At 63.0% G+C, this 228,630-nt stretch carries 197 protein-coding genes, 2 tRNA genes and 23 pseudogenes (1 of these 222 cut by a window edge); 115 read left to right on the top strand and 107 right to left on the bottom strand.

Going from position 1 to position 228,630, the window contains the following annotated elements:
• Nucleotides 1–111 precede the first annotated feature (111 nt).
• A protein-coding gene (locus tag ACSKB8_RS17975) for an IS5 family transposase (protein WP_438102468.1) occupies nt 112–860 on the top strand; the annotation gives its coding sequence in 2 pieces (ribosomal slippage) (nt 112–442 and nt 442–860; 750 coding nt in all).
• A gap of 400 nt (nt 861–1,260) precedes the next feature.
• Here ACSKB8_RS17975 and ACSKB8_RS17980 read toward each other — a convergent pair.
• The 3 genes from ACSKB8_RS17980 to cpdR form a co-directional block, all read right to left on the bottom strand.
• The gene (locus ACSKB8_RS17980) at nt 1,261–2,022 is read right to left on the bottom strand and encodes a hypothetical protein (RefSeq protein WP_438105508.1); all 762 of its coding nucleotides are present in this window, start codon (nt 2,020–2,022) and stop codon (nt 1,261–1,263) included.
• A 414-nt stretch (nt 2,023–2,436) separates the two neighbouring features.
• Nucleotides 2,437–2,511: transfer RNA gene (locus ACSKB8_RS17985), tRNA-Val, on the bottom strand.
• A 74-nt stretch (nt 2,512–2,585) separates the two neighbouring features.
• Nucleotides 2,586–2,945: a cell cycle two-component system response regulator CpdR gene (gene cpdR, locus ACSKB8_RS17990; protein ID WP_007597092.1), complete on the bottom strand. Its 360-nt coding sequence runs from the start codon at nt 2,943–2,945 to the stop codon at nt 2,586–2,588.
• Nucleotides 2,946–3,276: 331 nt separating this feature from the next.
• On the opposite strand from cpdR, the pseudogene ACSKB8_RS17995 reads away from it, so the two are divergent.
• Nucleotides 3,277–4,166 (top strand): annotated as a pseudogene (locus ACSKB8_RS17995) (N-formylglutamate amidohydrolase).
• 286 nt (nt 4,167–4,452) lie between these two features.
• On the opposite strand, the gene ACSKB8_RS18000 reads toward ACSKB8_RS17995, so the two are convergent.
• A complete protein-coding gene (locus ACSKB8_RS18000; RefSeq protein WP_438105509.1) occupies nt 4,453–4,719 on the bottom strand; it encodes a hypothetical protein in 267 nt (88 codons plus the stop codon).
• Between ACSKB8_RS18000 and hisN the strand changes: the two genes are divergently transcribed.
• Both hisN and ACSKB8_RS18010 read left to right on the top strand, forming a co-directional pair.
• Nucleotides 4,691–5,473 carry a histidinol-phosphatase gene (gene hisN / locus ACSKB8_RS18005; protein ID WP_438105510.1) on the top strand — a complete coding sequence of 261 codons (783 nt, stop codon included), beginning with the start codon at nt 4,691–4,693 and terminating at the stop codon, nt 5,471–5,473. The two genes, ACSKB8_RS18000 and hisN, sit on opposite strands and share 29 nt — an antisense overlap.
• 21 nt (nt 5,474–5,494) lie before the next feature.
• Nucleotides 5,495–6,472, top strand: a complete 978-nt coding sequence (locus ACSKB8_RS18010; protein ID WP_438105511.1) for a Bug family tripartite tricarboxylate transporter substrate binding protein — start codon at nt 5,495–5,497, stop codon at nt 6,470–6,472.
• Nucleotides 6,473–6,653: 181 nt separating this feature from the next.
• Here ACSKB8_RS18010 and ACSKB8_RS18015 read toward each other — a convergent pair whose 3' ends face one another.
• On the bottom strand, nt 6,654–7,544 hold the full coding sequence (locus ACSKB8_RS18015) for a LysR substrate-binding domain-containing protein (RefSeq protein ID WP_091892078.1): 891 nt from the start codon (nt 7,542–7,544) through the stop codon (nt 6,654–6,656).
• Between the two features lie 151 nt (nt 7,545–7,695).
• On the opposite strand from ACSKB8_RS18015, the gene ACSKB8_RS18020 reads away from it, so the two are divergent.
• Nucleotides 7,696–8,448, top strand: a complete 753-nt coding sequence (locus ACSKB8_RS18020) for a sulfite exporter TauE/SafE family protein (protein WP_438105512.1) — start codon at nt 7,696–7,698, stop codon at nt 8,446–8,448.
• Between the two features lie 86 nt (nt 8,449–8,534).
• Here the strand turns inward: ACSKB8_RS18020 and ACSKB8_RS18025 are convergent, their stop codons facing one another.
• Nucleotides 8,535–9,167, bottom strand: coding sequence for a LysE family translocator (locus ACSKB8_RS18025; protein WP_438105513.1), 633 nt, complete (start codon nt 9,165–9,167; stop codon nt 8,535–8,537).
• A 211-nt stretch (nt 9,168–9,378) separates the two neighbouring features.
• Here ACSKB8_RS18025 and ACSKB8_RS18030 point away from each other — a divergent pair, with 211 nt between their 5' ends.
• Together ACSKB8_RS18030 and ACSKB8_RS18035 are read left to right on the top strand one after the other, a co-directional pair.
• Complete coding sequence (locus tag ACSKB8_RS18030; RefSeq protein WP_438105514.1) at nt 9,379–11,175, top strand: adenylate/guanylate cyclase domain-containing protein; 1,797 nt, start codon at nt 9,379–9,381, stop codon at nt 11,173–11,175.
• Nucleotides 11,176–11,359: 184 nt separating this feature from the next.
• Nucleotides 11,360–14,169, top strand: a pseudogene (locus ACSKB8_RS18035) (di-heme-cytochrome C peroxidase).
• A 248-nt stretch (nt 14,170–14,417) separates the two neighbouring features.
• On the opposite strand, the pseudogene ACSKB8_RS18040 reads toward ACSKB8_RS18035, so the two are convergent.
• A pseudogene (locus ACSKB8_RS18040) lies at nt 14,418–15,364 on the bottom strand (alpha/beta fold hydrolase).
• A gap of 207 nt (nt 15,365–15,571) precedes the next feature.
• On the opposite strand from ACSKB8_RS18040, the gene ACSKB8_RS18045 reads away from it, so the two are divergent.
• A complete protein-coding gene (locus tag ACSKB8_RS18045; protein ID WP_165405838.1) occupies nt 15,572–16,036 on the top strand; it encodes an Hsp20 family protein in 465 nt (154 codons plus the stop codon).
• Nucleotides 16,037–16,278: 242 nt separating this feature from the next.
• Here ACSKB8_RS18045 and ACSKB8_RS18050 read toward each other — a convergent pair whose 3' ends face one another.
• A complete protein-coding gene (locus ACSKB8_RS18050) occupies nt 16,279–17,022 on the bottom strand; it encodes a hypothetical protein (RefSeq protein ID WP_438105515.1) in 744 nt (247 codons plus the stop codon).
• A gap of 490 nt (nt 17,023–17,512) precedes the next feature.
• Between ACSKB8_RS18050 and gltB the strand changes: the two are divergent.
• Both gltB and ACSKB8_RS18060 read left to right on the top strand, forming a co-directional pair.
• Nucleotides 17,513–22,245, top strand: a pseudogene (gltB, locus tag ACSKB8_RS18055) (glutamate synthase large subunit).
• A gap of 144 nt (nt 22,246–22,389) precedes the next feature.
• Nucleotides 22,390–23,841 carry a glutamate synthase subunit beta gene (locus tag ACSKB8_RS18060; RefSeq protein WP_438105516.1) on the top strand — a complete coding sequence of 484 codons (1,452 nt, stop codon included), beginning with the start codon at nt 22,390–22,392 and terminating at the stop codon, nt 23,839–23,841.
• A gap of 176 nt (nt 23,842–24,017) precedes the next feature.
• Here ACSKB8_RS18060 and ACSKB8_RS18065 read toward each other — a convergent pair whose 3' ends face one another.
• Complete coding sequence (locus ACSKB8_RS18065) at nt 24,018–25,772, bottom strand: outer membrane beta-barrel protein (RefSeq protein ID WP_438105517.1); 1,755 nt, start codon at nt 25,770–25,772, stop codon at nt 24,018–24,020.
• A 192-nt stretch (nt 25,773–25,964) separates the two neighbouring features.
• Here ACSKB8_RS18065 and ACSKB8_RS18070 point away from each other — a divergent pair.
• Nucleotides 25,965–26,971, top strand: a pseudogene (locus tag ACSKB8_RS18070) (KpsF/GutQ family sugar-phosphate isomerase).
• 110 nt (nt 26,972–27,081) lie between these two features.
• On the opposite strand, the gene ACSKB8_RS18075 reads toward ACSKB8_RS18070, so the two are convergent.
• On the bottom strand, nt 27,082–27,639 hold the full coding sequence (locus ACSKB8_RS18075; protein WP_438105518.1) for a carboxymuconolactone decarboxylase family protein: 558 nt from the start codon (nt 27,637–27,639) through the stop codon (nt 27,082–27,084).
• A gap of 71 nt (nt 27,640–27,710) precedes the next feature.
• Between ACSKB8_RS18075 and ACSKB8_RS18080 the strand changes: the two genes are divergently transcribed.
• The gene (locus ACSKB8_RS18080; RefSeq protein ID WP_438105519.1) at nt 27,711–28,037 is read left to right on the top strand and encodes a winged helix-turn-helix transcriptional regulator; all 327 of its coding nucleotides are present in this window, start codon (nt 27,711–27,713) and stop codon (nt 28,035–28,037) included.
• 177 nt (nt 28,038–28,214) lie between these two features.
• On the opposite strand, the gene ACSKB8_RS18085 is transcribed toward ACSKB8_RS18080, so the two are convergent.
• The 4 genes from ACSKB8_RS18085 to hemH all read right to left on the bottom strand — a co-directional run bounded on the left by ACSKB8_RS18085 (nt 28,215) and on the right by hemH (nt 31,988).
• Nucleotides 28,215–28,658 carry an NfeD family protein gene (locus ACSKB8_RS18085; protein WP_438105520.1) on the bottom strand — a complete coding sequence of 148 codons (444 nt, stop codon included), beginning with the start codon at nt 28,656–28,658 and terminating at the stop codon, nt 28,215–28,217.
• A 73-nt stretch (nt 28,659–28,731) separates the two neighbouring features.
• Nucleotides 28,732–29,736 carry an SPFH domain-containing protein gene (locus ACSKB8_RS18090; RefSeq protein WP_438105521.1) on the bottom strand — a complete coding sequence of 335 codons (1,005 nt, stop codon included), beginning with the start codon at nt 29,734–29,736 and terminating at the stop codon, nt 28,732–28,734.
• Nucleotides 29,737–29,961: 225 nt separating this feature from the next.
• The gene (locus ACSKB8_RS18095; RefSeq protein WP_438105522.1) at nt 29,962–30,939 is read right to left on the bottom strand and encodes an ABC transporter substrate-binding protein; all 978 of its coding nucleotides are present in this window, start codon (nt 30,937–30,939) and stop codon (nt 29,962–29,964) included.
• Between the two features lie 11 nt (nt 30,940–30,950).
• A complete protein-coding gene (hemH, locus tag ACSKB8_RS18100; protein ID WP_438105523.1) occupies nt 30,951–31,988 on the bottom strand; it encodes a ferrochelatase in 1,038 nt (345 codons plus the stop codon).
• Between the two features lie 79 nt (nt 31,989–32,067).
• On the opposite strand from hemH, the pseudogene ACSKB8_RS18105 reads away from it, so the two are divergent.
• Nucleotides 32,068–32,467, top strand: a pseudogene (locus ACSKB8_RS18105) (MAPEG family protein).
• A 157-nt stretch (nt 32,468–32,624) separates the two neighbouring features.
• Here ACSKB8_RS18105 and ACSKB8_RS18110 read toward each other — a convergent pair.
• From ACSKB8_RS18110 to ACSKB8_RS18125, 4 genes are read right to left on the bottom strand one after another with little or no spacing between them, the layout of a single operon-like run.
• On the bottom strand, nt 32,625–33,749 hold the full coding sequence (locus ACSKB8_RS18110) for a nickel/cobalt transporter (RefSeq protein WP_438105524.1): 1,125 nt from the start codon (nt 33,747–33,749) through the stop codon (nt 32,625–32,627).
• Entirely contained in the window at nt 33,746–34,378 is a 633-nt protein-coding gene (locus tag ACSKB8_RS18115) for a DUF1007 family protein (protein WP_438105525.1), read from the bottom strand. Before ACSKB8_RS18115 ends, ACSKB8_RS18110 begins: the two co-directional genes overlap by 4 nt.
• A 23-nt stretch (nt 34,379–34,401) precedes the next feature.
• Nucleotides 34,402–35,049, bottom strand: a complete 648-nt coding sequence (locus ACSKB8_RS18120; RefSeq protein WP_438105526.1) for a DUF1007 family protein — start codon at nt 35,047–35,049, stop codon at nt 34,402–34,404.
• A complete protein-coding gene (locus tag ACSKB8_RS18125; protein ID WP_438105527.1) occupies nt 35,049–37,130 on the bottom strand; it encodes a M3 family metallopeptidase in 2,082 nt (693 codons plus the stop codon). The genes ACSKB8_RS18120 and ACSKB8_RS18125 overlap by 1 nt, the downstream gene beginning before the upstream one ends.
• 137 nt (nt 37,131–37,267) lie before the next feature.
• Between ACSKB8_RS18125 and ACSKB8_RS18130 the strand changes: the two genes are divergently transcribed.
• The 5 genes from ACSKB8_RS18130 to ACSKB8_RS18150 all read left to right on the top strand — a co-directional run bounded on the left by ACSKB8_RS18130 (nt 37,268) and on the right by ACSKB8_RS18150 (nt 42,101).
• On the top strand, nt 37,268–37,522 hold the full coding sequence (locus ACSKB8_RS18130; RefSeq protein ID WP_091892120.1) for a hypothetical protein: 255 nt from the start codon (nt 37,268–37,270) through the stop codon (nt 37,520–37,522).
• A 687-nt stretch (nt 37,523–38,209) separates the two neighbouring features.
• A complete protein-coding gene (locus ACSKB8_RS18135; RefSeq protein WP_370986464.1) occupies nt 38,210–39,352 on the top strand; it encodes a type III PLP-dependent enzyme in 1,143 nt (380 codons plus the stop codon).
• A 131-nt stretch (nt 39,353–39,483) separates the two neighbouring features.
• On the top strand, nt 39,484–40,071 hold the full coding sequence (locus ACSKB8_RS18140; protein WP_438105528.1) for a GNAT family N-acetyltransferase: 588 nt from the start codon (nt 39,484–39,486) through the stop codon (nt 40,069–40,071).
• Between the two features lie 149 nt (nt 40,072–40,220).
• Nucleotides 40,221–40,610 carry a RidA family protein gene (locus ACSKB8_RS18145; protein WP_438105529.1) on the top strand — a complete coding sequence of 130 codons (390 nt, stop codon included), beginning with the start codon at nt 40,221–40,223 and terminating at the stop codon, nt 40,608–40,610.
• A 48-nt stretch (nt 40,611–40,658) separates the two neighbouring features.
• Nucleotides 40,659–42,101 carry a homospermidine synthase gene (locus ACSKB8_RS18150; RefSeq protein ID WP_438105530.1) on the top strand — a complete coding sequence of 481 codons (1,443 nt, stop codon included), beginning with the start codon at nt 40,659–40,661 and terminating at the stop codon, nt 42,099–42,101.
• 170 nt (nt 42,102–42,271) lie between these two features.
• On the opposite strand, the gene ACSKB8_RS18155 is transcribed toward ACSKB8_RS18150, so the two are convergent.
• The 11 genes and pseudogenes from ACSKB8_RS18155 to ACSKB8_RS18205 all read right to left on the bottom strand — a co-directional run bounded on the left by ACSKB8_RS18155 (nt 42,272) and on the right by ACSKB8_RS18205 (nt 50,433).
• Nucleotides 42,272–42,601, bottom strand: coding sequence for a hypothetical protein (locus ACSKB8_RS18155; protein ID WP_176945792.1), 330 nt, complete (start codon nt 42,599–42,601; stop codon nt 42,272–42,274).
• Nucleotides 42,602–42,701: 100 nt separating this feature from the next.
• The gene (locus ACSKB8_RS18160; protein ID WP_091892133.1) at nt 42,702–43,418 is read right to left on the bottom strand and encodes an MgtC/SapB family protein; all 717 of its coding nucleotides are present in this window, start codon (nt 43,416–43,418) and stop codon (nt 42,702–42,704) included.
• A gap of 144 nt (nt 43,419–43,562) precedes the next feature.
• Nucleotides 43,563–44,582 (bottom strand): WD40 repeat domain-containing protein, encoded by a 1,020-nt coding sequence (locus tag ACSKB8_RS18165; RefSeq protein ID WP_438110580.1) that lies wholly within the window; start codon nt 44,580–44,582, stop codon nt 43,563–43,565.
• Nucleotides 44,582–45,625, bottom strand: a complete 1,044-nt coding sequence (locus ACSKB8_RS18170; protein ID WP_370986468.1) for a CobW family GTP-binding protein — start codon at nt 45,623–45,625, stop codon at nt 44,582–44,584. Before ACSKB8_RS18170 ends, ACSKB8_RS18165 begins: the two co-directional genes overlap by 1 nt.
• A gap of 55 nt (nt 45,626–45,680) precedes the next feature.
• Nucleotides 45,681–46,544, bottom strand: a complete 864-nt coding sequence (locus ACSKB8_RS18175; protein WP_438105531.1) for a metal ABC transporter solute-binding protein, Zn/Mn family — start codon at nt 46,542–46,544, stop codon at nt 45,681–45,683.
• A gap of 2 nt (nt 46,545–46,546) precedes the next feature.
• A pseudogene (locus tag ACSKB8_RS18180) lies at nt 46,547–47,415 on the bottom strand (metal ABC transporter permease).
• Nucleotides 47,416–47,421: 6 nt separating this feature from the next.
• Nucleotides 47,422–48,123, bottom strand: a complete 702-nt coding sequence (locus ACSKB8_RS18185) for a metal ABC transporter ATP-binding protein (protein WP_438105532.1) — start codon at nt 48,121–48,123, stop codon at nt 47,422–47,424.
• A 57-nt stretch (nt 48,124–48,180) separates the two neighbouring features.
• Complete coding sequence (locus tag ACSKB8_RS18190) at nt 48,181–48,405, bottom strand: hypothetical protein (protein WP_370986471.1); 225 nt, start codon at nt 48,403–48,405, stop codon at nt 48,181–48,183.
• A 43-nt stretch (nt 48,406–48,448) separates the two neighbouring features.
• Nucleotides 48,449–48,949 carry a hypothetical protein gene (locus ACSKB8_RS18195; RefSeq protein WP_130214576.1) on the bottom strand — a complete coding sequence of 167 codons (501 nt, stop codon included), beginning with the start codon at nt 48,947–48,949 and terminating at the stop codon, nt 48,449–48,451.
• Nucleotides 48,946–49,556, bottom strand: a pseudogene (locus tag ACSKB8_RS18200) (permease). Before ACSKB8_RS18200 ends, ACSKB8_RS18195 begins: the two are co-directional and overlap by 4 nt.
• Nucleotides 49,557–49,836: 280 nt before the next feature.
• Nucleotides 49,837–50,433, bottom strand: a complete 597-nt coding sequence (locus tag ACSKB8_RS18205; protein ID WP_061846478.1) for a superoxide dismutase — start codon at nt 50,431–50,433, stop codon at nt 49,837–49,839.
• Between the two features lie 245 nt (nt 50,434–50,678).
• Here ACSKB8_RS18205 and ACSKB8_RS18210 point away from each other — a divergent pair, with 245 nt between their 5' ends.
• The 3 genes from ACSKB8_RS18210 to ACSKB8_RS18220 all read left to right on the top strand — a co-directional run bounded on the left by ACSKB8_RS18210 (nt 50,679) and on the right by ACSKB8_RS18220 (nt 53,218).
• On the top strand, nt 50,679–51,206 hold the full coding sequence (locus ACSKB8_RS18210; protein WP_438105533.1) for a GNAT family N-acetyltransferase: 528 nt from the start codon (nt 50,679–50,681) through the stop codon (nt 51,204–51,206).
• Nucleotides 51,207–51,288: 82 nt separating this feature from the next.
• Nucleotides 51,289–52,674, top strand: coding sequence for an MATE family efflux transporter (locus ACSKB8_RS18215; protein ID WP_438105534.1), 1,386 nt, complete (start codon nt 51,289–51,291; stop codon nt 52,672–52,674).
• A 109-nt stretch (nt 52,675–52,783) separates the two neighbouring features.
• Nucleotides 52,784–53,218, top strand: a complete 435-nt coding sequence (locus tag ACSKB8_RS18220) for a DUF2147 domain-containing protein (RefSeq protein WP_438105535.1) — start codon at nt 52,784–52,786, stop codon at nt 53,216–53,218.
• 148 nt (nt 53,219–53,366) lie between these two features.
• On the opposite strand, the pseudogene ACSKB8_RS18225 reads toward ACSKB8_RS18220, so the two are convergent.
• Nucleotides 53,367–54,512, bottom strand: a pseudogene (locus ACSKB8_RS18225) (DUF3095 domain-containing protein).
• 313 nt (nt 54,513–54,825) lie between these two features.
• On the opposite strand from ACSKB8_RS18225, the gene ACSKB8_RS18230 reads away from it, so the two are divergent.
• Nucleotides 54,826–55,125, top strand: a complete 300-nt coding sequence (locus ACSKB8_RS18230; protein WP_438105536.1) for a hypothetical protein — start codon at nt 54,826–54,828, stop codon at nt 55,123–55,125.
• 4 nt (nt 55,126–55,129) lie between these two features.
• Here the strand turns inward: ACSKB8_RS18230 and ACSKB8_RS18235 are convergent, their stop codons facing one another.
• The 7 genes from ACSKB8_RS18235 to ACSKB8_RS18265 all read right to left on the bottom strand — a co-directional run bounded on the left by ACSKB8_RS18235 (nt 55,130) and on the right by ACSKB8_RS18265 (nt 60,569).
• The gene (locus tag ACSKB8_RS18235) at nt 55,130–55,330 is read right to left on the bottom strand and encodes a hypothetical protein (protein ID WP_091892161.1); all 201 of its coding nucleotides are present in this window, start codon (nt 55,328–55,330) and stop codon (nt 55,130–55,132) included.
• Between the two features lie 125 nt (nt 55,331–55,455).
• On the bottom strand, nt 55,456–56,178 hold the full coding sequence (locus ACSKB8_RS18240) for an SDR family NAD(P)-dependent oxidoreductase (RefSeq protein ID WP_438105537.1): 723 nt from the start codon (nt 56,176–56,178) through the stop codon (nt 55,456–55,458).
• Nucleotides 56,171–57,553, bottom strand: coding sequence for a class I adenylate-forming enzyme family protein (locus tag ACSKB8_RS18245; protein WP_438105538.1), 1,383 nt, complete (start codon nt 57,551–57,553; stop codon nt 56,171–56,173). Before ACSKB8_RS18245 ends, ACSKB8_RS18240 begins: the two co-directional genes overlap by 8 nt.
• Nucleotides 57,540–57,785, bottom strand: coding sequence for an acyl carrier protein (locus tag ACSKB8_RS18250; RefSeq protein WP_438105539.1), 246 nt, complete (start codon nt 57,783–57,785; stop codon nt 57,540–57,542). The genes ACSKB8_RS18245 and ACSKB8_RS18250 overlap by 14 nt, the downstream gene beginning before the upstream one ends.
• Before the next feature lie 146 nt (nt 57,786–57,931).
• Nucleotides 57,932–59,746: a long-chain-acyl-CoA synthetase gene (locus ACSKB8_RS18255; protein WP_438105540.1), complete on the bottom strand. Its 1,815-nt coding sequence runs from the start codon at nt 59,744–59,746 to the stop codon at nt 57,932–57,934.
• A gap of 240 nt (nt 59,747–59,986) precedes the next feature.
• Entirely contained in the window at nt 59,987–60,256 is a 270-nt protein-coding gene (locus tag ACSKB8_RS18260; protein WP_438105541.1) for a DUF3551 domain-containing protein, read from the bottom strand.
• Nucleotides 60,257–60,290: 34 nt separating this feature from the next.
• The gene (locus tag ACSKB8_RS18265; RefSeq protein WP_438105542.1) at nt 60,291–60,569 is read right to left on the bottom strand and encodes a DUF3551 domain-containing protein; all 279 of its coding nucleotides are present in this window, start codon (nt 60,567–60,569) and stop codon (nt 60,291–60,293) included.
• Nucleotides 60,570–60,991: 422 nt separating this feature from the next.
• Between ACSKB8_RS18265 and ACSKB8_RS18270 the strand changes: the two genes are divergently transcribed.
• Nucleotides 60,992–64,126, top strand: coding sequence for an efflux RND transporter permease subunit (locus ACSKB8_RS18270; protein ID WP_438105543.1), 3,135 nt, complete (start codon nt 60,992–60,994; stop codon nt 64,124–64,126).
• Between the two features lie 147 nt (nt 64,127–64,273).
• Here the strand turns inward: ACSKB8_RS18270 and htpG are convergent, their stop codons facing one another.
• The 3 genes from htpG to ACSKB8_RS18285 form a co-directional block, all read right to left on the bottom strand.
• Nucleotides 64,274–66,151 carry a molecular chaperone HtpG gene (gene htpG, locus ACSKB8_RS18275; RefSeq protein WP_438105544.1) on the bottom strand — a complete coding sequence of 626 codons (1,878 nt, stop codon included), beginning with the start codon at nt 66,149–66,151 and terminating at the stop codon, nt 64,274–64,276.
• A gap of 126 nt (nt 66,152–66,277) precedes the next feature.
• Nucleotides 66,278–66,685 carry a hypothetical protein gene (locus ACSKB8_RS18280; protein WP_438105545.1) on the bottom strand — a complete coding sequence of 136 codons (408 nt, stop codon included), beginning with the start codon at nt 66,683–66,685 and terminating at the stop codon, nt 66,278–66,280.
• 494 nt (nt 66,686–67,179) lie between these two features.
• Nucleotides 67,180–67,455, bottom strand: a complete 276-nt coding sequence (locus ACSKB8_RS18285; RefSeq protein ID WP_438105546.1) for a helix-turn-helix domain-containing protein — start codon at nt 67,453–67,455, stop codon at nt 67,180–67,182.
• Between the two features lie 32 nt (nt 67,456–67,487).
• On the opposite strand from ACSKB8_RS18285, the gene ACSKB8_RS18290 reads away from it, so the two are divergent.
• Nucleotides 67,488–67,940, top strand: a complete 453-nt coding sequence (locus ACSKB8_RS18290; protein WP_438105547.1) for a hypothetical protein — start codon at nt 67,488–67,490, stop codon at nt 67,938–67,940.
• Nucleotides 67,941–69,661: 1,721 nt separating this feature from the next.
• Nucleotides 69,662–70,144: a hypothetical protein gene (locus tag ACSKB8_RS18295; protein WP_438105548.1), complete on the top strand. Its 483-nt coding sequence runs from the start codon at nt 69,662–69,664 to the stop codon at nt 70,142–70,144.
• On the opposite strand, the gene ACSKB8_RS18300 is transcribed toward ACSKB8_RS18295, so the two are convergent.
• The gene (locus ACSKB8_RS18300) at nt 70,076–71,437 is read right to left on the bottom strand and encodes a hypothetical protein (protein ID WP_438105549.1); all 1,362 of its coding nucleotides are present in this window, start codon (nt 71,435–71,437) and stop codon (nt 70,076–70,078) included. The genes ACSKB8_RS18295 and ACSKB8_RS18300 overlap by 69 nt on opposite strands.
• A gap of 461 nt (nt 71,438–71,898) precedes the next feature.
• Here ACSKB8_RS18300 and ACSKB8_RS18305 point away from each other — a divergent pair, with 461 nt between their 5' ends.
• The 6 genes and pseudogenes from ACSKB8_RS18305 to ACSKB8_RS18330 form a co-directional block, all read left to right on the top strand.
• Nucleotides 71,899–72,069 carry a hypothetical protein gene (locus ACSKB8_RS18305; protein ID WP_438105550.1) on the top strand — a complete coding sequence of 57 codons (171 nt, stop codon included), beginning with the start codon at nt 71,899–71,901 and terminating at the stop codon, nt 72,067–72,069.
• A gap of 70 nt (nt 72,070–72,139) precedes the next feature.
• Nucleotides 72,140–72,583: a dGTP triphosphohydrolase gene (dgt, locus tag ACSKB8_RS18310; RefSeq protein WP_438105551.1), complete on the top strand. Its 444-nt coding sequence runs from the start codon at nt 72,140–72,142 to the stop codon at nt 72,581–72,583.
• Complete coding sequence (locus ACSKB8_RS18315; RefSeq protein ID WP_438105552.1) at nt 72,558–73,007, top strand: hypothetical protein; 450 nt, start codon at nt 72,558–72,560, stop codon at nt 73,005–73,007. The genes dgt and ACSKB8_RS18315 overlap by 26 nt, the downstream gene beginning before the upstream one ends.
• A 73-nt stretch (nt 73,008–73,080) precedes the next feature.
• The gene (locus ACSKB8_RS18320; RefSeq protein ID WP_438105553.1) at nt 73,081–73,416 is read left to right on the top strand and encodes a hypothetical protein; all 336 of its coding nucleotides are present in this window, start codon (nt 73,081–73,083) and stop codon (nt 73,414–73,416) included.
• 460 nt (nt 73,417–73,876) lie between these two features.
• Nucleotides 73,877–74,596, top strand: coding sequence for a hypothetical protein (locus ACSKB8_RS18325; RefSeq protein WP_438105554.1), 720 nt, complete (start codon nt 73,877–73,879; stop codon nt 74,594–74,596).
• 282 nt (nt 74,597–74,878) lie between these two features.
• Nucleotides 74,879–75,133, top strand: a pseudogene (locus ACSKB8_RS18330) (transposase); the annotation flags it as partial.
• Between the two features lie 566 nt (nt 75,134–75,699).
• Here ACSKB8_RS18330 and ACSKB8_RS18335 read toward each other — a convergent pair.
• A complete protein-coding gene (locus ACSKB8_RS18335) occupies nt 75,700–75,924 on the bottom strand; it encodes a hypothetical protein (protein ID WP_438105555.1) in 225 nt (74 codons plus the stop codon).
• 607 nt (nt 75,925–76,531) lie between these two features.
• Here ACSKB8_RS18335 and ACSKB8_RS18340 point away from each other — a divergent pair.
• From ACSKB8_RS18340 to ACSKB8_RS18350, 3 genes are read left to right on the top strand one after another with little or no spacing between them, the layout of a single operon-like run.
• A complete protein-coding gene (locus tag ACSKB8_RS18340; RefSeq protein ID WP_438105556.1) occupies nt 76,532–77,779 on the top strand; it encodes a cation:proton antiporter in 1,248 nt (415 codons plus the stop codon).
• The gene (locus tag ACSKB8_RS18345; protein WP_438105557.1) at nt 77,776–77,982 is read left to right on the top strand and encodes a hypothetical protein; all 207 of its coding nucleotides are present in this window, start codon (nt 77,776–77,778) and stop codon (nt 77,980–77,982) included. Before ACSKB8_RS18340 ends, ACSKB8_RS18345 begins: the two co-directional genes overlap by 4 nt.
• A 15-nt stretch (nt 77,983–77,997) precedes the next feature.
• On the top strand, nt 77,998–79,716 hold the full coding sequence (locus tag ACSKB8_RS18350; protein WP_438105558.1) for a DUF1295 domain-containing protein: 1,719 nt from the start codon (nt 77,998–78,000) through the stop codon (nt 79,714–79,716).
• Between the two features lie 8 nt (nt 79,717–79,724).
• Here ACSKB8_RS18350 and ACSKB8_RS18355 read toward each other — a convergent pair.
• The 6 genes and pseudogenes from ACSKB8_RS18355 to ACSKB8_RS18380 all read right to left on the bottom strand — a co-directional run.
• Nucleotides 79,725–79,985, bottom strand: a pseudogene (locus tag ACSKB8_RS18355) (hypothetical protein); the annotation flags it as partial.
• On the bottom strand, nt 79,939–80,895 hold the full coding sequence (locus tag ACSKB8_RS18360; RefSeq protein WP_438105559.1) for an FAD-dependent monooxygenase: 957 nt from the start codon (nt 80,893–80,895) through the stop codon (nt 79,939–79,941). The pseudogene ACSKB8_RS18355 and the gene ACSKB8_RS18360, both read right to left, overlap by 47 nt.
• A 2-nt stretch (nt 80,896–80,897) precedes the next feature.
• Nucleotides 80,898–82,967 carry a prenyltransferase/squalene oxidase repeat-containing protein gene (locus ACSKB8_RS18365; protein ID WP_438105560.1) on the bottom strand — a complete coding sequence of 690 codons (2,070 nt, stop codon included), beginning with the start codon at nt 82,965–82,967 and terminating at the stop codon, nt 80,898–80,900.
• On the bottom strand, nt 82,945–84,243 hold the full coding sequence (locus ACSKB8_RS18370) for a Rieske 2Fe-2S domain-containing protein (protein ID WP_438105561.1): 1,299 nt from the start codon (nt 84,241–84,243) through the stop codon (nt 82,945–82,947). The genes ACSKB8_RS18365 and ACSKB8_RS18370 overlap by 23 nt, the downstream gene beginning before the upstream one ends.
• A 14-nt stretch (nt 84,244–84,257) precedes the next feature.
• A complete protein-coding gene (locus ACSKB8_RS18375; protein WP_438105562.1) occupies nt 84,258–85,607 on the bottom strand; it encodes a cytochrome P450 in 1,350 nt (449 codons plus the stop codon).
• Entirely contained in the window at nt 85,604–86,641 is a 1,038-nt protein-coding gene (locus ACSKB8_RS18380) for an NAD-dependent epimerase/dehydratase family protein (RefSeq protein ID WP_438105563.1), read from the bottom strand. Before ACSKB8_RS18380 ends, ACSKB8_RS18375 begins: the two co-directional genes overlap by 4 nt.
• Nucleotides 86,642–86,845: 204 nt before the next feature.
• Between ACSKB8_RS18380 and ACSKB8_RS18385 the strand changes: the two genes are divergently transcribed.
• Entirely contained in the window at nt 86,846–88,060 is a 1,215-nt protein-coding gene (locus tag ACSKB8_RS18385) for an amidohydrolase family protein (RefSeq protein WP_438105564.1), read from the top strand.
• Between the two features lie 95 nt (nt 88,061–88,155).
• On the top strand, nt 88,156–88,923 hold the full coding sequence (locus tag ACSKB8_RS18390) for a nuclear transport factor 2 family protein (RefSeq protein WP_438105565.1): 768 nt from the start codon (nt 88,156–88,158) through the stop codon (nt 88,921–88,923).
• A 35-nt stretch (nt 88,924–88,958) separates the two neighbouring features.
• Here the strand turns inward: ACSKB8_RS18390 and ACSKB8_RS18395 are convergent, their stop codons facing one another.
• From ACSKB8_RS18395 to ACSKB8_RS18430, 8 genes and pseudogenes are all read right to left on the bottom strand, one after another.
• A complete protein-coding gene (locus ACSKB8_RS18395) occupies nt 88,959–89,966 on the bottom strand; it encodes a cytochrome P450 (protein WP_438105566.1) in 1,008 nt (335 codons plus the stop codon).
• Between the two features lie 180 nt (nt 89,967–90,146).
• The gene (locus ACSKB8_RS18400) at nt 90,147–91,796 is read right to left on the bottom strand and encodes an FAD-dependent oxidoreductase (RefSeq protein WP_438105567.1); all 1,650 of its coding nucleotides are present in this window, start codon (nt 91,794–91,796) and stop codon (nt 90,147–90,149) included.
• An 18-nt stretch (nt 91,797–91,814) separates the two neighbouring features.
• Nucleotides 91,815–93,215 (bottom strand): cytochrome P450, encoded by a 1,401-nt coding sequence (locus ACSKB8_RS18405; RefSeq protein ID WP_438105568.1) that lies wholly within the window; start codon nt 93,213–93,215, stop codon nt 91,815–91,817.
• Nucleotides 93,212–94,023 (bottom strand): annotated as a pseudogene (locus tag ACSKB8_RS18410) (SDR family NAD(P)-dependent oxidoreductase). Before ACSKB8_RS18410 ends, ACSKB8_RS18405 begins: the two are co-directional and overlap by 4 nt.
• A 27-nt stretch (nt 94,024–94,050) precedes the next feature.
• Nucleotides 94,051–95,283 carry a cytochrome P450 gene (locus ACSKB8_RS18415; protein WP_438105569.1) on the bottom strand — a complete coding sequence of 411 codons (1,233 nt, stop codon included), beginning with the start codon at nt 95,281–95,283 and terminating at the stop codon, nt 94,051–94,053.
• 13 nt (nt 95,284–95,296) lie between these two features.
• The gene (locus ACSKB8_RS18420) at nt 95,297–95,641 is read right to left on the bottom strand and encodes a hypothetical protein (protein WP_438105570.1); all 345 of its coding nucleotides are present in this window, start codon (nt 95,639–95,641) and stop codon (nt 95,297–95,299) included.
• A gap of 40 nt (nt 95,642–95,681) precedes the next feature.
• Entirely contained in the window at nt 95,682–96,863 is a 1,182-nt protein-coding gene (locus ACSKB8_RS18425) for a phytoene desaturase family protein (RefSeq protein WP_438105571.1), read from the bottom strand.
• 79 nt (nt 96,864–96,942) lie between these two features.
• Nucleotides 96,943–97,875, bottom strand: coding sequence for an aromatic prenyltransferase (locus tag ACSKB8_RS18430; RefSeq protein WP_438105572.1), 933 nt, complete (start codon nt 97,873–97,875; stop codon nt 96,943–96,945).
• A 341-nt stretch (nt 97,876–98,216) separates the two neighbouring features.
• Here ACSKB8_RS18430 and ACSKB8_RS18435 point away from each other — a divergent pair, with 341 nt between their 5' ends.
• From ACSKB8_RS18435 to ACSKB8_RS18445, 3 genes and pseudogenes are all read left to right on the top strand, one after another.
• A complete protein-coding gene (locus ACSKB8_RS18435) occupies nt 98,217–99,716 on the top strand; it encodes a hypothetical protein (RefSeq protein ID WP_438105573.1) in 1,500 nt (499 codons plus the stop codon).
• A gap of 57 nt (nt 99,717–99,773) precedes the next feature.
• Nucleotides 99,774–100,379, top strand: a complete 606-nt coding sequence (locus ACSKB8_RS18440) for an ERG2 family protein (RefSeq protein ID WP_438105574.1) — start codon at nt 99,774–99,776, stop codon at nt 100,377–100,379.
• 367 nt (nt 100,380–100,746) lie between these two features.
• A pseudogene (locus ACSKB8_RS18445) lies at nt 100,747–101,218 on the top strand (sterol desaturase family protein).
• Between the two features lie 46 nt (nt 101,219–101,264).
• Here the strand turns inward: ACSKB8_RS18445 and ACSKB8_RS18450 are convergent.
• Genes ACSKB8_RS18450 through ACSKB8_RS18460 form a run of 3 tightly spaced genes read right to left on the bottom strand, consistent with a single transcriptional unit; the run spans nt 101,265 to nt 104,696 of the window.
• Nucleotides 101,265–102,632, bottom strand: a complete 1,368-nt coding sequence (locus ACSKB8_RS18450) for a cytochrome P450 (protein ID WP_438105575.1) — start codon at nt 102,630–102,632, stop codon at nt 101,265–101,267.
• Nucleotides 102,633–102,637: 5 nt separating this feature from the next.
• Nucleotides 102,638–104,086 carry a radical SAM protein gene (locus ACSKB8_RS18455; RefSeq protein ID WP_438105576.1) on the bottom strand — a complete coding sequence of 483 codons (1,449 nt, stop codon included), beginning with the start codon at nt 104,084–104,086 and terminating at the stop codon, nt 102,638–102,640.
• A gap of 25 nt (nt 104,087–104,111) precedes the next feature.
• Entirely contained in the window at nt 104,112–104,696 is a 585-nt protein-coding gene (locus tag ACSKB8_RS18460; protein WP_438105577.1) for a PEP-utilizing enzyme, read from the bottom strand.
• A gap of 92 nt (nt 104,697–104,788) precedes the next feature.
• Here ACSKB8_RS18460 and ACSKB8_RS18465 point away from each other — a divergent pair, with 92 nt between their 5' ends.
• Complete coding sequence (locus ACSKB8_RS18465) at nt 104,789–105,295, top strand: hypothetical protein (protein WP_438105578.1); 507 nt, start codon at nt 104,789–104,791, stop codon at nt 105,293–105,295.
• A 513-nt stretch (nt 105,296–105,808) separates the two neighbouring features.
• On the opposite strand, the gene ACSKB8_RS18470 is transcribed toward ACSKB8_RS18465, so the two are convergent.
• On the bottom strand, nt 105,809–106,318 hold the full coding sequence (locus tag ACSKB8_RS18470; protein ID WP_438105579.1) for a dual specificity protein phosphatase family protein: 510 nt from the start codon (nt 106,316–106,318) through the stop codon (nt 105,809–105,811).
• Between the two features lie 101 nt (nt 106,319–106,419).
• Here ACSKB8_RS18470 and ACSKB8_RS18475 point away from each other — a divergent pair, with 101 nt between their 5' ends.
• From ACSKB8_RS18475 to ACSKB8_RS18525, 11 genes and pseudogenes are all read left to right on the top strand, one after another.
• The gene (locus ACSKB8_RS18475) at nt 106,420–107,430 is read left to right on the top strand and encodes a class I SAM-dependent methyltransferase (protein WP_438105580.1); all 1,011 of its coding nucleotides are present in this window, start codon (nt 106,420–106,422) and stop codon (nt 107,428–107,430) included.
• Nucleotides 107,420–108,823, top strand: coding sequence for a radical SAM family heme chaperone HemW (gene hemW, locus ACSKB8_RS18480; RefSeq protein WP_438105581.1), 1,404 nt, complete (start codon nt 107,420–107,422; stop codon nt 108,821–108,823). Before ACSKB8_RS18475 ends, hemW (ACSKB8_RS18480) begins: the two co-directional genes overlap by 11 nt.
• Entirely contained in the window at nt 108,820–109,245 is a 426-nt protein-coding gene (locus tag ACSKB8_RS18485) for a hypothetical protein (protein ID WP_438105582.1), read from the top strand. The genes hemW (ACSKB8_RS18480) and ACSKB8_RS18485 overlap by 4 nt, the downstream gene beginning before the upstream one ends.
• Nucleotides 109,205–110,404: a radical SAM family heme chaperone HemW gene (gene hemW, locus ACSKB8_RS18490; protein WP_438105583.1), complete on the top strand. Its 1,200-nt coding sequence runs from the start codon at nt 109,205–109,207 to the stop codon at nt 110,402–110,404. The genes ACSKB8_RS18485 and hemW (ACSKB8_RS18490) overlap by 41 nt, the downstream gene beginning before the upstream one ends.
• On the top strand, nt 110,323–110,619 hold the full coding sequence (locus ACSKB8_RS18495) for a hypothetical protein (RefSeq protein ID WP_438105584.1): 297 nt from the start codon (nt 110,323–110,325) through the stop codon (nt 110,617–110,619). The genes hemW (ACSKB8_RS18490) and ACSKB8_RS18495 overlap by 82 nt, the downstream gene beginning before the upstream one ends.
• Nucleotides 110,620–110,977: 358 nt before the next feature.
• Entirely contained in the window at nt 110,978–111,757 is a 780-nt protein-coding gene (locus ACSKB8_RS18500; RefSeq protein ID WP_438105585.1) for a pentapeptide repeat-containing protein, read from the top strand.
• Nucleotides 111,758–111,860: 103 nt separating this feature from the next.
• Nucleotides 111,861–112,100, top strand: a complete 240-nt coding sequence (locus ACSKB8_RS18505; RefSeq protein ID WP_438105586.1) for a hypothetical protein — start codon at nt 111,861–111,863, stop codon at nt 112,098–112,100.
• A gap of 71 nt (nt 112,101–112,171) precedes the next feature.
• A complete protein-coding gene (locus ACSKB8_RS18510) occupies nt 112,172–113,092 on the top strand; it encodes a hypothetical protein (RefSeq protein WP_438105587.1) in 921 nt (306 codons plus the stop codon).
• A gap of 20 nt (nt 113,093–113,112) precedes the next feature.
• Nucleotides 113,113–114,497 (top strand): annotated as a pseudogene (locus ACSKB8_RS18515) (cytochrome P450).
• Entirely contained in the window at nt 114,478–114,855 is a 378-nt protein-coding gene (locus tag ACSKB8_RS18520; protein ID WP_438105588.1) for a hypothetical protein, read from the top strand. The pseudogene ACSKB8_RS18515 and the gene ACSKB8_RS18520 overlap by 20 nt, the downstream one beginning before the upstream one ends.
• Nucleotides 114,792–115,739, top strand: coding sequence for an NAD(P)/FAD-dependent oxidoreductase (locus ACSKB8_RS18525; protein ID WP_438105589.1), 948 nt, complete (start codon nt 114,792–114,794; stop codon nt 115,737–115,739). Before ACSKB8_RS18520 ends, ACSKB8_RS18525 begins: the two co-directional genes overlap by 64 nt.
• Here the strand turns inward: ACSKB8_RS18525 and ACSKB8_RS18530 are convergent.
• Genes ACSKB8_RS18530 through ACSKB8_RS18545 form a run of 4 tightly spaced genes read right to left on the bottom strand, consistent with a single transcriptional unit; the run spans nt 115,669 to nt 119,813 of the window.
• Nucleotides 115,669–116,856, bottom strand: coding sequence for a hypothetical protein (locus ACSKB8_RS18530; protein ID WP_438105590.1), 1,188 nt, complete (start codon nt 116,854–116,856; stop codon nt 115,669–115,671). The genes ACSKB8_RS18525 and ACSKB8_RS18530 overlap by 71 nt on opposite strands.
• The gene (locus ACSKB8_RS18535; RefSeq protein WP_438105591.1) at nt 116,853–117,608 is read right to left on the bottom strand and encodes a DNA alkylation repair protein; all 756 of its coding nucleotides are present in this window, start codon (nt 117,606–117,608) and stop codon (nt 116,853–116,855) included. Before ACSKB8_RS18535 ends, ACSKB8_RS18530 begins: the two co-directional genes overlap by 4 nt.
• A gap of 21 nt (nt 117,609–117,629) precedes the next feature.
• A complete protein-coding gene (locus ACSKB8_RS18540) occupies nt 117,630–119,072 on the bottom strand; it encodes a 4-hydroxyphenylacetate 3-hydroxylase N-terminal domain-containing protein (RefSeq protein WP_438105592.1) in 1,443 nt (480 codons plus the stop codon).
• A gap of 9 nt (nt 119,073–119,081) precedes the next feature.
• Entirely contained in the window at nt 119,082–119,813 is a 732-nt protein-coding gene (locus ACSKB8_RS18545; RefSeq protein WP_438105593.1) for a DNA alkylation repair protein, read from the bottom strand.
• Between the two features lie 162 nt (nt 119,814–119,975).
• Here ACSKB8_RS18545 and ACSKB8_RS18550 point away from each other — a divergent pair, with 162 nt between their 5' ends.
• The gene (locus ACSKB8_RS18550) at nt 119,976–120,506 is read left to right on the top strand and encodes a hypothetical protein (protein ID WP_438105594.1); all 531 of its coding nucleotides are present in this window, start codon (nt 119,976–119,978) and stop codon (nt 120,504–120,506) included.
• A gap of 285 nt (nt 120,507–120,791) precedes the next feature.
• Nucleotides 120,792–121,322, top strand: coding sequence for a hypothetical protein (locus ACSKB8_RS18555; RefSeq protein WP_438105595.1), 531 nt, complete (start codon nt 120,792–120,794; stop codon nt 121,320–121,322).
• A 258-nt stretch (nt 121,323–121,580) separates the two neighbouring features.
• Here the strand turns inward: ACSKB8_RS18555 and ACSKB8_RS18560 are convergent.
• Nucleotides 121,581–121,721: pseudogene (locus tag ACSKB8_RS18560) on the bottom strand (DUF932 domain-containing protein); the annotation flags it as partial.
• Between the two features lie 69 nt (nt 121,722–121,790).
• Between ACSKB8_RS18560 and ACSKB8_RS18565 the strand changes: the two are divergent.
• A protein-coding gene (locus tag ACSKB8_RS18565) for an IS5 family transposase (RefSeq protein WP_438103727.1) occupies nt 121,791–122,539 on the top strand; the annotation gives its coding sequence in 2 pieces (ribosomal slippage) (nt 121,791–122,115 and nt 122,115–122,539; 750 coding nt in all).
• 17 nt (nt 122,540–122,556) lie between these two features.
• On the opposite strand, the pseudogene ACSKB8_RS18570 reads toward ACSKB8_RS18565, so the two are convergent.
• The 7 genes and pseudogenes from ACSKB8_RS18570 to ACSKB8_RS18600 form a co-directional block, all read right to left on the bottom strand.
• Nucleotides 122,557–123,612 (bottom strand): annotated as a pseudogene (locus ACSKB8_RS18570) (DUF932 domain-containing protein); the annotation flags it as partial.
• Nucleotides 123,613–123,975: 363 nt separating this feature from the next.
• Nucleotides 123,976–124,287, bottom strand: coding sequence for a DUF736 domain-containing protein (locus ACSKB8_RS18575; protein ID WP_438105596.1), 312 nt, complete (start codon nt 124,285–124,287; stop codon nt 123,976–123,978).
• Between the two features lie 84 nt (nt 124,288–124,371).
• Entirely contained in the window at nt 124,372–124,575 is a 204-nt protein-coding gene (locus tag ACSKB8_RS18580) for a hypothetical protein (protein WP_438105597.1), read from the bottom strand.
• A gap of 169 nt (nt 124,576–124,744) precedes the next feature.
• Nucleotides 124,745–125,890: a hypothetical protein gene (locus ACSKB8_RS18585; RefSeq protein WP_438105598.1), complete on the bottom strand. Its 1,146-nt coding sequence runs from the start codon at nt 125,888–125,890 to the stop codon at nt 124,745–124,747.
• Nucleotides 125,880–129,947: a hypothetical protein gene (locus tag ACSKB8_RS18590; protein WP_438105599.1), complete on the bottom strand. Its 4,068-nt coding sequence runs from the start codon at nt 129,945–129,947 to the stop codon at nt 125,880–125,882. Before ACSKB8_RS18590 ends, ACSKB8_RS18585 begins: the two co-directional genes overlap by 11 nt.
• Before the next feature lie 86 nt (nt 129,948–130,033).
• Complete coding sequence (locus tag ACSKB8_RS18595; protein ID WP_438105600.1) at nt 130,034–131,710, bottom strand: hypothetical protein; 1,677 nt, start codon at nt 131,708–131,710, stop codon at nt 130,034–130,036.
• Nucleotides 131,711–131,969: 259 nt separating this feature from the next.
• The gene (locus ACSKB8_RS18600) at nt 131,970–132,857 is read right to left on the bottom strand and encodes a hypothetical protein (protein ID WP_438105601.1); all 888 of its coding nucleotides are present in this window, start codon (nt 132,855–132,857) and stop codon (nt 131,970–131,972) included.
• Between the two features lie 690 nt (nt 132,858–133,547).
• Here ACSKB8_RS18600 and ACSKB8_RS18605 point away from each other — a divergent pair.
• Nucleotides 133,548–133,928, top strand: coding sequence for a hypothetical protein (locus tag ACSKB8_RS18605; RefSeq protein ID WP_438105602.1), 381 nt, complete (start codon nt 133,548–133,550; stop codon nt 133,926–133,928).
• A 191-nt stretch (nt 133,929–134,119) separates the two neighbouring features.
• On the opposite strand, the gene ACSKB8_RS18610 is transcribed toward ACSKB8_RS18605, so the two are convergent.
• Together ACSKB8_RS18610 and ACSKB8_RS18615 are read right to left on the bottom strand one after the other, a co-directional pair.
• Nucleotides 134,120–135,853 (bottom strand): hypothetical protein, encoded by a 1,734-nt coding sequence (locus ACSKB8_RS18610; protein ID WP_438105603.1) that lies wholly within the window; start codon nt 135,851–135,853, stop codon nt 134,120–134,122.
• A gap of 205 nt (nt 135,854–136,058) precedes the next feature.
• Nucleotides 136,059–136,934 (bottom strand): WYL domain-containing protein, encoded by an 876-nt coding sequence (locus ACSKB8_RS18615; protein ID WP_438105604.1) that lies wholly within the window; start codon nt 136,932–136,934, stop codon nt 136,059–136,061.
• Between the two features lie 126 nt (nt 136,935–137,060).
• On the opposite strand from ACSKB8_RS18615, the gene ACSKB8_RS18620 reads away from it, so the two are divergent.
• The 6 genes from ACSKB8_RS18620 (at nt 137,061) to ACSKB8_RS18645 (ending at nt 145,249) form a co-directional block, all read left to right on the top strand.
• The gene (locus tag ACSKB8_RS18620; RefSeq protein ID WP_438105605.1) at nt 137,061–138,026 is read left to right on the top strand and encodes a CBASS oligonucleotide cyclase; all 966 of its coding nucleotides are present in this window, start codon (nt 137,061–137,063) and stop codon (nt 138,024–138,026) included.
• 5 nt (nt 138,027–138,031) lie between these two features.
• A complete protein-coding gene (locus ACSKB8_RS18625; RefSeq protein ID WP_438105606.1) occupies nt 138,032–138,550 on the top strand; it encodes a hypothetical protein in 519 nt (172 codons plus the stop codon).
• Nucleotides 138,547–139,485 carry an AAA family ATPase gene (locus ACSKB8_RS18630; RefSeq protein WP_438105607.1) on the top strand — a complete coding sequence of 313 codons (939 nt, stop codon included), beginning with the start codon at nt 138,547–138,549 and terminating at the stop codon, nt 139,483–139,485. The genes ACSKB8_RS18625 and ACSKB8_RS18630 overlap by 4 nt, the downstream gene beginning before the upstream one ends.
• The gene (locus ACSKB8_RS18635) at nt 139,482–140,207 is read left to right on the top strand and encodes a DUF6602 domain-containing protein (RefSeq protein WP_438105608.1); all 726 of its coding nucleotides are present in this window, start codon (nt 139,482–139,484) and stop codon (nt 140,205–140,207) included. The genes ACSKB8_RS18630 and ACSKB8_RS18635 overlap by 4 nt, the downstream gene beginning before the upstream one ends.
• A gap of 225 nt (nt 140,208–140,432) precedes the next feature.
• Nucleotides 140,433–141,698 (top strand): metallophosphoesterase family protein, encoded by a 1,266-nt coding sequence (locus ACSKB8_RS18640; RefSeq protein WP_438105609.1) that lies wholly within the window; start codon nt 140,433–140,435, stop codon nt 141,696–141,698.
• A 2-nt stretch (nt 141,699–141,700) separates the two neighbouring features.
• On the top strand, nt 141,701–145,249 hold the full coding sequence (locus ACSKB8_RS18645; RefSeq protein WP_438105610.1) for an AAA family ATPase: 3,549 nt from the start codon (nt 141,701–141,703) through the stop codon (nt 145,247–145,249).
• A 426-nt stretch (nt 145,250–145,675) separates the two neighbouring features.
• On the opposite strand, the gene ACSKB8_RS18650 is transcribed toward ACSKB8_RS18645, so the two are convergent.
• Complete coding sequence (locus ACSKB8_RS18650) at nt 145,676–146,545, bottom strand: transposase (RefSeq protein ID WP_438110896.1); 870 nt, start codon at nt 146,543–146,545, stop codon at nt 145,676–145,678.
• A 60-nt stretch (nt 146,546–146,605) separates the two neighbouring features.
• A pseudogene (locus ACSKB8_RS18655) lies at nt 146,606–146,830 on the bottom strand (transposase family protein); the annotation flags it as partial.
• 161 nt (nt 146,831–146,991) lie between these two features.
• Between ACSKB8_RS18655 and ACSKB8_RS18660 the strand changes: the two are divergent.
• The 14 genes and pseudogenes from ACSKB8_RS18660 to ACSKB8_RS18725 form a co-directional block, all read left to right on the top strand.
• Nucleotides 146,992–147,522, top strand: a complete 531-nt coding sequence (locus tag ACSKB8_RS18660) for a hypothetical protein (protein ID WP_438105611.1) — start codon at nt 146,992–146,994, stop codon at nt 147,520–147,522.
• 286 nt (nt 147,523–147,808) lie between these two features.
• Nucleotides 147,809–148,168: a hypothetical protein gene (locus ACSKB8_RS18665; RefSeq protein ID WP_438105612.1), complete on the top strand. Its 360-nt coding sequence runs from the start codon at nt 147,809–147,811 to the stop codon at nt 148,166–148,168.
• An 89-nt stretch (nt 148,169–148,257) separates the two neighbouring features.
• The gene (locus ACSKB8_RS18670; RefSeq protein ID WP_438105613.1) at nt 148,258–148,878 is read left to right on the top strand and encodes a hypothetical protein; all 621 of its coding nucleotides are present in this window, start codon (nt 148,258–148,260) and stop codon (nt 148,876–148,878) included.
• A gap of 150 nt (nt 148,879–149,028) precedes the next feature.
• A complete protein-coding gene (locus ACSKB8_RS18675; RefSeq protein WP_438105614.1) occupies nt 149,029–150,285 on the top strand; it encodes a hypothetical protein in 1,257 nt (418 codons plus the stop codon).
• Between the two features lie 116 nt (nt 150,286–150,401).
• Nucleotides 150,402–151,241, top strand: coding sequence for a hypothetical protein (locus tag ACSKB8_RS18680; protein ID WP_438105615.1), 840 nt, complete (start codon nt 150,402–150,404; stop codon nt 151,239–151,241).
• A 31-nt stretch (nt 151,242–151,272) separates the two neighbouring features.
• Entirely contained in the window at nt 151,273–151,611 is a 339-nt protein-coding gene (locus ACSKB8_RS18685) for a hypothetical protein (protein WP_438105616.1), read from the top strand.
• Nucleotides 151,612–151,637: 26 nt separating this feature from the next.
• Nucleotides 151,638–152,042: a hypothetical protein gene (locus tag ACSKB8_RS18690; RefSeq protein WP_438105617.1), complete on the top strand. Its 405-nt coding sequence runs from the start codon at nt 151,638–151,640 to the stop codon at nt 152,040–152,042.
• Nucleotides 152,042–153,391, top strand: a complete 1,350-nt coding sequence (locus ACSKB8_RS18695; RefSeq protein WP_438105618.1) for a type IV secretory system conjugative DNA transfer family protein — start codon at nt 152,042–152,044, stop codon at nt 153,389–153,391. The genes ACSKB8_RS18690 and ACSKB8_RS18695 overlap by 1 nt, the downstream gene beginning before the upstream one ends.
• 122 nt (nt 153,392–153,513) lie before the next feature.
• The gene (mobF, locus tag ACSKB8_RS18700; RefSeq protein WP_438105619.1) at nt 153,514–156,234 is read left to right on the top strand and encodes a MobF family relaxase; all 2,721 of its coding nucleotides are present in this window, start codon (nt 153,514–153,516) and stop codon (nt 156,232–156,234) included.
• A 46-nt stretch (nt 156,235–156,280) separates the two neighbouring features.
• The gene (locus tag ACSKB8_RS18705) at nt 156,281–156,436 is read left to right on the top strand and encodes a hypothetical protein (RefSeq protein WP_438105620.1); all 156 of its coding nucleotides are present in this window, start codon (nt 156,281–156,283) and stop codon (nt 156,434–156,436) included.
• A complete protein-coding gene (locus ACSKB8_RS18710) occupies nt 156,436–156,879 on the top strand; it encodes a hypothetical protein (RefSeq protein ID WP_438105621.1) in 444 nt (147 codons plus the stop codon). The genes ACSKB8_RS18705 and ACSKB8_RS18710 overlap by 1 nt, the downstream gene beginning before the upstream one ends.
• 84 nt (nt 156,880–156,963) lie before the next feature.
• On the top strand, nt 156,964–157,317 hold the full coding sequence (locus ACSKB8_RS18715) for a recombinase family protein (protein WP_438110582.1): 354 nt from the start codon (nt 156,964–156,966) through the stop codon (nt 157,315–157,317).
• 916 nt (nt 157,318–158,233) lie between these two features.
• Nucleotides 158,234–158,473, top strand: a complete 240-nt coding sequence (locus ACSKB8_RS18720) for a hypothetical protein (RefSeq protein ID WP_438105622.1) — start codon at nt 158,234–158,236, stop codon at nt 158,471–158,473.
• A pseudogene (locus ACSKB8_RS18725) lies at nt 158,383–159,369 on the top strand (recombinase family protein); the annotation flags it as partial. The gene ACSKB8_RS18720 and the pseudogene ACSKB8_RS18725, both read left to right, overlap by 91 nt.
• A gap of 580 nt (nt 159,370–159,949) precedes the next feature.
• On the opposite strand, the gene ACSKB8_RS18730 reads toward ACSKB8_RS18725, so the two are convergent.
• The 4 genes from ACSKB8_RS18730 to mnmA form a co-directional block, all read right to left on the bottom strand.
• Nucleotides 159,950–160,025, bottom strand: a tRNA-Met gene (locus ACSKB8_RS18730).
• Nucleotides 160,026–160,260: 235 nt separating this feature from the next.
• Nucleotides 160,261–160,611 (bottom strand): hypothetical protein, encoded by a 351-nt coding sequence (locus ACSKB8_RS18735; RefSeq protein WP_438105623.1) that lies wholly within the window; start codon nt 160,609–160,611, stop codon nt 160,261–160,263.
• Between the two features lie 224 nt (nt 160,612–160,835).
• On the bottom strand, nt 160,836–161,474 hold the full coding sequence (locus ACSKB8_RS18740) for a class I SAM-dependent methyltransferase (protein ID WP_438105624.1): 639 nt from the start codon (nt 161,472–161,474) through the stop codon (nt 160,836–160,838).
• An 80-nt stretch (nt 161,475–161,554) separates the two neighbouring features.
• A complete protein-coding gene (gene mnmA / locus ACSKB8_RS18745) occupies nt 161,555–162,736 on the bottom strand; it encodes a tRNA 2-thiouridine(34) synthase MnmA (RefSeq protein WP_438105625.1) in 1,182 nt (393 codons plus the stop codon).
• A gap of 352 nt (nt 162,737–163,088) precedes the next feature.
• On the opposite strand from mnmA, the gene ACSKB8_RS18750 reads away from it, so the two are divergent.
• The 9 genes from ACSKB8_RS18750 to ACSKB8_RS18790 all read left to right on the top strand — a co-directional run bounded on the left by ACSKB8_RS18750 (nt 163,089) and on the right by ACSKB8_RS18790 (nt 172,912).
• On the top strand, nt 163,089–164,720 hold the full coding sequence (locus ACSKB8_RS18750) for a flagellar hook-length control protein FliK (protein ID WP_438105626.1): 1,632 nt from the start codon (nt 163,089–163,091) through the stop codon (nt 164,718–164,720).
• A gap of 12 nt (nt 164,721–164,732) precedes the next feature.
• Nucleotides 164,733–165,440 carry a flagellar hook assembly protein FlgD gene (locus ACSKB8_RS18755; protein WP_438105627.1) on the top strand — a complete coding sequence of 236 codons (708 nt, stop codon included), beginning with the start codon at nt 164,733–164,735 and terminating at the stop codon, nt 165,438–165,440.
• 369 nt (nt 165,441–165,809) lie between these two features.
• Nucleotides 165,810–166,085, top strand: coding sequence for a CtrA inhibitor SciP (gene sciP, locus ACSKB8_RS18760; protein ID WP_002714638.1), 276 nt, complete (start codon nt 165,810–165,812; stop codon nt 166,083–166,085).
• A gap of 181 nt (nt 166,086–166,266) precedes the next feature.
• The gene (gene fliF, locus ACSKB8_RS18765; RefSeq protein ID WP_438105628.1) at nt 166,267–167,880 is read left to right on the top strand and encodes a flagellar basal-body MS-ring/collar protein FliF; all 1,614 of its coding nucleotides are present in this window, start codon (nt 166,267–166,269) and stop codon (nt 167,878–167,880) included.
• Between the two features lie 45 nt (nt 167,881–167,925).
• The gene (fliG, locus tag ACSKB8_RS18770) at nt 167,926–169,020 is read left to right on the top strand and encodes a flagellar motor switch protein FliG (RefSeq protein WP_438105629.1); all 1,095 of its coding nucleotides are present in this window, start codon (nt 167,926–167,928) and stop codon (nt 169,018–169,020) included.
• Entirely contained in the window at nt 169,020–169,643 is a 624-nt protein-coding gene (locus ACSKB8_RS18775; RefSeq protein WP_370988278.1) for a FliH/SctL family protein, read from the top strand. The genes fliG and ACSKB8_RS18775 overlap by 1 nt, the downstream gene beginning before the upstream one ends.
• Before the next feature lie 3 nt (nt 169,644–169,646).
• Nucleotides 169,647–169,997 carry a flagellar motor switch protein FliN gene (gene fliN / locus ACSKB8_RS18780; RefSeq protein WP_091888362.1) on the top strand — a complete coding sequence of 117 codons (351 nt, stop codon included), beginning with the start codon at nt 169,647–169,649 and terminating at the stop codon, nt 169,995–169,997.
• 53 nt (nt 169,998–170,050) lie between these two features.
• Complete coding sequence (flbD, locus tag ACSKB8_RS18785) at nt 170,051–171,433, top strand: sigma-54-dependent transcriptional regulator FlbD (RefSeq protein ID WP_438105630.1); 1,383 nt, start codon at nt 170,051–170,053, stop codon at nt 171,431–171,433.
• Between the two features lie 330 nt (nt 171,434–171,763).
• On the top strand, nt 171,764–172,912 hold the full coding sequence (locus ACSKB8_RS18790; protein ID WP_438105631.1) for a M20 family metallopeptidase: 1,149 nt from the start codon (nt 171,764–171,766) through the stop codon (nt 172,910–172,912).
• Nucleotides 172,913–173,019: 107 nt separating this feature from the next.
• Here the strand turns inward: ACSKB8_RS18790 and ACSKB8_RS18795 are convergent, their stop codons facing one another.
• The 7 genes from ACSKB8_RS18795 to ACSKB8_RS18825 all read right to left on the bottom strand — a co-directional run bounded on the left by ACSKB8_RS18795 (nt 173,020) and on the right by ACSKB8_RS18825 (nt 178,657).
• The gene (locus ACSKB8_RS18795; protein WP_008131268.1) at nt 173,020–173,175 is read right to left on the bottom strand and encodes a hypothetical protein; all 156 of its coding nucleotides are present in this window, start codon (nt 173,173–173,175) and stop codon (nt 173,020–173,022) included.
• 96 nt (nt 173,176–173,271) lie between these two features.
• Nucleotides 173,272–173,853, bottom strand: a complete 582-nt coding sequence (locus ACSKB8_RS18800; protein WP_438105632.1) for a flavin reductase family protein — start codon at nt 173,851–173,853, stop codon at nt 173,272–173,274.
• Nucleotides 173,854–173,885: 32 nt separating this feature from the next.
• On the bottom strand, nt 173,886–174,722 hold the full coding sequence (locus ACSKB8_RS18805; RefSeq protein ID WP_438105633.1) for an ATP-binding cassette domain-containing protein: 837 nt from the start codon (nt 174,720–174,722) through the stop codon (nt 173,886–173,888).
• Nucleotides 174,723–174,742: 20 nt separating this feature from the next.
• The gene (ssuC, locus tag ACSKB8_RS18810; RefSeq protein WP_212372598.1) at nt 174,743–175,549 is read right to left on the bottom strand and encodes an aliphatic sulfonate ABC transporter permease SsuC; all 807 of its coding nucleotides are present in this window, start codon (nt 175,547–175,549) and stop codon (nt 174,743–174,745) included.
• Nucleotides 175,546–176,724 carry an FMNH2-dependent alkanesulfonate monooxygenase gene (ssuD, locus tag ACSKB8_RS18815; RefSeq protein ID WP_438105634.1) on the bottom strand — a complete coding sequence of 393 codons (1,179 nt, stop codon included), beginning with the start codon at nt 176,722–176,724 and terminating at the stop codon, nt 175,546–175,548. Before ssuD ends, ssuC begins: the two co-directional genes overlap by 4 nt.
• Nucleotides 176,721–177,674: a sulfonate ABC transporter substrate-binding protein gene (locus ACSKB8_RS18820; protein ID WP_438105635.1), complete on the bottom strand. Its 954-nt coding sequence runs from the start codon at nt 177,672–177,674 to the stop codon at nt 176,721–176,723. The genes ssuD and ACSKB8_RS18820 overlap by 4 nt, the downstream gene beginning before the upstream one ends.
• Nucleotides 177,675–177,712: 38 nt before the next feature.
• Nucleotides 177,713–178,657 carry a sulfonate ABC transporter substrate-binding protein gene (locus ACSKB8_RS18825; RefSeq protein WP_438105636.1) on the bottom strand — a complete coding sequence of 315 codons (945 nt, stop codon included), beginning with the start codon at nt 178,655–178,657 and terminating at the stop codon, nt 177,713–177,715.
• A gap of 491 nt (nt 178,658–179,148) precedes the next feature.
• On the opposite strand from ACSKB8_RS18825, the gene ACSKB8_RS18830 reads away from it, so the two are divergent.
• Nucleotides 179,149–180,306: an IS4 family transposase gene (locus ACSKB8_RS18830; RefSeq protein ID WP_438103250.1), complete on the top strand. Its 1,158-nt coding sequence runs from the start codon at nt 179,149–179,151 to the stop codon at nt 180,304–180,306.
• A 167-nt stretch (nt 180,307–180,473) separates the two neighbouring features.
• Here ACSKB8_RS18830 and ACSKB8_RS18835 read toward each other — a convergent pair whose 3' ends face one another.
• From ACSKB8_RS18835 to ACSKB8_RS18845, 3 genes are all read right to left on the bottom strand, one after another.
• Nucleotides 180,474–181,637 (bottom strand): cytochrome P450, encoded by a 1,164-nt coding sequence (locus ACSKB8_RS18835; RefSeq protein ID WP_438105637.1) that lies wholly within the window; start codon nt 181,635–181,637, stop codon nt 180,474–180,476.
• An 89-nt stretch (nt 181,638–181,726) separates the two neighbouring features.
• Nucleotides 181,727–182,593 carry a L,D-transpeptidase gene (locus tag ACSKB8_RS18840; protein ID WP_438105638.1) on the bottom strand — a complete coding sequence of 289 codons (867 nt, stop codon included), beginning with the start codon at nt 182,591–182,593 and terminating at the stop codon, nt 181,727–181,729.
• 158 nt (nt 182,594–182,751) lie between these two features.
• Nucleotides 182,752–183,534 carry a helix-turn-helix transcriptional regulator gene (locus ACSKB8_RS18845; RefSeq protein WP_438105639.1) on the bottom strand — a complete coding sequence of 261 codons (783 nt, stop codon included), beginning with the start codon at nt 183,532–183,534 and terminating at the stop codon, nt 182,752–182,754.
• A gap of 275 nt (nt 183,535–183,809) precedes the next feature.
• Here ACSKB8_RS18845 and ACSKB8_RS18850 point away from each other — a divergent pair, with 275 nt between their 5' ends.
• Together ACSKB8_RS18850 and ACSKB8_RS18855 are read left to right on the top strand one after the other, a co-directional pair.
• Complete coding sequence (locus tag ACSKB8_RS18850) at nt 183,810–185,081, top strand: SDR family oxidoreductase (RefSeq protein WP_438105640.1); 1,272 nt, start codon at nt 183,810–183,812, stop codon at nt 185,079–185,081.
• Nucleotides 185,081–185,560, top strand: a complete 480-nt coding sequence (locus tag ACSKB8_RS18855) for a DUF2269 family protein (protein WP_438105641.1) — start codon at nt 185,081–185,083, stop codon at nt 185,558–185,560. The genes ACSKB8_RS18850 and ACSKB8_RS18855 overlap by 1 nt, the downstream gene beginning before the upstream one ends.
• 63 nt (nt 185,561–185,623) lie before the next feature.
• Here ACSKB8_RS18855 and ACSKB8_RS18860 read toward each other — a convergent pair whose 3' ends face one another.
• Together ACSKB8_RS18860 and ACSKB8_RS18865 are read right to left on the bottom strand one after the other, a co-directional pair.
• On the bottom strand, nt 185,624–186,124 hold the full coding sequence (locus tag ACSKB8_RS18860) for a septal ring lytic transglycosylase RlpA family protein (protein ID WP_438105642.1): 501 nt from the start codon (nt 186,122–186,124) through the stop codon (nt 185,624–185,626).
• A gap of 216 nt (nt 186,125–186,340) precedes the next feature.
• Nucleotides 186,341–187,546 carry an LLM class flavin-dependent oxidoreductase gene (locus ACSKB8_RS18865; RefSeq protein ID WP_438105643.1) on the bottom strand — a complete coding sequence of 402 codons (1,206 nt, stop codon included), beginning with the start codon at nt 187,544–187,546 and terminating at the stop codon, nt 186,341–186,343.
• A gap of 262 nt (nt 187,547–187,808) precedes the next feature.
• On the opposite strand from ACSKB8_RS18865, the gene napE reads away from it, so the two are divergent.
• From napE to ACSKB8_RS18895, 6 genes and pseudogenes are all read left to right on the top strand, one after another.
• Nucleotides 187,809–187,994, top strand: coding sequence for a periplasmic nitrate reductase, NapE protein (gene napE, locus ACSKB8_RS18870; protein WP_128936439.1), 186 nt, complete (start codon nt 187,809–187,811; stop codon nt 187,992–187,994).
• A gap of 26 nt (nt 187,995–188,020) precedes the next feature.
• On the top strand, nt 188,021–188,380 hold the full coding sequence (locus ACSKB8_RS18875) for a chaperone NapD (protein WP_438105644.1): 360 nt from the start codon (nt 188,021–188,023) through the stop codon (nt 188,378–188,380).
• A 17-nt stretch (nt 188,381–188,397) separates the two neighbouring features.
• A complete protein-coding gene (gene napA, locus ACSKB8_RS18880; RefSeq protein ID WP_438105645.1) occupies nt 188,398–190,911 on the top strand; it encodes a nitrate reductase catalytic subunit NapA in 2,514 nt (837 codons plus the stop codon).
• Nucleotides 190,908–191,378 carry a nitrate reductase cytochrome c-type subunit gene (locus tag ACSKB8_RS18885; protein WP_438105646.1) on the top strand — a complete coding sequence of 157 codons (471 nt, stop codon included), beginning with the start codon at nt 190,908–190,910 and terminating at the stop codon, nt 191,376–191,378. The genes napA and ACSKB8_RS18885 overlap by 4 nt, the downstream gene beginning before the upstream one ends.
• A pseudogene (locus ACSKB8_RS18890) lies at nt 191,375–192,027 on the top strand (NapC/NirT family cytochrome c). The gene ACSKB8_RS18885 and the pseudogene ACSKB8_RS18890 overlap by 4 nt, the downstream one beginning before the upstream one ends.
• An 88-nt stretch (nt 192,028–192,115) precedes the next feature.
• Nucleotides 192,116–193,232, top strand: a pseudogene (locus ACSKB8_RS18895) (ATP-dependent DNA helicase).
• Nucleotides 193,233–193,378: 146 nt separating this feature from the next.
• On the opposite strand, the gene ACSKB8_RS18900 reads toward ACSKB8_RS18895, so the two are convergent.
• Nucleotides 193,379–195,055: a caspase family protein gene (locus tag ACSKB8_RS18900; RefSeq protein WP_438105647.1), complete on the bottom strand. Its 1,677-nt coding sequence runs from the start codon at nt 195,053–195,055 to the stop codon at nt 193,379–193,381.
• A 246-nt stretch (nt 195,056–195,301) separates the two neighbouring features.
• On the opposite strand from ACSKB8_RS18900, the gene msrA reads away from it, so the two are divergent.
• The 4 genes and pseudogenes from msrA (at nt 195,302) to ACSKB8_RS18920 (ending at nt 197,229) form a co-directional block, all read left to right on the top strand.
• Nucleotides 195,302–196,006 carry a peptide-methionine (S)-S-oxide reductase MsrA gene (gene msrA, locus ACSKB8_RS18905; protein WP_438105648.1) on the top strand — a complete coding sequence of 235 codons (705 nt, stop codon included), beginning with the start codon at nt 195,302–195,304 and terminating at the stop codon, nt 196,004–196,006.
• Between the two features lie 30 nt (nt 196,007–196,036).
• A complete protein-coding gene (gene msrB, locus ACSKB8_RS18910; RefSeq protein ID WP_128936446.1) occupies nt 196,037–196,456 on the top strand; it encodes a peptide-methionine (R)-S-oxide reductase MsrB in 420 nt (139 codons plus the stop codon).
• A 107-nt stretch (nt 196,457–196,563) separates the two neighbouring features.
• Entirely contained in the window at nt 196,564–196,728 is a 165-nt protein-coding gene (locus ACSKB8_RS18915; protein ID WP_091888324.1) for a DUF3309 family protein, read from the top strand.
• Between the two features lie 214 nt (nt 196,729–196,942).
• Nucleotides 196,943–197,229: pseudogene (locus ACSKB8_RS18920) on the top strand (hypothetical protein).
• Between the two features lie 234 nt (nt 197,230–197,463).
• Here the strand turns inward: ACSKB8_RS18920 and ACSKB8_RS18925 are convergent.
• Both ACSKB8_RS18925 and ACSKB8_RS18930 read right to left on the bottom strand, forming a co-directional pair.
• A complete protein-coding gene (locus tag ACSKB8_RS18925) occupies nt 197,464–198,006 on the bottom strand; it encodes a DUF4112 domain-containing protein (protein WP_091888320.1) in 543 nt (180 codons plus the stop codon).
• Between the two features lie 61 nt (nt 198,007–198,067).
• Entirely contained in the window at nt 198,068–198,493 is a 426-nt protein-coding gene (locus ACSKB8_RS18930; RefSeq protein ID WP_438105649.1) for a DUF5413 family protein, read from the bottom strand.
• A 145-nt stretch (nt 198,494–198,638) separates the two neighbouring features.
• On the opposite strand from ACSKB8_RS18930, the gene ACSKB8_RS18935 reads away from it, so the two are divergent.
• The 3 genes from ACSKB8_RS18935 (at nt 198,639) to ACSKB8_RS18945 (ending at nt 199,674) form a co-directional block, all read left to right on the top strand.
• On the top strand, nt 198,639–198,887 hold the full coding sequence (locus tag ACSKB8_RS18935) for a hypothetical protein (protein WP_091888316.1): 249 nt from the start codon (nt 198,639–198,641) through the stop codon (nt 198,885–198,887).
• Between the two features lie 31 nt (nt 198,888–198,918).
• Nucleotides 198,919–199,149 (top strand): hypothetical protein, encoded by a 231-nt coding sequence (locus ACSKB8_RS18940; RefSeq protein ID WP_370988253.1) that lies wholly within the window; start codon nt 198,919–198,921, stop codon nt 199,147–199,149.
• 249 nt (nt 199,150–199,398) lie between these two features.
• Nucleotides 199,399–199,674: a hypothetical protein gene (locus ACSKB8_RS18945; RefSeq protein WP_244551141.1), complete on the top strand. Its 276-nt coding sequence runs from the start codon at nt 199,399–199,401 to the stop codon at nt 199,672–199,674.
• A gap of 212 nt (nt 199,675–199,886) precedes the next feature.
• Here the strand turns inward: ACSKB8_RS18945 and ACSKB8_RS18950 are convergent, their stop codons facing one another.
• The gene (locus ACSKB8_RS18950) at nt 199,887–201,491 is read right to left on the bottom strand and encodes a hypothetical protein (protein ID WP_438105650.1); all 1,605 of its coding nucleotides are present in this window, start codon (nt 201,489–201,491) and stop codon (nt 199,887–199,889) included.
• Between the two features lie 37 nt (nt 201,492–201,528).
• Complete coding sequence (locus ACSKB8_RS18955; RefSeq protein ID WP_091888310.1) at nt 201,529–202,821, bottom strand: adenylosuccinate synthase; 1,293 nt, start codon at nt 202,819–202,821, stop codon at nt 201,529–201,531.
• A 424-nt stretch (nt 202,822–203,245) separates the two neighbouring features.
• Between ACSKB8_RS18955 and ACSKB8_RS18960 the strand changes: the two genes are divergently transcribed.
• On the top strand, nt 203,246–204,178 hold the full coding sequence (locus tag ACSKB8_RS18960; protein WP_438105651.1) for a DMT family transporter: 933 nt from the start codon (nt 203,246–203,248) through the stop codon (nt 204,176–204,178).
• On the opposite strand, the gene ACSKB8_RS18965 is transcribed toward ACSKB8_RS18960, so the two are convergent.
• A complete protein-coding gene (locus ACSKB8_RS18965) occupies nt 204,175–204,591 on the bottom strand; it encodes a hypothetical protein (protein WP_438105652.1) in 417 nt (138 codons plus the stop codon). The genes ACSKB8_RS18960 and ACSKB8_RS18965 overlap by 4 nt on opposite strands.
• 73 nt (nt 204,592–204,664) lie before the next feature.
• Here ACSKB8_RS18965 and ACSKB8_RS18970 point away from each other — a divergent pair, with 73 nt between their 5' ends.
• Nucleotides 204,665–205,303 carry a TetR/AcrR family transcriptional regulator gene (locus tag ACSKB8_RS18970; RefSeq protein ID WP_438105653.1) on the top strand — a complete coding sequence of 213 codons (639 nt, stop codon included), beginning with the start codon at nt 204,665–204,667 and terminating at the stop codon, nt 205,301–205,303.
• 185 nt (nt 205,304–205,488) lie between these two features.
• Here the strand turns inward: ACSKB8_RS18970 and ACSKB8_RS18975 are convergent, their stop codons facing one another.
• A complete protein-coding gene (locus ACSKB8_RS18975; RefSeq protein WP_438105654.1) occupies nt 205,489–205,890 on the bottom strand; it encodes a DUF1330 domain-containing protein in 402 nt (133 codons plus the stop codon).
• 93 nt (nt 205,891–205,983) lie between these two features.
• Between ACSKB8_RS18975 and ACSKB8_RS18980 the strand changes: the two genes are divergently transcribed.
• Both ACSKB8_RS18980 and ACSKB8_RS18985 read left to right on the top strand, forming a co-directional pair.
• Nucleotides 205,984–206,919 carry a DMT family transporter gene (locus ACSKB8_RS18980; RefSeq protein ID WP_438105655.1) on the top strand — a complete coding sequence of 312 codons (936 nt, stop codon included), beginning with the start codon at nt 205,984–205,986 and terminating at the stop codon, nt 206,917–206,919.
• A gap of 97 nt (nt 206,920–207,016) precedes the next feature.
• On the top strand, nt 207,017–207,994 hold the full coding sequence (locus ACSKB8_RS18985; protein ID WP_438105656.1) for a Bug family tripartite tricarboxylate transporter substrate binding protein: 978 nt from the start codon (nt 207,017–207,019) through the stop codon (nt 207,992–207,994).
• A 116-nt stretch (nt 207,995–208,110) separates the two neighbouring features.
• On the opposite strand, the gene ACSKB8_RS18990 is transcribed toward ACSKB8_RS18985, so the two are convergent.
• Nucleotides 208,111–209,796: a methyl-accepting chemotaxis protein gene (locus ACSKB8_RS18990; RefSeq protein ID WP_438105657.1), complete on the bottom strand. Its 1,686-nt coding sequence runs from the start codon at nt 209,794–209,796 to the stop codon at nt 208,111–208,113.
• Between the two features lie 250 nt (nt 209,797–210,046).
• Between ACSKB8_RS18990 and ACSKB8_RS18995 the strand changes: the two genes are divergently transcribed.
• From ACSKB8_RS18995 to ACSKB8_RS19015, 5 genes and pseudogenes are all read left to right on the top strand, one after another.
• A complete protein-coding gene (locus tag ACSKB8_RS18995) occupies nt 210,047–211,090 on the top strand; it encodes a C-terminal binding protein (protein WP_438105658.1) in 1,044 nt (347 codons plus the stop codon).
• Between the two features lie 85 nt (nt 211,091–211,175).
• A pseudogene (locus ACSKB8_RS19000) lies at nt 211,176–212,526 on the top strand (ABC transporter substrate-binding protein).
• Nucleotides 212,527–212,666: 140 nt separating this feature from the next.
• Nucleotides 212,667–213,623: a carbohydrate ABC transporter permease gene (locus ACSKB8_RS19005; RefSeq protein WP_438105659.1), complete on the top strand. Its 957-nt coding sequence runs from the start codon at nt 212,667–212,669 to the stop codon at nt 213,621–213,623.
• The gene (locus tag ACSKB8_RS19010) at nt 213,616–214,515 is read left to right on the top strand and encodes a carbohydrate ABC transporter permease (protein WP_091888289.1); all 900 of its coding nucleotides are present in this window, start codon (nt 213,616–213,618) and stop codon (nt 214,513–214,515) included. The genes ACSKB8_RS19005 and ACSKB8_RS19010 overlap by 8 nt, the downstream gene beginning before the upstream one ends.
• 85 nt (nt 214,516–214,600) lie before the next feature.
• A complete protein-coding gene (locus ACSKB8_RS19015; protein WP_438105660.1) occupies nt 214,601–215,956 on the top strand; it encodes an esterase-like activity of phytase family protein in 1,356 nt (451 codons plus the stop codon).
• Nucleotides 215,957–216,125: 169 nt separating this feature from the next.
• On the opposite strand, the gene ACSKB8_RS19020 is transcribed toward ACSKB8_RS19015, so the two are convergent.
• Nucleotides 216,126–217,802 (bottom strand): mucoidy inhibitor MuiA family protein, encoded by a 1,677-nt coding sequence (locus ACSKB8_RS19020; protein ID WP_438105661.1) that lies wholly within the window; start codon nt 217,800–217,802, stop codon nt 216,126–216,128.
• 167 nt (nt 217,803–217,969) lie between these two features.
• On the bottom strand, nt 217,970–218,590 hold the full coding sequence (locus ACSKB8_RS19025; RefSeq protein ID WP_438105662.1) for a response regulator transcription factor: 621 nt from the start codon (nt 218,588–218,590) through the stop codon (nt 217,970–217,972).
• A 200-nt stretch (nt 218,591–218,790) separates the two neighbouring features.
• Between ACSKB8_RS19025 and ACSKB8_RS19030 the strand changes: the two genes are divergently transcribed.
• On the top strand, nt 218,791–219,813 hold the full coding sequence (locus tag ACSKB8_RS19030; RefSeq protein ID WP_438105663.1) for an AraC family transcriptional regulator: 1,023 nt from the start codon (nt 218,791–218,793) through the stop codon (nt 219,811–219,813).
• A gap of 2 nt (nt 219,814–219,815) precedes the next feature.
• On the opposite strand, the gene ACSKB8_RS19035 is transcribed toward ACSKB8_RS19030, so the two are convergent.
• The gene (locus ACSKB8_RS19035; protein WP_438105664.1) at nt 219,816–221,027 is read right to left on the bottom strand and encodes an NnrS family protein; all 1,212 of its coding nucleotides are present in this window, start codon (nt 221,025–221,027) and stop codon (nt 219,816–219,818) included.
• Nucleotides 221,028–221,156: 129 nt separating this feature from the next.
• Here ACSKB8_RS19035 and ACSKB8_RS19040 point away from each other — a divergent pair, with 129 nt between their 5' ends.
• A complete protein-coding gene (locus tag ACSKB8_RS19040; protein WP_091888281.1) occupies nt 221,157–221,867 on the top strand; it encodes a Crp/Fnr family transcriptional regulator in 711 nt (236 codons plus the stop codon).
• Nucleotides 221,868–221,983: 116 nt separating this feature from the next.
• Here the strand turns inward: ACSKB8_RS19040 and ACSKB8_RS19045 are convergent, their stop codons facing one another.
• Complete coding sequence (locus tag ACSKB8_RS19045; protein ID WP_091888479.1) at nt 221,984–222,181, bottom strand: DUF1858 domain-containing protein; 198 nt, start codon at nt 222,179–222,181, stop codon at nt 221,984–221,986.
• A 199-nt stretch (nt 222,182–222,380) separates the two neighbouring features.
• Nucleotides 222,381–223,736 (bottom strand): annotated as a pseudogene (gene hemN / locus ACSKB8_RS19050) (oxygen-independent coproporphyrinogen III oxidase).
• Between the two features lie 207 nt (nt 223,737–223,943).
• Between hemN and ACSKB8_RS19055 the strand changes: the two are divergent.
• The 4 genes from ACSKB8_RS19055 to ACSKB8_RS19070 all read left to right on the top strand — a co-directional run bounded on the left by ACSKB8_RS19055 (nt 223,944) and on the right by ACSKB8_RS19070 (nt 227,231).
• A complete protein-coding gene (locus ACSKB8_RS19055) occupies nt 223,944–224,150 on the top strand; it encodes a hypothetical protein (protein ID WP_370990290.1) in 207 nt (68 codons plus the stop codon).
• A 25-nt stretch (nt 224,151–224,175) separates the two neighbouring features.
• Nucleotides 224,176–225,054 (top strand): copper chaperone PCu(A)C, encoded by an 879-nt coding sequence (locus ACSKB8_RS19060; protein WP_438105665.1) that lies wholly within the window; start codon nt 224,176–224,178, stop codon nt 225,052–225,054.
• A 122-nt stretch (nt 225,055–225,176) separates the two neighbouring features.
• Nucleotides 225,177–226,301: a copper-containing nitrite reductase gene (gene nirK / locus ACSKB8_RS19065; protein ID WP_438105666.1), complete on the top strand. Its 1,125-nt coding sequence runs from the start codon at nt 225,177–225,179 to the stop codon at nt 226,299–226,301.
• 51 nt (nt 226,302–226,352) lie between these two features.
• Nucleotides 226,353–227,231, top strand: coding sequence for an SUMF1/EgtB/PvdO family nonheme iron enzyme (locus ACSKB8_RS19070; RefSeq protein ID WP_438105667.1), 879 nt, complete (start codon nt 226,353–226,355; stop codon nt 227,229–227,231).
• 201 nt (nt 227,232–227,432) lie between these two features.
• On the opposite strand, the gene ACSKB8_RS19075 is transcribed toward ACSKB8_RS19070, so the two are convergent.
• On the bottom strand, nt 227,433–228,083 hold the full coding sequence (locus tag ACSKB8_RS19075; RefSeq protein WP_438105668.1) for a 3-oxoacid CoA-transferase subunit B: 651 nt from the start codon (nt 228,081–228,083) through the stop codon (nt 227,433–227,435).
• 68 nt (nt 228,084–228,151) lie between these two features.
• Nucleotides 228,152–228,630, bottom strand: partial view of a CoA transferase subunit A gene (locus tag ACSKB8_RS19080; RefSeq protein ID WP_438105669.1) — the 3' portion only. Its footprint extends 229 nt past the window's final position; only the last 479 of its 708 coding nucleotides appear in the window; the start codon falls outside the window, past its right edge; the stop codon is at nt 228,152–228,154.

Raw genomic sequence — 228,630 nt, forward strand, 5'->3', positions numbered from 1 at the left:
GGAAGAAATTACGCATGCTTGGGGCTGCGAGTACCGCACTAAGGCCTGTTTACAGACAGGATTCCCAAATCAGTAGAAAATTGATTCAAGGCTGAAAATTGGAGATCAGCCTTGATTCGATTGATGTTGAGCGATGCGCAGTGGGAGCGGATTGCGCCGGAATTGTCTGGCAAAGCCGGTGATCCCGGCGGCACCGGGCGTAACAACCGGCTCTTTATCGAAGCAGTTCTTTGGATTGCGCGCACGGGCTCGCCGTGGCGAGATCTGCCGGAAGCGTTCGGCAAGTGGTTCACAGTGTATACGCGCTTCTGGCGCTGGGCGCAGAAGGGGGTCTGGGAGCGGGTCTTCAAAGCTCTCTGTGACGATCCCGATTTCGAATATGTCCTGATCGACGGCACACTCGTCCGGGTCCACCAACATGGCACCGGGGCAAAAGGGGGACTCAAAATCAGGCCATAGGCCGCTCGCGTGGTGGCCTGACTACCAAAATCATGGCTCTGGTCGACGCACTCGGCAATCTCATTCGCTTCGTCCTGCTGCCCGGCCAGCGTCACGACAGCATTGGCGTCGAGCCTTTGATCACTGGCCTCGATTTTGAAGCGCTGATCGGCGACAAGGCCTTCGATAATAACTGGCTGCGCGCCAATCTGAACCAACGCGGCGCCGCAGCGGTCATCCCGTCCAAGGCCGACCGCGCCGGGCGCATCCCGCACGACGCCGAAATGTACAAATGGCGCCACCTGGTCGAGAACTTCTTCTGCCAGCTCAAGGCATTCCGCCGCATCGCAACTCGCTACGAAAAGACAGACGCCTGCTTTGCCGGCCTCCTCAATCTCGTCGCGGCTTTCCTCGCAAACTAGCGACTGTAAACAGGCCTTAGAGCATCTGCACGGAATTCAGCAGCGCTATCATTAACCATCGCTCAGTTGATGGACCGGCCACTTCTTGCTGTCGGCAGAAGCAAATCGTATGTTGTCACCAACCAAGCATCCCTCGCAATCGTGAGGTGATTTGGTTGAGGCGCCTAGTCGAGCGATCCCTGATGCGGGAAGGTTGAAACTGCTTGAACTTTACGAAGGTATCCAAGAAAGATGTAGGAACCCCATCGTGGGGTGGTTGAAAAGAGCGCCGATTGGCGCTCTTTTCGTTTTAACGCCGCTTTTCGGGGCCTTATCCGGTCGCAACTTAGGCGCATCACTGTCGCTGTCCGGCTCGCCAATTGGTTTTCGCACAACTTTGCCCAACCTCGCGCCTCTGCCACTACGCCTCTGGCTCAAACAAAATTACACGCTGCCGCATCTCCGGCCGCATTGTGCGCACTAATTTTCCAACGTCCTCGTGCCAGATCGAGGCGAAGACGAGGACTAAATCATAGAGGCCCGCACCGGCGAGAATGTTGCGCAAGAACTCTCTCCGCTGCCTCGTGAACGAGGCAGCCGTGCCGCCGACCGATCTGTCATCCATGACGACGATGCGCCGGTCCCGCGAAAGGAGAATAACCAGAGCAGGCTTGGTGTGCGAATCGAAGTACGACCAGTGGTCCAGCCCCTGAAACGTGGCAAGCACCGCATCCGACCGCTTGAGAACCCCCCGCGCCTCGAGCGCTGCCAACGCCCGCTTCTCCAGCGGCTCTTCAGGGTGTGAAACGCGCTGGCGCTTGGCGACAGCTCTGGTGCTCCTCTTGAGGAGCTCCCTGAGTTCAACGATGGTCAGCCTGCCCTCGGCAACATCCTTGAGCAATTGCTGTCGTTTCTCGGGTTGACGGGCCGCAATCCGAGCCACGCGCTCGACAGCAGCGACGGGCATCCGAACGCCAGAGGGCAGCTCCTTGATACCCTCAGCATCGAGATACTGGGCAGCCCAGATAAAACGCCGCAGTGTGTTATCGCTCAGCTTGACGCGTTTCGACAGCTTGGCGATGTAGTCGCGCCGATCGCCTCGGCCGAGCGCCTCGTAGGGGCGGACGTGAGGCCGAATGTAAGCGAGCCACTCGCTGGCTATTCTTCCAGGGGATGGGGACATGCGCTGAGGGCCGAATCGAAGACGAAGGGGCCCATAAGCATACGCCATTACACTGGCTTGACCAAAAAAACGTGCTGTTGACGGCAGGGCCGCTTCGCATGACACTGCTGTTGCGCGTTGTCTCCCAGTCGACACGACTTGGCGCGCTGGATGGGAATCGAGAAGTGATGGCTGCGGCCGAAGCAATGATCGAGAAAGTGCACGCGGCCTCCTGCGTTACCTTCGGAGTAACGTGGGGGAAGCGAAGCTATGCTTCGGTCTCCTTTTCCAAGGACCTGGAAGCCGAGCGCGCGCATCTGGGCATCCGACCGGAGCTGGATGGGGCAGCCCAGGCCAAAATGGGCTGTCGTGGAAAGTTCGTGGAAACCACCTCTTCAGGCCTCAGGCGCGGGGCGCCTAAGTCATTGAAGAAGATGGTGGGCACGACAGGGATCGAACCTGTGACCCCTACCATGTCAAGGTAGTGCTCTCCCGCTGAGCTACGTGCCCTAGAGGTCGTCTAGATCGGGTGGGGTCCCTATAACGGCTCAGGGGAGCCGGCGCAAGGACGGAAGGGGGCCGATTCAGGCCGCCAGCATCTTGTTCACTTCGCTGACCAATTCGCGCAGATGGACGGGCTTGGACAGCACCTTGGCGTTCTTGGGGGCGTCCGAATCCGAGTTCAGGGCCACCGCGGCGAAGCCGGTGATGAACATGATCTTGATGTCGGGGTCGAGTTCCGAGGCGCGGCGGGCGAGCTCGATGCCGTCCATCTCCGGCATCACGATGTCGGTCAGCAGCATCTCGAACGGCTCTTCCCGCAACCGCTGATAGGCGGCCATGCCGTTGTCATGGGACGAGACCTGAAAACCGGCGTTTTCCAGCGCCTTGACCAGGAAGCGGCGCATGTCGTTGTCGTCTTCGGCGAGCAGGATCTTTGGCATGGCAGGAAACGTCAAATCCCCAGAGGATATCAGCAGAGGTCACTAAGCCCGACAGAGGGTAAATTTGGGGTGAAAATCTTAACCCTGAGACGGCTGCTGCTGCCGGCCCTTTGTGAACCTGAACGCAGCTCGAATCAATCGAGCCGCGCACGGAGATCCCCACCTCGCTGCCCGCAGGGTTAAGACGTGTTCCAGTGCCCATCACATCTTTTCGCTTGGCAGAATGGTTGCGATTCCGGACAATGACGTCACATAAGAGCCGCTCGATCGGCCGAATCAATGCGATCTGGACCATGCCAGATCCCGGCGCGAAGGGACGAAGCCTGAGAAGATGACCCGGTTTGACGGCGAGACGTCGCCAGCCTTCGAGATCGTGGAGCCTGCGCAATGGCGTGCCCCGGTCATCTTCAACTCGCCCCATTCCGGCTCGACCTATCCGGACGAATTCCTCAGCGCATCCAAGATCGACCTGCCGACGCTGCGGCGGTCCGAAGATTCTTCATGGACGAGCTGATCGGCCATTTGAGCGATCGCGGCTTTCCGACCGTGCGGGTCAACTTTCCCCGCTCCTATGTCGACGTCAACCGCGAGCCCTATGAGCTCGATCCCCGCATGTTCACCGGCCGCCTGCCGAGCTTTGCCAACACCCGCTCGATGCGGGTCGCCGGCGGTCTCGGCACCATTCCGCGCGTGGTCGGCGACGGACAGGAAATCTACCGCGACCGAATCCTGGTCGACGATGCGCTGGGGCGGATCGAGACGCTGTACAAGCCCTACCACCGCGCGCTGCGCCGACTGATCAACAAGGTGCACCAGCTGTTCGGCACCGTGGTGCTGGTCGACTGCCACTCTATGCCATCGGTCGGCGTCAGCAGAGACGAGCCGCGCCGGCCCGATATCGTGATCGGCGACCGCTACGGCACGAGCTGCACGCCGCTGCTTCCCGACCGCGTCGAGGAGACCATGACGGGTCTCGGCTATTCGATCGGCCGCAACAAGCCCTATGCCGGCGGCTTTATCACTGAGCATTACGGCAACCCCGCGAGCGGCCTGCACGCGGTGCAGCTCGAGCTCAATCGCGCGATCTACATGGACGAACGGCGGCGCGAGCGCGGTCCGCGCTTTGCGCAAGTCGCAAACGACTTCGGCATCCTCGCCGACGTGCTGGCGAGCACGATCCCATTCGGCGATCTCGGCTCGTTCCAGGCCGCAGCGGAATAGCCGCCTCTTACTCTCGGACGACAGTGCCGCGCGCCAACGGCGCGAACGCGTTTTCGCTTCGCAAGTTTGCGCGCCCTGAAATGAAAACGGAGGCCCAAAGAAAAAGGGCCGCTTCTGATGAAGAAGCGGCCCAAGTCTAGGGAGGAAACGCCCAAGGAGGGCAGCGGTAACGCCAAGCGCTACCGCACCGCAACAATATGCGACCGCGCCGCACAAAGTGCAAGGGCTTTTCAGTCATTTCCCATGCATTAGGACATGGCTCAATTGCTTCCATGGAAACCCAGATTCAGTTTCTTTGATAAGGAAATTCAATGGGTTGATAAGTGTTTGCATACAAACGAGGCATGGTCGGAACTAAGTTTTCAATACTGTGATCGATATTTGGCCAGGAGATGACTGAGATGAGGCAACCGGTTGCGGCATTCAAAATACCAGGGAGCAAATCAAGACAGCGCTGCAAGATTCTGCCGATTTGAGCTAGGCAGAAGCGAGCTTCATCCGACTTTCGCTTTTGAGGACACGCCGTGACGGTGATCGACTTCTCCGCCTTCATCGGACGGCTCGCCACCGCCTCCGGCGAAACCATCCTGCCGTTCTTCCGCACCTCGCTGTCGGTCGACGACAAGAGCAAGACCAAGGATTTCGATCCCGTGACGGAGGCCGACCGCGCCGCGGAGGCCGTAATGCGGCGGCTGATCAAGGCCAGCTTCCCCCAGCACGGCATCGTCGGCGAGGAATTCGGCAATGAGCGCGACGATGCCGACTATGTCTGGGTGCTCGATCCCATCGACGGCACCAAATCCTTCATCGGCGGCTTTCCGATCTGGGGCACCCTGATCGCGCTGCTGCACAAGGGCGCGCCGGTGTTCGGCATGATGCACCAGCCCTTCATCGGCGAACGCTTCTCCGGCGACAACGGCTCGGCCAATTACAAGGGGCCTTCCGGCGAGCGCCGGCTCCAGGCCCGGCGCTGTGCCTCACTCTCGGAAGCCACGACCTACACCACCAGTCCGCTGCTGATGAACGAGAGCGACCGTGCCATCTTCGGCCGCATCGAGCAGGGCGCGCGGCTGTCGCGCTATGGCGGCGACTGCTACTCCTATTGCATGCTCGCCGCCGGCCATGTCGACCTCGTGGTCGAGACCGAGCTGAAGCCTTACGACATCGCGGCGCTGATCCCGATCGTGACCGGCGCCGGCGGCGTCGTCACCACCTGGGAAGGCAAGCCGGCCCAGGCGGGCGGCCGCATCATCGCGGCCGGCGACCCCAGGGTCCACGAAGAAGCACTCAAGCTTTTGAACCAATAACAACGCGAGCGGAGGGCTTGCATGACCGTCTCACGCAGGCTGCTCGTTGAATTGTTCTTGGGATTGTTCCTGCTGCTGCCGTCATTGGCATCGGCGCAGAATTTCCCGGCCAAGCCGATCAAGCTGATCGTGCCGTTCCCGGCTGGCGGGCCCAACGACATCATCGCGCGGGTGATCGGCCAGCGCATGTCCGAGCTGTCAGGACAGCCGGTGGTGATCGACAATCGCGGCGGCCAGGGCGGCGTGCTCGGCACTGATGCCGTCTCCAAGGCCGCGCCCGACGGCTACACCATCGCGATCTCCTCAGCCGGCGCGCTCGCGATCAGCCCGAGCATGGAGAAGGTAGCCTATGACACACTGATCGACCTCACGCCGGTGACGCTGGTTGCGACCGTGCCGGAAATGCTCGTGGTCGCGACCAATGTCCCCGTCAAGGACATCGGCGAGCTGATTGCGCTCGCCAAGGCGCAGCCGGGAAAGCTCAACTTCGCCTCCTCCGGCCCCGGCAGCCTGCCGCATCTCGCCGGCGAATTGTTCAAGCTGACGGCGAAGATCGACATCGTGCACGTGCCCTATCGCGGCGCCGCGCCGGCGGTGAATGATCTGTTGGGCCAGCAGGTCCAGATGACGTTCCTCGATCTCCCCGTGCTGTTGCCGCAGGTCAAGGCCGGCGCGTTGCGGCCGATCGCGGTCGGCTCGGCCGAGCGTGCACCGACCGCGCCGGAGGTGCCGACCACGGCGGAAGCGGGGTTTCCGCAGCTGCGCATCGAGAACTGGTATGGCATGGTCGCGCCGAAGGGTACGCCGAAGGAGATCATCGCCGCGCTGCATGGCCTGGCAACGAGGGCGATGGCAGATCCGGCGGTGAAGGAGAAGCTCGCCGCCCAAGGCGCGACGCTGATCGGCGATGAGCCGGAGCATTTTCGCGGCTTTATCGCCGACGAGACCAAGAAGTGGGCGAAGGTGATCAAGGACGCCGGCATCGAGGCGGCGAAGTAGCGCTGTCTGACCCTCCCCTGGAGGGGGAGGGTCGATCGCGCGAAGCGCGAGCGGGGTGGGGTGATCTCTCCACACGGCCACTGTCCGACGCAGAGAGACCGTCACCCCACCCCGTCTCACATTTCGCTACGCTCAATGTGAGCCGACCCTCCCCCTCCAGGGGAGGGTGAGCGTAGCCCCCTCACACCGCCGCCGCCCTTAAATGCTCCACCAGCATCTTGGCCGGCCTTGGCAGGGTCTTGAAGCTGCGCGCGCAGATCACGAGCTTCCGGTTGGCGAAAGCATCGCGCAGGCGGACCATGGCAAGCGGCATCGTCTTGGCGCAGCGGCGGGCGGCGGCTTCGGGCACGAGCGCCACGCCGACATCGGCGGCGACCATCTGGCAGATCGCGTCGAAATCGCGCAGGCGCGCGCGGAAATGTGGGCGCATGCCGAGCCGCGCCGCATGCTTCGAGATGTGCATTTGAAGCGCGGTGGCGCTGGTCAGGCCGACGAAGTCGCAGGCCCCCGCCTCCTGAAAGTCGATCTGGCGACGGCCGGCGAACGGGCCGCGGCGCGACGTCACCAGCGTCAACCGATCCTCGCTGAAGCGGAAACGCTCGATATGCTCGGGCAGCGCGTGCTCGGCGGCAAAGCCGAGATCGGCAGCGCCCGCGGTGATCGCCGCCGCGATGTCGGTGCTCTCGCGCTCCTCGATGTCGATCGCGACGTCACGATGCTCGCGCAGGAAGCCGGCCAGCGCCTTCGGCAGGTGCTCCGAGAGCCCTGAAGTGTTGGCGAGGAAATGCACGCTGGCGCGCACGCCGCTGGCAAAGCCGGCGAGATCGCCACGCATGGCGTCGATCTGGTGGATGACGAGGCGCGCGTGATCGAGCAGGCTCTCGCCGGCCGCGGTCAACTCGACGCCGCGGCGGCCGCGCTTGAGCAGTGCGACACCAAGCGCGTCCTCGAGCCCCTTGATGCGCGCGCTGGCCGAGGCCAGCGCCAGGTGCGAGCGCTCCGCGCCGCGGGTGATGCTGCGCTGGTCGGCGACCGCGATGAAGAGCTGGAGGTCGACGAGATCGAAGCGCATGACGAGTTTCTCCTCAGCCTTATTGAGCATGATCTTGTCGGAAAACCGCTGCGCCTTTTCCGGAGCACACGCTCTAGCCTTCGTACCGTACGAAGGCTGTCTCCGTAACCTCCAGATTGTGCCGGCGCGTGGCTTCGGTCAATGTGCAGATATGTTCGACCCGCTCCTCATTGTCATCGCCGTCGTCTTCCTGGTCGCCGGGTTCGTCAAGGGCGTGGTCGGGCTCGGCCTGCCGACCGTGTCCATCGGCCTGCTCGCGGTGAGCATGGCGCCCAGCCGCGCGATCGCCATCGTGATCGTGCCCGCCATCGTCACCAACATCTGGCAGACTTTCGTCGGTCCTCACTTGCGCGACATCCTGAGGCGGCTGTGGCCGCTGATGATCGGCACCGTGATCGGATGCTGGCTCAATGCCGGCGCGCTGACCGGCCCCCATGCGCGCTATGGCACGATCGTGCTCGGCGCCCTGCTCGTCATCTACGCCGTGATCGGCCTGAACAAATTCCACTTCCGCGTCGCGCCTGAGAACGAAAAATGGGTCGGCGGCGTGGTCGGTGTCGTCACCGGCGTGATCTCGGCCTCGACAGGCGTGCAGGTGATCCCCTCGATGCCCTTCATGCAGGCGATCGGCATGGAGAAGGACGAGCTGGTGCAGGCGCTCGGCGTATTCTTCACGACGGCGACGCTGGCGCTCGCCTTCAACCTGACCGCCGGCGGATTGCTGACGCCGGCCAATGCCGTGCCGGGCGCCGTCGGCCTCGCCATGGCCTTTGCCGGCATGTTCATCGGCCAGTCGGTGCGGGCGCGGATGCCGGCGGAAGCGTTTCGCCGCTGGTTCCTGATCGCGATGATTTTGCTGGGACTCTATCTCGCCGGCAGCGCGCTGCTGAAGGAAATCGCCTGAAGGCTCAGGAAATCGATATGGGCTGTGACGCTCCGTTCACCTCTCCCGTAGGGAGAGGTGCGCGCCCCCGCGACACCTAATAGTGACTACCGCGTCTCCAGCATGGCGACGCGGATGCCGAGATAGATGAAGAGGCCGCCGAGCGCGCGGTTGACCCAGGCGATCACCCCCTCGGAGCGCCGCAAGCGATGGGCGGCCCTGGCCGCGAACGCGGCCAGCACCAGGCACCACAGCGTGCCCGTGCCGATGAAGATCAGGCCGAGTGTCAGGAAGGCGAGCGGTTTATGAGGCGCATCGGCTGCGACGAATTGCGGCAGGAACGCCAGGAAGAACAGCGCGACCTTGGGATTGAGCGCATTGGTGAAGACGCCCTGGAGGAACACCCGCCGCAGCGAGCTCCGCACGGGTTCGTCGATGGCCGAGGCCAGCGCCGGGCGCGACCACAGCATCTGAAGTCCTGTGACGACGAGATAGGCCGCGCCGACCAGCTTCAGGATCGAAAACGCGGTCGATGAGGCCATCAGCAGGGCCGAAAGGCCGATCGCAGCGGCCGTGACGTGGAAAAAGCAGCCGCAACTGATGCCGAACACAGCGGCGGCCCCACCCCGCCAGCCCATCTGCATGCTGCGTCCGATCACATAGACGGTATCAGGGCCCGGCGTGATGTTGAGCAGCACGCCCGACAGGATGAAGAGCCAGATTTCGTGAATGCCCAGCATGTGAGGTCCCCGCGTCGGCCTTGAGGCGGCATATTCGGTTCGCCCCTCCCCGTCCACTGCCGCAAATGCGTGGGATTTACCTCGAATTTGCAATGCGGATCATACTTTCGCGCCGCCTTATCTGCTCTATAAAGGCAGGGTTCTTGAAATGCGGGATTCGAGGCGACGGCCACGCCGTGGCCGGTCGCAGATCCGTTGGAGCTCCTGGGATATGGAAAGACGTCTGGCTGCCATCGTCTGCGCCGATGTCGCCGGCTATTCGCGCATGATGGGCAGCGACGAGGCCGGCACCCATGCCGCGTTCAAGGCCCATCGCAGCGCGATCCACCCCATCATCCTCAATCACGGCGGCCGCGTCGTGAAGAACACCGGCGACGGCTTCCTGCTCGAGTTTGCCTCGATCGTCGGCGCCACCGAAGCCGCGATGGCGATGCAGACGCTGATGGCGGAGCGCAACCGGCATCTACCCGCGGACCGCGCCATGCAGTTCCGGCTCGGCATCCACATGGGCGACGTCATCGCCGACGAGGACGAAGTGTTCGGTGACGATGTCAACATCGCCGTCCGCCTGGAATCGGTGGCGAGCCCCGGCGGCTTCGCCATCTCGGCCAAGGCCTATCGCGAGGCGAGCAAGCATCTCACCGTGCCGCTCACCGATGCCGGCAACCATCGCTTCAAGAACATCAAGGATGCGGTCGGGGTCTGGACCTGGACGCCCGAGGGCGCGCCGGCACTCGCGCCCGAGCTGAGGGAGGCGTCCGCTCTCTCACAGCAGTACCGCACCGCGATCGTCGGCGTGCTGCCCTTCGCCAATCTCAGCGATGCCCAGGACGAATATTTCTCCGACGGCCTGACCGAGGATTTGATCCACGCGCTGTCGCTGCAATCCTTCTATCGCGTGCTCAGCCGCAACTCGACCTTCGCTTTCAAGGGCAGGAACATCAGCACGCGGCTGATCGCGCGCGAGATCGACGCCACCTATCTGATCCAGGGCTCGGTGCGACGCGCCGGCGCCAAGATCCGCGTCACCGCCGAGCTGATCGCGCCGGAGACCGGCGAGCAGCTCTGGACCGGCCGCTACGACCGCGACATCGGCGACCTGTTCGCGATGCAGGACGAGATCACCACCAACCTGTCCGCCGCCATCGCCACCGAGATCGTCCGCGCCGAGGCCTCGGCGCCGGCGCGGCTCTCGACCGACGTGAGCGCCTGGGACCGCTTCCTCAAGGGGCTGTCGCACTACTACCGGCAGACCAAGGAGGATTTGGCCGCCGCCGTCGACCTGTTCCGCGAGGCCATCCGGCTCGATCCCAAGCTGTCGATCGCGCACGCCTATCTCGCCACGATCCAGATCCAGAGCATCCAGTTCGGCTGGATCAAGGGCACGCGGGAGATGTGGGCCGAGGCGATGAACCTCGCCGAGACCAGCGTCAGGCTCGACCCGCGTTCCTCCTTCGCGTTTTCGATCCTGTCCTGGGCCCATGCGATGGAAGGGCATTACGAGGCCGCGATGGACGCCGCCAAGCGCGCGGTCGCGCTCAACCCCTACGACAACGGCGCGCGCGGCGTGCTCGGCATCTGCCATTTCGTCATCGGCGAGCACCGCGAGGCGATCGAGCTGTTCTCGATGGCGGCGCAGCGCGACAACAGCGACCCGCGCTACCAATGGGCGGCGCTGAACGCCTTCAGTCACTACCTGTTGCGCCAGTATGACGCGACCCTGTCATGGGCCCGCGAGCAGCTCTACATCAACCCGAACCACATGCAGGCGCTGGCGATCCGCGCCGCGGCATTGGCTCAAATGGGACGAAGCGGCGAGGCGAGCGAGGCCGTCGGCGTGCTGATGGGGAATTATCCAACCCTGAATGCCGACAGGCACTTGCGCAACTTCCACTGGAAGCGGCCCGAGGACATCGCCCATTACCGCGAGGGTCTGCTGAAGGCCGGCGTGCCGCTCGGCAAGCTGACCCTGGTGCAGAGCGACGTCAAACGCGCAGCCGAGTCCTGAACGGGCCTGCTGCGGTCCCGCCCTTCGCGGCAAGCTGCTCGCGCCCGCTGTTGTTGACAGGACAGTGAAATCAGCCACACTTCATCACACGCTGAAGTAGTATAGTCTGCTGTCGATTTGTTAGGACTTTCCGCGCTTGATCGGCGCGTCTTTTTTGCGATTCGCTGTTTTCAGGATTTGGGCCATGCATGACCGCGCTTCGAAGCCGCCCTTCGACCCCTCGATTCAGGTCTCGCCGAACAATCCCTGTCCATTCCTGCGCGGCCTCGTCGGCGAAGGCTTCGTCGATGGCGGGACCGTCCCGCTCCGGACGCTGTCACAGACCATCGCGAATGCAAGCGGCGAGACGGGGGTGAAGAAGATTTCGGCCCGCATCCAGGTCCGCGGCGTCGCGCTGATTGCCAACGGCGCCTGTCACATCCTGCAAAGCATCTTTTGGGGCGCGCAGCTCAATATGTTGCGCGGCGGCCCGCTCGACAAGCTCGGTGCCGGCTCGCGCATCCTCGGCGTCGACGGTCGCGTCAACGAGGACGAGATCGCGCGGCTCGCCAGTTTCGGCGGCACCTATACCGATCCCGATGGCGCCGGCACCGAGACCGGGCTCAACGCCTCGCAAATCCAGACCTTCATGAAGGACAACCTCAAGCGCGCTGGCAATCAATCGCGCTGGTACTACCCGATCCTGATGAAGTTCGAATGGCCGATCCTGCTCAAGATCATGGGCAAGGGTCAGGGTGATGACCGCTATCTCAGCGTGGCCGAGGTGAGGACATTGTTCAACGAGCGCAAATTCCCTGACAGGATCACCCAGCGAGTTGTCAGCCAGCCCGTCACCCCGCCCTCACTGATCTCGCGCGCTGCCGGCGGACTCGTCGCCGCGCTCCTCGTCTTTGGCATCGTGGCGCTGCGTTTTCCGGATCAATTCCAGCCCATGCTGCCCGGCATTCTCGGGGACCTGGTGGCGCCGCCATTGCCCGAGCACGTCGAACCCCGGGCCGCGTACTGGCTCGAGCAGAACTGGGCGCTGGAGGACCGGCACTGGTTTCATCACGCCAGCCAGGGCACCGCGACCTTCCCGGTGCCCTATCGCTGGTTCATGGCGCTCGAGCAGCCGCGGCTTCATTTCTTCGCAAAGCCCGGCATGCTGCATGACAGCGACCATCTGCAGCGCTTCGGCTTCATCCCGAGCCCGCAGACGATCAACACCGACGACGCCACGCTGCGCCAATTCGGCTATGCCAACGTCTACGACAAGACGAAGCCGGTGCCGGCGCGGCTCTGGGATCCGCCGGTGAACTGGGTGCCGAGGCCGAAAACGTCGACGGCCTGCCCGTCGGCTTTGCGCGCATGACCGGCGTCCCCGATCCTGCGACCGGCCAGATCGGCGAGGACCGGATCGGCCTGACCTGTGCCGCCTGCCACACCGGCCAGATCCACTACAAGGGCATCGACATCCGTTTCGACGGCGGCCCCGCGATGACCGACCTGAGGAAGCTCGAGGTCACGACGGGCCTGTCGATCGCCTACACGCTGTTCGTGCCAGGCCGCTTTACGCGCTTCGCCGACCGCGTGCTCGGCGCCTCCGCCAGCGATGCGGACCGCGATGCGCTGAAGCAGAAGCTACGCGCGATCAGCACGTTCCTGATCGACTGGGAGAAGACCTACGCGAAAACCATCGACGGCAAGACGAGGTTCAACGAGAAGACGAAGCGGCAAGAGAAGCAGCAGGACACCGAGGAAGGATACGGCCGTCTCGACGCGCTCAACCGCATCGGCAATCAGGTGTTCGCTCAGGACATGACGCTCAGCGGCCTCAGCGGCTTCGAGAAGAATTTGCATGCCAAGGACGCGCCGGTCAGCTTCCCGCCGATCTGGACCGTGCCCTGGCTCAAATTCGCGCAATATGACGCGTCCATCGAGCAGCCGCTGATCCGTAACGCCGGCGAAGCGCTGGGCGTGACCGCGCTGCTGAATCTGTCCGACACTACTCCCAAAGACAGGCTGTTCCGCTCGTCGATGGATATCAAGAATCTGAACTGGATCGAGGATCTGCTGAAGGGGTCGCCGCCCTATCCGAAAAAGCAGCTCTCCGGACTGACATCGCCGAAATGGCCGTCGGATATCTTCGGCGATGATGCCTGGAGGATCGATGGCGACCGCGTCAAACGTGGCCGCAAGCTCTATGCGGAGATCTGCGTCGAATGCCATCTCGGGCCGGTCAACGATCCCGTGTTCGACGCCGAATTTCCGGCCCAGAGCATCTGGTCCTCCTCACGATGGGAAACCATCGGCGACGACAAATTCCTGAACGAGGTCCAGAAAAGCGCCAAAGGCATGGGGACCGACCCGGCTCAGGCCAGCGTGCTGGCGACGCGCACGGTTCAGGTGCCGGGTTTCCTACAGCTCGATCCCACTCAGAAGCTCAATGCCTGGTGGAGCTGCAATCTGCCGGATATTTCTTCGACCGACATGCCATACTCGCTCGGCCTGATGGTGCTCGTGGACATCGTCGCCCGCAAGGCGATGGACGATGCCAAGATCGAGCCGAAGGTTCAGCAAGCCTGGTGGGGTAAGCGCAAGAACTGCCCCAATCCCGGTCCGCAGCCGCCCGATAAAGAGGAGCGGGGGCCCTGGTATCGCGCGCGCCCGCTCAACGGCGTCTGGGCCACCGCGCCTTACCTGCACAACGGATCGGTGCCCTCGCTCTACTGGATGCTGAGCCCCGCGGCCGAGCGCCCGAAATCGTTCTGCATGGGTGGTGGTCGCGACTACGATCCGAAGCAGGTCGGCTTCGCGGTCGCCGACGGCGAGAGCTGCAAGACCGGGCAGTCGCGCTTCTCGACGCGGGCGTCTGACGGCACCGAGTTGTTCGGCAACAGCAATGCCGGCCACTCGTTCGACGGCACGCCAGGGCCGGGCAAGGACGGCACCATCGGCCGCGTGCTGAAGGAGCAAGAGCGTTACGACCTGATCGAGTATTTGAAGACGCTGTAGCGCCTTTTTCCTTCGCCTCTCCCCGCGCTTGTCCGCCGAAGCTTCAGCGAAGGCGGATGCGGGGACAGGCATCCACGCGTCATTGCGAGCGCAGCGAAGCAATCCAGACCGTCTCCGCGGAGGCAGTCTGGATTGCTTCGTCGCATCAGCGCAAAATTGCTACGCAATTTTGTCGCGAGCTCCTCGCAATGACGGAGAATGAGGACTTTTCGCGAGTCCCACTGCCACCTTCCCCGCAGCGTCACCCCTCACTTGAACAGCGGCGTGCCCGGCACGAAGGCGTCGAAGGCGGCCCAGAACTGGGAGCGGTAGCGGTCCTGCTCCTGGAGGATCTCGTGCTTCGAGCCCGCGATGACGAGATGCGAGCCGGCGCGCAAATGATAGGCGAACTCCTCGATTGCAGCGGTCGAGACCACGGTGTCGCTGGAGGCAGCCAGCATCAGGATCGGCTGGCGGATCTCTGACGGATATTTCAGGCCCTTGAAGGTTTGCATCGCGCTGAAGGCAGCGTCGGCCCAGGCCACCGTCGGTGACGCCAGCCCCAGCGTCGGATCCTCCTCCAGGATCGCGGCATTGCGCGCATACCGAACGGGATCGCTGGTGAGGGGATTGTTGATGAAGGGGTCGAGCCCGGTGATGCGACTGCTGCCGCCGGGGACATAACGGCCGCCCTGCCCGAACAGGCGCATCGCCTTGAGCAGCGCGCGGGCCGGAAACGACGTGGTGCGGCCAGGCAGGTCGATCATCGGCGCCGACAGCACCATGCGATCGAACCAGCGCTTGCCCGCGTGCGCGACCCGCAGCAGCACCGTGCCGCCCATCGAATGGGCGAGCGCGAAGAACGGCGGCGGACAATCCGGCAGCACCACCTGCTGCACGAAGGTCTCGACGTCGATCTCGAAATCGGCGAAGTCGCGCACATAGCCCTTGCGCGGATCGCGCAGGCGGCGCGAGGAATGGCCCTGCCCGCGCCAGTCGATCATCGCCACCGCAAAGCCGCGGTCGCGCAGGTCGCGCACCGTCTCGAAATATTCTCGATCTGCTCGCTGCGCCCGGTGAAGACGCAGACCGTGCCCTTGCGGCCCGCCGGCGGCGCCCAGCGCGCAAAGCGCAGCTCGGCGCCATCGGGGGTCTTGATGGTGCCGCTGACGACGTTTTCGGGGACGGGATTGGACGGGATCGAGACCAGCGTCATAGGCGGCAAGTACTGCAAATCAAGGGGCTAAAGCGCCGAAAAGGCGCAAATGCCGCCCTCTTGAACGCCGTCTCGTTCCACCCATATCATTTTCGTGCAGGCCGCTACCAGTGTTTCGGAACCGGAACATCAGGCTGCACACAGACGAAAGCCCGGCCCGATTGGCGGGCGGGTTACCCAAACAGTCGCTCAATGGAGGACTTGACCATGCGTAGCTATGATCTCACCCCGTTCTATCGTTCCACCGTCGGCTTCGACCGCCTCTTTAGCCTGCTCGACCAGGCCGGCTCGGACGGCAGCCCCGGTTATCCCCCCTACAACATCGAGCGCACCGGCGAGAACGCCTACCGCATCACCGTTGCGGTCTCCGGCTTCGCCAAGGACGAGCTCTCCATCGTCGCGAAGGAAAACACGCTGACGATCAAGGGCGAGAAAGTCGCCAACGAGAACTCGAAGTCCGAAGTGCTCTACCGCGGCATCGCCGCGCGCGCCTTCGAGCGTGCCTTCCAGCTTGCCGATTTCGTGCAGGTGAAGGACGCCTCGCTCGAGAACGGCCTGCTTCACGTTGACCTCGTCCGCGAGATTCCCGAGGCCAAGAAGCCGCGCCAGATCGCGATCAACACCAGCGCCCCGAAGGCGCAGGTGATCGAGAGCTCGGCGCAAGCCGCCTAACGCACTCACGCCGCTTCCGAGTTGCGAAAACGCCCCGGTGCCCCGGGGCGTTTTTTTACGCGCTGTCGTCCTGGCGAAGGCCAGGACCCATTACCCCAGGGAGACGTTTGGCGAAGACTGGTCGTTCGGTACGAACACCTCACCCCAACCGATAGACCTCGCGGTATGGATCCTGGCTTTCGCCAGGACGACACCGTGAGTGTGGCCCGAGGCTCGGCCTCACAGGCATCAATTAAGCGCGCCTACTCCAAACCCTGCGCCGCCGGCATCTCTTGGGTCGGCAGGATCGTTGCCGCCGGTTTGGCCTGGACGGTTGAAGCAGTAGCTTCGGCGGGCTTGGCCTGGATGGCCGCGGTCTGCTGCGCCTGTGCCTGCGGCGCCTGAGCCTGCTGCGGCGCGGGTTCGGCCGGCTTCGCCGCTACCACCGGCACAGCCCCGCGCGGCGGGGCGGCCTTGGGCAGCGGCACGGCGCGGCTTGCCACATGCGGGATTGAAGCCGGCGGGCGCGGCGGGCTGCTGCGAATCACGGTCGGCGGCGGCAGCGCGCTTTGCGGGCCGTAAGGCGCGACCGCGCGCTCGTCATCGGCGGGCGCCATGCCGTAGGCGTCAGCGGCGGGCATGAAGCGGATGATCCGCCCGTCGCGAGCGTCGATCACCAGCCGGCCATCGTCGCCACGATGGTCGATCACCGCAATGGTGTAGACGCTGCCGCGCAGGCGCGGGATGCCGAGCGGCGAGAAGCCATTTTCGCGCAGCACCGCATAGACCTCAGTCGACGGCAGCAGCCCCGGGGCCGGACCGCGCTCCTCGTAGCCGTAACGCGGCGGCGGGGGCGGCGCGGCCTCTGGCGGCGCGTAGGGCCCGTCGAAATCCGACACTCCGATAACGGCCCCTCTCGCGATACCGTTGGCGGGGACCTGCGCGTGCCCCGCACTTGCAGCCAGCACCAGCGCGGCGGCAGCCACACATCCTGTGAAAAACTTCATGGTCGAGACACTCCTGTCAGGCCCCCCGATGGCCGCCCTCTTTCGCTTCTCGCGGCGTGGCGCGCCTTCCGAAGGGTTGATCCGAAGCTTCATTTGGGATTTCGGCGCCTGCGGGGCCGGATCAGGGCGCGTTTGCTTCAAAACCGGGGCTGCGCAATTTTTGGAAAGCGATTGATTGACATATCGGGAATCGGGACTTCCGCGCGCTTGTGTGCTAGACAAAAATTTGGCAAGGTGATGGTTAGGACAGGAAAGCTGTCTCAATTTTGCCTGCGGTTCCGGCATAGGGATTGCAGCGAGAACTGGTGCTCTCGAGCGCCGGGAAGGTACCAGGCCAAGCCGTTCTCGGGGACGAAGAACGCCTAGGCCTGAATTTAAGAAAATGCGGCTCGCAGCGGACGAGCGGTGACCCAGAGGCGGGTGCCGCGGAACGCCCAAGGTGCGCCGAAGATGGCGGTGAGGCAGCTTGCCGCATGGAGAGGACAGGACAATGAACGGGTCGCAATTCGAGCGCGCAAACATCGTGGCAGAACAGCTGTCGGCGACGGTCGCCTCGAAAACGACCGATCCGATTCAGGAGCACAATTCGCGCCCCAAAGCCGAAGGCCTTTACGATCCCGCCCTCGAGAAGGATTCCTGCGGCGTCGGCTTCATCGCCAACATCAAAGGCAAGAAGTCGCGCGAGATCGTCTCGGACGCGCTCAGCATCCTCTGCAATCTCGAGCATCGCGGCGCGGTCGGCGCCGACCCGCGCGCCGGTGACGGTGCCGGCATTTTGGTGCAGATCCCGCACGCCTTCTTCAGCCGCAAGGCCGGGGAGCTCGGCTTCAAGCTGCCGGCGCCCGGCGAATACGCCGTCGGCGCGCTGTTCATGCCGCGCGACACCGCCTGGCGCAACGTCATCAAGAGCATCATCGCCGACCAGATCAAGGAAGAGGGCCTGACCCTGCTGGGCTGGCGCGACGTGCCGACCGACAACTCCTCTCTCGGCGTCACCGTGAAGCCGACCGAGCCCGCCTGCATGCAGGTGTTCATCGGCCGCAACGGCACCGCCAAGACCGAGGACGAGTTCGAGCGCCGGCTCTACATCCTGCGCAAGTCGATCTCGCAGGCGATTTACCTGCGCCGCGACCGCGGCCTTGCGGGCTACTATCCGTGCTCGATGTCGTGCCGCACCGTGATCTACAAGGGCATGTTCCTGGCCGACCAGCTCGGCAAGTACTATCCGGATTTGCACGAAAAGGACTTTGAGAGCGCGCTCGCACTCGTTCACCAGCGCTTCTCGACCAATACCTTCCCGGCCTGGTCGCTGGCGCATCCCTACCGCATGATCGCGCATAACGGCGAGATCAACACGCTGCGCGGCAACACCAACTGGATGGCGGCGCGCCAGGCTTCGGTGAGCTCCGTGCTCTACGGCAAGGACATCAACCGGCTCTGGCCGATCTCCTACGAGGACAGTCGGACACCGCCTGCTTCGACAATGCGCTCGAATTCCTGGTGCAGGGCGGCTACTCGCTACCGCACGCCGTCATGATGATGATTCCGGAGGCGTGGGCCGGCAATCCCTTGATGGATGAGAAGCGCCGCGCCTTCTACGAATATCACGCCGCGCTGATGGAGCCGTGGGACGGCCCCGCGGCGATCGCCTTCACCGACGGCCGCCAGATCGGCGCCACGCTCGACCGCAACGGCCTGCGGCCCGCGCGCTATCTCGTCACCAAGGACGACCGCATCGTGATGGCGTCCGAGATGGGCGTGCTGACGATCCCCGAGGACCAGATCATCACCAAGTGGCGCTTGCAGCCCGGCAAGATGCTGCTGGTCGATCTCGAGCAGGGCCGCCTGATTCCGGACGACGAGATCAAGGCCGAACTCGCCAAGAGCCATCCCTACAAGGAGTGGCTGGAGCGGACCCAGATCGTGCTGGAAGAGCTGCCGAAGGTGCCGATCACCGGCGTGCGCTCCAACCTGTCCCTGCTCGATCGCCAGCAGGCGTTCGGCTACAGCCAGGAAGACATCACCATCCTGATGACGCCGATGGCGGCCACGGGCGAGGAAGCCGCGGGCTCGATGGGCAACGACACGCCGATCTCGGCGCTGTCGCACAAGGCCAAGCCGCTGTTCACCTACTTCAAGCAGAACTTCGCGCAGGTCACCAACCCGCCGATCGATCCGATCCGCGAGGAGCTGGTGATGAGCCTGGTCTCCATCATCGGGCCGCGACCGAACCTGTTCGATCTGCAAGGAATGGCCACGACCAAGCGCCTCGAAGTGCGCCAGCCGATCCTGACGGATGCGGATCTGGAAAAGATCCGCTCGATCTCGGAGGTGGCCGACACGCACTTTAAGTCGCGCACGCTCGACACCACCTTCCACGCCGGTCTCGGCGCGGCCGGCATGGACCAGGTGCTCGACGAACTCTGCGCGCGCGCCGAAAGCGCGGTGCGCGAGGGCGTCAACATCATCATCCTGTCCGACCGCATGGTCGGCACCGACCGGGTGCCGATCCCGTCGCTGCTGGCCTGCGCCGCCGTGCATCATCACCTGATCCGCACCGGCCTGCGCACCTCGGTCGGCCTCGTCGTCGAATCCGGCGAGCCGCGCGAAGTGCATCACTTCGCCTGCCTTGCCGGCTACGGTGCTGAAGCGATCAATCCCTACCTCGCGTTCGAGACCATCATCGCGATGAAGGACCGGCTGCCCGGCTCGCTCGACGATTACGAGATCGTCAAGCGCTACATCAAGTCGATCGGCAAGGGCCTGCTCAAGGTGATGTCCAAGATGGGCATCTCGACCTACCAATCCTATTGCGGCGCGCAGATCTTTGACGCGGTCGGCCTCAAAGCGGATTTCGTCGCAAAGTTCTTCGCCGGCACGCACACCCGCGTCGAGGGCGTCGGTCTTGCCGAGATCGCGGAAGAGGCGGTGCGCCGTCATGCCGACGCATTCGGCGAGGCTCAGGTCTACAAGAGCGCGCTCGACGTCGGCGGCGAATATGCCTATCGCAGCCGCGGCGAGGACCATGCCTGGACCGCCGAGTCGGTGTCGCTGCTCCAGCACGCCGCGCGCGGCAATTCGCAGGAGCGCTACCGCGCCTTCGCCAAAATCCTCAACGAGCAGTCGGAGCGCCTTTTGACGCTGCGCGGCCTGTTCCGGCTCAAGAACGCGGAGGAGGAGAAGCGCAAGCCGATCCCGCTCGACCAGGTCGAGCCGGCCAAGGAGATCGTCAAGCGCTTCGCCACGGGCGCGATGAGCTTCGGCTCGATCTCGCGCGAGGCGCACACCACGCTCGCGATCGCCATGAACCGGATCGGCGGCAAGTCGAACACCGGCGAAGGCGGCGAGGAAGCCGACCGCTTCAAGCCGATGCCGAACGGCGATTCCATGCGCTCGGCGATCAAGCAGGTCGCCTCGGGCCGCTTCGGCGTCACCACGGAGTATCTCGTCAACTCCGACATGATGCAGATCAAGATGGCGCAGGGCGCCAAGCCCGGCGAAGGCGGCCAGCTGCCCGGCCACAAGGTCGACGCGACCATCGCCAAGGTCCGGCATTCGACGCCGGGCGTCGGCCTGATCTCACCGCCGCCGCACCACGACATCTACTCGATCGAGGATCTGGCGCAGCTCATCTACGACCTCAAGAACGTCAACCCGACTGGCGACGTCTCGGTCAAGCTCGTCTCCGAGATCGGCGTCGGCACCGTGGCTGCGGGCGTCGCCAAGGCGCGCGCCGACCATGTCACCATCGCGGGTTTCGAGGGCGGCACCGGCGCTTCGCCGCTGACCTCGATCAAGCATGCCGGCTCACCCTGGGAGATCGGCCTCGCCGAGACCCACCAGACGCTGGTGCGCGAGCGGCTGCGCAGCCGCATCGTGGTCCAGGTCGACGGCGGCTTCCGCACCGGACGCGACGTCGTGATCGGCGCGCTGCTGGGTGCCGACGAGTTCGGCTTCGCCACTGCGCCCTTGATCGCGGCCGGCTGCATCATGATGCGCAAATGTCATCTCAACACCTGCCCGGTCGGCGTCGCGACGCAGGATCCGGTGCTGCGCAAGCGCTTCACCGGCCAGCCCGAGCACGTGATCAACTACTTCTTCTTCGTCGCGGAGGAAGTCCGCGAGATCATGGCTTCGCTCGGCTTCCGCACCTTCAACGAGATGGTCGGCCAGGTGCAGCTGCTCGACCAGACCAGGCTGGTCGCGCATTGGAAGGCCAAGGGCCTCGACTTCTCAAAGCTGTTCGTCAAGCAGAAGGAAGAGAAGGGCCAGAAGATCTATCACTCCGAGCGTCAGAACCATCATCTGGAGGCGGTACTCGACCGCACGCTGATCGAGAAGGCGACGCCTGCGCTCGACCGCGGCGCGCCGGTCAAAATCGAAGCTGCGATCAACAGCACCAACCGTTCCGCCGGCGCCATGCTGTCGGGTGCGGTCGCCAAGATCTACGGCCATGCCGGTCTGCCGCACGACACCATCCATGTCAGCCTCAAGGGCACCGCCGGCCAGGCGTTCGGCGCTTGGCTCGCCCACGGCGTCACCTTCGAGCTCGAGGGTGAAGGCAACGACTATGTCGGCAAGGGCCTCTCGGGCGGCAAGATCATCGTCAAGCCGCCGAAGAACTCTGCGATCGTGCCGGAAGAGAGCATCATCGTCGGCAACACCGTGATGTACGGCGCGATCGAGGGCGAGTGCTACTTCCGCGGCATCGCCGGCGAGCGCTTCGCCGTGCGTAACTCGGGTGCCGTGGCGGTGGTCGAGGGCGCGGGTGATCATTGCTGCGAATACATGACCGGCGGCATCGTCGTCGTGCTCGGCAAGACCGGGCGCAACTTCGCGGCCGGCATGTCCGGCGGCATCGCCTATGTGCTGGACGAGGCCGGCGATTTCGACCGGCTGTGCAACCTGTCGATGGTCGAACTCGAGCCGGTGCTGTCGGAAGAGATGATCGCCCAGAGCGCCTACAACCAGTTCGGTGACCTCGAGGCGCACGGCCGGGTCGACGTGTTCAAGAACCTGCTCGCCTCCGACGTCGAGCGGCTGCACGTGCTGATCTCGCGCCATGCCAAGGCGACCGGTTCCAAGCGCGCCGCCGACATCCTGGCCAATTGGAAGGACTGGCTGCCCAAATTCCGCAAGGTGATGCCGGTCGAGTACCGGCGCGCGCTGCGCGAAATGGCCGCCAACGCGGACGCCGAGCCGAAAATCGCGATCGGGGCGTAAGGCATCACACCCCGTCATTGCGAGCGAAGCGAAGCAATCCAGACTTTCTTCCTTGATGCAGACTGGATTGCTTCGTCGCTTTGCTCCTCGCAATGACGGTTGAGGAAACAACAGACGAATTAGCCGGCAGGGACTACGGGTTTAATGGGCAAGATCACGGGTTTTCTCGAAATCGAACGGCATGACCGCAAGTACACCCCGGTCGCCGAGCGCGTGAAGCATTACAACGAGTTCGTCGTTCCCCTTTCCGAGAGGGAGGTGCGCGACCAGGCCGCGCGCTGCATGAACTGCGGCATTCCCTATTGCCACGGTACCGGCTCGGTCGCGCCTGGCACGCCGGGCTGCCCGGTCAACAACCAGATCCCCGACTGGAACGATCTCGTCTATCAGGACAACTGGCAAGAAGCCTCGCGCAACCTGCACTCGACCAACAATTTCCCGGAGTTCACGGGCCGCATCTGCCCAGCGCCGTGCGAAGCGTCCTGCACGCTCAACATCGACGACAATCCCGTCACCATCAAGACCATCGAATGCGCGATCGTCGACCGCGCCTGGGACAATGGCTGGCTGAAGCCGGAAGTGGCGACCGAGAAGACCGGCAAGAAGGTCGCGGTGATCGGCTCGGGTCCGGCCGGCATGGCCTGCGCGCAGCAGCTCGCGCGCGCCGGCCACGACGTGCATTTGTTCGAGAAGTACGCCAAGGCCGGCGGCCTGCTGCGCTACGGCATCCCCGACTTCAAGATGGAGAAGGGCATCATCGATCGCCGCGTCAAGCAGATGGAAGCCGAGGGCGTCACCTTCCACTACAACAGCCATGTCGGCGCTGACGGCAATGTCGATCCGCGTGAGATGCTGAACGAATACGACGCGGTGGCACTGACCGGCGGCGCGGAAGCTCCGCGCGACCTGCCGATTCCCGGCCGCGACCTCCAAGGCATTCACTACGCCATGGACTTCCTGCCGCAGCAGAACCGCCGCGTCTCCAAGGAGCCGCTCGGCGGCGTGCAGGAGATCTTGGCCGGCGGCAAGCATGTCGTCGTCATCGGCGGCGGCGACACTGGATCTGACTGCATCGGCACCTCGCTGCGCCAGGGCGCGCTGTCGGTGACACAGCTCGAGATCATGCCCGCTCCCCCTGAGCGCGAGAACAAGGGCCTGACCTGGCCGAACTGGCCGCTGAAGATGCGCACGTCCTCCAGCCAGGCCGAAGGCGCGATCCGCGAATACGCCGTGCTGACGCAGAAGTTTTCCGGCGAGAACGGCAAGGTCAAGAAGCTGCACTGCGTCCGCGTCGACGACAAGTTCAAGCCGATTGCCGGCACCGAGTTCGAGCTCGACGCCGAGCTCGTCCTGCTCGCGATGGGCTTCGTCCACCCCGTGCACGAGGGCCTCTTGAAGATGCTCGCGGTCGACCTCGACCCGCGCGGCAACGTCAAGGCCAACACGCTCGACTACCAGACCTCGCGCCCGAACGTGTTCACCGCCGGCGACATGCGCCGCGGCCAGTCGCTGGTGGTGTGGGCCATCCGCGAGGGGCGGCTGTGCGCGCGGTCGATCGATACGTTCTTGATGGGGAAGACGGATTTGCCGCGGTAGCAGCTGTCGTCCTGGCGAAAGCCAGGACCCATACCGCGGAATCTATCCAGGGCAGACGGTACTCATCCCGAACGACCAGTCGTCGCCAAACCACTCCTTGGGGTAATGGGTCCTGGCTTTCGCCAGGACGACGACTGAGAGCTTGGCAGCGCCGATGACCACCGGGCCACGCGCAGCTAATTCTGCAGCCTCACCCCCAGCATCACCACCGTCCCCGACGAGCTCGCCCCTACAACGTTCGAATCCAGGATGTCGTGGCGCAGCGTGCCCTTGATCCAGATGTTGCGGTTGAGCTTGTAGATCAGATTGCTCTCGAGCGAGTAGGTCTTGTCGTTGCGATTCTGGTTCTGGTAGTCGAGCGTGCCGTAGGTGAACTTGCCGACGGCGGTGAGCCAGCGGCGGAAGTCGTGGTCGACTTCGGCCGAATAGGTGCGCACCAGGACGCCGGAAGAACCGGGAATCGTGGTCTCGGCGATCTGCGTGTCGGTGAAGAACTTCACCGTGGTGAGGCCGCTCGCATTCCAGATCAAGGAGCCCGTGGTCAGGAAGCCCGAGAGCTGGCTGAGGCGCGGGTCGACATAGTTGCGCGCGGAATAGCCGACCGAGATTTCGCCGGTGAGGATGCGCGAGAACTCGAAGGACGAGCCGACCTTGGCATAGCCGCCGTTTGAATCGCGGAAGTAGCCGTTGCGGTCGGCGGCCTGGTCGTGGACGCGGGTGTCGCCCTGGATTTCCACGAACGGCTTGAGGCCCGGCTTCAGATCGTAGGAGAACCGCCCCACGCCGCCATACTGATTGAAGTCGCGATCGGTATTGGCAGAGGTCGAGCCGTCGGTGAGCTTTGAATCGGTGTAGGCGGTGCGATCGACGGTGGCGCCAGCCGCGACCTGGAAGCGATTGAAAGTCTGGTCGAAGCCGACGGTGGCGCCGTAGGCGGCGTAGACAGGGTATTTCTGCAGGCCGGCCTGCACGTTCGGGCTGCCGGGATTGTCGGTGGCGAGCCGCAGGCGGAGTTGCGAGGTCAGCTTGAAATCGCGGGTGACGTCGACGCGGCCGTCGACATGGCCGGTGAAATCGGGGCGGTCGACCTCGACCGGCGACGGCGAAGGGAAGCCGTTGATCGTCGCCGGCATGTTGTTGGTGTAGCCCGAGAACGAGCCGCGCAGATCTGCAACCAGCGCGTGCCGCTCCCAGTCGGACACCACAAGGAGATCAGGCGCGACCACATAGGCTGGCGAGCCGACCGGCTTGTTGAGGCGCGCGGGGTTGGTGTCGTAGCCGGTAGACAGTTCTAGCCCGCCCTTGATCAGGAAGCTGCCGGCATAGTCGCCGACCGCGCCGAACGGATCCTCATCCAGCTTGAGACGACGGCGCAGCGGCTGGCCGGGCACGTTGCCCGCCATCGCCGGCGGCACCGGCGTCCTGTGCGCGGTCTCGGACGGCGGCGGCGCGATGCGCGGCGGGGCGAGCGTTCGCTCCGGCGTTGCCGGCGCTACCTTCGAGCCGGGACCGACCGGGCGCTTCGGCTTGGGCTGTCCGGGATAGAGCTTCGGTTGCTGCCGTTTGCGGTTGAGCGAGTCGTAGCCGGAGCCGCTCGCGCCGTTGGCGGCGGGCAGGCCGTAGGTCGGGACCGGATTGCTCGAGCCTTGGCCGGCGCGCGGAGCTGCCGGCGGCTGCTGGCGCCTGCGCGGATCGTTGGGATCGGGCAGCATCGGCAGCGCATCCGACGGCGCCTGCGGCACGCCGGCGGTGCGGCGCGTCGGCAGCGTCTCGGGCGAGGCGAAGCCGCCGCGGTTGGGATTGAACAGGTCAGGCGTGAGGCTCTGGGCGCCCGCCGGCGCGCTCTCGAAGGCCGTCAGCATGAGGCACGGCAAAGCGGCGCGCAGGAAATGCGCGCGTTTGCTCCGGCCGATGCCTGGAGACGACCCCACGATGGAAGAACTCCAACGAAATCAAACACTTTCACGACGGCCTCCCATCGGTTGGCGGGAACCATCGTTAATGGAGTTAAAACAATTATGGTTAATGACCCGTTGAGGGGTTCGGGGGCCGCGTCGCCTCCACGGCCGCGGCGTGCTAAGCAGGCGCCAACGGGCGAACGCCCCTCCTCCCTGGACCTGAACATGCCGAGTTCGAAACCGCTGATGACCGCATCATCCGGCTCCATCCCTGATAGCGTCGAATCCGCGCTCCGCACGCTGGAGACGGAGAGCGGCGGCATCAACGCGCTTGCCGCCGCCCTGCGCGGCCCGCTGGGTGCGGCATTTGCGAGAGCGGTCGACCTGATCCGCAACGCCAAGGGCCGCGTCATCGTCACCGGGCTCGGCAAGTCAGGCCATATGGGCCGCAAGATCGCGGCGACGCTGGCCTCGACCGGCACGCCCGCCTTCTTCGTGCACACAGCCGAAGCCGGCCATGGCGATCTCGGCATGATCACGCCCGACGATGTCATCATGGCGCTGTCCTGGTCCGGCGAGCAGCCGGAGATGAAGAACCTCGTGAATTATTCGGCGAGGTTCGCGATTCCCATGATCGCGGTGACCTCGAACGCGGCGTCCTCGCTGGGACAAGCCGCCGATCTCGTGATCGAGCTGCCGAAGGCGCGCGAAGCCTGCCCGCACAATCTGGCGCCCACCACCTCGACGCTGATGCAGGCCGCGATCGGCGACGCCATCGCGATCGCGCTGCTCGAAGGCCGCGGCTTCACTGCGCTGGAGTTCGCGCATTTCCACCCCGGCGGCAAGCTGGGGCTATGCTGAAATTCGTCCGCGACTACATGCGCACCGGCACGGAAATTCCGGTCAAGCCGCTCGGCACCAAGATGTCGGACGCCGTGGTCGAGATGTCGGCCAAGGGACTGGGCTGCGTCTGCATCGTCAACGATGCAGGCGCCATCGCAGGCATCATCACCGACGGCGACCTGCGCCGCCACATGCGCCCCGACCTGCTGACCGCGACGGTCGACGAGATCATGACGAGGGAGCCGAAGACGGTGCCGCCCTCGATGCTCGCGACCGAGATGATCGAGGTGCTGAACACGCGCAAGATCACCACGCTGGTCGTCACCGAGGCCGACAAGGTGGTCGGTATCGTGCATCTGCACGATCTGTTGCGGGCGGGCGTTGCGTAGGGCGCACACTCTCTCCACTCGTCATTGCGAGCGCAGCGAAGCAATCCAGGATCTCTCCGCGGAAAGATTTTGGATTGCTTCGTCGCAAGAGCTCCTCGCAATGACGGCGGTTAGAGCGGTGCCGGAAACCGCGCCGCGCTCTCCTCCAGCGGCAGCCTCAAGCCGTTCGCCAGATACGACACCGTGCGATAGAAGCCGCACAACAGCATGATCTCCAGGATCTGCGCCTCGTCGTAATGCGCCGACAGCGCGGCAAACTCGGCGTCATCCAACGTCGCACGGTGATGCAGCGCGTCGACGGCCGCGATCAGCGCCTGCTCGGCCACCGACCAGCACGGCGACGTCGCATCGCCCAGCACGGTCGCGCGTAATTCATCCTCGGTGAGCTTTGCCGGCCCCGCAAAGATCGCAACATGCACGCCCCATTCGTACTCGCATTGGTTCAGCGCGCAGGTACGGTCGATGACGATCTCGCGTTGGCGCAGCGAGAGCGGGCCGGGATCGAGCAGGCCGCCGGCGCGAAACTTGTCCCAGGCGCGGCCGTGGCCTGCCATCACCCGGAACAGCAGCAGCGGCGGGGCGCCGCGCATGATGCGGTCGAACTGCGCCTGGATCTCCGGGGGATAAGGCGGATCAAGCGGCGCCAGACGCGGCATCGGCTGGGACATGGGCCGTCTCCTTTGCTACAATCATCGTAGCAACATGCTACATTATCTGTAGCATGACGCAAGAGGCGACGATGTCGAAGCAGGCCACTACCAGATCGCGCAGCGTGCGCGGCTCGCGCACCGGGCGGCCGATCATGGCGCTGCTCGACCTCCTGGGGCGGCGCTGGAGCCTGCGGATTCTGTGGGAATTGCGCGGCGGCCCCCTCACCTCGCGCGGCTTGCGCACGGCCTGCGACGAAGCCTCGCCGACGGTGCTGCAAGCGCGGCTGAGCGAGCTGCGCGAGGCGGGATTCGTGGAGCTGGGCGAGGCCGGAGGCTATGCGCTGACGCCGCTGGGGCGAGAATTGTGCGAGACGTTCATGCCGCTGCACAAGTTTGCGGAGAGGTGGAGGAGGTAGAGCTTCTCGCTTACCCTCCCCTGGAGGGGGAGGGTCGGCTCACATGAAGCGCAGCGAAATGTGAGACGGGGTGGGGTGACGGTCTCTCCACAGAAGCGGTGCCCGAGTAGAGAGATCACCCCACCCCGCTCGCGCTACGCGCGATCGACCCTCCCCCTCCAGGGTAGGGTAAGAACGCTATGCCGCTGCCACCGTCAAATTCGCGCCGTCCACCTGCACCACCTTCACCCTTGTCCCCGCCGGTGTATCCGGCCCGGCAACACGCCAGACCGTGTCACCGATACGCACGGTGCCTGAGCCGTCGATGATCGGCTTCTCCAGCGTGAACTCGCGCCCTAACAGCGCCTCGGTGCGCTTGTTCAGGAACGGGCTCGTGCTTGCGTTCGGCTTCGGCCGAGCGAGGCGGCGCCACACCGGCACGGCGGCGGCAGCGAAGACCGCGAACATCACGAGCTGGATCTGCCAGGACAGGGCAACAGTGAACGAGATCAGCCCGACCAGCAGCGCGGCGAGGCCAAGCCAGAACAGAAACACGCCGGGCGCCAGTACCTCCAGCGCCATCAGGATAAAGCCGAAGATCAGCCAATTCCAGCTGCCGAGCGATGCGAACATGTCGGTCATGACACGATCTCTCTATAGTATCGGCACATGCCCTTGTCGGAAAACCGGTGTCCACTTTTCCGGGGCATGCGCTTTACCCCTGCCGCGGCGGCACCGCCGGCGGCGTGCCGCCGGTCGGCGGCACTGAGCCGGGACGGCGAGCGGCGGCGGCCGCGGACGCTGCACTCTCGCCGAACGTTGCCTTGGCGATCTCGCCGATGCCGGCGAGCGAGCCGAGCATGCTGGTGGCTTCCATCGGCAGCATGATGATCTTCTGGTTCGGCGCGTCCGCGAACTGGCCGAACGCCTTGATATATTTGTCGGCGATGAAATAGTTCAACGCGGCGACGTCGCCCTTGGAGATGGCTTCCGAGACGGCCTGCGTCGCCTTGGCCTCGGCTTCGGCCAGACGCTCGCGCGCTTCGGCATCGCGGAAGGCGGCCTCGCGGCGGCCCTCGGCTTGCAGGATCTGGCCCTGCTTGGCACCCTCGGCGCGCAGGATTTCCGACTGGCGCTGGCCTTCGGCGGCGAGGATGTCGGCGCGCTTGACGCGCTCGGCCTTCATCTGCCGGCCCATGGCTTCGACGAGGTCGGCCGGCGGCACGATGTCCTTGATCTCGATACGGTTGACCTTGACGCCCCAGGGCGAGACCGCGGCGTCGACGACGCGGAGCAGGCGCTCGTTGATCTCGTCGCGATGCGACAACACCTGGTCGAGGTCCATCGAGCCCATCACTGAGCGGATGTTGGTCATGGTCAGGACCGTGATCGCCTGGTTGAGGTTGGCGACTTCGTAGCTCGCCTTGGCGGCATCGAACACCTGGTAGAAGGCGACACCGTCCACCGTCACCGTGGCGTTGTCCTTGGTGATCACCTCCTGCTCGGGAATGTCGATCACCTGCTCCATCATGTTGATCTTGCGCCCGACGCGGTCGAAATAGGGCACGATCAGATTGAGCCCGGGGCTCAAGGTCTGGGTGTATTTGCCGAACCGTTCGATGGTCCAGTCATAGCCCTGCGGCACCGTCTTCACGCCGGCCACCAGCGTGACGATGACGAGCAAAACCAGAACAATCGCGAAAATGTCGAAACCGCTCATATGTCCTCCAAGGCAGGAAAAAGCCCTTTCCCGCGCTGTCATTGGTCGGGATCGCGACCCCACCGGTTCAGCGGTCGCGGGTAACGTCGGCATCAGCGCGATTCTGCACAAGACACGCGGAGAGGGAATGCTCACGATATGTATTTGCGGAAGGCTCTTGAAAGCGAGCGGCGCAGACCTACCGACAAATATTAACGAATCCGGCCATGCCGTCCGCCGCCGGCTTCATTCGATGACGTCGTCCGCGATTGCGAGCAGGCCTGCGGGAAGCGTGACGCCAAGCGCTTTGGCCGTCTTCAGATTGATCGTCAGCTCGAACTTGGTGGGATTCTGGACCGGCAGATCGGCCGCCGGCGCGCCCTTGAGGATACGATCGATGTAGGAAGCCGCGCGGCGCAGCTGCTCGGCGCTGTCGGTGCTGTAGGACATCAGCCCGCCCTCCTCGACGAAGGTGCGGCTCCAGAACACCGCGGGCACGCGCGCCTCCGCGATCGCCGCAAGCAAATCTGCGCGGTTGGCCATGGCGAAGAAGTCCGGCAGGACCAAGAGGCCGCCGTCCTTCCGCGAGGCCAGGGCGGCGATCGAGCCGGCGTCGTTCACCGGCGCGGGCTCGATGGTCACATGGAGCGTCCGCGCCGCCTCTTCGATGGTGCGCAGCATCAGGGGCGCGAACGGCGCGGTGGCGGGGTTGTAGACGACGAAGACGCGGCGGACGGGCGGCGTGACCTGCGTCAGCATCTCCAGCCATTTGCCGGCAAGCGGGCCGTCGTAGTCGGTGAAGCCGGTGACGTTGCCGCCGGGATGGGCGAGGTTTTTGACAAAACCCTGGCTGACAGGATCGGTGACGACGGCGAACACGATCGGGATCGTCGCGGTGCGCTGGCGCAGCTCCTCCACCGAGGGCGTGCCGACCGCGAGCAGGATGTCGGGCTTGAGCGCGACCAGCTCGTCCGCGAGGCGCGCGATCCGCGCCCGGTCACCGCCGCCGCTGCGCCAGTCGATCCGCAGATTATCGCGCTCCTTCCAGCCATGACCGGCGAGCGCCTCGACCAGGATGGTGCTGCGGGCCTGCCCGATCGCATCCTCAGCGGCCGTGACCGAGAGCACGCCGAGCCGGCGCATCGCATCTGGCTGCTGCGCCCGCACTGAGGCCGGCAGCGCCGCAATCATCCCAAGAAGCGCCAGACATTCGCGGCGATTCATGGGGCACATCATCAAATCCAGCCCTGAAGCTCGCGCAGCACGAGAGCGCGGATCACGTCCAGGCCAGGCTCGCTATCGTTGAGGCAGGGGATCGCGGAAAACTGCTCGCCGCCATTGTGCTTGAAAATCTCGGCGTTCTCCTGCGCGATCTCCTCCAGCGTCTCCAGGCAGTCGGCGGAAAAGCCCGGCGTCACCACCGCGATGCGGCGCACGCCGTCTTTCGCCAGACGCTCCATGGTCTTATCCGTATACGGCTGGAGCCACTCGTCATTGCCGAAACGCGACTGGAAGGTCAGCAGCAGCTTTGTCTCGTCCATGCCGAGCCGGCGGCGCAGCGCCTCCGTCGTGGCGATGCAGTGCTGCTGATAGGGATCGCCCTTGTCGACATAGGATTTCGGCATGCCGTGGAAGGAGGCGACGATCAGCTCCGGCTTGAACGGCAGGCTCGCCAGATGCGTCTCGATCGAGGTCGCGAGCGCCTCGATATAGGCCGCGTCCTCGTAATAAGGCGGCGTCACCCGCAGCGTCGGCTGGTTACGTAGGCGGGCGAGCACGCGGAACACCTCGTCGCAGACCGTCGCCGAGGTCGAGGCGGAATATTGCGGATAGAGCGGCACGGCGAGGATGCGCTCGCAGCCCTTCGCGATCAGCGCATCGATGCCCGCTTTGATCGAGGGATTGCCGTAGCGCATCGCCCAGTCCACGACCACATGACCGCGATCCGACAGCGCGACCGCGAGCTTGTCGGCTTGCGAGCGCGTGATGGTCTTCAGCGGCGACTCGTTGCGCTCATTGTTCCAGATCTTGCGGTAGTCCAGCGCCTTGGTGCGGGGACGGCTGCGCAGGATGATCCCGTTCAGCACCAGCTTCCAGACCAGGCCCTGGTCCTCGATGACGCGGGCATCCGAGAGGAACTCCTTCAGATAGACCCGCACGCCGGGCGCATCGGCCGTGTCGGGCGTGCCGAGATTGATCAGGAGTACGCCGACGCGCGGCAGGGCGGATTGGGCGGCCGGTTTCGCGCTTTCGACGGGGACGACGCTGGTCATGGCTCTGTGCCTCGCGCGTTGGTCTGAACTTGTCAAGATGAGGCCGGTTTCGCTAGGGTCGCTACCCACGGGAGGGAAGATGACACTCGCGGAATGGTGCGTCCTGGGAGCGCTGCTGCTTTATCTCTCGACGATCGCCTCGATCAAATGGATCAGGTTTCGCACGTTCGACAATTCCCGGCCGCGCGACCCCGCCTTCTATGAGGATGCCATCGCGCAGCGTGCGCTCGGCGCGCACCAGAACGGCATCGAGACGTTCCCGTTCTTCGCCTTCGCGGTGCTGCTCGCCGAATACAGGGACTCGCCCGCAGCGGCTGATCGACGAGCTTGCGGCGCTGTTCCTGATCGTGCGGGTCGCCTATGTGCTGACCTATCTCGGCAACCGCCCGACGCTGCGCTCGATCCTCTGGAGCATCGGCTTTGCGATCAATCTCGGGATCTTCTTCATGCCGGTCTTGAAGCGGTTTCTGCCGGTGTGACTTTCTTCCTTCTCCCCTTGCGGGAGAAGGTGGCGCGAAGCGCCGGATGAGGGGTTCTATCCATTCGTAAGACTGTTCGTGAGGAGACAGACCCCTCACCCGTCTCGCCGCTACGCGGCGAGCCACCCTCCCCCGCAAGGGGAGAGGGAGAAAAAGCTCAAAAACACGTCGTCCGTTCGGCGGCGATGTAGCCGAACAACAGGCCGACGCCGAACAGCAATACCAGGCCCGCGGCGCCGAATTCGATGCCGCGCATGAATAGCGCGCCGCCGCCGTCGCGCCCGGCGCTGAGGCGGGCGGCGATGCCCTTGGCGGAGACCGCGATGATCGCAATGGCCGCAACAGTGATCGCGGTGCCCAATCCCATCAGGAAGGTCGCGGCGATGCCGGCCCAGAACAGGCCCTGCGTCAGCGCGAACACCAAGACCAGGATCGCTCCCGAGCACGGGCGGATACCGACGGTGAGGATCGCGGCAAAACCGCGCCGCCAGCCGCCGGGGCCGGCGAGCTCGCTCGGGGTCGGACCGTGGGAGTGGCCGCAATGCTCGTCATGGACGTGGTCGTGCCCGTGGTGGTGATGGGCGTGGGCGTGAGTGCGATCGTGGTGATGATGATCGTGGCCATGATGGTCGTGGGCATCATGATGATGGTGATGGCCGTGGCCATGGTGGTCATGCGGTACGCCCGCGATCGCCGGCACCGGGTGCGCGGCCTGGAGCGCGCGGATGAACGCACCGCCCTTGACCCAGACCAGCCTCAGGCCGAACAGTCCAATCAGGCCATAGCTCGCGATCTCGATCACCCCTTCTGCCTTGCACATGGTCTTCGCGGTCGCATTCAGCAGCCAGGCCGAGATGCCGACGATCAGGATCGCCACCAGCGACTGCATCAGCGCCGAGGCAAACGACAGCGCGATGCCTCGCCGCGCGGTCTCGCGGTTGGCGACGAGGTAGGAGGCGATCACCGCCTTGCCATGGCCGGGGCCGGCGGCGTGGAAGATGCCATAGGCAAACGAGATGAAGAGCAGCGTCCACACCGCCGAGCCGTCGGACTTCGCGGCGCGGATGGTCGACGACATCTGGCGATAGAATTCCGACTGCTTTGCCAGCAGCCAGCCGATCAGGCCGCTGGCCTCAGGCTCCGCCGCCTGCGAGGTGCGCGGTGCGCCGAACGGGTTTTGGGCGAGAAGATCGTGGAGCGCGGCGTCGGCCACGGACACGACCAGCAGTGCGGCGGCGCAGGTGAGAAGCCCGCGCGCGAACAGGGAAAGTTGCAGCTTCAAGGGCAATCCACCGTGATCTTGTTGGCGAACATCATGCCGAAATTCGAATTCTCGCCATTCAGGAAGGTCTGCTCGTTGAGCTTCTGCGCGCTCGCGGTGCCATCGCTCGGCCGCTCCAGCTTCATCTGGCAGCCCGCGGGCGCGCCGACCAGCTTCACCGGATTGTCCTTGGCCATCTGGAAGTCGATGAAGAAGGAGCGGTCGAACACTTCGAGCACCAGCTGCTTGGGCTTGACCGGGGCCTTCAGCGGCAGCGTGAAGTGGAGGGTCAGCACCGTATCCTTGTAATCAAGGAAGTAGTCGACCGGCTCCTGGAAACGCTCCTTCTTGCCGTCGGCTCGCGCAAAGGTGAAGTAGGCGTATTCCTTGAGCGACTCGACATTGGTCTGCGCCAGCGGCCCGAGCTCCTCGCGCGTATAGGCGCCCTTGGTCTTGCTCTCGAGCCCCTGCACCGCATAGGCCGAGAACATGTCGTCAAAGGTCCAGGCGTGACGGACTCCGGTGACGCTGCCATCCGGTGCGTAGAGCAGTTCGCTGGCCGCGGTGATCCAGACATGCGGATGCGCGCTCGCCGCGCCCGCCACGAGCGTCATCGCGGCGGCGAGCAGCCATCCGAACAAGCGGCGCATCGGAGGTATCCAAACCGGCAGGATCATGGGCACTCCACCTCGATCGGGACGATGAACAACAGGCCGACAGCGACGTTCGCACCGCCCTCCTTGAAGGTATCCTCGCTCGCATCCTGCACCAGCTTGCGGTCCCGGTCGTCGCCCGCTGACCGCCGCAGCCATACCTCACAACCGGCGGGCGCACCGACGAGTTTGAGCGGATGCTCTTTTTCCAATCGAAAATCGATGAAAAAGGAACGATCAAAAATAGTCAGACGAACCGTCTTCGCCTTCACAGGCGTTTTCAGCGGCAGCGTGAAATGCAGAGTGAGGTGATCGTCCTTGTAATCGAAGAAGTAATCGACCGGCTCTGCAAACGGGAGCCTCTCGTTTACCCTCAAGAAGGTGAAGTAGGCGTTATCCTTCAGTGACTCGAGTTGGGTCTGCGCCAACGGCGCCAGCTCTTCGCGAGTATAGGCGGCCTTAGACTTCCCCCGAAGCCCCTGCACAGCATTGGCCGAGAATGCGTCGTCAAAAGTCCAGGCGTGGCGGACGCCAGTGACGCTGCCGTCGGCGGCGTAAAGGATCTCGCTCGTCACGGCGACCCAGACATGCGGATGCGCACTCGCCGGCCCCGCGGCGAGCGACAGGGTGGCAACGAGTAGCCATCCCAACAGCCCGCGCATGCTCATCAGGCCGCCTTGGCGTCGTCGAGCAGGCCGCGGCGGCGCAGCAGCGCGTCCGGCTCGGGCGGGCGGCCGCGGAAGGCCTCATAGGCGGCTTCCGGATCGACCGATCCGCCCGAGGCGTAGATGTCGTCGTGCAGGCGCTTGGCCACCGCGGGATCGAAGATGTCGCCGGCCTCCTCGAACGCGCCGAAGGCATCGGCGTCCATCACCTCCGACCACATGTAGCTGTAGTAGCCGGCGGCATAATGATCGCCGGTGAAGATGTGGCCGAATTGCGTGGGACGGTGACGTAGCGAGATTTCCTCGGGCATGCCGATCTTCTCCAGCTCTTGTCTCTCGAAGGCGCGCACGTCGTGCGCGGCGGAAGCCGGCTGGGTGTGGAATTCGAGATCGACCAGCGCCGAGGAGACGAACTCGACCGTGGCAAAACCCTGGTTGAATTTTCGCGCGGCGAGGAAGCGTTGCAGGAGGTCCTCCGGCAGGGGCTCGCCGGTCTGGTGGTGGCGAGCGAACTTCTGCAGCACCTCGGGCCGCTCCTGCCAGTGCTCGTAGAGCTGGGACGGCAGCTCGACGAAGTCGGTGAACACTGAGGTGCCCGACAGCGAGGGGTAGGTGACGTTGGAGAGCATGCCGTGCAGGCCGTGGCCGAACTCGTGGAACAGGGTGCGGGCGTCGTCGGGCGACAGCAGTGAAGGCTCGCCGCCGGCTCCCTTGGCAAAATTGCAGATGTTGAGAACCAGCGGCGCGACGTCGCCGTCGAGCTTCTGCTGGTCGCGCAGCGAGGTCATCCAGGCGCCGGAGCGCTTCGAGGGCCGGGCGAAGTAGTCTCCATAGAACAGCGCCTTGTGCTTGCCCTCCCTGCCCTTCACCTCCCAGACCCGGACGTCCGGGTGCCAGACCGGAACGTCCCTGCGTTCCTCGAAGGTGATGCCGAACAGGCGCGTGGCGCAGTCGAAGGCGGCGGCGATCATATGGTCGAGCGACAGATAGGGCTTGATCGCGGCGTCGTCGAAATTGGCGCGCTGAAGGCGCAGCTTCTCGGCGTAGAAGCGCCAGTCCCAGGGGGCGAGCTTGAAATTGCCGCCCTCTTCCGCGATCAGCGCCTGCATGTCGTCGCGGTCGGCGAGCGCGCGCGCCCTCGCCGGCTTCCAGACCCGTTCCAGAAGGCCCCGCACCGCTTCCGGCGTCTTGGCCATGGAATCTTCGAGCCTGTAGGCGGCGAAGGTCGGGTAGCCCAGGAGCTTGGCGCTCTCTTCGCGCAGCTTCAGGATCTCGACGATGGTTGCGTTGTTGTCATTGGCGTTGCCGTTGTCGCCCCGCGCGGTGAAGGCCTTGTAGACCTTCTCGCGCAGGTCGCGCCGCGCCGAGCTCTTCAGGAACTGTTCGACCGAGGAGCGTGACAGCGTGACGATGGCCTTGCCTTCCATGCCGCGCTCTTCTGCCGCAGCCTTGGCGCCGGCGACGAAGCTCTCCGGCAGGCCCTGGCGGTCGGCCTCCCCGAGCTCCAGGAGCCAGTCCTGCTCGTCGCCAAGCAGGTGATGGCTGAAGCTGGTGCCGAGCTGGGCGAGCCTCTCGTTGATCTCCGCCATCCGCGTCTTGGCCTCGTCGGAGAGGCCGGCGCCGGAGCGGTGGAAGCGGGTGTAGGTGCGCTCCAACAGGCGCAGCTGCTCGGGCGTGAGACCGAGATTGGCGCGGTTCTCGTGCAGCTGGGCGATGCGGCCAAACAGCACGGCGTTCATCATGATCGGATTCCAGTGCCGCGCCATCCGTAAGGAGACCTCCTTGTCGATCTCCAGGATGGCCGGGTTGGAATGCGCCGAGACGAGGTCGTAGAAGACCGCCGCGACCTTGCTCAAGAGCTTGCCCGAGCGCTCCAGCGCCGTGATGGTGTTGGCGAAGTCGGGCGCGGCCGGATCGTTGGTGATCGCCGCGATCTCGGCGGAGTGATCGGCGAAGGCCTGCTCGTAGGCCGGGAGGAAGTGCTCCGGCTTGATCTCGTCGAAAGGCGGGGTCGCGAACGGCGTCACCCAGGCCTTCAGCAGCGGGTTGGTCTCGGCGTCCGTAGTTTGGCGCAGTTCTGACATCACAAGTCCCGATTTTTGAGCCGATTTGTTGCAGCCAGCTATAGCACGCGATGGGGCTTTTTTGCGCCGTTTGCCCTTGCTCCCGGCCGCCTTTTCGGGGAGATTGCGGCCCTCGAAGACACGGGATCCCTGAGCTCATGAACGCGCCTGCCTCCTCTTCCCGCCAGATCGCCTGGCCGAGCGTCATCACCGTCATCAGCGCCGCCATCCTGATTGGCGCGGAGGTGTTCGGCGCGGCGTTTGCCGGCGGCTGGGCGCTCGCGATCCTGTTCGGGCTCGGCGACCAGGGCGCGCACATCCTTCAGGCCGTGCTGTTCACACTCGGCGTGCTGGTGATGACCGCGTTCATCCGCGGAGCTCAGCGCGTCGAGCCGTTCACGAAGCGCCGCTGACGCTTCGTCGCGCGCGAGACACGCGCGCTGCGCAGAAAACTTAACGCGCGTTCATCTTCCGCGTCGCTCGCGCAACGCTGCGCAAGCAGGTGTTAGGCAATTCTGTTCTCAGCCTAAAAAAATTCTTGCGAAGCAGAGTCAAAACGCTTATGTGCGGATTTGCCCAATTTCGCACGTGCCTGTGGTCGTGTGTCAGTCGGTAGGTATCCGGACAAGAGGCCGGACAGCCGCCAAGGGGTGAAGAAGCCGAGGGGCTCTTCGGAAGTGCGGAAGTCAAAGGACCGAAGGTCGCAAGACCTGAAGGTCCAAAGATGAAGCAGACCCGGAGCGTCCAGCATCTCTCTCAAGAGATGCCATGTCGAAGGTGACTTCACTTTTTGCAACCGTGACTGGCAGCCGGAGGCGAACCGGCGCACCCCGCTCTCAACGGGGGACGCGACTTAAAGCAACGACGGATCGGGCTTTTTTGGTCTCTACCGGCAGTCCAACGCCGGCGCGGGCTACTGAAAAGGCTTGTCCTTCATTGCCAGGTGTGCGGGCGGGAAAATTCCCAACCAATCCACGGCAGCACAATTCGGTCCAGGGGTCTTGCCCTGTCGCGTCTCCATCGTGCGGCAGCGGCGTAGCACCCTCGTCCGAGAACCACTTTGAACGAGCTCCGTCGCTGGGGCCGCTTTGGAGAGTGCTATGACCGAACGTATCCAGGAATTCCTGCGCAATCGCCGCAAGGATGGCCTCGACACCGAGCCGTGCCTCGTCGTCGACCTCGAGGTCGTGCGCGACAATTACCAGAGCTTCGCCAAGGCGCTGCCCGACAGCCGCGTGTTCTACGCCGTCAAGGCGAACCCGGCGCCGGAAGTGCTGGCCCTGCTCGCCTCCATGGGCTCCTGCTTCGATACCGCGACGGTCGCCGAGATCGAGATGGCGCTGGCCGCGGGTGCGACGCCCGACCGCATCTCCTTCGGCAACACGATCAAGAAGGAGCGCGACATCGCGCGCGCCTTCGCGCTCGGCATCCGGCTGTTCGCCGTGGACTGCGCCGCCGAGGTCGAGAAGGTCGCCCGTGCCGCCCCCGGCGCGAAGGTGTTCTGCCGCATCCTCTATGACTGCGCCGGCGCCGAATGGCCGCTGTCGCGCAAGTTCGGCTGCGATCCGGAGATGGCGGTCGAGGTGCTCGACCTCGCCAAGCGCCTCCGCTTGGAGCCGTACGGCATCTCCTTCCATGTCGGCTCGCAGCAGCGCAAGGTGAAGGCATGGGACCGTGCGCTGGCGATGGCCTCGCAGGTGTTCCGCGACTGCGCCGAGCGCGGCATCAACCTGTCCATGGTCAACATGGGCGGCGGCTTCCCGACCAAGTACCTGAAGGACGTGCCACCGGTCGTGACCTACGGCCGGTCGATCTTCCGCGCGCTGCGCAAGCACTTCGGCAACCAGATCCCGGAGACCATCATCGAGCCGGGCCGCGGCATGGTGGGCAACGCCGGCATCATCGAATCCGAGGTCGTGCTCATCTCGAAGAAGAGCGACGAAGACGAGGTGCGCTGGGTGTACCTGGACATCGGCAAGTTCGGCGGCCTCGCCGAGACCATGGACGAGTCGATCCGGTACGCCATCCGCACCCGTCACGACAGCGCGGACATGACGCCGTGCGTGCTCGCGGGGCCGACCTGCGACAGCGCCGACGTGCTGTACGAGAAGACCCCGTATCCGCTCCCCGTGACGCTTGAGATCGGCGACAAGGTGCTGATCGAGGGCACCGGGGCCTATACGTCGACCTACTCGTCGGTGGCGTTCAACGGCATCCCGCCGCTGAAGACTTACCATATCTGATCCGCCTCTCTTTCGAGGCTTGACGAACCCGGGAGCCGGCCTGCCGGCTCCTCCCTGACATTTTCGATTTCTGACGACGTCTTGGACCGGCGTGCCTCTCGCACGTCGGTTCAAGCGGGGACTGACGCGCCATGACTGCTCCTCGGAAGCCACAGATCGCCCTCACCTCGAAAGCCGCTCTGTTTGCGATCCGCAGCGAGCGCGCTGGCGACGTCGCGATGCGCGAAGCGCTGCTCGATGCCTGCTTTGGCGAGAACCGCCATGGCCGCACCTGCCAGCGCCTGCGCGACGGACGCGCGCCTGCCGCAGGCCTTGCCCTGTCGGCGGTGCGCGAGGGCAAGCTCGTGGGAACCGTGCGGCTGTGGCACGTCAGCGCCGGAGGCAGGCCCGCTCTGGTCCTCGGACCGCTGGCGGTCGACCCTGCCTGCCGCGAGCTCGGGATCGGCGCCGCGCTGATGCATCAAGCGCTGGCCGCCGCCCGGGCGCGCGGGCATGCTGCGGTGATCCTGCTCGGCGATGCCCCCTACTACGCGCGCTTCGGCTTCTCGGCCGACAAGACCGGCGCGCTGTCGCTGCCCGGCCCGTTCGAGCGCGACCGGCTGCTGGCGATCGAGTTCGCGGAAGGCGCGCTCGACGGCGCCGAAGGGATGATCGTTCCGACCGGAGCGGCCCTGCCCAAACGGAGGGCGGTTCGCGCTCTCCAGGCGCACGCGGCCTAAGGGATTGCCATGATGGCAACGACCGAAGCCGCATCCAGCGGCCATCCCCGGCCGTGCCTGACTTGATGCCTGTTCCTTTGGGGTTGCGCGGGCTTGAGAAACGCCCTTTAACCCCGCGAAACATCTCCCTTCAGTCGAGGTCCGAGAGCATGTCCCGTCGCCTGATTTCCACCGGCTCCCCGTTCGAGAAGACCGCCGGCTACAGCCGCGCCGTGATCGACGGCGAGTTCGCCTTCGTCGCGGGAACCACGGGCTATGACTACACGACCATGACGATGCCGGCCGATGTCACGAGCCAGTCACGCAACTGCTTCAAGACCATCGAAGCCGCCCTGAAGGAGGGCGGCTTCGAGATGGCCGACATCGTCCGCGTGACCTATTACCTCACCGACATCAAAGATGCAGACGCGCATTTCGCCGTCTGCGGCGAAGTCCTCGGAGACATCCGCCCGGCTGCAACGCTGATCGCCGTCTCAGCGCTCTACAAGCCCGAGATGAAGGTCGAGATCGAAGTCACCGCCAAGCGGCGTAGCGCCTGATCCACCCCTCACCCATTGTCTGCCAGCACGTTCCGGAGAAACCATCCCATGAGTCCCGCCTCGCAGATCTACGCGAAGATCACCGGTCCCATCGTCATGGTCGGCTTCGGCTCCATCGGCAAAGGCACGTTGCCGCTGATCGAGCGGCATCTCGATTACGACAAGTCGCGCGTCACCGTGATCGATCCCAAGGATGAGGGCCGCAAGGCGCATTGCGAGAAGCACAATGTCCGCTTCATCCAGAAGGGCGTGACCAAGGACAATTATCGGGAGTTGCTGACCCCGCTGCTCACCGAAGGCGGCGGCCAGGGCTTTTGCGTCAATCTCTCGGTCGACACCGGCTCCACCGACCTCATGGAGCTCTGCAACGAGCTTGGCGCGCTCTATATCGACACCGTCAACGAGCCCTGGCTCGGCTTTTATTTCGACGCTTCAAAGGGCCCGGAAGCGCGCTCCAACTACGCCCTTCGCGAAGTGACGCTGGCCGCCAAGAAGGCACGGCCTAAGGGCTCGACGACGGCCGTGTCCTGCTGTGGCGCCAATCCCGGCATGGTCTCCTTTTTCGTCAAGCAGGCGCTGCTCAACGTCGCCGCGGATCTGAAGCTCAATGCCCCCAAGCCGAAGACCAAAGCCGAATGGGCGGACCTGATGCGGCAGGCCGGTGTCAAGGGCATCCACATCGCCGAACGCGACACCCAGCGCTCCAGGAAGCCGAAGGAGCCTGACGTCTTCGTCAACACCTGGTCGGTGGAAGGCTTCCTGTCGGAAGGCGTGCAGCCCTCAGAACTCGGTTGGGGCACCCATGAAAAGTGGATGCCTGAGAATGCGCGCACCCACGAAGCCGGCTGCGGCGCCGCCATCTATCTGATGCAGCCCGGCGCCAACACGCGCGTGCGCACCTGGTGCCCGACCCGCGGCGCGCAGTATGGCTTCCTCGTCACCCACAACGAGTTGATCTCGATTGCCGATTACTTCACGGTGCGTGACGCAGCGGGCACGGCGATCTACCGGCCGACCTGCCACTACGCCTATCATCCGGCCGACGATGCCGTGCTGTCGCTGCATGAAATGTTCGGCCGCGCGGCGAAGATGCAGGAAAAGCACCACATCCTCGATGAGAACGAAATCGTCGATGGCATCGACGAGCTCGGCGTGCTGCTGTTTGGCCACGACAACAATGCCTACTGGTACGGCTCGCAGCTCTCCATCGAAGAGACCCGCAGGCTCGCGCCCTACCAGAACGCCACCGGCCTGCAAGTGACCTCCGCCGTGCTCGGCGGCATGGTGTGGGCGCTGGAGAACCCGAACGAAGGCATCGTCGAAGCCGACGAGATGGATTTCGACCGTCTGCTGGAAATCCAGCTGCCTTATCTCGGCCCGGTGAAGGGCTTCTACACCGACTGGACGCCGCTGACGGATCGCCCGGGACTGTTCCCGGAAGATATCGATACGAGCGATCCCTGGCAGTTCCGGAATATTCTGGTGCGGTGAGGGCGTCTCGCCCTAAAGCACCACTGTCATGCCCCGGCTTGGCAATGGCTTTGCCGGGGCATCCAGTACGTCGCGGCTTCTCCGTATCCACGCTCCGTCTCTGGAATACTGGATCACCCGCTTTCGCGGGTGATGACACCGAGTGCCGTGGCTAGGAGGGCGGCCGCAAACTACTTCTTCTCAATCGGCGGCGCGACCTTCTCGGCTGGAGCGGGCGGCAGCGTGGGCTTGGTCGCCGCGCCCTGCGTCTGAGGATCGGGCCGTGCGGGCTCGGGGGCCGGCGTGGTCGGGCGATCACCGCCGGGCTTGGACTCCGCGGGCGTCTTACCCTGATCGTCGGACGGGGTGCCCTGGAGCGGTGGCGTTGCCTGCGCCATCTGCAGCCGGCTCTCGGCGCGAATCTGCGCCAGCGACAGGCCCGACACCACAACGCCCGCTGCGAACAACGAGCAGGCGATCATCAGGTCGAGCTTCAGTCTGCGCTTGTCATTGCCTGTCATGTCGATCACCGCATTTGTCCGTGGGATCAACGAAATGGCCGCGCGCGGGTTCCGAGCCGGGCAAGGCGGGAACCGCACGCCTGCGCGCTAAAACGCCCGCTCAATCCGTGGTGCTAACTTCCCAGGTGGCGTGGCGCACGCCCGGAAGGTGCTGGAGGTCCGTCGCCACTGCGTTCAGCTCGTTCGGATCGACCGCGGTCGCAACCAGCTTTGCGACGATCTCCAGGATGTCGTCGCCGATCTCGGCCACATCGATATCAGCGACCGAATATTTCGCGGCTTCCAACCTCTCGACGAGGCGGTCGCGCATGTCAGGCAGAGCGTCGGCCGCCACCGCCAGCTTGAAGTAGTAGGTCGCCTCCAGTGCCCGCTCATTCAGCGGAATGCGGTTGATGGCATTGACCAGCGGGCGCAGCAGCGTGTTGCCGGCGATGACGAACACGGTCAGCACCGCGGCTTGCGCGACCATGTCGGCGCCGGCACAGGAGCCGACCGCGGCCGAGGCCCACAGCGTCGCGGCCGTATTGAGCCCGCGCACGTCCATGCCCTGCTTCATGATGACACCGGCGCCGAGGAAGCCGATGCCGGATACGACGTAGGAGATCACCCGCACCGCGCCGTCGGCGCCATCCAGATGCATGGCGAGATCGACGAAGGCGGCGGCGCCGACCGCGACTAGCACGTTGGTGCGCAGGCCCGCCGTGCGCTGGCGGTACTGTCGCTCGGCGCCGATCAGCGTCCCCAGCACAAAGGCCGTAAACAGGCTGATCAGCGTGTCCGCAAAGTCGGCAATCTGGAATGTCGTCAGAAACCGCATGTATTCGCGCCGCCATTGAGGATGCGGTAGGGTGGGCAAAGGCGCGCTCTTCGCGCGACGTGCCCACCACCTTTGTTTCGCGGAGAGATGGTGGGCACGGCGCAAGGGCGCCTTTGCCCACCCTACGGCCGTAACGATGACGAATTAAAGCTCCAGCAGGCCGCCGTCCCCATTTTCATCCGCAAACGCCAGCAGCGTGCCCTTGGCGTTCCAGGCGAGTCCAGCGACCGGTGGGGTGCCGTTGCGGCGGACCAGGATCTCCGCGCCGTCCTCCAGCCGCACCAGCAGCACGGTGCCGTCGCTGTAGCCGGCGGCGAGGATGTCGTTCTTGGGGTGGCAGGCCACCACCGCCACGCGCGCTTGCAACGGCGCGAGCATCGCGGGCTCCTTGCCCATCGGACCGTCCTTGCCGGCGAACGGCCACAGGATCACGGTGTCGGCGCCCGAGGTCGCCAGCGCCTTGCCGCCCGCGCTCCAGGACATCGAGCGGACGCGGCCGGGATAGCCGGTCATGCGCATGTGCCTGTTGTCGGCGAGCCGCCAGCCGTGCAGCGCCGCCTCGTGCATCGCAGTGACCAGGAACTTGTTGTCCGGGCTGAAGGTGACGCCGAGATGCGAGCCGGCCCAGGGCAGGAATTCGGCCGTAGCAGCCATGTTGGGAAACCACAGCGTCGCGCCGTTGTAATGCGCGATCGCGAGCCGCAGACCTTTCGGCGCGAACGCAAGCCCGCCGACGGTCGAGGGCACCTCGATCGACTTCTCCTCGTTCTTGCCGCTCTTGACGGTCGCCGTCTTGCCGGCCGACCAGGCGAAGGCGCCATCTGGATGCAGCGCCACCGCGTCGATCCAGCGCCGCTTCGGATCAGTGGCGAGCAGTGTCACCTCGCCCTTGGCGTCGAGCGACACGACCTTGCCGTCGTCGCCGCCCATGACGAGGCGCTTGCCGTCGGAGGCGGTCGAGAGGATGCCGCCGCTATGCACGGCGACCTTGCTGATCTCGCCCTTGGCATCGACCAGCGCGACATTCTCCTCGCCGCCGACGAAGGCGGCCCGATCGGCGAGGAAATGCGCTGACGTCACGGCCATGCCGAGCGCGACCGGCTTGACGCGGTCGGTGACGGAAACGATCGAGGCGGAGTCGGGAGCCGGCGTAAACTCTTTCATCACGAGACGATGCAGCTCTCGAAGCCTTTACGGATGGCTTCTTCCGGCAGTTCGCGGCCGATGAAGATGAGGCGGCTCTCGCGCGACTCGCCCTCCTTCCACTTCCGCTGGTGGTTGCCCTCCAGCATCATGTGGACGCCCTGGAAGACGTAGCGGTCGTCATCGTCGTGAAAGGCGAGGATGCCCTTGGAGCGCAGGATCTTGCCGCCCTCGATCTGCACCAGGTTCTGGAGCCAGGGCATGAACACGTTGGGATCGAGCGGCTTGTCGGTCTTCAGCGCTAGCGATTGCATGTCCTCGTCGTGATAGTGCTTCAGGCCATGGCCGTGATCATGGTGATGGTGATGGTCGTGGCCATGGTGATCATGGTCGTGGTCATGATCATCGGCCTCCAGGAAATCGGGCTCGATGTCGAGGATGCGGTCGAGGTCGAACGCGCCGCGATCGAGCACGTCGGCCAGCGCCACCGAGCAGCGCTCGGTGCGATGCAGCTTCGCATAGGGGTTGATGCCGCGGATGCGGGCCTCGACCTCGGCGAGCTCGCCTTTGTTGACCAGATCGGTCTTGTTCAGCACGATCACGTCGGCAAAGGCGATCTGGTTCTTGGCCTCGGGCGCGTCCTTGAGCCGGTCGGACAACCATTTGGCATCGGCAACCGTGACCACCGCATCGAGGCGGGCGTTCTTCTGCACGTCCTCGTCGACGAAGAAGGTCTGGGCGACCGGCGCCGGATCGGCAAGGCCGGTGGTCTCGACGATGATGGCGTCGAACTTGCCCTTGCGCTTCATCAAGCCGTCCATGATGCGCACGAGGTCGCCGCGCACGGTGCAGCAGATGCAGCCGTTGTTCATCTCGAACACTTCCTCATCGGCGCCGATGATGAGGTCGTTGTCGATGCCGATCTCGCCGAATTCGTTGACGATGACGGCGTATTTCTTGCCGTGGTTTTCCGACAGGATGCGGTTCAAAAGCGTGGTCTTGCCGGCGCCGAGATAGCCGGTCAGTACGGTCACGGGAATTTTTGGGGCAGTCGCTTCAGACATAACAACTCCGGACTTTAAGGCTTTTCGCGCGACGCGAGGCGGGGTGGCCCCTGCCCTAGTGGTCAAGCGCGCTGGTCAGGGCCTTTATATTGTGCCTGACCATGTCAATGTAAGTGGGTGCAGGCCCCTTTTCGCCGGTCAAACCGTCGGAAATCAAGGTCCCGCCGACCTTTGCCCCGGTCTCGGCCGCGATCCGCCGGATCAGCCGGTTGTCGCTGATATTTTCCAGGAACACGGCCGGGATTTTTTGGACCTTGATCTGGCCGATGATCGCGGCGATGTCGCGCGCGCTGGGTTCGGTCTCCGTGGAGACACCCAAGGGGGCGATGAACTGGATACCATATTCGGCGGAAAAATAGCCGAAGGCTTCGTGGGTGGAGATCACCTTGCGCCGCTCCACGGGGATTTTGGCTACGGCCTCGCGGACCTCACGGTCGAGGGTTTCGAGCTTTTCCAAATAGGCTTTGGCCTGGGCGCGGAAGACATCTGCGTCATCCGGGGCGGCCGCGGCGAGCGCATCAGCGATGTCGGTGACATAGACCTTGGCGTTGGGGATGGACTGCCAGGCGTGGGGATCGGCGGCCGAACCTAATTTCAGAGGCGTGATACCGGCGCTCGCAGTCACGACCGTCGCCTTGCTGCCCGAGGACTGCACGAGCCGCGGCAGCCACCCTTCCAGGCCGAGCCCGTTGACGATGACGAGATTTGCATCCGCGATCCGCTTCGCATCGCTCGGTGCGGGCGTGTAGATATGGACATCGCTGTCGGCGCCGACCAGCGTGGTCAGATTGATCCGCTCACCCCCGACATTGTGGACGAAATCGGCGAGGATCGAGAAGCTCGCGACCACGTTGAGCCGCTCGGCGGCGTGCAGCGGCGAGGCGATCAGCAACAGCGCACAAAGCAGGATGAGCCGCATCGTCACGCTTCCAGATGCCGGCCGGGAAACAATTGCCGGACGATACCGCCGACGCGGCCGAACAGGACAGAGACCACGTAGAGCACCGTCGCTACGAGAATGATCGCGGGGCCCGACGGCACGCGGGTCTGGAACGAGAGCACGAGGCCGGCATAGCCCGAGGCGGCGGCAGCGACGACCGCGATGCAGATCATGGCCGTGAGATCGCGCGACCAGAACCGCGCAATGCCGGCCGGCAGGATCATGAGGCCGACCGCAAGCAGCGTGCCGAGTGCCTGAAAGCCGTTGACGAGGTTGATCACGACGAGCGCGAGGAAGGCGAGATGCGCAGGTCCCCGGCGCGGCTGACGGTGCGCAGGAACAAGGGATCGACGCTCTCGATCACCAGCGGGCGGAAGATCACGGCGAGCACGAGCAGCGTCACCGTGGCGTTGAAGGCCACCACCAGCAGCGTCTGGTCGTCCATCGCGAGGATGTTGCCGAACAGCACATGCAGCAGGTCGATATTGGTACCCTTGATCGAAACGATGGTGACGCCGAGCGCGAGCGAGGCCAAATAGAAGGTGGCCAGCGAAGCGTCCTCCTTCAGCCCGGTCGAGCGTGCGACCACACCGGCAAGGATCGCGACCGCAAAGCCGGCGATCAGGCCGCCGGCGGTCATCGCGAATAGGTTGAGCCCGGAGAGCAGGAAGCCGACGGCGGCGCCCGGCAGGATCGCATGCGCCATTGCATCGCCGACGAGGCTCATCCGCCGCAGCATCAGGAACACGCCGATCGGCGCGCCTGCCAGCGACAGCGCGATCACGGCGGCGAGTGCCCGCCGCATGAACTCGAATTCGGTGAACGGACCGATCAGCGCGTCATAGGCCATTTGCGATCACGCCGCCTGCGAACGCCCGTCGTCGGCCGCGCAGGCCGCCGCGCTGTCGTCGAAGGCCTCGCACATCCGCATCGCGACCATCAAATTTTCCGGCGTCAGCACCTCGGCCGTCGGCCCCCAGGCCACGGGGCCGCGCGCCAGCACCAGCGTCTCGCTGAAATGGGTGCGCACCATCTCCATGTCATGCAGCGCGGCCAGCACGGTACGGCCCTCGGCATGCCACTCCTTCACCAGCGCGAGCAGATCGGCCGTGGTCTTGCTGTCGATGGCGTTGAAGGGCTCGTCGAGCACGATCAGGCTCGCGTCCTGGAGCAGCACCCGCGCGAACAGCACGCGCTGCATCTGGCCGCCGGAGAGCGTGCCGATCGGGCGGTTCTCGAACCCGTTAAGGCCAACGGCGGCGATTGCGCGCAGGATTTTTTGCCGCGCAGCCTTGCCGATGCCGCCGAACAGGCCGGTCCCGCGCCACAGCCCGGTGCCGACGAAATCGAACACCGAGATCGGAAAGCTGCGGTCGATCTCCGCGCTTTGCGGCAGGTAGGCGATGTCCCTGCTGTCGCGGCCGCCGAGATGGATGCTGCCGTCGAGCGGCTTGAGGATGCCGACGATGCCGCGCAGCAGCGTCGACTTGCCGGCGCCGTTCGGGCCGATCACGGCGACCAGCGCACCGGGTGCGACCTCGCCATTGAGATGGTGCACGGCCGGATGCCGGTCATAGCCGAGCGTGACGTTGTGGAAGGCGTAGTTGTGCCATGGTCACCTCATCGCCAGGAAGACCATGCCCCAGAGCGCGGCGCAGACGGTGAGCGCGGCCGCGAGGCGCCCCGCCATGGTCATGCGCAGGATCGACCACGGCGCCGCCTGGGCCGGATGCGGCGAAGCCGCATCATGGACATGGGCATGGGTGTGATCGTGCCCGTGCGAATGGGCGTGGTCGTGGGAATGGTCGTGATGATGGGCGTGGGAGGCGGCGGGAACCATGCCAAGACGTTATATTATAACATTGCGCCTGTCCACGCCGGGCTCAGGGCCGGCCGATCAGCATGGCGATGGCGGCCGCTACGAACGGGAACGGCACCGACACCGCGCAACGGAACCAGACGAACCGGGCCGGCATGAATGGGATCTCCCACAGGATCACCCGCTGGAAGGCGAACAGGGCCCAGGCGACGACATAGGCAACCACCTGGGGCACCCCGCCGCCGGACTTCAGCGCCACCGTGCCGATGGAGAAGCCGATCACAGGTCCGCCCGGCGTGGCGGCACCAGCGACCACGGCAGACGCGACCCCAAGCCAGCCGCTGTCCGGCCCGAGCCAGCCGGTGATCACCTCCTGCGGGATGATGGCGGCGATGTAGCCGGAGCCGATCACCCCCAGTGCAATCCGCGGCACGATGTTGATGAAGTCCATCGAGCCTTCGCGCAGCGAAGCCTTGAACACGGCAGGGCCGCGGCGGAAGGCGATCAGGCCGACGCCAAACACTGAGCCCCACAACAGGATGTCGATCAGGAGTGCCGCGCTCACGTCTCGTCATCCTTCGAGATCTGTTTCGGATAGAGCCGGACATAGACGAAGCGGCCGAGCGCGCCGGCGAGCACCGGCAGCGGCAGCGAGATCACGATCCGCCACAGCGTGAAATCGGTGCCCATAATCGGGATTTCCCAGGCCACCGCCCGGCCGTAGCCGATCAGGGTCCAGCTGACGACCATGGCGATGGTGGCGCCGAAATCGGCACCGACCGCGAGCAGCGCGCTCGCCACCGGATAGGCGGTGAAGGGACCGCCGGGCAGGATCGCGCCGAAGGCGGTGCCGATCAGAAGCCCCATCAGGCCGGATTTCGGCCCGAGCGAGCGCGAGACTTTTCGTGCGGCAGGATCTCGGAGATGAACGCACCAAGCAGGCAACCGGCGAGCACGCGCGGCAGGATGCCGCCGAACAGCGAGAGGTCGTGGGTGAGAATGTCGAGAACACCATCGGTGCCGTCACGCCGCCAGACCAGACCCGCGCTCACCGCTACCAGAGCCGCGATAATGATGGTCGACCAGCCGATCGGCTTGCGCGCACGCCCCGGCCGCGGCTCGGAGTCCGCGTCCTCGGCAGACGCCGGGTCTTTTGGGGAAGGTTCTGACAACGGGCTCGGGTCGGATCGAGGGGATGCCCGTCCTGCTTAAGGGGGCTGCCCATGCGATGCAAACGGAACGATCACAGGCCGATACGCGCACCGCGCAGGGCAATTCCGCACAGCAAAAAGGCGGCCGCGCACGCGACCGCCCTCTCTGTCATTCCGGGCGGCGCGTCAGCGCCGAACCCGGAATCCATCGGGCCTCAGCCCGAGTGGACAAATGGATTCTCAGATGCGCAATTGCGCATCATAGCTCGCGCTTGGCGCGCCCCGGAATGACTCCAAATGCCTACGCCTTCTCGAACAGAGACTCGACGTATTCCCAGTTCACGAGGTTCTCGACGAATGCCTTGAGATAGTCCGGACGGCGGTTGCGATAGTCGATGTAGTAGGAGTGCTCCCAGACGTCGCAGCCGAGGATCGGGGTGGCGCCGTGCACCAGCGGATTCTCGCCGTTCGGGGTCTTGGAGATCTCGAGCTTGCCGTTCTTGACCTGGAGCCAGCACCAGCCGGAGCCGAACTGGCCGACGCCGGCCGCCTGGAAGTCGGTCTTGAATTTATCGAAGCCGCCGAGGTCCTCGTTGATCTTCTTCTCGAGCTTGCCGGGCAGCTTGGTGCCGCCGCCATTGGGCTTCATCCAGCTCCAGAAGTGGATGTGGTTGTAATGCTGGCCGGCATTGTTGAACACCGCGGGGTTCTTGCCGAACGAGCCCTTGACGATCTCTTCAAGGGATTTGCCTTCCCATTCGGTCCCCTTGAGCGCGTTGTTGCCGTTGGTGACGTAGGCCTGATGATGCTTGTCGTGATGATATTCCAGCGTCTCCTTCGACATATACTGGCCGAGGGCGTCATAGGCGTAAGGGAGTGGGGGCAGCGTAAAGGTCATGGCTTCTTGTCCGCAACTGGTGGGGAACGAGTTCTAACGGTCACCCCTTATAGAAGGTTCCTGCGTCGTTAAATACCGCCAATTTGCGAAAATGCGTGATGCCAACGCTTGGCACGATTGCATAAAATCGTCGCAGCACGCGGACATTCGCGCGGCCTTGGTGGCGTGATGCAAAATATCATTGCCTTTGAGGTGCTTATCGAAGAACGAATGCACCACGGACCGACGTTGCGAAAGACAGAGCCATGAGCATCGAGATCGACATTCTGAACGGCGACGCCTCGTGGCCGATCGCGGAGCCGCTGCACCAGGCGGTCTGGGGCCCGCACATGGTCGCGGACAAGCCCTGGGCTCACGTCAAATGGGATAACGCTCATCTTCGCGTGCTGCTCGATGCGCCCGAGGACGGCCTCGTCTGCCATGTCGGTGTCTACTTCCGCACCGTCACCTGGAACGGGCAGAAGGTCCATGTCGGCGGCATCGGAGGCGTCTGTACCCGCGAGGACCGGCGCGGTCGCGGCTATGCAACCATGGCGATCGACGCGGCGGTGCACACCATGCGCGCCAACGATGCGGTGCGCTTCGCGCTGTTGTTCTGCGAGCCGCACAATTTCGCGTTCTACGAGGCGCGCCGATGGCAGCCCTTCAAGGGCGAGGTCTATTGCCAGCAGCCGGAGGGACGAATCCGCTTCGACTACATGGCACCCTACGTCTTCGACATCGTCCGCGCGCCGACGCTGGGCACCATCGACCTATGCGGCCTGCCCTGGTGAGCCCTGCGTGAGCGGAGGGCTGCGCCGGCCGCTTCACGCCTTATAATATGTCGATCATCATTTAATATTCCGCCCGGTGAACATGACGATCGACGCCCCTGCAGACGCCGTCCCGCCGCTTGCGCCGGTCGCCTCCCCCATCGCCAGCCTGCTGACGGCGCCGATCCTGCCGACATTGCTGCGGCTCGCGATCCCAAACATGATCGCGATGGTCGGCAGCACGCTGGTTGCGATCGCCGAGACTTCCTATATCGGCCGGCTCGGCACCATCCCGCTCGCCGCGATCGCGCTGGTCTTTCCGTTCGCGATGCTGACGCAGATGATGAGCGCGGGCGCGATGGGCGGCGGCGTCTCCTCCGCGATCAGCCGCGCGCTCGGGGCGGGGAATCGCGACCGCGCCGCGACGCTGGCGCTGCATGCCGCCATCATCGGCCTCTGCGGCGGCCTGTTCTTCACGGTCATGATGCTCGTCTTCGGCCGCTCGTTTTTCGCGCTGCTCGGCGGCCGCGAGCGCGTGCTGGAGGAGGCCAGCGGCTATTCGCAGGTGCTGTTCTCCGGCGCGGTCGCGATCTGGCTCGTCAACACGCTGGCTTCGGTGATCCGCGGCACCGGCGACATGCGGCTGCCTTCGATGACGTCGATCGGGGCGAGCCTGCTCCAGGTCGCACTCGGCGGCACGCTGGGACTTGGCCTGTTCGGAGTGCCGCAGTTCGGGATGCCGGGCGTCGCGAGCGGCCAGCTGATCGCGTTCAGCTGCGCCGCGGTCTTCTTGCTCTGGTATCTCTTGTCTGGCCGCAGCAGGCTGCCGCTCGACTTCAGCGCCCTCCATTTCGAGCGTGCGATGTTCCTGGACATTCTCAAAGTGGGCGCGGTGGCCTGCCTGTCGCCACTCCAGAGCGTGCTCACCATTCTGATCTTCACAAAAATCCTCGCGAGCTTCGGCACCGAGATGCTGGCCGGCTACGGCATCGGCTCGCGGCTGGAATTCTTGCTGATCCCGATCACCTTCGCCTTCGGTATCGCATCGGTGCCGATGGTCGGCATGGCGATCGGCGCGGGACATCTGAAGCGCGCGCGGCGCGTGGCCTGGACCGCGGCCGCCGCCTCCGGACTCACGGTCGGCCTGATCGGCCTTGGGATCGCGCTCGATCCGTCGCTGTGGGTCGCGCTGTTCACGCGGGATCCCGGCGTCACCGCCGCCGCCCACAGCTATTTCCACTGGGCAGGTCCGGCCTTCGTGTTCTTCGGCATGGGCGTGTCGTTGTACTTCTCCTCACAAGGCGCGGCGCGCGTCGGCGGGCCAGTGCTTGCCTCCACAGTGCGGCTCCTGATCGTCGCGATCGGCGGCGTCGGCCTCATGACGATGCAGGCGCCGGCCTGGACGTTGTTCGCTCTGGTAGGCGGCGCCATGGTCATGTTCGGGCTCTCGACCGCCGTCTCGGTCGCCTTCGTGCAGTGGGGCAAATGAGCGCAGGCGAATAAGCGCAGACAGTAAGCGCAGGAATGTGATTCCATCCAGCGTTGCACTATTTTGCCGGACTGCTATGGAGGCGCCGTCATTTTCGGGGGCTCTCTCCATGTTCAGCAGATTCGCGATTCCCTTCGTCGTCCTGGCTGCGCTGCTCGGCGCAACGAGCGCCCAGGCGCAGAGCGCCGACGGGACCTGGCTCACCCAGGCGGGTGATGCGCGCGTGAAGATCAGCAAATGCGGCGGCGGCATCTGCGGCCACATCGTCTGGCTGCGCGAACCCACGGATACCGCGACCGGCCAGCCCGCGACCGACAACAAGAATCCCGATCCCGCGCTCGCCAGGCGTCCGATGATCGGCCTGCCATTGTTCAGCGGCATGCAGCCGTCAGCTCCGAACAAATGGTCGGGCCAGATCTACAATGCCGACGACGGCAGCACCTATGCGAGCAGTATCAGCGTGACGGGCGCGGATTCGCTGCGCGTCGAAGGCTGCGTCGGCGCCCTCTGCGGCGGCGAGACCTGGACGCGCGCGGGACGCTGAGCGCCCTCGTGTCCCGGACGCGATGCAGCGTGAAGCGCTGCTTCGCAGAGCCGGGACCATGCCATTCGCAATTTTCTCCAAGATTCTGGGCCCCGGCTCGGCAGCGCATCACTGCGTGCTCCGCTGCGTCCGGGGCACGAGAGACGTGTTACCCCATCATTGCCTTCAATGCCGTCGCAGCCGAGGCATAACCGCCCCGCGCGCCGTCAATGAAATGGACGTGGTCACTGCGCAGCGCCGAGGGCGTGAAGCAGGTCATCATCGCCGCGTCCTGCTGATAGAGGCCGTAGCGCACGATGCCCTCGCGCGCGGCTGCAGCGAGGCGATCGCTCAGCGCGCGCTCGAGCTCGCCCGTACAGTCGAGAATCATGCGCAAGCCGTCGTCATATTTCCTGAAGTCCGAGTTCTCGACCACCTGACGCTTGTAGACGTTTGGCACGAAGCCGCCGACCTTGATGTCGAAGCGCATGATCAGATAGGCGAACAACGTGTAGGCCAAGACGGCGGCCCGGCGGGCAAGCAGCGGGCCGCCGCGCCTGGTGCGGGCTTCATAGTCCAGCCCCTGCGGCGGCCATTTCAGCGGCGGTCCCTGCGCCGGCACCGGGCGGCCGCCATCCGGACTGCGCTCGACGAGATGGATGATATCCTCGATCACCTTGCGGAAAGCCAGCGGGTCAGCGCTACGCGCCGGCATCACCAGCACCGACAAGATCAATCCGCGTGACGCCGGCATCACCTCGAAGCGGCAGGACAGGCCGGAGAGATCGGGCTGCGTGCCGTCGGGCGCCTCGGTCACCGCGAACTCGCCGCGCTTCATCGCGGCGTCGGCCCAGGCGAGGCCGCCGCCGGAGAACATCGCATAGGACAGGTTCGCCGACGGACCGAAGCGTGCGACGCGTACGTCGAGGCCATGCGCTCGGATGGCACTGACCGGCACCAGGGCGACACGCATCTTCAGATCGAGATCCTCCCGCACCCAGGTCGCGGTTGCCGCCAGCGCGTTGCGGGAAGCTCGAGATCGTGAGGCGCAACCGCAAAGCTGGCGCCGTCACCGCCGAACACGAAGGGGAATTCGCGCCCCTCCAACGCGTTCGTCACCGCCGCGATCACGGCGGCACCGGCCATGTTCACCGCCTTGTAGCGCTGCGCCGCGATGGCCTTGGTCGAATTCGACGATGTCGGCAACGCCGATGCTCCAGTCGTCCGGCAGCGGCGCATACAGCACCGGATCCATCAGGCTGGTGAAGCCCCGGAAGACCGGAATGCCGCTATAGAAGGATTTGCCTGATGTCATCGGGTGATGCCGGATGGTTGGGATGGCGCGTTGCGAAAAGTAGATGCGTGGCAGGATCGATCCGGGTTCGCCGGCCGGTCTCCGCGAGGTCCCAATCATTGGCCGAAATGGAGCCGGACAACAAGCTCGCACCGCGATGCAATGCCGCAGTTTGTCATTGATCGGCATCAATCAGCACACCGCAAAAGGCGTTTACTCTTGATTTATCGAAAATGAATGCCCGGGATCATCGAAGTGTCCGACTTCGGCAACAAGGATTTCGACCTCACCCGTACGCCGGCGCACGGGTCTCGACGCAATCAGCGCGGTGAAGATGCCGGAACGGCTGACCGCCGCCGTCGATGCCTGGGCTGAAGCCCATCAGCTGACCCGCTCGGATGCAATCTGCAAACTCGTCGAATTGGGGCTGAAGATCTCGCCTGCCGAACCGATCTCGGCGCACGAGATCACATCGGATGCCACGCAGATCGAGGACATCGCCGTGCACGAGATCGACGCGCTGCTCGATCCCGCATTGCCGGCAGACGAACGCGAGCGCCGCATCCGCCGCCTCACCGAGGGACCGCCGGAGTTCTCACATGAACGAATTGACTTGCCGAAGCATCAGAGGTGAGTGGCTAGTGCAGCTTCTCGTCCTGACGCTTGCGCACCGCTGATGCGGGGACATCGTGACAGCCGACCAGCCGCACGAATTGCTGCGGATACATTTCGTGGCCGTGGTCACCGGAGTTCTGATGCGACATCGGCTGGCAATGGACATCGTCCGGCCTCGAGCAAGACTGCTCTGCTGACGCCCGGCCCAGATTCGAAGCGGTCATGGACTGCTCCCTGTCGATTAGGGCAGATCGATTGACGTAACCCAACCGATTGCGGGGCATCTTACGACCAAATCCGGTGAATTCAAATTGAGCCGGATCAACCCTATTGCGGCGGCAGAGTTCCGCTACGCCGTATTCCCCGCGTCGATCGTGAAGATGGTGCCGGTGACGTTGCGGCCGCCCTCGCCGAGCAGATATTCCACCATGCGCGCGACGTCCTCTGTCTCCGGCAGGCGGCGCAGCGCGCTGCGGCCGGCGATGCGCTTGCGTCCCTCGTCGGAGAGATTGTGCGTCAGCTCGGTGTCGATGAATCCCGGCGCGATCGCATTCACGGTGATGCCGAGCTTGCCGACCTCGCGCGCCAGCGAGCGGGTGAAGCCGGTGGCGGCCGCCTTGGTGGCGCCGTAGACGGAGAGGCCATTATAGCCGGTGGTCGCGATGATGGATGAGATATTGATGATGCGGCCGGCGCCATCGGCCATCATCTGCCGCGCGACGTATTTGGTGAGAATGATCGGCGACAGCACGTTGAGCTGCACCAGCGCCGCGATCTCGGAATTGTGCATGGTGGCGAGCAGGCCCTCGGTGCCGAGGCCGGCATTGTTGACGAGGCCGTAGATCGGGCCGAATTCGTCGCGGACAAGCTTTGCGAACGCCGGGATCGCATCGATCACGGCGAGATCGCAGGCGCGGAAATGCAGGCGTCCCTCAGACGCGGCGATCGCGGCCTTGAGCTCCTCGCTCTCGCGCCGTGCGGCCGCAATCACGTTGAAGCCGGCGCCGGCGAGGCGCCTTGCGATCGCAAGGCCAATGCCGCGGCTGCCGCCGGTGACGAGAACGTTATGCATCGGTGCGCGCCAGTTTGCCGGCCGGAGTGACGTCGAGCGCCTCGACGAAGCGGATCACCGCCGGCACCTTGTGCGAGGCGAGCTGGGCGCGGCACTGATCCAGGATCTGGTCACGGATCTCCTTCGTGCGCGCGGGATCGGTACCGTCGGCGAGGATCACGTCGGCGACGACGATGCCGCCAGTGATCGGGCTGCGGCGGGATTTGGCCCGCGACATCCGCACGTCGGGATGGCGGTTGATCACCGCCTCGATCTCCTCGGGGTGAACCTTCAGTCCGCCGATATTGATGATGCCGCCGCGGCGGCCGACGAAATAATAGCGATCGCCACGCAGCTCGACGATGTCGCCGCTATCGACAAAGCCGTCCGCATCGGTGAGCGCAGCAGCGTTGCGGCCAATGTAAGCGTGCGCGGTGCGCGTCGAGCGGATGCGCAGCGAGCCGTCGACCACCTTCATCTCGACACCATTGCGGTTACCGAGATAGTCGGCCGGAAAACCCTCAAGCCCGTCATTGACAGCGAAGCCTACGCCGGCCTCGGTCGAGGCATAGGCATGACCGACGGAGGCATTGGGGAATGCCGCTTTCAAGCCGTCCAGCACCGCCTGATCGGCGATCTCGCCGGAGAGACGTACATAACCCGGCGCGAACTGTGCCGCCGAGCCGCTCATCAGGAGCTTGCGCCAGTGCGAGGGCGTGCCGGAGATATGCGAGACGCCGCGCGCATTCAGCCGCGCGACGTGATCGGCCAACGCCTCATGCGGGTCCGACAGCACCATCGAGCCGCCGGAGAGGATGGCGCGGAGGAAGATTTGCAGCCCGCCATACCGGCGGATGTCGTAGAACGTGGCCCACACCGGCGCAGGTCCGCGCGCGGGGCCTTCGGCGACGATTGCGCCGGTGAGTGCTTCCAGCGTGTGCCCGGCGATCTTGGGCACGCCCGAGGTGCCCGAGGTCAGCATCAGCCATTCCGTGGCACGTTCGGTCTTCGCCGGCGCGGCCGCTTCGAGCGGTAAGTGCGCGGTGACAATAAGCGCGACGCCGGTGTTGGCCCAGCGACCCGGCTCGTCAGTCACGACGGCATCGATCCCGGCATCCGCAATCAACGCGTCGAGATGCGCCGGGTTGAGATCGGGCGGGCACAGCAGCATGCGACGCGCGATGCCGTCGAGCTCGATCATGGCAAGGCCCGACCGGAGCTGGTCGGACAGCCTGAGTAGGACACAGCGGCCAGACAATTCGCGCAGGCGGCCGCCGAGGACCGTCTGCGACAGGATGTCCGTCAGCGACACGCTCGTCTCTGCATCCGACAGCGTGCGGCCCTTCAGCTCCGCGCCGAGATGGTCGCGAAGCGCAAAGATCTCACGCGGGGACATTTCCGTAGGCCCGCACGAAATCGCCCACGGTGGCGGGGAACGCTGCGTCCTCGGAAATGGTGAAGGGATCGACGCCGGTCTCGTCCTCGAGGCGCGCGACCAGGATCGCGAAGGCGAGCGAGTCGAAGCCCGTCTCGTGCAGGGACAGATCGTCCGAGAGTGCGGGAAGCGTGACGTGCTGTTCCTTGGCGATCTGCTGGATCGCTTCAATGACCTTAGACCTTACCGACATGGCTGGCTCGCTTGTTGTTATCGATCGTTCGCGTTGCGGCGGCTCTTGCTGACCGCCTCCCCTGGCCGCCTGTTTACCCGACAGAAGTAAATGGCTTCTTGGACAATTCAGATAAAATTGGACCTATCTGCGCATTTTTCGCAGCGTTACAGCCTGATCGTGCCGTCCACGATTTGCACATAGGTCTCGGCATCAAGCGCGACATAGGCGCCGGATTTCGGATCAAGCATGAACAGCGGATCCGCTATCGCCTCTGGATCGAAGCCTTCGCGCGCGAGGTCGCCCTTCTTCTGCTTGAAGGTCTCGGTCGCATCGATCTCGCAAGAGATGCGAATGAAGACGGGACGGGCATAGGCCGGCAGCCGCTGTGCCAGATGCGCAGGCAGTGCGGCGATATCAAAGCCTTCATTGACGACGAGCGCGCTCATGCCGGCGCGGCCGTCGGTGCCGGGGATGCTGATGCCGTAAGTGGTGGCATCGATCACGCCAGTGAAATCGCGCACGGCATCGTTCACCTCCGACGTCGCGACGTTCTCGCCCTTCCAGCGGAAGGTGTCGCCGATGCGGTCGACGAAATGGAAGAAGCCCTTGTCGTCGAGCCGCATCAGGTCGCCGGTGCGAAACCAGGCATCGTCCCTGGCAAAGACGTCGCGCAGGATCTTCTTCTCGGTCTCGCCCGCGTCGGTATAGCCCTCGAAACGGCCGCCGCCCTGGTCCGCGGTGCCGATGCGGCCGATCGCTTCCCCGGCCTCGCCACGGACGCAGGCGATGCAAAAGCCCTCTTCGTTGCGCAGCGGCGCGCCGGTATCGGGGTCGAGCTTGACGAGGCTCGCGGGAAAGCGATGCGCGAGCAGCGGTGGGATGCGGCCGATCGCGCCCGGCTGGCCCTCGACGTTGAACAGCGAGAAATTACCCTCGGTTGCAGCATAGAACTCGAGGATGCCCGGAATGGAAAAGCGCGCCTGAAAGTCTTCCCAGATGTCGCCACGCAGACCGTTGCCGCAGACGAGCCGCAGACGATGCCTGTTCTCATATTCCGACGGCGGCGCCTTGAGCAGATAGCGGCAGAGCTCGCCGATATACTGGAACAGCGTGCAGTCATGCCGGACGATGTCGGACCAGAAATGCGAGGCCGAAAACTTCTCCGCAATCACCACCGAGCCGCCGGCAGCCAGCATGCTGCACGGCGCGACGATGCCACCGACCGAGTGGAACAGCGGCAGGCAATCGTAGAGCCGGTCCTGCGGCGTCGCGCCGGTGAGGCCGGCGAACCAAAAGCCCCAATTGAGGATGCGGCGGTGACTGATGCTGGCGGCCTTCGGCAAGCCCGTGGTGCCCGAGGTATAGATCAGCAGCGCGCGGTCATCGATGGTGACGTTGCCATGTTCGTCCGGCGAGAGCGCTCCATCGTCGAGCGCGGCCAGCGCTACGTCGATCGCGCGTTCGCCGCGGGCATCGCCATGGGTCCAGACTTTTGCTCCGGTCTTCAAATAAGGCGCTGCGCTGTCCCACATCTCCGTCAGCTCATGCGCAACGATGACATGCGACGGCTTTGCGACGTCGGCGCAATGTGCGAGCGATTGCCCAATGAGCTTGGTGTTGATCAGCGCAGCCACGCCGCCGATACGGCTGATGCCGAGCCAGGCCGCGACATAGTCGATGCCATTCGGCATGATCAGAGCAACGGTGTCGCCCTTGGCAACGCCAGCCGACCGAGCCCATCGCGCATAGCGGTTGATCCTCTTCGACAGACCTTCGTAATCGAGAGTGGCATCGTCGGTCACGAGCGCTGCGCGATCGGGCTGGCGCTGCGCCCAATCGTCGACGACGTCGGCGAACAGACGTCCCGGCAGCGTCTCGATCCGCGCGGTGAGCTCGATCGCCTTCAGCCAGATTTTCGAAGCCGAAGGGGCGCGCGCGGCTTTCGGTTGCTCGATGACACCGGTGGTCATGCCGTTCATTCTTTCGGGACGTGTCTGCTGATCCGGCAGCTTAGACGTGCGAGCCTGCCCAGGTGTTAAGAGACAGGCCAAAACCTGGTTAGTGCGGGATTAACGCTAGCGATTCCTTTACCAAACCGACGAGTTCAGCGGCATGCTGGCGGCGGAGATCGATCGCCGGCGCAAGGTGGTGGCGTTGTCGGGGATCAGGAAGGGGTAGCGGCAAGCCTCAGGCGAGACCGCGCGGCAATCCGCCCGGTGCTAACCATTTCGCCTATAACGCGGGCGCGATGCCGGGACGTTGACGGCAAAGTACGGATTGAGATCGCAAGTTGCGGCGCGGCCCGACGCCGTGGCGCGGCACTGCGGTACCGAGACGAAGGAGCACTCGTACCAGTCCCCGCCGCCGCCGTTCGAGCCGGAATAGACGTGCATGCACACCGGATAGCGCGGGTCGAAGGTCTGCGCATGCGACGGCGCGGCCACCAGTAAGGCACCGAAAGTCACGATCAGTCCGAATGAGTGGCGCATGAAAACGGTCCTCGGAAGTCGCATCGCGGAAGCGCTAGTGCACCTTCTTGTAGCGCCGGCGCGGCGGCGGTGGTTCATCGAAAGCGTAATAGGGATTGACGTCGCAGCTGGCCGAGCGGCCTGACGCCGTGGCGCGGCATTGCGGCAGCGAGGTGAAGGAGCAATCGTAATAATCGCCGCCGCCACCGGCGAAGCCGCCGGGTGTGTAGACATGCATGCATACCGGGTAGCGCGGATCGTAGGTCTGGGCGCTCGCATCTGACGCCACGAACAGCGTGGCAATGGCGGTGAGGGTCAGGATCGGCAGGCGCATCGGGCATTCCTCGAATTGTGGCAACGGCACGCATTATTCCATTTCGATATGGCACAACAACGCGGAAGAAGCGATTGTTCCTGTTCATACCTCTCCCGCTTGTGACACGCGCCAAAACGGATGAGACACGGCACTGCAACCACGCAGAAGCGGAAAAGAGCTCCGTTTCGGGCCTGCACAGGACGCATATCTCACGACAGCATTTCTTCGACAAAGGTCGCAAGGATCCGGAGCAGGAATCCGTTCGCAGGCTGCAGCGATCGGACTAGTCTTTCGATTACAACGCTGGCCCCGGACCAACGACGATCCAGGGCAATCAACAAACATACGGGCTGAAGGAAACGCACATTCGCGCTCGGGCTCTCGAGCGCGGCTCCGCCATGCGCGGGGAAGATGCGCCGGCCGGTCTGCAGGCTCAGGGCATGCAAGAGAGCTTTTCGTCTCCCTTCATCCGCTATCCGATCGGCACCTCGCTGCTGATGGCGGGCATCCTGTTCGTAGGCCTCGTGGCCTATCCTCTGCCGCCGGTTGCACCGCTGCCCCAGGTCGACTTTCCGACCATCCAGGTTTCCGCGTCACTTCCGGGCGGCAGTCCCGAAACCATGGCCGCCTCGGTGGCACAGCCGCTCGAACGCCAGCTCGCGCAGATCCCCGGCATCACGCAGATGACCTCGACGAGTTCGCTGGGCTCGGCGTCGATCACCATCCAGTTCGATCTCAACCGCCTGATCGACGCCGCCGCCAATGACGTGCAGGCCGCGATCAACGCGGCGAGCGGACAATTGCCGAAGAATTTGCCTTCGCCGCCGACCTATCGCAAGGTCAACCCGGCGGACTCGCCGATCATGATCCTGTCGGCGACCTCCGACACGCTGCCGCTGACCACGGTCAGCGACCGCACCGACGCCCAGCTCGCCCAGCAGATCAGCCAGATCCCCGGCGTGGCGCAGGTGTTCGTCGGCGGGCAGCAAAAACCCTCGGTGCGCATCCAGATCGATCCGGCCAAGCTCGTCGCCAAGGGATTGTCGCTGGAGGACGTTCGCAGCCAGATCGCGACCGCCACCGCGGACAGCCCGAAGGGCAACATCGACGGCACGCGCCGCTCCTATACCATCTACGCCAACGACCAGCTGCTCGAGGCCTCGCACTGGAAGGACGTGATCGTCGCCTACCGCAACGGCGCGCCTTTACGGATCCGCGACATCGGCGAGGCCGTGTCCGGGCCGGAGGACATGAAGACCGCGGCCTGGGCCGACGGCAAGCGCGGCGTGTTCCTGGTCATCTTCAAGCAACCCGGCGCCAACGTGATCGAGACCGTCGACCGCATCAAGGAGAAACTACCGCGGCTGATCGCGGCGATCCCGCCCGCGATCAAGATCAAGATCATCAGCGACCGCACCATCACCATTCGCGCCGCGGTCGACGACGTACAGATCACGCTCATGATCACCATCGCGCTCGTGGTGATGGTGATCTTCATTTTCCTGCGCAGCTTCTGGGCCACGATCATCCCGAGCATCACGGTTCCGCTGGCTCTGCTCGGCGCCTGCTCGCTGATGTGGGTGTTCGGCTATTCGCTGGACAATCTCTCGCTGATGGCGCTGACCATTGCGGTCGGCTTCGTGGTCGACGATGCCATCGTGATGCTGGAGAACATCACACGCTATGTCGAGCGGGGCGAGAGCCCACTCGCCGCGGCGTACAAGGGCGCCGCCGAGATCGGCTTCACCATCGTTTCCATCAGCGTCTCGCTGGTCGCCGTGCTGATCCCGCTGCTGCTGATGGGTGGCATCATCGGCCGGCTGTTCCGCGAATTCGCGGTGACGCTATCGATGGCGATCTTCGTCTCGCTCGTGGTGTCGCTGACCCTGACGCCTATGATGGCCTCGCGCTTCCTGCGCGCCGACCGTGAGGCGCGGCGCGGCCGCTTCTACCAGTGGAGCGAGCGGATGTTCGAGCGCCTGCTCGGCGCCTACGAGCGCGGGCTGGACCTCGCGCTGCGGCACAGCTTCGTCACGCTTCTCATCTTCTTCGGCACCGTCGCGCTCTCGGCACTGCTGTTCATCGTGATCCCGAAGGGCTTCTTCCCGCAGCAGGATAACGGCTTCCTCACCGCGGTGTCCGAGATGCCCCAGGACATCTCCTTCGCCGAGATGAAGCGCCGGCAGGAGGAGCTCAACGCCATCGTGCAGGCCGACCCTGCCGTCGATTCCATTGCGATGTTCATTGGCGGCGGCGGCACGGCGCTGAATTCGGGGCGCATGTATGTCACGCTGAAGCCGATCGGTGAGCGCGATGCCAGCGCACAGCAAATTATCGCGAGGCTGCGGCCAAAACTCGCCGAAGTCGAGGGCGCACGCCTCTATATGCAGGCCTCGCAGGACGTGCGGCTCGGAGGGCGCGCCACCCGCACCCAGTTCGAGTTCACGCTCCAGGACGCCAATCTCGCCGAGCTGAACGAATGGGCGCCAAAGATCCTGGCCGGCATGAGAGGCCTGCCGCAACTGCGCGACGTCGCCACCGACCAGCAGACGGAGGGCACGACGCTGCAGCTTAGGATCAATCGCGACACCGCCGCACGCTACGGCATCCAGCCGCAATTGATCGACGACACGCTCTACGACGCCTTCGGCCAGCGCCAGGTCGCGCAGTATTTCACCCAGACCAACAGCTATCACGTCGTGCTCGAGATCACACCGGCGCTGCAGGGGCAGCTCGAGACGCTCGAGAAGCTCTACATCAAATCGCCGCTCACCGGCGAGCAGGTGCCGCTCTCCGTGATCTGCAACTGGACCAACGTGCCGGTGCGGCCGCTCGCGATCGCGCATCAGGGCCAGTTTCCGGCAGTCACGATCAGCTTCAACCTCGCCGAAGGCGTGGCCCTGGGACAGGCGACCGATGCCGTGCTGCGCGCGGTCAGCGCGATGGGCGCGCCGCCGACGCTATCGACGAGCTTCCAGGGCACCGCGCAGGCGTTCCAGCAATCGCTCGGCACCGTGCCGATGCTGATCCTCGCCGCGCTCGTCGTCGTGTATCTCGTGCTGGGCGTGCTCTACGAAAGCTACATCCACCCGCTGACCATCCTGTCCACGCTGCCGTCGGCCGGCGTCGGCGCGATCGCGATCCTGATGATCTTCGGCTTCGATTTCAGCCTCATCGCCCTGATCGGGGTCATTCTGCTGATCGGCATCGTCAAGAAGAACGGGATCATGATGGTGGACTTTGCCATCGTGGCCGAGCGCGAGCAGCATTTGACGCCTGAGCAGTCGATCCGTCAGGCCGCGCTGTTGCGCTTCCGCCCGATCATGATGACGACGATGGCGGCCCTGCTCGGCGGCGTGCCGCTGATGCTCGGCCACGGCACCGGCGCCGAGATCCGCCAGCCGCTCGGCTATGCCATGGTCGGCGGCCTTCTGGTGAGCCAAGCCCTGACGCTGTTCACGACCCCTATCGTCTATCTCTACCTCGACCGATTCTCCAACCTGCTTTCGCGCTGGATGGAGGGAAAGCCGGAGGCGGAGGCAGCTGGTGACAAGCAGAAGGATGCGGCCGAGTGAGCAATGCTGTGAGCAGCACGAGCGAGCGGCCTTCGAGATCGTCATGGCCGGGCTTGTCCCGGCCATCCACGTAGAGCCGCATGTGAGCAAGGACGTGGATGCCCGGGACAAGCCCGGGCATGACGATCGAGGAAGCAGTAATTCCGCCTATCCGCCCAGCCCCTGCAACACCAGCCGGTTCAGCCTCGCCGCAAACGCTGCCGGATCTTCCGGCAATTCGCCGTCCAGGATCTGCGCCTGTTCGAGCAGCAGCAGGCTGAGATCGTCGACGTCCCTGGAGCCGGCCTGCGCCTTGGTGATCGCAGTCACCAGCGGATGGCGCAGATTGATCTCGAGGATCGGCTTGGTCTTCATGCCCCGGTTCTGCTGCGCCAGAATGCGCTCCAGTTCGCGGCTCGGCCCCTGGCTGTCGGCAACCAGGCAGGAGGCCGAGCTGGTGAGGCGCGTCGAGGCCTTGACATCGCTGACGCGCTCGCCGAGCGCGGCCTTGATTACCGCGATGGTGGCGGCTTCATCCGCCTCAGGCTCGTCCTTCTTCGCCTCGTCCTTGTCGTCGAGGCGCGGGATCAGGTCGAGGTTGAGATCGCCCTGGCTCAGCGATTTCAGCGGCTTGCCGTCGAACTCCGAGGGCATCGAGGTCCAGAAGGCGTCGACCGGATCGGACAGCAGCAGCACCTCAATGCCGCGCGCAGTCGCCGCCTCGAGCCGCGGATTGGACTTCAGCCGCTCGATGCCGTCGCCGACGAGATAATAGATCTCGGTCTGGTTTGGCTTGAAATCGGCGATAACCTGCTTCAGCGACCGCTTTTCACCCGACGTCGTGGTGAAGCGCGACAGCGCCAGCAGCTTTTCGCGACGCTCGAAATCCTCGTAGATGCCTTCCTTCAGCACCGCGCCGAAGGCGTCCCAGATCTTGGCAAAATTCTCCGCGTCCTTCTCGGCGAGGCTTTCGAGCTCGGACACGACGCGGGTCGCCACGGCTTTACGGATCTGCGCGAGCTGCGGATTGTTCTGGAGCATCTCGCGGGAGATGTTGAGCGGGAGATCCTCGCTGTCGACGACGCCACGGATGAAGCGGAGGTAGCCCGGCAGCAGATCGGCATCATCGGTGATGAAGACCCGGCGGACATAGAGCTTGACGCGGCCCTTACGGTTCGGCTCGAACAGGTCGAACGGTTTCGTCGAGGGTGCGAACAGCAGCACGGCGTAGGAATAGCGGCCCTCGGCGCGGTAGTGCAGCGTCATCGCGGGATCGTCGAAGGCGGAGGCGATCTGCTGATAGGCCTTCTTGTAGTCGTCTGCCGTCAGCTCGGATTTCGAGCGTTGCCACAGCGCGCTTGCCGAATTGATCTGGCACGGCTCGCCCTCGCCAGGCACGAGCTCGATGGGAAACAGGATGTTGTCGGAATAGGCACCGACGATGCGCTCGATCTCGTAGGTCTCGAGGTATTTCTTGGCGTCGTCCTTGAGGTGCAGGACGATCTCGGTGCCGCGGGCCACGCGCGCCGCGTCCTCGTCGCTGGCGCGGGCGATCTCGAATCCGGAGCCGCCGGAGGATGTCCAGGTCCAGACGTCACTCTCACCGGCGCGGCGGCTGACCACGTCGATCTTCTCGGCGACCATGAAGGCGGAATAGAAGCCGACACCGAACTGGCCGATCAGGCCGAGGCCGTCCTTGGCTTCCTTCAGCTTGGACACGAACGCCTTGGTGCCGGAGCGGGCGATGGTGCCGAGATGATCGATCAGCTCCTGCCGCTCCATGCCGATGCCGTTGTCGGCGACCGTGAGCGTTCCGGCCGACTTGTTCGGGATGATGCGGATCCTGAGCGCGTCACCCTCGCCGAGCAGGTCCGGACTGGCGATCGCCTCGTAGCGCAGCTTGTCGCAGGCATCGGAGGCATTGGAGATGAGCTCGCGGAGGAAGATGTCGGTTTCCGAATAAACGGAGTGCACCATGAGGTGCAGCAGTTCGGAAACTTCGGCCTGGAAAGGCTGCGTGTGCACAGCCGTATCTGACGTCGTCATGCGCTTACCCGGTCAAATCAAAGGGGAGGAACCCGGATATAGCGCGATGAAACGGCGGATCAAGAGGATGTGAAGGCTCTGCCGCAAGTCGCGACAGAGCAGCCTTGGTCGGACCAATGGCGCGGATCAGGTCACACAGCGGCCGGGCTGGAGCAGCTTGGCGATCTCGGTCAGGGAGCTGACCATCGGCTCGCAGGCGATCGTCGGCTTGCTGCGGCCCTGCTTCTGGTTCTTCTGGTTCTGGAGCAGCACCGGCGGCTTGGCATTGCCGGTTTCGATCACCGCGGGGACCCGCAACAGCACCGACGTGTCGGCAAGATCGTTGAGCCGCATCGACACGGTGCGGGTGGCGACCGGTGCCGGCTTGATCTCGCCGAGCCGGTCGGCCTTGCCGGCACGATTGACGTTGTGGCTCGGGGCGAAGTTTGAGCTTTGGCTGGAGATGTCGGCGACCGCCTGCCAGCGGTCGGCCAAATCATGGCCGGAGGCCAGTTGCACGGCACCCAGCGTGGCGGCAATCGCGACGGCGCCCAAAAATACCTTTTGAATCTTGTGACATGGCTATGGATCCCTCGCCCATGGCGATCGCGGGAACAACGCGGGCGGAGGATCAGGGGTTCTTGGCCGTTACGATCACTTAACCGTGTGCGAAAAATGCCGGAGGCCCGCAAAATATTTCGCAAGGCCTGGAACGACTTTTGCGGACGGGAGTCGTCTCAGCAGCCGGCTATTCCCCCCTGCCCCATAAGCCGGCGACGTAGGGCGCGACTGTGGTGATGCCGGTCGCGCCTTACTTTTTTCTAGGAAATATCCTAAGCTCGGGACACCGCCCCACCATCCGCCCCACCATTGGACGGTTGGACGAGCCGGCCGGGAAGTCCTGGTGGTTGGAAGCTGCTGGGGCGCGGAGGAGCGGAGGAGCAAAGCAAATCCTCCTCCGTAGCAGAGAGGTCGGCAGGGGCGACAAGTTTGTGGAATTCGATGTGAGCCTACCTGCAGGTCGGCGCAGACCGCCAAGCTGATTGCGGTTACCAAACCCTCTCTTTTCCGCTGGGGCTTGGGCAATTCACTTCGAGCAGCGCTTGAAGTGAAGAGACAAGCACCAACCGCCGACGTCCGACGGACCTCGTGTCCAGTTTTCCTGCACCTATCAACTCGTAGAGCTTGGTACGCCCCAGACCGGTAGCTTGGCACGCTTCATCGATCGTACAGGTCAACCGCTCGGCAAACGATATTTTTCTTTGGTGGGAAGGCCTCGGATCGGCGAAATCCTGCTCGACTTCTTCTCGCGCATTCGGACGCATAGGTCTTGCCTTTCCAACTCGACTGACGAGAGTTGCTTGAGCAGCCCAAAAACGTCAATGCGAACACGTGGGTATCGCCGCGTGCGGTGGCGAAATCCAGCGATGATCAGAAAAAGTTCGGCTTGTTCTTTCGGGCGAAACTTTTCTTTTGGTATTCGCCGTATTCGCTGCTGCGTTCGAAGGACCGGCCTCCGCTTCTAAGACGAACCTTCGCTTCTACGACGAGCAAGGACGCCCTGCAGGACCAGCTCAGCCGCCAACCGATCCACGGATGGTGTCGTTGTGTCACTACTTCTCCGACTCCGATTTTCGGAATAGCTGTTCAGCATCAGAGTGTTGGTGTCTCGACCAAATACGGTTGCGAGCAGCGAACAATTCAGCGGATGAGGCCAGGCCCGATCGCCTTTTTCTTCGCCCTGCCATCCAAATGCGCGACGAACCTTGCTGACGTGTGTGGTCATGCCGCTCGAGCGGAGAAACGCTGATGCCGGCGTCCACCTCCAGGGCAGAAGCTCGTCCAGCCGATGAGCTGGGTGGGCAGCGATGCGGGCAAGGATAAGGTCAACGCGCTGCCGGACGGTGCAAGACCGGCGACATGGGGATCAACATGCCTCGTCTGCATGGGCGCTCTCGCATTTTGTTGTCGGTTGACCAACCCCGCTCCGGATATCTTGGCATATTGATGACCCATACCGGCGAAGTCCGCTTTGCTTCGATGAACCGGATGTTGCCAGCCCAAACCTTCAAATCAGAGAAGGGCCACTTCGGGACTATGCGGTGCAACTAGCTTCATGCGATCAGCCTCGGCGAGCAGAAGGGGGGCGTGGTGATATCAATCAAACAGGTCACCCTTGACCATCTGCGATCGACGCGTCTACCAGCTCGGATCGAAATTCATGATCTTACTGAGGCGTCTTGTGCGTTCCTCTAACCCGCGCGAGCGAGCTGCGTACAATAAATCGATCTTCTGAAGCTTGTGGTTCTCGTCCCTTCCGACCGCCCATACCTCTCCCGGAATTTCTGATGGGCCCTAAAGCACCAACGTACTCCGCCAAAGCACGTCCTTGAATTGCATTCCACTTAGCTTTGGATGCCTTGCTCAGAGACCGGAACTTTCGGTGTATCTCGGTTAATTCCCTGACGTAATCTCTCACAAATGGGGTAAGCGTTACAGGATGGCTGCCCTGTGACAGCTCTGCTAGGACCGCGCGCTTAAAGGCCTTGTCTTGAGAGAGCTGCAACAAGTCTAGTTGTGGCACCGCGTGCCGACTTAACTCCGCATCACGTTTTGCGCCTGCGTGCCTCAATGCCAGTACATGCACCGGCAAATCGCGATGTTGTGCATAATTTCTAAGAGCTTCCATAACCCGGTATCCGAGGGAAGCGTCGTAAGCCTGGGCAATGGAAGACCTCAGCTTTGTAAGACCTTTAGTCGTGTCTCCGAAGATTTGCCCGCCGTGTTGCGGCAGCGTGTCTAAATACAATCTCGCAGAGGCCAAAAGGTTTAAAACGCGCCTGCTTATTAGATGTTGCGCCAATATGTTTGATTCGTCGCCCGCTTCAAACATGACTGACCTCAGTGCTTCACTGAAAAGTGCTTCCTCAAACTCAACGTAATTTTCTATTACGACGTGAAATTTCTGTTCGGCTCCCAAGATATCCTTTAGTCCGCGATCGGCCAGGCTGAGCTGCCTGAATCTCTGTTCCGATATCTCCAAGGATCGACCCAGTCTCAAATTACTTCGAATCTCATGCCGGGACACTGCCAACCTACCTTCCTCAAACCCGTGCAGCTACTCAAAAAAGGACGAACGAGATTTGATTGGTCGGATGGGCCGCGCCATTGTTGAATTGCAATGCCGGTCTACCCCCCACCAAACTGGACCATAGCCGCCAACCAACAGCAAAAGAGCATCGCTCTATAAGATTTCAAGGCGCCTTCCGCTCCGAAAGGCTGATTTCCATAAGCACGTTCAGGTCGGCATTGTCGAGGTTCGCTGCTGAAACTAACTTCCGCAGACGGTCCAAGTACATTCTTAGAACCGCACTCGGCGGCACGCCTGTAGCGAACATCTCCAATGAAGACAGCTCCTGTGCTTGATGGCATGGTGATTTGAGAGTGCCTATGAATCAACATACCACCAGTAATTCGAACACGTATCGACGCTGAGGTACAATTCGGGGTCACAAGCTGCTGACCTTGGGAATGCGTTTCGTCATGATCCGCCAGCAGTCCAAGAGCGGACGTCGGTCGGACGAGAAGGACACCCAAAGCGCCCGTGCTCTTTCCGATCTGATGTCGATGCAGGAAGGCGGCTTGACCGTCAGTGCGCCGGCGATCGGTCTTTCTGCGCCTGAGCTGGTGATCGCTTCGGGGATAGATAAAGCAGCTCTCGCCTGGGCGCACTCTTGCCATACGAAAACGCCCAATCTCTATTGCTGCTGCCGGCGTAGTTCTCGCAACTATCTGCCTGTGCGCAGAATGGCTGTGTATTTCGGCGTGCCCCTGGGGTTCCTCGGCGATGCAATGCTTCCTTTATTGGAGCTTCCTAGGGAACGTTTCCAAGGCGTTGGAGGAATCCAGATCTCAAGCGCGAAGAGGGACCGCTGCAACTGCCGTCTAGCTCTGTTGTTGCAGCCGCGCTGGTCGTCTGGCCTTTCTCAAGAGATCTGCGACGTGACTCGTTAGGCCGACGTCTCCTCGGATTTGCAGGCCGACGTCAGCCGGGAGCCGGGCGAGCAGGAGACGCAATTCCTCCAATCCGCTTGAGACGTCGAACACTTCCCATTGATCCGCTTCGCCGGGCACGAGTGTTGACGCCGAGCTGTCGGTTGCGCCCTTATGCAGCTGTACGATCCAGACGCGCTTGCCGTCGTGAACCCACTCAAATCGCACTGGACCCAACTTTTCTTCGACAAGACGATACGTCTCGCGAATATCGCGGAGAACGTTGTCAGGCAGGCGTTCCGGCAGGCGTTTGCCAACCATGAAGCTGTCGCCCTCTCCGGGCGTGCCTTCAATTACAATCTGCTTTTCCGCATCCATGATTGCAGCGCCCGCAAACGCTGCCGGCACTGCCGATTGACACAGTACCGCTGAAATCGCCTCTCCTGTGGGATCCTCTTCAGCAAGGAGACGGAAGGGATCCAGCCAACCCTTCGCCGTCGTGAATTTGCCCGGCTCCTGTTCGCTAGGACAGGTTCTGATCCAGACTTCGTTCGAGAAAGTTGGCTGACCAAACGAGAACGGTGCGATGCGCCGGGAGATGCACGTCGTTCTCGGAACTGGCAATCCGATTACATTGGCGATGAGGAGACCGAATGTCTTGTCGCCAATAAGGCGGCTAAATCGATTCGGCCACTTCAGCGCTGCCATGGCGGGCGCACTGTCGGAAGCCTCATACTCCCACATCAGCGTATGACCGCGGCGCCAGCCCCGTGGTTTCGGATGGATGCTGAATTCCAGCCGGCCGCGACCTGCATCGACCGTTTCGACGGGAAAGCCATAGACGGCCTTGAGCAGCGAAAGTCCCCAGTCCAGCGACAATGAAGCTGTGCCGCCTTTTTCGACGCACCGAGGAGTGTCGTCCGGCGCAAATTCGACGATGCCTCCTTGGATGACACCTGATACCCCGCCGTCAGCGACGTCGACAGTCTCGTTGGCAATGACATAGAGACCTTCACCGGACATCTTGCGGACGAGCGCTTCGATCCGAGCGAGGTCGGCCAAGCCGTAGTGAAAGTCGCGGCTCCTGGGATTGTCTGGCGTGAAGCTGCGCAGGTTGAGGGTGCTTTCCGGGCACCGATCGAGCAGAGCACGAAGGCCTTCGGATAGGTTCTTAAACTGATGATTGGCGTCGAACCCAGCGACGCGGCTGAACTCTAGGTGCGGCTGGGCTCGACCTGGGGAGTAGCTAACAAACTGCGCGACATTTCCGACCCGTGCGAGCTCGTCTAGCGATTTGTCTTTCCTGAGCGTCATCAACCCGGTCCTCGTGCCCCAGCCGCTCCAGCGGTCATGGAGCCTCTTCCTCTAGTCCAGCTGAGCCCGCCCCGCACTGTCTTTTCCCCTCTTCGCGACCGGCCTTGCACGGCTGCTCGGCTGAACCTCCAGCCACCCGGCCGGTGGTTCCCTACCCCAGCCTCCGCCCTATTTTTCTGCCGTTGACCGCCCTGCAGGGCAACCCTCAGGACGGCCGAAACATGTGGACGATGGGCTAGCTCCGCCAAGTCGTTGCGGAGCAGGACCCTCCGTACATTGGGGGCGAGGGGCCGTCGACGTTCCCGAGTTTGAACTGCGCAGCACCAAAACTATCGCGTCCGATAGCCGGAAATTGATGTGCTTACGGGGGGCCCGCTAGCCGAAAATTAATGGTGACAGGGCAAACTGGGTGGACCTCCAGTCGTCGTTTAGCGTAGTGTCATACAAAGAGGGATCGAATCATGACCGCCTACGCAGCCGTACTCGAAGCAAGCGATCTGGCTGAGAAGAAAGTGGCTATACTCCGTCGAGCCCTGATGCTGGACATCGGCGCGATCCCGAAGGGGCCGGCCAAGGCTGCCGCTCCGGCCACAAAAAAGCGGTTGAAGCTTGCCCGCAAAAAGAAGCGCTAGCCTTTACTCCGAAACCGACTGGCAACGGGAAGTTGACGAGGACGGTCCGACCGTTCCGTGGCGCTCGTCGATGGGCCGCGATTACGGCCGGATCATTCATTGCGCGAGCTTTAGACGGCTGCAAGGGAAGACGCAGGTTTTCCCAGGGCACGAGTTTGACTTTTTCCGAAATCGGTTGACGCACTCTCTTGAGGTCGCGCAGATCGCGTGCGGCATTGCCGAGCGCTTGAACTATGTCGAGCCTTTCTTCAAAGAGCATCCGATCGATCTGCGTTTGTGTGAGGGGGCCGCACTTCTCCACGATATCGGCCACCCTCCCTTTGGGCACAACGGCGAGCGGGCGCTCGACGATCTCATGAGGACTGCCGGCGGATTTGAGGGAAATGCGCAGACGCTGCGCATCATATCGCGAACTCGAGAAAAAGGCTGTCAGAAAAACCCAAGCGAAGGGCGATCATCGAGCGGGACTAAACTTGACGTACCGCCTGATGGCGGCCGTTCTCAAGTACGATGAGGTTATCCCGGCCAGGCGGACGAAGAAAAGCAAATTGGTAAAGGGATACTACGGCTCTGAGGCCGACATCGTCCGGAACATAAAGCTGCATACAGCTGGCCGAATTGGCCGTCGCAAGTTCAAGACAATCGAATGCTGGATCATGGATCTCGCAGACGACATTGCTTATTCCACCTACGACCTCGAAGACTCGATGAAGGCCGGCTTTCTAACGCCTGCGTCAATCGTTGCTTCCAACGAGGACCTGCTGGCGCAGGTAGCGAAGAAAACGTCCAAAGAGCTGAAGCGTCGGATCTCGCCCGAATATGTTTTGGCCATCCTGACTCACGTCTTTCGGGGTATCCGCACCGACCAAAACTCTCTCGTTGCGACGATTAAGTGGTTTCAAGCTTCGCAAGAGCTGAGCGAGTCAAGGATACCTTAGGACCAAACTATCCTCGGCGCTTGTTCATGAGGCCATCAACTCGGTCAAGGTAAAGCCGAACATCAAATATCCAATGCTCAGCGAGGCGTATCTCGACGACGAGGCAAGGCTGAGGGTCGAAATTCTCAAGCAGTATACTTTTGAAAGCATGATCTACTCTTCAAGAGTCAAGCTGCCGGAATTTCGAGGGTATGAAGTCGTGAAGAACATTTTTGAAGCTCTGGCCAGCGAAAAGGGCTATCTCATGATGCCGGACGATGTGCGAGCTCGCCACAGAATCGCTTCTACCCAAGCTCAGCGGCTCCGCATCATTTGCGACTTTGTGGCTGGCATGACAGATCGCTACGCCACCGAATTTTTTGACCGACTGCATTCAAACGCCGGTCACAGCATGTTCAAACCTGTCTGAGTCCAACTGCTCGTTTCCGCAGAGCTGGCTACTTATTGCGATCTTGCCATGAGAGCAGCGCCCATCACGTCGCCGGGGGCACTTTTCGCCTTTGGACCTCTTGGCTTCTGCTCCACAACCTGTAGACAGCTCCTCCATTGTAGCGGGCTAGATGGATCTGCGAGGAGCGTTATGAGGGGCTTTAAACGGCGAAAGAGGCCCCCTATCGGGAGCCTCTTTCAAAGATGTTTAGACTCAAGAAGCGGCTAAAAAAGCAAATGTCGCAACGCGCCATCACTTCCGGAGTGGTCAGGCTTATCGCTTAACTGGCGGTCGCCTGTCAAGTTCCTTAAAAAATATGCGGTTTCATCCTAAATGCCAGATATCTCTTACGAATTTTTAACCAAGTTCTTCACCGACTATTTGCCTTTTTCCCCGACTTCCCAGCCAGATTGAGGTCTTTAAGTCCGATTTGACCCTCGTGAGTCCCTACCTCCTTGAGGCCTCCCTGATCGAAGTCAGGGAGGGAACCAAGGCGGCAATCCTGAAATACCGTCCGAACGATTGGCGGCCTGCAATCTTCTCAGTCTACAACCGAAAAGTGGCTGAGCACGCTCAGCTTTTTCCCGTCTTTCACTCTTTCGAGAATGCTCTGCGCTCTACCGTCGCGGTCACCCTGGAGCAGCATTACAAGCATGCGCGCTGGTGGCGGGCCGTTTATGAGGAGCTAAAAAGGGGCGGGAACCCCAAGGATATCTCCCAAATTGGAGGTGTTCCGCTCACTCGTCACGCCGCATATCGAATCGGCAAAATCATCCAGGAAATGGAGGGGAAGCAATTTCCCAACGGACCGGTCGCCGCAATGGCGAACGGCTATGAGTTCATGCACGATTGCAATCTTGGCCATATACGGCAACTCATCGAAGAACACTGGACGATTTTCTCGCCCCGGTTCAATCCTCTCAGCGTGGCCGATTTCTCCGCCAAATTTGAGAAGGTCCGAGAAGCTAGGAACGCGGTCTACCACCATCGGTCGCTGTCGGGCATGTCAGACGTAGTCGCAGCCGCGGAAGAACTTCTGGATAAACTCAACTTCTCGCTGAAATTCGTCCATGGCAAAGTGGCTGAATGTGAGCCAACAAAGCTTTCGTTTTTGATCGAAGCTGATGCGGTACGACATCGCACCTGGGTCATTACGTAAATTTCAGACTGAGGTCTCATAAGCTTGGCAAGGGACATAATCGAGCAGCTTGGAGCGCATCAGATCAGGGGTAAGCGAAATGAAGAGGACTAACGAGAAGGGCTTGCGGAAGGTTTAACCGTTCGACAGTTCTCCGCGCTAAACGGGATAGGATCAAGTATCTTTCTGCGACAATGAGCAGGGCGATCCCACTGGAACACATTTCTGCACTAAGGCCTGTTTACAGACAGGATTCCCAAATCAGTAGAAAATTGATTCAAGGCTGAAAATTGGAGATCAGCCTTGATTCGATTGATGTTGAGCGATGCGCAGTGGGAGCGGATTGCGCCGGAATTGTCTGGCAAAGCCGGTGATCCCGGCGGCACCGGGCGTAACAACCGGCTCTTTATCGAAGCAGTTCTTTGGATTGCGCGCACGGGCTCGCCGTGGCGAGATCTGCCGGAAGCGTTCGGCAAGTGGTTCACAGTGTATACGCGCTTCTGGCGCTGGGCGCAGAAGGGGGTCTGGGAGCGGGTCTTCAAAGCTCTCTGTGACGATCGTCGCCGCGACGGCCCAGACAGTAGATACATGTCATGTCACTGCTCGACCATCTGCCTTGGCGCGCTTGCGGGAAGGACGCTGGGAGCCCGCGTCGCTCCTTGGCGACCACACCGCTTACAGTTTAGGTCGCCCGAACTCGATCTGCCAATCGTCCAGGGATCGCAAGGTTCATTCGCGGCTGAGCCGAACTTCACAAGTACCGATCGGTCGGCCACGCTTCTGGAGCCGAAGCAGCTTCTGAAGAGGGTAGCGTTTCGAAGGGCGATAGCGAGTTGCACCGACCGATGCTCGCATGTGCTCGCCTAGGGTTCACGCGAGCTGCGAGCACAGCCATGCCCAGCCGCCTGTAGGACTGGCTCTTCGGGTCTATAGCTGAAACTCTTCCAGCAGCTCCTCCAGGCCGAAGCGCACGTGTGTGATGTCGCCCTTGGCAAGGGCTAACATTGCGTCAGGCAAGTCCTCGGCTAACGCCTGCTCCCGCTTGAACACCTCCCGGTCGGACGAGCCCGCTTCAGGCAGTTCACCAACCTTGAACGGAGTGTTGAACGCGATCCCCGCTGCAATCAGCTGCGCAGCAACACTTTGGAAGATTGGCTCGAAGCCGGTCCCCTCTTGCCTCTCCTCTTCATCAACGGCGAGGCGTAGTAGAACTCAGCCATTCGCTTGATCAGCGCATCGGTGAGCGACGGGACCACAGGGCGTTCTTTGAGGAGGGCCTCCGCGCTCGCCAAGGTCCGATTGAAGTCAGCTAGGACGTGCGTCGCGGCGACGTTCGCCTCCTTCAGCACCTTCGTGCCGAGAGACTTCTTAAGGTAGACCTGCTTGGGTTTCTCGGAGTTGAGGACGCGCGCGACGCTTCTTGGAGGCGCTCAGGCACCTTCCGCTGAGCGTAGTACGTCCCGTGTCTGTCCTTTATCAGTCCCATCAACGCGCGCATCAAAGCTATGACCTACTGCTACCACCCGAGCGCAGCCAAAGCCACGATTTGCGTGATGTTTCAGCGCTTCTAGAGCCGCTGGCGCGCCATTCAGAATAAAACCGCGAACTCTTATGTCATTGAAATTTCGATGTAAAATTCTAGGCGTTAGACGGCGTCACCCTTACCGCCCCCGAGATGGCAGCGGCCGAGGTGATCAACGGGTCTCAGGCAGGGTAGTGAGGTGAACGGCTTAGTTCGTGACGGATGCGCTGCTGATGGCGGCCTGGCGCCGGGGCAACGCAAGTCAGAACTCGGCGTCGATCCTGCACGTACGTCGGGATTGTTAGTGCGAACTTCGCAACCAATGGTATCATCCTTCCGTGAAATCGGTTGCTTGCTCGCAGGCGACGCGAGCCGGCTCGCCAACATACATCTTCTCGACCGCGGTATTCGGCTAGCGAATCGGGGCTTGCGCCATGAGCACCACCGAATTGTTCCTCGTCGCAATGCTTATCATATTCGCGGTTCCATATTTGCTCTGGCGGCTCGGTCAGACGGATTACTATGCACCCCTGGTCGTGATCCAAATTATTGCAGGAATCTTGCTGGGCCCCGGCATCCTGGGATCTGCGTTTCCCGACTATTACCACTCGATATTCACCCCACAGGTCATTGACGCGATGAACGGCATCGCGTGGTGGGCCGTGATGATCTTTGTCTGCATTGCCGGCATCGAACTCGATCTCAAACAGGCGTGGGAACGCCGTCGGGAGACGGGCATCACCGCAGCCTTCGCGCTCGCCACGCCTCTCGTGTTCGGCTGCATTGTGGCCCTGGTTTTGCTGAGCCTCGACGGCTGGATCGGCCCCGCTGCGCGACCTTGGCAATTCGTTGTCGGTATCGGCATGAGTTGCGCGGTAACAGCTCTGCCGATCCTGATTCTGTTGTTGGAAAAGCTCGAAATCCTTCGGCAGCCGCTGGGTCAACGTATCCTTCGCTACGCCAGCCTGGACGACGTTGCCATCTGGGGCGTGTTGGCAGCGATTCTCCTAGATTGGACCCGTATCGGTCGGCAGATCGGGTTCATCGTTGTTTTCGCGATCGCAAGCTACGGTTTCCGGACGCTCATGGTCAAGCTGAAGGAATCCGACCGCTGGTACATGTGCCTCGTCTGGCTCGCGGCATGCGGCTTGGCAGCCGATTGGGCAGGCCTTCACTTCATGGTCGGCGCGTTCCTAGCCGGCGCAGTAATGGACTCGCATTGGTTCGACCGGAGGCGAATGGATCTAATGCGCGATCATGTCCTGCTCGTCGTGATGCCGGTTTTCTTCCTCAGTACCGGCTTGCGCACGAACTGGAGCGGCGGCGGCGCGGTCGTATTCATTGCAGCCGCGGCGCTGCTGCTTGCCTCGATAACTGGGAAGCTGGCCGGCATCTGGATTGCAGGCTGGATTCTCCGCTGGGAGCCGGGCGAGGCGTCCATCATCGGATGGCTTCTGCAAACAAAGGCGTTGATCATGATCATCTTTGTCAACATCTTGTTGGACAAGGCCCTAATTACGAGAGAAGCTTTCACCGCACTTTTGATCATGGCTGTCGGCAGCACGATGCTGACGGTACCGATCGTCCATCCAAAGCTGCATGCCTCGAAGAATCTGGCAGCTGGGACTTCACGTGAGCTCGCGCGAGCCGGCTCGTCGCGCTTAGCAAGTCCGGCGGAATGAACGAGAACGGCTCCCACCAGAGCGGCGCGCTCGTCGCGCCGCAATTAACGATATCGATTCAACGATTGGCATTTGACGCTGCGCGCTTGCGAGGCGCATTGTCGATCAAGCTGAACGGCGTCAGGGCGCGTGCATGCTTCCAACAGGCGGGCCTCGAAGACGCCGACCCGTCGACCGAAGCAATGTGGAACGAGGGCCTGTGATTGTCGCGGGCTGCGATGATCGCATGGCAGATGACCCGCGCGGCGAACCGCAACGTCCCACGACGAGCGAGTGATCGCATGACGGGGCCGGGCGAGCCATCCGTCTCGGAACGTGCATCGACCGGCCGGCCGGGCAATCCACCTCATCGCGCAACCACTTTCGCCCTGGCGCTCGCGCTCATTGTGCTGCCCGCGTTCACCTACTATCTGTGGGCGTGCCTGGAATTCAATGCCGGTCTGCCGATGTGGCCGACAAGGTCGCTGCTTGATCGTCTTCCGCCGCCGACATGGCAGGCGGTTCTGATCATCGCGGGCTGGCTCGCATTTCAGGGCTTGCTACAGCTTGTTGCGCCGGGCCGGCAAGCGAGAGGCGCATGCCTGCCGGACGGCACGAGCTTAACATACCGATTGAACGCCTGGTCGGCCTGGTGGATCACTTGGGCTGCAGTGACAGTCGGCATAGCGCTCGGATGGTTTAGGTCGACCGATCTCGCCGATCAGTTCGGGGCGCTCCTCACCACGGCCAATCTGTTTGCATTCTTCATCAGTCTTGCGCTCTACTTCGGCCGCCGCGCGATCGCCGCCTCGCACGAATCGACTGAGGGCGGGCTGCGGGCCTTTTGGTTCGGCGTAGCGCTCAATCCACGCATCGGCACGTTCGATCTCAAGTTCTTCTGCGAGGGACGGCCGGGGCTGTTCGCGTGGGTGCTGATGGACTTTTCGCTCGCGGCCAAGCAGTACGATCTGCACGGGGTCTTGACGCTGCCGATGATCCTGGTCTGCGCGTTCCAGTTCTGGTACGTCGCCGATTACTGCTTCCATGAGGAATTGATCCTGTCCACCTGGGACATCAGGCACGAAAAATTCGGCTGGATGCTGTGTTGGGGAGACCTCGTCTGGGTCCCATTCACCTATACCGTCCAGGCCTATTATCTCGTGGGGCACACGCACGATCTACCCTGGTGGGGCGCAGCCGCGATCGTGCTTTTGAATGTCGTCGGCTACCTCGTGTTCCGTGGCGCCAACCTACAGAAGCACCGGTTTCGGGACGATTCGACCCAGCCGGTCTGGCGCCGGCCCGCCGACTACATCACGACGACGCGAGGCTCACTGCTGCTCGCATCGGGATGGTGGGGGCTGGCGCGCCACATCAACTATTTCGGCGACCTGCTGATGGGCTTGGCGTGGTGCCTGCCCTGTCTCTTCGGCAGCCCGCTGCCGTATTCACACCTCGTCTTTCTCACGATCCTCCTGATCCAGCGCGAGCGACGGGACAACGCCCGCTGCGCGGCTCGCTATGGCGAGGACTGGGACAGCTATTGCCGCAAGGTGCCATACCGAATCGTGCCGGGGCTCTATCGATTGCTCCTATGCCGGTCGCGGCTGACACGCAGGCCCAATGTTGGAGACGATGTCTCGGCGCACGGCGTCGGCTCGTCCGCGCCGGAATGCGCCATAAGTCCTGTCGCAACAGAGCCGGTGCCAGGCCGCTCCGCATCGTGCAAGAGCCGTGAGCAGTCCGGATCGAGATTGTCCGGCGGCGCACGGCGCAGGCGGACTGGCCACGAAACGCGGTCGAGAATTTGCCGGACATGGCCAAGCGCGGCGGCGACGAGACCGAGTGCGATGCTGCAGGCGCTGCGCAACCCCGTCGTTTCGGGCGGCAGCGGAGCGCGGATGTGCGCCGCGAAGCCACGCAACATGATCCTGATGAATTCGCGCACCAAGACTTGAGGGCGCCCATCGGCAGTCGAGAGCAGCGCGAGGGTTACAGAGCGCGCGGCCCTGCTTGCTTCGCAGTAGTCCAGGATGCCGCGCCGGACGATTCTCGACGGCGGCGTCGATCCGCTGAAGGCGTCGCGCAGAGCTTCCGCCAGGACGATCCGCGTCGCCTGTGGCCAGCGCCGCCGCCGGTCGTAAAGCTGCAGCGCGTGAGCCCAATCCGCGCGACTTTCGTCAAGGGCATCGCGCAGCAGCAGGGCATCGCTGACGCATCTTGTCATTCCGCTCGCCGTCAACGGATGGCAGCTGCCGCCGGCATCGCCGACCAGGGCGAACTCGGTCCTGCACCAGGCGCTCGGGATTGCTCGCCTGCGTGATGACGCTCATGCGTGGTTGCCCGGCCACGGCCCGTTCGACTTCCGCCCGCAGCACGGGTGCGAGGAACGGCAACGCTTCCGCGCAATCCTCAGCGCGCGGCAGGCGACCGGCGCGGTGTGGCATGTCGAACAAGATCCGCGCCTCGTCACCGTTGATCGGATAGACCAGGATCGGAGCAAAAGGCCCGAGAATGACGTGACCGAAATCCGGGTCTGGCAGATGGGCGACGGAGAAGCGGTATCCGAACATCGTCGATATACGTCGCGTGCATGTACCGATGCCGACCGAGCGCCCGAGCCGCGAGTGCGCGCCATCAGCCGCGACCAGCATCCGGCCGCGATAACCTTCGGTAGCCTTCCCGTTTGCGACTTGCACCGTGACGCCCGAGCGCTCGCTCTGATCGATCGCGATCACGCGCTTGCCCCGCATGACCGTGACTCCGGAAAGCCTGCCGACGGCATCGAGCAGCCGTTGCCGGATCAGCCTGTGCTCGCTGCCGAGTCCCGGCATGCGATGCGCCAGCACTTCGTCGTAGGCGAGCCGCAACGGCTCGCGCTGCGATCCTCCGGAGGTGACTATGAAGCCGTTGATGCGGGCGCTAGGCGCCTGCTGAAGCGAATCGAGCAGGCCGAGTTCGGCGAGCCCCATCACACCCGGCGGGTGAAACACTTCGCCGGCCAGTCGACGATCGTCGTGCAGGCCGGGCTCGATCAGCAGGATGCGGTGGCCGAGCTGGTGCAGCGCGGCCGCGGTAGCGGCCCCGGCGACGCCGCCGCCTGCGATGATGACGTCAATCTCTGCCGTGTTCGTCATCATTATCTCATTGCCAGATAGCGGTTGAGCGCCCAGATCGGAAAGTAGGCCGGATAAAGACGGTAGGTCAGCATCGCTGCGCCGAAGAACACGCCGTTGACGGCGCCCTCGGGCCACGAGCCGTCGGATTTTTGCGAGCGGCAAAGCCAACCGACGCCACGCTTCACGGCCTCGGCCTCGGGGCCTAGGATTTCGATCAGGGCCAGCAGCGCCCAGCTTGTCATGGTTGCCTGGCTCTCGGCGTGTTCGACATAGGTATCGGTGAGACATCCGGAATAGTGCTCGCCCCAGCCGCCGTCCGGCTTCTGCTTGCTGACGAGCCAGGCAGCCGCGCGCCGCAGGGGGCGATCCTCCGCGCTCGCGCCCGCAGCGCGCAACGCCAGGACCGCGAAACAGGTCGCATAGGTGAAGTTGATGCCCCAGAAGCCGGGATAGGAGCCATCTGCACGCTGACGCTGCCGCAGCAATGCGCAGGCGCGCACGATCGACGGGCCGACCAGTTCGCGCAGGCAGTCGGGATGCTGCTCGCGAAGCCTGCACAAGGCCATCACGGCGGACGCGGTGCACTCGACGTAGGACAGCTCGGTCATGCAGTTGCCGAACATTTCGGAAGGATTGAGTCGTTCGAGCCAGCGGCGGCCGCGACGCCGCTCATAGGTGCCGAACCCGCCATCGTCGTTCTGCCGATCGATGATGAACCTGGCGGCCGCAGCGAGCCGCTCCGGCGCCATGCGTTCGGGCGCATCGATCACGCCCGTTGCATGCGCACCCAGCAGGGCGCTCAGCACTTCGGCGGCGCAATCACTCACCGGCCAGCGATGGCGACCATCGCTGAAGCACCAACCGCCCAAGATGCCGTCCCGTCCTTCGCGGCGTCCGTCCGGAAGCTCGCTTGCTTCCTGCGCGCGCGCCAGAAACGCATAGGCCTCACGCAGCAGTGCTCTCTGAGGCTTGGCGGAGGGCGCGGCGAGAACGGCCAGCATCGCAAACGCCGTGTCCCAGCTGGTCGAGCGCGCCCCGGCGATGCGCAGGCCCTGCTGGGCGTCGTTCCATTGCCAGCTCTCGACGCCCGCGAGACTATGCTCCACCATGGGATCGCTGGCATCGTGCGCCCACAGCGCGAGCGTGTTCAGGATCCCGCTTACCGGCGAGAGTCCCTGAAATCTGGTGGCTTGCTGCTCGAACCTGATGCGGCGGAGCGAATGCGCGAGCGCGTGGGCGCGCAGGCGGCGCAGCGGTGCCCAACGCTCCTGCAGCTGCTCGTAGAATGCCATTGCGCCCCAGGCGAAACGCAGCGTCCTGCTCGGCGCGACATAGAGGTCGGTTTGCGCGATATCGCCGCGGTGTCGCGCAAAATCGATCGTCCCATATGGAACCGGGTAGAGCTCTTCCTTGAGCTCGGCCCCCAGCGGCCCCAGATCGGAGCAAAAGCGCGCGCCGTAGAGATGGCACATCGCCAGATAGATGTAGCGCGTGTGACAGTAGAGATGATTGGGATGAACCGGCGACCATTCCGGCAGCAGGAACAACTCTGGCGGACACGGATTGACGCCGCGAAAACCATAGAGGCCGATCAGCGCCAGCCAGAACTTGCCCCACGAGGGAATGCTCAATACCCCCCCGGGCTGCGCCTGCAGCCAATTGCGGGCGGAGGCCGCCAGCGGCGCATCGGCGGACAGACCGAGCATGCGCAGCGCCACGTAGGTTAGCGTCGTCACGTACACGTAGGAACCGGATTCCGGATGCAATCCCCAGCCGCCGTCCGGGCGGCGCGTGACGCGGAAGTGCAGCAAGATGCGCTCCCGCGCGGCGGCTACGATCGGGCGGCCGACGACCCTGCAAAGGATGACGTACTGCGCGAGGATCATCGGACACCAGACGACCTCGCCTTCGAAGCTGCCGTCGGGGTGCTGCAGGCCGCGCAGCCGGTCGCAGGCGCGTTCGACGCAGCGCGCAACGGCGGGCGCGAGGTCCGGCGCCATGCTGGTCTCCATTTCGCTGATCGCGTCCGTCGACGAGCCATCCGTCGGGTCGTACGGATCGATCGACTCAAGCGACGCCTTCTGTCTCATTCTGATGCCCGCGTGCGGATTGTGCCAAATGCTCTTCCCAGCGGCGGACGATAAGCTTCTGGAACATCTGGACGGCTGGATTGAACTCGATGGCGGGACCGCCCGAGAACTTGTCGTAGGCCTGCTGCTCCGCCTCGACTGCTATTCCGTCTTCGCTCAGCAGCGGCTTGATCAGCAGCCGATTGGTGACGGCGAGAAACGGCTCCATCACCCAACGGGGAATCCGCAGGGGCGCGAACGGAATCTTCAGCGCATCGAAGTAGAACAGGAAGAAGACGCGCGTGGTACGCTCGTCGATCGGCAAGAGGAAGCACCAATGCTTGATCTTGTCGCCCGTGTTCGACCACTGATAAGGATATTCGAACGCCAGATCCATGCGGTCCGTGCGCACGCGCTTGCGGTCCACGAACAACTTCGAGAAACGTCCGTCGCCGACCACCACGTCGTAGCTCAGCTCGACCTTGTCGGCGCGCATTTCGCAGCGCGTGAGTTTGGCGTCGACGAACGGCCGGTAGCGCTTGTGCAGGTAGGCATGGGTGAAATCGCTCACATTATCGACGATCATCGAATGATGCGCACGCCAGACGAAGTCGATCGGGACGCACGCCCAGCTACTCGGCCCCTCGATCTCGGGAATTTCCGGAAGTGGCGTCTGATCCGCCCGCCCCGGACGTCCCGGGAACAGCCAGATCAGACCGTAGCGTTCCCGCACCGGATAGGTGCGGATCTTCACATCGCCAAACTGGCGACCGAACAATTCGTGCGGGACCTCGACCAGCCGCCCCTGCTCGTCATAGCTCCAGCCGTGATAGATGCATGTCAGCGCACAGCCCGCGACGTGCCCGATCGACAACCTCACGTGGCGGTGCGCGCATCGGTCCTCGAGCGCACGTAGCCGCCCGTCGTCGCCGCGAAACAGAGCGATCGAGCTATCCCAGAACTTGACTTCGACGACGCGGCCGACCGGCACCACGCGCGCATATTCCACCGCATACCAGTGGTCGGGGTGCATGCCGGCCGAGCGGGCTTTTTGCCGTAGATTTTTCGCGGTCTCGAAAGATGGAGGTCCCGCAACTTCCGAGCCGCCGGACTGGCTTCTCATCGTTCCCTCTCCTCGGACAAGCTCGCCGGCAGTCGGAACCAATGGTTGTAAAGTAGCGGTGTTAGCTACCCGATGTAAAGAGCGGCGAGGTCGCCCCGCCGCAGTACCGAACCGGGCGTCAGGACTGCACGCACGCTTGTAATGGCGAGGGCGGCCCCGCGCTGCGGGCCGCATGAACCCGCCAAGCGCTATTTTCGTCGACGATAATGCACGATGCAGGGAGCTCGCGGTCCAATCACAAAAGTGGAAAAATCCGGTCGCGGATGCGGATCGGCCAGCGTCAGCTCGAAACGCCGCAACAGGACGCTCCAGATGACTTTGACTTGCTGGTAAGCGAATGCCAGTCCGATACAGCGGTGCTTTCCCCCGCCGAAGCCGATCAGCCCGTAGGCCGTGCGGCGGTCTTCCTCGCGGCCCGGTAGAAACCGCTGAGGATCGTAGCTCGCGGGAGCCGCAAAGACATTCGCAATGCGGTGCGAAACGGCTGGCGACACCAGAACGAGATCGCCGGCCGGAATGGTGCTACCTTCGAATACGAATGGCTTGACGGCCTTGCGCATCAGCATCACCAAAGGTGGATGAAGGCGTTCGGCCTCCTTTATGCACGCCTCCAAGTAAACGAGTTGCTTCAGCGTGGCCAGTGTCAGGCGCTGCTGGTCCAGCACGACGTGCTGCTCGGCGAGAACTCGCTCGATGTGAACGGGATTTTGCAGCAGCAGAATGCCCGTCCAGGTGGCGAGCACCGCGCTGGTGTGCTGGCCGGCAAACAACAACGTCAGCAGAAGGCCCGTGATGGTGTCGTCGCTCAGCGGGTTGCCACCAGGATCGCGCGCCGTCATCAATGTGCTGAGGAAATCGTCACTCTCGCCGGCCGCCCGCCGCCGTGCCGCCGCGAGCATCGAAATCAGCTCGACCACGCGCCGGCGAGCGCGGTCGCGACGCAGCATGGCGGGCAGTGGGAGGTGGGGTGTGAAGAACGCCACCAGATTGATGCCGCCCTCCAAGGAGTGATAGAGCCCGACGAACTCTTTCGACAGCGCGCTGCGGAACTCGGCCCCGATGAGACAGCGCCCGGCGGCATAGATCGTGATCTCGTTCATCGCGGCGAGCAGGTCGATCGAGCCCGACTCGCCCCATCGCTTGAGATAGGTCTCCGCTTCCGCTGCGATGAAGCCCGCATAGGTCTGCATTCTTTCGTCTCGCAAGGCGGGATGCACGAGCTCGAGCTGCGCGCTCATGATTTCCGGCGCGACGTCGTAGGCCACACCCTTGCCGAATATCGGGACGGTGAACTGATAGGCCTCGCGCGGGCTGAGCACGTCGTCCGGCGCCTTGAAAAAAGCCGCGTTGCCGGCTGGCCCCGTCATGACGTGGACACGGCGGCCGAACAACACGAAGGAAAAGATGTCGCCGAAGCGATCGCGGCCGCGCTGGATCAGCGAGACCGGATCTCTGCGAAACTCCAGCGCGTGCCCGAGGAACGGAAGCCCGCCGGCAAGCACGGAGACCGGTTCCCGGAGCGACACGTCCATGTTCATGCCTTCGTCCGCTCGCTCTCCAACGACCTTACAGCAAACGACTGCCGACGCTCTATCAAGCCGCGCGACACAAAGCCGTCGTAGGCATCTCGCACGGCGTCGGCTATCGAACCGGAACGGTAGCCGAGCTCGCTTCTCGCCTTGCTGCAGTCGGCGCGGCGCTCCAAACGCAGCAGACGTATCGCGGCCGGGGTCAGCAACTGACGACCGCCTATCTTGAGATGGCGGTGGGCGAACTCACCGATCCGCGCCACGGGCTCCAGCAGTGCGGCAGGGACACAGAGTGCGTGGTTGGGGCGGCCGGTCACCTCGCCATAGAGCGCGAGCAAGTCACTGACCGTCATGAATTGCGTGCTGAAGATGTATTTCTCCCCGCTGCGGCCGTGCGTCATGGCCAGCAGATGACCTTCGACGATGTCCGCCGCGGCGACGAACTCGAATCCGCCGGGAACGTAGGCACGCAGGCGTCCGTGCGCATAGTTCAGCAGTAACTGGCCCATGCGCGACGGCTTGAAGTCGTTAGGCCCGAGGATCGCGCAGGACACGGCGATTACAACGTCGAGCCCGCCCGCGACGGCCTTGAGGCATTCGTGCTCGACCGCTGCCTTCGTGCGCGCGTAGGGCAGGTGCTCCTCGAAAGGATCGAACGGCTCGGTCTCGTCGGTCGGGCCATCCCAACGGTGTCCGGTCGCGCTCAATGAACCGGAGACAACCACTCTACGCACGCCATTCTTTGCCGCAGCGTCGAGGAGATTGCGCGTGCCGAGCACGTTGTTGGCGAACAGCTGCTGCTCGCCGCCGGCAACCGTCGAGAGTTGGGCAGCACAATGATAGATGGCGTCGCACCCGCGGCACGCCGCCAGCAGTGAGGCGGGGTCACGCAGATCACCATAGGCGCGTTCGACCGCGAGGCCTTCCACGGTCGAATTGTCGCTCGCGCGCCGCAGCAGGACGCGCATCGTGGCTCCATCCTTCAACAGGCGCCGCGCCAGGTTGGCGCCGAGGTGGCCGTTTGCGCCCGTGAGAAGGATCATGGGGATATCCGCACGTAGGGAGTTCCAGTTCGTCGTCAGGCCTGAGAGCGGTCCCCGGCCAACACGCCGCACATCAGCATGGAGTCTACCTCTTGAAATCATACCCCTTATGGTTGATAATGTCTCCTATCTCGTGTTGGACTATTGCTGTCAATCTCGGCCTCGCAAGCAGCAAGGTCGAAGCGCCAGTCGTCGAGGGCTGCGATGAGCAACGGGATACTGACGCCTTCAGGAGCACATTCGAACGATCTCGTGATCGACACGGATCGTCACATCATGGAGACATGGAGCATCTTCTCGCAGTACTGCGAGTCGGATCTGATGCCTTTCGTCTATCAACGCACAACCCTGGCGGACGGAACGGGCGGCATCTCCATCGCCGGGCGGCCCACCCAGTTTTCCGACGCCCTTTGGGACAATCCCTATGCCAACCGGATGTTTGCCGACAACCGCTTCCGGCCGAACAAGCCGCTGACCGAAGGCCTGGACCCGAGCGGCTATCTCTCCGCTATGGATCGCGAGGGCATCGACTCCGCGATCATCACGCCGACGCTCGCGATGGGCAGCTGCGCCGCGCCGGACGGCCGGATCGGCTCAGCGCTGTGCCGAGCCTATGCTCGCTGGGTCAGCGAATTCTGCAGCATCGCGCCCAAGCGAATGCTGCGCGTGTTTCCGGTCAACCTCAATGACGTCGATCTGGCGATCAAGGACTGCACCTGGGCGCTCGAGCAGATGGACTTCGCCGGACTCTTCATCGTGCCTTTGCCGGTACGCGGCCGCCGGCTGCATCACCCCGACTTCGATCGCTTCTGGGCGCGGGTGAACGACTGGGACAGGCCCGTCATCTTTCATACGCTATCGTCGCTGCCGGACCCTGAAGGACGCGGTCCGCTGGTCGACATGATACCGGCTGCCGCATCGTTCGGCGCCAACATATTCTTCCACCACATGGCCGCGCATCGCATCGAGCAGCATTTCGCGACCGCCTCCATCGTCGCCGGAGGCGTGCTAGAGAAATATCCGAAGGTGCGCGTCGTCTTCACCGAGGCCGGCGGCGGCTGGATGCAGAGCTGGCTCGACTACATGGACGAGCATTTCGACAGCGAACAGATGCGGCGCTGGGTGCCTTGGCTGAAACTGCGGCCGAGCGAGTATTTCCAACGGCAGTGTCTCGTTTCCTATCATCCGACCGAGAAAGTCGAGGGAACCATGGGCGGAAGTCTCAAGGTCGAGTCCTTGTGCTGGTCCTCCGACTATCCGCACCACGACAGCGTCTTCCCCGGCGCCGTCGATCGGCTATCGGCGAACAGCAGCGGGCTTACCATGGACGGGCGCAGCAAGCTCCTGGGCGGCAACGTGGCCCGCTTCCTCGGAATCGAGCGTACAACCAGCGTTACAAGGATTGCTGTCCGCACATGAGGCAGCACAGCCAGACAATCCGACCGGTTGCTGCGGGCCCGGCAGCCCGGAGCGCTTCGACCTATCTAACTGTCGCAACTTCGATGAGGTAACCCATGGCCCCAGCGTCGAACAAACCGGTTGTGTTCGAATTCCTCGAGCGCGGCTTTGGCCAAGGCGATCTCTCGGTGTTCGAGCGCTTGGTGGCGGAAGACTACATCCAGCACAATCCATTCATTCAGACCGGCCGCAAGGGCCTTCTCGCCTTCCGCGAAGTTCTGCAAACATTCGAGGACAACGAATTCCGGCCGATCCGGGTCATCGAAGACGATCCGATCGTTCTCCTGCATTGCGAGTGGAGGACTGGGGCGCAGCGGCGCGCCGTTTTCGAGATGCTGCGCGTCCATAACGGACAGCTCGTGGAGCACTGGGACGCCATGCAGGACCAACCCGCATCGACCCCGCACGGGCGGACCATGCTGGACGGTCCCGCTGAGGTGATTGATCACGACAAGACCGAGCGGAACAAGGCTCTGGTTAGGGATTTCGTCAACGCTGTCCTGATCGAGGGCAGGCACCTCAGGCTGGCGGAGTTCTTCGACGGCGACCGCTATATTCAGCACAGCCCGAATCTGGCAGACGGCGTTGCGGCGCTTCGCGCGCATTTGAGCGCCGGCCAGAACGGCGGCACGGCCCACTACAACGCGATCCACCGCCTGGTCGGCGAAGGAAATTTCGTGCTCGCTCAATGTGCCGGCGTTTCCGGCGGGACGCCGTGCGCGTTCTACGATCTTTACCGGCTCGAGAACGGCAAGTTGGCCGAGCACTGGGACATCGTGCAGCCGATTCCCGCAACGTTCGCGCATAACAACGGAATGTTCTAGTCCTCACCCAATGTGGGCGCGCGCGCGCCGATACATCAATTGCGAGGAACAAATTCAACCGGCAGGCTGACCGGCCCGCGGACAGTCAGGGATTGATTCCACGCCACCACGCCGCACGGGGCAGAAAATTTCTGGAAGCGAGCCACCAACTCCTCGAGCGCCACCCGCGCTTCGAGGCGCGCCAGCGGCGCTCCGAGGCAGAAGTGAATGCCGTAGCCGAATGCCAGTGCCTTGTCGTAGGCGCGGTCCATGTCGAATGTAGCGGCATCCGGAAACTTCTGTTCATCGCGATTCGATGACGCCATGAGCAGCAGCAGCACGTCGCCAGGCGACAGAGCAGTCCCGGCCAGTTCGACCGGGTCGGTGACGATCCGGAAGGTGCCGTGGCCAGGCGAGTCGTGGCGCAGTACTTCCTCGAGGAACGAGGGGATCTCGCCGCGATCTGCAGCAAGGCGAGCCCGGTCGTGCGGCCGCGCGGTGAGGGTCAGCAGGGCGTTGGCGAGGAAATACATGGTTGTCTCAAGCCCGGCCGCAAGAAGCACGAACAGGAAGGCCATCAGCTCAGCGTCTGACAGCGGCCCTTCCTGCGCGGCGATACTGATTAAGCTGCTGATCATGTCCCCGCCCGGCCGGCGGCGGCGCGTCGCGATCACCTCGCCAAAATAGGCCTCCATCTCGCGCATGGTTGCCTGGATCGTCGCGATCCGGTCCGGATCGACGATCGCCGGAGAGATCGCCGCAACGTCGTCTGTCCATCGCTTGAAGTGGACGTGCAGACTCGAATCAAGTCCGAGAATCTCCGCCATGATGCGGGCCGGCAGCGGACCGGCGAATGCCGTCATGAAATCGACGTGTCGCTGCTCGGCGAGATTGTCGGCGAGTTCCCGCGCGATGGCGCGGACGCGCTGCTCCAGGCGCGCCATCGCGGGCGGCGCAAATGCATGCGAGACCGTCGCGCGCAGACGCGTGTGGCCGGGCGGATCGAGAACGAGCAGGGACTCGGCGAGCGGGTTTCGCTCGAGCCAGGGGCAGCAGAAGCGCACGCAGCCCGGCGGAAGAAAACAGCGCCGGGCGGCTCAGAACATACTGAACATCAGCGAAACGGCTCACCGCCCAGACGCCGCCGGGATCCACGCGGGAGAGGCCCGGTGCGGCGCGCAGGCCGGCATAGAGCGGATAGGGATCGGCTCGGACCTCGGCCGACAGCAGGTTGGCTCGCTCGCTCAATGGGGTGCATCTCCAATGCTCGCAGCGTGGCGTCCGGCCAAATAGCCGAACGTCATGGCGGCTGCGATCGTAGCGCCCGCGCCGGGATAACCGGCGCCGGCGCAGGCCGCCGCGACATTTCCGGCGGCGTAGAGCCCGGGGATTGGCGCACCGTCGGGCCGTAACACTCGCGCGTGTGTATCCACGCGTGCTCCGCCCTTGGTGCCGAGCGCGCCCGCATGGAGCTGTAGCGCGTAGAACGGCGGCTTTCGCAACGCGCCGAGGCACGGATTGGATTCGCGCGCATCGCCATAGACGCGATCATACAGCGCTTCGCCACGCGCGAAGTCCTCGTCCACTCCGGCGACCGCGAATCCGTTGAAGCGCTTGACCGTCGCGCTCAGGCCGCTCGGGTCGGCGCCGATCGTGCTCGCGAGCTCGGCAATGGTTGCCCCCCGCGGCACCCATTGCGGGGGCGGCGACCCGGGCAGCGAAGTGAGAACGGAATATTTTTCCACGTGAGTGGAATCGAAGACAAGCCAGGCCGGAAGATTGGGTCGCTCGTATGTTGCGGGATCGAAGCGGAAGAACGCTTTCATCAGGTCGTTGTAGTTGTGCGCTTCGTTGACGAACCGGGCACCCTTGCGATTGACGATGATGGAATGTGGAAGCGCCCGTATGGTGAATTCGCCGCGAAACAAGGGCGCACCATCGTATTCCTCACCAGGGATCGACACTGTGGGGCACCACCACGCTTCAGTGGTGTTGGCAAGGCCGACGCCGAGCGTCATCAGCATACGAAGTCCGTCGCCCTGATTGGACGGGGGGCTCGCCGGGTGGGTGAGAACGCCGCCGAGAAACTGGGCACAGAGCGCCCGGTCCCACTCGAAGCCACCGCTCGCGAGCACCACGCCACGTCGCGCGCGCAGCTCACTTTGCTTGCCGTCATGCGTGGTGCGCAGTCCGACCACGCGGCCATTCTCGACGAGAAACCCCTGCGCCTGCCTCGGGATCAGAAACTCGACGCCGCACGCGAGGCACGCACGAAACAACTGTCCAACCAGAGCAGCGCCATACCCGACGAATCCGTCTCCGACGCGCTTCATGACGGTATCGATCGGAACGTTCAACGGCTCGACGCCCGCCCTCCAGGCGAAAAATTCGGTCACCGACATCGGCACGAATTGGAAGATCGGACTTGCCCGCAGGCGATCCTTCCAGGGGCCGAGCTCATTGGTGTCGAACAGTCCGGAATCGAGCGAGCGACCGCATGGCTTTCCGCCCGGAAACTCCGCGAAATAGTCAGGATATTGTTCCAGAACCTTGAATCGCAGCCCGGTCGTTTCCTCGAGGAAGTCGATCACTGCAGGGGCCGCGTCCACGAACGCCGCGATAGCGGCTTCCTCACTGCGACCGTCGCTCAGCCGCGTCATATAGGTGATCGCGTCTTCGCGCGAATCTGTCATGCCGAGGTCACGCATATGGCGGTTGTTCGGCACCCACACGACACCCGCGGAGGTAGCCGTGGTCCCCCCGATCGTGCCGGCTTTCTCGACGACCGTGACGCTGCGGCCCGCCGTACGCGCCGCGAGGGCGGCGACGAGTCCAGCAGCGCCAGATCCGACAACCAGCATGTCAGTCTCGCGCCCTTCGGCAACAGTTTCCATCACAGGCTCCTTTCGGGTCTATCGTCGCACGGCGACCGGCGGTGGGACTTCCATCGCCGGTCCAAGCCGGGCTGTATCCGACGCAGGGCGCTCCTCTATCCGCATCACGACTTGCCTCGCAGGACGCAATGTCAATTCCGCCCGAACCGCGGGATCGAATGCGGCAGCGGGAGCGAAGCGGAACCGGCGGATCAAAGTACTCACCGCCGTGACAGCCTCCTGGAATGCATAGGCCTGCCCCGTGCAGATGTTGCGGCCGGCGCCAAACGGGAAGAAATCGGTGTAATCCGACGCGGTGCGCGGCAGCCGCCGCAGAAAACGGTCCGGGTCGAACCGCTGCGGGTCCGACCAAACCCGCACATCGTTGTGAGTGATGAACTGGCTGGCGAACACATGACTGCCGGCAATGATCTTGACGCCGCGCACCTGCACGGGTCGAACTGCCTCCCGCACCGCGACGTAGGACGGTGACCTCACACGCAGGGCTTCAATGATACAGCGATAGAGCAGGCTTCTGGGATTCCTGGCCGGCTCCGGCCCACCTGCCGCAATCTCCGCGTAGAGACGATCCTGCAACTCGGGCGCAGCGGCGAGATAGTAGAGCGTCCAGAGCATGAGGATGATCGTGGTCTCCGATCCGCCGATCAGGTTGCCGAGCATTTCTTCCAGCAGCCGCTGCCGGTCGACACGGCCGCCCGTGCTGTGGACGTCGACCAGCGTCTCCAGCATTGAGCCTGTGCCCCGGCTGTGCGCGATGCGCGATTCGATGAACTCGTAGACCGCGGTACGCAGCTCGCGGAACCTGCGGTTCTGCGCCGTTGGAATCCATATCGGCAAGTTGACGAAGGAGAACACGCGCCGGCGGACGTGATCGAACATCTCGTTCAGCATCCCGTGCAGGTGCGGCGGGACATCCTCTGGCGGGACATTCAGAAAGGCCGCGAAGACCACGCGCGAGGAGTACTCGAGCAGGTCGTGGAATACGTCGACAGGCTGCCCGTCCCGGCTCTTTCGGCGCCATTCGGGAATCATGCGTTGCTCGAGCACGCCGGTCATGATCCGGCTGTAACCGTCGAGATTCTTCCCCGTCAGGAATCGCAGCGTTCGCTGGCGGACAACCTGCCACTCTTCGCTGCCGACACTGACCGCATTGAATCCGAGAAGATCGCGAAACGCCTTGAGGAACAATTCGTCACGCTGGAACGAAACGGTGTCGTGCAGTACGAGGCCGATGTCGCGCGGGTCGAGCGCCAGATAGGCGGAGCGGCCGAACAGGCTGAATGACAGCAGCTCGGAACTCGTGCGGCCATAGCATTCCTCCGCTTCGATGAGGCCGGCGAGAAGTCCCCGGCGTACGATCGCGTGGCTGATCCGAACGCCGCGCACGGCGGCCGCTATTCGTGCCTTTGTCGCCGTCATGACAGCACGTAGCCTCCGTCGACCACCACGTCGGTCCCCGTAAGATAGGCGGCGGCCGGACTGGCCAGGAACAGCGCGACGAGAGCGACATCATCGGCACGCCCCATCCGTCCGAGCGGCACGCGGCTGACGTAGCCCGCCGTGACCTGCTCGCTCGTGATGCCGAAGGCATCGGCAACGGCGCGGTTGGCATCGCGGCCGCCAGGCGTCTCGATGCCACCCGGGGAAATCGAATTTGCGCGGATCCCGAAGCGCCCGAACTCCAGCGCGAGAGAGCGCGTGAGCATCGCGATGCCGGCCTTCGCAGATGAATAGGCGGCGAGCCCCGGCAGCGGACGGAAGGCATTGATCGAGGCGATGTTGACGATCGCGCCGGCGCGGCCGGTCTCGACCATACATTCCGCCGCTGCGCGCGCCAGCAGAAGACTCCTTTCAGGTTCACATCGATCACGCGCGCCCATTGCGTTTCGTCGCACGCGAGCGTCGGAATGATCGGATAGATGCCGGCATTATTGACGAGGATATCGACGGGACCCCACAGCTTCTGCACCCGCTCGACAACGCGCGCGACGTCCGCCGGTTTACTGACGTCGCCTTGCACGAACTGCACGCTCGCACCCGCGGCGCCGAGATCACTCGCGGCCTGCTCGCCGCCCGTATCGTCGAGGTCCAGGATCGCGATTTGTCCACCGGCTTCGGCAAGACGCGACGCTATCGCCAGCCCGATCCCCTTGGCTCCGCCGGAGACAAGGCATACTCGCCCGGACAGGTCGAACATACTGGGAAGCGGCATCGGTTGATCGGGCATTGATTCTTCCTGTTCGAGTGCTCGCCGTCACGACAGCAGCATCGGGACGACGGGCACTGCGCGCGGTACTGCCACCAGCATGTGATGCTTCACCCAGTCGGCGTTCGGATCGCGCAAGTTTGCATTGGGGAAGCGGGCGAAGAATTCCCGCAGCGCAATCGCGCCCTCGATCTTAGCCATTCGTTCGCCGACGCAGCGGTGTGCTCCCGCCCCGAAGGCAAGCTCGTTGGACTTGCAGCGGCCGATGTCGAACACGTCCGGATTTTCGAATGCATCCGGATCGCGAAACGCCGACTGGAATAGCAGCAGAACGATCTCGCCCTTCCGCATCTTTCGGCCGTCGAGCTCGAAGTCGGCGAGGACGTAGCGCGGCAGAAATTTGGTGAAGCTGCGAAACCGCAGTATCTCGACCACCGCGTCATCGAACCGTTCAGGTTCCTTCAGTAACGCTGCAAGCTCGGCACGATGCTCCAGCAGCACGAGAATCCCCATGGTGATCAAGCTGCCATTGGCTTCCGTGCCGGCGAGAAGATAAGAGAACACGAGTGAGACCACCTCTTCCTGGGTCAGCCGATCGTCGCCCCGCCGTGCGTTCAGCAGGTCGCCAATGATCGAATCTTCCGTTCCTTGGGCGAGCGCTTGCTCGACGAGGCCGTCCACTAGCGCGCGGAAATCGCGCAAGGCAGCATCGTTTCGGCCGAGAATCTCCGAATCGATGCTAGGTTCGAGAAAGCCGAGCGCCGCGTTGGTCCCGTGCACGAGGAAATTCTCCTGCTCCGGCGTAAGTAGCGACCCGAACAGGCGGTTCATCACCTTGATCCTGAGCGGCGTCGAATAGTCGGAGAGCAGGTCGATTTCGTAGCGGCCGGCAAAACCATCGAGAACCTCGCGCACCACGGCCTGCGTGACCCGCGCCACCCTTTCGCATCCCGCCGAGGCGAACGGCTCACTGCCGAATCGCCGGAGGCGGCTATGAATGCTGCCATGGCGCAGCAACAAGGTCTGGTCGAGCGCCCACAGCACGTTGGGATAGCGCTCGCCGGCGTCCGCCACACGCTGATAGCCGGACCACGCCTTCTGGTCGGCGGTCACATGCTCGTCGGACAGCAGCGTCTTTACGTCGGCGTAGCGCGACACCAGCCAGGCGCCGAGTTCCGGCGACCAATAGACCGGATCGTGCGTGCGAAGCTGCTCGTAGATCGGGAAGGGATTCTCGAGGAAGGCGGGGCTGAAGACATTGACTTCAAACGTCGATGACATTCGTTTCCTCTCTTCAAACGGGGAACCGCTGGTGCCGGATTGTCGCGGCAAAATCGATCCCGAGTGCCTGCATGACCGGCTGCACCGCCGCTCGCCCACCTCCAGTGACGCCGCCCCCGGGATGGCAGCTCGGCCCGCACATCCACAACCGCTCGATCGGCGTGCGGTATTGCCAGCCGGGCAGGTAGCGACCGGCGAGCTGCTGGTCTGGAAACATGCCGATATGGTTGTAGTCTCCGTCGATCATCGCCGGATTGCGTCGCGCGAGATCGAGCGGTGTTTCCACGGCGCGACCGATGACGTTCGCACCCATGTTGGTCGTGCGCCGCTGCAAGCTGGTGAGTACTCGATCGGCCACGTTCTCGCGCAGAGCGTCCCATCCGCCCTTCGGCGCGGGATCAGGGCTGAACGGCGCAAAGTGGAACAGGTGGAGCGTGTGCTGACCGTCCGGCGCCCGGGTCGGATCCAGTCGGGTCTGGCAAGCGACCGCCGGAATGTTCAGTATGCAGCCGGCCTGCTTCAATGTCGCCGAAGCTTTGCAGCAGTTCCTCGACCGATGATGGTGCGAATTCCACGAACGTCGCATCCGCAACGTCCGGACCTGCCCGATAGACCGGAGCCTCGCGCAATGCATAGGCCTGGCTGATCGCTCCGAAAGAGGAGCGCCGCAGCCGGCCGAGACGGGCGACGAAATCGGGCGGCAAGGCCTCCGCGCCTACCAATGATACGATTTGCTTAGCGTGCAGGTTCGAGATGACGGCGCGGGTCGCCGCGATCTCCGAGTCGCCCTCGGCGACAACGCCGGTTGCGCAACCATTCGACACGACGACCTGGCGCACCGGGCTGCCGGTCAAGATCGTTCCGCCATGGTGGCGAATACATCGTGCCATCGCCTCACTGAGCGCTCCTGATCCGCCCTGCGGCAGCCCGCCTCCGAAGCGGTGGATCAGCGGAATGAAGAGCAGCGCGACAATGCCGGTTCCCTTGGCGGCCGGAGAAACTCCGGCCTGGGCGCAGAACTTGAGGAGCGCGGCCTTCACCCGATCGGTCTCGAACCATTCGTCGCAGATGTCCCGGGCGCTCGACATCAGCCAGCGCATGAGAACGTCGCCGCCTGGTTTGCCGAACAACGCCGCAAGCATCTCCGGCGGAGGCGGTGGCTCGAACAAGCCGCGCAGCAGCTCATTCGCTGGGCCTGCGACTGCGGCGGCAAAGCGGGCATAGGCCTCGGCGTCTTTGGTCGAGAACCTAGCGATCGATCGGCAGGTCTGGGCCACGTCGCAATGGAAATCGAGATGCAGGTCGTCGGGAAAGAGCACGCACAGCTGATGGGGCGAGACCAGGTAGCGCAGCCCGAATTTCGACACGAGTTCGAGTTCGTCGTCCAACAACATGGGGTTTGCCTGGACGAGCCCATGCCAGATCGAGCAGATGTCGGTCTTGAAGCCAGGCGCCACGATCTCGGGCGAAATGACGCCGCCTCCAACGTACGGAAGAGCCTCGACGACACACACGTCGACCCCGGCCTTGACCAGATAGGCCGCGACGGTTAGGCCGTTGTGGCCGCCGCCAATTACCACAACCTCGTGCCTGCGAGTCACGCCTGGCTCCAACCGCAGCGGAAGAGGGCCTCCACCGTCCGGCACATAGACTCTGCTCCTACTCCACCCGTTGTTCGTCCGGCATCCGGCCATCTGGCGGCGGTCCTGCCAGGAAGACGCGCATGAGATCCGCCATCGATCCCGTGTAGTCGTTCTCGATCTTGATGAAATTGCCGTCCGTCGCCATCGTCACGTTATAGATGAACAGGTGGCGCTCCGTTACGAACGGCGCACCGGCGACGTAACGGGCGATGACCGGATGGAGGTGCGTCGGAACCGCGCTGGGCGTCGGCGCAACGGCCGCGAAGCAAAGACGCTCGACCCGCGGCGAGGTCCAACTGAAAGTGAGGTAGATCGGCACCGCCGTACTGCAGTGGCGCAGCAGTTCGTCGTTGGGAACTTCGAACCCAAACTCACCTATCATTGCAGCGAGCCGCTCGGGCGCGAAGTAGCCCGGAGGCCTGAGGAAGTACAGATTGACCGTCTGGTGCCGATAGTCGAGGCCGAAAATGGTGACTTCGCTGAGATCGTACTTCGCCATCACGTCGGTGAAATTGGCGACGGCTGCGGGAATGCTTCGCATTGCGCACACGCGATCCAAGGGTTGCGGCTGATGCGGAAAGAACGGCCAAATCTTCTCCAGCCCGTAGCCGGCGCCGAGATCGACGCCGTAACCCAGGACAGGAAAACCGGCCTGGATTTCATGCGTAAGCTCGTCGATCGGCTGCCCTTCCGGCTTGATCAAGCCGTGCGTGATCGCGAGCCGGTAGGGATCATGCGGCGTGTCGAGCTCGACATAACGCACATTGAGCTCGCGTTTGGCCTTGGTCGATGTCCGGAAGCTCACGGGCGAGCCGCTGAAGTAAGGGGCGAACGCTGCAATAACCGACTGGATCTTGCCGAAGTCGAAGGGAGCATCGGCGAGTATCGCCGCAGCTACGATATCGCTCGTCAGCCGCGTCAGGTCGGTGATGAGGCGCCGCGACGACATCATCACACTCCGAACGCCGATTCTGCAGCGGCGCGCAGGCAGCGCATCAGGCCAGGTGCGCAGCTCGCGGAATCTGGTCGAACCACCCGACGAAGCAATTTCGTCCGCACGTGTCCGCACAAGCAAGCGATCCCGATACGCCGGACAGTGACGGCAGGCCAATGCGTTGATGAGACGATCCTCACGACGCGTCCCTCCCGCCTCTCACGCCCTTCATCGAGGACGTCGAGGTTCTAGCTTGCACCCAGTAAGTGTACTCTAGCCTCGCGACCCGCGCAAGACGTAACCTTTTTCGCCGGCCTCGTCTGCGGGCAAGCCAGTCGTCTCGCGACGACCGCTGCATGTTGCGCCAGTTCTCGATCGGCGGCGCTAACGCGGATTGCGAGCCAGCAGCACGAATCGTGCACTGCGCGTCAAATTACCCCAGATTGTGGCCGCGCTTCGATTGTGTCATTCTGGCGAGCATGTGGCGGAATGTACGCCACTCGCCGCCCGCCTCACGACACACGAAAGAGGGCTGCTGCGTGCCGCACGATATTTCAATTGCGAGCCAGCCACCGAGCGGACTGCGCAATGCGTTGCGTTACACGGTCATTCCGCTCGTCTTCATGCTGACATTGCCGCCTGCCACGATCGTATCGTGGCTGATCGTATCGCATTTCGACGGCTCCATCGTTGCGTTCGCCTCGGCGCGCCTGGGCGAGATTGTCAGGCTGTGGCCCCTGCCTGATTGGACCGCGGTGTCCATCATCTTGGTGTGGGTCGCCTTACAAGCATTGCTGCTCATCAGCCTACCCGGCCGGCTGCATGTCGGTCCGGCCACGCCGGCGGGCGCGCACGTCACCTATCGGCTTAACGGTCTTCCCGCGTTCCTCGTCACCATCGTCTGCTTCTATTTGGGCGCCTACCATTACTCCTGGTTCTCGCCGGCCATTGTGTACGACCACTTCGGCGCGATTCTGATGACGTGCAATCTGATGGCGCTGCTGTGCAGTCTGTTGCTGTACTTCAAAGGCTTGAGAATGCCCCGGTCGGCTGATACCGGCACGACCGGATGGCGGGTCTGGGATTTCTATTGGGGCACGGAACTGCACCCGCGGGTTTTCGGGATAGATCTCAAGCAGCTCGTCATCTGCCGGCTCGCCATGATGGGCTGGAGCGTGGTAGTCCTGTCCTGTATCGCCAAGCAGATTGAGAGTTACGGCCGTCTGAGCAATGCGCTCGCCGTCGCCGCTGCTCTGCAGCTTCTCTACATCTTCAAATTCTTCTGCTGGGAGAGCGGCTATTTCAACACGCTCGACGTCATGCATTATCGGTTCGGCTTTCGCAATTTCTGGGGCGTCACAAGCTGGCTGCCGGCAATCTATGCGATCGTGCCGCTGTATCTCGCCGGTCGCCCCGATGATCTTTCGCTCGCCGCCGCTTTCGGCATCCTCGCGCTCGGCCTTGCGGCGATCTGGCTCAACTACGATGCGGATGCGCAGCGCCAACGGGTACGGGCGACGGGAGGCAACATCATCATATGGGGGCGCAAGGCTGCGGTGCTGCCGGCAACCTACCGAACAGCCGACGGCGCTCGACACCAGACAGTTCTGCTTGTCGCCGGTTGGTGGGGACTGGCGCGTCATTTCCACTACGTTCCTGAAATGATGATCGCCGTGAGCTGGACGCTGCCGGCCGGATTCGACCACGCCATACCCTGGTTCTACGTCGTCTATCTGATCATGCTCTTGGTGCACCGTGCCGCTTACGACGATCGGCGTTGTCTGGAAAAATATGGGCAGGTCTGGGAGGCGTATTGCGCGCGCGTACCCTACCGCGTGATTCCGTTCGCCTACTAACCGGCTCAGGACTCTGAAATAGGCATTCTGCGCGGAGCCACGAGAAGGAGCGCCCACGTGGCGTATGTGTTCGATCCCGATGTCCTGCGTGCTGCCGCGCGGGCTGGCAGCGGCCTGCCGCTGGAGGAACGGCTGCGCACGGTTACGCGCGAGCTGGCGAAGTGCTATCCCGGCAGGATCAGCGAAGAGCAGGAATGGGTCTTCAGCAATGCCGGTGGCGTTATGGGGCAGTTCTCCATCCTGTATGCGTCTCTGACCGAATACGTGATCTTCTTTGGCAGCCCGATCGGGAGTTCCGGCCACACCGGTCGCTATTCCTTTGTGAAGGACTGGGCGTTCCTGTTAGACGGCGAGCTCTGGTATTTCGAACAAGGCCAGCTTTCCCGGGACGTGGTCCGTGCCGGGGATGAGGTCGTGCTGGAGTTCCGCCGCGCCAAGGGCTATCGCATCGTTGATCACGCCTGGATTCTCGAATACGCACGCGGGCCGATCGTCACGATGCTGCCGTTCGGGCTCGCCGACGCGTTCTTCAGCACACTCGATGGTCGAACGATCTGTCGCACCTTTCGGCTCTACGGAAAACACGTGTTGCGAAACTGGCGGACAGCCGCGGGCCGCCGAGCACAGGGTACGTCGGCGCGGCCCGGCGCGCGGTTGAAATAGCGAGCCGCGACGCCGGTACACGATCGACAGGGACATATCCGTGATCTATCAGTGGCTACATTCCCACTATGGTTGGACCGGACTGCTCGTCGCGACGGCGCTCTTTGGCCACCTTCTTTATTTCGTGGTGGCGAGTCTAAGTTACTATGTCTATTTCGTGCTTGGGCGCGACCGCTTCCTGCCGGCCTACCGCGAGGATCGAAAAAGGGTTCGCGCCGCCATCCTGTGGTCCGTGTACGGCCTTCTCGGCAACGCCGTACTCGTGCTACCGGTGCAGCTCTTGATCGTGCACGGTTATTTTCCGCTCTACAACGCAATCGGCGAGCACGGCGCGGCATATCTCGTCATCACCTGCATTGGTGCGCTGGTGTTCGCAGAGACCTGCATCTATTGGATCCACCGCGCGTTGCACGTCGGCTTTCTCTACCGACTGCTACACGTACATCATCATCGATTTCGAGAGCCGACTCCTTACGCCGCCTTTGCCTTTCATCCGCTCGATCTCCTTTGCGCAATCCCTGCCTTACCACGTCTACGCCCTGATCGTTCCGATGTACGATTGCGCGTATCTCGCGCTGTTCGCCTTCTCCATGCTGTGGTCGCTGATGATTCATGATCAAGTGCGCTGGGTTCCGTTCCGTTTCATCAACCATACCGGCTGCCACACGGCACACCATTGGTATTGCCGCTACAACTACGGCAACTATTCTACCTTCTGGGATCATCTGTGCGGTACCTATTGCGAGCCCGAACGACTGCCCGACCGGTTCGGCGCGTCCAAACAGCCGCTGCTCGGCCGTTCCCTCGCGCAATCGCCCGAGCCATTGCCAGGCGAATAGGGACCCGCGCCCCGCCCATGGTAGCGATCGGTCCCAAGATCTGCTCTCAGCCGCTCCTCTCGGCCGAACGGCCCACCGCTACGACGCGAAGCCCGTCGCGTGGGACGAGATGCACGCCCCTGCCCACCGCACTGACCGCGGTGTCGCACGGCTTGAGATCGAGGGCGTCGAGAGCCGCCGCGACCACGACCTTGATCTCCAGCAGGGCCAGCGGATTCCCGATGCATTGGCGATTGCCACCTCCGAACGTCGTGAGCTCGTGGGCAGCCGGCGGCGATTCGAGGAATTGGTTCGGACGAAACCGATCGGCATCGGAATAGACGTCCTTGCGCCGATGCAGCAGGTACGAGCAGTTCGTCAGGATGACGCCAGGCGGCAGGCGATAACCCGCAATGGATATGGGCGCTGTAATCAGCCGGCCGCCGCAGATCGGCGACACGGGACGGACACGAAGACTTTCACGGACCACAGCATCGAGGTAGGGCAGGCGACCGATTTCGGCGATATCGCACAACCCAGCGAGCTCGCAACGCACCTGCTCTCGCGCATCGGGATAGGCAAGCAGCCTTTCGAACACCCAGCACATCGCTATGTGAGTCGTCTCGTAGCCGGCGATCAGAAGCGCGATGAGTTCATCGCATATCTGCTCGTCGTCGAGACTACTTCCGTCCGCGTCGCGCTGGCGCAGCAGAAACGACAACGTATCGTCGCCGCTGGACGCCCCCGCAGCCCTGCGCTTCTCGAGTTCACTGACCAGCGCCGCGCGCGTGCTCCTGGCAAGGTGCACGATCCGGCCCCACGGACTGAAGCGCCCGAAATTCCATTGCAGAGCCGGAATGAACAGGAACGGCGAGCTCATCCCGGTCTCGCCGAGCCGCTTGATCAGACCAGCAAGCCGCGGATCGGCCTTCGGCTCGAGGCCCAGGATGGCGCGCATGATGACGTCAAGCGAAATGGTCTGCAGGCATGGATGGAGCGCGAAGGGCCGCCCCCGCGGCCACGCCGCGATGGCCTCGCGAGCCGCCCGGTGCGCAGAGAGCGCGAACACACCGACGCGGCTCGCGGAAAAGTAGGGCAGCAACATGCGACGCCGTCGCTGGTGCTCCGCACCATCGAGCGTCAGCGAGGCGTTCCAACCGGTCAGCGGCGCGAACACGCCGCCAGCTGCGCGCCCGGACCGTAGCACGTCCGGATCCGCAGCGTACATCTCCCGCAGGTCGGCGGGCGAGCTGAGGCAGATCCAAGGCCGGTTGCCGGCGAGCCGCAAGACGAATATGTCGCCGTAGCGTTGGTGGAGCTCATCGAGAAAAGACGTCGGGGCGGTCGCAAAACGGTAGGTCTGCCAGAGAGGCGAACGCGGCGAGCCCGGCGGCATCGCGTCGAGGACGCTGCGCGGTCCTTGCCCAGCTGCCATCTGCACTAACGTCCGAAACCGGTCCCTGCGGTCAGTTTGTCAAGCCTGATCTCGGTTCCTCCGATGCGGACCACCGACGGATCATTCTTGGGTTCGTGCCAGCAGTATGGAACCGACGAAAAGAAGTCCCCGGTCTCGCATTCGGAATGAACCCCGCACCCTCCGCCGCACATGCTACGATGGCCGCAACCGGTACATTTGCCCGACGTCTTTTTGCGGTCGCGAATGTCGTTGAAGAGTTGCGACTGCATGATCGTCTCGAAAGGTGTTTGCAGGAGATTTCCGAGCCTCAGCTTGGTTGGGTAGTAGCAAGGCATGAAATCGCCGTTGACGTCGACGCCGGAGATTGTCCGGCACGCCTGGCACCCGACCCCCCATTCAAGCGCGGTCTGCTCCTTGTCGTCGAGCGGAATGTCCATGAACGGCGTCCAGTCCCAGATGTCGAAGATCGGCAGCGTTCCAACATAGCCTTTGCGCACAGCCTCGACCGCGTGCTTGTACTTGAAATCGTAGAATTGGCGGTACTCGTCGTTGGTGAGGCCGATCTCGTCCCAATGCAGGGCGGCGGTGCCCGACTTGATCACCGCGCGCATGTAGCACACAGCGCCCCAACTCTCGACCATGTCCTTGATTTCCTGCATCTCGTCGAGATTCTGCTTCATGATGACGGCATTGACGATGACGAAGAGGCCTGCGTCGAGCGCCGTCTTGATCGCGCGTTCCGCGAGTTCGCCCGAACGCTTTACGCCACGGATCAGCGACGCCTTGATCGGGTTAGTGCTGTCAAGGCTGATGAAAACGTGGTTCATCTTGTTCTGCACGCAGAATTTCGCATAATCCTTCTTGAACAGCAGCCCGTTGGTGGCAAGCGCATGGAAATAGCCGTGATCGCCGCTGTGCTCGATTATATTCCTCAGATCTTTGCGCACGAGCGGCTCGCCGCCGAAATAGATGTACACGCCGTGGCGGCCCTGCTTGCGGAGCGTCGTTTCCAGATCGTCGACAATGCCGATCCATTTATCGATCGGCAAGTCCGGACGGGCATTGAGGTGGACAGCACAGTGCTTGCATGTCTCGTTGCACCGGTCGGTCATGTAGAGGGTAATGTGATAGTTGCCGGGATGGAACGCCTTTCCGAACTGCTCCCATGATTGGGCATACTGGTCGCGAACGTCCTTCAAATTGATGTACTTCATCACCTCGACACCGAGGCTCTCGACCAGTTTGACGCACTCTCCCTTGAACTGCTTCGGCGTGATGTCGAACAGAGCGGTAAACAAGTCCGCCTCGTTCACCAGCGCAGAATTCCGGCTAAGGCAGCGGGCCTCCGCAGCTTTGCGCAGCTTGGGCCGGACGATCGGACGAAACATCAGCGGGATACCATGGACCACCTTCTCGAACTGATGATCGACGGGAGTTGGCCAGCTCATCGTGCTTTTCATGTGCTTGTTCACAGCGGTCTCCTGTCGTAGGTGAGGGCTAAAGAGACTGTAGTTCCACGTGCACCAGGCCGGCCGTTCCATCGACCGTCACTTGGTCCCCGTTCTTGACCACGCGCGTCGCCTGCTGGGTGCCCACTACCGCCGGTATTCGGAACTCGCGGGCGATGATGGAGCTGTGTGAAGTGGCGGCGCCGACGTCGGTAACGATTGCCGCCACTTGGGAGAAAAGAGGAGTCCAGTTCGGGGTCGTCCGCACCGCGACCAAGATTTCGCCGGGCTCGAGACCGGCCGCGTCGTCCAGGGTCCGGCAGACGCGCGCGCGGCCGCTACGCGATCCGGGCTTGCCGCGATCCCGCGCAAGATCCAGTCGTTCGGGGTGCCGGCGCCGCAGATCGCCCGCAGATTGATCGGCCAAGTCATGGCTTTTTCCGAAGCGGGATCGCCCGGTGGTGGAATGCAGCGAGGCGGCTCGAGTTCGTGCTGGCGCAGCCAAAGTTGACGATTGTCGCGGGCCGTGGCGGCCCAGGTGTCGGCGCCCCTTCGTTCGGAGCAGGCGCGTTTGAGATCGTCGTAGGTGAGGAAGAACACGTCGTCCGCTGCGTCGAGCCGGCCATCCCGGCACAGCCGCCCGCCGATCTCGCCAAGGTAACGGCGGAAGATCGGCCAGGCTCGCTGGATGTCGAAGGTCGTGTTGTCGAGCACGGTCTCGTAGCGGTGCAAGGCGGCCAAGAGCCGGTTGAAGATCTTGCGCTTCTTGGGAGAGAGGCCATCGCGGATGCGGTTCGAGATCTGCTCTCGCTCGGCCGCCGACTTCTGAAGCGCGATATCCGGATTTCTGGCGCTCCCGCGCCCGTAGGCTTGCAGTGCCACGGCGAGATCGGCCGGCAACTCCCGCAGGCAGGGATGAACGAAGTCGAGTGTGTTGATCTGATGCCCGACTTGAGCCAGCGCCAACACGAGCTGCGCGCCGAAATCCTGCGACGAGTCAGCGGCACCTCCCGCGGCGATTGCCGTGGCGAGCGCTTGCGCAGCGTCGGCACGGCCGAGGATGCCGGCCTGCCGCGCGCTCTGGGCGAGATTGTAGAGGTGACGTTGGCCGCCGATGATGCTGGTCTGGAAGCCGCGCAGCAGGGTCAGGATGTCGACGTCGGAAAAATCGGACTTGAGAATGCCCCCGAGAAAGCGCTTGAGGGGACACTCCGCCCGAAGCCAAACCGATAGCGTACCAGCATTCCGCGACGTCGAGCGCCAGTTCCTCAAGGCGAGCGAGCAGCAGCTCGGTCGAGCTACCCTCCACGTCGAGGGCATCGTGGCTCGCCACGCGTTCCAGAAAGGTCGGCAGCGTCTTCGCTTCCCAGCGTTCGGTCCACCCGCCCAACGCTTCGGAGATAAAAAACCGCACCGGCAGCACCATCAGGCTGACGGTGCTCGGCTCAGCTCGGGCAAAAAAGTAGCCGTTGACGACGCAATAGGCCGGCGACTTCACACGCCACATCCGTGGCAGGCGCTGGCCAAGTCGCCCGCTGCCCGCCCGCTCGCGCGCTTCGACCAGCATCGGCACAAGGAAAGTTCGAAACAGCGGCGATAAGGGACCGTGCACCCACTCTCCGAGACGCCAGGTGCGCAGCCACAGCGCGCCCGCAATCGGGCTTGTCCACTCAACATCCCCCGAATCGCCAGGCCGGCTGAGTTCTTCGCGACCGCGTCTCAACGCTCCCTCCCGTTCCGGTGCGGTTAGGCCCGCAGCCGGTCGATCCGATCTGATAGTGTCCGCAGCACCTCGTCTTCCAGAACCGCGTCCGGCTGAGCCTGCTTGATGCGCTCGCGCGCATCGACGTCGGGCGTGCCCATCACGCGCAGCACCGCATACGTGATCTTGGCAGACCGATTGCGGCCTGCCAGGCAGTGAACAAACAGCGCATTGTTCGCTCCCTCCAATGCGCGTCGTGCGAAGGCTAAGGCGGGCTCGATCGCCACTATCGAGAAATCGATGTCGTTGCCGAGCTTTTGCCAGTGCACCGAAATTCCGGTATCGCCGACAAGCAGCGTGTCGTCGAACTCGTCTTGCAGATTGATGACATGGGTGATCCCGGCGTCCGCGACGACGCGCATGTTTTCGGGCGTGCCGATCATGCTGCCGAATGCGAGCCGTGGAGCGACCCAATTTATCTCAGTGGGAAAATCGCGGTGAACCGCCGTCCCGGAAACAAAAAAAGCCGCTGAAGCTTCGTTGTCCGCTGTCACGGTTCGAACTCTGCACCGTTTGTGAGACAGACAAAGATCGCACAACCGTTTGTCGATTACAATATGGAAAAAATGTCTAGGTTGTCGTTCGGAGTTGTAGTATGTTGGAAAAATTACACCCAGACGTAGCCTCATTTGTGCTGTCCGCATTCGGCCACCGCGATGGATCGGCAATGTCGGAATTGTCCTGGAGCCCAAAGGCCCTGACGCTCTTTCAGGACCTCATGGAAAGCGGTCCCCCGGCCGCCTTCAAGGAGTCGGCGACGCGCGCCGTTTGGGGCGCAGCCATGAATGCGGCGCGTCGTCGCGGGGGCAAAACAGTTGAAGAGGCTGATGTGGCCTCGGGCTGCCTTCGCGTCGCGCCGCCCGCGTTCCGGCCGAATGTCGTTGCCAACCTCGAGCGTCGCGGCGTGCTCGCCGAGCAGGTCCCGTTATTCACGTGTGATAGTGCCACCAACCTGCCGGGTTCGGGCGCGCGCGCAGCGGCGCAAGCCAATTCGCCACCGGATCCCGGTGCGAGCGCCTGGGAGCGAATCCATGAGCGCATTATTCCCTACCGGGACGAGACAGAGCGGATTATCGGCAAGCAGGCACAGAAAGGCAGCTGCCGCATCCTCGACTTGGCATGTGGTACGGGGCGCCATCTGATCGAGGCAGCGCGCCTCGGCCACCGCTGCACCGGCATCGACCAGCAGGCCTGGAAGATAGAACGCGCGCAAGCGCACAGTGCACAACTCGGCCTCGACGCCGAGTTTCTGTGCGGAGACTTACGCACGCTCACTGTCCCGGCGATCTACGACATCGTCGTCTGTCTCTATGCCATGAGCACGATGAAGACGGACGCCGATATCGCTGCCGTCTTCGCCACTGTAGATCAGGCCCTGCTCCCGACCGGCCGTTTTGTATTCAACGTTCTCAACCGGGATGCGATCAGTGGCGCAAACCCGCTGTCGTCCGACGGCCACCTGCGGACGTTCGCCAAGGATGAAATCCTCGGCCATGCGCGCAAAGCCGGTTTCGAATTGCTGGACATAACGCTGTTCGACGTCGCGGACACCAAGGACCTCGACATTTTCCTCTCCATGCGGCGGATGACAACAGATGGCGGTTGATCGGGAATATCCACTTTACGAGTACTGGGCGGAGTATCCGCACCGCGATAAGGAATACGTGCGATGGTACCCGCCGACGCTGCATCGAATCCAATCTCGCGCCGTACTCGATCTCATATCCGAAGGACCACGCCCCCTCGCCTTCTATCTCCATGTCCCGTTCTGCAAGGACATTTGTCCGTATTGCCCGTTCAACAAATACAGCCTTCGCGAGGAACGCAAGGATGCTTTCCTAAGAGGCATTCTGCGTGAGATCAAGATGGTCGCGCAAAGCGCAGATCATAGAGACACGCCGATGTCGGCCGGCTATTTCGGCGGGGGCACGCCGACCGCGCTGCAGACGCCGGACATCCTGCGCATCGTCGAGATGTGCTTGGGCAGCTTCAAGATCACGCCGGGAGCCGAGATCACCATCGAGGCGAATCCCGACACTGTGGATATCGAGAAGCTTCGCGCCCTGCGGCAGGCCGGAGTCAACCGGATCAGCTTCGGCGTTCAGTCGTTCCGCGATTCGTTCCTCAAGGTGTTGGGACGGACGCACAGCGCGGACGGAGCGCTGCGCGCGATCGATCTGGCGCATCAAGCGGGCTTCGACAACGTTGCCATCGACCTCATGTACCGGGTGCCCGGCCAATCGCTCGACAACTGGCGAGGAGACCTGGGGACCGCGCTAAGCGCGGGCGTTGATCATATCAGCACGTATTGCCTGTTCCTCGATCCGGGCACGCGGATGTACAGCGACACGCTTGCCGGCCTCCTGCTCGACTATCCCGATGAGGATACCGAGCGAGCGATGTATCAATGCACACAGGACACTCTCGGGGCGGCCGGGTTTGTCCACTACACGATCAATGATTTCAGCCTGGCTGGCAAACGGTCAGATCACCACCTGTACAACTGGCAGGCGCCGCAACGAAGCTATGTGGGGATGGGACCCGGCGCCTTTGGCTACGTCGAAGCCGGCAGACGTGGACTCGTTTACTGCACCATTCATTCCCTAAAGGAGTATCTCGCCGCCATCGAGAATGGAGAGTTGCCGGTGCGGCTCGGCCACGAGGTCGGCGATGTCGAGCGTCAGGCTCGCTACATGGTCCTCGGACTAAGGTGCCTCGAAGTGCGAAAGGCCCCGTTCCGCGAGATGTTCGGCGTGCGCATGGAGGACGTGTTCGGCGATGCGCTGCGTCGCCTCGTCGCCACCGATCTGCTCATTGAGGATGACGAGCGCGTGCGCATGACGGAGAAGGGTCGGCACTTTGCCTCCAACGTGCTCAAGGCCTTCTATACGCCCGAAAACCGACGCATGCCGCAACCGATCGGCGTCGAACTGTCTGCCGGACGCGGCGCCAGCATGATCTCGGTCGATTCGACCGGCATCGCGGAAAGGCCGTCATGACCCCATCCGAGACCATGTCGCCCGACCGCTGGCACGCGTGCCTCGTCGAGACATTCGACGCGGTCTCCGAGCATGCGCCGTGCCGGTCGATTCTGGCGGAACTCGGTACGACCCGGCTGCAACTGCTGTTCGATGACCGGCCGGAAATGAACTATTGGGAGGACTACCGCGATGGGCGCGTGACGCCGCATCTGGGTACGTGTGATGAGGCCGCGGTCGAGATATCGACCACGTTCCCCGTGCTGCTGGACACACTGTTGAGCAGAATGAGCATCATGGAAGCGGCCGCCGACGAAGTCTACGACCTGCGAGGCGACACCACGACCCTGATGAAGTGCGCCAACCTGCTTCCGTATGTCATGGCGGCCTTCTCCCGCACCTATGCTCGCCGATTTGCGGGGAACTCGGAGGCAGCGGAATGAACGAACAGCTCCCCTACGACTATTGGCGAGAGTTCCCGACCGCGACCCGCAGGCGATGGTCTGGTATCCGTTGTCGTTCGGCCCGGTCGAGCCAAACGAGATCTGGCCGACCCGCAAGCAGGCGCTCCGCGCGCAAACGTCCCTGTATGTGCACGTGCCGTTTTGCGCGGTCATCTGCCCGTTCTGCCCGTTCAACAAGTACCCGTCCGTGCACGACCAGATGCAGGCGTTCGTGCAGGCCGTCAAGCGCGAGATCTCCATGCTGGGCGAGCGCGGCCAATGGCAAGAGATGACGATGAGCGCCGCGTTCTTCGGCGGTGGAACGCCGACCGCATTGAGCGCGCACCAGCTCGTGGAAATCATCACTCATGCGCGGCGCGCTCTGCCCTGGCAACCTGGGGCCGAGATCACCGTCGAGGGAAGCCCGGAAACGCTGACGACCGACAAGCTTGCCGCGCTGCGCGACGCGGGCGTCAATCGTATCAGCTTCGGCGTGCAGAGCTTCGATGACCAGTACCTTCGCATGATCGGACGCGGGCACAATTCGGACATGGCAAAGCGCGCCGTCGAGATGGTGCTGAACTCGGGTTTCGACAATCTCGCCATCGACATGATGTACCGCCTCCCCGGACAGACCATGGAGGAATGGGAACGCGAACTTTCGGTCGCTCTGTCGACCGGCGTCCAGCACATCAGCGCCTACAGCCTGTTCGTGGAGCCAGGTTCGGCGCTCGCCAAGGTGCGGCGCCGCGGAAAAATGGTCGAGCAGGCGAGCGTGGAGACCGATCTCGAGATGTGGCGGCTATGCATCGACACTCTAGAAGGTCGCGGCTACAAGCTCTACACGCTTTACGATTTTGCCCTCGCCGGGAGAGCCAGCGAGCATCACCTGATCAACTGGCGCGCGCCGCAGGCTGAATATGTCGGCATAGGGCCGGGCGCGTTCTCGTACGTGCAAAGCCCGAACGGCGAGTTCGTGTACGGCAACATCAATCCCATCGATCAGTACTGCGAAACGCTGGCCGCCGATCGGCTCCCCATCGATTTCGGCATCAGACTCGTTCGGAAGAGGAGAGCATGGCGCGCTACATGGTGCTCGGCACGAATGCTCTCGTCATTCCCAAGCAGCCTTTCGCCGATCGGTATGGAACCACGATAGACCAGCAGTTCGGCGAAACGGTCGATCGGCTGGTCGAATTGGGGCTCGTCGAGAACACGCCGGTGTCGATCGATCTGACCCTGCGGGGTAAACTCTATCTCGCCAACGTGGGCAAATCGTTCGCATCGGACATGAGCCGGATGAAACCGCATCCGGCCGGCGTCGATCTTCAGCGCGGAGAAGGCCTCAGTCTCAGCGGAATAGTCAGTAGGTAGAGCATTTGACTGTCGATGCAAGTTTCCAGCTGGAAGAAGTACGATGACCAACAGGGCTCAGATCAACATTGCGCACGTCGCTCACCCGAGTGATCCTGAAAGGCACAAGGGCGCCGCGATCTCTGGCATTGGAGCCCAGAAATTTGAACACGCGACAGAGGGTTTGAGGTCAAGAGACGTCGACCCAAACTTGCTGCACCTTGTGGAACGCAGAAAACGCTAGGATTGATTTGCAATGGCATGCGCATACGCCGGTTGCGAGATCTGCTCATCCAGCGATACAGACGGGCTCTGCCTGCTGCATAGCCGCCTTCCATGCAAGGATCCAATATCGTTCACGCAACTCTTCCAGAAGACTGTGCTGTCGGGGCAGACAAGACTGCGCGGCATCGTGTTTCCATCCGGGCTTGCTCTAGAGCAAGTTGCGTTAATCGGACACGATCTTGAAGAGGCCATTTTTGTTGAAGTCGACCTCTCTGGCGCAAAGCTTGCCGGGGTCCATCTGCATGGAGCCGATCTCAGCCGCGCAATTTTGACCGACGCGGATATCTGCGGCGGGGCTTTCATGAAATCAAACCTCAGCGCTGCCTCGTTTGGGCGCGCGGCCATGAAAGGTGTCTACTGTTACGACTCAAACTTGACCGGCGCCGACTTCGCGGGTGCACAACTGATCGGCGCCCATCTGGATGAATCGTGCGCCGACCACGCCTGCTTCGAAAACTGCAGCATGGACGGCATCCACCTAGCCAATGCATCCGCTCTAGGCGCCGATTTTACCAATGCCCGGATGAGGGCCGCAAACCTGACTCGTTTTCGCGCAATGCAAGCGTGTTTTGACGGCGCATGTTTGGAAGGAAGCGTCATGAAAGGCGCTAACCTGGAGGGGTCTTCTCTAAGGGACTGTGTATTGGCGGGCGCCAATCTGGAGAATGCGATCCTGGAAGACGCTGACCTCAGGGGCACTAGTCTTGCTGGTGCATTTCTTTATCGCACCAATCTTAGGAACGCCGACCTGCGCGGTGTCTCGTTAGTCGGCGCCACATTGATACAAGCAGATCTAAGGCAGGCGGACTTGAGAAACGCCGATGTGCGGGGAGCAAGATTTAAGCAGGCAAAAACCGGAGGTATGCGGTTCTGATCTCAGCGCGGAAAAAGGCTCAGTCTCGCCTAAATCAATTCCATGGAGTCGAATTACGTTCGTGACCGCCGCATCGCGGTTGATTTACAAAGGAGAGGATGCCATGTCGAACCTAGCTCGCATAAACCTCAACTACGTGTCACAGTCCGGCGACGCGGATCGTTGCTGCAAGCGTTGCTTCCACTTCAAGTCGTCGACTGAGGGCGCCAGTGGCGCGTGCGACAATTCGAATGGGAATTGCTTTGGCAGCGTGGTGAGCGCCGAGGGCGTCTGCCAGTTGTTCACGTATCACAACGCCGGAGAGCTGGATATCGGCTGCTTCCTCAACGCGATTCCCTACTAGTTGCTGGAAGTGCAATCATCACCAGCGCATCTTGGGATCGATACCACACCGATATTGCCGTGGAGGAAAATATGGCCAAGAAATCGCGTCCCCGCGTAAACCAACTCGTTGACAGACTGGAGAGTGGCAAACTGTCCATGCGCAACTTTGTGCGCCAGGTAACCCGCGCCGGTGTGCCTAAGACCGGTATCGGCGGCATGATCGGCAAGCCAGAGGCCGCTCCCTCGCTCACCAAGGACCTGGTGCGCACCGGCGTTCTCGTGAAGATCGAGGAGATCAAGAAATCTGGAGAAACCCTCGTACACGGGACTATCAAGCCCGCAGCCGTCGCTTTTACTCAGACCATCCGCAGCGGTCCGTGGACGCTCGAGAGCAAAGCTGCCGCACTCGAGGTTAGCCGCAGGGGTGCCACTGAATCGGTCCCGAGGGACAGCATCATCGAGGTTAAGAAGAGGCAACCGATCGTGCTCAAGAACGCGGGCGCGCGGCCGGTGCGCTTCGTAGCGCATCAGCCGCTATGGGAGCCGAACGAGTTCGTCTACCAGTACAAGGGACAGAAGATCTCGGGCGCCGAAATGTGGTTCGAATTGAAAACGTCGGACACGGACAAGAAGGCCCGCCCGATGTACAATGTGATTTCGTCCGGAGGGAAAGGCAATTTCGTTCTGGCGACGGTCGAGCCTGGTACCGAGACACTGCGGTGCTACTACACCGACAGCGACTATATCGTGACCGGCCTGACCGGGACCGGAACGATCACCATCGAGGCGAAGCGTGCCAAGAGGACGGAGGCCATCGGCCGCGGAAAGAACATAAGGATCGCTAAGAAGGAAATCTTTAGCATCGGCAATGACGGATCGGCCCCCCTGGTGATCGAGATCAGATCGGTGTCCACGCGCTACTGGACTCCGGACTCTTCGTATTTCGACGTCGGAAAGTCCAAGTTCGCGTCCGGCAGCGAGATCTATTTCGAGTTCGTGATTCCAACCTGACCCTCCTGGAAATCTCGGTCATGTCGGCGGCAACTATCTTGCCCTCGCGTCCCCCGCCTCCGGGACGCCGCGGCATTCCGATTGTGGGAGAGAGCTGGGCGTTCATCACCGCCCCGCGGCAATTTCTCCTTGAGCGCGTTGCCGAGCACGGACCTATCTTTCGCAGCCACATCCTGGGGCGGCCGACCGTTCTCATGGTCGGCCCCGAGGCGCTCCGCTTCGTCCTGGTGACGCACCAGAAGCACTTCGCCACCGGTCGTGGCTGGCCGCGCGGGCTGCGCCTGCTGATGGACGGCGCCCTGATGATGCAGGATGGCGACGAGCACCAGCGGACGCGGCGCGCACTCGCTTCCGCGTTTTCCACGCCGGCGTTGCGAAGCTACGTGCCCGCAATCGAGCGGACTGCGTCCCAACATCTCGCGCGCTGGGCCGCCGGTGGCGAGTTCCGCCTCTACGATGCCACCAAGCTCTTGATGTTCGACATCGCCAGCCAGCTGCTGCTGGGCCGCCGCTTCGATGCTGAAGTCGAACTCGCTGTCGGAACTCTTCGAATACTATACTCGCGGGATGGAGGGTCTCCATCCGATCCTTCCGATTCCGGTTGCATGGACGCCCTTCGGCCGGGCGCTGTGGGCGCGAAACGAGCTTTTGCGTCATATGCGTGTGTGCTGCAGGAGCGGCGGCACCGGCCGGCCGAAGACGCGCTGAGCCTGCTGCTCGAAGCCGAGGGCACCCCGGGTGACCAGATCTCTGACGCGGAGCTCTGCCGCCATGTCCTGTTCCTGCTGCTGGCCGGGCACGAAAGCTCGACCTCGCTTGTGGCGATGGCCGTGATGGAATTCTGCCGCCATCCCGACATCCTGCAGCAGGCGCGCGCAGAGCAAGCGGCGTTCCGCCACGGCGAGCTGTCGTTCGAATCGATCGCTGCGATGGAAACCCTCGATCGCGTCGTGCTCGAAACCGAGCGGCTCCATCCGCCGTTCATCGGCGCATTCAGGCACGTGGTCAAATCATTCGAGTTCGCGGGCTATCATGTCCCGGCCGGCTCGCACGTGTTCTACTGCATCGCCGGAACCCATCACCTCGACAACGCGCATGTGAATCCCATGCGATACGATCCCGACCGCTTCCGGCATCCGCAGGACAAATCGCGCGGCAGACCTGCGCACTGGCCGGATTCGGCGGCGGGGGCCACGTCTGTCTGGGTAGGGACCTCGCGCGTCTTGAGACGAAAATCGTGCTGGCGCTGCTGCTGCGCGCCTACGACGTGACGCTTGCGCCGGATCAAAGCCTGGAGATGACGTTCATGCCGTCGATCCGTCCCAAGAGCGGGCTGCGCGCGCATCTAGTTTCCCGTGCATTCAACCCCAGCGTCGGAGCCGAACATGTTGCCGCGCCGCAGTGATATCCGGACTGTCGCCGTGATTGGCGCCAACGTCGCTGGCGCCACCGTGGCGAACCTGCTGGCCGGCGCAGGCCGCACCGTATTCATGTTCGACAAGACCTCCTTGGTCGATCCGCGCGTGGGAGAGTCGCTGCTGCCGTCGGCGGTCCCAGTGCTACGGCGGCTTCTTCCTGAGGAGGAGATCGAATGCATTTCCCTGCTCAAGCCCGGCCTGAGCTTCGTGCTGCAGAACGGCCGCCGGTTGACCTTTGAGATGAAAATCTTGAAGGCATCGCGAACACCTATTCGTACAACGTGCCGCGCCCGAAATTCGACCACCTGCTGCGGAACACCGCGGCGCGCCGGGGCGTCCGCGTGATCCGGCAAGCCGCGCAACTGCGCAGTGAGGGCGACAGAATCCTGCTCGCGGACGAGTCGCTGGCGCAAACGGGGAGTGAACGCCAGCCCGATCTGGTGATCGATGCCACCGGGCGCGCACAACTCGTCACCCGGACGCTCCACGGCAAGGTGTCGGCGGGAGGGCGGACGGCGCTCGCCCTCTATGCACATTATGCCGGCGTCGATCTTGGCGCCCCGGCAGGCCACGCGGTCATCTCGCCGATGCAGCGCGGCTGGTGCTGGCGGATCCCGCTGCGCGACCGCATCTCCGTTGGAATCGTCATGCGCCAGCAGCACTGGGCGGAGTTCGGCGACAACGCACGCGCGCAGCTCGAGAACTGCCTCAAGAGCGATGCCGTTCTCGGTCCCGCCACATCGAACGCTGATCGCGTCTCGGAGGTTCTCGGCACCGAGTACCAGCAATACGAGGCGCAGCGGCTGTGCGGCGAGAACTGGGCGCTGGTCGGCGACGCGGCCGGTTTCGTCGATCCGACGCTGTCGCCGGGCGTCACCGTCGCGCTCATGAGCGCCAGCGAGTTTGCCGATTGCATCATGATGTCGGACGAACGACCAATCGAGGAAGCGCTGGCACGCTGGGAAACGAAGTGCCACAGGCGGTTGCAGGCTTGGGCGGAGATCGTATCCTATTTCTACGACGGCAGCCTGTTCGCGGTCATCCAACAGGGCGAGGATTTCTCCGGCGAGATGCCCTGGCTCGCGCCGCTCAGCCGGCACATGAAGCGCAGCATCGGCGCCGCGATGGTAGGAGCGAGAACGGACGCTTTCTACAATCTCAACCTCGTACGGTTCCTGGCCACAAGAGGCCTTGTGCGCTATCAGCGCTCAGACTGGGCCATTCACTAGCGAGTTCCCCGATCCACTCGGCGATGTGAACGGCAAGGCTCCTGCCGACGTCGGGGATCGCCTCGAGGCCGGCCTGGCCGCGGTTGGCGAGAACGTGGGCAAGATTGTCCGGCCAGTCATCGAGGGTCCAAGCAGCCTTGCGGTAGGCCCAGATGTGCGCCGAGGCGGCGTTCTCCAGTTCGAGATCATAGGTGCGAAGAAACAGGCGTTCGGCGATCTTCCTGTTCAACGCCAGCGGTCCAGGCGCAACATACCGTGGGATGCGGTCGGCGATGCCATATCGCAGGCAGAGTTCGCGGACCTTTCTGCCCAGGTCCGCTGTATAGAAACTGGGCGGGCTAGGTGCCGGTAGGCCGCCCGGAGCCCAGCGATACAGGCGCCGTATCTTCGCTTCGGCGGCTGGATCGATCTGCCTGGCGGCTTGCAGGGTCAACTCGGCTTGAACTCCTCCCATCGAAAGGCCGCCCGCAAGAACGAAGGAGCCGCCGTGATCCTTGGTCGCCTTGATCATAGTGTCGAGCCGCTCCGGCGAGTCGCCGATGGAGGGTATGACCGGCATGAGCACCGTACCCGTCATCAGCCCGGCCTTCGCTATTGCCTCCATGGCCCTGAGCCGTGCCCGGACGGAAGGACAGCGAAACTCGAACGCCTTCCGTTGCTCCTCATCCGCTCCGACAAAGCTGAACGCCACACCGGTCCAGGTCTTCCGTGCGATTTCGGTGAACAGGTCGATGTCGCGGGTAACCAGAACGGATCGCTCCAGCACAAACAGCGGAAAAGCCCGCTCAAGGACGACTTCGAGCATCTTGCGGGTAATCTGTTGGATCCGCTCAGCCGGCTGCTGCCAGTCGCCGCACATGATGATGTCGGGATCAAGTCGCGCAAGTTCCTTGCGCAGAAGTGCCGGGGCATTGGTCTTGGCTGCGATCAGCGTGTCGAAGGTCGCCGGATCGCGCTTACCGAGATAGACGCCACCGCGGAGGTAACAGAATGGGCAGCCCGCTGCACACCCAACATAGGGCTTCGCGCTGTACCGCGTCCAGAACCAGGGTCCGTCCACATGCTTGTGCACGTTAACGATCTTACGGGCGACCTGCTCCTGCACCTCCGGCTTCATCGGGCGTCTCCCAGCGCGCGCGCCCGTTGCGCGCGGTCGAGATAGGTGAGCGCCTTGCGCAGCATTAGGGCACGGATCTCCCCTCTCCCGCGTCGACGCATCTGCGCCACCCAGCTCGCCACCTGCTCAGGTTGATGCTTGCCGAGTGTCTTGAGGCCCCATCCGATCCCCTTGATGGCATCGGTGTCCTGCTCGGCAACGGCGGGTTCGAGAAAACGAAGCATGGCTTTCGTGCAGGCGGCGTGTCGCGCCGCGGCTCCCGGCTCGGCATGGGCGCGCTTAGCCCAGTGATGGATACCAGATCCGAGCGCCCGGCGCACCCAGGGATTCGGATCGTCGCGCCAGGACGCCAGGCGGCTCAGCGCGTCGTCGAAATCATTCAGCAGGACCGTTCCGGCCAGGCGCTCGCCGAAAATGTCCGCCGCATACCAGATCTGCGCCGAGACGATGTAGCCTCGGCACCGCGCCAGAGCCCTGTCGGGACCGGTATGCAGCTCGTGCCGCAGGATGCTGGCGATGATCACCCAGCCGCCCTCTGCCTGCGTCTCGGCAATCGCGTCGAGCAAGCAGGCTACGCGCCGCATGTCGGGCTTTTCCGTCATGATGGCTTCGCCGATCACCTCTAATGTGGGAAACGCCACGCGGTTCGCCAGCACCGGGCGCAACAGCGCCATCGCAACGTCGACGGAAGCCGATCCGCGTAGCATCGTTCCGACGGCATGTCCGACGCTACGGGCTTCGCCGATCTTCATGCCGATGTGCACTCGCTGCTTTCACCCGCGGATGACGGCCGCTCCCGTGTCGTCTGCACGTTTCGCGCCGGCGCCGGCGAGGGCCAAGGCGAGCGTCTGGCTCGCCTTCAGATCGAACCGCTCGAAAAACGCCGTACGGTTGCGCGTGAGATCGCGCCCGTTGAAGACCTCGAACATATATTGGCGGCCCGCAAAAGCGCTAGCGGCGAGATCCCAGGCGAGTCGAAAAACGCGCCGACGCTCGTCGTCGTTGCCGCCGTGACCGGGCGCCGCCAGCTCGGGCGCCTCAGCGTCCGCGACCCCCGGCGACATCAGCACGCTCTGTCCCGCGATGCCGACGAGGCTTTCGCGCAAACGGTGGTGATGCTCCACAGCGTACATGTGTCCGACAGCCAGGATGCGTGGGTTCGGCATCGCCATGCCGGCGCGGGTCATGATCACGTCCGCCTCCGCAGCGCGGGCGAATGCCCGGATCGTCTCCCCGTAGCGGGCGATGTCAGCGAGACTCTCGCGGATGCCCTGGAATGCGTTAAGGCCGAGATATCCGGCAATCAAGGACGATGTTCCGAGAAATAGGTCCGCCTTGACGGCCGACCGTACCAGGATGTGGTAGTAGGCAAGCGTCAACAGGTTGCGCCACGCCATCGCAACGAGCTCGACATCGCCAGCCACGAAAACCCGCTCCGCCGGGACATTTACCTTGTCGAAGATCGCCCACGCATCCATCTCGTCGAACCGGCCGCCGAGCGGGTGATCCTCGGCCGGTCCCTCGAGCAGGGGTTGCCGGCAAACGAAGCGCAGGCCCTCGGTCTTGGTCGGCACAGCAAAGAACACTGCCTGGTGCGGCGCCAATCCATTGCGCGGCGGCGTGAGCACAATGATCTCATCCGCGATCGGCGCCGAAGTCGCCGCCGCCTTGATGCCGCTGACCTGTATCCCGCCGTCCTTCATCGGCACGTAGCTCAGGTGCGAAATCTTCTTGCTCTCGGTCGCACGGTCGACCTGCCGGTCGGCAAAGCTGTGCGACAGGAACAGATCGCCACCGCGGCAATGCTCGTAATAGCGTGCGATGTTCTGCGCCCAGTCGGCGTTCTTCTTTGCGATCCCGCCGGCGGCATCTAGGAGCCCGATCAGGACCAGCGGAACGTATTCGGGCGTCCGGCCCATCGTGCCGCCGCTCATGCGCGCGACATGATCGATCAAGGCGCCGCGCAGCCGAATGTCGTGTTCGCTGCGCGGAATCTGGTACATCCGGCCGGAGAGCGAGCCGCTCTCGCCCTCCGCCAGAGTAAAAAGCTCGGCGAACTGCGGATCGAACTGCCGGTCGTAGATTTGCGCCACCGCGTCGATCGCTCCGCTGAGCACCGGCTCGCGCACGACCGCCGGGACTTTTCTGCCAAGCAATTGGACGTCGCGGCCGTCGTCGAGGCCCGCCTTGTACTGGTCTCCCCTCCTCAGCGGCATTTCTTCCTCCTACATATGATTCTTCAGCCCGGTCGACAGCTTCGAGCGCACCTCGCGGATGACATGGGGCCGCAGCTTGTCTTCGTTCTCCTTCACGAAGGCCTGCACGGCCGCCGGATCGTGCGTGATGAGCTCGCGCAGCGCCCAGGACAGCGCCTTTGCGACCATGTCGTCATGATCCTCGGTCAGCATCTTGCAGATTTTGAGGGTTCGCCGCGCGTCGCCTTTGCCCCCGCGCGCGGCTTGGTTCAATGCCGTCGTGCAGACGAGCGCGCAACGCCTCCACCATCGATCCTTCGAGCGTGCCCACTTGGCAACATCCGCATCACTGATCTGGCGCTCGCGCCATGCCGGCCCCGCTACCTGTCCGGCAAAAATATCGACTGCGGTCCAGTTGTCGATTCCGCGCCCGAGCAGTTCCAGATCGTCGAGCCCGAGAGAGCGCAAAGCGGCCCGGTGCCGTCCGAGCAGTTCATAGGCGACCTGCCGCGTCTCGAATGTCTTGAGCGCCAGCATGACCTTGGCAAGGGCAATGAGGTCCGGCACCGGCCGATCTTTGATCTTGGCGAACAGGTCCGCGGCCACCCCGCGAATGTCCGGGGTGCGCGTACCCAGAACCTCCTCGGCCGACTCAAGCTTCTTCAGCCGATCCGGCGGGAGCGACTGAGCCTTTTCCTGCAGCGTCTTGAACGCAGCACGCGCGAGACTCGATACGTGTGTCGCAGTAGCAGTTTGGCCCAAGGCCGTCCTCCAACCTATCTGCCCGACCGCCGGTCGCGCGCAATCGTAGGGATCAACCCCTCAGGCGAGCCGGTCCGCAGGTCCTATTGTAGGCTTCTCAGAACAGTGCCACACTTGAGCATCCGTTGCCAGATCTCGCCGGCAAAGGGACATTCTGCTCGCATGCGAACACTGCATCCGCCGGAATCGTCAATACGTCAGCAGGGCGAATTCGCGCTCGCGCGTACGATCGTTGCCGGCCTGATCGCCGGAGCAGTCATGAACATCGGCGAGTTCCTGCTGAACGGCGTCCTTATGCTGCAGGAGTGGAACGTGGCCATGCTGTCGCTGAACCGCCCTCCGGTCGAGGGTGTCGCGATCGCCATGCTAACCGCGATGACATTCGCGCTGGGCCTCCTGACCATGGGCCTTCGAGCGATGATTTCACCCGCAGTCGGGACGGCCGGACGGTCGACGGTCGTCGCCGCATCGATAGCGTGGGCACTCGCCTATGGGCTGGGATTTGGGTGGTCGTTCGCAATGGGCGTGTTTCCCGCGAGGATCTATCTGGCCACCCTGGCGTGGGGATTTGTCGAAATGCAGGTCGCGACGGCGGCCGGCGCCGCGTATGAGCGCAGTATTGCGATTCGGGGACATCGCTTTAGCGAGGCATCCCACGCACCGCCGCCCCTTCGCTCCGCAGACAGCGAGTGAGATTCTGGCCGCGCCTGCCAACAAGGCCGACAGAACGATTTCGGCGCGGTCGTCGGCCACCAGCGGGCCAATCTTGCGTCCCTTCCAGCATAGGCGGATCACACCCCGACCTGAGCGAACGTTCTCTGGGAAAGCCTGGCAGATGAATTCTGATTTTCAGCATAGATGCACAGGTGTAAGTTCTGCAGTCTTCTGCTTATTTTTGCATCGAAATGCAGAATTTTGCAGAGATTTGCAGAAGGCAAGACGGCTTCCTATCTTTTGTTGGTGGACGAGGGAATTAGGATGGTCGACAACAAAGCGCTTGAATCCGGTCTGAAGGCAATGGCAGTGGACTTCCATCTTCCGGGTGGAGGACGCAAGAAGCTTTCGCAGCTGGTCGCCGGACATCTAGACTGGTTCGACGCCGCCGAGCGCCGCGGTATGGGCTGGCTGGACATGATAAGGGCTTTAACCGCCGCCGGCGTGACCGGCAGAGGAGGAGAGCCGTTGAGCGTCGGCACGCTGTCTTCGACGGTCTGGCGTAAGCGCGCGGAATCTGAGGACGTGAAGAGCCGCGCGAGCCGACGAGCGCGGCTCCCGCCGCCAGACCCCGCTTCCCAGCATCGCAGGCTACCGAAAGAGGCAAGCCATTTTTCGGCCGGGAAGCCGCCGCGAAGCGAGCGCACTGCATCCCGCCCCTTCGACGACCAGGCCCAAGTCAATCGGCCCCGCCCAACATTCTCACAGCGTTCGGCACCTGAGGTCAGCAGTCAAAGTAGAGACGTACTCGCGTTCATGGACCGGGCCCGCGCCGTGCGTCGAAAATCGGAATAGTGAACTTGGAGATCCGGCCGGCCAATGCACCTTTCATCGGCGGTACGATGCGGAAGTTCTGACGCATTGTAAGCTATCGGTCGGAGAGTGTCTTAGGATTCGATCCTGACCTTTTTTGCGAGCCGGGCCAAAGGTCGGGCGAGCGCCGGGACGCGGACACGCGTCACCGCCGCCGATCCGGCTTGACGGATCGGCGGCGGTGCGCCAGGCCTGAATGCAAGGCCGCGCAACCAATGCCCGGTTACGCGGCCCATATCTTTAGATTGCGCGCTCCATCAAGCGCTTTGCTCTACCCTCCAGCTCAAGGCGGGTGTCCTGATGAGCCTTCCCGCGAGCAAATGCAGTGATGCCCTCCACGAAATCAAAGATGCTTTCCGGCTTGCGGTTTTCCTCTTCTAAGGCCTGTTTACAGACAGGATTCCCAAATCAGTAGAAAATTGATTCAAGGCTGAAAATTGGAGATCAGCCTTGATTCGATTGATGTTGAGCGATGCGCAGTGGGAGCGGATTGCGCCGGAATTGTCTGGCAAAGCCGGTGATCCCGGCGGCACCGGGCGTAACAACCGGCTCTTTATCGAAGCAGTTCTTTGGATTGCGCGCACGGGCTCGCCGTGGCGAGATCTGCCGGAAGCGTTCGGCAAGTGGTTCACAGTGTATACGCGCTTCTGGCGCTGGGCGCAGAAGGGGGTCTGGGAGCGGGTCTTCAAAGCTCTCTGTGACGATCCCGATTTCGAATATGTCCTGATCGACGGCACACTCGTCCGGGTCCACCAACATGGCACCGGGGCAAAAGGGGAACTCAAAATCAGGCCATAGGCCGCTCGCGTGGTGGCCTGACTACCAAAATCATGGCTCTGGTCGACGCACTCGGCAATCTCATTCGCTTCGTCCTGCTGCCCGGCCAGCGTCACGACAGCATTGGCGTCGAGCCTTTGATCACTGGCCTCGATTTTGAAGCGCTGATCGGCGACAAGGCCTTCGATAATAACTGGCTGCGCGCCAATCTGAACCAACGCGGCGCCGCAGCGGTCATCCCGTCCAAGGCCGACCGCGCCGGGCGCATCCCGCACGACGCCGAAATGTACAAATGGCGCCACCTGGTCGAGAACTTCTTCTGCCAGCTCAAGGCATTCCGCCGCATCGCAACTCGCTACGAAAAGACAGACGCCTGCTTTGCCGGCCTCCTCAATCTCGTCGCGGCTTTCCTCGCAAACTAGCGACTGTAAACAGGCCTTAGAACGGTTTCGATGATTTTCGATGCCTCGGACTTGGAACCCGCCTTTGCGGAGGAAGGTCTCCCGGTCCTCATCCGTGCGCGCAACGATGCGTTCCCGGGCTGCCTTGACGCCGGCAACGAACGGCGCGGGCGATGAATTGGCAAAGCTCGTCAACGCGGGGGCGGCTTCATGCGCGAAGCGTTGTGCGGCGAATTTCGAATGGTGGATGCTAATCTCCTCGAAATTCTCCACGCCCAGAGATCGCGGTTCATGCAGACCGCGCGAAGGTAGAAGCTCGCAATCCCGAGCGTCTTGCTGCCGACTTCGCTGTTCCAGCAATAAAATCCCCGGAAATACAAATCCGGTGATCCATCGGCCAGGCGGCCGGCCTCGATGGGGTTTGTGTCGTCGACCAGAAACAGGAACACGTCGCGGTCGCAGGCGTAAAGCGTCGTCGTGTCTTTGGTCACGTCCACAAAGGGGTTGTGGGTCATGGTTGACCAGTCCATTACGCCCGGGACCTTCCACCGCGTGTCACCTGTGCCATTGCCCGCGATCTTCGTGACCGCCGCGACCAACTCATGATCCCAGATGCGGCCGTAGTCCGGCCCGGTGACGGCGCGAAGCTCAATGCGCCCGTTATTGGTTTCCAAGGTTTTCACGAGCTCGGCGCGATGAGAGAGCAAGCCGTGTTGCAGGTTGATGGCCGACAGGGATGCGGGCAGTTGCCGCAGGTAAGAGGTCGGCGCGCCGGCCAGCGTGCATAATTGTCCAAAGCTCCAGTGGGTTGGCGCCACCGGCTCGTCGCGTCCCGGCACCATCAGGGCCAGCCGCTCGTGATTTTCGCGGTTCGCCTCCACCCGGACAGCCCTGCTTTCCACCGTCCGCGCCTGCGCGCGCTCGGCGCGACCTCGCACAGCTTCGTAGAGATCCGGCAAATTTAGGTAACGCTCATCGTCCGGTCGCGCAAACCACTCGGACGACACGTGGCCGATACGCCGGCCACGCGATACATCCACGCGGAAACCGCCCGATACAGGCTGTTCGCTCTGGGACAAGGTCATCATGTTCATAGTGATTCTCCTATGGGCTGAGGTTGAAGCGCAGCGCTGCGCTGCAACCCTGCCCGTCGGCGAGACCTGGGGTAGCAAGGGCAAGGGCGGCCGGAGCGGAGGGGGATCACCCGCCTGATAAGGGCGCGCCGAAGGCTACGCGTCTGCACGCGCCTGACGACGACGTCGTCATGAAGATCTGTTGCGCGGAAGACCGGGGATACCGCTCCGGCCGGCGACGAAGTGTGCTTCACCCTTGCCCGCGCGAGGGCGGAGCCCTTAGCAATCTCTTCAAAAGGATAATGTGCTCTGCTTTCTTCCAAGCGGCGCTAGAAACGGAAAGAGCCCCGCCTCCGAGGAGGCGGGGCCGATGATCCCGGGGGATCAGTCGCCGTTGCGGCGGGACCAGATCAGGGTGAAGCCCTCGTCGCCATCGACCTTCACCAGAGAGGCGTAGATCGGGGCCGGGAAGCTCGGATCGTCGAGCTTGACCGAGAGGTATTCGCGCTCGGTTTCGCGAGCGGTCTTCTTCCAGGCGGCGCCGAACTCGGTCGTACCGGCGAAGATGCGGTAGTCGGGCGCCTTGTCGTTGTCCTTCTCGGAGGGGGCGAACCTTGCTTTGATGTTGAGCGTCAGCGTCTTGATCGAACCGATGTAGCCGTTGTCCGAAGCGGTGAAGGTGCCGATGGTAGCCATGGTGGTCTCCGTTTGTTGCTCGGGCCGCGCCCATCGCAGCCTCGATGGCGATCCTTGGCCCGGAGAGCGATCGGCCCGCAGCCTTCAGGCCCGCAGCGCCAGCGGAGGACGGCGATAGCCTGCTTTTTTGTCTTCCCGCGAGGAATGCCGCCCCTTCGCGGCAGGGGAAAAAAGCAGGCGCAGCCGTTGCGGGAAGGCGATCGAGGCGTTAGCCGGCCCTCGGGCTTGATCGGCCCATTCGAGGTTGCGGTGGACGCGCCTGATGAACGAACTGACGGAGACAACCATGGCGGCCGACACCGACGTAGAACAAGGACGCACTTGGGTCGATCGAACACTCGCTGACGGCCGCGCATCAAAGGCGAGAAAGACGCATCCTGGCAAACGCCAGCGCCCCTGATCGCATTCCCGCGTGTCGGCGAAGGTGCTGCTGGAGTGATCACCGGGCAGAAGCACTTCACCTTGCTAGGCCGGCCATCACCCGCCATTCCCGTTCGAGCGATCGCAATCGCTGAGTATCTACCGGCCGCCGGTGCGCCAAATCATTGCGAGCAAGACGGCACAAGAACACCAGTTGCAGGCGTGTTTCAGGAACTCGCGCCAAATATCGCAAATTCCAGTAAAGCTGGCCAATTTCGAGAAGATCCGCGTCGTTTATGACTTCATTATTTTGCGATACATAAGGCAGTTTGATAGATTCACGAAATTCATCAATGAGTGCTGCTCGCATTTCCTCAAGCCAGGGAAATATTTCTGACACGTGCGCACGCCAAAGACGCCTCGTGATCTCTTCTGAGTCTCCTATCGAAACGTGTTGTAGAATATGCGGAAGCCGGCGGGCACCAAACATATCCTCAGTCCCCGCCTTCCAGGAGAGGGATGTACGTTCCCACATCCTCGCAATTCTTTGTAAGCCGGCATATGGGTGCAATAAATCGGCGTCCGACCATTTGCACAATTGGTCCGCCAAGCTCGCGTCCCATCCAGCGAATTCAACTACAATCCGCTCGAATAGATTAGTGGGCCCCAGCCCGTTTCTGCCATGCATCCGGGTCGAGACGTACAGCTGCACGTCGGATGGACGTACGCGACCTTTCCATTCAAACACACGAACGATGTCGCCGTCGCTTGCAATTCGCGGGTCTGACAGGAGCGTCTGAGGCAAATCAAACATTAAGCGAGGCATCGCGCGCTTAGACTTGGCCCTCTGCCGCACGCAGCTCAAATATTCGGCTAAGAAGACTGCAAATTCTGTAAACCGAGCCTCCAACTCAATGCCAGAGACATGGATGACAGTGGTCTGAAGGCCAGCATCTAGCGCAATATCATTGGCGAACGCTCGAGGCGGCCGCCGTGCTAGCGGAATGAGCTGGTTCGCCAGAACTTGAGCAATCCGGCCCGATCCAGACAGATCAACCGTCCTCCACTCGAGCATTCCACGCAGATCCAGATTTGCAATCAAGCTCGCGTGCAAGCCTGCCGGGGTCGTTGGTGGAAGAGCAAGAATCGCATTGCTTCCCGCCTCGAGAGCATCCACCACGTCAACAACGAAGCTGTGCGGCCCTGGTAGAGACCACCAGATATCCCCGAGCTCAATCAGCATGGTGCTGGTCTAGGTAAGTCTTAACGAGCGGATTGACGTAGACTTTTTCTCCAATCTGAAACAACGATCCCATCCAGATACCGTACCGCAAGAACCCCTCGAGAGACATGGGAGCGCGCCCGCTGAGCTCGTCGTCGACGATGATCTCCAAATCCCCCTCGTTGATCGGAGACCATCCGGCGATGGAAACGAAGATTGGCTCCAGATCGGATGAAACACCGAAATTTTCCAGAAGACCTGCTCGCCGGCCAAGTTCCTTTATGACCTGCTCTGCGGCGGCTTTGACGTTCTCACCCCTCTCCTGAAGGGCACTTAGCAGATGGAATACCCCTTCACCCGAATAGCCGGCTGCCTCAAGCAACTCTGTGCGGAGCTCGGGTGTGTCACAATCACGCCGCTCGCGTTCGGACAAGTAGGAGCGGAAAGTGCTCTCAGACCAGAGCTCGACGGACTCGACCTGAATTTCATCACTGAGATTCGGCTGTTCCGCCAGAAGACGCGCATGAGATGACGCACCAAGAAAAATTATGCGAACTCGCCGATCACGCAGTTCCGTAGAGGCAGCGTTGACCCTGCGGATCCACGACATGTCCCAAGCAACAGAACTCGGAACAAGCGCAACGCTCTCGCCGGCGAACCTGCCGCGACTAGCCGCCTTTCGCAGCAACTCGTCAGCGCTTCTAACCCGCATGACCTCGACGGAATCATCAGCGCGGATTGACCGGATAGCCCGCTCGACATTACCTAGCCCGGTTGCCACGCTAGCAAATACTATGGAGACTTGGGATGACTCAGCCTCCAGAAGGCGATGCTCCTGGGCAGGGGTCAACGGCGAGGCTATGCCGCGATGGGCATCGAGCATTCGCCGCTGCGTGCTCCGATCGCGGCTAAGCGGCTCCCGGTTCTCAAACTGAAGCAATTCTTCGCTGATAGAGTCCTTCGATCCAAGCATCGTGACCAGGTTGGGCGATCTAAGTACAAACCCTTCCCTGCCCTGCTGCGAAAGCACTCCGAGCCCAACGAGCTCTTCCAACAGCGCAAGAAATGCGCCGGGCGTCCTGTTCTCGAACAGCTTTGGTGCCCACCCCAGGCAAAGTCGACCGATCTCGTCAGGCTTCATTGGCGGCGCCACGGCTCCGAAGCCACTCTGCTCAATTGCGGCGTTCGTGATCACCAGAGTGATAAGCTTGTACCGATCGTCCAAATCGAGGCTCAAGCGGAAGCGTTTATTGATCTCCTCACTGAGGGTTTGGTTCTTGTACGCGGCCTCTAGATCTTCGCTAACAATCAGGAACGGCGGCCCGCCTTGTTCCTGTTTGTTGGCCTTGAGCAGATGATTCAGCAACTCGCGGCAATAAAGCTGAACCAATGCAGGGTAATAATTCGTCTGAGATAGAATCCGAAGAGGCAGCGTTGACGACTGAAATTCAAAGCCGAGCGCCGCCAGCGGCTCCGTCACAAGACGGAGGCCTTCATTCCTATCATCCCCGACGAATGGCCCGATACAAATCGGAGTTCCGAGGTGTCCAAGGCTCTGATTGGGGCTCGTCGCGGTTCGTTGAACATTATGAAGACCAGCCATAACAACCTTGAACCGGCCCTCTGTTCCCTCCAGCAACTGTCTTAGCCGCACGACGTTGAGATACTTTGTTTCTTCCTCCGCCAGCAGAAAGTTATCAGCCTCGTCCAGCATCAGAATGATTTGGCGCGAACTGCGAGCCGACAAGAATTTGCGGATATCATCGACGACACCATCGGCCGTCACGCTTCCCGGTTGAATACCGATCCCAGCTTCACGTAACTCCGAAGCAAGACGCTGCCAGAAACGGGGGCCGTATTCGCCAGTTTGACCAATGTCATTTATGTCGATGCATCTCACGAAAATATCTTCGTCCGGATTGTGCTCCTTTCGCTCGACATCCCGCAGCAGTGACGACTTACCCAAGCGGCGTCCACCGAAAACCAAACTTCCTCCCCGGCGGGAAACAATCTGGCGTTTCTGGTCCGAGCGGCCATAGAACATCTCGGGAGGCAGCGGCGTGATCTCATTGTAGGGATTGTACCGGATGAAAGCACTTGCAATCTTGAAGAATGCAGCCAAGCGATTGTCCTGTACAAACGCGAGGTATGCAATCAACGCATCATCGAGCACAATTCCTTGATAGCTCTGGTTGTGGGCGCGATGGGCGAGATCTGCGCGGTCAGCGCAATCTAAAAAGTTCGTGTAGAGATGAAACGTTGCTCTCTGCTTGGCAGCGTCAGCCTGCATATGCTGAAATAGCTCGAAATTCTTATGCTGCCCTCTCAGGACTTCGACCAGATAGTTGCCATTGGCCTCAGACCCGAACAAAGGCACGAGGAATCCATCCGGCACCAGCAGACGAGACGCAGAAAGATAGTAGCGAAAGATTTTACCGCCTTTCTCTTTCAGATCATCTATCTGTTTGACGTCGAAGCTCAGGCCACCGACGAATAGCCGTTCAATAGCGGAAGCGATATCGTTTGACGTACGGATGTCGCGCCACGCCTCGAGCATTCTAACAGCGTCTTCACGCTGGGCTGCTGTCATGGAGCCGATATCAAACAGGTCTGGAATTGGCTCTGCGGTGCGGTTCAGGATATCCAGCGCAACGTCCACAATCTTCTGGCGGCTTGAGCTGAAGACGTTCTCAAGCTTTGGTAAGTACCGCCTCATATAGTCGAATAACGGTGCATTCGCCCGCGCATCTCGAGGCAGATCCTCTCCGTCGCGCAACAATCTCAGATACTCGTTTGCAGTGACGATGTCTTTTGATTCGAGGAGCTTATTGATGCGATCGACCGCGACCGGCTTAGCCAGTCCTTCGGAGGCCAACTTCTCGACGCTATCCTTCAACTGAGCCCGAACGGCCTCAAACTTCTCGTCTAATTGTTGTTCAACTCCCTGAAGAGTATCTCTCGCAGTCGGAAAATCGGCCGCAATACTGCCACGCCCCTTCTGATCCTGCAGAATATCATCGGCCTTCAGGTCCATGATCGGAATGAGGTCGATCTTTATTCCACGAACCCGGCCTTCGAGAGCTCTTTTCTCGACATCATTGATGACGTTGAGCGCGATTGCCATGTTGATGCGATCGCGGGCCGTAATTTGCAGCCGGCCCAACTCTTCGCGCAGATCCCGAGTTTCCTCTTCACGGCGGGCCTGTTTGAGCACGAGCTCGGCCTTGGGCACGCCCAGCGCCTCAAGTTCATTCAATATGCGGCCTGTCGGTATGTGAGCTCCCGCGACCATATGTTCTTGAAATGCACGCTCGAACCCCTCAACGAGCGGTTCTGGTTCAAGTTGCGCTAACTTGATAGCTCCTTCCAATAGAACCTGACGATCGTTCGGATCGGGATCCCAGCCCCCAGAAAAGCGCAGGCCTGGAATTAGGAGGAGCTCCCGTCCAAACCATCGATCCAGAGGCATGTCGAGCGCCGGCGGCTCGTAGGCGTTGAACATTCGAATTAGCCGGTCGATAGACTCGAGAGACACTCGCAACGCGGCCCGTTCGGAATCTGTCTCCGGCGTATGCTGCTTCAAGAAGGTCTGCGCCTGCAGAAGGCGATCCCGGAGCGCGCTCGTGAAGCGCTCCAAGCCGGAGCCCGCATTGCCCCCCGAGCGATCTGGAGCCCGCTGGAGATGCCGCAAGCATCGCTCGAGGAATGCAGTGGATGCAGTCAAGTTGTGTTGGAGGTTGGTCCGAGCCCGCCCCTCGAGCCGCTGCACAAGCTTCTGCGCCCCACTTTGCTCGAGAAGGTCATCGATATTGTCTTGTCGAAGGACGTCCAAGGCGAGCCTGATATGATCGATGGCTCGCTCTCCTGTATTCGCAAACGCTCGCATGACCTTTCCAAGAAAGCCACGATGTGGGTCGATAATCGCAGCCCACGCGATCTCTGCTGGCCGGAAATTGCCGAAGCCGTGATAGATCTCCCTATTGTCCTTCCAGTCTTTTGCCGTCTCTTGCAGGATCCCTAGGCGCTTCTTCCAAAACTCCTGCTGATCCGCTTTGGAGAGAACCTCCGGGACCAGCATTGCGCCGAACCTGTCTGCCTCCGCGAGATGGTCCACAAGCCTGTGTAGAGGCGCCGCGGATCCAAATCGCCCCAAGAGATGCAGCTTTACCGCGTTGCGGGCCGTGGAAGCTGGCAAGAAAAGGGCCGGAAAAGCAACCCCGACAGCAGATACAGGAGAGCGGCGCGATCACGCGGCCCTTCGCTCCAGCTTTTGCCGAGGTTGTGAGATGCAAGCGATATACAGCAATTCATCAATGGCTCCGGAGGTACATCGGCGACCTCCTGTGCCGCTGTCGATAACGCCAGCATCTTGTAGATATCCGGCTCGCTTTTCTCGGTGGAAGCAGGATAAAGTTCCGCCACAGCGGCTGCGAGCTGGCTAACCAACGCGTGACGCCCTCGAGCGCTCAACTCGTTCACAGAGTTCAAAGCCCTCAGCGCCTCATCCGACGCGCCGCCTGCCTGATCATCAGAAACGATGCTTTGATCAGGTCCGGCGGGCTCCTTTTCGGATAGCTCGGGCTCCTGCTCCGGCAGCAGTTCTCCGCCTTGAGATGCCTCTGTTGGTGTTTCGGCGACAAACGGCAGGACCGGCTCAGCGGGGAACTCGCTCAACTGATCCTTGTGCTTCAGAAGGTCACCAAGTTCTGCTGCAAGTGGAACGCTACGGCTCTTGATTTCAACCAGACGATTTTGACTGACGCGCATCGGAGGATCGAGCTCAGCGCGCTGTGTCACAGCGGCGGCCAAATATTCACGGACAGCGAGGTCATAGGCCGTGCGCTGTTGGATCCATTCGTCTGCCAATGCTCCAAGTTGAGAGGCAATAGCTGCGATCTTATCGGCTTCATCGTCCGAATAGAGACCTTCGCTTGGCTGTTCGGCCCACAAATTGAGTTGGCGCCTGTCGAATGCGTCTTCCGCGACCTCTTGTGCAGGTAACACGGCGAGAAGGGCCTTGAAGGCCAGAGAAATCTTTCGGCCAGGGCTTACCTTGAGATCTTCATATTGCCGCGCGAGGGCGACCAACGTTCTTGCCCTGCTCAGGGTCTCGGCGGCGATTGCAACATCGGGCTTTGCTTCACCTGCCAGCCTCGAGATCCTCGCTAGCTCATCAACCCACGATGTCTCAACATCTTCCGCAGTGACAATGTCCACGGCTGAACTCTCATCATATTCATCGCTCGGAGCTAGCGAAACACCGGGCTCGCCCGTCTCGCCCATAGAAGCCGGCGGATCGTTCAGCTGGTACTCGCGTGCAAACTGCAACAAGTCGGTCCAGCCTGAGGACTGATCGTACCACGAAATCGCCGAGACGCTGAGCTGGTTCCGGAGAATCGAAACGGCTGTAAACTCCTGGATAAGCTCCGGCTCTTTCTTTGCTGCGAGCATTTCTGCCACAAACGCCGCAAATTCGTCTGGACTCGCGCCTGGCCTGGTCGTTCGTGCCTTCAATTCCTTCAGCCGGCCCGCCCGATGAACAACGTCTATGGCCCGTTCGACGACAGGATCGAACAGCTTTCTCTTTTTGAGAGCGGCATTGAGTATTCCAATGCCACCCGGGATTCCCAAGGCGCGGTGAACTTGCTCAATGAAAGCCGGATGACTCAGCCTTCCTTCTGGCCATTTCGAGATTAAGCCACGGCATCTGTCGGATATGTGCCTGATATCAGACGGCGGCACGTTGCCGATATTTGTCGCGACCCAGTTGAGGGTCATGAATTTCGGCAGTTGAATGGTAGGTTCAAGCGGATAGCTGCCGCTAGATTGCTTATTATTCATTCCGTCTCCCCGCGCCCGCACCGCTCTCTAGCAACTTGAGGAGGTGGGTCCAACAGATACCATCGACTCTATCAGTGGAGCCCGCCGCGCCAATTTCAATGCGGCCTCACAGCCGTTACCCGATCCAACTCATTCAGCGTCAGCGATTGCACACTCCGGGCGATACCGCCAAGACCGATGCTATTCCAGAAAATGAACCCGCGCGGACTGAGTCGATACGGGCCGCCGGCTAACCGTGGCCAACCGCCGCACCGCACGACTAGGCCGCCTTCCTCTGCGCAAAATATTCAAGTGCGGCAGCGTCAATGTCTTCGCGCGCAGGCTGCGTTTGACCTTGAGACGCGATCCAAGCAGATATCCAGTTCAAACGCCTTTTAGCCCAGTCATCGAGGCTCTGCATTTTCCGCGCCTTTGCACGGACCTGCACCATAGCTTCGACTGCAGCGTAGAGCATTTGGGGGACACGCTCCCGCTCGATTCGCTCTCGCACAAGCGCCTTATCGCCCTGGAAATTGGCAAATATCGCCGCGATAAGCCCATTCCCCTCAAAGGCGTCTTCTCTTGGTTCAAAAGGGCCAATGAGCAGTTCAACATTCGTCATCACGAGCGTAGTGACATACCCAAAGGGGATCACAGGGCCTTCCTTGCTCATCGCCCGTGCGTGGTACGCGAACAAAAGCGCATTAAGCGTTCGGAATATGTCGAGAAAGTTTGGCAGACCATTCAGGTTTCCCCGGCGCACGTGCCGATACAGCTTATCGTTTTGGTGCCGCTGGACGAAAGCTAGGACAGCCACGCGAAGATCACCGGCCGAGCCTCCAACAGGAACGCTTAGCCAGTTCGGCGGAGCATCAGGCTTGAAGGGATCACGCGGCTTCCAACTACCGCGCCTCGATCCGGGCGAAGGAGATTCACCGTCGAAAAATCGGATGTTGCAATTATTTAGAAACTCCACCGCGTCACGGGCGCTACCCATAGCATCGATGTATGACACGATGTTCTCTCCGGTCTCCTCGATCCTTTTCAAGGGGTTTCCGCCGCCGTGTGAATTGGATCGCTTGCGAAGCAAGTGATAGAGCTGGACAAGGGCAACGCCATTGCTGAGAACGCTGTCGCCTGTTTTGGAAACGGCCTTGATCTCGCACACGGCAGCGGCCCGGATCTGTTCGATTTGTTGCTCAGCCAATTCGAGAGAAACGGCTGCACCCAACCGGACCGGCAATGCCAATACAGGAAGGGCTTCATTAAAATTTCGGATTCTGAGAGTTACATCATCAAAGCTGCCAGCAGTGCTTATCTCACACTCCAGCACCCCGTTTTCGCGCAGGATCGCCGAGTGGAGTACAATGCCACGTTGAGGATCGCTACTGACCGGCTCTTCCTCGTCGCCAGGTATGAACTTCTTTGGATCGATCCGCCGCAATGAAAGACCACTCTCTCTCAATAGGCTGTCGGCACCTTCTTCCGTCTTCAGAAATATTGCCGCTTCCGTGTTCTTTCCGCCAAACGCCGCGAGCGTGGCGTTGGCGCTGCCCGTAAGCCAATAGCATCCGGAGCCCGTCTCGAAAGCAAACGCTTTGGCATGAAGTCTCCGGCCCGGCTGTGGACTGGCCGAAAACAGCGTATGCTTACCACCCGCGAAAACTTTGGCCAACTTCTCACCGGCCAACGTCGCGTATTTTGGTTGAGCGACCACCGTGATTTTGGACCGAGGCCATTGTTTCTTCAACATCTTGAGAAGGGCTAAGTCCCGATCGTAGAAAGGCGAGATTACAACGATCTTTCGAATGTTTTCTCCAGCAAGGCGTGCCGTGATCTGCTTCCACAAAGGCAATTCATGGGTGTGAAGCAGCTCAATACCTCCTTTGTGCATGGCAAACTTCGGGCCCAACCATGGGTAAAGCTCCTCCGCCGGCTCGAAAAACTTCGTCTCAATGATTTTTTTGAGCGGTCCGGCGTCCGTCGCGAACACCCTCATCGCGTCATACGCCTGGCGGATTACGAACGCTTGATCCATCTCCTTTATAGATTGGGAACTTTCCAACGCCGAAAACGCCGAACAGAGCTCGAGATTGTATCCAATGCCGGCACTGGTGCAGTTACTGCTTCCAACAATCGCGTCCGCCCGCTTGTCTCCAAAACCCAAGTAAAGCTTCGGATGAAATGCGTAAGGTGCGCGATTGATTGGAATGACGAGGTAGCGGCGATTGAAACCTGACACACCTAATCCATTCGCCATCAGCTCCTGGTAGCGTGTCCAATCCATGAAAACGACGATGCGCTCGGCCGAGCCAAACATCTTCTTGGCTAGAACGCGCCGCTCAAAAAACTGCGGGTCAAATTCGTATGTGGCGATAAACCCGACGGAGCTTGCACCTTTGTCAAGCTGATCGAGGAGATCCAGAGGCTTCATGGGCGCGCCGTGCGCGCGAGCTCGGTTGCGAGCCAAGTCTCACCCTCTTCGGTCAGTTCGTACCCCTCATCTCCTTCGACGATCAGCTTGAGGTCCGCGAGAATGCGAAGGGCAGGCCTAAAGCGCGGATTCTTCGCTCGCGGATTGGTGTAGTCCATTTCCGTTGCAACAACCCTTGTCCCATCGACATGAAAAAGGGGCGCGACACCGCCAAATCCACGCTCATAGCTCATCGTCTGATGCTGACGGACGATAAAGCGCCAAACAATCCGATCTAGGATCTCACCATTCGTCCGCTCGACCCAATGCTTGCCAAACTCGTCCTCGAAGAACCGAATGATTCCAGGGAGAGCCACATCGGCATAGTGATTGTGGATTTGCTGACCGTACCAATTATTGAACTGGACCGGGCACCGCTGCTTGTGGCGCAGGACTATCTGATAGAGCAGCGTGGCCGCCAATACCACGCACGACGCCTCGTTGGCCTCGTCCTCAATGAGCCACTCCTCGAGTTGCCGTTCGGAGAACGGAGCCTCGGCGGAAAGGGCACTTTGGCCGGGATCGCGGACGTCGAGCCCGCAAAGAGCAAGCGTATCTCGGGGCGTCATCTGTAAGAAGTCGCCGGGCAACTCAAGGCCCGACACTTCCTTAAGCCGCTCGGTCAGGCTCGGCGGATTCAGTAGCCGGACCAACTGCGTTCGTTCAACGCCGGCTGGCTGGTCACGAATTTGCCTGACTACAGCGACCAACAGCGACTGCAGAGCCACGGCTAGGTATCCCTGCGTAGCGAAGACGCGCCATCGTTGTTGAATATCTGACAGACTGGTAGACAGCACTACTTCTTGCCTTGTCCGCTCCTCATCGCCAAGGACGATGGCATCGAAATAGCAGATATCGCTGAATGTCCGCTCATCGAGCGACGCTCCGGCCTCCTTAGCCTTGGCAGCACACTCTAGGAACAGTAGCAGCGACATTCGCCGGCGATGATGCGAGGGCCGGTTCAATTCCTCGCAGGCCGCGAAAAACACCTCCCGCAGGACATCCCGATCCTTCGCGTTCTTGTGCGTGATCTCGCATAGACCGGCCTTCTTGCCAAATTCTGTCAGGACATCAGATGCGACCTTGTTCTTCAATGTCTGCGCTTGAGCTACATACGCTGTCGTTTGAACGGATTTCTTGAATGCATTCGCGAGCCGCTGGCCAAGCGGACTTAGTTCACGGATCTCAATGGATTGCGTTTTCTCGTCGAGCTCATTCGTATCGGCTTCAACGTCCTCGCTGACTTCCTCGTCATCGGCCTTGAAAACACCAAGGTTAATCAGTGATCCCTTGTAGGCGGCGCCGAACTGTCCTTGAGAGTTCTTAAGGTGTCTCCAGGCAATCAGGTCGTAGTAGCGAGATCGCTCTAGCTCGTCGGCTTTGTCACTACCGCCCAGGCCTCCACCGTCGCAGGCCGCGCCTTCGTGATGCAACACGGCGCCGAGAACCATCGCCCGCTCACGGGCGAGAACGCCTTGAACACGTCCGCGGTCGCCTTTCGTCAGACGCTCCCGTTCATTGTAGTCTTGCAGGGCCCACGGAAAGAAGGCGTAGTAGCGCGCGCGGGGCGTGATCGAGGTGATGCAATAAAGGAGCTCGTTCGAAAGCCTCGCTGAAACCCTTAGTTCGAGGCCAAGAGGGTCTGCCTCGCTAGCTTTGGGAAGCTCCTTGGTCCAATGCAGAAGTCGCAAATTGTCGGTTGGCTTTGTTATTTGAAACATACCGGCCCCGGCGGACGAATTTGCAAATAGTATAGCCGGACGGGCCAGGGATGCACGTGCTGGTTGCTATAGCCGCATTAGCCTTATGGGTTATGCGAGCCTTTGATTTGCCTTCGCCGTCCTCCGCATCGGGGCCGGCGCAGGATGAGGATTGTGCGCCCTCTTCTGATCACGGCTAATACTTGATTTTTCCCAGAACCGCTTCGTACTCCATTCTATTCGCAACAACGATCGGCGTCTCCTTCGGACGATCCTGCTGTTCAGCAACGTCGAGGCGGAGGCGCTTATCCAAATAGTACAATAGAGCATGGCGGACGCGTAGCTCGCAGCGGCCGTCTATCATTCCGTAATCCCTCTCTATCGTCGCTTGCTGCCCCTTGGAAAGCTTTGGATTGGGAATCAAAACCACCGTGAAGAAAGCCGCCCAGTCAACATCGGCCGCGGCGTCCGCCGCGGGCGGGCCCATTTCTCCAATCCGGAGACAACGGGAAATGATGAAGTCTTTGAATGTCCGCTCGATGTGACAGAACGCCCGCAGATGCCATCGAAGGCCATCGGATCCGAACGCGTGAGGGGTAATCTCACGCCATATTGGTTCAGGACGGCGGTCATTCAAGGAATGATACTCGATCGAGATTGATCGCCGCTCACGGACAGCTTGCAAAAATGAGCGCAACACTTCGGCGTCGACCCTGCGAGCAGGGATTGGAATCACGCCGACATCCGGCAGATCACCAATCCACGTATCGAGCTCCCCAATGACGCTCTCAGATAGCGCCCGCAGCTGCGCGAGATAGCGCTCCGCATTTGGCTTGAGAAGCCGGGGCTCGAACGTATCGGCCGGCACAAAGCGCTTGGCACTGGCGTCGTAGCGGATGTTTTCGGGGGCGAGCTCCCGATATTGAGCCAAGTCGGCGGACGCCTGCGGCACAGAGACGCCAAAACGCTCCCGAATGTCCGCACGTTTGACGCTTCGGTCCCAATAGAGACGAAACTCAATAAATTCAAGGCGTTGTTCGGTACCCCATCTTAAGCGCGCCGGGTCTTCCACAAGATCAACCTTTCATGAGTAAAGTTTCTTGACAGGCTAAGTTAGTTTATCCATATAGATACTATTCGCACTCGCCGCTCGGGTCAATGTTCGGGCTTGTGCACTGCACACCTATCGAGGTTGATTATGAGCCTAGCCCACGTTGGCCATTCCGAAATCGTTCGCTTCGCTGAGGAGCGCGTCAACCTGCCCAAGGACAAGGCGGACGAATATCGCGGGCAAGCCAGGCGTCTGCGCGAAAAGCTTGAGACGTATTTGGGTGAGCACCCCGACTTTACGCTGAAGAAGATGCTTCTGTCGGGCAGTCTCGCCAAGGGCACGGCTCTCCGCACGCTGAACGACATCGACGTCGCCTGCTACATCAGCGGCGCCGACGCGCCCCAAGACGTTGCGGCCCTGTTGGAGTACTTGGCACAGCGACTCCGAAAGGCTTTCCCGAATTTCAGTCCCGACCAGGTCAAGCCTCAAACCTACAGCGTCACGGTGTCCTTTAAAGGCAGCGGCCTCGATGTAGATATCGTCCCGATTTTGTACGATGGCGATCCCGATTGGTACGGCAACCTGGTCAGCCAGGACGACGGGTCGTTCCTCAAGACCAATATTCTTTATCACCTTGATTTCATCCGGAAGCGGAAGAAGGCACAAGAAGCTCATTTCGCGCAAGTCGCCCGACTCGCGAAGTTTTGGACACGCAAGATCAAAAGCGAAATGGAAGGCTTTCGCTTCAAGTCGTTCATGGTCGAGTTGGTTCTCGCACACCTTGCCGACAATGGCGCGGACTTCTCGGACTATCCTGAAGCGCTCCAGCACTTCTTCACCTACATCGTGAAAAGCGACTTCCGTGAGCGGATCGTTTTTTCGGACTACTACAAGCCCTCGAGCGTGGGTTCGATCACCGAGCCTGTGCAGATCATCGATCCTGTCAACGCCGCTAACAACGTTAGCCGGTTGTATACCAAGGAGCAGGCCGGCGCGATTGTCGATGCAGCTATGGATGCCGGGGATGCCATCGACGCCGCGCGCGGAGCGCCGACGAAGCAGGAGACCATCTATTACTGGCAAAAAGTCTTTGGCTCCTCCTTCCAGGTGTAAATAACATGAGCAACAGCTACTCAATCTCGGAATCGGCGTCTTTCACCGTCACTCATGCGCGGCACATGGCCGCAAAGGTCGCGACCGATTTGAAGCGCGTGCAGCGCTTCTACGGCGTTCCTAGCGATAGCGATATTGCTGACTACGAAACCGAGGTGATCGAGCTCCTCAAAGCGGGCTACATGGGCGCAGTGACATTTGGGTTTAAGCGTAACGACACCTGGATCCCGCCGACGCTGCGATACACCGCGCAAGACTTGGCGGGCATGACCGCGAATGACGATGATCCGGGACGCATTCCTGCCGGCGCAGACGTTAGCAACGCACGCTTCTCATCGTTTCTCAGTTATAGCTCGAAATGGGACGCGCTGACGTCAGATCAGCGGGACGCGTTCAAAAAATCTCTTCCTCACTATCGCACCGGAGCAGATGAGCCCGGTGTGGACGGCTATTTCAGCTCGGACAAAACCTATTCGTCCGGCGGCCATGCCCTCAATCGTGACACTGTGCGGAGCTGGAAATGAGCAATAAGCCGAACATCGGCGATCTGTTTGAGCGGCGAACGCTGCTTCCCGACTTTGCGGCCCAGGATCGTCTCGCTGCCCTCGTCGGTATCGACGATCAGAAGTCACGCCTGATGAAGATCCTGGCTGTCCTCGTCAATCCGGGTGGACTTGCAGACTGGGCGGCGAAATATCACCCGAAGATAACTGGCCTGCTGAAGACCGCCACTCGCCGCCCGCCGCTCGTCGTGCTCGCTGGGGATGTCGGCTCCGGAAAGACCGAGCTTGCCGAGACGATTGGCGATGCCGTTGCGAGGCAGGAAGGCATCGAAATCACCCTGTTTCCGCTGAGCTTGTCGGCGCGAGGACAGGGACGCGTAGGCGAAATGACGCAGCTCATCTCTGCGGCATTCGACCATGCCGTAAGTGAGGCCACGAAATTCAAGAGTCAAACCGGCAAGTCGCGAGGCGGGGTCATTCTTCTTGTCGATGAAGCTGACGCGCTGGCTCAGTCACGAGAGAATGCGCAAATGCACCACGAGGATCGCGCCGGCGTCAATGCGTTCATTCGGGGGGTTGATCGCATAGGGAACGGCGGACTCCCGGCAGCTGTTGTGATGTGCACAAATCGCCTCGGAGCGCTGGATCCTGCGGTTAAGCGCCGTGCCGCCGACATCCTTCACTTCCAGCGCCCCAACGATGTCCAACGGCGCGCTTTGCTCACCGCGCCACTTTCCGAACTTGGATTTTCTGCGATCCAGATCGAGCAGCTGGTCACCGCGACCGGATCGCGACCGGAAATCCCGCATGGATTCACGTTCTCGGATCTCACTCAGCGCCTGCTGCCTAGCATCGTTCTCGATGCATATCCCGCGAAGCCCATTACGTTTGAGCGCGCGCTAGCGGTCGCGAAGGCGATTGATCCGACGCCGCCATTCCAGGAGAAGACCGTATGAGCGATTGGTCGCTGTCCCAGCTTCTCGCGGGTCTGCATGCTGACATTCAGCAGAAGCTCGAAATCTCGAGAAAGTCCTTCGCACACCCTGGCACCAAAGGCGACGCCAGCGAGTCCGTCTGGCTGGAGATGTTGAGTGCCTACTTGCCGCAACGGTATCAAGCGGCCACGGCACACGTTGTCGACAGTTTGGGCAACTTTAGCGATCAGATCGACGTCGTCGTTTTTGACCGACAGTACTCGCCCTTTATCTTCAAGTATCAGGGACAGACGATCATTCCGGCGGAGAGTGTCTACGCGGCCTTCGAGGCCAAGCAGGCCATCAACGCCGCACAGATTCGGTACGCCCAAGACAAGGTCGCTTCTGTCCGGCGGCTGCATCGCACCAGCCTTCCGATTCCCCACGCCGGCGGCGTCTACCCGGCAAAGGCGCTTATACCTATTCTCGGCGGCCTCTTGACCTTCGAGAGCGATTGGACACCGGCTTTCGGCGCTCCTCTTGATAGTGCCCTCGCCGGCGGCGGTGCGGATGGCCAGCTCGATATGGGCTGCATCGCAGCTCACGGTCATTTCACGCGCGAGACGAATCCTGGCCGCTATGTGTTCACGCCCGAGGGAAGACCGGCAACGGCGTTTCTGTTCAACTTGATTTCACGCCTTCAGTTTAGCGGGACGGTCCCCATGATCGACATCCAAGCCTACGCGCGTTGGCTCGCCAACTAGGCCGTGTACCCTTAAGGACAAACGGTGGAGGTGCCTTGCCCACAAGATATTGAGCAATTTGAACTTCGAGAATAACCAGCCCCCTCACTTTCTGTTCGAATATGCCTACCAATAGAAATAACCGAGTCTGGCTTTCCGGGTCCCTCCTCCGATTTCCGATCACCCAATGAGAGATGAATCTCTCGGTCAGCATCAGCGCTTGCGTCGATTTGAAGGATTTCCGTCTTGCAGTCATTTCGCTTCATCCACACCGGTGATATCCATCTCGATAGCCCCTTGAAGGGCCTCGCGGGACAGGAAGGTCCCGCAGCCGAACGGATTCGCACCGCAACGCGCACCGCCTTCGAGACCCTCATCACGCAGGCGATTGAGGACGAGGTCGATTTCGTCGTCATCGCCGGCGACCTCTACGACGGCGATTGGCGCGACTACCAGACTGGACTCTTCTTCGTGAAGCAGATGGGCCGCCTGTCACAGGCGAACATCCCCGTGTTCCTGCTTCACGGCAATCACGATGCAGAAAGCCAGATCACTCGCAAGCTCACGTTGCCGACCAATGTCAGCGTTTTTCCGGCGCGCAGGGTTGAGACCTTCCGGCTACCGCAGCTCAATGTCGCCCTGCACGGCCAGAGCTTCCGGCAGCGTGACATCACGGACAATCTGGTTCCAGCGTATCCGCCACCTGTGGCCGGTTGCTTCAACATCGGCGTTTTGCACACCGGCTTGGGTGGCACGCCGGGACATGCGAACTATGCGCCATGCGCCATCGAAGACCTCATCAACAAGGGCTATGACTACTGGGCGCTCGCGCATGTGCACCAAGCCGCAGTCCTCCACGAGCGCCCGCATGTCGTGTTCTGCGGCAATCTGCAAGGCCGCCATATCCGCGAAAGCGGCCCGAAAGGCGCTTCGTTGGTTACGGTCGAGGACGGTCAGGTCGTGGAGATTGCGCCGATTCTTGTTGATTGCGTGCGCTGGATCCTTTTGCCGGTTCCGGTGGAACAGTGCGTCGCGATTGCTGACGCCGTCGATCGCATCAGGCAAGCCATCGAAGAGGCCGTTGAGCGCGACGCGCAAGGGCGTCTGCTCGCCTGCAGAATCGAACTGGCGGGAGCGACGGGACTGCATGGCGAACTACTCGCGTCGGCGGATCATCTTCTTGCGGAGGCGAGGGCAGCAGCTTTGGGGTTGGGCGACGAAGTCGCCTGGATCGAGCGTCTCATTATTGCGACCACGAGCCCCGAAACCGTAGCCTCACGGAAAGACGCGTTGGGCGATCTTCAGCGCATCATCGAGAGCGCTGGCAGCGATGTCGACCTGCAGTCGCGGCTCGCCACGGAGCTTGGCGATCTCGTCCGCAAACTGCCTCACGACATCCGCACGGACGCGGACGACGCTGTGCTCAAAGCAGCCATCGACGGTAACATCACAAACTTGATCGCCCATGGCGGTGCGTATCTCAGCGCACGGCTCGCAACGGAGAAGATGTAACCATGCGAATCCGGCAGCTCGATCTCCTTCAATACGGTCACTTCACGGACGCCATCATCGCCCTACCGGCTGGCAAGCCGGATTTTCAGATGTTACTTGGCGAGAATGAAGCCGGAAAATCGACGGCGATGAACGGGGTTGAGGACTTGCTCTTCGGCATCCCCGCCAACTCGCCCCGCAACTTTCTGCATGGGTACAACGCCATGCGGGTAGGCGCGCTCCTGGAAAAGGAGGGCGACACGCTCAAAGTGCGCCGCCGCAAGGGCAACAAGGACACGCTGCTGGCCGGCGATGACGCGCCGATCCCTTCGGGCGAGGGCGCGCTTGCCCCGTTTCTGGCCGGGGCCGACCGCCGCTTTTACACGCGCATGTTCAGCCTCGATCACGATCGCCTGCGGCAGGGGGGCAAGGAAATCCTCCAGGCGCAGGACGACGTCGGCCAGATGCTGTTTTCGGCGAGCGCCGGGATCACGGGCCTGAGCGAGACGCTCAAGGCCATGGAGGCGGAAGCCGACGCGCTTTGGGCCTCACGCCGCGCGGCGCACCGGAAGTATTTCAAGGCAGAAGAACGCCTGAAGGCCGCCGAGGCCGCGATGCGCGACGATGTGGTGACGACCACCAAGTGGCAAGCGCTCAAGAGCGCGTTCGAGACGGCTAACGATGCTTACGGCGTCATCGAAGGCGAAATCGAGATCAAATCAGCGGAGTTGCGCAAGCTGGGCCGAATCCGCCGGGTGCACCGCGACGTGCGCAAGCGCGCGGAAGCTCAAAGCGCTATCGACGCGCTCTGCGAGGTCATTCCGTTTGATGCCGACGCTTCTAAGATTTTGGAGAAGGCTGCTACGGACGAAGCGGCCGCCACCACGCGCATCGCGGCCTTGAGCGAGCAGATCGGTGCGCTTGAGGCAGAATGCGCAGCCCTGATCTTCGACGATGCGTTGCTGGCACGCGCCGAAGATATCGCGCAGCTCCGTGATCGTCGCATCCAGGTTCTGGCCGGAAAGGCCGATCTCCCCAAACGGCGAGCGGAACTGGCCGCGGCGGAAGCCAATCTCAATCGCCTGGCAGGAGAGCTTGAATGGACCGGAGACGTCGATCAGTTAATCGCGCGCATCCCTGCCAAGGCTAAGGTTGCGGTCCTGCGCGGTTTGCTCAACCGCCGCGGGGCGCAATCCGGGGCGGTGGAGAATGCCAAGAGCGCCGTGGCCGAAGCCGAGGACAAGCTCGGCGAGATCGCAGCGGAAATCGAAGCGCATGGGCCGGTGACGGATATCTCGAAGCTCGCGACGGTCATAAAGGCCACGCGCGAACTCGGCGACATCGCCGGCCGGATCGCGAATTCAAAGCGCGAGGAGCAGGAGGCGCGGACCGGAATTGTACGCCTTCTAAAGGCCCTGCGGCCGGCAGTCACCGATGCTGCCGCCCTGGAATCGATGTCGGTTCCCCTGCTGGTTTCGGTTGAAGCCCATCGAGACGCTTGCCGCAGCCTGGACCAGCGGCAGCAGACCTGCCGCGAACAGATCCGAAATGCCGAACGGGAGCGGGGGCGCCGCCAGAAAGCCCTTGAGCGCATCGTCGCCGACGAACACGTCGTGACCGCTGACGAGCTTGAACGTTTGCGCGGCCGGCGCGACACCGGCTGGTCGATTATCCGGCGCCGCCATGTCGAAGGCGTTTTGGTTTCCGAAGACGAGATGGCGGCCTTCGGCCCGTCCGATGCGCTGGCGCGGGACTTCGGGGCCGCAATGCGCGACGCGGACTCGGCGGCGGATCAGCGCTTTGAGCGCGCCGACGCCGCCGCGCAGCTAGCGGTCATTGGCCGCCAGATCAGCGAGCAGGATGATCTGCTGGAATCCTTGGGCGTAGAAGAACTGTCGCTGGCGCAAGAGCGCACAAGCCTGGATGCCGCCTGGGCTGCGCTGTGGTCGGGCAGCACTATCGCCCCGCAAGATCCCGATGTGATGATCGAGTGGTTGCGCACACGAACCGAAATCCTGGACGTGAACGCGCGGCTTTCGGCGGCCGAGCGGCATACAGCCGCTTGGCAACAGCGTGAGGGCGAGAGCAAGAGCGTCGTCTTGGCCGAACTGGAAGCGCTGGGGGTGTCCACAACCTCTTTCGCCGCCCAGCCGCTCCACCTCGTCATCGAGACGGCGGCGGCGCAGGAGCGCCGGCACGAAAATGCCGCCAAGACGGCGCGCGATCTTGACAACGCGCACCGTAAAGCGACGGGTATGGTTGCGCGCAAGCGCAAGGATTTGGATAGGGCCGAGGCGGAGTGGGTGGATTGGACGAACGCTTGGCAAGCCGCTCTGAAGGCGTTGCAGCTCGTCGCTACGGCCACGCCGGAGACGGCCGAAGCGCAGATCAACGCCATCGACGACATGCGCGAGGCGGCAGTCCGCATCAACGATCTGCGGCATGAGCGTATCGACAAGATCGAGCGCGATGCGAAGACGTTCGAGGCCGACGTGGCCGCCTTGACGCAAGCCATCGGTCCGCACCTGAGCGGCACGGATCCCGAAGAAGCCGTATTACAGCTTGATCGCCTGGCCGCAGAGGCTGCGCGCACCCGGGATCTCAGGGACGCAAAGGATTCCGACATCGTCGGCCTGCAAGTACGGATTGATGCGTGCCGCGAATCGAACCGTGAAGCGCGCGAAATCATCATGCAGTTTCTGCAGAAGGCCAGCGTCGCGTCGACCGACGAATTGCGGATCGCAATTCAGCGCTCAGATGAGATGCGGAGGCTCAGCGCCGAGCTGGATCGGCTCACGACCGCGCTGACCCAGGATGGCGATGGTCTTTCCGTTGCGGAACTCGCCGCTGAGTGCTCGGGCATCGACCTCGATGCCGTCGCAGCCAAAGACCAGACGCTTACCGACGACGTGCAGGAATTGCGCAATCGCCTGATGGAAGCACGCGAAGCCCGCAATACCGCACGCCAAGCCTTCGAAGGAATTGGCGGTGACGACCGAGCGGCGAGGGACGCGACGGATCGGCAGGCGGCGCTCGCCGAGATGACCGAGATCGCCGAGCAGTACGTGCGACTTCGCTCCGCGATCATCTTGTTGCAATGGGCGATCGATCGTTACCGGCGGGAGAAACAGGCGCCGATGCTCAAGCGCGCGGGCGAGCTGTTCGCCATCCTCACCTGCGGCTCCTTCCAAGCGCTGCAGCTCGAATTCGACGAGCACGACAACATGCAGCTCGCCGGCCTGCGCCACGACGGCCGGCGGGTTCCGGTCGCCGGCATGAGCACCGGCACCGCGGACCAGCTCTACCTCGCGCTCCGGATCGCCGCGATCGAGGATTATCTCGACCACGCCGAGCCCGTGCCGTTCATCGCGGACGACCTGTTCACCAACTTCGACGACAAGCGCGCGGCAGCAGGCTTCCGCGTCTTGGGCGAACTCGCCATGAAGACGCAAGTCCTGTTCTTCACGCACCACGAGCACCTGCTGGAGGTCGCGCAAAAAGCCTTGGGCGCCCCGATCAGCAGCGTCACGCTGCCGGTCACCGCGAGCCCCCCGCGTTCGGAGGCCGCCTGACGGCCCCGGATGTCCGGTTATTTCGCGTAATTGTTATCGCTCTAACTAACATACTGAATTTACTTGATGAAACAATGAGGCGGAAATTTTCGGGTTCGGCTTTCCGGGTAGCCCCTCTTCGACGCGTCGTTCCGGCGCCAGGATGGTGAGCCCGCCGTCGCCTTGTGCGAGCTCGACAACGGCGCCGGCCGCCAGGCGCTCGATCAGGTTGGGTTCTCGTTGTGGAAGCCGGACTGGGCCGGGGACATCGCGACTTTCGTATGGTCCGGTTGCACACCCTGCTGGCCTCGCGCCCGGCGTCGCAAAACTGGCGCGGTGCGCAATCCGACGATCAGGTCGAGGACCGACCTGCATACCGGAGTATGCTTGCGGGTGGCGCGCTCGATCGCTGCGGCGTCACTCCCGCGAACTTCATCGCGCCGCACCTCATTTCTTGTTCTGACTTGCGAGCAGAATGGCCCGAGATGCCGAAAAGCTATGCGTCGTAGCCTTGTCGATATTTTGAGCTGCTCTCAATATTGTTGGATAGCTGTAACGCAAGGCAGGGTGGCGGATATAGTCATCTATGGCTCCTCTCCTTGAATCGATTAGTTCGATCAATGGTCCAAGGTCGAGACCGGCATCAGAAGCTTGTTCTTTCCATAAGTCCCACCCGCTTTCAGGTGGATTGCGGCTAGAGGTCCACAGCTCGAGGAATCTTTCCTTGAGGAGATAAGCCTTAAACAGCGGTGGAGAGTACCGCTCCCAATGGGATAGTCTCCTGTGAGAGAGTCGTCCTAGACCAATGTTGGGTTTCCGGAACAGGGCAAGATCGGGCGCAGTTGATTGTCTTTTGTTTTTTGGAAGCTGCTTTAAGAAATCGACGACGTGAGCCTCGATGGCCGCGAGAGCTGCTCGATGTAAGGACGAGCGGCTTATGAGCAGTTCAGAGACCGGAGAGAAGAACCCCCGAAGTAGGTCGAGTAAGTCGATGTCGCACACGACCACGTGGGCAGGTAGAGTCGCATTCTCGCCGAGTAGATCAAGTCCGAAACGGTCTGATAGCACTGCGACGGACGAGAACACGTCAATTACTGTTCCCTTAGAAATATCAATCAGAGCGGGGTACAAGCTACCTCCGATCTTGATCAGCTCGATTCCAAGCATTTCTGGACGAGCTGAGTGACCGACGCCCTCCTCTGCCTTTTGGAATATCTGACGGATAACTTTCTCGTTGACGCCGGACTGCTTCGAAAGCGACAAGAATGTCACCTTGCGCCCCTCGCTTGAGACCCACTTAACGAAGCGCTTGGTCACAGCGTGTCGTTGATCGAATGCCGGATGCTCGTCGTGCGATGAGCGAGAGCATCTCGAGCAGATGAACTTCTGTCTCTTCCATACGATCCGCACTGGCTGCCCACCTTGTGGAACGTCATGGAAAATCATCGTACGCGTACCGTTCTTCACTCGTTCTGCGCTGCAGTAGGGACACGCGGCTGTTGCCGCGACGGTTGAGCGGAGCTTGGCGGTCAAACCTTCGCTGTCGTCGTCGCTCTTTAGGGAAACCACTTCGGTGCCCGGGAGGGGGGTAAACCCAATCATTCGTTAACCATTAGATATCAGTCATATAATCCGTTTCTGTTGACTCCACTTCCGATCCGTGTTCCCTTTGGCCAGACCGGCGTCGGTCCGGGCACTCATCAGTCATAAGATCTGTTTCCTGTGGAGTTGCCTATCCGTCGCTCAGCCAGAAAGGAAATGCAATGCACAATCTGTCCTTCGCCCGCCCTGTCGCCCGCATGCCGGGCTGGCTCGCCGAAAAGCTGACCACTGACGCTCCGCTATTGCTCGACGAGGAGAACTTGCTCGATGCGATTGCAGGCGTCGCGCCGGGATATCCCGAGGTGTTCGCCACCGTAGAAGCCAGAGATGCAGCCCTGGGCTTGTTCGGGCCGTATGTCGAGTACATCCCGATAGCGCGGGTCGAAGCGGAGATTGGTGGGTTCCCCTTCGCTGAGGTTGCGATCGGTCACCGCCTTGGTGAGGCCGGCTTCGAGCGCGTGGCGGCGCCGGTTCTGGATGCGATCGCAGACCGGATGCGACACCACGCCGGCCATTGTGTCGTGATTCATCGCGCGCGGTACCTCATCCTCCGGCAGGAGGACGACTTGATCCGGGTCTGCGGCTGGCATCCGGAATTCGACGCCGACCTCGACATGGCGGACGGCTTGAAGACCGCCATGCACATCCAGAGCGAACTCAACCGCCGCCTCCAGTGCGACGCCGCAAAGTAGCGAAAGCGGTGCCCGGTCGCATGCGATGGCCGGGTCCTTTCTGCACAACCAAGTCAGACACGAGGCCGAAGTTGCGTTCTGAAGTGAGAACCGGATTAATCCGGAAAGACCTGACGCTGATCCCCTATGCGAACTGGTTCTATGCGATCGAGCCTGACGGACGCGGTCCGTCTGGAGGGACATTGCTGGCCTTCCCGACGCGGGCTCACGTCGATGTCGCCCGGATGAAGAATCCGCCCTCTTCGCTTGCCTCCTTGACGATCTCTTGGCGATGGAGCGCACCCCGATGACGGCAGCCATTGGCCTGCGCGAAGACCAAGAGGAATATCGGACGGTCCGAAAGGGTTGGATTGCAACCGTAATCGATTCCCTGGTCGCCCAAGTGGACGTCGCAATCAAGGCGGCGAGGGATCGAAATGCTTTTCCCGGCGACCTGTTCCACAGCATGATCATCCTTTCCGACAAACTGTACTGCGTCAGACTCGACATTATGAAGGGCATCGCCGTTGACGCGGCTTCGGCCTCCACGGAGGACCTGAACGGAGCTCGCCAAGAGGTTAATGAAATCGGCGAACTGCGGCTGCGGCATGCTCTGCAAAGATTGCGCGACGCCGGCGAAGCCTGGGTTTTCGCAACCACCCCATAAAACATCGTGAAAGGGGAGGGTTGCACTCCGCAACCAAACCCATAAGCGGCTTCAGACGAACCAATCCCTAACCACCATCAAGCAGGCCCATGACCATAACTGCTCGCTATGACTACATCTTACGCAACATGAATGAGAGGCAAGCCCGTGCCGCACTTGCAGGCGTGAACAATGCCGGCTTTCAAGATTTTCTGACGATGCTCGACGACATCGGGGCAATTATCGGAGCCGATGCAGTCTTCACCAACGCGCAGGCACTTGCAGAGCCGCGATTTGGTTCGACGATTGTCATTCCAGAACGTGCTCGGCCGCTGAGCTGGCTCAACCTGCGCAAACACAGGACCATCGAGGAGCTTGTGGACACGGTCGTGCACGAGGCCGTTCATGCAACCGTGCGCGTGCTGAAACGCCACCAGCGCACACCTGAGCCGGAGGAACTGATCGCATATCATGGCGAGGAAATCGTCGCGATGGCAGCGACGAACCTGATCCTGCGCAAGATCGAATTTCCTGCCTACCACCAAATCGCACGGAACATGATCACCATCGATGAGTGCAAGAACAAGCTCAGTCGACTTGGATGTAACGCGCAATTCCTGCGCGAAAGGTTCGCCGAAGCGGCGGCCGCGGAGGCGTTCTTCACCGACTCATTTCTCGAGTTTGGCGCCCCTACTGCGGTCGAGGTCCGCACCCGCCGTTCGTCTCAATAGACTGGCCAGCGCTTGCCGTCAGCAAAGTTGGCCGCCGGCGGCGCCTTTGCGAGATAGACACCGCCTTCGCAGGAAACCAACTCCAAGGACACCATCTTCATCACCAGACCCACGATCATCCCAGCCAATGAGAACATACTGCGGCGAGCAGTGACGGAGCACATCCGCGCGTGTGAAAAGGTCATTGCTCAATTCGACCGTCCTACAGACGCCTTCCCGTTGGAAGCGGTCATCGTCCTTTTCGTCGTCAACGAGGCCCAGCTTCCGGGCTGGGAGGACCGCGTCGACGACCGGGTATGGAATCGCGTGGCGCGGCTAACCGACCACTGCTTCTTGTGCCCCTACGCGGAGCAGGATCTCCAAAACCAGTATTTCGCGCTCAATCATCAGGAGCTCGTCAACTTCCGGCGCGGCGTTCCCATCGTGAAGATCGTTTCCGCAATCGATACGCGAACCATCCTTTCCAGCGGTGGCCGCATGAAGCAGGATGTCGAGGTCAAGATCCGCAAAGCGCTGGCCTATGAGGTGTTCCGCCGGGATGTCGTAGTTGGCCAACTCCAGGCGGCACAAGACCGGCTGGACGGCAAACTTGTGGTCACAGAACGGGGGAGCGGGCTGCCGTATCTGAGCGAGCACGCCTGGGTCGAGGGCGTGCAGTGCAAGGGTGACGCGAGGAAAGAACAGATTGGCAGTTTTGCTCGGAAGCTCGCGGTGATGAGCAGCCTCCGCGCTGAAGGCGAATCGGTCGCCACGGAATTCGTAGCGGGAGCGGCCGAGCCCAAGGTGGTCGTCGACCTCATCGTCAAGCAGGCCGCGGCGTCGACTGCGAATATGCAGAAGCGCGAGCAGTATGACGCAGCGCTTGCGGCAGAGGCGTGGTCGATCAAGATTCTCATGAAGGCTTGCGCGCGCATCAGCGAGCTGTCGAAGGACAAGGTGGAGCTGTCAACGGCGACACACAGGGCAGACCAACGTATCGTCAAGCGTGAGGAGAAGGAGAGGAAGCGCGCCGAAGAATTTGCGAGCGGCGAGCGCAAAAGGGAGCGGTGGCGCGCCCTCGACCCGATCCCCGATCCCATGACCAAAACGATGCATCAGGAGTTCACCAGGCACGACTTTTCGCCGGAGGAGCTCGTCTTTGTTGCGGCGACTGCGGGAGTCGACCCCAATCTTCTTTGCATTGCTCACGTGCTGGCGACACCCGAGTTCAGGCTGGCGCAGATGCTGCGCAAAATGAACCTGCGAGAGGAGTATCTGGCGGGCCCCTTGGAGCTCGGCGTGTTGCGTGAGCTATTCGGCTTCTCCGACCCCGACGGCTGCTACCAAGAAGCCCGTTCTTTGCTGATAAGCCTCGCATTGCAGGGCTTCTCCCAGGACTGGTGGGTCGCGCAGCTAAAGGGCGAATAGGCGGCGACGAGTCCGTCAAAAATTCGCGCATTCATTTCCGCGCAGAGTTTCCGGAATTCCGTTCTTCTCGTTCATGCCTCGGCACTGGTGCCGGCGCTCTGGACTAGGGAATGAATATGACCAAGAAGGAAAAGAAGCGCGCCGAGAATCGACTGTGCTTGCCCATCTTCGCGCCCATCGTGAGCGACAAGGGTGGCATCGGGAAAAGCTTACTTGCTAAAGCCATGGCGGAATGGCTGCGGCTGCGCAATTTGCCTTGCGGCGTGGTCGAGGTCGACACGACAGGCCAGTCGCTCAAAGGACTCACCGACGACGCCGTCAGCATCGCGATTGACCAGAGAGCGGCGCGCCGGGACCCCGCCTCGGTCTGGCGGGCCCTCACGCCGCTCTATCTGACTATCGAGCGCATCAGCCAGGCGGGCGGTATGACGATCGTCGAGTTCGGCGCCAACGAGGCGGCCCGGGGCGCGCTGTGGGCCGGGATGACCGATCTCCAGGAAGAGCTGGATCAGCTCGGGACGTCGACGCTGATCGTGACGCCCTACACCTGCCAGGCCGAGGCGATGCGCCGCGGCGTTCATTCGGCCAGTGCGTTCGTGGAGGCTCTGCCGCAGGCGCGCCTGATGCTCGTCGAAAACGAACGGGATGGCCGGATCTGCGACCTCCATCCCTCGAGCGAGGCCGCCGCGATTAATCGTGGCTTGATCGGACCGCTGGCGGCCAAGGCGGTCACTGTCAGAATGCCCGCGATCGAAGCCGACAGCTGGGCGCCGTTCGAGGCGGCCAACATCCGCTTGATGGATGCGGTGATGATGCCGGTTCGCGAGATCATGGCGGTCACCGGCCTGCCGCTCCCCGAAGCCAAGATCGTCAGGGGGGATGTCGCGGCATGGTGCGACACCATGTTCAAGGCCTTCGACGAGTTCATCAGCGTCGGAGGTAATCAGGATGGCTAGTAGCACACCTGGAGATTTCAGCGGGGCTGCAGTGAACGCGATTATCGAGGCATCGCGGTCCCGTGAAGAGCTCGGCCGCGACCTCGCGGCGATCTTCCTGGCCGATCCCGCAACCTTCGATCCCAGCGGGTTGCGTCGGCTCGGGCAGGCCGGGCTGCGGTCGTTCGCTATAGCTGTGGGCGTTTCGGTGCCCAACTTCCAATCACCGTCCGGAGCGGCCCAAGAGCAGATCGCTTCCAGGGATGCCGCTGACTGGAAGCTCCAGGAGAGCCGGATCGTCCCATTCGAAATTGTCGGCTCCATCCATGGCGCCCTGGCTGGCCTCGCCGCAATCGTGGCGATCAGCTTGCTGTCCTGGCTGTTCGGCTGATCCGCCTCGAAAGAAAGAGATTGAACGTGAACAACACCGTCGTCAAATTCCGCCCCGCACTCTTGGCCGCGTTCTGCGTCTTCGTCGCGATCGGCGGCCTTTCCTATCTCTCGCTCTTCTTGGTCGCGCCGCCTGACATCGACGTCCTGTTCGCAGGCCACGTCGCGCTGAACAGCCACGCAGTACTGATCGACATCCTCAGGCAGATCACGGGCTGGCGGTGCTTGCCCTCCGACGGACCGCTGTTCCTCGTTTGCCGCATGCGGTGGCTCGTCAGCATCCCTACCGAGCTTGCTCACCAGCCTGCCCTGGGCACGCGCCTGATCGTGCTTGCGTCGGCTCCCTTCATCGCGGCAAGCATCGCCCTCTGCGAGACCTATATCCGCACGCCCCCATCGAGACCGAAATCGTCAAGAGCGGGCGGCACGTGATGTTCGGCGAATACGCCCGACGAGCCATTCAGGCGTTCATCCGTCGCGCGGGAAGAACCATGAAAGATGGGCTCTGGTTGCTGCCGAACGTGCAGTTGAACCTAGCGCAAGCCGCCCGCAACATCCTCGTGGTCGGCACCCAAGGCTCCGGCAAGACCGGACTTCTGCGGGCCTATATTGCGCAGCTCCTGGCCGGCACCAGTCTGAACTTCATCTTTGATGTGAAGGGCGACATGGTGGCGGGCCTACCGACCGATGCGTTCATTCTCATTGCACCGCATGATGCACGGACATGGGCTCTGGACCTCGGACCGGAGGTTCACAATCGTGCGGTCGCGCTCGAATTCGCCGCCAAATGCATCGATGACGAAAACAAGAAGACGATGTGGGTCTCAGCGGCCCGCGCCATTCTGGCCGATCTTGCAATGGTCCTGCGTGCTCGTCACGGTGATCACTGGAGCTGGAGCCAGTTGCGCGACGATGCACTGGGTAGCCCGACAAAACTTCAGCAGGCTTTGGCCGAAATCAATGCACCGAGCCTCCCGCTAGTATCGTTCGGCGCTGATCCCGCTGAGAACCGGACGGTGATGTCGGTGCTCATCACCATGTGGGTGGCGGTTCTTGCGACCATCGAGCCGCTGGCGGACGCCTTCGCCGAGGTCCCCGCGGAACGTCACTTTACTGTCAAGGACTGGATGGGCTGCAAGGGCGCGATGCCGAGGACGCTGGTGTTTCAGAAGTCGCTGGCGTTTCCGGAGCTGTCTGGTCTGCTGGGCACGTTTCTCGCAGAACGCGTTGCTACGGCGGCATTGGCTCCCGCCCGCCGCGTCCCCGACGCCCCGAGGTTAGCGCTCGTACTTGATGAATTCTCGGAGATCCCGATCACGAGACTCCCCAGCCTTCTCTCGCTCGGTCGTGAAATGAAGGTGACGACCATCGCCAGCCTCCAGGACCTCGGCCAGTTGAAGACCATCGCTGGTGCCGAAAATGCTACTGTCATAGAGAGCCGCTTTGGCATCCGTCTGGTGCTGCGCCTCGAGCCGGGTGAAACCGTCGATCGGATCACGCGCACCTGGCTCGGCGAGCGGCGCATCAGCCGCGTCCGGGACGCGACCGTCGAAGAGCTGAAGGCCGGCATTACCCGCCCGCGCGAAACCGTCTCCGCTCCCGTGGTGCCCCCGGAGGTGCTCAGCGATGTGCTCGGCGTGCGCGAAACCGGCGAGGGCATGATGATTAAGCTTCTTGTCTGCGGATTTCCGATGGTTGGCATCGTCGACGTGCCGCTGACGACATGGCCCGATCGTCGACAGGCCCATGTCACAGCGGCCTCGTCGGCAGAGATCGGATAGCGACGTTCATGGAGAACCCAATGTAGGGCTTTGGAGCCAAAAAAGAGGCCCAAACTCGCTTCGCTTCCCCTGTCAAAAATCCGCACATTCATTTCTGAGCGTCGATTGCCGATCTGACCAGAATGGGACGCCTCTACCACGAGGCCTCTTCCTTGGTTGCTTCTTTCGCCATCATTCGCCGACCGAGCTACTACACCTCCCAGCCCTCCGATTACTACAGGTCAGGGGCTGAGTCCGGTGGCGTTTGGCTGCGCGGCAACGCCAAGCTTCGCATTGTCGCAGGTACCGCAGTCAATCCTCGTGACTTCGACCTACTTTGCGACGGCTGCGATGCCGCGGGCAACAGGCTTGTCTCCGCGCCGTTATTCAAGCGCAGGGCGCCAGGTGTCGACATCACGCTTTCATCCCCGAAGTCGGTCTCGGTTTTGTATGCCGCAGGTGACCCCGACGTCCGAGCTTCAATCGCGGAGTCCGAACGCGCCGCGGTCGAAGCGGTTCTGCGCCTGATCGAGAAGGAGGTCATGCTTGCCCGCAGGGGCAAGAACGGCGTTCGGAGGGAGGCCGCGCTGTTTGTCGCGAGCGTGTTCACCCATTCCGAGGCCAGGCCTGAGACGCACGCGGACGGCACCGTGCTCGCCAGTGTCCAGCGCCATCATCACGTCTGCATCCCCTCCATTTGCGAGCGCTTCGACGGGACCTTTGGCGCCATCGACACGGCGGGCGATCTCCGGTCGTGGAAGAAAACCTTCGGCGCCTGCTACCGCCTGGCGCTCGCACTTGAACTCGAGCGGCGCGGCTTCGCGATCGACCGCTCGGAGGACGACTGGCGCTGGTCCGTGGCGGGCGTGCCACTCCAGCTGTGCGAATATTTTTCGGCACGACGTTCGGCTATCGAGCGCGAGCTGGCCAAGGCTGGACTCACCTCAGGCGCGGCGCCAGCCGCTGCCGCCGCCGTGGCTCGCAACAGCCGCCGCGCCAAGGAATCGATCAACGATGCGGGCCGCTTCGCGCAGTGGCACGAGGCGATGCGACGCCTGGGATTTGAGCCGGAACGCGTTGTTGTTGCTGCGCGCGAAGCCGGACAGCGCCTTGGCATTGCAAGGCAATCTGAGAACCCGATCGCGCGTGTCCAGCAGGTCGCGGCCGCGGTCCCCGCCGAGTTGACCGAACACGAAGCCACATTTAGCCGGCGGCATGTCATCGAGACCGCCTGCAATGCGCTGGTTGGCACCGGCGCTTCCGTAGAGGACGCCCTCAAGCACGTGGATGACCTCATGGCCGGCGGCGCCATCGTCTCGCTGGGTGAAAGCCGCGACGGGCCGGTGCTCTCCACGCCGGAGATGGTTGCCATCGAGCGCCGGCTTGTTGAGACCGCTGTCGACCTGGCGCAGGCGCGGATCGCCGCGCCGGATCCGGCGCATGTCCGTCACCTCTACCGCCAATACGCTCTGTCGGAAGAGCAGACAGCGGTTGCCCTGGCGGCAACATCGGGGCGTCGTCTGGTCAGCATTTTGGCTCCTGCAGGAACCGGAAAGTCAACGGCGCTAAACGCCATCGCCCGTGCGTTGGAGTCGACGGGGAATCGCGCCGGCGCAGGTTATGCCGTCTGCGGTGCATCGGTTTCCTGGCGAGCCTCTCTCGATGTAGGCGCGTCCGTCGGGGTGCCGTCGCTCGCGATCGACGCTTTGCTTGCGCGCATTGATCGGCAAGCGGCCGAGGGACGTCCCGCGTTCGATCGCAAAACCATCCTCTTGGTTGAGGAAAGTGGCCTCCAGTCCAGTGTTCAACTCGGCCGTCTTCTCGAACTGGTAGATCGAGGGGACGAACGTGCAGGCAATCCTGGCGGCAAGAACAATCTTTCTGGCGTCATCATGGTGGGGTGCGACAGGCAGCTGAGGCCCGTGGGACCCGGCCATTCCATTCGTCTCGTTCGCGACGCGATTGGCGCGGTAAGCCTGTCTCAGATTCTTCGGCAACGTGAGCCCTGGGCACGCGAGGCCGTCCTTGCTTTTGCGTCCGGCGATGCCGAGTCGGGCTTGGCTGTCTTTCATGAGCGCGGCCTGATTGCTCTCCACGATCAGCTCAAGTTCGCCGTCGATGCCCTCGTCGACGATTGGTCGGTAGCACGGCTCACTTCGCCCGGCGAACGGTTGATCGTCCTCGCCAAGACGAACGCGGAGGCCCGCGCCCTCGGCACCGCGCTGCGCAATCGGCTGCGAACCGAAGGTCTCGTCGGCCAGCGCGAGATCGTACTGCCGGCAGCTGACGCTTCCGGCAACGCTCACTCGCTCCCCGTCGCGGTCGGCGACCATCTCGTCACCTTGCGCAGGGTCGATCGCCTCGGCGTCGTCAACGGGACCGCGCTCCAGGTCGAGCGCATCAAGACCTCGCGCTTGACCAAAACCGTTCAAATTACCGCCAGATGCGGTGACCGCAGGATCACGTTCTCGCCGACTGAATTTGCGGACGCCAAGGGACGTGTCCGGCTGGCAAACGGACTTGTGTCGACGGCGTTCAGGGCGCAGGGCCTGACGGTTGATCGTGCCTTCGTATGGCTGACAGATCGCCTCGATCGCCACGACGCGTATGTCCTGGCATCGCGGTCCACAGCTGAGACGCGCTGGTACGGCGCGCGCAACAGCATCGATGCCGGTATTCGAGCGAGCTGCGACGATCCCGAACAGACGATCGACGATGCCCGCCGCCTTGACTACCTGGCGGAGCGGCTGTCGCGCGAGCGTATCAAGTCGACGACCCTCGACCTTGTCGATGTCGCAGCCGTTGCCCAGCAGCATGCGGCGCGGAAGCAGTCTCGCGCGAGGGAGCTCGGCCATGAGCTCTAGACGCGCGAGTCGAGATGCGCGACCGACCGCTCCTGACCTCTGGACCGTGGAGAACCAGCTCCCCGACCCGGTTCCCATCTCGAAAGCAGAATTGGACGTCATCGAGCTGTATTTCGGCGACCTGCTCGACAGCGTCTTGAAACCCGCCCCGCAGGCTATGTTGGGGACGACTGCCACAGCACGTAAAGAAGGCGACAAGTGATGACCATCCGTCCGTTCTACGAACCCCGCATCCTGGAAATGCGTTTGGAGAAATACGCGGAAATCGCCATCGACGGCGGGCTCTGGCTGGCTGGAGAAGTGCTGGCTCAGGACCTCGCGATGGACGATGGTTTCGTTCCTGATCCTCGTTACGCTTACAAGCCCCAGCATCTGATGGCCGCGATCATCGAGCTCCACCGTATCAACGAGGACCTGCGCCACCGGATCTTCATCGCAGGATTTCTGAGGCTGCCGAACAATGGCGCGCAGGCGACGTTCCAGCGCTTGCTCGTGACACACGCCGAGATGTTGCATGAAGCATTCCGCATCGAGTGGAAGCGCCGTTATGGCAAGATGGATCTGAGACAGGGAGCGATTACGCGCGGCTGCCAGCTGCTCGATAAGCAATTAAGGAGTTATTGCGGTCGGAAAAGACGCGACTGATCAACAAAAAAAGTTGCGCGCGCTTGCGAAGCTGCGAAAGTCAGGGACGAAAGGCCTGAAGAAATGAGCGAGCATGAGCGTAAAATGGAAATCGCAGCCGACATCAACGCGTCCCGAGTAGCCTTCTACTTGCGCGTCTCGACGGATCGGCAGGCGAAACACGATCTCTCAATTCCCGATCAGCGCGCTCAGATGCTCGCATGGTGCGAGGCCAGAGGCCACCAAGTAGTCGGAGAGTTTATCGAAGCTGGCGCATCAGCTACCGACGACAAACGGCCAGTTTTCCAGCAAATGATCGAACGCGCCTGTGACGGTGAGCATGCGTTCGACGTGATCGCCGTGCACAGCTATAGCCGCTTCTTCCGCGACGCCTTCGGACAGGAATTCTACCTGCGGAAGCCGTTTTTCCTTTTCGGCTGCAAGGTCGAACAGGAATAATAGCGATGGACGCGGCCGGTCTTCGAGGTGCCGGTGCGTAATGTCATTGCTCCTTCGCAAGTTGCGCAGACCGCCAGGCCCGTGAGCAAGATCGGCCCGGTTGTGACGCGTGGGGCCACTACCTTCGGGCTCCGCGCACGAATGTCTTGCCCTTTCTGGTGCGGTACCCGCGGCTATTGAGCCACATTTGACGACTTCCTTGACGCCGAGTGCCCCCGATGAGCCATCGCCGTAGAGGTAGAGCTTGAAGATAAGCTGGACAGTTTCTGCATCGACGGGATCGATTGCGAGCGTCTTCTTGATCTTCGTGCCGCGCTTCTCCACCTCGACCAGAACATAGCCTAATGGCACTGGCGAGCCATTCCAGAAGCCATGTTGAGCATTTGCCTTCATGTTTCTGATGACATGACGTATTGGTCAAGATCTTGTAGATCGGGCCGGTGCCTGCTTCGCATTTTCTTTGGACTGATATTCGTCGAACAAAGCGATGAGGGGAATCGAACCCCTGTTTCAGCGAGAGGGCCGTTTCCACGATTCGCGCGTGCTAAGCGGCCGTCCTGAGGAAAAATTTTGTGGAGGTGGCCCCAAAATGGCCTGGGCATCTAAGGCACAGGTTCCGGAACTTCGGAAATCGGAGATAAGTGCTTAATTCGCTTGGTGGGCGTATTAGGGCTCGAGCCTGGAACCCGCTGATTAAAAGTCAGCATGTCCAAGGACAGCTATCTGGTGCTTGTCGCGTTTTCCTCGTTTTTCTTCGCCGCAGCATCCTATTTCACGACGAGCTCATAACGACCTTCCGCTTGGACATCTCATCCAAGCATGATGCTCGGGATGATCACCACCGCCAAAACTTTGCGGATTGGCGCTAGCGCAGGGGCGCGCATCTCGTTGGGCACGGTAACCTAGAGGTTCGATCGTGAGGGATGCAGATCGCAAATTGTCCTTGCAGGCGAATCCAGACAAGGCGATCTTACGCATCGCGCGCGTACTTGCTCGTCTGGCCGCGAGGGAAGATCATGAAAGAGAGCTCGCCAATCGAAGAGACAAGGAAGAGAGCGACGATCTATGCTCGAATTCTCAACCGATCTTCAAAATGAGCGTTCAATTGAAGATCAGCTTTTACTTTGTCAACACTATGCCGAGCGCGAAGGCCTAACAGTTGTCAGCACCTATGAAGATCGGGCCCGTTCAGGTGGCTCTGTCATGGGACGCGAGGGCCTTCTGCAGATGTTGGATCAAGCCCGGGAACGATGCTTTGACGTAGTGATCGTCGAAGCGCTAGATCGCCTCTCTCGCGACATGGAAGATCTCGCGGGCATCCACAAGCGGCTATCTTTTCTCGGGATCGAGATCCGGGCAGTTCACGAAGGCGTCGTTAATACCGTGCTGGTCGGTCTTCGCGGCCTTGTCGGACAACTCTATCGTGAGGACAACGCTCACAAGGTGCGTCGTGGCCAAGCAGGGCGGGTCAAGCAAGGTTTGGCTGGAGGCGGCCTGACATACGGATATGCCGCAGTCGCCGGAAAAAGCGGCGAACGGGTCATCATCGAGGCCGAGGCACAAGTAATCCGGCGCATTTTTCAGGAATACGTGGATGGTCGAACGCCTCGCGAAATCGCGCACGATCTCAACAAAGAGAGGATGTCGCCTCCGCGAGGGCGCGCATGGAATGCGTCAACTATTAACGGCAACGTTGAGAGGGGTGCCGGAATTCTCCAGAACGAGCTTTATGTAGGGCGCCTGGTCTGGAACAAGGTCAGGATGGTGAAGGATCCCGACTCGGGAAAGCGCCTGTCACGACCGAATCCCAAGACTGACTGGCAAGTTACCGAAGTGCCGCATCTTGCAATTGTCAGTCCAGAATTGTTCGCAGCTGCTCAGCAACGCAGAGGGGAGCGCAGTTATGGACACCCCAACCATCAACGTCGGCCTCGTCGGATGCTATCTGGCCTACTCCGTTGCGGTTCATGTGGCTCGGGCATGGCAGCGAATGGAAAGGACAAATCGGGGCGCGTTCGCATTCGCTGCTCGGCAGCGACGGAGAGCGGCACATGTCCTGATCCCAAGACGTTCTATTTGGACACGGTCGAGAGTGCAGTCCTCAGCGGGCTAAAGGCCGAATTGCGCTCCCCGAAGGTTATCGCGGAGTACGTACGCACGTATCACGAGGAGCGGAAGCGCCTCATAGCTTCATCAAACGCAAAGCGGCAGCGCCTTGAGCAGCAGCTTGGGCAATTAAACCGGGAAATCGAACGACTGGTGGATGCGATTGCAAAGGGACATGGCGATCCGTCCGTGCTCGGCCCCAGATCCACGGCATTGGATGCCGAACGAAAGCGAATTTCGGAGGAGTTACAGAGTCAACCGCCAGCCGCGAAAGAAGTCGCGCTGCATCCGGCCATCCTCAAACGTTATGAGGAGCAACTCGGTCGGCTCGAAGAAGCTCTAGCAAAAGGTGCCAGCGCGGGCGACGGCGAGGCCGCGGAAGCTATCAGAGACCTGGTCGACACGGTCACTGTGTTCCGCGATCCGGCGCGCCCGGGTGGTGCAGCCGTGGAGATAGCTGGCCGGCTAAATGCCCTCCTTGGGGAAAGGGCCTATCCGAACCAAGTCAAAGGAGTGTGGGGAAAGATGGTAGCGGGGAGGGACTCGAACCCCCGACCCCAGGATTATGATTCCCGTGCTCTAACCAGCTGAGCTACCCCGCCACAGGGCTCGCGGTGGCCGAAACGGCCGATCTCGCGAACGCGCGGCATATAAGGAAGGGGGCGGCGGGAAGTCAAGCAAAGCCCGGTCGATTAGCTGAGTGAATTCAGCGACGGACCGGCCCATTCCGACACCAGACCCGTGGAGAGTCCCCCTCACCCGGAATCCGCGCTTTTGCGCGGATTCCGGCCTCTCCCGCGGGCGGGGAGAGGCGAAGGAAGGGGGCGAAGAATCAGCCTATTTCGGCCGCACGTTCGGATCGCCGCCGGGGCTGCCCGGGGGTGGGATCACCGGGGTGTTGGCGCCGGTGTCGGGCGCGGGCGCGTGCATCTCGGGGTCGATGCCGGCGGGCGGGCAGAGCACGCCCTCGGATTTGGCCAGCTTGTCGCCTAGCGGTTCCCGGGCCTGGCCGGTGGTGGTGCCGTCAGGCTGGCGGTTCAGACGGTCCTGGGCTGTGCAATTGGTCGGATGTTGCGGGGACGGCGGCGCGGTCTGTTGCGGCGGCGTCGCCGGGGCGGGCGGGGCCTGCGCGATCGCGCTGCCGGAGGCGGCGATCAGGAGGCCCGCTAGGATGATGTTCGTGCGCATGGGAAGGAAACGCGCTGGGCCAGCGGCCCGTTCCCGGGCGCAGCGCGATGTGATCGCGCGGTCCCCTGAGGTATTCCCACCATCATTGCAATGACGGGGTGATGAAGCCTTTATCCGCGCGAGAGATATCGCTGGTGGAGAGAGCCCTCTCCCCAACCCTCTCCCGCAAGCGGGAGAGGGGGCGCACTGCCGGCTTGGCTGGCTGCGCGCCAGTCCAATCACCATCACGATTTGCGGTAGCGGATCAGCGAAAAATGCCCCATCGGCGGCATCGGTCGGCGCTCGGCAAGCGTGACGCCGCCGTGCTTGGCGGCCCAATTGACGAGGCGCTCCCACGGAAATTCCGGGCGCCAGCCGAGGCGGCGGGCTACAGGTGCGAAGGCGAGCTCGAACATTTTTCGCGGGCCCGTCTCGGCGCCGATGTGGTTGACGAGGATCAGCTCGCCGCCGTGCTTGAGCACGCGCACGAACTCGTCGAGCGTGCCTTCGGGATCGGGCACGGCGGTGATGACATATTGCGCGACCACCGCATCGAAGAAGTTTTCGGGGAAGGCGAGGTTTTTCGCGTCCATCACCGAGAGCACTTCGACATTGGAGAGCCGCAGCGCACGCACGCGCGCCTGCGCCTTGCGCAGCATCGGCTCGGAGATGTCGACGCCGCAGATTTTCGTGGTGCGCGCATAGTCCGACAGCGACAGGCCGGTGCCGACGCCGACGTCGAGGATGCGGCCGCCGATGCGGTCGGCCTCGGCGATGGTCGACTGCCGTCCGGCGTCGAACACCTTGCCGAACACGAGATCATAGACCGGCGCCCAGCGGCCATAGGCCTTCTCGACCCCGGCCCGCGAGATATCTGCTGCCATGCCCCCTGCCCTTACTTCACCTCTCCCCTACGGGAGAGGTGAACCCAGCCCGACCATCTGTGCTTGATGTCGTCATTTCCTCAGCCGCGCACGGCTTCCGCAAGCGGCCTTGCCGTGCTCGTAGCGACCTTCGCTGCGGCGCTCTGGATGAAGCCGCCGCCGAGCACGCGCGCCTGGCCGCCAGGCGCGTCGTAGAACACGCAGGCCTGGCCCGGTGAGACGCCCTCCTCGCCGGCCACGAGCTCGACCTCGTAATGACCATTGCCGCCGCGCAGCCACGCCGGCTGCGGGCTGCGGGTCGAGCGCACACGCACGAACATCTCAAGGCCGCCACCGATGGCGCGGTCGATGTCACCGTCGCCGATCCAGTTGACGTCGCGCAGCACGATGCGGTGCATCTTCAGAGCATCGCGCGGACCGACCACGACGCGGCGGTTTGCTGCATCCAGCCGCACCACGAATAGCGGCGCGGTCGCGGCGATGCCGAGGCCGCGGCGCTGGCCGACGGTGAAATTGGCGATGCCGTTGTGCTGGCCGAGCACGCGTCCGTCGAGACCGACGATGTCGCCGGGGTCCATCGCGTTCGGCCGCAGACGCGTGATGATGTCGGTGTAGCGTCCCGTCGGCACGAAGCAGATGTCCTGGCTGTCGTGCTTGTCGGCGACCGCGAGCCCAAAGCGGCGCGCGAGCTCGCGCGTCTGCGGCTTGGTCATGTCGCCCAAGGGAAAGCGCAGGAAGTCGAGCTGCTCGCGCGTGGTCGCGAACAGGAAATAGCTCTGGTCGCGATCGGCGTCGGCTGCGCACACCAGCGCGCGCGAGCCATTGTCGAGGCGGCGCGAGGCGACGTAATGGCCGGTGGCGAGCGCGGTGGCCCCCAGCTCGCGCGCGGTCTTCAGGAGATCGCGGAACTTGACCGAACGGTTGCACTCGATGCACGGCACCGGCGTCTCGCCGAGCGCGTAAGAGTCGGCAAAGTTGTCGATGACGGACTCGCGAAAACGGTCCTCATAGTCGAGCACGTAATGGGGGATGCCGAGCTTGGCCGCGACGTCGCGCGCGTCGTGGATATCCTGGCCGGCGCAGCAGGCGCCCTTGCGATGGGTCGCCGCACCATGATCGTAGAGCTGGAGCGTGATGCCGACGACGTCGTAGCCCTCAGCCTTGAGCAGCGCAGCCGTCGTCGAAGAATCGACGCCGCCCGACATGGCAACGACGACCCTGGTGTCCTCAGGACGGCCTTCGAGATCCAGACTGTTGAGCATGGGCCTTAAAGCGTTGTGACGGCGGCGTGGCGTGATCCGCGTTTCCTGTGCTTCCGGCGGGATATCAGGCGATCCCCGGGAACCCTGGTTCCCCCGGGGGGCATGACTGCCCGGTCGAAAGCGGCTGAGAGTGACCTCTTTAATATAGGCGGCATTCCGGTGAAGCAATCACGCGGGCGGCCAGCTTAGGGCAATTCTTGCCGGGGAGGCAGAAATGACGGGGTCGCGGCAGGCCTCGCGGCGGCCGCACCGATTTCACAAGGGATTGATTTTACTACTGAAATAAGCAGGAAAGGACGCTGGCCCGCTCCTTGCTACCCTCCATGCCGAAGATGTTTCCAAGGGGTCGCCTGTGGTCGGTCGGACGTCAGATGTCGTGGCAAGCGTGCAAGTCCAAAGCACGCAGCAAAAGCCTGCCCGGTCGCAGGCGACGAAGGATCCGGCCGCGACCAACTCCTTCGGCTCGCTGGTCGACAGCAATACCCAGGCGATCAGCAACAACGCAGCCTCGCAGGCGCAGGACACTGCGCCGCGCCGGAGCGATGCTTCGTCCTCGTCGTCCTCCTCGGACAGAGCTGCGCGCGACACGTCATCCGCCGATCAGTCCTCGCAGAGCAAGGCGAGCGACGACGCCGACACGTCCGCGCCGACCAAGAACGATGAGACGAGCGACACGACGACCGATCCGGCCAAGGACGCCGGCAAGACCAAGGGCAAGGTCGAGGCCTCCGACGCCAAATCGGCCGACAAATCCGACGAGACCAAGGGTGACAAGACCGACGGCACCGACACCGTCGTCGCCGCCGTCGATGCGGCGGCCGCCGTGGCGACCGATGCGACGCAAGTCGCCGTGCCCGATCCAAACGCGATCGTCGTTGCCGCGCCGGTCGTGCCGGTCGATCCGAATGCGGCTGCGAACCAGGCCACCGGCTCCGCCTCCCCGCTGACCATCGCCGCCGCCGGCCTCGCCGCCAGCGCCTCCACCGCGGCGCAGATCCAAGGCGTCAAGACCGACACCACCACCGCGGGCGACAAGAGCGCCAAGACTGCGAGCGCCGAGGTCGATGCGGACACCACGACCACGCTCGGCGAGACCGCGACCGGCACGAGCGAGGCCACCGCGACTGATGCGAAAGCCAATGGCGGCCTGATCGCCGCCGTGGACCAGGGCACGCCGAAGACCTCATTCAAGGCCGCGGCCACGGCGCAGGCCCAGACCGACATCTCCAATATTGGCCAGGACACCGGCAAGGCGAACGCCGCCACGCCGCAAGCAGCGGGCGCAGCGCTCCTCAACGGCGCCGCGCATCCGCAGGCCGCCAAGCCGCAAAGCGATAGCGGAACGACTGACGCGAAGGCGGCTGGCACCGAGCGTACCGCTGATGCGGTCCCTGGCGCATCCGCCACGCACGTTCATGCGGGGCCGCAGGCGGCTGTCGCCGCGACGGATACCAGCGCACAAGCCGCCTCCGCCGTGCAGGCGCCGCTGACCAACACCACCTCGACTGCCACTGCATCGACCGCGACGCTCACAGCGACCGCGGCAAGCAACACGGCCGTGCCGATCAGCGGCATACCGATCGAGATCGCGGCCGCCGTGCGCGCCGGCAAGTCCCGCTTCGACATCAGCCTCGATCCGGTCGAGCTCGGCCGCATCGACGTCCGCATCAATGTCGACCGCAACGGCCAGGTCACCTCGCATCTCACCGTGGAGAAGCCGGAGACGCTGCAGATGCTGCGACAGGACGCGCCGCAATTGCAGCGCGCGCTCGACGACGCCGGCTTCAAGACCGGCAGCAACGGGTTGTCCTTCAGCCTGCGCGACCAGAATTCGTCAGGCCAGAACTCCGGCCAGAACAACGACAATGGCGGCAATGCCCGCCGGCTGATCATCAGCGAGGACGAAACCGTTGCAGCGGCGCCCGTCGGGCGTGGCTACGGCCGCATGTATGGGCCGAGCAGCGGCGTCGACATCAGAGTGTAAGGAGTATTCGACATGGCCACCACGAATGCCGCCACCGCACCTTCCGTCGTCTCCGGGACGACCGACATCCCGAAATCCTCCTCGTCGAACTCGCTGAGCTCGACCACGGGATCGACGCTCGCTGGCAATTTCCAGACCTTCCTGACGCTGCTGACGACGCAGCTGCAGAACCAGAACCCGCTGGATCCGCTCGACACCAACCAATTCACCCAGCAGCTGGTGCAGTTCGCCGGCGTCGAGCAGCAGCTCAAGACCAACGACTCGCTGTCCCAGCTCGTCACCCTGCAGCAGACCACGCAGGCGACCCAGGCGCTGGGCTTCGTCGGCAAGACCGCTCTGGTCGACGGCTCGACCGCGACCATGACGAAATCGTCGGCGACCTGGCATCTCAATGTGCCGACCAACTCGACCGTCGACATCACTGTCGCCAATGCCAGCGGCCAGACCGTGTTCACCGGCAAATATACCGCCGCCGCCGGCACCGACATCCCCTTCACCTGGAACGGCATGGGCAATGACGGCACGCAATGGCCCGACGGCAAGTACACGATCTCGGCCACGGGCAAGGATGTGGCGAACAACACCGTCGGCATCGCCGCGCAGGTGCAGGGCACGGTGTCGTCGGTCGACCTGACCCAGTCGCCGCCGCTGCTCACCATCGACGGCGCCAGCTACACCCTGAGCCAGGTCAAGAGCATCATCGCCACCGGCAGCAATTGAGATAGGTGCGGCTACACATTCAGTGTCGTCCTGGCGAAAGCCAGGACCCATAGCCACCGAAAGTCGCTTTTGAAGCGAGGACGTAACCCCGAGTCTTCGTGAGAACTACTCCCCGGGGTAATGGGTCCTGGCTTTCGCCAGGACGACGATTAGGGCCATGCAGCACCCCGCGCAGCCCTCGTTCGTTAGTAAAGTATTTACGAAGTCCCCCTCGACTGGCCTGGACGCACCCGTCCCGCCGGCCGAGACGAGCGCGTTCCAGCCAGTTTCAACGAGAATTGTATTGAAGCCTTAGGCTTAGCGGATTTTTAAGCCGCGGGGCGTAGGGTTACGGCGTGAGTTCAGTGGTTGAGAGTTTGTGAGTACGCCATGACAGAACCCCATCGCCCGAGGGTAAAATACGTCATCGGGCCGGACGGCAGTCCGTTGACGATCGCGGATCTGCCTGCACCCGGCACCAAACGCTGGGTCATCCGCCGCAAGGCCGAAGTCGTCGCCGCTGTGCGCGGAGGACTTCTCTCCCTTGAGGAGGCCTGCAGCCGTTATACCCTGACGGTCGACGAATTCCTCTCCTGGCAGTTTTCCATCGACCAGCACGGTCTGGCGGGTCTTCGCACCACCCGCATCCAGCAATATCGCCAGTAAGCGATCCGGAAATCTGCAGCTTTTGACGAAAATCGGCCTCGCCCTGCGGGGCCGATTTTTCATCGTGTTAACTTTTGTCGGACCTCTTAACCGTCGTTAACCATATCGAAACCATCACCTAGGCAATAATTGCCCACTCGGCCTTTCCAGTGAAAGCGGCCGAATCTGTTGGGGCGGTTGCTTGCAAGGTCTGGTCAACTTCCTGAAAGGTATCGGGGCCGCCCGATTCGGGGCGATGATCGCGGTCACCGCCGCGCTCATCGGCTTCTTCGCGTTCGTCATCATGCGCGTCACCACGCCGCAGATGACGACGCTGTTCACCGACCTCAGTGTCGAGGATTCCTCGGGCATCATCAAGGACCTGGAGCGCCAGGGCATCCAGTTCGAGATCCGCAACGAGGGCTCCATCATCATGGTGCCCAAGGACAAGGTCACGCGCCTGCGGATGAAGCTTGCCGAGGGTGGCCTGCCCAAGGGCGGCGGCGTCGGCTACGAGGTGTTCGACAAGTCGGACGCGCTCGGCACCACCTCCTTCGTCCAGAACATCAATCACCTCCGCGCGCTCGAAGGCGAGCTCGCCCGCACCATCCGCGCCATCGACCGCATCCAGGCCGCCCGGGTCCACCTGGTGCTGCCCGAGCGCCCGCTGTTCGCGCGCGAGGCGCCGGAGCCGTCGGCCTCGATCGTGGTCCGCGTCCGCGGCTCGCTGGAAGCCCAGCAAATCCGCGCCATCCGCCACCTCGTCGCCTCCGCCGTCAATGGGCTGAAGCCGCAGCGGGTCTCGATCGTCGACGAAGCCGGCCAGCTGCTCGCCGACGGCGCCGCGACCGATCCGGAGCAGGCGGTCGGCGACGAGCGCCGCATCGCCTTCGAGAAGCGGATGCGCAAGCAGGTCGAGGACATCGTCTCCTCCGTGGTCGGCTCCGGCCGCGCCCGCGTACAGCTCTCCGCCGATTTCGACTTCAACAAGGTCACCCAGACCTCGGACAAGTTCGATCCCGAAGGCCGCGTGCTGCGCTCGAGCCAGACCCGCGAAGAGCAGAGCATGACCGCCGACAACAACGGCCAGGTCACCGTCAACAACGAGCTGCCCGGCAATCAGCAGAACAACGGCGTCGCGGCCAAGGACCAGAGCAAGAAGACCGAAGAGACCAACAATTACGAGATCTCCCGCACCACCAAGACCGAGGTGACCGAGGCCGGCCGCGTCAACCGTATCTCGGTCGCGGTGCTGGTCGACGGCATCTATTCCAAGAACGACAAGGGCGAGCTGGCCTATCAGGACCGCACCAAGGAGCAGCTCGACCGCATCGCCGCGCTGGTGCGCTCGGCGATCGGCTTCGACCAGAAGCGCGGCGACCAGGTCGAGGTCGTCAATCTTCGCTTCGCCGACGCGCCCTCCACCGCTCCGATCGGCGAGCCTAGCGGCTTCCTCGGCATGCTCCAGTTCACCAAGGACGACGTCATGTACTTCGTCGAGCTCGGCGTGATGATGCTGCTCGGCCTGGTCGTGTTGTTCCTGGTGATCCGCCCGCTGGTCAAGCGCATTCTCGCCTCCGATGAAGTCGCCGCCGCTATCTCCGGTGTGCTGATGGGCCCCTCCGCTTCGGAAGAGGCCGCACCCGCCACCGGCCAGCCGCTGCTGCCGGGCGGCGCCGCCAGCGCCATCGACGTCGCCACCATCCAGGGCCAGGTCCACGCCCAGTCCGTTCATCGCGTCGGCGAGCTCGCCGAGCGCAACCCCAACGAAACCGTCGCCATCATCCGCCAGTGGCTGACCGAACCCGCGAAATAACCCAAGCCAAGTAACTTTGCCAAGTGAATCAAGAAGTGATCTGACATGGCCGCCAATTTGCAAAACGCCAACTCCAACGACATCACCAGCGTGATCTCCACGCTCGGTCAGCGCGCCGGCAACCGCGCGGGCGGCGCCAAGACCGCCGCGCTGGGCGGGCCGAAGCGTGCCGCGATCCTGATGCTGGCGCTGGGCGAGCAATATGGCGGCAAGATCTGGTCGCTGCTCGACGACGACGAGGTGCGCCAGCTCTCGCTTGAGATGTCGACACTCGGCACCGTCGAGGTCGACACCGTCGAGGACATGCTGCTCGAATTCGTCTCGCGCATGTCGGCCTCGGGCGCGCTGATGGGCAATTTCGACGCCACCGAGCGGCTGCTCCAGCAATACCTGCCGCCGGAGCGCGTCAACGGCATCATGGACGAGATCCGCGGCCCCGCCGGCCGCAACATGTGGGAGAAGCTCTCCAACGTGCAGGAAGAGGTGCTCGCAAACTATCTCAAGAACGAATATCCGCAGACCATCGCGGTGGTGCTGTCGAAGCTGAAGCCGGAGCACGCCGCGCGCGTGCTCGGCATCTTCCCGGAGGAGCTCGCGCTCGACGTCGTCAACCGCATGCTGAAGATGGAAGCCGTGCAGAAGGAGGTGATCGAGAGCGTGGAGAAGACGCTGCGCACCGAGTTCATGTCCAACCTGTCGCAGACCCGCCGTCGCGACGCCCACGAGGTGATGGCGGAAATCTTCAACAATTTCGACCGCCAGACCGAGACCCGCTTCATCACCTCGCTGGAAGAGGAGAACCGGGAATCGGCCGAGCGCATCAAGGCGCTGATGTTCACCTTCGACGACCTCGTCAAGCTGGATTCCGGCTCGGCCCAGACCCTGATGCGCAACGTCGACAAGGACAAGCTCGGTGTCGCGCTCAAGAGCGCCAACGAGGACGTCCGCAGCTTCTTCTTCGGCAACATGTCCTCGCGCGCGGCCAAGATGCTGCAGGACGACATGGCGGCGATGGGCCCGGTGCGCCTGCGCGACGTCGACGAGGCCCAGGCGCTGCTCGTCAACCTCGCCAAGGACCTCGCCGCCAAGGGCGAGATCATGCTGACCAAGAACCGCGCCGACAACGAGCTGGTGTACTGATGGGCGCTCCGGCAAAATTCCTGTTCGATACCGACTTCGCCGCACCCGAGCGCTCGACGCGCGAGAAGGCCGCGACGGCGGCCGAGATCGCCCAGAAGGTCGCGGAAGCCGAGGCACGCGCCTATCAGGACGGCTTTGCCGCGGGCCAGCGCGAGGCCAAGGCCGAGAGCGACCGCCGCGTCGCGCTCGCCATGGAGGAGATCAACATCGCGATCCGGGGCATCGCCTCCAGCATCGGCAACATCGAGTCCAAGATGGAGACCGAGGCGGTCGACGTCGCGGTCGCGGTGGCACGCAAGCTGTGCGCCGATCTGGTCGCCGCCGAGCCGCTCGGCGAGATCGTCGCGCTGGTCAAGGACTGCTTCTCGCATCTGGTCGCGACGCCGCATCTCGTCGTCCGCATCAACGACGCGCTCTATGACGCTGCGCGCGACAAGATCGAGCGGCTCGCCAAGCAGAGCGGCTTCGAAGGCCGGCTGGTGATCCTGGCCGAGCCGGAGATTGCCACCGGCGACTGCCGGATCGAATGGGCCGATGGCGGCGTCGTGCTGGAGCGCGGCGCCATCGCGGCCAAGATCGACGACATGGTCGGACGCTATATCGCGTCCCGCAGGGGGAATTAAGCCATGAGCGACACCGACGGACAGGTCCCGCTGCCCGATCTCAACGGCCCGATGCCGCCTGCCGGCACCGACGTCGGCTACAACGAGGACGAATATGCGGCGCGCGTCGCCGCCGACCTCGAAGCCGTGTTCGACGTGCCGGTGCAGGTCTCGGCCGTGCTCGGCCGCTCCAAGATGGATGTCGGCGAGCTGTTGAAGCTCGGGCCCGGCACCGTGCTCGAGCTCGACCGCCGCGTCGGCGAGGCCATCGACATCTACGTCAACAACCGTCTCGTCGCCCGCGGCGAGGTGGTGCTGGTCGAGGACAAGCTCGGCGTGACCATGACCGAAATCATCAAGACCGAACGCGGCTAGCGAATACACGGGAATGACGCGCAACAGCGCGACCAGACGGACAGGAGACTGACATGCGGCTTCTCATCGTTGGCACATTGAAGGGCCAGCTCACCACCGCCACCAAGATCGCGATGGAGAACGGCGCCACCGTGACCCATGCCGAGGATCACGAGCAGGCGATGCGCGTCTTGCGCGGCGGCAAGGGTGCCGACCTCCTGCTGGTCGACGTCGCGCTCGACATCCGCGACCTCGTAATGCGGCTGGAAGCCGAGCACATCCACGCTCCGATCGTCGCCTGCGGCATCACCAACGATGCCCGCGCCGCGGTCGCCGCGATCCATGCCGGCGCCAAGGAATACATCCCGCTGCCGCCGGATCCCGAGCTGATCGCCGCGGTGCTGGCTGCCGTTGCCGATGATTCCCGCGAGCTGGTCTATCGCGACGAGGCGATGGCCAGGGTGATCAAGCTCGCCCAGCAGATCGCGGGCTCCGATGCCTCGGTGATGATCACCGGCGAGTCCGGCACCGGCAAGGAAGTGCTGGCCCGCTACGTCCACACCCGCTCGGCACGCGCCAAGCGTCCGTTCATCTCGATCAACTGCGCCGCGATCCCCGAGCATCTGCTGGAGTCCGAGCTGTTCGGCCACGAGAAGGGCGCCTTCACCGGTGCGATCGCCCGCCGCATCGGCAAGTTCGAGGAAGCGACCGGCGGCACGCTGCTGCTCGACGAAATCTCGGAGATGGACGTCCGCCTGCAATCGAAGCTGCTCCGCGCCATCCAGGAGCGCGTGATCGACCGCGTCGGCGGCACCAAGCCGGTCGCCGTCGACATTCGCATCATCGCGACCTCGAACCGCAACCTCGCTGAAGCCGTGCGCGAAGGCACGTTCCGCGAGGATCTGCTGTTCCGCCTCAACGTCGTGAACCTGAAGATCCCGCCGCTGCGCGAGCGCCCCGCCGACATCCTCGAGCTCGCCCAGCACTTCGTGAAGAAATATGCCGAGGCCAACGGCGTGCCGCTGCGCCCGATCTCGGCGGAGGCGCGCCGCGTGCTCTCCAGCAACCGCTGGCAGGGCAACGTTCGCGAGCTCGAAAACACCATGCATCGCGCCGTGCTGATGGCGCAGGGCGACGAGATCGGCCTCGACGCGATCATCACGCCCGACGGCGACCGCCTCGACCTCGCCAAGACCGCGCCGGTGGTGGCGCATGCGACCATGGCCGCCGAGCAGGTGACGCGCGCGCTTGTGGGGCGCACCGTCGCCGATGTCGAGCGCGACCTGATCCTGGAGACGCTGAAGCACTGTCTCGGCAACCGCACCCATGCCGCCAATATCTTGGGGATCTCGATCCGCACGCTGCGCAACAAGCTCAACGAATACGCCGACGGCGGCATCCCGATCCCGCCCGCGGGCACGCCGGGTGAATATCCGCGCGTGCCGATCGGGGCGTGAGGCGGCCGCGCTGATTGAGAATGCAGATGCCCGGGCTTGGCCCGGGCATTTTGTTTTCAAGGCAACCTGCGCCGCACTCTCAGTGTCGTCCTGGCGAAGGCCGGGACCCATTACCCCAAGGTGGGGTTTGGCGAAGATTAGTCGTCCGGTACACCTACCGCCCATACTCGAGAGGTTCCGCGGTATGGGTCCTGGCTTTCGCCAGGACGACACTAAGGAGGCACTACGCGTCCCAATCCGCAGCACGCAACATGGCCGCACCGCATCCGGCGACTAGGTCGCGCCAGCGCGAGGCTCTATAACCCCCGTGAGAACCACACGGGGATAAACATGTCTGAAGCTCAAATCACGGACTGGCTGGCGGCGCAGCGGCAGGCGATGATCGATCTGCTCCGCGATGTCGTGAACATCGATTCCGGATCCTACGACAAGGAAGGCGTCGATGCGGTCGGTGCGCGGTTCGAGCGGCATTTTGCCGAGCACGGCATTCCGTTCCGGCGCGAAAGCCACGGCACGTTTGGCGACGCCATCCATGCCGAGGTCGCAAAGCCCGGCAGCAATGAGAAGCCGGTGCTGTTGATGGGACATCGCGACACCGTGTTCGGCAAGGGCGAGGCCGGACGGCGTCCATTCACGATTCGAGATGGCCGCGCCTATGGACCCGGCGTTGCCGACATGAAGTCCGGGCTCGTCATGAACGTGTTCGTGGCGACCGCCTTCCACAAATTCGGCGGCAATCCGCACCCGATCAAGCTGTTGATCACCTCGGACGAGGAGATCGGCTCGCCCTCCTCGCGGCCGGTGATCGAGCGCGAAGGACGCGCCGCGCGCGCCGTGTTCAATTCCGAGCCGGGCCGCCCCACCGGGAACGTCGTCACGGGGCGCAAGGGCGGCATCTTCATGCATCTTGCCATCACCGGCAAAGCCGCGCATTCCGGCGCCAATTTCGCCGCCGGCGTCAGCGCGATCGGCGAGCTCGCGCACAAGATCGTGCAGATCCACGCGCTGACCAATCTCGACAAGGGCATCACGCTCAATGTCGGCCTGGTCTCGGGCGGGCAATCCGTCAACACCACGGCGCCTTACGCGGAAGGCCAGATCGACCTGCGCTATGTCGATCCCGCAGACCGCGCGACGGTGATGGCCGCGATCGAGCAGATCGTCGCGACGTCCTACGTGCCGGGCACCAGCGCGACGCTGACGATCAAGGGCGAGTTCGTACCGGTGGTGCAGAGCGCGGAGTCGAGGGCGCTGTTTGAAGGCTATCAGGCCGCCGCAAGAAAGGTCGGCCTTACCACGCTCCAGGGCGAGTTCTCGGGCGGCTGCGCCGATTCCGGCTTCACCGCCGCCGTGGGCACGCCGACCATCTGCGGCCTCGGACCGGTCGGCGGGCTCGCGCACACGCCGGAGGAATATCTCGAGCTCGACAGCATCGTGCCGCGCGCACAGGCGCTGGCACTGGCGATTTTACGGGGGTGAACGCAGGTGCCGTAGGGTGGGCAAAGGCGCACTTGCGCCGTGCCCACCATTTGTCTTCGCTGGATAGAAGTGGTGGGCACGCTTCGCTAACCCACCCTACGAGACCGTCACGAATAACTCGGCGCGTCGGGCTTGCGGAAGATATGGATGGGGTCGCCCGGCACGATCGGCTGGCCGCTGAACATCGCATAGGCGTAGAGCGCGAGATAGGCGATCGCGAGCGCGCCGATAGCGTAGAAGGCCCAGGTCGCGACGCGCTTCATCCATCCGCTCCATTGCCGTTCCGGCGGGAAGGCTGAGGGCGTTTCTAGAGCGATGACGGGGAAAAGACCAGCCTCTGCGCCGACAGCCAGCGGCGATCAAATGCCGCGCCGGGCGCGCACGGGAACGCTGACGTCGGCGAGCCTGGCCGCGTCTTCGTCCTGGTCGACTGCCACATATTGCCCATGCCAATAGGCCAGCGCGGCGGTGCGGGTCGAGCTCCTGATATCCCTGACACGGCCGATGACGATGCCGTGCGAGTGACGCTCGATGATCTCCTCGACCTCGCAGTCGAACGCCGAGAGCGCGCCCACCAGCAGCGGAACACCCGAGACGGATGTCACCCATTGGGCGCCTGCAAAGCGGTCGGCGCCCTTCAGTCCACCCTTGCCGGCAAAACGTTCGGCGACATCGAGCTGGTCGGCATTGAGGATGTTCACGCCGAAGGCACTGTGGCGGCGGATCAATGGAAAGGACGAGGCGTCCCTGTTGATGCTGACCAGCAGTGTCGGCGGTTCGACTGATAGCGAGGTCACCGAGGTCACCGTCATGCCGGTGATGTCCCTGCCCCGCCCGGCAGTGATGACGCTGACGCCGCCGGTGAGGTGGCGCATGGCGCCGCGGAAATCGGCGGACGAGACGGGGATTTCGGTCATGAGATCGCGGGGCACTACATTCATGGCGTTGCTCCCCGAAGCGGGGTTCCCTGTATTCAGGTACGATCGTCCGCCGATAACAGGTGGCTCAGGATCGAGCCTTCGAGGCCCGCAAGCTCGGCCGAACCGCGTTGCCGCGGCCGGGCCGCGTTAACCGTGACGTCATGGGCGATCCGGCCGTCCTCGATCACCAGCACGCGGTCTGCCAGCGCGACGGCTTCGGCGACATCGTGGGTCACCAGGATCGCGGTAAAGCCCTGGTCGCGCCAGACGCGCTCCAAGAGACGCTGCATCGAGATCCGGGTCAGCGCGTCCAGCGCGCCGAGCGGCTCGTCGAAGGCGAGCACGCGCGGGCGGGAGACCAGCGCGCGGCCAAGCGCGACGCGCTGCTTCTGGCCGCCTGACAGCACCGAGGGCCATTGATCGCGCTTGTCGGCCAGCCCGACCTCTCCCAGGGCTTTCTCGGCGCGCGCATGCGCATCGCCGGAGACGCGATCGCGACCAAGGCCGACCTCGACATTGGCGAGCACGCGCGCCCAGGGCAGCAGCCGCGGCTCCTGGAACATGACGCGGATGTCCTCGGGCTGGATATCCTGGCCAAAGCTGATGCTGCCGGCATCGATCTTCTCCAGGCCGGCGATGAGGCGCAGCAGCGTGCTCTTGCCGCAACCGCTCTTGCCGACGATGGCGACGAACTGGCCGGCGGGGATGTGCAGATCGATGCCGCGCAGCACCTCGTTGTCGCCGAAGGATTTGCGCAAGCCACGGATGCTGAGCGGCAGGCCGGCGGTCGTCGTCGGGCGCTCCTCGCGCACCACACGGGCGTGCGGCGCGAAATTGGCGCGGCTGGCGAGCTCGGTTTTCGGAAGAGAGGTACGAAGCGCTGTCTGCATGGGATTCCCAGTATTTCTGCTCAACGTTTCTGGAAGGCGGGGTGCCAGGAGAGTGTCAGGCGCTCCAGCACGCGGGAGGCGCTGTCGGCGAGCTTGCCGAGCAGGGCGTAGATCAGGATCGAGAGCACGACGACGTCGATCAGCATGAACTCGCGCGCCTGCATCGCCATGTAGCCGAGGCCCGACGAGGCCGCGATGGTCTCGGCGACGATCAGCGTCAGCCACATGATTCCGAGCGCGAAGCGGATGCCGACGAAGATCGAGGGCAGCGCGCCCGGGAAGATCACCCGGCGAAACAATTCGCCGTCGGTCATGCCGTAGATGCGGCCCATCTCGATCAGCTGCGGGTCGACCGTGCGGATGCCGTGCAGCGTGTTGAGATAGATCGGGAAGAACACGCCCAGCGCCACCAGGAACAGCTTTGCGCTCTCGTCGATGCCAAACCACAGGATGACCAGCGGGATCAGCGCCAGATGCGGCACGTTGCGCACCATCTGGAGCGTGGTGTCGGTGAGCTTTGCCGAGAGCTGCGACAGGCCGTTGGCGAGCCCGAACGCGAAACCGATGCTGCCACCGATCAGGAAGCCGATCGAGGCACGCCAGAACGAGACCCAGATGTTGCGGACGAGCTCGCCGGAGAGCAGCAGTTTCCAGCCTGCGAGCACGACGTCGCTTGGCGCCGGCAGCACCCGCGTCGGCACGAAGCCAGTGACGCTCGCGACCTGCCAGATCGCGATGATGGCGAGCGGCACGATCCACTGGATCAGGCCGTCGACCCGCGGCAAACGAATGCTGCGCGGGAGCGAAATGCTGTCGATCAGGCTCATGACTGCGACACCCGATGCTGCGGACGGAAATCGCTGCCGACCGTTTCGCCGAAGGGACCGCCGTTGAAGTGCAGCTTCGTCACGTTCGAGGGCTGCTCCAGCGCGAGCAGCGGGAACACCAGCTCGGCGAAGCGATAGGCTTCCTCCAGATGCGGATAGCCCGACATGATGAAGGTATCGATGCCGAGATCCTGATACTCCCTGATCCGCGCCGCGACGGTCTGGGCGTCGCCGACCAGCGCGGTGCCGGCGCCGCCGCGCACGAGGCCGACACCGGCCCACAGGTTCGGCGCGATCTCGAGCTGGTCGCGCTTGCCGCCATGGAGCTGCGCCATGCGCTGCTGGCCGACGGAGTCCATGCGGGCAAAGTTCTTCTGCGCCAACGCGATGGTGTCGTCGCTGACATGCTTGACCAGCTCGCTCGCGGCGCGCCAGGCCGCTTCATTGGTCTCGCGGACGATCACGTGAAGGCGGATGCCGAAGGAAAGTTTTCGCCCGCGCGCGGCGGCGACATCCCTCACTTTCGCGATCTTCTCGGCCACCAGCGCCGGCGGCTCACCCCAGGTGAGGTATTTGTCGACGGTGTCGACGGCGACGTCGATGCCGGCATCCGAGGAGCCGCCGAAATAGAGCGGCGGACGCGGCAACTGCACGGGAGGAAACAGCAACTTGCCGCCCTCGATATGGATGTGCTTGCCCTCGACATTGACCATCTTTCCGGCGAGCAGGTCGCTGTAGACGTTGAGGAACTCGCGGGTGACCTCGTAGCGCTCGTCATGGCCGAGGAAGATGCCGTCGCCCTTGTTCTCGACGGGATCACCGCCGGTGACGACGTTGACGAGAAGCCGGCCGTTCGAGATGCGATCGAGCGTCGCCGTCATGCGCGCGGCGACACTCGGCGATTGCAGGCCGGGCCGGACGGCGACGAGATAGCGCAGCCGCTCGGTGAATGGCGCGACGCTGGAGGCAACGATCCAGGAATCCTCGCAAGACCGCCCCGTCGGCAGCAGCACGCCGAAATAGCCGAGCTGATCGGCAGCTTGCGCAATCTGGCGCAGATAGTTGAAGTTGACCTCGCGGCCGCCGATGCCGGTGCCGAGATAACGGCCGTCGCCGTGGGTCGGCAGGAACCAGAGGATGTTGGCGTTCGCTTGCTTGCTCATCGTGCTGCTCATGTTCCTGGTTTGCGCGCCACGTCGGAAATCTTGATTGCCTTGGGGATCAGACCTAGCGCGACGAACGCGTCCGCGACCTGCTGCTGGTCGGCGATGACGGCATCCGTGATCGGCTTGATGCCGTAGGCCTGCCGCTTCAACGCGACCTCGACCACGGGGACCGACAGACCGATCGATGGCGCCAGTTGCTCGGCCACCGCATGGATGTCGCCCTTGGCCCAATCGTCGACAGTGCTGAGCTCGGCGAGCACGGCGTCGACGATCTTCGGGTCGGCTTCGAGGAATTTTTTGGAGGAGAAATAGAACTGGTAGTTGGCGACGATGCCGGTGCCGTCGGCGAGCGTGCGCGCGCCCGTGGCCGCCTCCGCCGCGGCCTGGAACGGATCCCAGATCACCCAGGCATCGACCGCGCCGCGCTCGAAGGCGGCCCGCGCGTCGGCCGGCGCCAGGAACACCGGCTCGATCTCGGAATATTTCACGCCCGCCTTCTCCAGCGCCTTGACCAGGAGGTAGTGGACGTTGGAGCCCTTGTTGAGCGCGACCTTCTTGCCCTTGAGGTCGGTGACCGATTTCAGCGTGCTGTCCTTCGGCACCAGGATCGCCTCGCCCTTCGGCGCCGGCGGCTCATAGGCGACATACTGGATTGGCGCGCCGGCGGCCTGCGCAAAGATCGGCGGGGCTTCGCCGGTGTTGCCGAAATCAATGGCGCCAACATTGAGCGCTTCGAGCAGCGGCGGGCCGGACGGGAATTCGGTCCACACCACTTTGTAGCCGTCGGCGGCGAGCTTCGGCTCCAGCGTGCCCTTGCTCTTGAGCAGCACCAGCTTGCCGTATTTCTGGTAGCCGATGCGGACCACCTTGTCCTGACCATAGGAGGTGCCGACGGCGGCGGCGACGATGCCGATCGACAGCACGATGGCCGCGATCAGACGCTGAATGATACGCCTCATGTTCAAACCCTTTTGCATAGGAAGGCTGGTCGGCACGATCAGGCTGCCGGGTTGCGCCAGACGATGTCGCGGATGACGATCGGCTTCGGGATCAGGCCGAGTTTGTAGAAGCGGTCGGCAACGCCCTGCTGGGTCGCGACGATGTCGTCGGTGACCGGGCCGACCACGAAGTTCGCGCGATTGGCCGCGACGGTCTGAATGTCCAGCGGGACGCCGGTGATCGCGGCGAGCGATTTGGCGACCTCGTCGCGGTGCTGTTCGGCCCATTTACCCACCGCGGTCGTCACATCGACGATCTGTTGCAGGACCGCCCCGTGGTTCTTCGCGAATTCGCGATTGGCGATGTAGAAGGAGTTGGTCCTGGTGACGTCGCGCGAATTGATCAGGATGCGGCCACCCTGCTTGGTCTCGCCGATCGCAAAGTAAGGATCCCAGATCGCCCAGGCCTCGATGCTGCCATTGGCAAAAGCAGGCCCGGCATCCGGCGGCGTCAGATAGACCGGCGTGATGTCGGCATAGGTGAGACCCACTTTCTCCAGGGTCTGCACCACGATGTTGTGGGCGCTGGAGCCCTTGGTGAAGCCGATACGCTTGCCCTTGAGATCAACGATGGAGCGGATCGGCGAATCCTTCGGCACCAGGATGCCCTGGCCGTTGGTGATGGGTTGGCCCGCAGCATAGACGATCGCGGCGCCCGCGGCCTGCGCGAACACCGGCGGGGAATCGCCGACCGCGCCGAAATCGACGCTGCCGACATTCATGGCTTCCATCATCGGCGGGCCCGAAGAGAACTCGATCCATTTCACGTCGATACCTTGCGGCGTGAAATGTTTTTCCAGCGCGGCCTGCTGGCGCGCGATCACCAGCACGCCGGTCTTCTGGTAGCCGATACGAATTTCCTTCACCGCGCCTTGCGCGTTGGACGCGAACGCCGCTGCGGCCGCAGTTCCAACGGAAAGCTTCAAAAAGTCCCGACGCTGCATTCAACACTCCCGGCCGCACGCGGCCGTCCTTCATTCGCGTTTCTCGAATGATGGTGCGACTTATCGGAGGTGTCGAGACGTGCGGAGAAATAGCGATACGAGCACTGCGCGCGAGGCGGCGCGCATGATCAATCTTTCAATCGGGGAAGCGAATGCAACGCGAATTTTTTCTGCACGCGAATGTGACAATCGCACGCACCCGGTAAGAAAGTGCGAAAACAACCCCATGCACAGTAGCCAAGGTCTTGCTTCAACACGGATTTCTTATTTTACGAACTTCGTTTGACGCGTCGGGCAAAACAGTGGCATTATGTCATCGTCGCGGACTAGGAGCCGTGTGGCGCGAAGCTCCATGCACCACCTCCGCTGTCATTCCCCGCGAAAGCGCAGGGCTGTCCGGGGAATGATTCACTGTGTCGCGGAGCATGCCCGGGTTTTCCCGGCTTGAAGCAGGTACTTTCTGGTTGTCGAGACTCAGAAAGGGGCCGGGCATGCGGTTTAGCGATAGCATTTTTGGAAGGCTGCTTGAACCGATCAATCGGCGGCAGTTTCAGACGACTGTGGATCGTTTGGATGGCGATGCCTACGACAAGACGTTCGACAGCTGGGATCATCTTGTCGCATTGATATTCTCCCAGCTCAGTGGCGTCGACAGCTTGCGTGCCCTTGAGGCGATCTGGAACGCCAATTCGCATCATCACTACCATCTTGGTGTCGGCAAATTGGCGCGCTCGACGCTTGCGGATGCCAATGCCCGACGGCCGGTCAGTATCTTCGCAGAAGTCTTTGAGCGATTGTCTGGGCATGCCGACCGAGCGCTGAAGCGGGAGGGTGCCGAGATGCTGCGGCTGATCGATGCGACGCCGGTGCCGCTGGATCAACTCAGCACCTGGGCCGGTTGGAACGGACGTACCCGTGGTCTCAAGCTTCACGTGGTTTACGATCCCGGCTCGGATCATCCGCGCCGTCTGGCGATCACGCCGTCGACGGTCAATGACGTCACACCAGCCCAGCAATTCCCGATCGAGGCCGGCGCCACCTATGTGTTCGACAAGGCCTATTGCAGTTATGCCTGGTGGACACGGCTTCACGACGCGGGCGCCTGCTTCGTCACCCGCCAGAAGAAGAATCTGCGCTTCAGAGCTACACGCTGGCGGAAGCTGCGGAAACAAAAGGGGAAGGGCTTTAAAATCATCGACGATGCTGAGGTAAAGCTCCTCAGCAGCTCCAAACTTGCTGTTCCGATGCGCCGCATACGCCTCAAACGCGATGACGGTACAAAACTGACCCTCATCACCAACGATCTGAAGCGTTCGGCCATCGAAATCGCTGCGCTTTACAAAACACGCTGGCAGATCGAGCTGTTGTTCCGCTGGATCAAGCAGCACCTCAAGCTTCGCAAATTTCTCGGCCGCTCCGAGAACGCGGTCCGTCTGCAAATCCTCGCCGCCATGATCGCCTATCTGCTGCTGCGGATCGCCGCACGCGAAAGTCGTCTAATCATGCCGGCTATCCGCTTCGCAGGTCTTGTCGCCGCGTCGCTGTTCGCACGAAAACCAATCGCCGACATCGACCGACCTCCCAAGGTGAACCCATCCGCTGCCCGCGACAGAAGCTCCCCCGACCAGATCAGCTTCTGTTATGCATAGAATTCCCGGACAGCCCTGCGCGAAAGCGGGGAATCCAGTATTCCAGAGACGTCAATGCTTCACACAACTGCCGCGGCGTACTGGATCGCCCGCCTTCGCGGGCGATGACACCGAACGTACGAGGGGCGCATGCCATCCCGCTGACACTCGCGCAGGCACCAGCCGGTCTAATGCCATCTCAACGGCAGATTGAGCAGCCCGCGGAAGGCCCAGCCGCCGAACCGCGCCGGCTCGTCATCGGCGATCTCGAGCTGCTTGACGCGCGCGAACACGGTCGGCAGCGCGACGTCGGCGATCATGGCGCGGGAAGCCCAGGCGCCGGCGCAGAAATGCGGGCCGGCGCCGAAGGCGACGCTCTTCGACGTGTCTCGTCTTACGTCAAACTGGTCGGCACGCTCAAAATGCTTCTCGTCGCGATTGGCCGAGCCGAACATCAGGAACACGCGCTCATCGAGCTCGAATGACACGTCGCGGATGCTCCAGGGTCTTGCGATGCGGCGCGGCGACATGCCGATCGGCGAGATCCAACGGGCATATTCCTCGAACGCCTGGAGCCAGGACACCTCGCTCCTGCGCACGAGATCGAGCTGGTCGGGATGGGTGAGCAGCGCCCATACCGTGCCGGCGATCGCTTTGCGCGGCTCGTTCTGGCCGCCTGAGATCGCGAGCTTGACGTTGGCGCGCACGCTTTCCATGGGCATGCCGGAGGCGAGGAGCACGCTGAGGATGCTCCGGTCGGGATTTCTGCGCATCACCGGCAGGATGTCGTCGATCGCGGCGTCGATGCCTGACGTCGCGGCATGGCAGCGCGCCTCGACCGCGGGATCGCCGGCATAGTTGGCGATGCCCTCGATCATGCCCTGCGACCACGCATCCATGTCCTGGAAACCGATATTGGTGAGGCCGGTGATCGACTTCAGGCATTCGCCGGAGAACGGCAAGGCGAAGTCGCGCATGAAATCGATGCGCCCGGGTTCGATCGCGTCGAGGATGCGGTCGGCATGGGCCTGGAACTGCGCGGTCCAATGCGCCTTCACCGTCTTCGGCGACACCGTTGGAAACATCGCGCGGCGCTCGACCTGATGCGCCTCGCCGTCCTTGCGCATCATGTTGTGGCCCATCAGCCGGTTCATCAGGCCCGCGGGCTGGTGCGAGGAGAACACGTCGATCTGCTTCTCGGAAATCGAGATGTCGTCGCGGCTCGCCAGCAGCGTCGAGCCGAGCTGCGGCACGAAGGCGATCGGCGCCTCCTCGCGCATTTTCGCGAGCATCGGATAGGGGTCGGCCCAGAATGTATCAGGGTCGATGTCGATGCGCGGCGCGGTGCTCAAGGCGGTCTCCCCTGGATTCTCGTTTGTTCCAGGCCAGACTAGCGAACTCCGCGGCAGGCGTCTGTCCCTAGCGATAGGGACGGACTGAGTTACTGGGCCTCGGCGATCTTCGGTCCAAATGACGGCATCTGCGCGTTAGCCGCCGAGGGCCGCTTCGACGGCGATGCCGGGTCCGGCAACCGGAAAGCGGCGTCGGACGGCGCTCCCTGGGATGGTCGGCGGGCAGCGGTTGCCGGAAGCACGATCACTTTCGCCCCGACCTTCACCCGCTCATAAAGGTCCACGACGTCCTCATTGGTCAGCCGGATACAGCCGGACGAAACCCGCTTCCCGATCGTATCGGGCTTGTTGGTGCCGTGAATTCGATATTCGGTCTCGCCGAGATACATCGCCCGAGCGCCGAGCGGATTGCCGGGACCGCCTGCCATGAACCGTGGCAGATAAGGCTGACGCGAGACCATCTCCGCAGGCGGATGCCAATCCGGCCATTCTGCTTTACGGGCCACAGTCTGTTCACCGGACCATGTGAAACCTTCGCGGCCGACACCGATGCCGTAGCGCATCGCTTGCCTGTCGTTCAGAACGAAATAAAGGAAAGTGTTTCCGGTATCGATGATCACGGTGCCCGGCGTCTGATGGCTGGCGTAGTCAACCACCTGCCGAACAAGGGCTCCGGGACCGTCAGCAGCTTTTGGTGGTTCGGCCAGAGGCGCCGGGGCCGGAATCGGAGCCGGAGCCGGAGCCGGCGCTGATGCATGAACGGGAGTTGCCACGTAAACCGGAGTTGACGACGCCTGGGCTTGTTGCGCGGCCGGTTTTCGTATCGGTTGCACGCTCGTCGGGCGAGACAGCAAACCGTACCCCAATGCGGCGACGGCCACGACGCCAATCGCGACTCTCGCGACCATTGGTATCGCGAGCGTCTCTGCCTTTCCACGTTTCGCCCGCTTACCCATATCTTTCCCCAGGTCACTATGCCTGGAAGAGGTACCCAGCAAAATTTAAGAAACTTCGAAGCGATGTCGCTCAGATCGGAACCGTCTGCGATGGTTAACGCCGAATCCTTGTTCGGCGTATCCGCTTTGGAAATAGATATCGCGGACTTAGAGTCCCCTCAGTTCAGGCCATGAGGCCCCGCAAGCAGGCGCAGCACGATCGCGAACAGTTCATTCTGCGAGGAGATGCCAAGCCGCTCATAGGCGCGCTTGCGATAAGTCAGGGTCGAATGCAGGCTGATGCCGAGCCCTTTCGAGATCGCCTCGGAGCTGTAGCCTGCGAGGATGTGCCTGCAGACCTCCTGCTCGCGCGGGGTGAGAGCGGCGAGCGGAGCGCAGCTCGCGAATAACGCGGCCAGTGTCTGATCGGGCGTTGCGGTCTGCTGAAAATGACGGGCGACGCTGGCGCCGATCGCCGGTGCAATCGCCCGAAGCCGCTCGCGCTGCGCGGCGCTGAATCGGCCTTGCGCGGCGATGCGGTAGAAATTGACGTAGAAGCAGGTGTCATCGACCCAGATCGCGGTCGCGCATTTGTCGACGATGCCGGAATCCTGGAAGAAGATTTTCCGGTAGCGCGCCCCATACATGCGCGGCGCGAACGCGGGCAGCATGATCGGCGCGCCGCTCTCGCGTTCGAACAGCGCATCGCGGTTGGGATCGGATTCGTGAAACTGTCCGGCATAGGCGGCACCGAGATCGCCGCCGATCGGGATGTTGCCGGCATCGAGCAGGCAGCGCGCAGCGCCGGCGCGGCTCAGCGCGAACACCATGCAATGGCCGACATCGGCCTGCCGCCGCAGCGTATCGATCAGGACGTTCGGGAAATCGGCTCGGCCGATGGCGAGCACCGCCGACGTGACATCGCCAGCCGCTGGATGTGCAGGCACCGCCTGAGACCGCATCGTTCTCTCCCTAGCGCTTTGTGCCGATTTTACCAGCAACTGCGATAGGTCGAAAGGCTGCAACGGGGTCAAAACCTGCCGTGGACCAAGGCCGATGTTGTGTCCGCGATGGGCCCGGAAGCGTAAGCGGTAACGGCCGGCAATCTAGGCGGTGGTTGCAGCAGCTCACCAGTTCCGCCGCGAGGAACGATCGCATCAGCCCGGCTTTATTCGTCAGCATCATCAGAGTTTGAAGCGGTTTGCGGTATCCGGGCCGCCAACCGAAGGACCCGGTAATGCGCATCCTTCTCGTTGGGGGTACGGGGCTTATTGGATCGGCAATCCACGCCAGGCTGTCCGCCGAAGGGCATGAATGCGTATTGGTGTCGCGTCATGCGGCGGCACCCGATACGCGCCACATCAGCCTCGATGTTGCTCGGACCACCGATGCTTCGACATGGAAGAGCCTTCTTGCAGGCGTCGATGCCGTCATCAATGCGGCGGGTGCGCTACAGGGACAGAACATGCAAGGCGTTCATGTCGCCGGCAGCGCGGCGCTTTATGCGGCCTGCGAAAGCGCGGGCGTCCGCCGTGTCATCCTGTTCTCGGCGATCGGCAGCAATCGCGATGCCCGGACCGATTTTTCTCGCACCAAACGGGACGGCGAAGCCGCCTTGATGGCGCGTGACCTCGATTGGGTCGTGCTGCGGCCTTCGGTCGTGGTGGGCCGGCCCGCCTATGGTGGCAGCGCGCTGTTGCGAGGGCTGGCGTCACTACCGGTTCTACCGGTCATGCCGGACACGGCGGCGATCCAACCGGTGCATCTCGACGATGTCGTCGACACGGTTGTGTTCTTCCTGCAACCCGGCGCGCCTTCCCGCCTCGCGCTTGATCTGGCCGGTCCGCGGCGGATGGTCTTCAGCGACGCGGTCGCGCTGTTTCGCTCTTGGCTGCGCTGGAGGCCGGCTTACCGCCTGCACCTGCCTTCCTGGGCGGCTTCGGCAGCCTACCGCGCCGGTGACGTTGCGCAGATGCTGGGCTGGGCAACGCCGGTCAACGCGACGGCACAGGGCGAGATGCGGCGCGGCGCGACCGGTGATCCCGAGCCCTGGCGTCAGGTCACCGGCATGAGGCCGCGCGATCTCGAAGTCGCGCTCGCACGCGAACCCGCCTCGGTGCAGGAACGCTGGTTTGCACGGCTCTATGTGCTCAAGCCGCTGGTATTCGGCGTCTTCGGCCTGTTCTGGATCTCCACAGGCATCATCTCGCTCGGCCCGGGCTGGGAAATTGGAATGTCGTTGCTCCGGGAAGGCAGGCTGCAAGAACAATTCGCGGCTCTCACCGTCATCGCCGGCGCACTCGCCGACATCGTCATTGGCCTTGCGATTCTTTGGCGGCCTTTGAGCCGCTATGGGCTGTGGGCAGCACTGATCATCTCGCTCACCTATGTCGTGATCGGTACGACACTGGTGCCGCGGCTGTGGGCCGATCCACTTGGGCCGATGCTGAAGATCTGGCCGGTGCTGATGCTCAATCTGGTCGCCATGGCGATCCGAGAGGATCGCTGATGCTCTATTTCCTTGTGAAGATGCTGCACATCATCGGTGCTGCGGTCCTGCTCGGCACCGGTGCCGGTATCGCCTTCTTCATGCTGGTGGCGCATCTACGCGGTGACCCGCGCGAGATCGCGGGGGTCGGGCGGACGGTCGTGCTGGCCGACTTCCTGTTCACGGCGAGTGCCGTGATCCTGCAGCCGATCACCGGCACATGGCTCGCCTGGTCGGGCGGGTATTCCCTTGGCGATGGCTGGATTGCGGCATCCATCGCACTCTATGTGGTGACCGGCGCCTTCTGGCTGCCGGTGGTGTGGATGCAGATGCGAATGCGCGATCTTGCCGTCCGTGCGGTCGAGACCGACGCCAAGTTGCCCGCCGAATATGACCGTCTCTTCCGGCGGTGGTTCGCCTTCGGATTTCCGGCGTTCGCAGCCGTGCTGGCTATCTTCTGGCTGATGATCGCCCGCCCAGCTATTCCATACTGGGACTAGATTGACGCGTCTCTTCAGAGCCTCGCTGTCCGGGACGTGCACTGCCTCTTCCACGTGGGATTTTCAGCCCACCGGTCCCAGTGTCCAATCGTCCCCTGAAAGCGGGCTGACTCTCACGTCCTTAATGACTCCGCGCTCCAGGCTTGGATCGAAATGGCGCATCGTGCGCTCGTTGAAGTCAATGATGCGGCCGGGCCGGAGTGGTCCGACGTCATTGATCTTGACGATGACCTTCTTGCCTGCGGCCTCGACGAGGGCATATTTCGGCCTCACACCAAATTGGACCCCACCAAATTTCCGGCGCAAGCTTGTCTTGATGGCAGCCGTCCAGGCAGAGGGATCATAACGCTCGCCGGATGCTGTGCGCGGACCGCCCTCCTCCTTGCCGGGCTTGAATGGATTGTACATGGATGCGGCGCCTACGACCGCATTCCCAGAGATGGCATCGACATCGACGACGGCATTTGAGTGACCCCCACGCGTTTCACTTCGAGCAACGGTAACAGAAACGGCAAGCGCAAGCAGGGCGCCGCAAATTGCGGCGCTCGAGCGGAACAGCATCATAACTCCTGTGATTTTTTCGTCGTCCGGTTCCCGACACCGCAAACAGGCGCAAGCGAACGCGGAAGCGTTCACGAAACTTGCGCCGATGTTTTGCGGATTCGCGCCAACCCCTTGGCTATGGAACCGTTGTGTGAACCAGGGCGGTTCCCACGCAGTGTTTTAAGTTGTCACCGACTAAGACAGAGATTGCGTCAGCAACATGACTTAGCGAACGGCCTATTCCGCGGCCGCCTTCACCGGGGCGACGTTGATCGCGAGCTTGCCGTAGCGATCCGTAAAAGCCTGGGTGTCGATCTCTTCCAGCTTGATCTCGCCGCTCATCACGCCCTGCTTCCAGGCCGCCTGCGCCGGATCGTTCTGGAACTCGGGCATCACCTCGCGGCCGAATAGCTCGAGCGATTCGCAGATGTGCTCGTGGCTGTTCTTGCCGGCCTGGTTGAGCAGGATGACCTGGTCGATATGCGAAGACTGGAAGCGCTTCAGCTTCCTGCGGATGGTCTCGGGCGAGCCGATCAGGCCGCCGCGCAAGGCCGCCTCCTGCGCTTGCGGATTGTCGCGCTTCCACTTGTTGTACTCGTCCCACATGTTGACGGTGCCGGGCGCGGGCCGCTGGCGGTTCTGCGAGGCGCCGTAGAAGCGCAGCGCGAACTGGAAGAAGGTGGCGCCGTCGGCGCGGGCACGCGCCTCCTCGTCGGTCTTCGCGCACATGAAGAACGAGACCAGCGCCATGTTGGGATTGATCTCGTAATCGGCGAGCTTGGTGAGCCGCTTGGTCATCGCGTTGTAATAGGCGTGCACCCAGGCATGCGCGGCATCGGCGCTGACGAACTGAAAGCCGAGCGCGCCGAAGCCGTGGCGGCCGGCGCGCTCGATGGTCGGCAGTTGCGAGCACGCCATCCACAGGGGCGGATGCGGCTTCTGCACTGGCTTCGGCACGACGTTACGCAAGGGGATGTCGAAATACTTGCCGTGATGCTCGCTGCCGCCATCTTTGAACATCGGGAAGATCGCGGCTACGGCCTCCTCGAACACCTCCTTCTTGGTCTCCATGTCGCGGCTGAACGGGGTGAGCTCGGTGATGGACGCGCTCTCGCCCATGCCAAATTCACAGCGGCCGTTACTGGGCAGATCGAGCACCGCGACGCGCTCGGCGACGCGTGCCGGATGGTTGGTCGTAAGCTGGAGGATGCCGTGGCCGAGCCTGATCTTCTGCGTGCGCTGGCTTGCAGCGGCGAGAAAGGATTCCGGCGAAGGCGAATGCGAATATTCTTCGAGGAAATGATGCTCGACCACCCAGGCATGGTCGTAGCCGAGCTTGTCGGCAAGCTCCATCTGCGAGAGCGCGTTCTGGTAGAGCCTGAGTTCGTCGCCGGCCACCCAAGGCCGTGGCAGTTGCAGCTCGTAGAAGATACCGAACTTCATGGCGTCGCTCTCCCGCATTGTTCTTGTTAAGCGCATCTTAATGCGCGAGGTGGCGCTGTCCACCGACTAGCAATTCCGTCATACGGACATCGCTCGGCCTGACGCGGGATCAACGCAACGCTAACGCTTGCTGTGTGCGACATGCCCTCGCCCTGAGCCGTTGATTCAAATCAAGGTAACTGGACCTCATCCTCCTAAGGTGCCGGCAGGTAACGGCCCGGATGCCGTCTCGCTTCCCATATCCCTATCAGAGAGTCCGAATATGTCGGCCCCTGACGACACGACAGACCGCGTGCGCCGTAAGCGCATGGAGATCTTCGCCTTCCTGTTTCTGACCGCGGTCGTGATGCCCGTCCTCGCGGTTGGGACCGTCGGCTCTTACGGCCTCGGCGTCTGGATCTACCAGATGTTCGCCGGCCCTCCCGGCCCGCCACCCTCCCCGCATTGATCCCTAAGAAGCGAAAGGCAGGCATCATGGCCCAAGCCTCACTGAACAAAGCCTCAGTCAACAAAGCCTCACTCAACAAGGCCACACTCAACCGCCGTGCCCTGATCACCGGCCGGGTGCTCAGCGATGAGCGCATCATCCCGCCACCGGGATGCGAGATCGCCAGCATCCTGGTGCAGGCGCGGCCCGAGCGGCTCGCCGAGGTCGAAGCCGAAATCACCGCGCTGCCTGGCTGCGAGATCCATGGCCGCGACGCGCGCGGCAAACTCGTTGTCGTGACCGAAGCGCCCGATGCCGGCAGCCTCGGCACCCTACTCAACACCATCCAGTCGCTGCCAAACGTTTATTCCGCCGCGCTGGTCTTTCACGCCATCGAAACCGCCTAAAGGCCGGGAGAGCCATCATGACATCGCCCAAGCTCGACCGCCGCCAGATGCTGAAGTTGGAGGCGGCCGCCATCGCGGCCGCTGCTGCCGGGCTGCCGGCTCCGGCGCTCGCCGCCAATCTCGTCACCGAGCGCAACAACAGCCAAATGAAGTGGGACAAGGCCGCGTGCCGCTTCTGCGGCACCGGCTGCTCGGTGATGGTCGCGACCAAGGACAATCGCATCGTCGCCACCCATGGCGACATCAAGGCCGAGGTCAATCGCGGCCTCAATTGCGTCAAGGGCTACTTCCTCTCCAAGATCATGTACGGCCATGACCGCCTGACGCAACCGATGCTGCGCAAGACGGCTGGCCAATATGACAAGAACGGCGAGTTCACGCCTGTTACCTGGACCGAAGCCTTCGACATCATGGAGCTGAAGTGGAAGGAGGCGATTAAGAAGCGCGGGCCGAACGGCGTCGCCATGTTCGGCTCCGGCCAGTGGACGATCTGGGAAGGCTACGCAGCCTCAAAGCTGTTCAAGGCCGGCTTCCGCACCAACAACATCGATCCCAATGCGCGTCACTGCATGGCTTCCGCGGTGGCCGGCATGATGCGCACCTTCGGCATCGACGAGCCGCCCGGCTGCTATGACGACATCGAGGCGACCGACGCCTTCGTGCTGTGGGGCTCCAACATGGCGGAGATGCACCCGATCCTGTGGACGCGTCTGGCCGACCGCCGTCTCTCCGCGCCGCATGTCCGCGTCGCCGTGCTCTCGACCTTCGAGCATCGCTCGTTCGACCTCGCCGACATCGGCATGGTGTTCAAGCCGCAGACCGACCTCTACATCCTCAACGCCATCGCCAACCACATCATCAAGACCGGCCGCGTCAACAAGGATTTTGTTGCCGCACATACGGTGTTCAAGCGCGGCCAGACCGACATTGGTTATGGATTGCGGCCCGAGCACCCGCTCCAGAAGAAGGCGACCGGCGCGGCGAAACCCAACGATTCCACGGACATGAGCTATGACGAGTTCGTCAAGTTCGTCTCGGAATATACGCTGGAGAAGGCGGCGCAGATGTCCGGCGTGCCGCTGAACCGCCTCGAGGCGCTCGCTGAGCTCTACGCCGATCCAAAAACAAAAGTGGTCTCGTTCTGGACCATGGGCTTCAACCAGCACACCCGCGGCGTCTGGTGCAACAACCTTGTCTACAACATCCATCTTCTGACCGGAAAGATCTCCGCGCCCGGCAACAGCCCGTTCTCGCTGACCGGTCAGCCGTCGGCCTGCGGCACCGCGCGCGAGGTCGGCACCTTCTCGCACCGCCTGCCGGCCGACATGGTCGTGACCAACAAGGCGCATCGCGATCACGCCGAACACATCTGGAAGCTGCCCGAGGGCACGATTCCCGACAAGAACGGCGCGCACGCCGTGCTGCAAAGCCGGATGCTGAAGGACGGCCTGATCAACGCTTATTGGGTGCAGGTCAACAACAACCTGCAAGCCGGGCCTAATGCCAACGAGGAGACCTATCCCGGCTTCCGCAACCCCGACAATTTCATCGTGGTCTCGGACGCCTATCCCTCGGTGACCGCGCTTGCCGCCGATTTGATCCTGCCGACCGCGATGTGGGTGGAGAAGGAAGGCGCCTATGGCAATGCCGAGCGGCGCACGCAGTTCTGGCATCAGCTCGTCTCCGCGCCCGGCGAGGCGAAATCCGATCTCTGGCAGCTGATGGAATTTTCAAAACGCTTCAAGATCGAGGAGGTCTGGCCCGAGGAGCTGATCGCCAAGAAGCCGGAGGTGCGCGGCAAGACGCTGTTCGACGTGCTCTACCGGAACGGCCAGGTCGACAAATTTCCGGTCTCCGACATCGAGCCCGGCTATCTCAACGACGAGTCCAAGGCGTTCGGCTTCTACGTCCACAAGGGCCTGTTCGAGGAGTACGCCACCTTCGGCCGTGGCCATGGCCACGATCTCGCGCCGTTCGAGGCCTATCACCGCGAGCGCGGGCTGCGCTGGCCGGTGGTCAACGGCCAGGAGACGAAGTGGCGCTTCCGCGAGGGCAGCGACCCCTACGTCAAGCAGGGCACTGACGTGCAGTTCTACGGCTATCCCGACGGCAAGGCCCGCATCTTCGCGCTGCCCTACGAGCCGCCGGCGGAATCGCCCGACAACGAGTATCCGTTCTGGCTGTCCACCGGCCGCGTGCTGGAGCACTGGCATTCCGGCACCATGACGCGCCGCGTGCCCGAGCTCTACAAGGCGTTTCCCGAAGCCGTCTGCTTCATGCATCCTGACGACGCGCAGGAGGCGAAGCTCCGCCGCGGGGATGAAGTGAAGGTGGTCTCGCGCCGCGGCTTCATCCGCGCCCGCGTCGAGACGCGCGGCCGCGACCGGCCGCCGCGCGGCCTCGTGTTCGTGCCGTGGTTCGACGAATCCAAGCTGATCAACAAGGTGACGCTGGACGCCACCGATCCGATCTCGCTGCAAACCGACTTCAAGAAATGCGCCGTGCGCATCGAGCGGGTGAGCATGTCATGATGAAACGATCCGCAATCGTCCTGCTCGCCCTCGCGATCGCGGCCGGCGCGAGCTCCCTGACCGCGCAGACGGTGACATCGGGCCTGCGCGGCCCGACCCCGCTCAACGACGAGGGCCCGGCGCCGCCGATGCTGCCGAACCGCAATACTTCCGAGAGGGAGGTGCGCAACTATCCCGAGCAGCCGCCGGTGATCCCCCACACGATCGATGGCTACCAGGTCGATCTCAACGGCAACAAGTGCCTGTCCTGCCACGCGCGGGCGCGCACCGCGGAATCGCAGGCGCCGATGGTCTCGATCACGCACTTCATGGACCGTGACGGCCAGTTGCTGGGCTCGGTCTCACCGCGGCGCTTCTTCTGTACGGAATGCCACGTGCCGCAGAATACCGCCAATCCGCCCGTCAGCAACGATTTCACCGACATCGACACGCTGCTGTCGCGCGCCAGCCCCGGTGGGCGCCGATGACCACGACAGCTGATGACTCCAATGCAGAGCGCAAGGCCAGGCGCGGCTTTCTCGCGCGCAGCTGGGATTTTGCGCTCGAACTCTGGCAGGTGCTGATCCGGCCGAGTTCGGTGTTCGGGCTCGGCGTGCTGGTGCTGGCGGGCTTTGCGGCCGGCGTGATCTTCTGGGGCGGCTTCAACACCGCGCTGGAAATCACCAACACCGAGAAGTTCTGCACCGGCTGCCACGAGATGAAGGACAACGTTTTTGCCGAGCTGAAATCGACCATCCATTTCAGCAACCGCTCCGGCGTGCGTGCCACCTGCCCGGACTGCCACGTGCCGCACAACTGGACCGACAAGATCGCGCGCAAGATGCAGGCCTCCAAGGAGGTCTGGGCAAGATCTTTGGCACGATCGACACAAGAGAGAAATTCCTCGACCACCGGCTCGAACTCGCGGCGCATGAATGGGCGCGTTTCAAGGCCAACGATTCCCTAGAATGCCGCAACTGCCACAGCGCCAATTCCATGGACATCACCAAGCAATCGCCGCGGGCCTCGGTGGCGCACCAGCGCTTCCTGTTCACCAAGGAAAAGACCTGCATCGACTGCCACAAGGGCATCGCCCATCAATTGCCCGACATGCGCGGCGTTCCCGGCTGGCAGTAGGGTGGTCGGCCCGGCTTGAACGGGCGCTGCGAATGGTTAGTTTTGGGGGATGGCGAATCGGTCGATTTCGCCCTTCTTCAAGACAGAGATGGCGACATTCACCCCGCATCAGGACGCCGCGCTCAAGGCCGTTGGCGATTGGCTCAAAGCAAAGCCCGGCCGGGGCGGCACGCCGCCGGTGTTCCGCCTGTTCGGCTTTGCCGGCACGGGCAAGACCACGCTGGCGCGGCACATCGCCGAGGGCGTTGACGGCGAGGTGAAGTTCGCCGCCTTCACCGGCAAGGCCGCGTTGGTCATGCGCAACAAGGGTTGCGACGATGCCTCCACCATCCACTCCCTGATCTACCGCGCCCGCGAATCAGGTGAGGAGCAGCCGAGTTTTGAGCTGTGGGACGACGCGCCGGCGTCCAAGGCCAAGCTGATCGTGATCGACGAATGCTCCATGGTCGACGCCGAATTGGGCCGAGACCTGATGTCGTTCGACTGCCCGCTGCTGGTGTTAGGGGACCCCGCGCAGCTGCCGCCGATCCAGGGCGGCGGCTTCTTCACCAATTCGGAGCCGGATGCGATGCTGACCGAGGTGCATCGCCAGGCCCAGGACGATCCGATCGTGCGGATGTCGATGGACGTTCGCGAGGGCCGCGAGCTCGACATCGGCCGTTACGGCGAGAGCGAGGTGGTCTCCCGCAAGGAGCTCGACCCCGATCGCGTCATGGGCGCCGACCAGGTCCTGGTCGGGCGCAACAACACACGACGCGCCTACAACATGCGGGTGCGCCAGCGCCAGAACATCGAGGATCAATTCCCGGTCGCCGGCGACAAGCTGGTGTGCCTGCGCAACAACCGCAAGAAGGGCCTGTTCAATGGCGGCCTGTGGCGCGTGAAGTCGCGCAACACCTCGCGCTCGAAATCGCGCATCCTCAGCATGCGGCTGTCACCGGACGAGGATTTCGGCCACAAGGTGACGAAGGTCTCGGTACGTGCCGACTGCTTCGAGGGCGGCATCGAGCAGATCGCCTGGGAGCAGCGCAAGCCCTATGACGAGTTCGACTACGGCTACGTGCTCACCGTGCACAAATCGCAAGGCTCGCAATGGGACGACGTCGTGCTGTTCGACGAGAGCTTTGCGTTTCAGGAACTCGAGGGCGCGGTGGCTGTACACCGGGATCACGCGGGCGGCGAAACGGCTGAGCATCGTGGTCTAAGGCTGCGGTCCCGTAGGGTGGGCAAAGGCGCATAGCGCCGTGCCCACCATTTTTCTGAGTACGCATCGAGAATCGTGGGCACGCTTCGCTTTGCCCACCCTACGGGACCGCGCATGAGGCGCGCGTCTCGCGTCCCACACGCCCCCTCACTTCCTCGCAACAAAATAAAAATCCTCGCGCCCCGGCGGCGAGCCGTAGGTGAACGGCTGCTGTTCGTGCCGGGTGGCGGCCCAGACGTCGTCACGGATGATGTCGAACAATTTCCTGATCTCGACGCGCGGCTGCCTGATTTCGCGGGCGAGCGCGGTGGCGAACGGGCTGTTGGCGCTGCCGTCGCCGTCCATCGCGGTCTCGCCGTGCTTGGCGGCGTAGACCACCATGAAGCCGGCACCGGGCTCGATGTTGGAGAAGCCCCTGTCGACCAGTTTCAGTGCCAGCGTGCGCTGCATGGTCGGCGCGAACGGATTGTCGCGGCAGGCATCCAGGACCACGAGACGCACTTTCCGCGCGGCGCCGACGGCGGCGATCACCTGCTCCAGCGCGACCGCTTCGGTCTCGGCGTCCTTGTCCGCAGTGAGCTTTGCGTCGACCGGAACGAGATAGTTCACGCCGCCGATCTCGAAACCGTGGCCGGCATAGTACACCACGGCCCAATCGGCCTTTTCCGCTTCCTCGGCGAAGGCCTGCAGCGTCTGGAAGAATTTGTCGCGGGTGAGGTCGCTCGTGGACATCACGGTCTGAAAGCCGAGATCGCGCAGCACGCCCGCGATCAGCTTGGAGTCGCGCGGCGGATTGGGCAATGCATGCACGTTCTTGTAAGCGCCGTTGCCGATCACCAGCGCGACGCGGCGCCCGACGGCCGCGCCGCCCGGCGTTTGCGGCGTCAGCGCGGCGAGCCGCTCCTGGGCGATAGCGCGGGCGCGCGCAACCTCGGTCTCGTCGAACCTGGTCAGCGAATAGGCCGCGGCGCGGTAATCGGCGCGCGCCTGGGCGAGATCCTTCCTGCGCTCGTAGATCTGGCCGCGGCCGGAATGGGCGCGGACATTGTTGGGGTTGATCTGGATGGCCGTGTTGTAGTCCTTCAGCGCGGTGTCGAGATCGCCCTTCATCATGTTGACGTCGGCGCGGTTGTTGATCGCAAACACGTTCTTCGGCTGCTTCTCGATCAGGCCGTTGCAGTCGGCAAGGGCCTGCGCGTACTTGCCCATCATGCCATAGGTGATGCAGCGATTGGCCGCGATCTGCGGCGCGGCCGGATCGATCTTCTCGGCTTCCGCAAAGTCGGCGATCGCGCCATCGAAATCCTTCATCAGCGTGCGCACGCGGGCACGGTTGGTCCAGCCGAGCAGGAATTTGGGCGTGTATTTGATCGACAGGCTGAAATCGTCGAGCGCACTTTGCAGCGCCCCCCGGCGCGCCTGGATGACGCCGCGGTTGTTGTAGGGAACGCCGTAGGCCGGCCGCTTCTGGAGCGCGAGGTTGTAGTCGGCCATTGCGAGGTCGTCCTCGCCCCTGCGCTCATGGGCGAGGCCGCGCAGGTTGAGCGCTACGACATAATCGGGATCGAGGTCGAGGGCCGTGGACAGGACTTCGATGGCGTGGACGTAGTCGCGCTTGTTGATCAGCGTGTTGCCGCGCACGGACAGCGCGATCGCCTTGTCCTTGCCGGCGACACGGTCGGCGTTGAGCAGATTGTCGCAGGCCGTCGCGCGGGCCTGAAGCTCCGCCTGGCGGTCACGGCAGATGGCAAGGTCGTCACCGGCTTCGGCGTGCGCCGTGCCCGTGGCCAGGACGACGAGGATCAGGGAAATGACGCGCAGCATGTTATCAGGCCAGCTCTAGCCACCATTTTTCTAGGTCGATCATCGATCGTGCGGGTTCATCTAGCGCGGAGTTCCCGATCCCGCCAAGTCGCGCGGTCCGAAGCCACTTCTCACGGACTCGTGTCCGTCCCGGCGTAACGATCGCCCCCCGTCCCCGTATCTCGGATGATCGAAAACGCCGCCGCGCAGGCTGTTCGCCCGACGCCGGCCGCCCTAGACTGTCAGACCTTCGGAAAGAGGATCGCCATGCGCCGACCTGTCGCCCTGTCCCTGTTCGCCGCAACCGCCGCCCTGACGCTGGCTTTTGCCATGCCGTCCCGGGCTGCGGAGGATGCGGTCGTGATCCCCACCCCCGCCATGGATGCAGCGCCCGCGAGCGGCATCCAGACCGCCGTCATCGCCGGCGGCTGCTTCTGGGGCGTTCAGGGCGTCTTCCAGCACACCGCGGGCGTCGTCAATGCCGTCTCCGGCTATGCCGGCGGCACCAAGGCGACCGCCGACTACCAGACTGTCTCCAGCGGCCGCACCGGCCACGCCGAGTCCGTCGAGATCAAGTACGACCCGAAGAAGATCTCCTACGGAAAGATCCTCCAGATCTACTTCTCGGTGGTGCACGACCCGACCCAGCTCAACCGCCAGGGCCCTGACGTGGGCTCGCAATACCGCTCGGCGATCTTCACCACCTCCGACGAGCAGAAGAAGGTGGCGGAGGCCTATATCGCCCAGCTCAATGGCGCCCGCGTCTTCAACAAGCCGATCGTGACCAAGGTCGGTGCGCTGGAGGCATTCTATCCGGCGGAGGCCTATCATCAGGACTATCTGACGCTGCACCCGAACCAGCCCTACATTGCCTATAACGACCTCCCCAAGGTCGAGAACCTGAAAAAGCTGTTCGCGGATAATTACATTGAGAAGCCGACGCTGGTGAATGCCAGCAAGGCAACCAACTGATCGCGAGATCACGAGAGAAACGGGAGACCCATGCCCGACGCCAAGACGAAAATAACGGACGACAAGGTCATCAAGAGCGAAGAGCAGTGGCGGCGCGAGCTGACGCCGATGCAGTACGCGGTGCTGCGCGAGAAGGCGACCGAGCGTCCCTTCTCCGGCGAATATGAGCACGACGAGCGCGCCGGCACTTACGTCTGCGCCGGCTGCGGCAACGTGTTGTTCGAGTCCGACGCCAAGTTCGATTCCGGCTGCGGCTGGCCGAGCTTCACCGAGCCCGCGGTCGAGAGCCATATCGACGAGGAGCGCGACACCAGCCACGGCATGATCCGCACCGAGGTTCTGTGCTCCAAGTGCAGCGGCCATCTCGGCCATGTCTTCCCCGACGGCCCCGGGCCGACCGGCCTGCGTTACTGCATCAACTCCGCCGCGCTGAAGCTCGAGCCGAAATAAGCTCGCGCTCGCCGGGTTCCAGCATGGAACCCGGCGGCTTGATGTGCTTTTCTCCTCTGGCGGTGCGGCCGATCAGCGCATTTTGGCGGCCGCCAGGGAGGGATGCCATGTCACTCGGGACCATCCTGATCATCCTGGTGATCATCTATCTCGTGGGCGGCCTGTCCGGCCGCTTCGGCGGTTATGGCTATGGCCTTGGCCATTCCGGCATGGGGATCGGTGGCGTCGTGCTGGTGGTGCTTGTCGTGCTGTTGCTTCTTGGCAAGTTGTAAACTATGTAACGCATTGAAATTGCTTGATTTATTTCGTGCGCGGGGCTGCCATGCGCGGATTCACGTTCTCCCATCGCAGGGGTCGCATTTCTGTCAAAACGGCCTATATTAGGGGGCGAAAATGACATGTGTGGCGGGCCCGCTCGATTGCGACCTCTGCCCTCCCCAACCCCACGCGCTTAAAGCCCCAGAGAAGATCACGAGGTCTTTGACCATGCGTCCACTGCGTCCGTTCAACTTCAACACCTCCGCCGAACTTTTCCCGCCGCGATCCGCAAGAAGAAGCGGGCGGGCTTCACCTATCGCCGGTTCGGCACCGCGGCCGAAGCCGTGCAGTTCGCGATGGAGCAGTTGCCGACGGATTCGCTGAACGGCGCCTATCTCCAGGTCGAGGAAGCGCGCTTCGACCAGAACGGCATCCGCTCGCTCTATGAGAGCGAAGCCTTCCCGCTGCCCCGTCGCCGCAAGGCTGATGCCAGCACCGACGCCGACGCGGCGTAAGCGCAAGCCTCCGATGTGCGCAGAAGGCGCGATGGCCGAAGGGCCATCGCGCTTTTTGCATTGTTAGTTCTCCCTCTCCCGCTTGCGGGAGAGGGCTGGGGTGAGGGTATCCCCGCGATCGAGAACCCCCAAGAGGCGAAAACCCCCACCCGGCGCTACGCGCCGACCTCTCCCGCAAGCGGGAGAGGTGCAGCGAGCCTGACGCTCGAACGGCTCATCAAAATTCCTAGGGCTTCAGATCCGCGGCTGCTTCTCCAGCCAGCGGCGGAGCAGGCGCACGTTGCGCATGTTGGCGCGGAACATGACGTCGAAGGCGTCGCCCGCGAACGGCACCATGCCGACCACGCCGTCGACCGCGACATTGCCGAGCATGCGCGCCGTGATGTACCAGGGCGCGCCCAGCGCCCTCGCCTCGCGCACCAGCCACAACGAGATCGCGGTGGTGATGATGTCGCCGACGACCGGGATCAGTCCGATCAGCCCGTCGATGCCGTAGCGGATGTTGGTGCCGGGCAGGATGAAGGCGACATCGAGCAACTTTGCGATCGCCTCGAGCCGCGCGATCCGCTGCTCGCGCGTCAGATTGCCGAACGGATTGCCTTGGCCGAACTCGAAGCGAAACTCGCGAAACCCCTGCTCCAGCGTCTCGGGACGGATCTCGTGCCCCTCCTGGTCGATGATCGGCCCGCGCGCCTCCTTGCCTGAAAAGGTCGCCCGCGAGCCGCTTCCCGAACGGGATCGGCGCGGAGCAAGGATATCGTCGTCGGACATGGTCATGGCCTCCAAAGAACGCGGTGCCGCGGCAGAGGTTGCGGCGCCGCGCCCGATGGTCGCGCGCTCAGGTCGGTGCCGCCACGGCTTGCGGCTCCTCGACATATCTATGCACGAGCCAGGACGAAATCACCGCGGGCACGAACCCGACGAGGCCGTACAGGATGAACTGCACCGCGCCCGAATCCGGCCCGCGCGAGCTGTAGATCAGCGAGGCCAGGACGAAGGCGAGCAGGCCGACCAGCAGCATCCGCAAGCCCGGGCCGATCCGCCTGATGTGGACCAGGATGTTGTCGACCGCGCCAAGCATCACCGAGGGCAGGATGCCGAACAGATAGCTGTATTGCAGGGACTTGAAGAACACAGCGAACAGCTTGCCAACCTCGCCGAGGCTGGTCTGGGCCCAATAGCCGGACTGATAGGTCGTCGTCAGCAGCAGCAGGAACCCGCCGACGAACGGGCCGACCAGCGCAAACACCAGATAGCGTTTCATCGAGCATCCCCTCAACTTCGCCAGCCTTATAGCAGCGCCACGGGAACCTTGAATAGCGGGGCGCAAGCCTCCTTGAGGGGAACAAGTGGCAGGGCGATGAGTTCATGCAGGACCTGAATTTAACCCTGGCAGATCGGAGCCGCCGATGGCCCGTCAACTCGTTCTGGCGACAATCGCGCTGGCAGCCCTGACCGGTCTGTCGAACGCACCTGCTCTTGCCCAAGGCCAAGGCCACATGGGCACGCCGCAGGAGCAGAAGGCCTGCTCGCGGGATGCATCGCGCCTGTGCCGCAAGGACCTCGGCAATGACAGCGCGGTTCAGAGCTGCCTGCAGGCCAACCGGGCCAAGCTGTCGAAGTCTTGCAGCAAGGTGTTTCAGAGCCACGGCATGTGAGGACCGGAACCCGCGAACGGAGTGTGAAGCCATGCTGCGCGACGAACAACTCTCGATCCTGCGGGACATCAGCCAGTCGGTTGCCTTCGCCGACGACCGCCACGGCAAGATCGGCGAACTGATCGCCGATGGCTATGTGATGAAGGACGGCGATCTGTTCGAGCTCACGCCCAAGGGCGTCACCGCCGTCGAGGAACACGCCGCCGCTCTCGGCGCGAGCGATGCAGAACAAGCGAGCGCATCCTCCGATCGGCCGATCTGATCGCGCGCGACGTGACTCGCGTGCAACAATTGCGAATTCCTTTGCGCTGACCATTGCAGCCGCGTGACAATGGCGCATACTTCGCTTCGGGCGGCGCAGCACTTTTCGATTCGAACATCAGGAAATCGAGCGACCACATGCGGGATTGAGTTCCCGACGTGAAGGCTGAGACATGCGGCAGATCAAGCCGCGTGCGGCGCCCCAAAAACCAAGTGGCTCAAGCCCACGGAACTCGGGGACCCAATCCGCATGACACGCTCTCAGACGATCGCAGCTCTCTTCGCCGTCGCCACCACCGCCGTCGCATTCCAGTCATCACCTGGTCTCGCCTTCTCGTCCGAAGCGCAGCAGATGTGCTCGGGCGATGCGATGCGGCTGTGCTCCAGTGAAATCCCTGATATCCCCAGGATCACCGCCTGCATGGTGCGGAACAAGGCGCGTGTCAGCCCTGCCTGCCGCGCCGTCATGGACCGCGAGCACGCAGCTGCCGCAGCATCGCGCAAGCGGGAAGCGGCGGCGCAGTAGCGCCGGATTGATTTCGGCTGGATCATTGAGGCTCGGTTCACCTCTCCCCGCCGGGGAGAGGCCGGATTGCACAGCAATCCGGGTGAGGGACCGCAGCGAACAGTGAGACTGTAACCCCTCACCCAGATCGCATCTCTCGATGCGATCTGACCTCTCCCTGCGGGAGAGGTGAACCCTGGGCTCGCATCAATTCAAACAAAACTCATCGCGCTTCAATCGCCCCATTGCGCGAACGCGTCGTTGAAGGCGCGCTCGCCGGGGGCGCCCTTCTCGATCGCGATGATGGCGCGGCGCTGGTTGGCGTAGACCAGCGGCACGTCGAACCATGAGCGCTCCTTCAGGAGCTGGACGTTGCGGGAGCGGTCGGCGTCGACATTGGACAGGCCGACCAGGAAGAAGCCGTCGGTGACCTTGACCGCGAGGCCGGCGAGCGGCGTACCGCGCGCCTGCTCGTTCGACTTCATCAGGATGCCCGGCACGTTGGAGACGCTGCCGCCGGGAAAATCCTGCGGCAGGATGAAGGTCAGTTCCGCGGTGTGGCTCGCCGGCAGCGAGGAGTCGGTATTGCGGCGGAACGACATCGTCATCTTGAACTTGCGGTCGGGGATCTCGATGTCGGCGCGCACGGCGAGGTCGGCCTTCTGGTTGCCGGACGCCTTGATCGGCTCCAGCCGCCACACCACCGAGCCGACATATTGCTTGCCCTTCGGATCGGACGGATCCTCGTCATAGAGCACGACCTTCTGCGCCACGGGCGCGACCGGCTGGTCGCTCGCCGAAGGCTGGCCGACGCGATCCGGGATCTTCGGCTTGCTCTGCGGCTGGGCCGGACTCGGCGCCTCCACCACCTGGGTCGCGGACGGCTTGAGAAAGCCGTTGACGACCTGGACCAGCTGCTTGCCCCAGAGGATGCCGGCACCGACTAGGATCAGCACGATGCCGACGGCGATCGCGCTCTTGAACGGGAAGGCGGAGCCGGTGCGGACGCGCTTCTTGGCGTCGCGCTCGGCCGCGATGCGCGGACGCGGCGACTGCGACGCGTAGCGCTCGGCCTCCTCGATCAACTCGTCGTAGGAATAGGGCGCCTCTGCCTCGCCGCTACGGTTTTCCAGGCTCGGCTCCAGCCGGTCGAACTCCGGTGAGGGCGAGGGCACATTGGCGTAGGTGCGGCGCGCGGCACGGCTCGCCTGCGCGGCAGCACCGCCGAGATCGTTGGCATCGGCCGTGATGTCGCGGAAGCCGCGCACGCCCGGTGCGGGTGGCAGCGGTGGCGGCGGGCCCATGTCCGGCGGACGGCGCGCACCCGCGCGATCGCGTCCGGCCGGTGGAGGCGCCGGCGGCTCCGGCGGCGGCGCGGACGGGCCGGGCTGGCGCGGGGCGTCGAAACGCGGCGCGCGCGGCGGCCGCGGCGCCTCGTCCTGGTCATCGACGTTGAAGGACGGGCGGTCGGCACGCGGCGGGGTCGGGGCCGGACGCGTGCGCGGTGCGGCCGGCTGAGATGCGGGAGCGTTGCCTTCGGCGGCGCGGGCGCTGGCCCGGCGGAAGGCATCGCCGCTGCCGCTGCTGCGCGCGCCCCCACCGGGGCGCGAGGCCTCGCGGGCGCGCTGGGCGGCCTCCGATTCGACCTTGCGGACGGCCTCTTCCAGCGACAGCCGTTCGCGGGTGATCTCGGATTCGGAGAGCGGCGGCTGCACGCTGCGGAGCTGCGCGATCAGCGCCGTGCGCGCCCGCTCATAGAGCGCGCGACGGCTTTCGCCGGGAGCGTTGGGATCCAGGGCGGCAATTGCGCGGGCGATCAGCGGATAGTAATCAGCCATTTCAACTCAACTATACGCGCGTCCCGGTAAGATATCGTTAAGCCTCAAACGGATTTTGCACCAGGATAGTATCCTCGCGTTCGGGGCTGGTGGAAAGCAGAGCGACCGGGCAGCCGACCAATTCCTCGATCCGGCGGACATATTTGATGGCCTGAGCCGGCAGGTCGGCCCAGGACCGCGCGCTGGCGGTCGGCTCCTTCCAGCCCTCGATGGTCTCGTAGATCGGCTCGACCCGGCTTTGCGCGCCCTCGCCGGCCGGGAAATGGTCGATCTCCTTGCCGTCGAGCTTGTAGCCAGTGCAGACCTCGATCGTGTCGAAGCCGTCGAGAATGTCCAGCTTGGTCAGCGCCAGGCCGTTGATGCCACAGGTCCGGACCGCCTGGCGGACCAGCACGGCGTCGAACCAGCCGCAACGGCGGGGCCGCCCGGTATTGGTGCCGAACTCGCGGCCGCGCTCGCCGATCTTGCGGCCGGTCTCGTTGTCCTGCTCGGTCGGGAACGGGCCCTGGCCGACGCGGGTCGTGTAGGCCTTGCACAGGCCAAGCACGTAGCCGACCGCGCCCGGCCCGAGGCCGGCGCCGGTCGCGGCCTGCGCCGCCACGGTGTTGGACGAGGTGACGTAGGGATAAGTGCCGTGATCGACGTCTAGCAGCGCGCCTTGCGCGCCCTCGAACAGCATGCGTTTGCCGGCGCGCCGCTCGATGTCGAGCAGCCGCCATACCGTCTCGGCGTAGGGCAGCAGCTGCGGCGCCATCGCCATCAGCTCTTTCAGGATCACCGCGCTGTCGAATTCCGGCAGGTTGAGGCCACGGCGCAGCGCGTTGTGATGCGCCAGCAGGCGGTCGATCTTGTGCGGCAGGGTCTGATGATCGGCAAGATCCATCAGGCGGATGGCGCGGCGGCCGACCTTGTCCTCATAGGCCGGGCCAATGCCGCGGCGCGTCGTCCCGATCGCGGTCGCTGCGCTGGCGGATTCGCGGTGCGCATCGAGCTCGCGGTGCAGCGGCAGGATCAGCGTGACGTTTTCCGCGATGCGCAGATTGTCTGGGCTGACTTCGACCCCCTGCGCCCTGAGCTTGGCGACCTCGTCGAGGAAGGCGGCCGGATCGAACACCACGCCATTGCCGATCACCGACAGCTTGCCCTCGCGCAGCACGCCGGAGGGCAGCAGCGCGAGCTTGTAGGTCTTGCCGTTGATCACCAGCGTATGGCCGGCGTTATGGCCGCCCTGGAAGCGGACGACGATGTCCGCCTGCTCCGACAACCAGTCGACGATCTTGCCCTTCCCTTCGTCGCCCCACTGGGCGCCGACGACGACAACGTTGGCCATTCGCGGGTAATCCCTGTTCAATCTGTCTCTAGGAGGCATGATCCTCGCGGAAAACCGGTGCCCACTCTTCCGGGATCATGCCTGCGCCCAGCCCAATCGGCGGCCGGAGCCGCCCGCACGCAAGGCAGCCAACCGGATAAAGGAAGCAGCCCCTCTAGGCAAGCAAGAACGGGGCTTTTTCGAGGTCCAAAGCCCGACCCAAGCCTTTGATATCCCCTGAAAATCCAGAAGCCTCAGGGAACGGCGGAACGGGCTTCGACCAAAGCGTAAGGCGCCATGTCAGTCCCTGCATAGTCGCGATGCATCCGCCCCCCGTTGATGCGATCTCGATTTCCGTGTCTTTGAGCAGAGCCGGGCGATGAGCCGGCCCGGACCTTTCCGGGCCGGGGCGCTCGGCGCTATCCGCGGGGCCATGACGATCACAATGTCCGCAACCGCCCAGACCACCGGCACCGATACATCCGGTCACAGCTGGATCGCCAACCAGCCCTACCTACTGCTCAGCATCACCGCGCTGTGCTGGGCCGGCAACGCCATCGTCGGTCGGCTCGCCGCCGGCCACATCCCGCCGGTGACGCTGTCGTTCCTGCGCTGGTTCCTCGCGTTCCTGTTGGTGCTGCCGTTCGCCTGGAAGCATCTTGCGCAGGACTGGGCCGCGATCCGCGGGCGGCTCGGCCTGATGGTCATGCTCTCGGTCACCGGTATCGGCGCCTTCAACACGCTGCAATATTGGGCGCTGGAGCATACCCAGGCGCTGAACACGCTGCTGCTCCAGTCGGCCGCGCCGCTGATCGTGGCATTATGGTCGCTGGCCATTCTCGGCCTCCGACTCACCGCGGCGCAGACCTTCGGCGTGCTGCTGTCGATGTGCGGCGTGCTCACGATCCTGCTGCATGGCGATTTCACCACGCTGTCGAACATCGAGTTCAACAAGGGCGACCTCATCTTCATCGTCGCGCTCGTCATTTTCGCGCTCTATTCGGTGCTGACCTTGAAGCGTCCACCGATGCACGGCCTCTCGTTCCTCGCCTTCACCTTCGGCTGCGGCGCCGCCTGCCTCATTCCGCTGGAGATCTGGGAATTGTTCGCGCGCCCCGTGATGAAGCTCGACGGGCCGAACCTGCTGACCCTGTTCTATGTCGCGGTGTTCCCCTCGACGCTCGCTTATCTCTGCTTCAACCGCGGCGTCCGGCTGATCGGCGCCAACCGCGCCGCGCCGTTCTTCCACGTCGTGCCGGTGTTCGGCTCGATCATGGCGATGGTCTTTTTGGGCGAGCGCCCGCAGGCGTTCCACTTCATCGGTTTTGCATTGGTGCTGTCGGGCGTGTTCGTGGCGTCGCGGAAGCAGGCGAGCTAGGCATCCTTCAGATGTAGCGCGCTGCGCCCATGCAGAGCGCGGCGATGCCGAGCAGGCCCGCCGCCACGCGTTGAGCCCCGGCGATACGTGAACGCAGATCCTCCGGATTGCCGACGCCACGACGCAAGGCCGCGAGCGCACGGGGACCCGATTGCCGCCTGAACACCGGCCGCGATCAGCGCGCAGACCGCGCCGACCGCGAGCACCTGCTCTGTCGTGCCGAAGCTGCCGGCATGAACGAGATGTCCGAGATAGCCGCCGGTCAGGATCGCAATTGTCGCCGCGCCGAGTTGTGGAAAGACCAGTTGCTCGCCGCCCACTCCGCCGATGCGGGCCAACGCGAAGCTTGATCCCGCCCAGAACACGGATGACAACACGTGAAGCGACAGGGCGATCACAAGGGCGGTGTGCATGGCAAGCTCCGAACCAGCTCCTAAATTGGATATACAATATGTATAGTCAATACGTCAACAGAATGGCAAGGCCATGCCGAAGCGCAACTATGTGAGCTCCGCGCGGGCTTCCGCGGCGGCGGAGACGCGCGAGCGCATCATCGCGGCCGGCGCGCGCCTCTTGCGCAAGGACGCGAGCATTGCGAGCTTCTCCCTCGACGTCGTCGCGAAGGCGGCCGGCGTCACGCGGCTGACCGTCTACAACCAGTTCGGATCGCGGCGCGGATTGTTGGAAGCCGTGTTCGACGACATCGCCCGCCGGGGCGGGCTGTTCGATCTCGCTGAAGTGATGACGATGGCGGACCCGCGGGCCGCCCTCGACCGCATCGTCACAATCTTCTGCAACTTCTGGGCGCACGACCCCGCCATCGGCGCGCTGAATCAGGCGATCGCGACCGATCCCGAGTTCGGCGAGGCCCTGCTCGCGCGCAACGAGCGCCGGCGGGAGCTGCTGACCGGACTTGTCGCGCGCATCACGGAGAAACGCGCGGCCAAGCGGGCCGCGCAGGACGCGGTCGACCTGATCTTCGTGCTGACGAGCTATCCGACTTTTGCAGCGCTGAGCCGGCAGCGCTCGGCCGCGGGGGTCTGCCGCCTGTTACAGACGGCATGCCACGCGGCCGTGGATGCGTTGACGCCGGACCAGCGTGGAAGCGCGGAACGGAAGAAGTAAATGTCGTCGTGATGCCCCTTCTTCCTTCTCCCCTTGTGGGAGAAGGTGGCGCGAAGCGCCGGATGAGGGGTCTCCATCCGCGCACTCAAATGAGAGTTGGACGCGCGGAGAGAGACCCCTCACCCGTCTCGCCGCTATCGCGGCGAGCCACCCTCTCCCACAAGGGGAGAGGGAAAGAGCGCGCGCTACTTTGCCGTAAGCTTGCTGTACGCCTCGCTGGTGGCAATGATGACGTGCTCGGCGCAGCCGTTGACGCGATGCGGGTCGGCCTGCGTCTCGTAGGCCTCCGATGTCATCATGTCGAGGAAGGCTGTGACCGACGGATAGAGGACCAGCGCGACGAAATCCCAGTCGTTCCCCTCCTGCGGTCCGAGCGCGACCGCCTTGGCCTCGCCCGTCCAGAGCAAGGTGCCGCCGCGCGCCTTGATCATCGGCACGGTGATCGCGCTGTAGCGCAGATAAGCATCCCAGCCGGAGCCGTTGCCGTCGCGCGAACGCGCGTGGAAGCGCATCAGGTTCAGCATCACCACCGGCGCATTTGGATCGAGCCGTTCCAGGCCCTCGATGTTCAACATATTAACCGCCAAAGGCGCCTCCCCGGTTCATGTCTGCATTGTAGCATTGCGGCTGCGTGGCTTGTGCCACGACGGCAATCCGGCGCAAGCTCGTATCCGACGCCAATGACGATCGCTTCGCCCGCGCCACCGGCCTCCAATCCAGCCAGTTGGCTCAACAACCAGCCTTATCTGCTGCTCAGCCTGAGCTCGCTGTTCTGGGCGGGCAACATCGTGCTCGCGCGCCATGTCGGTGCGCATGTGCCGCCGCTGACGGTGACCACGATCCGCTGGTTCGGCGTGTTCCTGATCCTGTTGCCATTCGCATGGCCGCATCTGAAGCGTGACTGGCCCGCCTTGCGCAACAGCCTTCCCCTGATGCTGTTCCTGTCGCTGGTGGGCTTTGCCTTCAACAACGCGATCTCGTACTGGGCGATGCAATATACGGAAGCGCTGAACGCGCTGCTGATCCAGTCGGCAGGTCCGCTGTTCGTGGCGCTGTGGTCGCTGGCGCTGTTCGGGGTGCGGCTGACCGGCGCGCAGTTCGCGGGCATCGCGATCTCGCTTGCCGGCGTGCTGATCATCATCCTGCGCGGCGATCTCGCCGCGCTCGCGAGCATCAGCTTCAACAGGGGCGACATCATGTTCGCCTCCTCGCTGGTGGCGTTCGGTCTCTACTCGGCCTTCATCCCGCGGCGGCCGAAGATCCATCAGCTCTCATTTCTCTCCTTCACCACCTGCTGCGGCGCGACCATGCTGCTGCCGACCGCGATCTGGGAGGCGGCAAGCGGCCGCGTGCTGCAATTCGACGGGATGACGCTGGCGACTCTCGGCTACATCCTGATTTTCCCCTCGACGCTGGCCTATCTCTTCTTCAACCGCGGCGTCGCGCTGATCGGGCCGAACCGCGCCGCGCCGTTCTTCCATCTGGTGCCGGTGTTCGGCTCGGCGCTGGCGATCCTGCTGCTCGGCGAAAAGCTCCAGCCGTTCCACTTGATCGGCTACGCGCTGGTGCTTGCCGGCGTCGTGATCGCCTCGCGCCAGGGTTCTGCGGTGAAGTAATTCCGCGGCGCGGACGCGTTCACTACCTACGGCCATCTTTCGAATCCGGTTTTGACAAGCTACGTTCCCCGCCAACGAAAAGAGGGAACGTCCAGACATGATTTCAGCGTTGATTCGAAACCTGCGTGCCATCGGCGCGGCCGCGCTGTGCCTCGCCGCTGCATCCACGGCCCAGGCCGACAATTATCCGAGCCGCAACATCACGCTGGTGCTGCCGTTCGCCGCCGGCAGCGGCACCGACACCACGACGCGGCTGATCTCGCAGCATCTGTCGCAGGCGCTCGGCGTCGGCATCGTGATCGAGAACAAGGCGGGTGCCAACGGCATGCTCGCCGCGACCTATGTCGCGCGCGCCGCGCCCGACGGCTACACGCTGCTGGTGACGACCAACACCACGCATTCGGCCAATCCGTTCCTGCTCAAGAGCCTCACTTACGATCCGGTCAAGGATTTCACGCCGATCGCGCGTACCGGCGATTTGCCCTTCATGCTGGTCATCAATCCGGAAGTGCCGGCCAAGACCGTTGGCGAGCTGGTCGCCTATGGCAAGGCCAATCCGGGCAAGCTGAGTTATGCCTCGGGCTCTTCCTCGGCGATCGTGTCGGGCGCGACCTTTGCGCACAATGCCGAGCTCGACCTGTTGCACGTGCCCTACAAGAGCTCGCCGCCGGCGCTCAACGACGTCATGGGCGGCCGCGTCTCGATGATGTTCGTCGACATCCTGACTGGCCTGCCGCATGTCAACGGCAACGCGCTGCGCGCGCTCGCGGTCACCACCAAGGAGCGCTCACCGCTGGTGCCGCATCTGCCCTCGATGCAGGAAGCCGGCGTGCCGGACTTCGACATCTCGTCATGGCAGGGCTATTTCGGCCCGGCCGGCATGCCGAAGGAGATCGTGACGCGGCTCAACGCCGAGATCAGGAAGATCGTCGAGAATCCGGAGATCAAGGCCAAGCTCGCCACCCTCGGCATGGACGCCTTCTCCGGTACGCCGGAGCAGCTTGGCAGCTTCGTGAACGAGCAGCTCGTGCTGTGGGAGAAGCTGATCACGAACGCGAAGATCGAGAAGCAGTAGGCAGTCTCGTAGGGTGGGCAAAGCGTAGCGCGCCTACCATTAGGTCGTCGCAAAAAAGAAGAAGGTGGGCACGACGCTTCGCGTCTTTGCCCGCCCTACGAATTCAGTGCAAGAATTTACGCCGCGCGGACCTTGGCGAGGAAGCCGTCGACGGCGCTGCGCAGCGCGCCGGACTGGTTGTCCAGCTCGCGGGCGTTGGAGAGCACGTCGGTGGCCGCACTGCCGGTCGCTTCCGCGGCCGAGGTGACGCTGCCGATATGGGCATTGATCTCGCTCGAGCCGGCCGCGACCGACTGGATGTTGCGGGCGATCTCTCGGGTCGCTTCTCCCTGCTGCTCGATCGATGCGGAAATGCCGGCGGTGATCTCGCTCATCTCGGCGATGGTCTGGGTGATGCCGGAGATGGCCGTGACCGCGTCGCTGGTCGAGGTCTGCATCGCCGCGACCTGCGCGGATATCTCCTCGGTCGCCTTCGCGGTCTGGTTGGCGAGCGCCTTGACCTCGGAGGCGACGACTGCGAAGCCGCGGCCGGATTCACCGGCGCGTGCCGCCTCGATGGTGGCGTTGAGCGCGAGCAGGTTGGTCTGCGCGGCGATCGAATGGATCAGCTTGACGACCTCGCCGATCTTCTCGGCGCCGGTCGAGAGCACCTGCACGGTGGCGTTGGTCCGCTCGGCATCGCTGACGGCGCGGCTCGCGACTTCGGTCGAGCGGGTGACCTGACGGGAGATTTCCGCAACCGAGCTCGACAGCTCTTCGGCGGCAGCCGCAACCGTGCCGACATTGCCGGAGGCCTTTTGCGAGGCAGCGCCGACCGTTGCGGCACGCGAGGAGGCGTCGCTCGCAGTCGCGGTCATCGACTGCGCCGTGCTCTGCATGCCGGCCGCGGCCGAGGAGACCGAGCGGACGATGCCGTTGACGCTGCGTTCAAAGTCGTTGGCGATGTCTTCCATCGCGCTGCGACGTTCCGCCGCGGCACGCTCCTTGGCATCGGCCTCGGTCTTTTCGAGGTCACGGATGCGGACCGCGTTGTCCTTGAAGATCTGCACGGTCGAAGCCATCGCGCCGACCTCGTCGCCGCGGCCGACACCCGGGATGTCGCCCTCGAGCTTGCCGTCGGCCAGCTCCTTCATGCGGGTACCGAGCAGCGCGAGCGGGCGGCTGATGCTGCGGCCGATCAGCCAGGCGACGCTCCCCGCAACGATGACGATGCCGAGAATGGCGAAGCCGAGCAGCCAGTAGACCGGGCCCATCTTCTCGTCGATGTCCTCGAGATAGGCGCCGGTGCCGAGATACATCTCGAAGCCGGGCACCGCGACGGCGTAGCCAAGCTTGCGGATCGGCTTTGCTTGGCCGGGCTTCACATATTCGTAGAACAGCAGGATCTCGCCGTTCGCCTTGACCCCATCCATGATCTCGCGGGACAGCTTCCGACCGTTGGTCTCCACATCCATGCGGTTGGCGCCGATCTGCTTCGGATCGGGCGCGAGCTGCGTGATGCCATCATAGGTGGTGCCGAACAGATAGCCGGAGCCCTTGTCGTAGGTCATCGCATTGCCGTAGCGGCGCAGCTCAGCGAGCGCGACGTCCTTGGTCAGCTCGCCGGCATTGACCCGTTTCACCAGCGTGGCCGCGTAGTTGCGGGCCAGCTCGACGATCGCCTTGGTCTGGTCGATGCGCGCATTCACCATCTCGCGCTTCATCAGGTAGCCGGCAAGGACACCGGAGATGCACAGGCCGAACAAGGTGACGCCGACAAGGACACCCAGCTTCGGGGCGATCTTCAGATTGCTCAATTTCACGGGATGGCTCCGGCAACAATGGGATACGGCACGCGACCAGATCGATCAAAATCGAATCAACTTTTATGTGTGAGGCCTTATCAAGTTACTTACGGGCCTCCGTAGAAGCCCGTACGCAGCCGCGAAAACCGGCAATTTATCTCAACACCGGCAACCGGGAATTGTACGCGACCGCATCGATTTCGCGTAAAAGACGCAAAGGCCAGCCACGAAGGCGGGTCACAACAAGAAACCAAATCGGGAGCAGAAAATGCCGAAATACAGGGTGGTGACGCCGAAGGGCGCGAGCTTCACGGTCGCGGGCAGCGATTACTCCTATGAGCGCGAGGCGCTCGATCCGATCGATGCCGAGATCGTCGAAGCCCCGGCCGACGAGGCCGGCTTCATCGCCGCCGCGAAGAACGCCGACGCTATCTATGCCAAGGGCATTCCGATCACCAAGACCATCATCGACACGTTGGAGAGTTGCAAGGTCATCACGCTCGGCTCGGTCGGCGTCGACAGCGTCGACGTCAAGGCCGCCACCGCTCGCGGCATTCCCGTCACCAACATCCCCGACACCTTCATCGAGGAGGTCGCAGACCACGCCATGATGCTGCTGCTCGCCGGCTTCCGCCGCCTGGTCGAGCAGGACCGCATGGTGCGCGACGGCCGCTGGGCCGAGGGCCGGCCGGCGCTGCTCAAGATCCCGAGGCTAATGGGCCAGACGCTCGGCTTCATCTCGTTCGGCCGCGTCGCGCGTGCGGTTGCGAAACGCGCAGCCCCGTTCGGCCTGCGCATGATGGCCTATGATCCCTTCATCCAGGAAACGCTGATGTACGACCACGGCGTGATCCCGGCGACGCTGAACGAGGTGCTGTCGCAATCCGACTTCGTCTCGATGCATGCCCCCGCCCGGCCGGAGGTGCATCACATGCTGACCGAGAAGCATTTCCGGCAGATGAAGAAGGGCTCGATCTTCATCAACACCGGCCGCGGTGCCACGGTAGACGAGGAGAGCCTGATCAAGGCGCTGCAAGAAGGCTGGATCGCGCATGCCGCCCTCGACGTGCTGGAGAAGGAACCGCCCTCGCACAACAATCCGCTGATCGGCATGGAGAACGTGACCCTGACCGCCCACGTCGCTTCGGCCTCGGCACGGTTCGACGAGGCGCGCAAGCGCCGTGTGGGCTACGAATTGTCACTGGTGCTTCAGGGCATGTGGCCGGTAAGCTGCGTCAATCCGTCGGTGCTGCAAAGCACCGCGCTCCGCCGCTGGCAGCCTGTCAGCATGGATCGCGGACCGAACAGCTAGGCGGACGGCGCAAAAGGCGCCGGTAACCGGAACGACCCTTCACCGGCGATCAACGCCGGGAAGGGAGACATTTAGGGAGGAACTGATGAGGAACGACATCACGCGTCGTGATGCCTTGGCGCTGGGCCTGTCCGCTGCAACGCTCGCGGCCACTGGTGCTGCAGCGCAAACAACGCAATCCAACATCAAGGCTGCCGATGTGGCGGCGCCCAAGCGCGACATCGAGAAAGGCGCATCCTTGCGCATGCTGCGCCCGGTGCGTTTCGTCCAGGCCGACGAGGACGTGTTCCGCGCCAATGCGGCAAAATTCACCAAGGAGACCGGGGTCGAGGTCAAGGTCGACTTCGTCGGCTGGGAAGACATCAACCAGCAGACCGCGGTGACCTCGAATTCCGGCGCCGGCCCCGACATCATCATCGGCTTCTCCGATGCTCCGCACATCTATATGAGACAAGCTGATCGAGCTGACCGATGTCGCCGACTATCTCGGCAAGCGTTATGGCGGCTGGCTGCCGCTGGCGCAGCGCTACGGCAAGAAGAACAAGAGCGACGCCTGGATCGGGCTGCCGTTCGGCGCCACCGCCGGTCCCCTGATCTACCGCAAGTCGATCCTGCAATCGGTCGGCTTCGACAAGGTGCCGGAAGACCATGCCGGAATTGTCGACCTGTGCCAGAAGCTGCACAAGGCCGGCAAGCCGGCCGGCTTCGCGCTCGGCAACGCCAAGGGCGACGGCAACGGTTTTGCGAACTGGGCGCTGTGGTCGCACAACGGCTCCCTGCTCGACGAGGACGGCAACGTCGTCATCAACAGCAAGGAGACGATTGCCGCGCTGAACTGGGTCAAGCAGCTCTACCCGACCTTCATCGCCGGCACGACATCGTGGAACGACGTCAGCAACAACCGCGCCTACTCCTCGCAGGAGATTTCCCTGACCGCCAACGGCGTCTCGCTGTACTTCTCGTTGAAGAACGACCCCGCGACCAAGGCGATCGCCGAGGACAGCGAACATCAGTTGCTGCCGAAGGGCCTCGCCAAGGTTTCGCCGATGGCGGGCCTGACGCTGAACGCCATGGTGTTCAAGCACAGCCAGTACCCCAACGCGGCAAAGGCATTCCTGCAATACATGCTTGAAAAAGACCAGTACGAGCCGTGGCTCAATGCCAACTCCGGCTATTGGTCACAGCCGCTGGCCGCCTATGCCGAGGCCGCCGTGTGGTCGCAGGATCCCAAAGTGAAGCTGTTCAAGGACACCATGAACAGCACCTACTATGACGGCTACAAGGGCCCGATCTCGACCGCGACGGGTGCCGTCAGTGCTGACTACGTGCTGATTCAGATGTTCTCGTCCGTAGCCACCGGCGCTGCCACGCCGGAGGCCGCTGCGGCAGAAGCCGAGCAACGCTGCAAGCGGTACTTCCGGCGACAGAGCCGGTAACGGGCGACGACAAAGCGGCCGTCATTGCGAGGAGCACTTGCGACGAAGCAATCCAGACTATCTCCGCGGAGACAGACTGGATTGCTTCGCTTCGCTCGCAATGACGGTGGAGTGACTTTCACAGACGGGACAACAAACTGATGTCCGTGACCACCCTCTCCTCCCCCGCCCTGGCGCAGCGGCAGCCGAACTGGCTGGTACGCCTGTTCGACTACAAGCCGTTCCTGATCGTGATGTGTCTTGCGCCTGCGATCGGGCTGCTCGCGGTCTTCCTGACCTATCCGCTCGGCCTCGGCGTCTGGCTCGCTTTCACCGACACCACGATCGGCCAGCGTGGCATCTACGTCGGCTTCGAGAATTTCCAGTATCTGCTCACCGATTCGCTGTGGTGGAACGCGGTGTTCTACAGCGTCGTCTACACGGGCATTGCGACGTTCGGGAAATTCGCACTCGGCTTCTGGCTCGCGCTGCTGCTCAACAACCATTTTCCTTTCAAGAGCGTGCTGCGTGCGATCATCCTGCTGCCCTGGATCGTGCCGACCGTGCTGTCGGCGCTGGCGTTCTGGTGGATCTACGATCCCCAATTCTCGATCATCTCCTACCTGCTGGTCGACGTGCTGCATTGGCGCGACAGCAATATAGACTTCCTCGGTTCGCCCTGGCCGGCGCGCTTCTCGCTGATCGCCGCCAATATCTGGCGCGGCATTCCCTTCGTCGCGATCTCGCTGCTGGCGGGGCTTCAGACCATCTCGCCCTCGCTCTACGAGGCTGCGATGCTCGACGGCGCCAGCGCCTGGCAGCGCTTCCGCTACATCACCTTCCCGATGATGATGCCGATCCTCGCCATCGTCATGACCTTCTCGATCATCTTTACCTTCACCGACTTCCAGTTGGTCTACGCCATCACCCGTGGCGGGCCCGGCAACTCGACCCATCTGCTAGCAACGCTGGCCTTCCAGCGCGGCATCGCCGGCGGCGAGCTCGGCGAAGGTGCCGCGATCGCAGTGTCGATGATCCCGTTCCTGGTGTTCGCGACGCTGTTCTCCTATTTCGGCCTGGCGCGCCGCAAATGGCAGCAGGGAGAGAGCAATGACTGATACTGTCGCCCAACCGGCTGTCGCCGACGCGAAGGCAGCGCCCGACACGATGGCCTGGGATTCCGGGCTGCGGCGGCTGATGATGATCTATCTGCCGCTCGGCTGCTTCGTGCTCATCCTGCTGTTCCCGTTCTACTGGATGGCGATCACCTCGTTCAAGCCGAACGCGGAGCTGATGAACTACAAGGAGCACAATCCGTTCTGGATCTCCTCGCCGACGCTGGCGCATATCAAGCACCTCTTGTTCAACACCGCCTATCCGCATTGGCTGTGGACGACAATGTTGGTGGCAATCGGGTCGACCACGCTGTCGCTGATCGCGAGCACGCTCGCCGCCTATGCCATCGAACGCCTGCGCTTCCGCGGCAGTCCTTATGTCGGCCTCGGCATCTATCTCGCCTATCTGGTACCGCCGTCGATCCTGTTCATTCCGCTCGCCACCGTCGTCGTGCAGTTCGGCCTGTTCGACTCACCGTTGGCACTGATCCTGGTCTACCCGACATTCCTGGTGCCGTTCTGCACCTGGCTCCTGATCGGCTATTTCAAGTCGATTCCGTACGAGCTCGAGGAGTGCGCGCTGGTCGACGGCGCCACGCGGCTCCAGATCCTGCGGCGGATCACGCTGCCGCTCGCCGTGCCCGGCCTGATCTCGGCCGGCATCTTCTCCTTCACGCTGTCCTGGAACGAGTTCATCTATGCGCTCGCCTTCATCCAGAGCGGCGCCAACAAGACCGTGCCGGTCGCGATCCTGACCGAGCTCGTCACAGGCGATGTCTATCAGTGGGGTGCGCTGATGGCGGGCTCACTGCTCGGCTCGCTGCCGGTTGCGATCTTCTACTCGCTGTTCGTGGATTATTACGTGTCGTCGCTGACGGGCGCGGTCAAGGAGTAGACGGCCGCTGCGGCCTTTGGCCCGGCTTCACAAAACTGCAACGTGCCGTCCGCATAAGGCATGCGTCCGCCAACAGGAGACGCACATGCGCGCGACTTTTCTCAGCACCGTCGCAACGATCATTCTCACCGCGAGCGCAGCGCTCGCGCAGAGCGAAGGTGAATTCCCGGCCAAGCTCGCCGGCCACGTGGTGATGCCGGCCGCCTCGTTCATCGACGCGCCCGCCGACGCCCCCGCCGATCTCAAGACCTCGGGCAAATACACCACGGGCAAGCGCGTCGACGCGCTCGGCACCGTGATGGGCAAGTCCTATGAGCGGGCGACCGGCGTGTCGCTGCCGTTCAAGGGCCAGCCGCTCCAGGGTCATTCCGGCATCAAGACCATGCCCGACGGCACGTTCTGGGTGATCACCGACAACGGCATGGGCGCGCGCGCGAACTCGCCGGATTCGATGCTGTATCTAAACCGCTACAAGATGGATTGGGCGGGCGGCAAGATCGAGCGGCTGGAGACCATCTTCCTGCACGATCCCGACAAGAAGGTGCCCTTCCGCATCGTGCACGAGGACACGCAGAAGCGTTACCTCACCGGCTCGGACTTCGACACCGAGGGCTTCCAGATCATCGGCGATGTCTTCTGGATCGGCGACGAGTTCGGCCCCTACATCCTGAAGGCCGACAAGACCGGCAAGATCCTGGCCGTGTTCGAGACGGTCGCCGACGGTAAGCCGGTGCGCTCGCCCGACAACTGGGCGGTGGGAACGCCGGGCGCGCCGGGCGCGACCTACACCAACGTCAACCTCCGCCGCTCCAAGGGTTTTGAAGGCTTTGCGTCGTCGAAGGACGGCAAATTCCTCTACGGCCTGCTCGAAGGACCGCTGTGGGACGCCGACAAGAAGGACTGGGAGAAGGTCGACGGCAAGGAAGCCTCCCGCATCCTCGAGTTCGACGTCGCCGCCGAGAAGTTCACCGGCCGCTACTGGCAGTATGTGTTCGAGCAGAACGGCAACGCCATCGGCGACTTCAACATGATCGATCAGGCCTCCGGCCTCGTCATCGAGCGCGACAACGGCGAAGGCACCGCCGACAAGGCCTGCCCGCAGGGCACCCGCGGCGCGAACTGCTTCCCGGACCTCGCCAAGTTCAAGCGCATCTACAAGATCGAGCTCAGCGACGCCAATGTCGGCAAGCCCGTGCGCAAGATCGGCTATATTGACCTGATGAAGATCCAGGATCCCGACAAGAAGGCGAGGAAGCCGCTCAATGACGGCGTCTACACCTTCCCGTTCTTCACCATCGAGAACGTCGATCGCGTCGACGACACCCACATCATCGTCGGTAACGACAACAATCTGCCGTTCTCGTCCAGCCGCGATCCCAACAAGGCCGACGACGATGAGTTCATGCTGCTCGAGGTCGCGGATTTCCTGAAGGCGAAGTGAGGCCCTGCTCTCTCAACACGGTCATCGCCCGGCTTGACCGGGCGATCCAGTACGCCGCGGCGCCAGCGATTGGATCGTTAGGCCTCGGCGTACTGGATGCCCCGCCCCCGTGCGCAATTGCGCACTAGGCGGGGCATGACAACGGAGGATTTATCGCACCGTAAACTCCCTACCCAGCCGGCACGATCACCATGCCCTTGTCTTTCGGCCAGCGGATGCGCCAGGCGAAGTTGATGTCGCGGGCCTCGCCGGGCTTGGCGTCGAATGTCCATTCCAGCACGCCGCGCTTGTCGCGGATATTGCTCGCGGTCGGCGGCGTGGTCACGGGCAGCATCTCGACCACGATGTCCTCGTTCTCGCTGACCGGCAATTGATCCTCGATCGCAACCTTGATCGGGAAATCGTGACCATTGCGGATCGTCGTCTTGAATGAACGCTCGTCGGTCTTCGACGTCGTGACCAGCAGACCCGCCGAGCCTTCGTTGCGCTTGAGCACCGCGCGCTCGATCTTGATCTTGTCGTCGGCGCCGAAGCCAAGCCGCACGATGTCGTCCTTGGCCGACGCCGTGATCTTGCCGCGGCCGACGAAGATGCCGTCGCGGTAGATCGCGACCTTGCCAGGCAGCAATGTCACCTCGTCGGTCTGCTTGAAGCTGGCCTCGAGGAAGGCGGTCGGGTCCAGCACCGGCGCGGCGCGCACCGCGAGATCGGCGGGCACATTCACCGAAGCGATACGGAGGCTCTTGGCGCCCTCGGCGGCACCGAGACTGACGCGGCCGGGAATCCTGAACGTGGCCTGGAAGTCGCCGATTTCGGCAACCGCCTGCTGTTCTTCGGCGCGTTCACGCGGCTCAGAAGCCTCCGCGACTTTGGGCATCAGCGGCTGCATCTGGCGTGCCATCGGAGCGGGCCGCGCCAAATCAGAGGCCGTGCCAAGCGCCAGCGGCTTCGGCACCTGCGGATATTGCGCAACCAGCGAATTCAGCTCCGGGGCGCTGCCGCCGCGGCCGATACGCACCGTGGAGACGCCGAGTGTGACGTTGGACCAATCTTCGCCGGTCGATTGCGTGATCTCGGCACGGCGGACCAGCTCGAGCTGCGGCTTGCGGTCCTTGGCGCCGGTGTCGAGCCGGGCGTCGTAGAGCGGCAGCCAGCGCGCGTTGCGCACGGCATAGGTCACCCGCAGCGTCGCCTTGGTCGCGGCGGCCGAGGCGACGTCGATCCGCACCTCCAGCTTGCTCGGCGGCTTGGCCGAGCGCTCGGCTTCCAATTGTGCGATCTCGCGATCGATCTCGCGCTGTTTTCGTGTGGCATCGCGGATCGCAGTGTCGGCGGTCGCGATCTCCTCGGCGACGGCGGCAAAGGCCGCGCGCCATTCGGTGATCGGCCGCGCTTCACCCTTCTCGCCAAGGCCGGCGGGCGAAGCTTCAGCGAAGTGCTGCGCGAACTGACGCCGTGCGGTGGCCGAGTCGATCGCACCTTGTAGGTCCGCCCGCTGATCCCTGAGCGCCTCGATGCGCTTGTCGAGCTCGGCAGATTCACGGGCGGCGCCGTACGCGGCGGCCGTGCGTCGATCGTGCCGATAGTCAGCTTGGCGCCCGCCTCGCCTTCGACGCGGAGGGAGGACGGGTCGAGCGAGAGCGGAAAATCCTTGGCGACCAGCGTCGAGTTCACCGGAGGCGAGATCCAACGAAATGACGCGGGTCACGGTGGCGCCATCGGGATAGACCGTGACCGTATCGATCGCGGATTTGGCGTCCACGTCGGCTGCCCATGACGGCACCGCGACGGCCGAGGTCACCAGGACCAGGCTCGTGGTTGCCAAATATTTCGCGATGATGCGCATAAATCCCTCCTGCCATTATCGCCGCGCCGCCAGCCGGACGCGTGCGATCAGATGCCTCGCCATCGTGATGAGACGCGGCGGGGAAGGAACTGGTTCGATTGGGGTTTCCGTGGGGCGCTACGGCGGCGGCACGGTGGCCGCGGAACACGTTATGGTCCCGCCAGGCCTCAGATCTGGGTTGGCGAGCCCTGGCCGAAGATGCGGCGGAGCAGATCGGTCACGTTGCGGGCGCCAGCCTTCCTCAGGATGCTGGCGCGGTAGCCCTCGACGGTCCGCGCGCTCAGATGCATGCGCCGGGCGATTTCCTTGTTGGTCAGGCCCGCGGCGAGATGCTCGAGCACCGCGCCTTCGCGCGCGGTGAGGGGTTCGCAGCCGGGCAGCCAGCGCTGCCGGCTCGAGCCGGGCTGCGCGAACTCGTCGATCGCAGCATCGATCCGATCGACGATGTCACGGCCGCGGAACGGCTTTTCGATGAAGTCGGCCGCGCCGCTCTTGATGGCGTCGACCGCCATGGAAATGCTGCCGTTCGCCGAGGTCACCAGCACCGGCGCCATGCAGTTTTCCTCGCGCAGCCGCTTGAGCACGTCGAGGCCGGAGCGATCTGGCGGCATCTCCAGCAGCACGCAGGCCGGCATCCGCGCTCTCGCCTCCGACAGCAGCGAGGCGCCATCGGCGAAGCAGATCACGTCATAGGCGCTCTGTCGAAGCGCGGTCGAAAGCTGCTCGCGGGAGACCGCGTCAGTTTCAATGATGAACACCTTACCCTTGGAAACCATGTTTCCCGGCATCATCCCGATCCAGCAATGTCTTGGTCAAATGGCCCGAGACGGCAGCGGGCCCCGTCGCCTACCGCGCCCTCGTGAGCACGGCATTCACGCCAGTGCTTCGGTTTCCCCTATGTATGTTCCAACGCGTTCCCGGATTTGACGGATGGGGACATAAACTTTACATTTCGGGACATCCCCTCGGGAATGGCGGAACGGGTCGCATGACCGACCTCATTCGCAGCGCAGGCTTGAGCTATTATCCGGAGGTCGCCCGGTCGGTCGGACTCGACCCCAGGCAGATGATGCGCAAGGTCCGACTGCCGCTGGCCTGCCTCGACAAGCCCGACACGCCGATCGCCGTCGCCGGCCTGCGCCGCCTGCTCGAATTGTCGGCCGAGGCATCCGGCGCCGAAGATTTCGGCTTGCGCCTTGCCGAGCGGGGCGGCCTGACCAATTTCGGCGCGGTCGGTTTGATCGTGCGCGAACAGGCGACAGTCGGCGAGGCCATCGCAGCATTCTCACGCTTCATTCATGTCCATCACGAGGGCATGCGGCTCGATGTTGCGCACGACAAGCACACCGTGACCGTCACGCTGCATCTGCGCGGCCGGCAGCCGAGCGCGCCGCGTCAGGCCATCGACATGGCACTCGGCAGCGTCCACCGCATCATCCAGTCGCTGTTCAGCAGCGATTGGCGGCCGCTGGAGGTGCACCTGCATTATCCGCCGCCGCACGACCGCAAGCGCTATCGCGAGTTCTTCGGCTGCCGCGTCACCTTCAATGCGGATGACGATGCGATCCTGTTGTCGGCGCACGACATGGAGCGCCGGATCCCGAGCGCGCATCCGCTGATCGCGAATTATCTACGCAAGCGAATCGAGGCGATCGAGACGCGCCCCGCAAGCTGGGAGGCAAAGGTCGACGAGGTCGTGCGTAGCCTGCTCGCCAGTGGCGATTGCACCGTCGAGCGCGTGGCCGAGCATCTCGCCTGCACCCGGCGCACCATCCACCGGCGCCTTGCTGCATCAGGCACCAGCTTCTCGGCCATCCTCGATGCACAGCGCGCCTATCTCGTGATCCAACTGATCGACGACACGCGCCGGCCGCTGGCCGACGTCGCCATGCAGCTCGGCTTCTCCGCGCAGAGCGCCATGGCACGCTGGTTCCGCGGCCGTTTCGGCTGCACCGTCACCGAATGGCGCAAGGGCATGCGGGGCGAGGTGCCCTCGGAGACGGCGGCGTAAACTCAGCGTGCCGGGACCGGCACGCCCATGATGGCAAGCGCGCGCCGGCGGCTGCCGGCAAGCAGCGGGCCGAACGCAATGGCAAATCCGAGGAATGCGACGACCCAGCCGCAGGCGGCAATGTGCAGCAGGGCGCCACTGTGCGCAGGCAGTACCACCGCGGCGATCCGCGCCAGCGCCGTGACGATGATCGCGACGTAGATCCCCTGTGTCGCCGGCGAAGCCGTCAGCGCCTGCCCGGTGTGACCGAGGCTCGCGCGCGTCATCACCGCGAGCGTCATGGTTCCGGCCGCCCCGGCCATCCAGGCGTGAATGCCCGCACTCGGCAGCAGCGCGCCGAAGGCAGCCAGCGCATGCAGGATGAAGCCGAGCGGCACAAAAAAATAGCCGACGTGGAGGATCAAGAGCAGCCGTTCGCGGAAGGTGCGGTCGCCGGCCCAGCGCGCGAGCCGCACCAGGTGCAGCACGCCGACGAGCGCCATCGCGACGCCGGTGACGGCATTCAATGGCGCCACGATCCACGAGATGAGCGCGAGCGCGCTGCATCCGATCACCGCGCCGTCGAAGCGTCCGAACGGCACCGGCAGGCGGCCGGGATTGAACTTGACCAGCCAGTTGCGGGTGAAGCTCGGGATGATGCGGCCGCCGATCAGCGCGATCAGTAGCACGACCACGCCGATGCCGACGCGGATGCCGATATCGGCCGTGCCTTCGAAGTGCGTTTCGAGATGAAAGGCGATGTTGCCGGCAAGCAGCACCAGCACGAGCGCCACCACAGGCAGGTTGCGCCAGTTACCGCCTGCGACGATCTCGCGCGCCGCGGCTGCGACGACCAGCGCCAGGAAGGCTGCATCGACGAGGAGCGCGAACACCCAGCCCGTGTCGGCCGACAGCATCACCGCAATGCGCCCGGCAAGCCAGACCACCAGCAGCGCCCCCAGCGAGGTACCCTGGATCGGCAACCGCCCGGTCCAGTTCGGGATCGCCGTGAACAGGAATCCGGTGATCACCGCAGGCAGGAAGCCGTAAAGCATCTCGTGGACATGCCAGTCGCGCGGTGCGAAGGCTGATGTCACCGACAGCTCGCCATAGAACATCGGCAGCCAGACCAGGATCGACACGGCGGCCTGGATCGCGGCGAACAGGAAAAAGGGCCGAAAGCTGTTCGCAAACAGCGGCCAGCCCTCAAAGTTGCGGGATCGGGCGCCAGCCATGGGGTCAACTCCTGGAAATTCAAACCGGTGTCTGGAAAAATACTGCCGCCCGGCCGGCCCGTTTTGCGCTATCGCAAACTGTTGGACGATTGCAGGTGCCATCACACTCCCCAGCGCCAAGGAGACAGAATGGCCAAGGTCGACACATCGCTGGTTGCGCATCTGCCGCTGTTTGGGGGCGTCAAGCCGGAGGACCTCGAGGAAATCCTGCGCGAGGCCCGCTCGGCGCGTTACCCCAAGAACAGCACCATCTTCGAGCAGGGGGCGGACGCGCAGTCCTTCTTCCTGCTGCTGCACGGCCACGTCCGGGCCGCCAAGACAACGCCGACCGGCGAGCAGATCGTGGTGCGCTATGTCGCGCCCGGCGAGACATTCGGCCTCGCGATGGCGATCGGAGCCGCGCACTATCCGGCGACGGCGATGGCGGTCGACGACAGCGTGGTGCTGATCTGGCCGACCTCTGCCTGGCCGCGGCTGATCGAGCGGTTTCCCTCGCTCGCCGCCAACACGCTCCAGACGGTCGGCACGCGTCTCCAGGAGAGCCACACCCGCATCCTGGAAATGTCGACCCAACAGGTCGAGCAGCGCGTCGCGCATGTGCTGCTGCGCCTCGCCAAGCAGTCCGGCAAGAAGCTCGATCACGGCATCGAGATCGACTTCCCGATCAGCCGCCAGGACATCGCGCAGATGACCGGCACCACGCTGCACACCGTCAGCCGTATCCTGAGTGGCTGGGAGAGCCAGGGTCTCGTCGAGAGCGGCCGTCAGCGCATCATCCTGCGCGAACCGCACAGGATCGTCGTGCTGGCGGAGCGGAGCCCCGACAGCGGCGCGGCGTGAGAGCCGCGCCAGGGCGTTTCCCTGCCTGCAAGATAGGAGCGAGGGGCGCTCCGCTTACGGCGAAAGCGCGCCCTCACCCGGGAATCCGCACGCGCCCGCGCGAATTCCGGACCACCTCACGCCGGCACGCAGTCGCAGAGCGCGGCGAGGAATTTCTCGCGGTCGATGCCATGCTCGCGGCAGGCGTCATCCACCGTGTGGAAGGTCGCGATCGGGCAGCCGACGCAGGCCATCCTGAAGGCGAGAAACACACGGATCGTGTGCGGCGCCGTGCGCATGATGTCATCGACCAGATCGTCGGATCGGAAAGACATGGACAACTCCGTTCCGAAACGACGATAGCGGAGCGGGCGGAGTTTCTTTGTTGAAGCGCAAGCTGTTGCCAACTCACCAACGCGTCATTCCGGGGCGCGCGCAGCACGAGCCCGGAATCCATTGTGCAGCGCGTGATGTGGAACAATGGATTCCGGGCTCGCGCCAAAGAGGAGCGCCCCGGAATGACGGAGAGAGCGTCTAAACCGCTCGGCTGTGCAGCTGCTTTCCTGGATCCAGATGCGCGTCGAACGCCGCCGCGACGCTGCGGACCAGGAAGCGCGAGTCCCTGGCGACCGCGAGCTTATCGCCGTCCAGCCTCACGACGCCGTCAGAGATCAGCGGCTTCAGACGCGACGCCGATTTCAGCATCGCCTCGGGCTCTGCGCCATGGCGCGCGCAGATGTCGCCGAGATCGGCGCCGAACTCGCACATGATACGCTCGATGATGTCGGCGCGCAGCCGGTCATCATCGGTAAGCCCATAGCCCTTCGCGGTGGCGAGACGGCCAGCGCCGATGGCACTGCGCGTAGGCGCCGATCTGCACCTCGTTCTGGACGTAACCTTGCGGCAGGTGTCCGATCGCGCTCGCGCCGAAACCGAGCAGCACCTCGGCCTTGTCTGTGGTGTAGCCCTGGAAATTGCGCCGCAGCGTCCGCTCCTCGAAGGCCACGGCCATGGAATCGTCGGGTCGCGCGAAATGATCGAGCCCGATCTGCACGTAGCCGGCCTCCTTCAGCGCATTCGCGATCGCGCAAGCCTGGTCGTGACGCGCAGGGCCGTCGGGCAGGACGGCCTCGTTGATCATGCGCTGATGCTTCTTGAAATCAGGCACATGGGCATAGCCGAACACCGAGAAGCGGTCGGGCGCGAGCGCGAGCGCGCGCCGGACCGTGTCCAGGCACGAGGCGACGGTCGCCTGGTGCGGCAGCCTGCAGATCAGGTCGAAATTCACTCCCGCGATATCGGCGCGCCTGAGCATGTCGACGACGCAAGCCGTCTGCTCGAAACGCTGCACGCGGTTGATCGCGCGTTGCACGACGGGATCGAAACTCTGAACCCCGAGGCTCGCGCGGTTGACGCCGGAGAGCCGCATCGCCTCCACCATGTCGGCGGTCAGCGTCCGAGGATCGATCTCGACCGCGATCTCGGCCGTGGGCAGCACGAAGAATGCCTGGCGCATCGTTGCCATCAACTCGGCGAAAGCTTCCGGCGCCATGATCGTCGGCGTGCCGCCGCCGAAATGAATATGCTCGACCTTGATGCGGCGGCCGATGGTGTCGGCCACTTGCACGATCTCGCTGCGCAATGTCCGCTGATAGGCCGCGATCAGATCGTCGCGGCGGACGATCTGGGTATGGCAGCCGCAATACCAGCACATCTCGCGGCAAAACGGCACGTGCAGATGAGCAACGCGCTGGCGCCCGCCGGGAGCTCGGCAAGCCACCCGGCGTAGGTGTCTCCACCGATCGCAGGCGAAAAGTGCGGTGCGGTCGGGTAGCTCGTGTAGCGCGGCAACCGTTCGTCGCCGTAGCTCACCGCGAGATCAGCTCTCATATCTTACCCATTCGTAAATTCGGCCGCTTGCTGACGCCGCGGCGAGTCACGGAATGCATTCAGCTAACCCGGATTCGCGCCGGCGACCTTGCGCTCGCGCAAAGTCCGGATGGAGCGGCGAGGGCAAACATTGCGCTCGCGCAAAGCGCAATGACCGGTTCCGCGCCATGCTTATGGTCGATCGCACGGCCATCCGGAGCGTTTGCCATGAGGCTTCTCGCACTCGAATTGATCCTGTCCCTGCTCGATGTCCGCGGCCATATCCCGCGCTTCGACGACTTCCGCCCCGTCCCGGCAGCTCCAGCGACCGGCCCTGTCGGCATCGCGCGCGCTCTGGCCGCCGCAATCGCTGTCTTCATCGTGCTGTCGCTGGCGGTCTGGGCAACGGTCTTTCTCGCCATACAGCTGCTCTAGTCGCATCTTCGCGAAAGCCTCGATCATGATCTCATCCAGACGCATCCTCGCCGGCGCGGTCGCCTTGTCGTGCCTTGCCGGGCCGCCCGCCTTCGCCGCCGACACGACCTGTGGCGATCTCGTCATCACCGCAGCATGGAGCCGGGCGACGCCTGGCGGCGCCAGAGTCGCCGGCGGCTATCTCACGATCGAGAACAGAGGGCTCGCACCGGAGCGGTTGAAGACCGCATCGACCGCGCATGCGCTGAGAACCGAAATCCACGAGATGGCCGTCAACGACGGCGTCATGACCATGCGTCCACTGGACAACGGAACTCGCTGCATCGCGCCCGGCCAATCCCTCTCGCTCGCACCCGGCGGCGGACACCTGATGTTCATCGGGCTCGACGCACCGCTGCGCGTGGGCGACGAGGTGCCGGTGACGCTGTCGTTCGAACATGCCGGCGACGTGACGGTGATGCTCGACGTGCAGGCCATCGGCGCACAGGCGCCGGACAAAGCCGGCAGCAAGCAGGCCGCCGAGCCCGCGCCGCAGCCGAAACAAACGATGTCGGCGCCGCCCGCGGCAACGTCCGAGGCGGACGAGAGCTTCTTCACCCATCTTCACGCCGAGAAGGCCATGGCGAACGTCACGGTCTCGCCCGGTCGCGCCGGGCCGGTCGAGATCGCGATCCAGCTCGAAGATGCGAACGAGTTGCCGCTGGGCGCCGACGCAGTGGCGGTCACGCTCGGCAATCCCGAGCATGGCGTGGCGCCGGTGACGGCAAACGCCGAACGTGTCGGTCACGATCAGTGGCGCGTCACAATGTCGGCGCCGTTGTCGGGACGCTGGTCGCTCGGCCTCGACATCCGCATCACGTCCTCGGACGCGGTCAACGTCGTGTCGCCAATACTACTCCGGTAAGCGACCTAAGTACTGTCGCGGAGGCAAATCTGGCTGAAGGTTGTTGCAGCGCAAATCATCTTGCTGTGATCGGCGCACACTGCATCCGTCATCAAAACCATTTCAGATGAAGGATGCTTCCGATGTTCACCCGCAGAGCTGCACTGATCGGCGCCGCCGCGACTGCGCTGATGTTGGCGACCCCCGCTTTGGCCGCTGATGATCTCAAACTGCCTCGACAGAAGGTCGAGCTGGTCGCTCCGCCTTTCGTGCATGCGCACGAGCAAGCGACCAAGCAGGGCCCCAAGATCATCGAGTTCAAGCTCACCATCGAGGAGAAGAAGGTCGTCATCGACGAGAAAGGCACCACCTTCCAGGCGATGACCTTCAACGGCTCGATGCCGGGACCGCTGATGGTCGTGCATGAGGGCGACTACGTCGAGACGACGCTGGTCAATCCCGCCACCAACACCATGCCGCACAACATCGACTTCCATTCCGCGACCGGTGCGCTCGGCGGCGGTGCGCTCACGCTGGTCAATCCCGGCGAGCAGGTCGTGCTGCGCTGGAAGGCGACCAAGACCGGCGTATTCGTCTATCACTGCGCGCCGGGCGGCCCGATGATCCCCTGGCATGTCGTCTCCGGCATGAACGGCGCCGTGATGGTGCTGCCGCGCGACGGACTGAACGACGGCAAGGGCCACGCGCTGAAATACGACAAGGTCTACTATATCGGCGAGCAGGACATGTACGTGCCGCGCGACGAGAAGGGCAATTTCAAGTCCTACGATTCGCCCGGTGAAGCCTTCACCGAGACCGAAGAAGTGATGAAGAAGCTCACGCCGACCCATGTCGTGTTCAACGGCAAGGCCGGCGCGCTGACCGGCAAGAACGCGCTGACCGCCAATGTCGGCGAAAACGTGCTGATCGTGCATTCGCAGGCCAACCGCGACAGCCGTCCGCACCTGATCGGCGGCCATGGCGACTATGTCTGGGAGACCGGCAAATTCGGCAATGCCCCCGAAGTCGGGCTCGAGACCTGGTCGATCCGCGGCGGTTCTGCGGGCGCGTCGCTGTACAAATTCCAGCAGCCCGGCATCTACGCCTACGTCACGCATAACCTGATCGAGGCCGCAGATCTCGGCGCCACCGCGCACTTCAAGGTCGAAGGCAAATGGAACGATGATCTGATGACCCAGGTGAAGGCGCCGGCCGAAATTCCGGCGCAGACGCAGGGCGCGCTGGAGACCGGCCGCAAGACCAACTGACAAACAGAGGGGCCGGCAAATCGCCGGCCCCTTTTCTTTGCGGGGATCACCATGCTGATCGCATTCAAGCTGAAGTTGGCGCTGGCCTGCGCGGCCGGACTCGCGGGACCGCTGGCGGTCGCGCCTCTGGTCTCCGAGAGGGCGACCCCGCGCGCGGGCGGCGAGCCGGCGATCGTCGAGATCGCCGCCGGCAGCTTGGTCTATCGCGAGGCCGGTGATTTCACGCGCGCCGGGCAGCAGGCCGAAGCGCCGCTGCGAAAGCTGCGGTTCAACAGACCGCTTCACATCATGCGCGAACAGGTCTCCTCCGCCGACTTTCAGCTCTGCGTGCAGGATGGCGCATGCCGCGCGCTGGGCCGCGACATCGTCGTCGCGCCCGATCGCCCTGCGGTCCAGGTGAGCTGGTACGACGCCGAAGCCTATGCGGGCTGGCTGTCGCGCAAGACCGGCAGGCATTATCGCCTGCCGAGCGACGAAGAATGGGCATTTGCCGCCGGCAGCCGTTTTAAGGATGACGGCGTGCCGGTCGACGCAAGCGATCCTTCGAGGCGCTGGATCAGCCGCTACGAGCGTGAGTCCGAGCGCGACCTCGCCGACACCACCGCCTATCCGTTCGGCAAGTTCGGCGTCAACGAGCACGGTCTCGAAGACATCTCCGGCAACGTCTGGGAATGGACCTCGACCTGCTTCGTGCGCTCGCGGGTCGACGAGACCGGCAATGCCATCCGCCCGACCGTGAATTGCGGCGTGCGCGTCGCAGAGGGCGCGCACCGCGCCTATGTCACCGATTTCATCCGCGACGCCCGCGCCGGCGGCTGCGCGCAAGGCGTGCCGCCCGCCAATCTCGGCTTCCGCCTGGTGCGGGAGGAAAGGTCGTGGGTCGCGAGCGTGTCGGCGCGCTGGGGCAAGGTGTGGTCGGCGCGGTCTTGACGCTGGTAGCGGGAGCGCGCTCGTGCCTCTCCAATGTCGTCCTGGCCTAGTGCGCAATTGCGCACTAGGCCAGGACGACACCGGGGATGTAGAAGCGACCTGCCGCCTCGCGACCTCCCAGGCCCGATCACCCGCCTGACCCGCACGTTCAAACGAAAATGGCCGGGCAAGCCCGGCCATTCGCAACTACTTCCAGCTGCGTTACGTATTCTTCAGCGCGACGCGGAATTCGGCTTCGGTCTTGGCCTTGACCTCGTCGAGCGTGACGCCGTCAGCGAGTTCGATCAGGGCCATGCCGCCGTCGCCGTGCTTGTCGATGGTGAAGACGGCAAGATCGGTGACCACCATGTCGACCACGCGCTCGCCGGTGAGCGGCAGATTGCACTTCTTCAGGAGCTTCGGACCGTCCTTGGCGGAATGCTCCATCACCACGACGACGCGCTTGACGCCGGCGACGAGGTCCATCGCGCCGCCCATGCCCTTGACCATCTTGCCGGGGATCATCCAGTTGGCGAGATCGCCGTTCTGGGCCACCTGCATCGCGCCGAGGATCGAAAGATCCATGTGGCCGCCGCGGATCATGCCGAAGGAATTGGCGCTCGAGAAATAGGACGTCGAGGGCAGCTCGCTCACGGTCTGCTTGCCGGCGTTGATCAGGTCCGCGTCCACCTCGTCTTCATAGGGGAACGGGCCCATGCCGAGCATGCCGTTCTCGCTCTGGAGGCTGACGTCCATGCCGTGGGGGATGTAGTTCGAGACCAGCGTCGGGATGCCGATGCCGAGATTGACGTAATAGCCGTCGCGCAATTCCTTCGCGGCGCGCGCGGCCATCTGTTCACGGGTCCAGGCCATCGTTGTGCTCCTGTCGATTCTTTAGTGGCGCATGATCTGATCGGAAAACCGGCTTCCACTTTTCCGGATCATGCGCTGGTGCGCGGGCGGGTGTTGCGGAATTCGATGCGCTTCTTGGCCGTGCCGACCTCGACGATGCGCTTCACGAAAATGCCGGGCGTGTGAATGTGGTCGGGATTGAGTTCACCGGCCGGAACCAGATGCTCGACCTCGGCCACCGTGATCTTGGCGGCGGTCGCCATCATCGGGTTAAAGTTGCGCGCGGTCTTGCGATAGATGAGGTTGCCGGCGGTGTCGCCCTTCCAGGCATGCACGATGGCGAGGTCGGCGAACAGGCCGCGCTCCATCAGATACTTCTCACCGTCGAACTCCTTCACTTCCTTGCCTTCGGCGATCAGCGTGCCGACGCCGGTCTTGGTGTAGAAGGCCGGGATGCCTGCGCCGCCGGCGCGAATGCGCTCGGCCAGCGTGCCCTGCGGATTGAATTCGAGTTCCAGCTCGCCGGCGAGGAATTGCTGGGCGAACAGCTTGTTCTCGCCGACATAGG

Source organism: Bradyrhizobium sp. BR 1432 (assembly GCF_051547705.1).
Taxonomy (GTDB): domain Bacteria; phylum Pseudomonadota; class Alphaproteobacteria; order Rhizobiales; family Xanthobacteraceae; genus Bradyrhizobium; species Bradyrhizobium zhanjiangense.

Excerpts from the sequence above, each read along its gene's own strand:
- ACSKB8_RS17980 (WP_438105508.1), bottom strand. The coding sequence starts at position 2,022 with ATGTCCCCATCCCCTGGAAGAATAGCCAGCGAGTGGCTCGCTTACATT.
- cpdR (WP_007597092.1), bottom strand. The coding sequence starts at position 2,945 with ATGCCAAAGATCCTGCTCGCCGAAGACGACAACGACATGCGCCGCTTC.
- ACSKB8_RS18000 (WP_438105509.1), bottom strand. The coding sequence starts at position 4,719 with ATGAAGGCGGAGAAGTCGATCACCGTCACGGCGTGTCCTCAAAAGCGA.
- ACSKB8_RS18010 (WP_438105511.1), top strand. The coding sequence starts at position 5,495 with ATGACCGTCTCACGCAGGCTGCTCGTTGAATTGTTCTTGGGATTGTTC.
- ACSKB8_RS18015 (WP_091892078.1), bottom strand. The coding sequence starts at position 7,544 with ATGCGCTTCGATCTCGTCGACCTCCAGCTCTTCATCGCGGTCGCCGAC.
- ACSKB8_RS18020 (WP_438105512.1), top strand. The coding sequence starts at position 7,696 with ATGTTCGACCCGCTCCTCATTGTCATCGCCGTCGTCTTCCTGGTCGCC.
- ACSKB8_RS18025 (WP_438105513.1), bottom strand. The coding sequence starts at position 9,167 with ATGCTGGGCATTCACGAAATCTGGCTCTTCATCCTGTCGGGCGTGCTG.
- ACSKB8_RS18030 (WP_438105514.1), top strand. The coding sequence starts at position 9,379 with ATGGAAAGACGTCTGGCTGCCATCGTCTGCGCCGATGTCGCCGGCTAT.
- ACSKB8_RS18045 (WP_165405838.1), top strand. The coding sequence starts at position 15,572 with ATGCGTAGCTATGATCTCACCCCGTTCTATCGTTCCACCGTCGGCTTC.
- ACSKB8_RS18050 (WP_438105515.1), bottom strand. The coding sequence starts at position 17,022 with ATGAAGTTTTTCACAGGATGTGTGGCTGCCGCCGCGCTGGTGCTGGCT.
- ACSKB8_RS18060 (WP_438105516.1), top strand. The coding sequence starts at position 22,390 with ATGGGCAAGATCACGGGTTTTCTCGAAATCGAACGGCATGACCGCAAG.
- ACSKB8_RS18075 (WP_438105518.1), bottom strand. The coding sequence starts at position 27,639 with ATGTCCCAGCCGATGCCGCGTCTGGCGCCGCTTGATCCGCCTTATCCC.
- ACSKB8_RS18080 (WP_438105519.1), top strand. The coding sequence starts at position 27,711 with ATGTCGAAGCAGGCCACTACCAGATCGCGCAGCGTGCGCGGCTCGCGC.
- ACSKB8_RS18085 (WP_438105520.1), bottom strand. The coding sequence starts at position 28,658 with ATGACCGACATGTTCGCATCGCTCGGCAGCTGGAATTGGCTGATCTTC.
- ACSKB8_RS18090 (WP_438105521.1), bottom strand. The coding sequence starts at position 29,736 with ATGAGCGGTTTCGACATTTTCGCGATTGTTCTGGTTTTGCTCGTCATC.
- ACSKB8_RS18095 (WP_438105522.1), bottom strand. The coding sequence starts at position 30,939 with ATGAATCGCCGCGAATGTCTGGCGCTTCTTGGGATGATTGCGGCGCTG.
- hemH (WP_438105523.1), bottom strand. The coding sequence starts at position 31,988 with ATGACCAGCGTCGTCCCCGTCGAAAGCGCGAAACCGGCCGCCCAATCC.
- ACSKB8_RS18115 (WP_438105525.1), bottom strand. The coding sequence starts at position 34,378 with ATGCGCCGCTTGTTCGGATGGCTGCTCGCCGCCGCGATGACGCTCGTG.
- ACSKB8_RS18120 (WP_438105526.1), bottom strand. The coding sequence starts at position 35,049 with ATGAGCATGCGCGGGCTGTTGGGATGGCTACTCGTTGCCACCCTGTCG.
- ACSKB8_RS18125 (WP_438105527.1), bottom strand. The coding sequence starts at position 37,130 with ATGTCAGAACTGCGCCAAACTACGGACGCCGAGACCAACCCGCTGCTG.
- ACSKB8_RS18130 (WP_091892120.1), top strand. The coding sequence starts at position 37,268 with ATGAACGCGCCTGCCTCCTCTTCCCGCCAGATCGCCTGGCCGAGCGTC.
- ACSKB8_RS18135 (WP_370986464.1), top strand. The coding sequence starts at position 38,210 with ATGACCGAACGTATCCAGGAATTCCTGCGCAATCGCCGCAAGGATGGC.
- ACSKB8_RS18140 (WP_438105528.1), top strand. The coding sequence starts at position 39,484 with ATGACTGCTCCTCGGAAGCCACAGATCGCCCTCACCTCGAAAGCCGCT.
- ACSKB8_RS18145 (WP_438105529.1), top strand. The coding sequence starts at position 40,221 with ATGTCCCGTCGCCTGATTTCCACCGGCTCCCCGTTCGAGAAGACCGCC.
- ACSKB8_RS18150 (WP_438105530.1), top strand. The coding sequence starts at position 40,659 with ATGAGTCCCGCCTCGCAGATCTACGCGAAGATCACCGGTCCCATCGTC.
- ACSKB8_RS18155 (WP_176945792.1), bottom strand. The coding sequence starts at position 42,601 with ATGACAGGCAATGACAAGCGCAGACTGAAGCTCGACCTGATGATCGCC.
- ACSKB8_RS18160 (WP_091892133.1), bottom strand. The coding sequence starts at position 43,418 with ATGCGGTTTCTGACGACATTCCAGATTGCCGACTTTGCGGACACGCTG.
- ACSKB8_RS18165 (WP_438110580.1), bottom strand. The coding sequence starts at position 44,582 with ATGAAAGAGTTTACGCCGGCTCCCGACTCCGCCTCGATCGTTTCCGTC.
- ACSKB8_RS18170 (WP_370986468.1), bottom strand. The coding sequence starts at position 45,625 with ATGTCTGAAGCGACTGCCCCAAAAATTCCCGTGACCGTACTGACCGGC.
- ACSKB8_RS18175 (WP_438105531.1), bottom strand. The coding sequence starts at position 46,544 with ATGCGGCTCATCCTGCTTTGTGCGCTGTTGCTGATCGCCTCGCCGCTG.
- ACSKB8_RS18190 (WP_370986471.1), bottom strand. The coding sequence starts at position 48,405 with ATGGTTCCCGCCGCCTCCCACGCCCATCATCACGACCATTCCCACGAC.
- ACSKB8_RS18205 (WP_061846478.1), bottom strand. The coding sequence starts at position 50,433 with ATGACCTTTACGCTGCCCCCACTCCCTTACGCCTATGACGCCCTCGGC.
- ACSKB8_RS18210 (WP_438105533.1), top strand. The coding sequence starts at position 50,679 with ATGAGCATCGAGATCGACATTCTGAACGGCGACGCCTCGTGGCCGATC.
- ACSKB8_RS18215 (WP_438105534.1), top strand. The coding sequence starts at position 51,289 with ATGACGATCGACGCCCCTGCAGACGCCGTCCCGCCGCTTGCGCCGGTC.
- ACSKB8_RS18220 (WP_438105535.1), top strand. The coding sequence starts at position 52,784 with ATGTTCAGCAGATTCGCGATTCCCTTCGTCGTCCTGGCTGCGCTGCTC.
- ACSKB8_RS18230 (WP_438105536.1), top strand. The coding sequence starts at position 54,826 with ATGCCGGAACGGCTGACCGCCGCCGTCGATGCCTGGGCTGAAGCCCAT.
- ACSKB8_RS18235 (WP_091892161.1), bottom strand. The coding sequence starts at position 55,330 with ATGACCGCTTCGAATCTGGGCCGGGCGTCAGCAGAGCAGTCTTGCTCG.
- ACSKB8_RS18240 (WP_438105537.1), bottom strand. The coding sequence starts at position 56,178 with ATGCATAACGTTCTCGTCACCGGCGGCAGCCGCGGCATTGGCCTTGCG.
- ACSKB8_RS18245 (WP_438105538.1), bottom strand. The coding sequence starts at position 57,553 with ATGTCCCCGCGTGAGATCTTTGCGCTTCGCGACCATCTCGGCGCGGAG.
- ACSKB8_RS18250 (WP_438105539.1), bottom strand. The coding sequence starts at position 57,785 with ATGTCGGTAAGGTCTAAGGTCATTGAAGCGATCCAGCAGATCGCCAAG.
- ACSKB8_RS18255 (WP_438105540.1), bottom strand. The coding sequence starts at position 59,746 with ATGAACGGCATGACCACCGGTGTCATCGAGCAACCGAAAGCCGCGCGC.
- ACSKB8_RS18260 (WP_438105541.1), bottom strand. The coding sequence starts at position 60,256 with ATGCGCCACTCATTCGGACTGATCGTGACTTTCGGTGCCTTACTGGTG.
- ACSKB8_RS18265 (WP_438105542.1), bottom strand. The coding sequence starts at position 60,569 with ATGCGCCTGCCGATCCTGACCCTCACCGCCATTGCCACGCTGTTCGTG.
- ACSKB8_RS18270 (WP_438105543.1), top strand. The coding sequence starts at position 60,992 with ATGCAAGAGAGCTTTTCGTCTCCCTTCATCCGCTATCCGATCGGCACC.
- htpG (WP_438105544.1), bottom strand. The coding sequence starts at position 66,151 with ATGACGACGTCAGATACGGCTGTGCACACGCAGCCTTTCCAGGCCGAA.
- ACSKB8_RS18285 (WP_438105546.1), bottom strand. The coding sequence starts at position 67,455 with ATGCGTCCGAATGCGCGAGAAGAAGTCGAGCAGGATTTCGCCGATCCG.
- ACSKB8_RS18295 (WP_438105548.1), top strand. The coding sequence starts at position 69,662 with ATGCGTTTCGTCATGATCCGCCAGCAGTCCAAGAGCGGACGTCGGTCG.
- ACSKB8_RS18300 (WP_438105549.1), bottom strand. The coding sequence starts at position 71,437 with ATGACGCTCAGGAAAGACAAATCGCTAGACGAGCTCGCACGGGTCGGA.
- ACSKB8_RS18305 (WP_438105550.1), top strand. The coding sequence starts at position 71,899 with ATGACCGCCTACGCAGCCGTACTCGAAGCAAGCGATCTGGCTGAGAAG.
- dgt (WP_438105551.1), top strand. The coding sequence starts at position 72,140 with ATGGGCCGCGATTACGGCCGGATCATTCATTGCGCGAGCTTTAGACGG.
- ACSKB8_RS18315 (WP_438105552.1), top strand. The coding sequence starts at position 72,558 with ATGGCGGCCGTTCTCAAGTACGATGAGGTTATCCCGGCCAGGCGGACG.
- ACSKB8_RS18320 (WP_438105553.1), top strand. The coding sequence starts at position 73,081 with ATGCTCAGCGAGGCGTATCTCGACGACGAGGCAAGGCTGAGGGTCGAA.
- ACSKB8_RS18340 (WP_438105556.1), top strand. The coding sequence starts at position 76,532 with ATGAGCACCACCGAATTGTTCCTCGTCGCAATGCTTATCATATTCGCG.
- ACSKB8_RS18345 (WP_438105557.1), top strand. The coding sequence starts at position 77,776 with ATGAACGAGAACGGCTCCCACCAGAGCGGCGCGCTCGTCGCGCCGCAA.
- ACSKB8_RS18350 (WP_438105558.1), top strand. The coding sequence starts at position 77,998 with ATGATCGCATGGCAGATGACCCGCGCGGCGAACCGCAACGTCCCACGA.
- ACSKB8_RS18360 (WP_438105559.1), bottom strand. The coding sequence starts at position 80,895 with ATGACGAACACGGCAGAGATTGACGTCATCATCGCAGGCGGCGGCGTC.
- ACSKB8_RS18365 (WP_438105560.1), bottom strand. The coding sequence starts at position 82,967 with ATGAGACAGAAGGCGTCGCTTGAGTCGATCGATCCGTACGACCCGACG.
- ACSKB8_RS18370 (WP_438105561.1), bottom strand. The coding sequence starts at position 84,243 with ATGCGGCCCGCAGCGCGGGGCCGCCCTCGCCATTACAAGCGTGCGTGC.
- ACSKB8_RS18375 (WP_438105562.1), bottom strand. The coding sequence starts at position 85,607 with ATGAACATGGACGTGTCGCTCCGGGAACCGGTCTCCGTGCTTGCCGGC.
- ACSKB8_RS18380 (WP_438105563.1), bottom strand. The coding sequence starts at position 86,641 with ATGATCCTTCTCACGGGCGCAAACGGCCACCTCGGCGCCAACCTGGCG.
- ACSKB8_RS18385 (WP_438105564.1), top strand. The coding sequence starts at position 86,846 with ATGAGCAACGGGATACTGACGCCTTCAGGAGCACATTCGAACGATCTC.
- ACSKB8_RS18390 (WP_438105565.1), top strand. The coding sequence starts at position 88,156 with ATGGCCCCAGCGTCGAACAAACCGGTTGTGTTCGAATTCCTCGAGCGC.
- ACSKB8_RS18400 (WP_438105567.1), bottom strand. The coding sequence starts at position 91,796 with ATGGAAACTGTTGCCGAAGGGCGCGAGACTGACATGCTGGTTGTCGGA.
- ACSKB8_RS18405 (WP_438105568.1), bottom strand. The coding sequence starts at position 93,215 with ATGACGGCGACAAAGGCACGAATAGCGGCCGCCGTGCGCGGCGTTCGG.
- ACSKB8_RS18415 (WP_438105569.1), bottom strand. The coding sequence starts at position 95,283 with ATGTCATCGACGTTTGAAGTCAATGTCTTCAGCCCCGCCTTCCTCGAG.
- ACSKB8_RS18430 (WP_438105572.1), bottom strand. The coding sequence starts at position 97,875 with ATGTCGTCGCGGCGCCTCATCACCGACCTGACGCGGCTGACGAGCGAT.
- ACSKB8_RS18435 (WP_438105573.1), top strand. The coding sequence starts at position 98,217 with ATGTTGCGCCAGTTCTCGATCGGCGGCGCTAACGCGGATTGCGAGCCA.
- ACSKB8_RS18450 (WP_438105575.1), bottom strand. The coding sequence starts at position 102,632 with ATGGCAGCTGGGCAAGGACCGCGCAGCGTCCTCGACGCGATGCCGCCG.
- ACSKB8_RS18475 (WP_438105580.1), top strand. The coding sequence starts at position 106,420 with ATGTTGGAAAAATTACACCCAGACGTAGCCTCATTTGTGCTGTCCGCA.
- hemW (WP_438105581.1), top strand. The coding sequence starts at position 107,420 with ATGGCGGTTGATCGGGAATATCCACTTTACGAGTACTGGGCGGAGTAT.
- ACSKB8_RS18485 (WP_438105582.1), top strand. The coding sequence starts at position 108,820 with ATGACCCCATCCGAGACCATGTCGCCCGACCGCTGGCACGCGTGCCTC.
- hemW (WP_438105583.1), top strand. The coding sequence starts at position 109,205 with ATGCTCGCCGATTTGCGGGGAACTCGGAGGCAGCGGAATGAACGAACA.
- ACSKB8_RS18495 (WP_438105584.1), top strand. The coding sequence starts at position 110,323 with ATGGCGCGCTACATGGTGCTCGGCACGAATGCTCTCGTCATTCCCAAG.
- ACSKB8_RS18505 (WP_438105586.1), top strand. The coding sequence starts at position 111,861 with ATGTCGAACCTAGCTCGCATAAACCTCAACTACGTGTCACAGTCCGGC.
- ACSKB8_RS18510 (WP_438105587.1), top strand. The coding sequence starts at position 112,172 with ATGGCCAAGAAATCGCGTCCCCGCGTAAACCAACTCGTTGACAGACTG.
- ACSKB8_RS18520 (WP_438105588.1), top strand. The coding sequence starts at position 114,478 with ATGTTGCCGCGCCGCAGTGATATCCGGACTGTCGCCGTGATTGGCGCC.
- ACSKB8_RS18530 (WP_438105590.1), bottom strand. The coding sequence starts at position 116,856 with ATGAAGCCGGAGGTGCAGGAGCAGGTCGCCCGTAAGATCGTTAACGTG.
- ACSKB8_RS18535 (WP_438105591.1), bottom strand. The coding sequence starts at position 117,608 with ATGAAGATCGGCGAAGCCCGTAGCGTCGGACATGCCGTCGGAACGATG.
- ACSKB8_RS18540 (WP_438105592.1), bottom strand. The coding sequence starts at position 119,072 with ATGCCGCTGAGGAGGGGAGACCAGTACAAGGCGGGCCTCGACGACGGC.
- ACSKB8_RS18550 (WP_438105594.1), top strand. The coding sequence starts at position 119,976 with ATGCGAACACTGCATCCGCCGGAATCGTCAATACGTCAGCAGGGCGAA.
- ACSKB8_RS18555 (WP_438105595.1), top strand. The coding sequence starts at position 120,792 with ATGGTCGACAACAAAGCGCTTGAATCCGGTCTGAAGGCAATGGCAGTG.
- ACSKB8_RS18575 (WP_438105596.1), bottom strand. The coding sequence starts at position 124,287 with ATGGCTACCATCGGCACCTTCACCGCTTCGGACAACGGCTACATCGGT.
- ACSKB8_RS18580 (WP_438105597.1), bottom strand. The coding sequence starts at position 124,575 with ATGGTTGTCTCCGTCAGTTCGTTCATCAGGCGCGTCCACCGCAACCTC.
- ACSKB8_RS18585 (WP_438105598.1), bottom strand. The coding sequence starts at position 125,890 with ATGCTGATTGAGCTCGGGGATATCTGGTGGTCTCTACCAGGGCCGCAC.
- ACSKB8_RS18590 (WP_438105599.1), bottom strand. The coding sequence starts at position 129,947 with ATGCTGGTCCCGGAGGTTCTCTCCAAAGCGGATCAGCAGGAGTTTTGG.
- ACSKB8_RS18595 (WP_438105600.1), bottom strand. The coding sequence starts at position 131,710 with ATGAATAATAAGCAATCTAGCGGCAGCTATCCGCTTGAACCTACCATT.
- ACSKB8_RS18605 (WP_438105602.1), top strand. The coding sequence starts at position 133,548 with ATGGGTGTGAAGCAGCTCAATACCTCCTTTGTGCATGGCAAACTTCGG.
- ACSKB8_RS18620 (WP_438105605.1), top strand. The coding sequence starts at position 137,061 with ATGAGCCTAGCCCACGTTGGCCATTCCGAAATCGTTCGCTTCGCTGAG.
- ACSKB8_RS18625 (WP_438105606.1), top strand. The coding sequence starts at position 138,032 with ATGAGCAACAGCTACTCAATCTCGGAATCGGCGTCTTTCACCGTCACT.
- ACSKB8_RS18630 (WP_438105607.1), top strand. The coding sequence starts at position 138,547 with ATGAGCAATAAGCCGAACATCGGCGATCTGTTTGAGCGGCGAACGCTG.
- ACSKB8_RS18635 (WP_438105608.1), top strand. The coding sequence starts at position 139,482 with ATGAGCGATTGGTCGCTGTCCCAGCTTCTCGCGGGTCTGCATGCTGAC.
- ACSKB8_RS18645 (WP_438105610.1), top strand. The coding sequence starts at position 141,701 with ATGCGAATCCGGCAGCTCGATCTCCTTCAATACGGTCACTTCACGGAC.
- ACSKB8_RS18660 (WP_438105611.1), top strand. The coding sequence starts at position 146,992 with ATGCACAATCTGTCCTTCGCCCGCCCTGTCGCCCGCATGCCGGGCTGG.
- ACSKB8_RS18665 (WP_438105612.1), top strand. The coding sequence starts at position 147,809 with ATGACGGCAGCCATTGGCCTGCGCGAAGACCAAGAGGAATATCGGACG.
- ACSKB8_RS18670 (WP_438105613.1), top strand. The coding sequence starts at position 148,258 with ATGACCATAACTGCTCGCTATGACTACATCTTACGCAACATGAATGAG.
- ACSKB8_RS18680 (WP_438105615.1), top strand. The coding sequence starts at position 150,402 with ATGACCAAGAAGGAAAAGAAGCGCGCCGAGAATCGACTGTGCTTGCCC.
- ACSKB8_RS18695 (WP_438105618.1), top strand. The coding sequence starts at position 152,042 with ATGTTCGGCGAATACGCCCGACGAGCCATTCAGGCGTTCATCCGTCGC.
- mobF (WP_438105619.1), top strand. The coding sequence starts at position 153,514 with ATGGGACGCCTCTACCACGAGGCCTCTTCCTTGGTTGCTTCTTTCGCC.
- ACSKB8_RS18710 (WP_438105621.1), top strand. The coding sequence starts at position 156,436 with ATGACCATCCGTCCGTTCTACGAACCCCGCATCCTGGAAATGCGTTTG.
- ACSKB8_RS18715 (WP_438110582.1), top strand. The coding sequence starts at position 156,964 with ATGGAAATCGCAGCCGACATCAACGCGTCCCGAGTAGCCTTCTACTTG.
- ACSKB8_RS18735 (WP_438105623.1), bottom strand. The coding sequence starts at position 160,611 with ATGCGCACGAACATCATCCTAGCGGGCCTCCTGATCGCCGCCTCCGGC.
- ACSKB8_RS18740 (WP_438105624.1), bottom strand. The coding sequence starts at position 161,474 with ATGGCAGCAGATATCTCGCGGGCCGGGGTCGAGAAGGCCTATGGCCGC.
- mnmA (WP_438105625.1), bottom strand. The coding sequence starts at position 162,736 with ATGCTCAACAGTCTGGATCTCGAAGGCCGTCCTGAGGACACCAGGGTC.
- ACSKB8_RS18755 (WP_438105627.1), top strand. The coding sequence starts at position 164,733 with ATGGCCACCACGAATGCCGCCACCGCACCTTCCGTCGTCTCCGGGACG.
- sciP (WP_002714638.1), top strand. The coding sequence starts at position 165,810 with ATGACAGAACCCCATCGCCCGAGGGTAAAATACGTCATCGGGCCGGAC.
- fliG (WP_438105629.1), top strand. The coding sequence starts at position 167,926 with ATGGCCGCCAATTTGCAAAACGCCAACTCCAACGACATCACCAGCGTG.
- ACSKB8_RS18775 (WP_370988278.1), top strand. The coding sequence starts at position 169,020 with ATGGGCGCTCCGGCAAAATTCCTGTTCGATACCGACTTCGCCGCACCC.
- fliN (WP_091888362.1), top strand. The coding sequence starts at position 169,647 with ATGAGCGACACCGACGGACAGGTCCCGCTGCCCGATCTCAACGGCCCG.
- flbD (WP_438105630.1), top strand. The coding sequence starts at position 170,051 with ATGCGGCTTCTCATCGTTGGCACATTGAAGGGCCAGCTCACCACCGCC.
- ACSKB8_RS18790 (WP_438105631.1), top strand. The coding sequence starts at position 171,764 with ATGTCTGAAGCTCAAATCACGGACTGGCTGGCGGCGCAGCGGCAGGCG.
- ACSKB8_RS18795 (WP_008131268.1), bottom strand. The coding sequence starts at position 173,175 with ATGAAGCGCGTCGCGACCTGGGCCTTCTACGCTATCGGCGCGCTCGCG.
- ACSKB8_RS18800 (WP_438105632.1), bottom strand. The coding sequence starts at position 173,853 with ATGAATGTAGTGCCCCGCGATCTCATGACCGAAATCCCCGTCTCGTCC.
- ACSKB8_RS18805 (WP_438105633.1), bottom strand. The coding sequence starts at position 174,722 with ATGCAGACAGCGCTTCGTACCTCTCTTCCGAAAACCGAGCTCGCCAGC.
- ssuC (WP_212372598.1), bottom strand. The coding sequence starts at position 175,549 with ATGAGCCTGATCGACAGCATTTCGCTCCCGCGCAGCATTCGTTTGCCG.
- ssuD (WP_438105634.1), bottom strand. The coding sequence starts at position 176,724 with ATGAGCAGCACGATGAGCAAGCAAGCGAACGCCAACATCCTCTGGTTC.
- ACSKB8_RS18820 (WP_438105635.1), bottom strand. The coding sequence starts at position 177,674 with ATGAGGCGTATCATTCAGCGTCTGATCGCGGCCATCGTGCTGTCGATC.
- ACSKB8_RS18825 (WP_438105636.1), bottom strand. The coding sequence starts at position 178,657 with ATGCAGCGTCGGGACTTTTTGAAGCTTTCCGTTGGAACTGCGGCCGCA.
- ACSKB8_RS18830 (WP_438103250.1), top strand. The coding sequence starts at position 179,149 with ATGCGGTTTAGCGATAGCATTTTTGGAAGGCTGCTTGAACCGATCAAT.
- ACSKB8_RS18840 (WP_438105638.1), bottom strand. The coding sequence starts at position 182,593 with ATGGGTAAGCGGGCGAAACGTGGAAAGGCAGAGACGCTCGCGATACCA.
- ACSKB8_RS18845 (WP_438105639.1), bottom strand. The coding sequence starts at position 183,534 with ATGCGGTCTCAGGCGGTGCCTGCACATCCAGCGGCTGGCGATGTCACG.
- ACSKB8_RS18850 (WP_438105640.1), top strand. The coding sequence starts at position 183,810 with ATGCGCATCCTTCTCGTTGGGGGTACGGGGCTTATTGGATCGGCAATC.
- ACSKB8_RS18855 (WP_438105641.1), top strand. The coding sequence starts at position 185,081 with ATGCTCTATTTCCTTGTGAAGATGCTGCACATCATCGGTGCTGCGGTC.
- ACSKB8_RS18860 (WP_438105642.1), bottom strand. The coding sequence starts at position 186,124 with ATGATGCTGTTCCGCTCGAGCGCCGCAATTTGCGGCGCCCTGCTTGCG.
- ACSKB8_RS18865 (WP_438105643.1), bottom strand. The coding sequence starts at position 187,546 with ATGAAGTTCGGTATCTTCTACGAGCTGCAACTGCCACGGCCTTGGGTG.
- napE (WP_128936439.1), top strand. The coding sequence starts at position 187,809 with ATGTCGGCCCCTGACGACACGACAGACCGCGTGCGCCGTAAGCGCATG.
- ACSKB8_RS18875 (WP_438105644.1), top strand. The coding sequence starts at position 188,021 with ATGGCCCAAGCCTCACTGAACAAAGCCTCAGTCAACAAAGCCTCACTC.
- napA (WP_438105645.1), top strand. The coding sequence starts at position 188,398 with ATGACATCGCCCAAGCTCGACCGCCGCCAGATGCTGAAGTTGGAGGCG.
- ACSKB8_RS18885 (WP_438105646.1), top strand. The coding sequence starts at position 190,908 with ATGATGAAACGATCCGCAATCGTCCTGCTCGCCCTCGCGATCGCGGCC.
- ACSKB8_RS18900 (WP_438105647.1), bottom strand. The coding sequence starts at position 195,055 with ATGCTGCGCGTCATTTCCCTGATCCTCGTCGTCCTGGCCACGGGCACG.
- msrA (WP_438105648.1), top strand. The coding sequence starts at position 195,302 with ATGCGCCGACCTGTCGCCCTGTCCCTGTTCGCCGCAACCGCCGCCCTG.
- msrB (WP_128936446.1), top strand. The coding sequence starts at position 196,037 with ATGCCCGACGCCAAGACGAAAATAACGGACGACAAGGTCATCAAGAGC.
- ACSKB8_RS18915 (WP_091888324.1), top strand. The coding sequence starts at position 196,564 with ATGTCACTCGGGACCATCCTGATCATCCTGGTGATCATCTATCTCGTG.
- ACSKB8_RS18925 (WP_091888320.1), bottom strand. The coding sequence starts at position 198,006 with ATGACCATGTCCGACGACGATATCCTTGCTCCGCGCCGATCCCGTTCG.
- ACSKB8_RS18930 (WP_438105649.1), bottom strand. The coding sequence starts at position 198,493 with ATGAAACGCTATCTGGTGTTTGCGCTGGTCGGCCCGTTCGTCGGCGGG.
- ACSKB8_RS18935 (WP_091888316.1), top strand. The coding sequence starts at position 198,639 with ATGGCCCGTCAACTCGTTCTGGCGACAATCGCGCTGGCAGCCCTGACC.
- ACSKB8_RS18940 (WP_370988253.1), top strand. The coding sequence starts at position 198,919 with ATGCTGCGCGACGAACAACTCTCGATCCTGCGGGACATCAGCCAGTCG.
- ACSKB8_RS18945 (WP_244551141.1), top strand. The coding sequence starts at position 199,399 with ATGACACGCTCTCAGACGATCGCAGCTCTCTTCGCCGTCGCCACCACC.
- ACSKB8_RS18950 (WP_438105650.1), bottom strand. The coding sequence starts at position 201,491 with ATGGCTGATTACTATCCGCTGATCGCCCGCGCAATTGCCGCCCTGGAT.
- ACSKB8_RS18955 (WP_091888310.1), bottom strand. The coding sequence starts at position 202,821 with ATGGCCAACGTTGTCGTCGTCGGCGCCCAGTGGGGCGACGAAGGGAAG.
- ACSKB8_RS18960 (WP_438105651.1), top strand. The coding sequence starts at position 203,246 with ATGTCCGCAACCGCCCAGACCACCGGCACCGATACATCCGGTCACAGC.
- ACSKB8_RS18965 (WP_438105652.1), bottom strand. The coding sequence starts at position 204,591 with ATGCACACCGCCCTTGTGATCGCCCTGTCGCTTCACGTGTTGTCATCC.
- ACSKB8_RS18970 (WP_438105653.1), top strand. The coding sequence starts at position 204,665 with ATGCCGAAGCGCAACTATGTGAGCTCCGCGCGGGCTTCCGCGGCGGCG.
- ACSKB8_RS18980 (WP_438105655.1), top strand. The coding sequence starts at position 205,984 with ATGACGATCGCTTCGCCCGCGCCACCGGCCTCCAATCCAGCCAGTTGG.
- ACSKB8_RS18985 (WP_438105656.1), top strand. The coding sequence starts at position 207,017 with ATGATTTCAGCGTTGATTCGAAACCTGCGTGCCATCGGCGCGGCCGCG.
- ACSKB8_RS18995 (WP_438105658.1), top strand. The coding sequence starts at position 210,047 with ATGCCGAAATACAGGGTGGTGACGCCGAAGGGCGCGAGCTTCACGGTC.
- ACSKB8_RS19005 (WP_438105659.1), top strand. The coding sequence starts at position 212,667 with ATGTCCGTGACCACCCTCTCCTCCCCCGCCCTGGCGCAGCGGCAGCCG.
- ACSKB8_RS19010 (WP_091888289.1), top strand. The coding sequence starts at position 213,616 with ATGACTGATACTGTCGCCCAACCGGCTGTCGCCGACGCGAAGGCAGCG.
- ACSKB8_RS19015 (WP_438105660.1), top strand. The coding sequence starts at position 214,601 with ATGCGCGCGACTTTTCTCAGCACCGTCGCAACGATCATTCTCACCGCG.
- ACSKB8_RS19020 (WP_438105661.1), bottom strand. The coding sequence starts at position 217,802 with ATGCGCATCATCGCGAAATATTTGGCAACCACGAGCCTGGTCCTGGTG.
- ACSKB8_RS19025 (WP_438105662.1), bottom strand. The coding sequence starts at position 218,590 with ATGCCGGGAAACATGGTTTCCAAGGGTAAGGTGTTCATCATTGAAACT.
- ACSKB8_RS19030 (WP_438105663.1), top strand. The coding sequence starts at position 218,791 with ATGACCGACCTCATTCGCAGCGCAGGCTTGAGCTATTATCCGGAGGTC.
- ACSKB8_RS19035 (WP_438105664.1), bottom strand. The coding sequence starts at position 221,027 with ATGGCTGGCGCCCGATCCCGCAACTTTGAGGGCTGGCCGCTGTTTGCG.
- ACSKB8_RS19040 (WP_091888281.1), top strand. The coding sequence starts at position 221,157 with ATGGCCAAGGTCGACACATCGCTGGTTGCGCATCTGCCGCTGTTTGGG.
- ACSKB8_RS19045 (WP_091888479.1), bottom strand. The coding sequence starts at position 222,181 with ATGTCTTTCCGATCCGACGATCTGGTCGATGACATCATGCGCACGGCG.
- ACSKB8_RS19055 (WP_370990290.1), top strand. The coding sequence starts at position 223,944 with ATGAGGCTTCTCGCACTCGAATTGATCCTGTCCCTGCTCGATGTCCGC.
- ACSKB8_RS19060 (WP_438105665.1), top strand. The coding sequence starts at position 224,176 with ATGATCTCATCCAGACGCATCCTCGCCGGCGCGGTCGCCTTGTCGTGC.
- nirK (WP_438105666.1), top strand. The coding sequence starts at position 225,177 with ATGTTCACCCGCAGAGCTGCACTGATCGGCGCCGCCGCGACTGCGCTG.
- ACSKB8_RS19070 (WP_438105667.1), top strand. The coding sequence starts at position 226,353 with ATGCTGATCGCATTCAAGCTGAAGTTGGCGCTGGCCTGCGCGGCCGGA.
- ACSKB8_RS19075 (WP_438105668.1), bottom strand. The coding sequence starts at position 228,083 with ATGGCCTGGACCCGTGAACAGATGGCCGCGCGCGCCGCGAAGGAATTG.